This is a genomic window from Candidatus Kerfeldbacteria bacterium (assembly GCA_016214565.1).
Classification (GTDB): domain Bacteria; phylum Patescibacteriota; class Patescibacteriia; order UBA10025; family JAHIVO01; genus JAXDBW01.
In genome coordinates this window covers 633,891-864,576 of the sequence record JACROE010000002.1, presented here as the reverse complement: position 1 = coordinate 864,576, position 230,686 = coordinate 633,891, and the positions used below count along the sequence as shown (strand labels likewise).

204 protein-coding genes, 7 tRNA genes, 1 other RNA gene and 1 riboswitch (2 of these 213 only partly in view) are annotated in these 230,686 nt (G+C 49.0%); of the genes, 42 read left to right on the top strand and 170 right to left on the bottom strand.

Annotated features, from left to right (window positions below; all coding sequences use genetic code 11):
• The 9 genes from HZC01_04180 to HZC01_04140 all read right to left on the bottom strand — a co-directional run.
• A protein-coding gene (locus HZC01_04180; protein MBI5037871.1) for a hypothetical protein crosses the window boundary here: on the bottom strand, nucleotides 1-294 show its beginning. It extends 1,011 nt beyond the left edge of the window; only the first 294 of its 1,305 coding nucleotides appear in the window; it begins with the start codon at nucleotides 292-294; its stop codon lies off the left edge, out of view.
• Between the two features lie 112 nt (nucleotides 295-406).
• Nucleotides 407-2,191, bottom strand: coding sequence for a hypothetical protein (locus HZC01_04175; protein ID MBI5037870.1), 1,785 nt, complete (start codon nucleotides 2,189-2,191; stop codon nucleotides 407-409).
• Nucleotides 2,192-2,196: 5 nt separating this feature from the next.
• Complete coding sequence (locus tag HZC01_04170) at nucleotides 2,197-2,688, bottom strand: prepilin-type N-terminal cleavage/methylation domain-containing protein (protein MBI5037869.1); 492 nt, start codon at nucleotides 2,686-2,688, stop codon at nucleotides 2,197-2,199.
• A gap of 1 nt (nucleotide 2,689) precedes the next feature.
• Entirely contained in the window at nucleotides 2,690-3,190 is a 501-nt protein-coding gene (locus HZC01_04165; protein MBI5037868.1) for a hypothetical protein, read from the bottom strand.
• Nucleotide 3,191: 1 nt separating this feature from the next.
• Nucleotides 3,192-3,650 carry a prepilin-type N-terminal cleavage/methylation domain-containing protein gene (locus tag HZC01_04160; protein ID MBI5037867.1) on the bottom strand — a complete coding sequence of 153 codons (459 nt, stop codon included), beginning with the start codon at nucleotides 3,648-3,650 and terminating at the stop codon, nucleotides 3,192-3,194.
• Nucleotides 3,634-4,839 (bottom strand): type II secretion system F family protein, encoded by a 1,206-nt coding sequence (locus HZC01_04155; protein ID MBI5037866.1) that lies wholly within the window; start codon nucleotides 4,837-4,839, stop codon nucleotides 3,634-3,636. The genes HZC01_04160 and HZC01_04155 overlap by 17 nt, the downstream gene beginning before the upstream one ends.
• Before the next feature lie 4 nt (nucleotides 4,840-4,843).
• On the bottom strand, nucleotides 4,844-6,592 hold the full coding sequence (locus HZC01_04150) for a type II/IV secretion system protein (GenBank protein MBI5037865.1): 1,749 nt from the start codon (nucleotides 6,590-6,592) through the stop codon (nucleotides 4,844-4,846).
• A 381-nt stretch (nucleotides 6,593-6,973) separates the two neighbouring features.
• Nucleotides 6,974-8,536 carry a glycosyltransferase family 39 protein gene (locus HZC01_04145; protein MBI5037864.1) on the bottom strand — a complete coding sequence of 521 codons (1,563 nt, stop codon included), beginning with the start codon at nucleotides 8,534-8,536 and terminating at the stop codon, nucleotides 6,974-6,976.
• A 31-nt stretch (nucleotides 8,537-8,567) separates the two neighbouring features.
• Nucleotides 8,568-9,101, bottom strand: coding sequence for a regulatory protein RecX (locus tag HZC01_04140; GenBank protein MBI5037863.1), 534 nt, complete (start codon nucleotides 9,099-9,101; stop codon nucleotides 8,568-8,570).
• 166 nt (nucleotides 9,102-9,267) lie between these two features.
• Here HZC01_04140 and HZC01_04135 point away from each other — a divergent pair, with 166 nt between their 5' ends.
• Entirely contained in the window at nucleotides 9,268-11,322 is a 2,055-nt protein-coding gene (locus HZC01_04135; protein MBI5037862.1) for a PEGA domain-containing protein, read from the top strand.
• A 312-nt stretch (nucleotides 11,323-11,634) separates the two neighbouring features.
• Here the strand turns inward: HZC01_04135 and HZC01_04130 are convergent, their stop codons facing one another.
• The 4 genes from HZC01_04130 to HZC01_04115 all read right to left on the bottom strand — a co-directional run bounded on the left by HZC01_04130 (nucleotide 11,635) and on the right by HZC01_04115 (nucleotide 14,673).
• Entirely contained in the window at nucleotides 11,635-12,390 is a 756-nt protein-coding gene (locus tag HZC01_04130) for a hypothetical protein (protein MBI5037861.1), read from the bottom strand.
• Between the two features lie 18 nt (nucleotides 12,391-12,408).
• The gene (locus HZC01_04125; GenBank protein ID MBI5037860.1) at nucleotides 12,409-12,975 is read right to left on the bottom strand and encodes a hypothetical protein; all 567 of its coding nucleotides are present in this window, start codon (nucleotides 12,973-12,975) and stop codon (nucleotides 12,409-12,411) included.
• Nucleotides 12,976-13,054: 79 nt separating this feature from the next.
• Complete coding sequence (locus tag HZC01_04120; protein MBI5037859.1) at nucleotides 13,055-13,390, bottom strand: ASCH domain-containing protein; 336 nt, start codon at nucleotides 13,388-13,390, stop codon at nucleotides 13,055-13,057.
• Nucleotides 13,391-13,425: 35 nt separating this feature from the next.
• On the bottom strand, nucleotides 13,426-14,673 hold the full coding sequence (locus HZC01_04115; GenBank protein ID MBI5037858.1) for a DEAD/DEAH box helicase: 1,248 nt from the start codon (nucleotides 14,671-14,673) through the stop codon (nucleotides 13,426-13,428).
• A gap of 159 nt (nucleotides 14,674-14,832) precedes the next feature.
• Between HZC01_04115 and HZC01_04110 the strand changes: the two genes are divergently transcribed.
• On the top strand, nucleotides 14,833-15,741 hold the full coding sequence (locus HZC01_04110; protein MBI5037857.1) for a UbiA family prenyltransferase: 909 nt from the start codon (nucleotides 14,833-14,835) through the stop codon (nucleotides 15,739-15,741).
• Nucleotides 15,742-15,994: 253 nt separating this feature from the next.
• Here HZC01_04110 and HZC01_04105 read toward each other — a convergent pair whose 3' ends face one another.
• The 5 genes from HZC01_04105 to HZC01_04085 all read right to left on the bottom strand — a co-directional run bounded on the left by HZC01_04105 (nucleotide 15,995) and on the right by HZC01_04085 (nucleotide 22,707).
• On the bottom strand, nucleotides 15,995-18,745 hold the full coding sequence (locus HZC01_04105; protein ID MBI5037856.1) for a hypothetical protein: 2,751 nt from the start codon (nucleotides 18,743-18,745) through the stop codon (nucleotides 15,995-15,997).
• Between the two features lie 234 nt (nucleotides 18,746-18,979).
• Nucleotides 18,980-20,119: an aminopeptidase gene (locus tag HZC01_04100; GenBank protein ID MBI5037855.1), complete on the bottom strand. Its 1,140-nt coding sequence runs from the start codon at nucleotides 20,117-20,119 to the stop codon at nucleotides 18,980-18,982.
• Between the two features lie 172 nt (nucleotides 20,120-20,291).
• Complete coding sequence (locus tag HZC01_04095; GenBank protein ID MBI5037854.1) at nucleotides 20,292-20,894, bottom strand: hypothetical protein; 603 nt, start codon at nucleotides 20,892-20,894, stop codon at nucleotides 20,292-20,294.
• Nucleotides 20,895-21,319: 425 nt separating this feature from the next.
• The gene (locus HZC01_04090; GenBank protein MBI5037853.1) at nucleotides 21,320-21,916 is read right to left on the bottom strand and encodes an HD domain-containing protein; all 597 of its coding nucleotides are present in this window, start codon (nucleotides 21,914-21,916) and stop codon (nucleotides 21,320-21,322) included.
• A 221-nt stretch (nucleotides 21,917-22,137) separates the two neighbouring features.
• Complete coding sequence (locus tag HZC01_04085) at nucleotides 22,138-22,707, bottom strand: hypothetical protein (protein ID MBI5037852.1); 570 nt, start codon at nucleotides 22,705-22,707, stop codon at nucleotides 22,138-22,140.
• 233 nt (nucleotides 22,708-22,940) lie between these two features.
• Between HZC01_04085 and HZC01_04080 the strand changes: the two genes are divergently transcribed.
• The 3 genes from HZC01_04080 (at nucleotide 22,941) to HZC01_04070 (ending at nucleotide 24,256) form a co-directional block, all read left to right on the top strand.
• Complete coding sequence (locus tag HZC01_04080; GenBank protein ID MBI5037851.1) at nucleotides 22,941-23,147, top strand: hypothetical protein; 207 nt, start codon at nucleotides 22,941-22,943, stop codon at nucleotides 23,145-23,147.
• A 169-nt stretch (nucleotides 23,148-23,316) separates the two neighbouring features.
• Nucleotides 23,317-23,682, top strand: coding sequence for a hypothetical protein (locus HZC01_04075; protein MBI5037850.1), 366 nt, complete (start codon nucleotides 23,317-23,319; stop codon nucleotides 23,680-23,682).
• Nucleotides 23,683-23,983: 301 nt separating this feature from the next.
• The gene (locus HZC01_04070) at nucleotides 23,984-24,256 is read left to right on the top strand and encodes a hypothetical protein (protein MBI5037849.1); all 273 of its coding nucleotides are present in this window, start codon (nucleotides 23,984-23,986) and stop codon (nucleotides 24,254-24,256) included.
• 39 nt (nucleotides 24,257-24,295) lie between these two features.
• On the opposite strand, the gene HZC01_04065 is transcribed toward HZC01_04070, so the two are convergent.
• Nucleotides 24,296-24,703 (bottom strand): metallopeptidase family protein, encoded by a 408-nt coding sequence (locus HZC01_04065; protein MBI5037848.1) that lies wholly within the window; start codon nucleotides 24,701-24,703, stop codon nucleotides 24,296-24,298.
• A gap of 160 nt (nucleotides 24,704-24,863) precedes the next feature.
• On the opposite strand from HZC01_04065, the gene HZC01_04060 reads away from it, so the two are divergent.
• The gene (locus HZC01_04060) at nucleotides 24,864-25,148 is read left to right on the top strand and encodes a hypothetical protein (GenBank protein MBI5037847.1); all 285 of its coding nucleotides are present in this window, start codon (nucleotides 24,864-24,866) and stop codon (nucleotides 25,146-25,148) included.
• 65 nt (nucleotides 25,149-25,213) lie between these two features.
• On the opposite strand, the gene HZC01_04055 is transcribed toward HZC01_04060, so the two are convergent.
• The 3 genes from HZC01_04055 to HZC01_04045 are packed head-to-tail and all read right to left on the bottom strand — an operon-like array spanning nucleotide 25,214 to nucleotide 27,502.
• Entirely contained in the window at nucleotides 25,214-25,912 is a 699-nt protein-coding gene (locus HZC01_04055; protein ID MBI5037846.1) for a VIT1/CCC1 transporter family protein, read from the bottom strand.
• Between the two features lie 3 nt (nucleotides 25,913-25,915).
• Nucleotides 25,916-26,713 (bottom strand): heliorhodopsin HeR, encoded by a 798-nt coding sequence (gene heR / locus HZC01_04050; GenBank protein ID MBI5037845.1) that lies wholly within the window; start codon nucleotides 26,711-26,713, stop codon nucleotides 25,916-25,918.
• Between the two features lie 9 nt (nucleotides 26,714-26,722).
• Nucleotides 26,723-27,502 (bottom strand): hypothetical protein, encoded by a 780-nt coding sequence (locus HZC01_04045; GenBank protein ID MBI5037844.1) that lies wholly within the window; start codon nucleotides 27,500-27,502, stop codon nucleotides 26,723-26,725.
• Between the two features lie 135 nt (nucleotides 27,503-27,637).
• On the opposite strand from HZC01_04045, the gene HZC01_04040 reads away from it, so the two are divergent.
• Nucleotides 27,638-27,799, top strand: a complete 162-nt coding sequence (locus HZC01_04040) for a hypothetical protein (GenBank protein ID MBI5037843.1) — start codon at nucleotides 27,638-27,640, stop codon at nucleotides 27,797-27,799.
• A gap of 15 nt (nucleotides 27,800-27,814) precedes the next feature.
• Here the strand turns inward: HZC01_04040 and HZC01_04035 are convergent, their stop codons facing one another.
• The 13 genes from HZC01_04035 to HZC01_03975 form a co-directional block, all read right to left on the bottom strand.
• Nucleotides 27,815-28,123, bottom strand: coding sequence for a hypothetical protein (locus HZC01_04035; GenBank protein ID MBI5037842.1), 309 nt, complete (start codon nucleotides 28,121-28,123; stop codon nucleotides 27,815-27,817).
• Nucleotides 28,124-28,340: 217 nt separating this feature from the next.
• Nucleotides 28,341-28,583 (bottom strand): hypothetical protein, encoded by a 243-nt coding sequence (locus HZC01_04030; GenBank protein ID MBI5037841.1) that lies wholly within the window; start codon nucleotides 28,581-28,583, stop codon nucleotides 28,341-28,343.
• A 174-nt stretch (nucleotides 28,584-28,757) separates the two neighbouring features.
• Complete coding sequence (locus tag HZC01_04025; protein MBI5037840.1) at nucleotides 28,758-29,225, bottom strand: hypothetical protein; 468 nt, start codon at nucleotides 29,223-29,225, stop codon at nucleotides 28,758-28,760.
• Nucleotides 29,226-29,412: 187 nt separating this feature from the next.
• Nucleotides 29,413-30,450 carry an alpha/beta fold hydrolase gene (locus HZC01_04020; protein ID MBI5037839.1) on the bottom strand — a complete coding sequence of 346 codons (1,038 nt, stop codon included), beginning with the start codon at nucleotides 30,448-30,450 and terminating at the stop codon, nucleotides 29,413-29,415.
• A gap of 112 nt (nucleotides 30,451-30,562) precedes the next feature.
• Nucleotides 30,563-31,006, bottom strand: a complete 444-nt coding sequence (locus HZC01_04015; protein MBI5037838.1) for a F0F1 ATP synthase subunit epsilon — start codon at nucleotides 31,004-31,006, stop codon at nucleotides 30,563-30,565.
• A 23-nt stretch (nucleotides 31,007-31,029) separates the two neighbouring features.
• On the bottom strand, nucleotides 31,030-32,424 hold the full coding sequence (gene atpD, locus HZC01_04010; protein ID MBI5037837.1) for a F0F1 ATP synthase subunit beta: 1,395 nt from the start codon (nucleotides 32,422-32,424) through the stop codon (nucleotides 31,030-31,032).
• 39 nt (nucleotides 32,425-32,463) lie between these two features.
• Nucleotides 32,464-33,351 (bottom strand): ATP synthase F1 subunit gamma, encoded by an 888-nt coding sequence (gene atpG / locus HZC01_04005; GenBank protein ID MBI5037836.1) that lies wholly within the window; start codon nucleotides 33,349-33,351, stop codon nucleotides 32,464-32,466.
• 18 nt (nucleotides 33,352-33,369) lie between these two features.
• Nucleotides 33,370-34,890 (bottom strand): F0F1 ATP synthase subunit alpha, encoded by a 1,521-nt coding sequence (locus HZC01_04000; protein MBI5037835.1) that lies wholly within the window; start codon nucleotides 34,888-34,890, stop codon nucleotides 33,370-33,372.
• A 242-nt stretch (nucleotides 34,891-35,132) separates the two neighbouring features.
• Nucleotides 35,133-35,486, bottom strand: coding sequence for an ATP synthase F1 subunit delta (atpH, locus tag HZC01_03995; protein ID MBI5037834.1), 354 nt, complete (start codon nucleotides 35,484-35,486; stop codon nucleotides 35,133-35,135).
• A 40-nt stretch (nucleotides 35,487-35,526) separates the two neighbouring features.
• Nucleotides 35,527-36,036 (bottom strand): F0F1 ATP synthase subunit B, encoded by a 510-nt coding sequence (atpF, locus tag HZC01_03990; protein ID MBI5037833.1) that lies wholly within the window; start codon nucleotides 36,034-36,036, stop codon nucleotides 35,527-35,529.
• A gap of 80 nt (nucleotides 36,037-36,116) precedes the next feature.
• Nucleotides 36,117-36,338 (bottom strand): ATP synthase F0 subunit C, encoded by a 222-nt coding sequence (gene atpE / locus HZC01_03985; protein MBI5037832.1) that lies wholly within the window; start codon nucleotides 36,336-36,338, stop codon nucleotides 36,117-36,119.
• 98 nt (nucleotides 36,339-36,436) lie between these two features.
• The gene (gene atpB, locus HZC01_03980; protein ID MBI5037831.1) at nucleotides 36,437-37,339 is read right to left on the bottom strand and encodes a F0F1 ATP synthase subunit A; all 903 of its coding nucleotides are present in this window, start codon (nucleotides 37,337-37,339) and stop codon (nucleotides 36,437-36,439) included.
• The gene (locus tag HZC01_03975; GenBank protein MBI5037830.1) at nucleotides 37,314-37,592 is read right to left on the bottom strand and encodes an AtpZ/AtpI family protein; all 279 of its coding nucleotides are present in this window, start codon (nucleotides 37,590-37,592) and stop codon (nucleotides 37,314-37,316) included. Before HZC01_03975 ends, atpB begins: the two co-directional genes overlap by 26 nt.
• Before the next feature lie 248 nt (nucleotides 37,593-37,840).
• A riboswitch (SAM riboswitch) is annotated at nucleotides 37,841-38,009 on the top strand.
• Nucleotides 38,010-38,446: 437 nt separating this feature from the next.
• On the opposite strand from HZC01_03975, the gene HZC01_03970 reads away from it, so the two are divergent.
• The gene (locus HZC01_03970) at nucleotides 38,447-38,713 is read left to right on the top strand and encodes a hypothetical protein (GenBank protein ID MBI5037829.1); all 267 of its coding nucleotides are present in this window, start codon (nucleotides 38,447-38,449) and stop codon (nucleotides 38,711-38,713) included.
• A gap of 82 nt (nucleotides 38,714-38,795) precedes the next feature.
• On the opposite strand, the gene HZC01_03965 is transcribed toward HZC01_03970, so the two are convergent.
• The 11 genes from HZC01_03965 to HZC01_03915 form a co-directional block, all read right to left on the bottom strand.
• Nucleotides 38,796-39,215 (bottom strand): hypothetical protein, encoded by a 420-nt coding sequence (locus HZC01_03965; GenBank protein MBI5037828.1) that lies wholly within the window; start codon nucleotides 39,213-39,215, stop codon nucleotides 38,796-38,798.
• Between the two features lie 104 nt (nucleotides 39,216-39,319).
• Nucleotides 39,320-40,507, bottom strand: coding sequence for an ABC transporter permease (locus HZC01_03960; protein MBI5037827.1), 1,188 nt, complete (start codon nucleotides 40,505-40,507; stop codon nucleotides 39,320-39,322).
• 1 nt (nucleotide 40,508) lies between these two features.
• Nucleotides 40,509-41,315, bottom strand: a complete 807-nt coding sequence (locus HZC01_03955) for an ATP-binding cassette domain-containing protein (protein ID MBI5037826.1) — start codon at nucleotides 41,313-41,315, stop codon at nucleotides 40,509-40,511.
• Between the two features lie 6 nt (nucleotides 41,316-41,321).
• The gene (locus tag HZC01_03950; GenBank protein ID MBI5037825.1) at nucleotides 41,322-41,717 is read right to left on the bottom strand and encodes a hypothetical protein; all 396 of its coding nucleotides are present in this window, start codon (nucleotides 41,715-41,717) and stop codon (nucleotides 41,322-41,324) included.
• A gap of 7 nt (nucleotides 41,718-41,724) precedes the next feature.
• Nucleotides 41,725-42,675: a DNA recombination protein RmuC gene (locus tag HZC01_03945; protein ID MBI5037824.1), complete on the bottom strand. Its 951-nt coding sequence runs from the start codon at nucleotides 42,673-42,675 to the stop codon at nucleotides 41,725-41,727.
• 430 nt (nucleotides 42,676-43,105) lie between these two features.
• The gene (locus tag HZC01_03940) at nucleotides 43,106-43,948 is read right to left on the bottom strand and encodes a TatD family hydrolase (GenBank protein ID MBI5037823.1); all 843 of its coding nucleotides are present in this window, start codon (nucleotides 43,946-43,948) and stop codon (nucleotides 43,106-43,108) included.
• Between the two features lies 1 nt (nucleotide 43,949).
• Complete coding sequence (locus HZC01_03935) at nucleotides 43,950-44,456, bottom strand: CvpA family protein (GenBank protein MBI5037822.1); 507 nt, start codon at nucleotides 44,454-44,456, stop codon at nucleotides 43,950-43,952.
• Between the two features lie 3 nt (nucleotides 44,457-44,459).
• Nucleotides 44,460-45,890, bottom strand: coding sequence for a methionine--tRNA ligase (locus HZC01_03930; GenBank protein MBI5037821.1), 1,431 nt, complete (start codon nucleotides 45,888-45,890; stop codon nucleotides 44,460-44,462).
• 85 nt (nucleotides 45,891-45,975) lie between these two features.
• Nucleotides 45,976-46,881, bottom strand: a complete 906-nt coding sequence (locus tag HZC01_03925) for a glycosyltransferase family 2 protein (protein ID MBI5037820.1) — start codon at nucleotides 46,879-46,881, stop codon at nucleotides 45,976-45,978.
• A 138-nt stretch (nucleotides 46,882-47,019) separates the two neighbouring features.
• Nucleotides 47,020-47,184, bottom strand: coding sequence for a hypothetical protein (locus HZC01_03920; protein MBI5037819.1), 165 nt, complete (start codon nucleotides 47,182-47,184; stop codon nucleotides 47,020-47,022).
• 145 nt (nucleotides 47,185-47,329) lie between these two features.
• Nucleotides 47,330-47,971 (bottom strand): hypothetical protein, encoded by a 642-nt coding sequence (locus HZC01_03915; GenBank protein MBI5037818.1) that lies wholly within the window; start codon nucleotides 47,969-47,971, stop codon nucleotides 47,330-47,332.
• Between the two features lie 176 nt (nucleotides 47,972-48,147).
• Between HZC01_03915 and HZC01_03910 the strand changes: the two genes are divergently transcribed.
• Nucleotides 48,148-48,987: an alpha/beta hydrolase gene (locus HZC01_03910; protein MBI5037817.1), complete on the top strand. Its 840-nt coding sequence runs from the start codon at nucleotides 48,148-48,150 to the stop codon at nucleotides 48,985-48,987.
• Between the two features lie 119 nt (nucleotides 48,988-49,106).
• On the opposite strand, the gene HZC01_03905 is transcribed toward HZC01_03910, so the two are convergent.
• Both HZC01_03905 and HZC01_03900 read right to left on the bottom strand, forming a co-directional pair.
• The gene (locus HZC01_03905) at nucleotides 49,107-49,442 is read right to left on the bottom strand and encodes a hypothetical protein (GenBank protein ID MBI5037816.1); all 336 of its coding nucleotides are present in this window, start codon (nucleotides 49,440-49,442) and stop codon (nucleotides 49,107-49,109) included.
• Between the two features lie 110 nt (nucleotides 49,443-49,552).
• On the bottom strand, nucleotides 49,553-50,926 hold the full coding sequence (locus HZC01_03900; protein ID MBI5037815.1) for a hypothetical protein: 1,374 nt from the start codon (nucleotides 50,924-50,926) through the stop codon (nucleotides 49,553-49,555).
• Between the two features lie 169 nt (nucleotides 50,927-51,095).
• Between HZC01_03900 and HZC01_03895 the strand changes: the two genes are divergently transcribed.
• Nucleotides 51,096-51,860, top strand: coding sequence for a hypothetical protein (locus HZC01_03895; protein MBI5037814.1), 765 nt, complete (start codon nucleotides 51,096-51,098; stop codon nucleotides 51,858-51,860).
• 246 nt (nucleotides 51,861-52,106) lie between these two features.
• Here the strand turns inward: HZC01_03895 and rsmI are convergent, their stop codons facing one another.
• Complete coding sequence (rsmI, locus tag HZC01_03890; protein MBI5037813.1) at nucleotides 52,107-52,796, bottom strand: 16S rRNA (cytidine(1402)-2'-O)-methyltransferase; 690 nt, start codon at nucleotides 52,794-52,796, stop codon at nucleotides 52,107-52,109.
• A gap of 103 nt (nucleotides 52,797-52,899) precedes the next feature.
• Between rsmI and rpsU (HZC01_03885) the strand changes: the two genes are divergently transcribed.
• The gene (gene rpsU, locus HZC01_03885) at nucleotides 52,900-53,226 is read left to right on the top strand and encodes a 30S ribosomal protein S21 (GenBank protein MBI5037812.1); all 327 of its coding nucleotides are present in this window, start codon (nucleotides 52,900-52,902) and stop codon (nucleotides 53,224-53,226) included.
• Nucleotides 53,227-53,281: 55 nt separating this feature from the next.
• Here rpsU (HZC01_03885) and HZC01_03880 read toward each other — a convergent pair whose 3' ends face one another.
• The 4 genes from HZC01_03880 to HZC01_03865 all read right to left on the bottom strand — a co-directional run bounded on the left by HZC01_03880 (nucleotide 53,282) and on the right by HZC01_03865 (nucleotide 57,526).
• Complete coding sequence (locus HZC01_03880) at nucleotides 53,282-54,343, bottom strand: AI-2E family transporter (GenBank protein MBI5037811.1); 1,062 nt, start codon at nucleotides 54,341-54,343, stop codon at nucleotides 53,282-53,284.
• 30 nt (nucleotides 54,344-54,373) lie between these two features.
• Nucleotides 54,374-55,639 carry an insulinase family protein gene (locus HZC01_03875; protein MBI5037810.1) on the bottom strand — a complete coding sequence of 422 codons (1,266 nt, stop codon included), beginning with the start codon at nucleotides 55,637-55,639 and terminating at the stop codon, nucleotides 54,374-54,376.
• 14 nt (nucleotides 55,640-55,653) lie between these two features.
• Nucleotides 55,654-56,097 (bottom strand): GNAT family N-acetyltransferase, encoded by a 444-nt coding sequence (locus HZC01_03870; GenBank protein MBI5037809.1) that lies wholly within the window; start codon nucleotides 56,095-56,097, stop codon nucleotides 55,654-55,656.
• Between the two features lie 79 nt (nucleotides 56,098-56,176).
• On the bottom strand, nucleotides 56,177-57,526 hold the full coding sequence (locus tag HZC01_03865) for a glycine--tRNA ligase (GenBank protein ID MBI5037808.1): 1,350 nt from the start codon (nucleotides 57,524-57,526) through the stop codon (nucleotides 56,177-56,179).
• 87 nt (nucleotides 57,527-57,613) lie between these two features.
• Here HZC01_03865 and HZC01_03860 point away from each other — a divergent pair, with 87 nt between their 5' ends.
• Nucleotides 57,614-57,991 carry a hypothetical protein gene (locus HZC01_03860; GenBank protein MBI5037807.1) on the top strand — a complete coding sequence of 126 codons (378 nt, stop codon included), beginning with the start codon at nucleotides 57,614-57,616 and terminating at the stop codon, nucleotides 57,989-57,991.
• Nucleotides 57,992-58,040: 49 nt separating this feature from the next.
• Here HZC01_03860 and HZC01_03855 read toward each other — a convergent pair whose 3' ends face one another.
• The 7 genes from HZC01_03855 to tgt form a co-directional block, all read right to left on the bottom strand.
• Complete coding sequence (locus HZC01_03855) at nucleotides 58,041-58,517, bottom strand: peptidylprolyl isomerase (GenBank protein MBI5037806.1); 477 nt, start codon at nucleotides 58,515-58,517, stop codon at nucleotides 58,041-58,043.
• A 15-nt stretch (nucleotides 58,518-58,532) separates the two neighbouring features.
• Nucleotides 58,533-61,268, bottom strand: coding sequence for an ATP-dependent Clp protease ATP-binding subunit (locus HZC01_03850; protein MBI5037805.1), 2,736 nt, complete (start codon nucleotides 61,266-61,268; stop codon nucleotides 58,533-58,535).
• Nucleotides 61,269-61,270: 2 nt separating this feature from the next.
• Complete coding sequence (locus HZC01_03845) at nucleotides 61,271-61,666, bottom strand: hypothetical protein (protein ID MBI5037804.1); 396 nt, start codon at nucleotides 61,664-61,666, stop codon at nucleotides 61,271-61,273.
• A gap of 107 nt (nucleotides 61,667-61,773) precedes the next feature.
• Complete coding sequence (locus HZC01_03840) at nucleotides 61,774-62,250, bottom strand: phosphatidylglycerophosphatase A (GenBank protein MBI5037803.1); 477 nt, start codon at nucleotides 62,248-62,250, stop codon at nucleotides 61,774-61,776.
• An 11-nt stretch (nucleotides 62,251-62,261) separates the two neighbouring features.
• On the bottom strand, nucleotides 62,262-62,738 hold the full coding sequence (locus HZC01_03835) for a GNAT family N-acetyltransferase (protein MBI5037802.1): 477 nt from the start codon (nucleotides 62,736-62,738) through the stop codon (nucleotides 62,262-62,264).
• A 95-nt stretch (nucleotides 62,739-62,833) separates the two neighbouring features.
• On the bottom strand, nucleotides 62,834-63,217 hold the full coding sequence (locus HZC01_03830; GenBank protein ID MBI5037801.1) for a hypothetical protein: 384 nt from the start codon (nucleotides 63,215-63,217) through the stop codon (nucleotides 62,834-62,836).
• Between the two features lie 4 nt (nucleotides 63,218-63,221).
• Entirely contained in the window at nucleotides 63,222-64,328 is a 1,107-nt protein-coding gene (tgt, locus tag HZC01_03825; protein MBI5037800.1) for a tRNA guanosine(34) transglycosylase Tgt, read from the bottom strand.
• 41 nt (nucleotides 64,329-64,369) lie between these two features.
• Between tgt and HZC01_03820 the strand changes: the two genes are divergently transcribed.
• Nucleotides 64,370-65,002, top strand: a complete 633-nt coding sequence (locus tag HZC01_03820; protein MBI5037799.1) for a CDP-alcohol phosphatidyltransferase family protein — start codon at nucleotides 64,370-64,372, stop codon at nucleotides 65,000-65,002.
• Here HZC01_03820 and HZC01_03815 read toward each other — a convergent pair.
• The 7 genes from HZC01_03815 to HZC01_03785 form a co-directional block, all read right to left on the bottom strand.
• On the bottom strand, nucleotides 64,983-67,076 hold the full coding sequence (locus HZC01_03815) for a hypothetical protein (protein MBI5037798.1): 2,094 nt from the start codon (nucleotides 67,074-67,076) through the stop codon (nucleotides 64,983-64,985). The genes HZC01_03820 and HZC01_03815 overlap by 20 nt on opposite strands.
• Before the next feature lie 21 nt (nucleotides 67,077-67,097).
• Nucleotides 67,098-67,847: a DNA repair protein RecO gene (gene recO / locus HZC01_03810; GenBank protein MBI5037797.1), complete on the bottom strand. Its 750-nt coding sequence runs from the start codon at nucleotides 67,845-67,847 to the stop codon at nucleotides 67,098-67,100.
• A gap of 8 nt (nucleotides 67,848-67,855) precedes the next feature.
• Nucleotides 67,856-70,759: an isoleucine--tRNA ligase gene (locus HZC01_03805; protein ID MBI5037796.1), complete on the bottom strand. Its 2,904-nt coding sequence runs from the start codon at nucleotides 70,757-70,759 to the stop codon at nucleotides 67,856-67,858.
• A 68-nt stretch (nucleotides 70,760-70,827) separates the two neighbouring features.
• The gene (locus HZC01_03800) at nucleotides 70,828-71,286 is read right to left on the bottom strand and encodes a flavodoxin domain-containing protein (protein ID MBI5037795.1); all 459 of its coding nucleotides are present in this window, start codon (nucleotides 71,284-71,286) and stop codon (nucleotides 70,828-70,830) included.
• A 36-nt stretch (nucleotides 71,287-71,322) separates the two neighbouring features.
• Nucleotides 71,323-71,931, bottom strand: a complete 609-nt coding sequence (locus tag HZC01_03795) for a CPBP family intramembrane metalloprotease (GenBank protein ID MBI5037794.1) — start codon at nucleotides 71,929-71,931, stop codon at nucleotides 71,323-71,325.
• Between the two features lie 8 nt (nucleotides 71,932-71,939).
• The gene (locus HZC01_03790; protein ID MBI5037793.1) at nucleotides 71,940-73,085 is read right to left on the bottom strand and encodes a glycosyltransferase family 4 protein; all 1,146 of its coding nucleotides are present in this window, start codon (nucleotides 73,083-73,085) and stop codon (nucleotides 71,940-71,942) included.
• An 11-nt stretch (nucleotides 73,086-73,096) separates the two neighbouring features.
• Nucleotides 73,097-74,740 carry an arginine--tRNA ligase gene (locus tag HZC01_03785; GenBank protein MBI5037792.1) on the bottom strand — a complete coding sequence of 548 codons (1,644 nt, stop codon included), beginning with the start codon at nucleotides 74,738-74,740 and terminating at the stop codon, nucleotides 73,097-73,099.
• Nucleotides 74,741-74,841: 101 nt separating this feature from the next.
• On the opposite strand from HZC01_03785, the gene HZC01_03780 reads away from it, so the two are divergent.
• The 7 genes from HZC01_03780 (at nucleotide 74,842) to HZC01_03750 (ending at nucleotide 77,726) form a co-directional block, all read left to right on the top strand.
• Entirely contained in the window at nucleotides 74,842-75,372 is a 531-nt protein-coding gene (locus HZC01_03780) for a hypothetical protein (GenBank protein ID MBI5037791.1), read from the top strand.
• A 95-nt stretch (nucleotides 75,373-75,467) separates the two neighbouring features.
• A complete protein-coding gene (gene smpB / locus HZC01_03775) occupies nucleotides 75,468-75,914 on the top strand; it encodes an SsrA-binding protein SmpB (GenBank protein ID MBI5037790.1) in 447 nt (148 codons plus the stop codon).
• A gap of 118 nt (nucleotides 75,915-76,032) precedes the next feature.
• Nucleotides 76,033-76,419: a transfer-messenger RNA gene (gene ssrA / locus HZC01_03770) on the top strand.
• A gap of 12 nt (nucleotides 76,420-76,431) precedes the next feature.
• Complete coding sequence (locus HZC01_03765; protein ID MBI5037789.1) at nucleotides 76,432-76,989, top strand: translation initiation factor IF-3; 558 nt, start codon at nucleotides 76,432-76,434, stop codon at nucleotides 76,987-76,989.
• A 91-nt stretch (nucleotides 76,990-77,080) separates the two neighbouring features.
• Nucleotides 77,081-77,281: a 50S ribosomal protein L35 gene (rpmI, locus tag HZC01_03760; protein MBI5037788.1), complete on the top strand. Its 201-nt coding sequence runs from the start codon at nucleotides 77,081-77,083 to the stop codon at nucleotides 77,279-77,281.
• A gap of 3 nt (nucleotides 77,282-77,284) precedes the next feature.
• Nucleotides 77,285-77,629 (top strand): 50S ribosomal protein L20, encoded by a 345-nt coding sequence (gene rplT / locus HZC01_03755; GenBank protein ID MBI5037787.1) that lies wholly within the window; start codon nucleotides 77,285-77,287, stop codon nucleotides 77,627-77,629.
• A gap of 22 nt (nucleotides 77,630-77,651) precedes the next feature.
• Nucleotides 77,652-77,726: transfer RNA gene (locus HZC01_03750), tRNA-Asp, on the top strand.
• Nucleotides 77,727-77,795: 69 nt separating this feature from the next.
• Here the strand turns inward: HZC01_03750 and HZC01_03745 are convergent.
• The 7 genes from HZC01_03745 to HZC01_03715 all read right to left on the bottom strand — a co-directional run bounded on the left by HZC01_03745 (nucleotide 77,796) and on the right by HZC01_03715 (nucleotide 89,574).
• A complete protein-coding gene (locus HZC01_03745; GenBank protein ID MBI5037786.1) occupies nucleotides 77,796-79,988 on the bottom strand; it encodes a FecR domain-containing protein in 2,193 nt (730 codons plus the stop codon).
• A 22-nt stretch (nucleotides 79,989-80,010) separates the two neighbouring features.
• On the bottom strand, nucleotides 80,011-82,749 hold the full coding sequence (locus HZC01_03740; GenBank protein MBI5037785.1) for a right-handed parallel beta-helix repeat-containing protein: 2,739 nt from the start codon (nucleotides 82,747-82,749) through the stop codon (nucleotides 80,011-80,013).
• A gap of 18 nt (nucleotides 82,750-82,767) precedes the next feature.
• On the bottom strand, nucleotides 82,768-84,546 hold the full coding sequence (locus tag HZC01_03735) for a phosphodiester glycosidase family protein (GenBank protein MBI5037784.1): 1,779 nt from the start codon (nucleotides 84,544-84,546) through the stop codon (nucleotides 82,768-82,770).
• A 182-nt stretch (nucleotides 84,547-84,728) separates the two neighbouring features.
• On the bottom strand, nucleotides 84,729-86,897 hold the full coding sequence (locus tag HZC01_03730) for a hypothetical protein (GenBank protein MBI5037783.1): 2,169 nt from the start codon (nucleotides 86,895-86,897) through the stop codon (nucleotides 84,729-84,731).
• A 9-nt stretch (nucleotides 86,898-86,906) separates the two neighbouring features.
• Nucleotides 86,907-87,413, bottom strand: a complete 507-nt coding sequence (locus HZC01_03725) for a hypothetical protein (GenBank protein MBI5037782.1) — start codon at nucleotides 87,411-87,413, stop codon at nucleotides 86,907-86,909.
• Nucleotides 87,406-88,359, bottom strand: coding sequence for a hypothetical protein (locus tag HZC01_03720; GenBank protein ID MBI5037781.1), 954 nt, complete (start codon nucleotides 88,357-88,359; stop codon nucleotides 87,406-87,408). The genes HZC01_03725 and HZC01_03720 overlap by 8 nt, the downstream gene beginning before the upstream one ends.
• A gap of 369 nt (nucleotides 88,360-88,728) precedes the next feature.
• Complete coding sequence (locus HZC01_03715) at nucleotides 88,729-89,574, bottom strand: MBL fold metallo-hydrolase (GenBank protein ID MBI5037780.1); 846 nt, start codon at nucleotides 89,572-89,574, stop codon at nucleotides 88,729-88,731.
• Between the two features lie 40 nt (nucleotides 89,575-89,614).
• Here HZC01_03715 and glpX point away from each other — a divergent pair, with 40 nt between their 5' ends.
• Both glpX and HZC01_03705 read left to right on the top strand, forming a co-directional pair.
• The gene (gene glpX, locus HZC01_03710; protein ID MBI5037779.1) at nucleotides 89,615-90,565 is read left to right on the top strand and encodes a class II fructose-bisphosphatase; all 951 of its coding nucleotides are present in this window, start codon (nucleotides 89,615-89,617) and stop codon (nucleotides 90,563-90,565) included.
• A 4-nt stretch (nucleotides 90,566-90,569) separates the two neighbouring features.
• Nucleotides 90,570-91,571 (top strand): fructose-bisphosphate aldolase class I, encoded by a 1,002-nt coding sequence (locus HZC01_03705; protein MBI5037778.1) that lies wholly within the window; start codon nucleotides 90,570-90,572, stop codon nucleotides 91,569-91,571.
• Nucleotides 91,572-91,579: 8 nt separating this feature from the next.
• Here the strand turns inward: HZC01_03705 and HZC01_03700 are convergent, their stop codons facing one another.
• The 13 genes from HZC01_03700 to HZC01_03640 all read right to left on the bottom strand — a co-directional run bounded on the left by HZC01_03700 (nucleotide 91,580) and on the right by HZC01_03640 (nucleotide 103,942).
• Nucleotides 91,580-93,088 carry a ComEC/Rec2 family competence protein gene (locus HZC01_03700; protein MBI5037777.1) on the bottom strand — a complete coding sequence of 503 codons (1,509 nt, stop codon included), beginning with the start codon at nucleotides 93,086-93,088 and terminating at the stop codon, nucleotides 91,580-91,582.
• Between the two features lie 169 nt (nucleotides 93,089-93,257).
• Nucleotides 93,258-93,578, bottom strand: a complete 321-nt coding sequence (locus HZC01_03695; GenBank protein ID MBI5037776.1) for a hypothetical protein — start codon at nucleotides 93,576-93,578, stop codon at nucleotides 93,258-93,260.
• 318 nt (nucleotides 93,579-93,896) lie between these two features.
• Nucleotides 93,897-95,792: a glutamine--fructose-6-phosphate transaminase (isomerizing) gene (glmS, locus tag HZC01_03690; protein MBI5037775.1), complete on the bottom strand. Its 1,896-nt coding sequence runs from the start codon at nucleotides 95,790-95,792 to the stop codon at nucleotides 93,897-93,899.
• Nucleotides 95,793-95,802: 10 nt separating this feature from the next.
• Complete coding sequence (prfB, locus tag HZC01_03685; protein MBI5037774.1) at nucleotides 95,803-96,903, bottom strand: peptide chain release factor 2; 1,101 nt, start codon at nucleotides 96,901-96,903, stop codon at nucleotides 95,803-95,805.
• Nucleotides 96,904-96,947: 44 nt separating this feature from the next.
• Nucleotides 96,948-97,367: a hypothetical protein gene (locus HZC01_03680; GenBank protein MBI5037773.1), complete on the bottom strand. Its 420-nt coding sequence runs from the start codon at nucleotides 97,365-97,367 to the stop codon at nucleotides 96,948-96,950.
• A gap of 10 nt (nucleotides 97,368-97,377) precedes the next feature.
• Complete coding sequence (locus HZC01_03675) at nucleotides 97,378-98,679, bottom strand: trypsin-like peptidase domain-containing protein (protein MBI5037772.1); 1,302 nt, start codon at nucleotides 98,677-98,679, stop codon at nucleotides 97,378-97,380.
• 108 nt (nucleotides 98,680-98,787) lie between these two features.
• Nucleotides 98,788-99,273, bottom strand: coding sequence for an eight-cysteine-cluster domain-containing protein (locus HZC01_03670; GenBank protein ID MBI5037771.1), 486 nt, complete (start codon nucleotides 99,271-99,273; stop codon nucleotides 98,788-98,790).
• Between the two features lie 4 nt (nucleotides 99,274-99,277).
• Entirely contained in the window at nucleotides 99,278-100,204 is a 927-nt protein-coding gene (locus tag HZC01_03665; protein ID MBI5037770.1) for a polysaccharide deacetylase family protein, read from the bottom strand.
• 21 nt (nucleotides 100,205-100,225) lie between these two features.
• Nucleotides 100,226-100,720 carry a DUF4430 domain-containing protein gene (locus HZC01_03660; GenBank protein MBI5037769.1) on the bottom strand — a complete coding sequence of 165 codons (495 nt, stop codon included), beginning with the start codon at nucleotides 100,718-100,720 and terminating at the stop codon, nucleotides 100,226-100,228.
• Nucleotides 100,721-100,739: 19 nt separating this feature from the next.
• Entirely contained in the window at nucleotides 100,740-101,249 is a 510-nt protein-coding gene (nrdR, locus tag HZC01_03655) for a transcriptional repressor NrdR (protein ID MBI5037768.1), read from the bottom strand.
• A gap of 134 nt (nucleotides 101,250-101,383) precedes the next feature.
• Nucleotides 101,384-101,836 carry an NUDIX hydrolase gene (locus HZC01_03650; protein MBI5037767.1) on the bottom strand — a complete coding sequence of 151 codons (453 nt, stop codon included), beginning with the start codon at nucleotides 101,834-101,836 and terminating at the stop codon, nucleotides 101,384-101,386.
• Nucleotides 101,833-103,443, bottom strand: coding sequence for an FkbM family methyltransferase (locus HZC01_03645; GenBank protein ID MBI5037766.1), 1,611 nt, complete (start codon nucleotides 103,441-103,443; stop codon nucleotides 101,833-101,835). The genes HZC01_03650 and HZC01_03645 overlap by 4 nt, the downstream gene beginning before the upstream one ends.
• Before the next feature lie 40 nt (nucleotides 103,444-103,483).
• Entirely contained in the window at nucleotides 103,484-103,942 is a 459-nt protein-coding gene (locus HZC01_03640; protein MBI5037765.1) for a hypothetical protein, read from the bottom strand.
• Nucleotides 103,943-104,308: 366 nt separating this feature from the next.
• Here HZC01_03640 and HZC01_03635 point away from each other — a divergent pair, with 366 nt between their 5' ends.
• Nucleotides 104,309-105,559, top strand: coding sequence for an Hsp70 family protein (locus tag HZC01_03635; GenBank protein MBI5037764.1), 1,251 nt, complete (start codon nucleotides 104,309-104,311; stop codon nucleotides 105,557-105,559).
• Nucleotides 105,560-105,728: 169 nt separating this feature from the next.
• Here HZC01_03635 and ftsZ read toward each other — a convergent pair whose 3' ends face one another.
• From ftsZ to HZC01_03490, 29 genes are all read right to left on the bottom strand, one after another.
• Nucleotides 105,729-106,928, bottom strand: coding sequence for a cell division protein FtsZ (gene ftsZ, locus HZC01_03630; GenBank protein ID MBI5037763.1), 1,200 nt, complete (start codon nucleotides 106,926-106,928; stop codon nucleotides 105,729-105,731).
• A 54-nt stretch (nucleotides 106,929-106,982) separates the two neighbouring features.
• Nucleotides 106,983-108,236, bottom strand: coding sequence for a cell division protein FtsA (gene ftsA, locus HZC01_03625; GenBank protein ID MBI5037762.1), 1,254 nt, complete (start codon nucleotides 108,234-108,236; stop codon nucleotides 106,983-106,985).
• Nucleotides 108,237-108,340: 104 nt separating this feature from the next.
• Complete coding sequence (locus HZC01_03620; GenBank protein ID MBI5037761.1) at nucleotides 108,341-108,712, bottom strand: diacylglycerol kinase family protein; 372 nt, start codon at nucleotides 108,710-108,712, stop codon at nucleotides 108,341-108,343.
• A gap of 5 nt (nucleotides 108,713-108,717) precedes the next feature.
• Nucleotides 108,718-109,152 carry an rRNA maturation RNase YbeY gene (gene ybeY, locus HZC01_03615; protein MBI5037760.1) on the bottom strand — a complete coding sequence of 145 codons (435 nt, stop codon included), beginning with the start codon at nucleotides 109,150-109,152 and terminating at the stop codon, nucleotides 108,718-108,720.
• Nucleotides 109,152-110,228, bottom strand: coding sequence for a hypothetical protein (locus tag HZC01_03610; GenBank protein ID MBI5037759.1), 1,077 nt, complete (start codon nucleotides 110,226-110,228; stop codon nucleotides 109,152-109,154). The genes ybeY and HZC01_03610 overlap by 1 nt, the downstream gene beginning before the upstream one ends.
• Nucleotides 110,229-110,242: 14 nt before the next feature.
• A complete protein-coding gene (locus tag HZC01_03605; GenBank protein MBI5037758.1) occupies nucleotides 110,243-110,863 on the bottom strand; it encodes a hypothetical protein in 621 nt (206 codons plus the stop codon).
• Nucleotides 110,864-110,895: 32 nt separating this feature from the next.
• Nucleotides 110,896-112,407: an Ig-like domain-containing protein gene (locus HZC01_03600; protein ID MBI5037757.1), complete on the bottom strand. Its 1,512-nt coding sequence runs from the start codon at nucleotides 112,405-112,407 to the stop codon at nucleotides 110,896-110,898.
• 54 nt (nucleotides 112,408-112,461) lie between these two features.
• The gene (locus HZC01_03595) at nucleotides 112,462-120,603 is read right to left on the bottom strand and encodes an Ig-like domain-containing protein (protein MBI5037756.1); all 8,142 of its coding nucleotides are present in this window, start codon (nucleotides 120,601-120,603) and stop codon (nucleotides 112,462-112,464) included.
• 66 nt (nucleotides 120,604-120,669) lie between these two features.
• Nucleotides 120,670-121,113, bottom strand: coding sequence for a GatB/YqeY domain-containing protein (locus HZC01_03590; GenBank protein ID MBI5037755.1), 444 nt, complete (start codon nucleotides 121,111-121,113; stop codon nucleotides 120,670-120,672).
• Nucleotides 121,114-121,125: 12 nt separating this feature from the next.
• Nucleotides 121,126-121,416 (bottom strand): 30S ribosomal protein S21, encoded by a 291-nt coding sequence (rpsU, locus tag HZC01_03585; protein ID MBI5037754.1) that lies wholly within the window; start codon nucleotides 121,414-121,416, stop codon nucleotides 121,126-121,128.
• 139 nt (nucleotides 121,417-121,555) lie between these two features.
• The gene (locus HZC01_03580) at nucleotides 121,556-121,900 is read right to left on the bottom strand and encodes an HIT domain-containing protein (protein ID MBI5037753.1); all 345 of its coding nucleotides are present in this window, start codon (nucleotides 121,898-121,900) and stop codon (nucleotides 121,556-121,558) included.
• Nucleotides 121,897-123,369, bottom strand: a complete 1,473-nt coding sequence (locus HZC01_03575; GenBank protein MBI5037752.1) for a histidine--tRNA ligase — start codon at nucleotides 123,367-123,369, stop codon at nucleotides 121,897-121,899. The genes HZC01_03580 and HZC01_03575 overlap by 4 nt, the downstream gene beginning before the upstream one ends.
• Before the next feature lie 16 nt (nucleotides 123,370-123,385).
• Entirely contained in the window at nucleotides 123,386-124,018 is a 633-nt protein-coding gene (gene lepB / locus HZC01_03570; protein MBI5037751.1) for a signal peptidase I, read from the bottom strand.
• Between the two features lie 652 nt (nucleotides 124,019-124,670).
• Nucleotides 124,671-124,964, bottom strand: coding sequence for a zinc-ribbon domain-containing protein (locus HZC01_03565; GenBank protein ID MBI5037750.1), 294 nt, complete (start codon nucleotides 124,962-124,964; stop codon nucleotides 124,671-124,673).
• A 189-nt stretch (nucleotides 124,965-125,153) separates the two neighbouring features.
• Entirely contained in the window at nucleotides 125,154-125,945 is a 792-nt protein-coding gene (locus tag HZC01_03560; protein ID MBI5037749.1) for a response regulator, read from the bottom strand.
• Between the two features lie 57 nt (nucleotides 125,946-126,002).
• Nucleotides 126,003-129,065 carry a hypothetical protein gene (locus tag HZC01_03555; protein ID MBI5037748.1) on the bottom strand — a complete coding sequence of 1,021 codons (3,063 nt, stop codon included), beginning with the start codon at nucleotides 129,063-129,065 and terminating at the stop codon, nucleotides 126,003-126,005.
• A 747-nt stretch (nucleotides 129,066-129,812) separates the two neighbouring features.
• Nucleotides 129,813-130,541: a M48 family metallopeptidase gene (locus tag HZC01_03550; protein MBI5037747.1), complete on the bottom strand. Its 729-nt coding sequence runs from the start codon at nucleotides 130,539-130,541 to the stop codon at nucleotides 129,813-129,815.
• Nucleotides 130,531-133,563: a type I restriction endonuclease subunit R gene (locus HZC01_03545; protein MBI5037746.1), complete on the bottom strand. Its 3,033-nt coding sequence runs from the start codon at nucleotides 133,561-133,563 to the stop codon at nucleotides 130,531-130,533. The genes HZC01_03550 and HZC01_03545 overlap by 11 nt, the downstream gene beginning before the upstream one ends.
• 5 nt (nucleotides 133,564-133,568) lie before the next feature.
• Nucleotides 133,569-134,852, bottom strand: a complete 1,284-nt coding sequence (locus HZC01_03540) for a restriction endonuclease subunit S (protein MBI5037745.1) — start codon at nucleotides 134,850-134,852, stop codon at nucleotides 133,569-133,571.
• A 10-nt stretch (nucleotides 134,853-134,862) separates the two neighbouring features.
• A complete protein-coding gene (locus tag HZC01_03535) occupies nucleotides 134,863-137,295 on the bottom strand; it encodes a type I restriction-modification system subunit M (GenBank protein MBI5037744.1) in 2,433 nt (810 codons plus the stop codon).
• A gap of 226 nt (nucleotides 137,296-137,521) precedes the next feature.
• Nucleotides 137,522-138,676, bottom strand: a complete 1,155-nt coding sequence (locus HZC01_03530) for a hypothetical protein (protein ID MBI5037743.1) — start codon at nucleotides 138,674-138,676, stop codon at nucleotides 137,522-137,524.
• Nucleotides 138,677-138,753: 77 nt separating this feature from the next.
• The gene (locus HZC01_03525) at nucleotides 138,754-139,104 is read right to left on the bottom strand and encodes a hypothetical protein (GenBank protein ID MBI5037742.1); all 351 of its coding nucleotides are present in this window, start codon (nucleotides 139,102-139,104) and stop codon (nucleotides 138,754-138,756) included.
• 364 nt (nucleotides 139,105-139,468) lie between these two features.
• The gene (locus tag HZC01_03520) at nucleotides 139,469-139,846 is read right to left on the bottom strand and encodes a single-stranded DNA-binding protein (protein ID MBI5037741.1); all 378 of its coding nucleotides are present in this window, start codon (nucleotides 139,844-139,846) and stop codon (nucleotides 139,469-139,471) included.
• Nucleotides 139,847-140,432: 586 nt separating this feature from the next.
• A complete protein-coding gene (locus HZC01_03515) occupies nucleotides 140,433-141,677 on the bottom strand; it encodes a site-specific integrase (protein ID MBI5037740.1) in 1,245 nt (414 codons plus the stop codon).
• Between the two features lie 32 nt (nucleotides 141,678-141,709).
• Nucleotides 141,710-141,898, bottom strand: coding sequence for a helix-turn-helix domain-containing protein (locus tag HZC01_03510; protein ID MBI5037739.1), 189 nt, complete (start codon nucleotides 141,896-141,898; stop codon nucleotides 141,710-141,712).
• Nucleotides 141,899-141,922: 24 nt separating this feature from the next.
• A complete protein-coding gene (locus HZC01_03505; protein MBI5037738.1) occupies nucleotides 141,923-142,147 on the bottom strand; it encodes a helix-turn-helix domain-containing protein in 225 nt (74 codons plus the stop codon).
• A 13-nt stretch (nucleotides 142,148-142,160) separates the two neighbouring features.
• Complete coding sequence (locus HZC01_03500) at nucleotides 142,161-143,888, bottom strand: type IV secretion system DNA-binding domain-containing protein (GenBank protein ID MBI5037737.1); 1,728 nt, start codon at nucleotides 143,886-143,888, stop codon at nucleotides 142,161-142,163.
• Nucleotides 143,885-144,484 carry a hypothetical protein gene (locus HZC01_03495; GenBank protein ID MBI5037736.1) on the bottom strand — a complete coding sequence of 200 codons (600 nt, stop codon included), beginning with the start codon at nucleotides 144,482-144,484 and terminating at the stop codon, nucleotides 143,885-143,887. Before HZC01_03495 ends, HZC01_03500 begins: the two co-directional genes overlap by 4 nt.
• Nucleotides 144,481-144,684 carry a hypothetical protein gene (locus HZC01_03490; GenBank protein ID MBI5037735.1) on the bottom strand — a complete coding sequence of 68 codons (204 nt, stop codon included), beginning with the start codon at nucleotides 144,682-144,684 and terminating at the stop codon, nucleotides 144,481-144,483. The genes HZC01_03495 and HZC01_03490 overlap by 4 nt, the downstream gene beginning before the upstream one ends.
• A gap of 54 nt (nucleotides 144,685-144,738) precedes the next feature.
• On the opposite strand from HZC01_03490, the gene HZC01_03485 reads away from it, so the two are divergent.
• Complete coding sequence (locus HZC01_03485) at nucleotides 144,739-144,915, top strand: hypothetical protein (protein ID MBI5037734.1); 177 nt, start codon at nucleotides 144,739-144,741, stop codon at nucleotides 144,913-144,915.
• 899 nt (nucleotides 144,916-145,814) lie between these two features.
• Here HZC01_03485 and HZC01_03480 read toward each other — a convergent pair.
• The gene (locus HZC01_03480; GenBank protein MBI5037733.1) at nucleotides 145,815-146,903 is read right to left on the bottom strand and encodes a replication-relaxation family protein; all 1,089 of its coding nucleotides are present in this window, start codon (nucleotides 146,901-146,903) and stop codon (nucleotides 145,815-145,817) included.
• A 490-nt stretch (nucleotides 146,904-147,393) separates the two neighbouring features.
• Here HZC01_03480 and HZC01_03475 point away from each other — a divergent pair, with 490 nt between their 5' ends.
• Entirely contained in the window at nucleotides 147,394-147,624 is a 231-nt protein-coding gene (locus HZC01_03475) for a hypothetical protein (protein ID MBI5037732.1), read from the top strand.
• Nucleotides 147,625-147,659: 35 nt separating this feature from the next.
• On the opposite strand, the gene HZC01_03470 is transcribed toward HZC01_03475, so the two are convergent.
• Together HZC01_03470 and HZC01_03465 are read right to left on the bottom strand one after the other, a co-directional pair.
• Nucleotides 147,660-148,166: a crossover junction endodeoxyribonuclease RuvC gene (locus HZC01_03470; GenBank protein ID MBI5037731.1), complete on the bottom strand. Its 507-nt coding sequence runs from the start codon at nucleotides 148,164-148,166 to the stop codon at nucleotides 147,660-147,662.
• A gap of 1 nt (nucleotide 148,167) precedes the next feature.
• Nucleotides 148,168-148,452: a hypothetical protein gene (locus HZC01_03465; GenBank protein ID MBI5037730.1), complete on the bottom strand. Its 285-nt coding sequence runs from the start codon at nucleotides 148,450-148,452 to the stop codon at nucleotides 148,168-148,170.
• Between the two features lie 678 nt (nucleotides 148,453-149,130).
• Between HZC01_03465 and HZC01_03460 the strand changes: the two genes are divergently transcribed.
• Together HZC01_03460 and HZC01_03455 are read left to right on the top strand one after the other, a co-directional pair.
• Nucleotides 149,131-149,787: a hypothetical protein gene (locus HZC01_03460; protein ID MBI5037729.1), complete on the top strand. Its 657-nt coding sequence runs from the start codon at nucleotides 149,131-149,133 to the stop codon at nucleotides 149,785-149,787.
• A 90-nt stretch (nucleotides 149,788-149,877) separates the two neighbouring features.
• Nucleotides 149,878-152,820 carry a VCBS repeat-containing protein gene (locus HZC01_03455; protein MBI5037728.1) on the top strand — a complete coding sequence of 981 codons (2,943 nt, stop codon included), beginning with the start codon at nucleotides 149,878-149,880 and terminating at the stop codon, nucleotides 152,818-152,820.
• 122 nt (nucleotides 152,821-152,942) lie between these two features.
• On the opposite strand, the gene HZC01_03450 is transcribed toward HZC01_03455, so the two are convergent.
• Together HZC01_03450 and HZC01_03445 are read right to left on the bottom strand one after the other, a co-directional pair.
• On the bottom strand, nucleotides 152,943-153,956 hold the full coding sequence (locus tag HZC01_03450) for an Ig-like domain-containing protein (protein ID MBI5037727.1): 1,014 nt from the start codon (nucleotides 153,954-153,956) through the stop codon (nucleotides 152,943-152,945).
• A gap of 27 nt (nucleotides 153,957-153,983) precedes the next feature.
• Nucleotides 153,984-154,721 carry a tyrosine-type recombinase/integrase gene (locus HZC01_03445; protein ID MBI5037726.1) on the bottom strand — a complete coding sequence of 246 codons (738 nt, stop codon included), beginning with the start codon at nucleotides 154,719-154,721 and terminating at the stop codon, nucleotides 153,984-153,986.
• 349 nt (nucleotides 154,722-155,070) lie between these two features.
• On the opposite strand from HZC01_03445, the gene HZC01_03440 reads away from it, so the two are divergent.
• Entirely contained in the window at nucleotides 155,071-156,660 is a 1,590-nt protein-coding gene (locus tag HZC01_03440; GenBank protein ID MBI5037725.1) for a recombinase family protein, read from the top strand.
• Here the strand turns inward: HZC01_03440 and HZC01_03435 are convergent.
• The 8 genes from HZC01_03435 to HZC01_03400 all read right to left on the bottom strand — a co-directional run bounded on the left by HZC01_03435 (nucleotide 156,631) and on the right by HZC01_03400 (nucleotide 178,247).
• Nucleotides 156,631-156,707, bottom strand: a tRNA-Val gene (locus tag HZC01_03435). The genes HZC01_03440 and HZC01_03435 overlap by 30 nt on opposite strands.
• Before the next feature lie 184 nt (nucleotides 156,708-156,891).
• Nucleotides 156,892-159,291, bottom strand: a complete 2,400-nt coding sequence (locus HZC01_03430) for a carboxypeptidase regulatory-like domain-containing protein (protein MBI5037724.1) — start codon at nucleotides 159,289-159,291, stop codon at nucleotides 156,892-156,894.
• Nucleotides 159,288-160,430 carry a hypothetical protein gene (locus HZC01_03425; protein MBI5037723.1) on the bottom strand — a complete coding sequence of 381 codons (1,143 nt, stop codon included), beginning with the start codon at nucleotides 160,428-160,430 and terminating at the stop codon, nucleotides 159,288-159,290. The genes HZC01_03430 and HZC01_03425 overlap by 4 nt, the downstream gene beginning before the upstream one ends.
• Nucleotide 160,431: 1 nt before the next feature.
• Nucleotides 160,432-161,256 carry a hypothetical protein gene (locus HZC01_03420; GenBank protein ID MBI5037722.1) on the bottom strand — a complete coding sequence of 275 codons (825 nt, stop codon included), beginning with the start codon at nucleotides 161,254-161,256 and terminating at the stop codon, nucleotides 160,432-160,434.
• A 48-nt stretch (nucleotides 161,257-161,304) separates the two neighbouring features.
• On the bottom strand, nucleotides 161,305-162,330 hold the full coding sequence (locus HZC01_03415; protein MBI5037721.1) for a hypothetical protein: 1,026 nt from the start codon (nucleotides 162,328-162,330) through the stop codon (nucleotides 161,305-161,307).
• Nucleotides 162,331-162,388: 58 nt separating this feature from the next.
• Nucleotides 162,389-163,408, bottom strand: a complete 1,020-nt coding sequence (locus tag HZC01_03410) for a hypothetical protein (GenBank protein MBI5037720.1) — start codon at nucleotides 163,406-163,408, stop codon at nucleotides 162,389-162,391.
• Nucleotides 163,409-163,531: 123 nt separating this feature from the next.
• Nucleotides 163,532-177,343 (bottom strand): helix-turn-helix domain-containing protein, encoded by a 13,812-nt coding sequence (locus HZC01_03405; GenBank protein MBI5037719.1) that lies wholly within the window; start codon nucleotides 177,341-177,343, stop codon nucleotides 163,532-163,534.
• Nucleotides 177,344-177,536: 193 nt separating this feature from the next.
• Nucleotides 177,537-178,247, bottom strand: coding sequence for a polyprenol monophosphomannose synthase (locus HZC01_03400; GenBank protein MBI5037718.1), 711 nt, complete (start codon nucleotides 178,245-178,247; stop codon nucleotides 177,537-177,539).
• Nucleotides 178,248-178,335: 88 nt separating this feature from the next.
• On the opposite strand from HZC01_03400, the gene HZC01_03395 reads away from it, so the two are divergent.
• The 9 genes from HZC01_03395 (at nucleotide 178,336) to HZC01_03355 (ending at nucleotide 191,940) form a co-directional block, all read left to right on the top strand.
• A complete protein-coding gene (locus HZC01_03395) occupies nucleotides 178,336-179,832 on the top strand; it encodes an LCP family protein (protein MBI5037717.1) in 1,497 nt (498 codons plus the stop codon).
• Between the two features lie 20 nt (nucleotides 179,833-179,852).
• Nucleotides 179,853-181,178, top strand: coding sequence for a ribosome biogenesis GTPase Der (gene der / locus HZC01_03390; GenBank protein ID MBI5037716.1), 1,326 nt, complete (start codon nucleotides 179,853-179,855; stop codon nucleotides 181,176-181,178).
• The gene (locus HZC01_03385; GenBank protein ID MBI5037715.1) at nucleotides 181,171-181,719 is read left to right on the top strand and encodes an aminoacyl-tRNA hydrolase; all 549 of its coding nucleotides are present in this window, start codon (nucleotides 181,171-181,173) and stop codon (nucleotides 181,717-181,719) included. The genes der and HZC01_03385 overlap by 8 nt, the downstream gene beginning before the upstream one ends.
• Before the next feature lie 2 nt (nucleotides 181,720-181,721).
• A complete protein-coding gene (gene tadA, locus HZC01_03380) occupies nucleotides 181,722-182,798 on the top strand; it encodes a Flp pilus assembly complex ATPase component TadA (GenBank protein ID MBI5037714.1) in 1,077 nt (358 codons plus the stop codon).
• 7 nt (nucleotides 182,799-182,805) lie between these two features.
• Complete coding sequence (pilM, locus tag HZC01_03375; GenBank protein MBI5037713.1) at nucleotides 182,806-183,843, top strand: type IV pilus assembly protein PilM; 1,038 nt, start codon at nucleotides 182,806-182,808, stop codon at nucleotides 183,841-183,843.
• Between the two features lie 311 nt (nucleotides 183,844-184,154).
• Nucleotides 184,155-187,307: a transcription-repair coupling factor gene (mfd, locus tag HZC01_03370; protein ID MBI5037712.1), complete on the top strand. Its 3,153-nt coding sequence runs from the start codon at nucleotides 184,155-184,157 to the stop codon at nucleotides 187,305-187,307.
• 286 nt (nucleotides 187,308-187,593) lie between these two features.
• On the top strand, nucleotides 187,594-188,688 hold the full coding sequence (gene dprA / locus HZC01_03365; protein MBI5037711.1) for a DNA-protecting protein DprA: 1,095 nt from the start codon (nucleotides 187,594-187,596) through the stop codon (nucleotides 188,686-188,688).
• Between the two features lie 108 nt (nucleotides 188,689-188,796).
• A complete protein-coding gene (gene topA, locus HZC01_03360; GenBank protein ID MBI5037710.1) occupies nucleotides 188,797-190,977 on the top strand; it encodes a type I DNA topoisomerase in 2,181 nt (726 codons plus the stop codon).
• A gap of 9 nt (nucleotides 190,978-190,986) precedes the next feature.
• Nucleotides 190,987-191,940, top strand: a complete 954-nt coding sequence (locus HZC01_03355; GenBank protein MBI5037709.1) for an NAD-dependent epimerase/dehydratase family protein — start codon at nucleotides 190,987-190,989, stop codon at nucleotides 191,938-191,940.
• A 49-nt stretch (nucleotides 191,941-191,989) separates the two neighbouring features.
• On the opposite strand, the gene HZC01_03350 is transcribed toward HZC01_03355, so the two are convergent.
• Genes HZC01_03350 through HZC01_03340 form a run of 3 tightly spaced genes read right to left on the bottom strand, consistent with a single transcriptional unit; the run spans nucleotide 191,990 to nucleotide 195,935 of the window.
• Entirely contained in the window at nucleotides 191,990-194,287 is a 2,298-nt protein-coding gene (locus HZC01_03350) for a tetratricopeptide repeat protein (GenBank protein MBI5037708.1), read from the bottom strand.
• Nucleotides 194,288-194,291: 4 nt separating this feature from the next.
• Nucleotides 194,292-195,137 carry a ParB/RepB/Spo0J family partition protein gene (locus HZC01_03345; GenBank protein ID MBI5037707.1) on the bottom strand — a complete coding sequence of 282 codons (846 nt, stop codon included), beginning with the start codon at nucleotides 195,135-195,137 and terminating at the stop codon, nucleotides 194,292-194,294.
• A 21-nt stretch (nucleotides 195,138-195,158) separates the two neighbouring features.
• Nucleotides 195,159-195,935 carry a ParA family protein gene (locus HZC01_03340; protein ID MBI5037706.1) on the bottom strand — a complete coding sequence of 259 codons (777 nt, stop codon included), beginning with the start codon at nucleotides 195,933-195,935 and terminating at the stop codon, nucleotides 195,159-195,161.
• A 99-nt stretch (nucleotides 195,936-196,034) separates the two neighbouring features.
• Here HZC01_03340 and HZC01_03335 point away from each other — a divergent pair.
• Nucleotides 196,035-196,120, top strand: a tRNA-Leu gene (locus HZC01_03335).
• 246 nt (nucleotides 196,121-196,366) lie between these two features.
• Here HZC01_03335 and HZC01_03330 read toward each other — a convergent pair.
• From HZC01_03330 to HZC01_03260, 15 genes are all read right to left on the bottom strand, one after another.
• Nucleotides 196,367-196,443 (bottom strand) — tRNA-Met (locus HZC01_03330).
• Nucleotides 196,444-196,527: 84 nt separating this feature from the next.
• A tRNA-Met gene (locus HZC01_03325) sits at nucleotides 196,528-196,602 on the bottom strand.
• 75 nt (nucleotides 196,603-196,677) lie between these two features.
• Nucleotides 196,678-197,484 (bottom strand): prolipoprotein diacylglyceryl transferase, encoded by an 807-nt coding sequence (gene lgt, locus HZC01_03320; protein MBI5037705.1) that lies wholly within the window; start codon nucleotides 197,482-197,484, stop codon nucleotides 196,678-196,680.
• Nucleotides 197,485-197,498: 14 nt separating this feature from the next.
• Nucleotides 197,499-198,272: a DsbA family protein gene (locus HZC01_03315; GenBank protein MBI5037704.1), complete on the bottom strand. Its 774-nt coding sequence runs from the start codon at nucleotides 198,270-198,272 to the stop codon at nucleotides 197,499-197,501.
• 96 nt (nucleotides 198,273-198,368) lie between these two features.
• Complete coding sequence (locus HZC01_03310; GenBank protein ID MBI5037703.1) at nucleotides 198,369-199,055, bottom strand: DsbA family protein; 687 nt, start codon at nucleotides 199,053-199,055, stop codon at nucleotides 198,369-198,371.
• A gap of 18 nt (nucleotides 199,056-199,073) precedes the next feature.
• The gene (locus tag HZC01_03305) at nucleotides 199,074-199,283 is read right to left on the bottom strand and encodes a ferredoxin (GenBank protein ID MBI5037702.1); all 210 of its coding nucleotides are present in this window, start codon (nucleotides 199,281-199,283) and stop codon (nucleotides 199,074-199,076) included.
• Between the two features lie 73 nt (nucleotides 199,284-199,356).
• The gene (locus HZC01_03300; GenBank protein ID MBI5037701.1) at nucleotides 199,357-199,968 is read right to left on the bottom strand and encodes a superoxide dismutase; all 612 of its coding nucleotides are present in this window, start codon (nucleotides 199,966-199,968) and stop codon (nucleotides 199,357-199,359) included.
• A gap of 63 nt (nucleotides 199,969-200,031) precedes the next feature.
• The gene (locus tag HZC01_03295) at nucleotides 200,032-200,412 is read right to left on the bottom strand and encodes an iron-sulfur cluster assembly scaffold protein (GenBank protein MBI5037700.1); all 381 of its coding nucleotides are present in this window, start codon (nucleotides 200,410-200,412) and stop codon (nucleotides 200,032-200,034) included.
• A complete protein-coding gene (locus HZC01_03290; GenBank protein MBI5037699.1) occupies nucleotides 200,409-201,638 on the bottom strand; it encodes a cysteine desulfurase in 1,230 nt (409 codons plus the stop codon). The genes HZC01_03295 and HZC01_03290 overlap by 4 nt, the downstream gene beginning before the upstream one ends.
• Nucleotides 201,635-202,468 (bottom strand): SufD family Fe-S cluster assembly protein, encoded by an 834-nt coding sequence (locus HZC01_03285; GenBank protein MBI5037698.1) that lies wholly within the window; start codon nucleotides 202,466-202,468, stop codon nucleotides 201,635-201,637. Before HZC01_03285 ends, HZC01_03290 begins: the two co-directional genes overlap by 4 nt.
• A 43-nt stretch (nucleotides 202,469-202,511) precedes the next feature.
• The gene (sufB, locus tag HZC01_03280) at nucleotides 202,512-203,924 is read right to left on the bottom strand and encodes a Fe-S cluster assembly protein SufB (protein ID MBI5037697.1); all 1,413 of its coding nucleotides are present in this window, start codon (nucleotides 203,922-203,924) and stop codon (nucleotides 202,512-202,514) included.
• Between the two features lie 3 nt (nucleotides 203,925-203,927).
• Nucleotides 203,928-204,674 (bottom strand): Fe-S cluster assembly ATPase SufC, encoded by a 747-nt coding sequence (sufC, locus tag HZC01_03275; protein MBI5037696.1) that lies wholly within the window; start codon nucleotides 204,672-204,674, stop codon nucleotides 203,928-203,930.
• 18 nt (nucleotides 204,675-204,692) lie between these two features.
• Nucleotides 204,693-205,259, bottom strand: coding sequence for a transcriptional repressor (locus tag HZC01_03270; GenBank protein ID MBI5037695.1), 567 nt, complete (start codon nucleotides 205,257-205,259; stop codon nucleotides 204,693-204,695).
• A gap of 76 nt (nucleotides 205,260-205,335) precedes the next feature.
• On the bottom strand, nucleotides 205,336-206,862 hold the full coding sequence (locus HZC01_03265; protein ID MBI5037694.1) for a thymidine phosphorylase: 1,527 nt from the start codon (nucleotides 206,860-206,862) through the stop codon (nucleotides 205,336-205,338).
• Nucleotides 206,859-207,782, bottom strand: a complete 924-nt coding sequence (locus HZC01_03260; protein ID MBI5037693.1) for a magnesium transporter CorA family protein — start codon at nucleotides 207,780-207,782, stop codon at nucleotides 206,859-206,861. The genes HZC01_03265 and HZC01_03260 overlap by 4 nt, the downstream gene beginning before the upstream one ends.
• Before the next feature lie 443 nt (nucleotides 207,783-208,225).
• Between HZC01_03260 and HZC01_03255 the strand changes: the two genes are divergently transcribed.
• Entirely contained in the window at nucleotides 208,226-208,642 is a 417-nt protein-coding gene (locus HZC01_03255; protein ID MBI5037692.1) for a hypothetical protein, read from the top strand.
• Between the two features lie 87 nt (nucleotides 208,643-208,729).
• Here the strand turns inward: HZC01_03255 and HZC01_03250 are convergent, their stop codons facing one another.
• Nucleotides 208,730-208,924 carry a DUF1858 domain-containing protein gene (locus HZC01_03250; GenBank protein ID MBI5037691.1) on the bottom strand — a complete coding sequence of 65 codons (195 nt, stop codon included), beginning with the start codon at nucleotides 208,922-208,924 and terminating at the stop codon, nucleotides 208,730-208,732.
• A gap of 155 nt (nucleotides 208,925-209,079) precedes the next feature.
• Here HZC01_03250 and HZC01_03245 point away from each other — a divergent pair, with 155 nt between their 5' ends.
• Together HZC01_03245 and HZC01_03240 are read left to right on the top strand one after the other, a co-directional pair.
• Entirely contained in the window at nucleotides 209,080-209,460 is a 381-nt protein-coding gene (locus HZC01_03245; protein MBI5037690.1) for a transcriptional repressor, read from the top strand.
• 11 nt (nucleotides 209,461-209,471) lie between these two features.
• The gene (locus HZC01_03240; GenBank protein ID MBI5037689.1) at nucleotides 209,472-210,221 is read left to right on the top strand and encodes a ZIP family metal transporter; all 750 of its coding nucleotides are present in this window, start codon (nucleotides 209,472-209,474) and stop codon (nucleotides 210,219-210,221) included.
• Here the strand turns inward: HZC01_03240 and HZC01_03235 are convergent.
• The 20 genes from HZC01_03235 to HZC01_03140 all read right to left on the bottom strand — a co-directional run bounded on the left by HZC01_03235 (nucleotide 210,153) and on the right by HZC01_03140 (nucleotide 228,355).
• On the bottom strand, nucleotides 210,153-211,337 hold the full coding sequence (locus tag HZC01_03235) for a YibE/F family protein (protein ID MBI5037688.1): 1,185 nt from the start codon (nucleotides 211,335-211,337) through the stop codon (nucleotides 210,153-210,155). The two genes, HZC01_03240 and HZC01_03235, sit on opposite strands and share 69 nt — an antisense overlap.
• 12 nt (nucleotides 211,338-211,349) lie before the next feature.
• Nucleotides 211,350-213,128: an ABC transporter ATP-binding protein gene (locus HZC01_03230; protein MBI5037687.1), complete on the bottom strand. Its 1,779-nt coding sequence runs from the start codon at nucleotides 213,126-213,128 to the stop codon at nucleotides 211,350-211,352.
• A gap of 121 nt (nucleotides 213,129-213,249) precedes the next feature.
• Nucleotides 213,250-213,804, bottom strand: a complete 555-nt coding sequence (locus tag HZC01_03225) for a hypothetical protein (GenBank protein ID MBI5037686.1) — start codon at nucleotides 213,802-213,804, stop codon at nucleotides 213,250-213,252.
• Between the two features lie 63 nt (nucleotides 213,805-213,867).
• Nucleotides 213,868-214,707 carry a DsbA family protein gene (locus HZC01_03220; protein ID MBI5037685.1) on the bottom strand — a complete coding sequence of 280 codons (840 nt, stop codon included), beginning with the start codon at nucleotides 214,705-214,707 and terminating at the stop codon, nucleotides 213,868-213,870.
• Nucleotides 214,708-214,734: 27 nt separating this feature from the next.
• A complete protein-coding gene (locus tag HZC01_03215) occupies nucleotides 214,735-215,118 on the bottom strand; it encodes a hypothetical protein (GenBank protein MBI5037684.1) in 384 nt (127 codons plus the stop codon).
• 102 nt (nucleotides 215,119-215,220) lie between these two features.
• Nucleotides 215,221-215,430, bottom strand: coding sequence for a heavy-metal-associated domain-containing protein (locus HZC01_03210; GenBank protein ID MBI5037683.1), 210 nt, complete (start codon nucleotides 215,428-215,430; stop codon nucleotides 215,221-215,223).
• 121 nt (nucleotides 215,431-215,551) lie between these two features.
• Complete coding sequence (locus HZC01_03205; protein ID MBI5037682.1) at nucleotides 215,552-216,670, bottom strand: sulfite exporter TauE/SafE family protein; 1,119 nt, start codon at nucleotides 216,668-216,670, stop codon at nucleotides 215,552-215,554.
• A 34-nt stretch (nucleotides 216,671-216,704) separates the two neighbouring features.
• Nucleotides 216,705-218,906: a copper-translocating P-type ATPase gene (locus tag HZC01_03200; GenBank protein ID MBI5037681.1), complete on the bottom strand. Its 2,202-nt coding sequence runs from the start codon at nucleotides 218,904-218,906 to the stop codon at nucleotides 216,705-216,707.
• Nucleotides 218,907-218,911: 5 nt separating this feature from the next.
• On the bottom strand, nucleotides 218,912-219,283 hold the full coding sequence (locus HZC01_03195; protein ID MBI5037680.1) for a cupredoxin domain-containing protein: 372 nt from the start codon (nucleotides 219,281-219,283) through the stop codon (nucleotides 218,912-218,914).
• Complete coding sequence (locus HZC01_03190) at nucleotides 219,280-219,744, bottom strand: hypothetical protein (GenBank protein MBI5037679.1); 465 nt, start codon at nucleotides 219,742-219,744, stop codon at nucleotides 219,280-219,282. The genes HZC01_03195 and HZC01_03190 overlap by 4 nt, the downstream gene beginning before the upstream one ends.
• A complete protein-coding gene (locus tag HZC01_03185) occupies nucleotides 219,737-220,210 on the bottom strand; it encodes a metalloregulator ArsR/SmtB family transcription factor (protein MBI5037678.1) in 474 nt (157 codons plus the stop codon). The genes HZC01_03190 and HZC01_03185 overlap by 8 nt, the downstream gene beginning before the upstream one ends.
• 76 nt (nucleotides 220,211-220,286) lie before the next feature.
• Nucleotides 220,287-222,068 carry a translational GTPase TypA gene (typA, locus tag HZC01_03180; protein ID MBI5037677.1) on the bottom strand — a complete coding sequence of 594 codons (1,782 nt, stop codon included), beginning with the start codon at nucleotides 222,066-222,068 and terminating at the stop codon, nucleotides 220,287-220,289.
• 242 nt (nucleotides 222,069-222,310) lie between these two features.
• Nucleotides 222,311-223,798, bottom strand: coding sequence for a radical SAM protein (locus HZC01_03175; protein MBI5037676.1), 1,488 nt, complete (start codon nucleotides 223,796-223,798; stop codon nucleotides 222,311-222,313).
• The gene (locus HZC01_03170; GenBank protein MBI5037675.1) at nucleotides 223,785-225,146 is read right to left on the bottom strand and encodes a radical SAM protein; all 1,362 of its coding nucleotides are present in this window, start codon (nucleotides 225,144-225,146) and stop codon (nucleotides 223,785-223,787) included. The genes HZC01_03175 and HZC01_03170 overlap by 14 nt, the downstream gene beginning before the upstream one ends.
• Nucleotides 225,147-225,227: 81 nt before the next feature.
• Entirely contained in the window at nucleotides 225,228-225,536 is a 309-nt protein-coding gene (locus HZC01_03165; protein ID MBI5037674.1) for an RNHCP domain-containing protein, read from the bottom strand.
• A 245-nt stretch (nucleotides 225,537-225,781) separates the two neighbouring features.
• Entirely contained in the window at nucleotides 225,782-226,081 is a 300-nt protein-coding gene (locus HZC01_03160; protein MBI5037673.1) for a hypothetical protein, read from the bottom strand.
• A 98-nt stretch (nucleotides 226,082-226,179) separates the two neighbouring features.
• A tRNA-Asn gene (locus HZC01_03155) sits at nucleotides 226,180-226,253 on the bottom strand.
• Nucleotides 226,254-226,424: 171 nt separating this feature from the next.
• Entirely contained in the window at nucleotides 226,425-227,117 is a 693-nt protein-coding gene (locus HZC01_03150; protein MBI5037672.1) for a TVP38/TMEM64 family protein, read from the bottom strand.
• A gap of 30 nt (nucleotides 227,118-227,147) precedes the next feature.
• Nucleotides 227,148-227,480 (bottom strand): tRNA-binding protein, encoded by a 333-nt coding sequence (locus tag HZC01_03145; protein MBI5037671.1) that lies wholly within the window; start codon nucleotides 227,478-227,480, stop codon nucleotides 227,148-227,150.
• A 2-nt stretch (nucleotides 227,481-227,482) separates the two neighbouring features.
• Nucleotides 227,483-228,355, bottom strand: a complete 873-nt coding sequence (locus tag HZC01_03140; protein MBI5037670.1) for a VIT1/CCC1 transporter family protein — start codon at nucleotides 228,353-228,355, stop codon at nucleotides 227,483-227,485.
• Nucleotides 228,356-228,666: 311 nt separating this feature from the next.
• Here HZC01_03140 and HZC01_03135 point away from each other — a divergent pair, with 311 nt between their 5' ends.
• Nucleotides 228,667-229,287, top strand: coding sequence for a hypothetical protein (locus HZC01_03135; GenBank protein MBI5037669.1), 621 nt, complete (start codon nucleotides 228,667-228,669; stop codon nucleotides 229,285-229,287).
• Between the two features lie 370 nt (nucleotides 229,288-229,657).
• Here HZC01_03135 and HZC01_03130 read toward each other — a convergent pair.
• Both HZC01_03130 and rpoD read right to left on the bottom strand, forming a co-directional pair.
• A tRNA-Asn gene (locus tag HZC01_03130) sits at nucleotides 229,658-229,729 on the bottom strand.
• Between the two features lie 103 nt (nucleotides 229,730-229,832).
• Nucleotides 229,833-230,686 carry the 3' portion of an RNA polymerase sigma factor RpoD gene (gene rpoD / locus HZC01_03125; protein MBI5037668.1) on the bottom strand. 394 nt of this gene lie beyond the right edge of the window, so only the last 854 of its 1,248 coding nucleotides appear in the window; the start codon falls outside the window, past its right edge; it ends in the stop codon at nucleotides 229,833-229,835.

Here is a 230,686-nt window from a genome sequence, read left to right as displayed (position 1 = left end):
ATAGAGGCATCCAGGACAAGCCGCATAGTCCCTGTCATAATAACACCCTTTGTTCGGATCAGTTGGATCCTCATAAATACTGCCTGCTGAACCGCAAATACAGGCGCTGGTGTATGACCAGTGGCCGTTCTCGACATCGTTGCAGTTGATCTGGACACAGCCTACCCCGCTGGAGGGCTGAAATTCGTAGCCCGCGGGGCAATCCCCGATCTCCCCAGCTGCCCGCGGTGCTTGGACACAAATAACAATGACTGCTATAACCGCTGCACCAAAAATAATGCCAACTGTTTTCATATATATATTTTGCTCCTGCCTAACGAAATTGTAAACAGGGGCGCTTTTTGCAACTCAAAAAAATGTACCACCACAGGTATAGGCACACGACGACACTAATGTAGGAAATAGATTACTGCTCTTCCCAGCCTTGTCCGGGGATAATCACAATCGGGGCTGGTGTGGGATCAGGCACGGTGAAACCGGACAGGTTCTCATTGTACTCGATTATGGCATTCTCAAGGTGGATAATATACGCAGTGGCACTATTGAGGAAGGTGCCATTGGCCATTTCAACAAAACCTTTCGGCGCAAAGAAAAGCACTGAACTACTATTATTCGAAGGGCTGATAGCGATCTCCCCAGAAGTCAGATAATCGTCAAGCGAAACCATCAGGAGAAAGCTCCGCACATGCCCGGAACCGCTGAGAATGTCGTTGTTCTTAATTTTGATCTGGCCTTCAGCAACCACTACCCGTGCGGCTGGTGTATTGGCTGGGCCAACTATCATGGTTGCACCGGCGGGCGGATTAAACGTTATATTTTTTTCAACATACAGATTCCCCAATACGGTTATGGAAACTCCACTATTAATATTCAAATTCCCATGCACAACATTTGGACCGATGCTCATATTCGCAGTAATGGTAACGTCCCCATTTGCATCCTTGGTACATGCTGAGCCTGGACCACAGTTCAGTTCACCCCCGGCTTGAGCACCTGATTTCCAGTCGTTAATGTCAGCATCGGTTATCGGGTAATCGACACGGGGCGGATTGACACCCGCTCCCGAGGTGCGTGAGCCCGTCCCGCTAACATTAATAATCGAGTGCGCGGTAATATCACCATTGACCGTCCCGTCCTTAACGAAGGTATCACCAATACCCAGTAATGTCTGAAAGGAGAAATCCCCCGCAATGGTATTCCAAGTACCTGTCGTATTATCAAAATATTTTGCTGCCCCATCAGCATAGGTGTCAGGATTATCATTGTAATCCCAGATGATGTACCGAGTTGCATTAGTTTGAGCAGTGGCGCCAACAACAATCCAATACGGTTGTCCTGAGGTTAATAATGGTGCGGGAGTGAATGTAATAGGTACCCAGTCAATATCTCTCGGGATACTGATTTGTTGCTGCGCAACGACTTGGGTGAGATCCGGAGACCCCGCAATATCACGGACAATTTTTACTTGATACGGCGTCCCAGGAAGCTCCGGTAGTTGTTGATTCGATGATCGTTGGATGTAGAGGCTGACCTTGGTAAGCCGTTCAGTGACTGGCGGAACAATCTGCTGCGCCACCCTGAGGTGTGCCGCATCCTGAGCGATTGAGTACGGTAAAGGGTGACTCTCTTGTTTCGGGCTAGGCGTTGGCTCATTAGCGACCTGCACTTCTCCAGTGATAAGTGAGGTATTTGAGCCCTCAATATTTCCATTAGAATAAATCGGTCCCTTTACTTGCGCGCCATTATCAAGGATGAATCCACCCCGGCCCGAATGTACCGCATATTGCAATGGCACTGAAATTGACGAGGTCGTTACCTCGATATGAAGCGTTCGTTCTTTGCCGGATGCATCCTGTGCGACTGAAGTAATGGTCCGATTGTATCCATTTGCGGTAATGGTTACCCGCACTTTATCGCGTATCGCCGCATCGTCACAATTCACCGTAATGGCATCAAAACCCAGGCAAAATTCATGCGGCGACGGATCGATATTCAGCTCATACAATCCCTCATTAATCCCCGCCTCTGCCGCATAAAAAGTTTGATCCGTATCAATACCTGCGTCCGCACCCCGAAATACGTTCATCGAAGTAAGACTGACCGTGGTGATCACGGCCAAAGCAAAGCTCGCGATGATCATCAGTGAGATGACAGCGATGGCTCCACGTTGATTAGAGGAAATGACGTGCATACGCATTAATAAATTGACTGCCGGGCAAGCGCCGCCGTGTGCAGGGTGAATGATTGGGATGAGTCATTCGGCTGTTCGAAAGTCAATTCGACTTTTACCAAATCAACTGTGTGAGAAAATTGCATCGTAGTTACTTTCACACGGTTGCTGGTCAAGACATAATCAGTGGTGCCATCGTTGTACACCACCGTATTATTGACCAGACGAAATGTAATGTCTGCTCCTACCGCTTGGTTCAGCGCCAGGGTGCCGCTGGGCACATCAAAGATTGAATTGGCCTGATCAACACTGGCCGCCTGCCGGATATTCTGAATAAGACGATTGCTCACTACACGAGCATTTTCCTGCAATTCCTGCCTCATTTCTGCGCGTGCTGAATTTTTCGTCACATTAACCACAAACGTGGTGAATACCAGCACGCTCACGGTGACAATACTCAGGTACACCAAGAGCTCCATCAACGTATAGCCGGACTGATTTTTCATTACATTGTTCATACTATACATTCTTCCATCGGGTAAGAATTGTGCTCAACGTTACGTTCTTTGACTGGCCGTGCTGCACCCAGGACACGACGACCGTCACCTTTTTTGAGCTTGGGTCAACCGTTCCCCCCGATGCAACTATGTCACCATTGGCGTCACGCCGCAGATCAGTGAAGGTAATGCTGCGAGTCATCGTCATCTGGCCCGTGTTCAGCGTCTCAGTCCCCGCTACCAACGTATTGGCGTCGGTAATGAAGTACGGCTGGGTACTATCAAATGCGATCCAGCAATTCAGATTGCCTGGGCATTGTGCAAAGAATGAATTTGCCTGTTGAGCGACGACCTCCATGCTTTCTCGAGCATAGGCCAAAGCTTGATCCTTGGTACTGCCTGCCTGGCCCAATCGATTATTAGCAGTCAGGGCGGCGCCAATGCTGGCAACGATCAGCGTGATCATCCCCAAACTGATCAGCACCTCGATCACGCTGAACCCCTGGTTTGATTGCTTGGTCATATTAGTAGAGCGTCGTGATACGACCCGACGCGTCGATAACAATCGTATTTTGTTTCCCACCGTCAAATCCGACCACAATTGTTTGAGCAGAAGTATTACCTGTTAGCCGGTCAAAAATAACTGAATCACCCGATCCCTGTAGTACTTCTACGCCATTGGCAATGTCATACGCGGCGGTATGGATGGTACAGTTTTGTTCACAGGTGCCATACTCTTTCTCCAAGAAATAAATACCATGATTCTCACCGTCTTGTGACGCAACCGCTAAATTGTGGGCGTGGCGCAAATTGCTGACTATTTCTTTGGTATAGTTTTTCAGGCTAATATTCTTTTGCATCGCAGCAAAGGCGGGAAAGCCGACCGCGGAAATGATTCCTACGATACTCATCACCACCAGCAACTCAATGAGCGTGAAGGCCTTCTGATTCAGGGGCAATAGCATATTAGATCGTTTGAGCATAATTCCAAATAGGAGTCAGGATGCCGATGGCCATCAGGGCCACAGCTAATCCAATAGTAATCAATAACACTGGCTCAATCACCAACGCGAGATTGCTTGAGGCAGTCAAGACAGCTTTCTCATAAAAAACGGCTAATCGAGACAACATGTGATCAAATTTTCCCGTCCGCTCTCCCACATAAATCATTTGCACGGTAATCGGTGGGTACAAATGCGGGTAGCCCCGCAGGGTCTCAGAGAACGCAATTCCCTTTTGTACAAATTTGATACTCTCTTTGAGGGAGGTAGCATAATGGCTGTTATTGGTGACGTCAGCGGTAAGTGCAAGCGCCTGATCTATCTGCATGCCACTTTTCAGTAGCGCACTCAATGACCGGTTGATGCGGGCGAGATTAAATTCAGCAACAATTTGTTTTACCCGAGGCAGCGACAGAATCAAACTGTCCCACTGACGCTTACCCTTTGGCGTGCTTTTCCATTTATGAAAAATGTACCAGAACAAACCGAATGCCGGAATCAAAAAAAGACCATAATGAATGACGAATTCACTAAGACCAATAATGATCTTAGTCAAAAGGGGTAATTCAACCTCGTACTGAGTCAGCACTTCAGTAATTTTCGGGACGACAAAGGTCATCATGAAAATAAAGATAACAATGAGAGCGGCCAGGATCACCGCGGGATAAATCATAGCAGACCGGGTTTTCGTCACCAATTCAAAATCATTTTCTTGCTGCTCCAGAGAATACGAGAGTACCTCATCCAATTTTCCACTCCACTCCCCGACCCGAATCAAACTCGTAAAAAACTTTGAGAAATACTGGGGATGTTGGGACAGCGCAAAATGAAACGTCTGTCCGTGCTGCAAATTCTTATGTATGTCGTCCAGGATTTCACTAAATTTCTTATTCGGTGTTTGCTCGCTGGTTATTTTAATCGCTTGATCAAGCGGAATGCCTGATTCGAGAATAGTGAAAAGATGGCGGGTGAAAAAAATCTTATCGACTCGCCCGACTGTCTGAAATACATTATTAAATGCGGAAAACCGTTCTGACTTTTCAGCCTTCAAGCTGACAATCATAAAGCCTTCGTTCTCTAATTGAGCACGAGCCGCCTTCTCACTCTTTACCTCAATCACACCTTTGGTAAAGGCATCTTTTTTGTCGAGTGCAGTGTATTTGAATATCATACTATTATTCTCTCGTTACGCGAACCAACTCCTCAAAAGTGGTTTGCCCTTGGAAAACTTTGAGCAGCCCATCCTCAACCATTGTCGTTGCCCCAGCGTCCAGAGCGGCTTTCTTGATCGAATCGGCAGACGGATCGCGAATAATTGCCTGATGCAGTCGGTCGTCAACTTTCAAAATTTCAAATACGCCAAGTCGTCCGCGATAGCCAGTCTGATTGCAGTGAGCACATCCCTTCCCATAATAGAACGGGAGGTGGCTCAGTGGCTTTTCCGGATTCAGTAGCCCGAGGTTAGTTAATTTATTAAAAGCTTCATTAATTTTGAAAAGCGGCTGATAACGCTCAAGTAGTTTCTTCTTTGGTTCTACGCGAGTCCGACACCGGCTGCAAATCTGCCTGAGCAAGCGCTGACCGATTACCAGACGTGTAACGGAGGCGGCCAAAAATGGCAACACGCCCATCTCGACTAATCGCTCAAGGACTTGGAATGCGGAATTGGTATGGAGAGTTGTCAGAACGAGGTGACCCGTCATAGCAGCATTCACGGCGATTGCCGCAGTATCGGTATCACGAATTTCCCCAACCATCAGAATATTGGGGTCTTGGCGCAATAGCGAGCGCAGTCCATTAGCAAACGTTAAACCAGCAGCTGGATTGACCTGCGTTTGATTGATGCCAGGTAAACCATACTCAATCGGATCCTCAATAGTGCTGATATTAACCCCCTCCTTATTGGTCAGCTGTAAAATTGCGTAAAGCGTGGTGGTTTTCCCCGAACCAGTCGGCCCGGTGACCAATACCATACCATGCGGCTTAGTAATCTCATCACGCACAGTCATATAATCCCGCTTATTGAGACCGAGCTTCTGCAAAGTAAACTCCTGTCGTTTACGATCAAGCAGGCGCATCACCACTTTAGAGCCGTGCAGTGTGGGAATGATGGACGTACGGATAGCCACTTCACGATTCTCGTGGACAACTGTGAAACGGCCGTCTTGTGGCAAACGGTTTTCATCGATTTTAACACTCGACAGCAATTTGATTCTGGTGAGAAGTGGAGGCAAGATCTCCCGGGGTAACTCAACGATTTTCTTCAGCAAGCCATCAACTCGGTAGCGAATAACGACCGCATCAGCTCCAGGCTCAATATGAATATCGGAAGCATTCTGGGTTAGGGCCTGGTCAATGACCGTGTCGAGCATCTTAATCACGGGAACGAATTGGGCAATTTTTTCCGGCGACTCATCAGAATTGAGCGCTTCTTGGATACTATCCTCAACAATTTTTGCAAACTCTGATTTTATTTCACTCTGATATTTCCGAATAGCGGATTGGATAGCGGACTGACTGGCCAAATGCACCAACGGTTCGAGACCGGTTTTTTTCCTGATAAAATCGATAGCTTGCTCGTTATCGGGATTCGTCGTGGCAATATGAATCACCTGATCCTTCTTTTTGAATACAACGATGGAATGTTGCTCAGCCACTTCCTTAGGAATAAGTGTCAACACATACCGAGCAATCACTTTATTGTGCAAATCAACGGCTGGCAAATTATAAAAAGTCGAAAAAATTTTAAGCAACTTATCCTGAGATGCCCGATCCACCTCAAAGAGAACCTCGGCAATATGCCGGTCGGTCCGCTTGGCGCGCTTCACTGCTGATTTGTAATCTTCATGTGAAATGACCTTCTCTTTTTCCAGCTCCTTCCAGAGCCGAGAATGCTGGTCATCCCGTGTGATAAAACTTATCATAGTATAGTCAAATTTTCATGCAGGCTGACTATCAACGCAGGACGGGGGGAAAGGGGGTATATCTTCAAGCACATTTTTTACAGAATATCTATATGCGACATGGAGGTCGACTAAGGGGTCGATCTAGTACAGCCGTTTGAGTTAAACACTATTTATTGCATCCTGTCAAGCAAGATAGAATATGAATAGCGATCAGCCGACAAACTACCCTGATCAATGCTAGGATATTACTTAAGTCCCTAAGACGAGTGGACGCTTTTGTTTTGACAAAAAGTTTAACGATTGCTCCTTGGCAGACAAGGTTACCTATGGGAGGATAATTTGAAAATAAAAACAACAACCATACATTAATTGCATCTTTTAATGCAACTGGTAATCAAACTACCTTGAAAAAACAACCACGGTGTGCCCCCCTCTGCCAAAAGTCAAACCACTCGACATTTGCATGCCCTGAGTAATCAATATTTCGCGATCACGTATATTATTTTGTCCAAAATTCGAAAATACAACGACGTCAGGACGTGACGTTTCAAATTCCACTGCTTCAAATTTTGACGTGATGATTACATTTTTTACTGCAAGTAAAAAGAATTGCAGTTCACTGCTATCGGACACAAGTAAAACCGTACTCCCGGTAGCCGACAAATCCTTGATATAGTCTGAGACATGCGTGTAATCTTCGCTGAATTCGTGCGCTACCTGACCATTGTCTCCCCAGCGCATGAAGTAGAGTACTGCATTGAAGGTGACCAGATAGGTAGCCAGCAAGGTAATGCTCATAAGAAGAATCGGACGTTGAACAACCCCAGAATTCTTTACTCGTTCATAGATGGTCACCGCGGCAATGGTCACAAGGAGGTAAACAGCTGGCGCGGTATTTATAATTCGTAAGGCATGAGGGATGCCGCCCGGAGAATAGGTTATCGCCGCTGGAATAATCATCATGCCCAATAGGCATAACATAAAAAAATTTGCCACGCGTGTCTGAGTAGAAGTGTCAGGCGCTGATTCTCTTTTTTTTATGAGTGAATATCCAACAATGGCAACCCCTGCCAAAAAAAATGCCCCCAGGAGTGTATCGAGGGCCGGCAACCGAGCCACGTTATGCCGCCAGTTCGGATCGCCAGAAATATTAAAAAATAATAAATTTGAAGTTGTGCTTTGCCATAAATGTTTCGAAGTTTCTGACTGGGTAAATACCGATACTTCATGTGCGCGTCCCATAAATGTTTCCGGATGGACAAGATAATACTGAAGTAACGGACTAAAAATAAATAATGCAATGACGACGGTTAGAATGAAATATTTATGCAATTGAAATATATGGAGCCACGAGGCATTTTTCAATTTTCGCCATGCCCAAAGCGCGTACCCATACGCAGCCACCACAACCAAAGGCATAAAGCGGAATGAAGTATAGCTATGCAACCCAACGCCTAAAAAAATGCCAGCAAGTGCATAATCATGCCATTGAGTCGTACGAAACGCGCGTAATAAAAAAAATGATACCCAAATTACAGAACAGACCGAAAGAGTGGCGCGAAATCCAGTACGATCAAATATGACCATCCAGAAAGATGTTGCCATCAAAAAAGATGCAATCAAACCCCCGTATTGCTTTTGGGTAATCTCTTTTCCAAGAAAATACATCCCCAATACCGAAAGAAGCCCGATCAAACATCCGGGTAATTTATAAGCCACTAAACTCGGACCAAACCAATCAAATGAGTACGAAATGAAATTAATAAAAAGCCCCTCACGGCCAGAATTGCCTTCATAAAAAACTTGTCGATTATTATGAACCAATGCATCCCAGGCATCAATCCCATTAGCAGCTGCATCAGGATGGATACCCGGTGGAATTGATGACAAAAATGAAAAACGAAAGAGCGCTGCTACTCCCAGAATAATGACTAAAAAAAATAATACCTTTACTGTATTCACATTTATATTTTCTCTTATTATCAAGTTTTAATCAAGTTATTAATTTTTCAGCTTGGATGATTATGTCTTTTATTTCTTCTACCGTATACCCCTTCTGGCCAAGGAAAGCGAATAATTTTGACTTAATCTTATACGCTTCCTTTTTTGATGGATGTTTTTCCCGCAAGCGTTCAAGCTTTCTTTTTGTCTCACGAATGATAGCGGTGTAATCCTGGGGTAGACCTTCAGTCTGCCACCCACGGAGCACATCTTCAATGATCTGCTTGGGAATTAATCGGCGATACATCTTTTGTTTAATGCGATGAACACCGTCTTTCCGGTCACGCAACTGCCGTAACACTTCTTCGGCATACCGACGATCGTCAATCAGACCAGCTTCTTTCAATTCATCAATCACCCGCTGGACATGCTCCGGAGTATAGAAAAAATACCGCTGGGTGCGCGGGTAATGGCGCTTCAGGTCAGTCACCTTTTGCAGCAGCTTCTTTTCGGAGAATCCTTGCCGAGATAAATAATCAACAATCTTCTCCTTAATATGCTGATAGTCTTCGAGCTGAGGCGCCATATTATTCATATCCTGAGTGTGGCTGATTATACATAAAAAATCAATCCGGGTATTGCTTGACGATTCCTGCACACAGGACTAAGATTGGTTTCGAAACAAACGCCTGAAAAAAGCAACATTAATAGCAAAATAACACTGACCTAGATACCCTTCCAAGGAGGAACTCATGTATACCCGTTTTTCTCTACTCAGCCTGGCGGTAGCCATACTGCTGTGCTTGGCTTGTAAAGACAAGCCGACCGAACCGCCAAAGCCGACTATCGGCACGCTCGTGGTTATCACTGATCCGGCCGTTGCCAATGTCTACAGCAACGATCAATTGCTCGGACAGCGCACGCCGCTCACGATCAACCTCGTGGCGAACCAGAAGTACTCCATCCGCATCAGCCAGTGGAACTACTACCACTGGCAAGATTCCGTGTCGATTGCTCCCGGAGCAATTGACACGCTCCGCGTGACACTGATACAAGCCATGATACATCCGATGGTGATTACGTCTGACCCGACCGGAGCCACGGTCAATTTCCGGAATTACCTGCTTCAGCCGACACCCTTCATCACCTGGATCGACACCGGCACGGTGACCATCAAACTCACCCATCCTGACTACGCCGACTGGGATACCGCCATCCATCACACCACGGGTGATACGCTGAAAATACATGCAATCATGCGCAAGCTTGAAGGCTCGCTGATGATTACATCCGAACCGCCCGGAGCGCCAATCTTCGTGGACAACCAGGACACCTACCTGACGACGCCGAGTGTCATCTCCGGCCTGTTGGCGACCACTCACCATATTCGGCTATCGCTTCCCGATTATGAAGATTGGACGTCAAATCAAACCGTGATCGCCTTTGATACGGTCATGGTGGCGGCCACCCTCGTGCACCAAACCGGTATGCTGGATGTATGGTCCATTCCTGAAGGCGCAGCTATCTTGATAGACGGTGTACTGACCGGATCAACCACGCCTGCCAGGCTCTCTGGCATCCCTACCGGTGAGCATACAATTCGTATCATACGAGACCGTTACCGATCGTGGGAAACGATGGTCACCATCATAGCCAATACAACCATTGGCATCGGTACCAATCTCAATCCTACGCCCGCCACGCTGACGGTTACTTCGCCATATGGCGCTGGAACTGTAACGCTCAACGGTCTGCCACTCGGCACCACGCCAATCTATGTAGACTCAGTGAGCGACGGTCAATACGAACTTATCGTGCAACATCCGGGGCGATTCCCCTATGTTCAGTCATTCGCGGTCACCTTTGGCAATAGCTACAGCTACCATGCCACGGCGGATCTCTGTCCTGATCATCGCCTCATCTATACCGTCGGGGATACCATCTTCACGATCGGCTTGGACGGCCTCAACCCCCTCCGATGGCGGGAAGATTATTCGCCGGGCGGCCAAGGGCTTTCCTGGGCGCCAGACGGATCTGCGCTCGTCTACGCCGGGCGAAATGCTCTGATGGTTCTGGATGCCCAAGGGAATGTCATCGGGTCGTATCCTGATTACGTCGGCCAACGCTCAAGCGACTTCAGCTGGTCTCCCGACGGCCAATACGTTCTCTTTGGCCGATATTGGGCTGGAATCTTCCGGCTCAATCCAGGGACGGGTGAAGTCATCCATCTCTACCGGAGCAAATCTGCTACCTATGATAATTGCCCAGTCTACCTGCCTGATGGGCAAACCATCAGTTTTGTCCACCATGAATGGGGCTACTACGGCTGGCTCTATCTGATGAATGCGGACGGCTCAAATGCCCGTGACATCAGCGGCAGATTTTCCACGGAATACGACGAAAATCTGAGTACCGTCTGGCTGGATGACAGTCTGGCAGTATTTAAAAAAATGGGGAACCCAGCCGGCCTCTTCAGTATCAATCTGTCAGAACTGACCGACAGCACCTTCGCGCCGCTCCACCAGCTCTCAGAGAAAGGGTTCGGACCGTTATTTTTTACGGACGACCGTACTCACTATCTAACCTGGTTTAGTGGCCACCAGCTTACGCTCGGAGAACCGAACGACTGGAACACCCAGACTATTCTCATGCAAGATGTGGGAATATACTGGATCGACTGGTCGCCCGACTTTTCCGCAGTCGCAGTCCGTGCCGAGCAAGGCCTGTATTGGGTCTCGCTTTCGGGAAAACAAAACCGCATTCTCACGCTGCCTTCAGGGGTAGGCAGTGTGCAAGTGCAAAAATAATTGAACCAGCAACTGACCATGTAACCCGGCTCCTGTGCAACGCAAGGAGCCGGTTTTTTTACTTATTGACACGGGCACCGCAATTCGCTATGCTCGTATTAATCCTCGCCCCTTCTCCCTATCCCAAATTTACTTTTGCACCCCCTAATTTTCGGGCTCGGAAATTATTGTTCACCACCGGCGGGCTCGACTGAATTTCAGTCTATGCCTCGCGCAATTCCATTGCCAAGTGGTGATCGCGGCAATGACATATCTCAAAAGAGTGCTTCGGTACTCTTTTTACTTTATGCTCAACTATTCTGCTTACTATTGCTACTCCGGAGTGTAGAACTCCACCCTGCCACCGAAGTGCTCAATCGCTTCCGTTACTGATGCGAACGATTCAGCCAAACTCGGCTTAACAGGCTGGTCCGTGTGAAACGTATGCCCAGTGCCCTCCCCAGGCGTGAGCTTGAAATTCTTTCCGTCTAACGTGTAGAGGTGGACGGGTACCAATAACCTGTCACGTAGATCCTCGGGTACCCTGAAAAGAACGGCACCGTTTTCCACCGAAAGATCAAATCCCTCATCCGTGCCCCAAAGAAACGAATGTGCAGCAGCGAAAGCGGGATTATCTGAACCATAAATGAGCGCCGGGTGCGTCTCCGGATCAGCCCCGCCGGGTATCGACCGCCGCCGTGGTTCCAATTCCTCGATCCCGGATGTCACGGAACCATGGTAGACTGTTTTGGGTGCGACTACCTGTTCAGGCGCTTCTTGCTTGTGTTCTCGCTCCCGCGCTTCTTTCCGCTCACGAAAACCAGTTGCTCCGCCATTGGCAATATAGTACATCATCAATTCTTCTTCATCAGTCACCTCATAGCCAAAATGTTGTTTAGCGAAATACCGATTATCAGAGCCAAGCGCTTCTTCCCGTTGACGCAGATATCCGTCGTAAATCTCTTGCGATGTGGCGCTTGGTTTCTCCGCACTCTGAGACTGAGCCTCGGCGGGGTTTTCTACATTTTTTTGTTGTGCATCTTGCCCGAGTTCTTCGGGAGAGGGTTGTGGTTGATCTGGATTGCTCATCGTATCTATTGAAAAACGCTAAATTAATATAACGGGAACGAATTTAAATTCATCCATGGCATATGCTGCGGGCATGTCATTTGATTTAGTAAATGACACCGTGTTGTCACCAACTTTCAACGACGCATTACCAATAGTAAACCACTTCCACCCACGAGTGTCTTGTGACGTGTGAAGGTACTTAAGAACTGCATTACCATTAACCATAATGTCCGCGTCACGAAATCCGTTGTCCCAGGTGCCATCATCAGAAAGCTTCACCATCAGCTTATAGGTTCCCGCCTGTTCGGCAGTGACCGTATAGTTCGCCGTTGCCCCCTTGGAGCCAAGATAAGCGACGGTACCAGTTGAGATTTCTTGAATAAAATCTATCGTGCTTGGTTCAACACCAGACAATGTCCCAGTACCGGCATCAACCACGATGGTTCCTTCAGGATCGGCCGCCCCCGTATTGGTCGTTGTGTTTGTTGAATTGGTAGTATTGGTGGTTGACGCACTATTGGTATTTGTTGTGGTTTTCGTGCAGCCCGAAACGATGACCGCAAGTAGAACAATGCCAAGGCCAAGAATAATTTTTTTTCGCATATTTTGTATAATAAGTTAGTCCTTATAGTATACAATATTTTTTTAATCTGCGTAACGCAATTGGAAACCACTGCAGCAGCTAGGCCAGCAGACGAATATGAATGCCGACAACTGTATAATCCCTTAGCTTTTCTGCAGAATAAATCGTGTTAAGTGCGGTCAAAACCTCCTGTGGTTTGCTGCGTCCTGATTGTTCAATGGGAATAATCTGCAACAATTCATCAAACGTTTTTGCGTGGGTCAGTCCCTCAACCACGACACGCAATGTTTCGCCGGTTTCAATGTGGGTAAATACAATCTCATCGCCAGCTTGAATTCGTTGGCGTTTCTCATCCCACAATCGCAGTTCAACTGTTTTCCGCCCAGTCTGAATCAATTCAAACGGTTTTGGTCGGAGTGACATCTGATGAAGCATAGCCTGCTATAGAGTAATGCGCGTAAACTACGATACTAGCTGTAGCGACGCCGTCTGAAACTATTATGACCACCGTGTTTTCGAGCTGGTCGGGCGGGGCGGAACCGATGCGAAGGTCGCCCTGATGCTGCTGATTCGTGCGTCCGTGCATGTGAAGTTGGCGGCATTGCTGATCCTTCAGCCACAACCAACTGGGTACGAATCAATCTTTCGATGTCCTGGATATCCCGTCGTTCATCAGGCGTGGCGAATGAAATGGCCTTCCCTTTTTTACCAGCGCGCGCGGTACGGCCGATTCGATGAACATAGTCATCCGGCGTACTCGGTAAATCGAAATTAACGACCAATTCAATATTGCTCACATCAATGCCGCGCGCGGCAATGTCAGTAGCGACTAAAACGCGGAAAATTCCTTTTTTGAATCCATCAATCGCGCCTTTGCGCTGGGCCAAACTGCGGTTTGAATGAATCTCAGCAGCGGTATGCCCCATGTCCCGAATAACCGTCGTCAATTTTTTAGCGCCCCATTTTGTTCGAGAAAAAACTAAAATTGAACCGGTATACCGTTCTAATAATTTTCCGAGCATGGCTCGCTTGTCATAAGCGGAGAGAAAAATAACTTCCTGATCAATTTCTTTAACGGTGGTACCCGGACGAGCGATCTCCACGCGCAGAGGCAAATGCATATGCCGATTCGCAATGGTTACGATGGTCGGCGGCATGGTCGCAGAAAAAAGAAGCGTCTGTCGATCTTTCGGAACTTTGACTAAAATTTTCTCAATCTGCGGAGCAAAGCCCATGTCTAACATTCGATCTGCTTCATCCAGCACTACAATACCAATATCCTGAAGCAATGTCGGACGGGATGATAAATGATCGATCAGCCGACCAGGTGTAGCGATAATAATGTGCGGGGTTGATTGAAGCGCTCGCGTTTGTGCGTACATTGAAGCGCCGCCCACCACGACTGCCGTACGCAGACCAACGCCTTTGCCAAATTGCATCAGCACTTCATCTACCTGTGAGGCTAATTCACGAGTCGGCACCACCACTAATCCGCGCGTCTTGCGTCGGGCGATATTTTGCATGAGCGGCAATCCAAATGCCAGTGTCTTGCCCGTCCCGGTCTGAGCGATACCGATCAAGTCCTTGCCCTCGATAGCCAATGGGATTGTTTTCACCTGGATCGGCGTCGGCGTGGTGAACTTATGGGAATCTAGTAATTCGAGCAGTTTTGGTGCAAGTCCGAGGCCATAAAACGTATTGTCTGATTCTGATGTCATAGTATTCATTAATAAATAAAGGGCAAGAACACACACGACTACCTGCCTGCAACTGACGGCTCTCGAAATGCTCTATCAACGTTTACCCTACCATGAAAACCTTAAAAAGCGCCACTATGACACAGAGTCAGGCGCCGGTACTCATTTGACTAATCAGCTATGGTTATGGCAAGATGGCTGGAAACATCAATACACAAACATCAATATATTTTCGGAGGTAACATGGGTTCCTTGAAATTTCTCTATAAAGTGACACGCATTGAGCAGTGCATCATAGCAGGTCTCAGCACCTGGCTGATCGCCCTTCTCTCAAATGGGCCACTCTGGTCTAATGAGCCAAAAGTTGCCGCGGGAGTCAGCATGTTTTTCAGCTGTCTGGGCGCTAGCCTTTTCCACTATGGTCGTCGGCATGATATTTATGCAAAAAAATGGTACGACCTCGTGATTGTCAATCAACCCCTAGTATTAATTCTATCGGGCGCAATTGCATTTCTGCTTTCAATTGCCATTGCGGGTGTATTTCTCCCGGCAATCTGTACCTGGATTGCACTATTCAATTTTGCAATGATCATGTTCTATGCCAATTTCTTAGATCAGTATTGGCCGTTTAAGAATCTGGCAATTGCGTCGGTTTGCGTCAGTCCCGTCGTCATGGGCTGGTACTCGGGCCATCGGATGCATCCGATTGTTCCATTTCTTATGGCTGGTATCTTTTGTGCGTACTTAGCTCGAGAGGTTCTCAAGGATAATGATGATCTGGCGGCGAATCGAGGAAAGCGATTTACGATGGTCATGTCGCTTGGCATGAAAACAACCCAGAGAATTGCGGGCGCGCTACTCTTCCTATCAATCCTTTGCTTCATCGGCGGTCTCTTGCAGCTACGCTACACGGAACTGTTTTCTGCGGCACCGGTTTTCATCTTCTTCTTGATTGGCATGTATTTCATGATTAATCTCGCCAAGCGATTGCTCCCCGGCTCCTATGTCTCAAATCGCTATCGAGTCATTGACCTCGGTATGGTCAATCTCATGATTGCCACGCTCATGCTCCGGATCACTCTCTATTAACCATTCATCACAGGCTCTTTCTCCCCGTCCGTTGTGTATACAGCGCGACGGGGATTTTTTTTAAAAGAACCCGCTGTCCAATAGTCGAACAGCGGGTGAATGCTCAATAGCAATACTCAAAAAAAAGAATGAAGCAATAGTTATTTTCAGCCAATCGAAACCCTGAGCTTGTTGTATCCCTTAACTTTAATTGAAATAAAAATGGCAGAAGACTGGTGTCTTCTGCCAAAAAGGTTAAAAGGTGCTTTGCGAACTAAGGAATGACATAGAAAGATTCAATGCCAGTCACCGGCGTGCCATAGGCATCGGTTAAGAACCAATAGTATGTCCGGTACGTCTGGAGGCTGCTACCAGTATATCTAACGTAGGTATCCCGGTAGTCGAAATCCTCAAAAAACACGACATCACCGTAGTAACTTTCGGTCTTAACGATAACAGCATAGAACTTGCCCGCTTCCTGACAGACTTTACTCCAGGAAAATACGGGATCGGTCAGATCCAAATTCTGACCGTTGATCGGCGAAATCATATCCGGAGACATAACGCAGCCAGTTGCCACTGTCATCTCGACATCTATGTACGCCGTCCCGCCCGAGGACGAAAGTGTAATCCGCCCGTTATACTGCCCATCAGACAAGCCCGACCGGCTGACCATGACTTTGATCTCCTGAGTGGTGGTACCGACAGAAGAAGGAAATGTGGTCAACCAGGTTTGGTTGGACGACAAGGAAAATGTAATCGGACCATTGTTGTTGGCATTGGATGCGGTCGAGTATGCCAAACTGAGGTCGCTGCCCATATTCAAGACAGCTGGGTCGACAACAAGCTTGCCGACCGCCGATTTCACGACGAGAGTATAGTCGCACCACTTTTTGTTCTGCAGGTTACCCTTGTCCACCACGGTGATGGTGATCGGATATGAACCCAAGACGTTAGGCGTGCCATAGAGTGTCGCAGTACCGTCAGCATTGTTCCTGAATGACAATCCAGGCAAGCTACCGCTCAAGGAAAAAGCGACGCCATACCCGGGCGTCCCGCCAGTGCTTACGAATGTTACTTCATAATACTGCAGGAGGGTCGCATCTGGAATACTGGTTGGAGTGAAGTCAATTGGCGTGCTGCTCGGAGTATAATTAACGCTGAAAGTGATGGTTTTACCTGCCTGCAACGTCTTATACTCTCCTGCTGGAGTCTCATAACCAGATAGTGAATGCCAGGTAATATGATACTCGCCAGGCGCGACATTAGGAATCGACTGATAGCCGCTTCCCGTGTATCCGCCAGGTGTGATGTCCCAGCTTGCCGTGGAGGGATTCGGACTTACCTCGATCGTACCGGTAGTCGGGCCGGGATTGTCGACCTGGATTGTTTTCGTTTCCTGGTCGGTCAAACCATCGCCGTCCTTCACCTCGACGATAACTGTCTTGGTCCCATAAGTGGACCATTTCTTACTTATCGTCTTGGTGGTGGTAAATCCTGTCCAGCTGCCATCAATCTGCCAGCGAACCTGGAGGTTTGCCAGCGGGGTCTTGTCGTCAGTGGAACAATCGGCGTCCAAATTGAATGTCGTTTCAGTCGTGCCTGAGGCTGGACTTGCCGAAAAGCAAGCGACAGGAGGTTGATTAATTACGACTGAAGAAACATCAATAGTACAGAACGGTTCCTGTCCCCACGCGCCGTCATCATCCTTCGCCGACATGTAGACCACCTTTGTTCCTGTCGACGTGAACGTGACGTTGGTCTGCTTCGTAGTAGTGGTGAAGTTGCCGAACTCGCCGCGCCATCGGTATTCGGTTACCGTGCCATCCGCATCAGTCGCGTTGTTTGTGACTGAAACCGGTTGGTTGACGATGGCCGTACCGGGGCATGAGGGATTGGAGACCGGAGGCAGATTAGTCACCGGATCAGTAACGGTAACATACCGCTTCACTGTCGGAGACCATTTGCCATTACCATAGGCAGTGTTACGAATTTCGTAGGTGCCGGCCGAGTTGAAAGTGTGCCATGTGGTCTTCGGTAGGTCTTGGGGAAAGAAGTACTCGACTGTATAACCGCCGTCGTAGGAGATTGCGATCTCTTCACAATATTGTCCGGAAAATACAAATTTTTGCGAAGTATTAACCTGACAAATTGTCGGTGCTTCATTAATACTGGCCAGCGGATCATGCGTTTCTGGTGGATTATTGATATTAATACCGACCAAAAATACAGCAGCAAATCCACCAGCAGCTTCAGTTGAAATACCGAGTTCTACCAGAATAGCACCAGCAGCGGAAAGCAAAGATCCAGCAACGGCGATATAACCCGCTGAAACTAACCCTACGATTAAAATAACGGCAGCTAATTCAGGAGTCAGACCTAGCCCTTTGCGTGCATCATCGATTTGCTGAAGAGTAATAGCTCCAATATTAGCCAAGCGTTCGAGAACGGCTTGCAACGTCGCAATAAAGACCTCGTGTGGCGGCTTGCCACAGAGTTTTTCTGATGAAATACAATAACCAGTTGTGTACTCAACAGCGCCCCAGCAGTTCGGTCGGTCTGGATTCTGGTAAAGATGGATGTTGGCAATATTTTTATTTTTGAAAATTGGTGTATTGCCATCCCATCGATCCAAAACTTTGATGTAGATGATACAGTTGTAGTGATACAATGACCGACCTGCTAGTGAAGGTTCACATGGTGGATCAAAACATCCATCCTGTGGACACGGTTTACTCCACTCGGGTCCATTCAAGTGCATACCGATATCGTTAAATTCGAAAGATTTTGAAAGGCTCTGGGCTTGCTGAACCTGCTGTACTGTCGGATCAGTCCCCAGATCTTGCAATTGGATCGAAGATAACTTTTTTGCAAACAACGGCAGATTATAGTCGGCGACAAAAGTCACCTTTGGCTCCGGCTTTGGTTCAGGTTCCGTCGGCTTCTTGTTGCAGCTGATCATCGGCTGGACGAGCAGCAGGCAGCACAAAAGCCAACACAGTGGTTTACTAATCAGGTTTCGCATGATTTACTCCTTTTTCATGCTTGGTTTAAGTTCAGAATTCACGTAACGACGTATCAAACTGGACAAAAAATCACCCCCTTCGGGTATTATGAAGGTTGTTAATGTTCTTTTTTTCTATCTATTTTCACCCTAGCGTACCCATGAAAAATCGTCAAATTACCTTTCAACTTACAAAAAAATACCCGCTGTCCAATAGTCGAACAGCGGGCGCGGGAAAAAACGAGAGGATAGAGATTAAGCAGCTATCAGCTGATCAGGATTCAGTCCGAGCAGCCGCTTCGGAACGAAGAGACCGTTCTTTCGAATGAGCTTTCCATCGAACCAGATTTCTCCACCGCCGAATTCAGGACGCTGGATACAGACGATATCCCAATGGATAGCGCTGTTGTTCCCGTTTTCAGCCGGCGTGCCAGTATAGGACTGGCCAGGGGTGAGGTGGAACGAACCAGCGATCTTCTCGTCGAAGAGGGTCTCACCGATCGGCATCAGGATGTGGGGATTGACCCCAAAGGCAAATTCGCCGAAATAGCGCGCACCCTCGTCAGTGTCGAGGAAATCATTCAGTCGACGCTCGTCACCAGAACCACAGGTGGCCTTGATGATCTTACCCCGTTTCACTTCGAAGCAGACATTTTCGAACCGCTGACCCTCCTTGGTCACCGTGACGGTATTATACTGAATCACGCCATTCATTGATTCACGTACCGGCGCCGTGTAGACTTCCCCATCGGGAATATTCCGCTTGCCGTCGCATTTGACGGCACCAATCCCTGCGATACTGAATCGGAGGTTGGTTTTGCCCGGACCCTTGATCCGCACATCTTCGGTCTGATTGACCAGATCAAACAGCGGATCCATGGCCCGCGACATCCGACCGTAGTCCAGCAGCACTGTCTTCATGTAATAGTCATGAAATGCCGACTGGCTCATGCCTGCCAGCTGTGCCATACCCGGCGTCCACATTCGAGTGAGGATCCAACGGGTGTGCTGAATGCGCTGATCCTGGAGATGCTTCCCCATACCGCTTGAGGCGAGACGCATTTTGTCTCTCGGCACGTCGACCCATTCGTAGATGTTATCGAAACCCCGAAAGACGATGCACACCTGCGTCGCCATGGCCTGGACCAGCGGTCCAGCATGACAGATGCGCTCAGCATGCGGCGTCAGCTGGCTGAATACCTTTCGCGTAACGCGATCAGAATTCAACCAGACCGCAGCGACACTGCCGCCCGCACGATTGACCGAGTCAATCACTGCATCAATCAGGTCGTATGGAGTACCATCATTTGCCTGAATGATCACGAGTTCGCCCGGTTTGACTTCAGTACAATAATTCACCAATTGATCGGCAAATTGCACATTCTGCGAATCCATGAGATTCACTCTCTTTCTCCCCTCATCATGAGAGGCGTTTATGGTAAGGAAACTATGTATATTTCTGTAATTTGAGTATCTTATACCTAGTCATAAAACTTGGCAAATAATAAAACCGCCGAATGAATAAACATCCAGCGGTCTGGCACGCAGCTCGTGCTCAAGAATAGGCTTATCGCGCCTGACAGCTCGCGAAGTATTTCGCAATTTCTTTATCATACGCAGCTGTCAGTGTGTATGCCTTCCCCGCGCATTCCTCCCGAAATGCCAGTTCAGTCTGTCCGTCATTGGCATCGAGTTGCGTCATCAAGCGAATATAATCGCCCGGCTCGGTAATGACGGCTACGTCATCGTAGTTTTTCGCCGCGGCACGGAGTAGTGACGGCCCACCAATGTCGATATTCTCAACAATTTCCGCGTGCGAGGCACCAGCCGCAACTTTCTCCCGGAAGGGATACAGATTGACCACGACCAGGTCAATGGGCTTACCACCCAGCTGACCTAGTGCATACCAGTCATTCGTCTCTTCTCTTCGGAAGAGGATGCCGCCGGCGATTTTCGGATGAATGGTCTTAACGCGACCATCCATCACTTCAGGAGAGCCAGTGAAGTCGCTCACCGGAATGACGGGGATACCAACCTGCTGAATCGCTTTGAATGTGCCGCCGGTGGAAATAATTTCCACACCATGGCTGTGCAAACTGGCGACCAAACCGGTCAAGTTTGCCTTATCCGAAACGGATATAAGGGCGCGGGTAATTTTACGCATGTTCATGACTAATTCCTCCAAAAATAAGGGTTTTAAAAGGCGATTTCTGTTTTGATTTTATTAATTACATTACCTTACCGCAGTACCGTGGCTAATGCAAATAATAAACCGCCGGTTGAATTAACAACAAGCGGTTTGCAATACTGATGACAGAAAATGTGACTCAGACGTGAACTTCAATGTTTTCTGGACGAGCCACGCCGGGTTTCGGATACTCATCAGCATAGCACTTGAATTCCCCCGGATCATATGATCCGAAGCAAAAGTTTCCTTTGCCATTTGTGTGGCTCGGGGGGATCGCCATCTTATCATCGGCGATAAACGTTTTCGGGCACAGCCGACACTGAATAACAACTTGCCTCGTTCCTGAAGCATTCTGCATTATGACCTCCGTGGTTGTGGGGATGGTACTATTTTTTAAAATCCTACTATCAACTATTGCTGACGTCAAGCGCTCGATTTGCCTCTCGATACACTTGCTCTAGCTCATCCGCCAAAGCGTTATGAAGCTTCTGCTTCACTAATGCGACGACCTCGCCATGAAACCACTGCCGCCGAACAATCGGCGAATTAAATTTCTTGAAAATACTTTTGCCATGACGCCCATATGCCTCTACCGTAGACACCATATTATGCAGCTTGTCTGCAGCCACAATCATCAGGGCATCAGAACTGGCTTTCCGCAAATGTTCAATAAAATTAGTTTTGCGAGTTTCCCATGTAGCACGCTCATCTGCTGAAGTCATATCTGGAACTTTTTCCGGGTCGCTCACTTGAAGTACTAATGAGGTCACCCGCTCCCCAAAATCTCGAGTCATCTCTTGAGTAGAATAACCAGCCACGTCCTCAATCACATCGTGAAGAATGGTTGCAATAATAATATCCTCATCCTGCGTATGCTGAGATACGATAAAGGCTGCAGCATAAGAATGGGTCACGTATGGTATGTCGTCCGTTTTGCGTCGTTGGCCTCCATGCAACCGGGCAGCGGTCATGAAAGCGCGATGAAGTCGGAGGGTGAATTGCATACTGCTAGTATAACGTAATTATTTAAATAAAAAAAGAAGGGATTCACTTGCGTGAATCCCCTGATAGTTGACTTGGATTTACCTGATGGCAGACCCGACAGAATTGATCTCCAGTCTTCATTTCATCGAGGTTATGACGTCCTCGTTTGAGACAGACTCCAACCCCCTGATAGGTAAATTTCTCTCGTCTGCGGAGAAAACGGACAGTGGCGCGCCATGCATTACCCGCACACCTGAGAACAAATGACTTCCTCATGAACCTCCTTCACTGTATCTGAACAAAACAGATACAGTGCGTTGTTGATTATCTTCCATGAAACATCATCAACCGGCACATGATGCGTGCACCGCGACGGATCAACCGACCCCATAAAGAGCCAACGAACCCGCGAATGTGATAGCGTAGCATCACCACTAGTTAACCTGAGCAACTCAACTGATGTCGTGCAACACAGCGGGCACTCGTTTAAAAATGCTTTCGCTCCCAGAATCTGAACCTTAGGGAAAGGCACTCGTCGCGGAATGCGGAAATAAAACTGGTCATTCCAGAGATTTCGCAAATGAATGCCCGTCTGAAAAAACTGCGACGAAACAGCGGCCACCCATTTTTCCCTGAGATTTTCAGCAAACCGGGAGTGACGCTCCACCCAGGCATAGTCCTGGGACGCTAGTTGGCGCGGATCCGCGACCGTTTCGTCAAATTGCCGCCTCACATACTGAAGCCGCCGCAGATGTAACGCACGAGCACACCCGCCTACTCTATAGAAATGCGGGAAAGCTTGATCGCACATGACTTGTCCTCCAAGTTGTATGTAATTAACGTTTTTTCTTTTTTAGTTTTCGCTGCTCGTTTTGAGCATTGAAATGTTTACCGACCACTATACCAATAATATCCTACGTTGTCAAGAGTTTACTGAAAATAATTATTGACATTCACCGTTCAGGCGCCTACAATCACTCCATATTCTTTCAAAAATAAAACCACTCACCGACCATGGAGGGCCGCGTGAAAACACTCCTACACATGATCCGATCCCTGGGGACATTAGGGAAATCTCGTCCCACGACCCCGCCAGTCACCAGCAGTGATGACATGGGAGTCACCACTACGGTGCCGACAGAAGTTTTCAGGAAAGAAACAAATTCTGGACCACGGTCTGTCGTTACTGATCCCTATGACGTCTGGCCGGTTCGACCAGAAAAACCTAAGAGGAGGAATTTCTCTGATTAGCAACATTGCTCACTCTCTGCATTCTCGCCAAAAGCCGTCGTCAACGATGGCTTTTTTTACAACACTCAATCGTCCATACTTGACAAAGTTGCCACTTTCGGCTACAATGTCCGGCTATACTCTCATTCCGATAGTATAGTATTGTTCCACTTCAACTAGGGAGGTTTGCGTGCAGCAACCTGATTGGATTCAATCTCTCATTGAGCGGGCAGATATTGGAATTACTGCTCGGATGTTAGCGCCGGTAGCGCCAACTGAATCCGTCATAGGACGACTGCCGCGGCGGTTTCGACAACTGTATGCCGCCTACACCCTCCAGGTTTCCCGCGTGAAACGAGCCCTGATCGCCACTGATCAGAACCGCGACTACACGCGCGAACCACTCTCTGGCGACATGCTGGATAATCCGGCCGTAGTGCTCGAGCGAAATAAGATGTTGCTCATGCACTGGGTATTCTGGCTCACCCTGCAGAATGAACTGCAACTGCCTGGTAAGATCGGCATCCGCCAGTATTGGCAAATCGTACGGATTTAGTATCCGCGCCACTGCCACACGACCGCCCCGTTTTTCTTTCGAGAGAAATTGGGCGGTATTTTTTTATTTTACTATCAATGCATCTCACGCGGTATTTATTGCCCGCTTTTCTAAATACTCATTTCTAACCAACAGCTGTTAACAGTAATGTACACATTCACATCGCGTTAGATAGTATTATCAAGTATAGTACATACCATCATCGCCAATCTTGACAAACAAACAATGATTTGATACTATCGATAGTTCTACAAATAGCACAAACTTATTTTCACAACATTTTAACTGAGGAGAAGGCATCATGCCATCCCCAACTATCGTCGTCGCACAGGATGAACCAGGCGCGATTGATTCCGCTCTCAAAGATGAGATCGCTGTCATGCAAGCCTCTCTCGTACCTCCCATTTACACCTATGTGTATACCGCTGACAATGCCGTCAAGAAAATACTTGGCCGGTCATGCCGGTATACCACCGTCACCGTGAAGGGAAGTGTGAGTATCCTCAAATTTGTGGGCAATCAAGTCGCCTGTTTGGACGACCTCGCCCGCCTGTCAGCTTCATCCGCACCGTAACATTTCTGGTCTCCACAGAAAGCCCCGGCGTATCATATCTCATGAGAGATTTGTGCGCCGGGTATTTTTTATTTTCCGTTTCTGTTCCCAGGCTCGCACAGCTCGTTCATCCATGCCTAGATAATGGGCTATTTCATGATGCACCACTTCATGGACAGTTTGACGAATATGCTCAACATCTGGTCCTGCCACATGTTCAATCGCCTGCTTAAAAATAGTAATCTTATCCGGTAGCACACCAGAATAGTATGCACTGCGTTTCGGCAATGGGACTCCCTGATACAGCCCTAATAACGTGCCTCGAGCCTTGATTGAACGCTCCGTCGCTCGTGCCGCACGCGGTTCATTTTCAATGACAAACGCCACGTTTTCTATGCGCTCACGCACTGCCGCAGGTACCCGGGCAATTGCCTCATGAATATATTTTTCAAATTGATCATTATCCATATACTGCTATCCTACCCCAGCCCGCCGCTCGCTGGCAACTCAGACACCGCAAAATAACTTGACGCGTGATGCCATGAGCAGTACTATCACCGAGCCATAATGTAATATAGATCGTTATATAACCACTATCCTTCGTTAACCTCTAGTCAGGAGTAGGCATATGAAATGCACGATACTCCGAATTGCGCAGGGTAAAACTGCTCAACCAGCCATCGTGGTTGAACTCACCGAAGTAGAACTTCGTGCCACGTACGCCGATGTGCTGGCAGCGGCAAAAATCCGCTTTGATGAAAACACCATGCAATTAATGTATGGCCACCCGGGCGATTCGTTCTTTTCCGGCAGCACCAGTCCCGACTCCTATGTCGTGGATGGTGAGGTCATCGGCATTTTCGATCTCGGTCTCTTCGAAACCGTATCGCACAGCAAAACAAAACCAGCGTGATGATACAATACACATCACGCCCATCCTCCCGACACGCAGCTATCCTTCGTTGCGTGTCGATTTTATTATTTAAGGTCTTTTGCAAAATTACCTACGACTAATCCAATCACCATTGCCAAGCCGCCAAGAATCATGATGCGTAGTCCTGATCTAAACCATCCCCCCTTCGTCAATCGAGTAGTGGCCGCTCCCAGCCCGAATAATCCCAGTAGGGTGACAACAATCGAAATGGGCATTGCCTGAGAAACACTCATTAATAAATATGCAAGCAAAGGAACCATTCCGCCAACCACATAAGCAATAAACATATATATACCATTTCGAATTGGAGTGCCATGTGAAGTGCCGGCAATGTTTAATTCACGATACGCCATTTCCTGAAGCATAAGATGGCGATCCTTAGCTGCCACTTCAGTCATGTGCTCGGCTAAGTGTGGCGGCCATCCATCTCGAATAAACATCCGATTTAATTCGTGTTGCTCCTCATGGGGGTAATCCTTAATTTCCTCACGTTCCTCGTGCAGTACCCGATGATGAAGATCTTGTTGTGAACGATTTGATAGATATGAACCAACACCCATGGAAATAGACTCAACCGCTATAATAACCATACCGGCCATCACCACCATAAAATGATCCTGGCTGCCGATGGCGATGCCAGTCACCGCTCCCAGGGTGGAAACCATGCCATCCTCCATGCCAAATACGATTTCGCGCAGGGAGGCGCCGGTGGCTTGAACTGACTGATGATTATATTTTGTCATAGACTACACTGGTCGCAGTGTCCCTGCCCACACCTGCCATGCCAATAATGATTTTGCAACTAAGCTAAGGATAATATACGCCCGCTCTCCATACAGGTAATCCTGCCACTTCCCCACTTTTTTATACTGTAATACTTGATTAACGGCAAAACTATTGAAAAATAGAAAAATCGAAAAGTAGATCCAATAGACAAATGTGGGTGCTTTCGCATCCCCTTCACCCGCCGCAAACAAATAGATACCAACGCCAACCCACGGAACAATACCGGCGATACAACCAAAAATATATGCTGTCCAATTTGTTTTTGGGGTGGTTTGATTGTGCAGCTCCATCATCCAACCGAACAGGATCATCATAGCATTGAGAAAGAAAATGAATAACAAGCTGATACCGTCATACATCCCAACCAACATGGCAATCACCACCATCATCACCGATGAGCTAAAAGCGTACTCTACCCATCGTGCGTAATTCGCCCCTTTGAGCAAATTGCGGTTATACCAGGCGCTAATAGCTGGTACAAATGAAATAAGCGCATGTGCTATTGCAGACAAAAATAAGAAGCACGCAACCAAAAACCCGATAGGAAGTTCAAAAACTGTTTGTAAATATGGCTGCAACTTGCCGGATTCGAAGTCCATCCGTACAAATGCGCTAGTTACTGAAAGTGAAAATGAAGAGCTCAATAGCAACATAGCCGCGCCCTGAGCCGCGTGCAAAAAAGCCATAATGATGTTAAACCGACGTAATCGCTTTAACTTTAATTGCAATTGATCAGCTGATTGTTGAATTTGATCCATAATAAATAATTAATCAATTAATAATGCACTCCATCCGCGATCATGCGAAAATGCACGTGCGGGCAAGGTGCCAACGAAATCACTATAACCAGAATGATATTCGAGTTTTTCCATGGAAAAGCCTTCGGTGCGAGCCATCTGCGCATTAATGTGGTCTTCAAAATATTTTTCAACATCGTCGAGATAATGCTGAGGTACTGATACACGACCTATTTTTGCAGCCGCAACAGTAAGATCAATTGATTTATTTGTGGACATTGTTACGCCAGCCTTGATATAGGCAGGCGCGTGGATGTATTCGTTAACTATGCCCGATACTTCCATGCCGCCCTCAATCATATTTACTTGTACGTTACTAAATGCAGGATTATCCCCTTCAAACCGGGTTAGCCAAGCCGTAATCTCCTCGGACGTACCGCGCATGTGCACATCTATCTGCCCCTCAAACATATTCACTAACGAATTGGTTCGCGTACTTGAAATAGTCATCGGTACTTTCGCATACAACGTTTCGAGATATGCTGGATCGTTGCTAATGCCGAGATCAATCGGCTGATCCGATTTAAACACCCCGGTGAGGACGGGAACAGCATAGACGCCCGTAGCCGCCACAGCAGTAGCTATACCAATAATGAGTAAAAACACTACGACAAAGAAAATAAGCCAACCATGGTGCTTTTTTGGTTTTTCGGTCGCTGATTGAGCATTCTGCGCCATTGCCGAAGTTCCCTCAATTTCTGACTTATGCCCAGCTGGCGGAGTCCAGTGCGGGGGACGAGTTTTGTCCATATACATTTAAACTCTCTCAATGATGATCTCAGTATATCAAAAAATTGATGCATATCCTATGCCTTGCATCATGTATACTAAAAGGACTACACTTACCTATGGACATGCCAAATACCCAAAAAGGAGGTGATGGACATGACCACAGTACGTGGGCGGCCGCTCTGGCTGGTACTCATCAGATGGGTCTCGATTGCAGTTGCAATCATAATCGTCTGGTTTATGCCAGTAGTCGCGCTCGCACTCATGCTCATTGGTGTCGGACTACCGTTAGTCCTGGCACCGCGTCGTAAACGGTGATATGGTTGGGAATTGCTATGGTGACCCTGTGGAGTGATAGACCACGGGGTTCTTTTTTTGTAAAAAAGAGGCCGCTTCACATACGAAACGGCCTACAGATTCACAAAATCGGTTATTACCAATTTCTAAATCGTCTGGCTTTTGACCCAATTCTTCCACGATGACGCGGTTGCGGTCCAGTGTACTGGCCTGAATGAAAATTGCTGCGCGGAAATCCCGGCGACTGAAAACTAGATGGCCCGCCTCGTGCTCGGAGACCTGCTCCGGGACATGGCTTACCACTTTTGTTATCATGCTCATCAAACAAACCGTTTGATCCAACATGAACCGACTGATTGCACACCGGGCACTCAAAGAACGAACCTCCTGCCATGTATTAACCTCTCTTTCAAAAGATACAATGCTTCAGTACTCTAAATAGAAAATAATGACATACGAGTATTAGTATACTATTGATCAATAGCTGTCAAGAAAATAAAAAATACTCCTGGCATGCACATATGCACACCAGGAGCGAAGACAAATGAGCCGCGGCAAGCGGCTAGATCAACTTGCAGGCAACAACCGGTATTTCATTCCGGTCAGAAAAAACAGCGCTCCAACCCGCTCCGGTACTCCGCAATCTGCAGAGCTGCGGAAAACCGTCCGATCGGACACTGATTGAATCATCAGGATTCACTTCGGTAACTGTGGCAATCGTTCGATTTACCCCGTCACTCGACCGACCACCCGGCAACACATAGTCAATCAAAAACTCTGTACCTGCAACTATAATACCCGTCATACATCCTCCAAAAAGTAAGGTTTACGAAATATACCCACGTTACATTTATGCAAATGATAAGGAGCAAAAAGTACCGCTCACTGTAGCGGACGTCGGCGGTCATGTCAAGGCATGATATCATACAATAAAATTGCTCTCTGGGATCCGTCGGGATTCCAGAGAGCATGCGTGAATCTAGTCGTTTCGGCTGACTTGGAACGCACCCGAGGCATTCGGGAACCGCTTGGTGAAGTAATACTTCACGGGCAGCACTCCGACGAAACCGCCGAGTACGATCAATGTCGTCGCAATCATTTGCGGTGGCATTTGAAAATGATGTCCATCCCATGCCATGACCACAAAAAATTCAAGCGCCGAGAACATCCAGAAGCCGACGAGTACACTGCCGCGTCGCGAGAGCATTTCCATATGTTCCCACCGAACCTTTTCCTTGATCATGAGATACATGACCAGGACGGTCCAGCAGAATTCAGGCGCTTCATCAGGAACGGCATGGAAGCCATTCGAGTAAAAATGCCAGTGAAAAAGCCCAAGCAGCGCAAGCGTGGGAAAGTCGACCCACCAGCCTCGAGATTTGTACGTTGTATGTACTAGCCGAGACCATCTCGAACGTTTGGCATGATGCTGTGTTGCCACCGTCATCACCTCCTTTTAGGCGAGTTGTGCTCTGAAACGAGCTGTTTTGAAAAGGGGGCGGTAAAGTAAGTAACCTTCTCACTATTGCGACTGGCTGTCAAGAGGGGTGGGGGCAAGGAATCTAACAGCTCCCACTGTCAAATATAAAAAACGGAACACATATCAGTCTTCCTCTTGTCGTGGTCAGATCTATTTACTTCAAATACTCATCTAAAAATTTAACCGTGCGATCAAGCGCCTCATCATGAGCAGAATTAAATTCGTGACCTTGGTCTAAATATTTATTAAATACAACAGGAATTGAATTCGCCGCTTTCAAAGCAATAACTAATTCCTCTGAAAACGAAATTGGCACATACGTATCTGCGGTACCATGATGAATTAATATTGGCGCTAGAATCTTATCAAGGTAATGAGCCGGTGACGCTTCTTCCCAAAAATTCTCATTCGACTCAATGGTTCCGTATAGCTTAATAATTTCATTTGCGATCGGCAAATCCGCCATCCAGCGCTGGTAATTAACCCACATATCAGCACTGATTGGAGAATAGAGCACAATAGCGTCAAGCAAATCCGGCTGTGCTACTGCCACGCCGAGCGCCACCACCGCGCCCATGGAATATCCGATCATACCCACTCGTTCAGTATCCACAAATTCTAATTGTGCTCGCTCGACAGCTTGCAAAGCATTAATCACGTCAATGACATAGCCAAAACGAAGGTCTCGATCAACATTTGGGTCGTCATCTGAACCAGCGTGATTGCGATAGTCAGGCACAAGTGCTACATACCCATGTTGTGCTAAATATCGTTGCTCAGCTATTAATACATCGCCGGTTCTATACGCCTCTCGATCAACCAACGCATGATTCAATACAACAAGAGGAAACGAACCTTCGCTGGTCGGCACAGCAATACTACCCGTAATGGTCAGACCATCGCTATTATATGACATGAAATATCGATTGTACCCCACTCCTTTTTCCAGCGTCGGTCCCAAAATAAAATCAGTGCCAGTATACTCACGCTGCATCAAAGCGGGAATAGAAACCGAAGCTGGCAAGGCATTCCTCTTGGCAAGCGTGTCCGGATTTACCAATGATTCAGTCGGCGTCACAATCGAGGAGTGCTGTACGTCATAAGTAATAGCATACCAACCTCCAACCAGTAACCCAAGAACGGCCAGCACGGGCAACCACTGCGATGGCTTGATGTGAATTTCGACAACCATTATATATAATCCTCCATGCTAACTATAAAATAGCGGATACACGTAGTGTAGCGACTTTGAGTACCCGGAGTCAACCGTGTCATGATTTGAAATTGACAGCTTGGTGTCTAATTTATAACTGTGGACGGATGGTGTCGACGCGTCGTGTCGTGCGGCGCTTTGCTACTCGTAGTCGCGCTAATTCTTTTTCTATCTTGGCTGACAGCGCGGCAAATTCTTCCGAGTCAACCCGTTTGTCCGCCATGAGCTCCGCAGCTCGTGTGCGCGCTTCCTCAGCACGCTGTTCGTCAATCTGCTCTGCGCGCTCTGCTGTATCTGCTAATGCTACCACCTTATCAGGATGCACTTGGAGTAGGCCGCTTGAAACCGCTAAAAAGGTAATCTCATCACCAATTCTAATCCTCACCTCGCCCGCCTGAAGCAGCGACACTAACGGCACATGGTGCGGTAGAATGCCAATTTCACCATCCGGCGTCGGAATCACCACTTCATCTACTGCTTCAGAAAAAACCGTGCCGTCCGGAGTAATGATTTCAAATTGTAATGTATCTGCCATAGTGATTGACTATTTACGCGTGTTTATTTCGCTCCGCGAACTTCTTCGATGCCGCCTTTCATGTAGAAATCCTGTTCCGGGACATCATCATACTGACCATCAAGGATTGCTTTAAATCCACGAACGGTATCTTTGAGCGGGACATACTTACCCGGGGTGCTCGTGAATTGTTCGGCCACAAAAAATGGCTGGGAGAGGAACCGTTGCACTTTCCGCGCTCGGGTAACGGTCAATTTGTCCTCGTCGGATAATTCATCCATACCAAGAATGGCGATTATATCCTGAAGATCTTTGTAGCGCTGCAGAATCTTTTGTACGCCACGAGCGACTGCATAGTGCTCTTCACCGACGATACGTGGCTCAAGAATGGTCGAAGTGGAATCCAACGGATCGACTGCAGGATATATCGTTAATTCAGCTAAAGCGCGAGATAATACGACAGTGGAATCAAGGTGAGAAAAGGTGGTGGCTGGTGCTGGATCGGTTAAATCATCAGCCGGTACATACACCGCCTGCACTGAGGTGATCGAGCCTTTGGTGGTTGAGGTAATGCGTTCTTGAAGCTCACCCATTTCTGTGGCCAACGTTGGCTGGTAACCCACGGCTGAAGGAATGCGACCGAGCAACGCAGATACTTCAGAGCCTGCCTGGGTAAACCGGAAAATATTATCAATAAAGAAGAGTACGTCTTGATTTTCTTCATCGCGGAAATATTCTGCCATTGATAATCCTGATAAGGCGATCCGCGCACGTGCCCCTGGCGGTTCATTCATCTGGCCAAAGACCAGCGCAGTTTTTGCGAGCACACCGGATTGTTTCATCTCATGATACAAATCATTACCTTCACGCGTACGTTCACCGACGCCGGCAAAGACAGAATAACCGCCGTGTTCCTCTGCAATGTTTCGGATCAATTCTTGAATAACCACGGTCTTACCCACACCCGCACCACCGAAGAGACCAACTTTGCCACCTTTAACCACCGGACAAATAAGGTCAATAACCTTAATTCCAGTTTCAAGAATCTCCGCGTGAGAGGTCTGCTCATCAAAACGTGGGGCTGGCCGGTGAATCGGATAGCGCTTTGATTCTTTGCTGGCCGGTTCTTTTTCATCCAATGGTTCACCCAAAAGATTAAACATACGACCAAGCGTTTCTTTTCCGACGGGGACGGAAATCGGAGCGCCCGTGTTTTCGACCGGCATGCCGCGACGCAACCCGTCAGTCGAGTCCATGGCCACGGTACGCACCACATTACCCTCGAGCTGCTGCTGCACTTCGAGGACAACCCGCGTCGCGGGATCCCCGGGAGTGCGGTGTACTTCGAGTGCCGTATAAATGACCGGCGGCGCGCTGTCGAATTTTACATCAACGACCGGGCCGATTACTTGAAAAATTGATCCTTTAACTGCTGACATAATGGTTTACGGTAACAAAATTAATAATATCAAATTAAATTAAGTGATTGCCGCTCGACTGGCACTGATTTCAGCCAATTCACTGGTAATGCTTTGCTGGCGGGCTTGATTAAATGTAAGTGTCAAATCTTTGATCATATCAGTAGCGGCATCAGATGCATTGCGCATCGAGAACATACGAGCTGAATGCTCAGATGCATTTGACTCGAGCAATGCTTGATAGACCTGCAATTCGGTTAACCGATATAACATCGCCTGCAGGACAGCGGCCGGTGACGGTTCAAACATATATTCAAAGTCCTGTTTCGTAGCTATCTCGGCCGCACCCTCTGTCTGCCCTAATTCGGCGTCCTCTTTAATTATTGGCAGCAACTGTCGGATATGCGGCGTTTGCTTGATAGCTGACTGGTAATCAGTATAGGCAATGGCAATCTTGTCATATTTCCCATCTAGATAATCAGTGATGACCATTCGCGCCATGGCTTGTACATCCCGGACGCTTTCGGCAACGTCCAACTTATCAAAATCAGCCACGATGGTATGTCCCTGACGCTGAATCGTGCTCCCCTTTTTGCCCATCAAAATGACGTCGACAGGCACTCCTTGAGCGGATGCGTAATTACCAGCGGTTTCGACTAATTCCCGATTAAATCCACCACACAGACCTCGATTTGACGTGATCATAATCATTCCAATTCGCTGGATTTTCTCACGGGTTTGCAGGAGCTGGTGCTGTTCGGGATCGGTCTTGGCCGCTAAATCCTGCACGATATTCCATGCCGTCCGGGCATACTGGCGCGTCGCAAGCACGGCTTGCACCGCGCGGCGCATTTTTGCAGCCGAAACAAGTTCCATCGCCTTGGTAATTTTTTTAGTGTTGGTGACGGAACGGATGCGTCGTTGAATTTCTTTTGTGCCTGAAGGCATGGTATCGTTTGTAACTAATTATGCAGCTGGCGTGACAAACGCGGTCGTCTTTTTGAAATCCTCAATCGCGCCAATCAATTGCTTCTCCAAATCTTCTTTCATTTCCTTTTCCGTGACAATCCGTTTCATGAGATCAGCGTGCGAGGCATTGAGATACTGGTGGAACGCTTCTTCAAATTCACGAATTTTTTCCGGCGCTACGTCATCCAGGTAACCATTGACGGCGGTGTAAATGATAGCGACTTGGTGCTCTACCGGCATTGGTTGGTATTGATTCTGTTTGAGAATCTCCGTCAATCGTTTACCGCGCTCTAATTGCTTGCGGGTTGCCTCATCCAGATCCGAACCAAATTGGGCGAAGGCGGCCAGTTCTCGATATTGCGCCAGGTCCAAACGTAATTTACCTGCAACTTTCTTCATGGCTTTGATCTGTGCGGCCGAACCGACACGTGACACTGACAAACCGACGTTTAGGGCTGGACGGATACCCTGGTAGAACAAATCGGGCTCAAGGTAAATCTGGCCATCAGTAATGGAAATCACGTTAGTCGGAATATAGGCTGAGATATCACCTGCTTGCGTTTCAATAATCGGTAACGCGGTTAAGCTGCCACCACCGTATTTCTCGTTTAAGCGCGCCGCGCGTTCCAATAACCGTGAGTGAAGATAGAACACGTCACCAGGATAGGCTTCACGACCTGGTGGCCGTCGGAGCAACAATGAAATTTCGCGATACGCCCAAGCGTGTTTGGACAAATCATCATAAATAATCAAAGCGTCTTTGCCTTGGTCCATGAAATATTCACCCATAGCGCATCCGGCGTAGGGCGCGATATAGGCCAATGAGGCTGGATCAGATGCGCCGGCTACCACGATAATTGTGTGATCCATGGCACCCGCCTGCTCAAGTTCAGCCACAATCTTTGCAATCTTTGATTCTTTTTGGCCAATCGCCACGTAGATACAGATAACCCCCGTGCCTTTTTGATTGACAATCGTATCAATTCCGATGGCGGTCTTACCCACTTGACGGTCGCCGATGATCAATTCACGTTGGCCACGACCAATCGGAATCATAGAATCAATTGCTTTGACGCCAGTTTGGAGTGGTGTATCAACTGATTTTCGGGTAATAACACGTGGAGCAATTTTTTCCACTGGATAATACGTATCAGTTTTAATATCACCTTTACCATCAATCGCCTGCCCTAATGGGTTCACCACCCGACCTACCATAGCATCACCGACCGGCACTTCCAGAATACGGCCAGTACTCTTGGCAGTGTCACCCTCTTTGATACCTTCTTGATCACCGAGGATAATAGCGCCGACGGTATCAGTTTCGAGGTTTAACGCCACGCCATATTTATCACCGGGTAATTCAATCATTTCCGACGCTTGTACGTCAGACAAACCAGATAAACGGACAATGCCGTCTCCGATCTCTTCGACTGTCCCAACCTTTTCGGTTTTGGTGTCAGCTTTGAAATCAGCAATCCGCTTTTTCAATTCTTCGATGATGTAGTCTGTGTTTGACATATTTTTATTAACTGTGCTAGGGTATTAGGTAAAATATTGATTAAAATAGTTCTTAACGTTTAGATTGGAGGTTATACATGGAAGCACATGAGTGCAACTGCCCGCATTGTCAGGCCCCCTGTCAGGGAACTGGTTGGCTTGAATGCCTGAATCCACTGTGCAAGATGTGGTTCATGATTATCGCGTAGATGCCTACGCCGTCCCCTCTCTCACTGGAGTCGGTCATAATGATCGGCTCCTTTTTATTTTTGCAAATGATCTTTCAATGCCGCTAATTTTGTACGAATACTGCCGTCAACCACCACATCGCCAAATCGCACTTTCAATCCGCCAATCTGCTCTGGATCAACCGCTGGCTGCAATACCACTTTCTTGTCCAATGCGCTTTCTAAGCTTTTAATAATCGATGCGGTCGTAGCGTGATCAATCTCATGCGCGGTCGTAGCCGTCACGGCCACGATGTCTTCTTGCTGATAGGCATACGTACGAAAGGCGGTCAAAATTTTATCCGCCTGTGACAACGCCCGGTGTTCCTGCAGTAAAGCCAAAAATGAGTGCAGCAATGGTTCAATCTGAGCATGAGTCTTACCTACCACAGACTCGTATAAACTTACGGCGTATTGTCGGGGAGTAATCTTAGACATGTTTATCAGAAGCGTGAGTAATCGTATTCTGAATTAAGGTATGATGAGTTTTCGCGTCTAATTCTTTTCCAATAACTTTAGCACTGGCGGTGACGACCAAATCAGCTAGTTCTTGTTTGGCTTCTTTAAGCATCTGATCTTTCTCAGAGGCAATCTCCTGCTTAGCGCGCTCGGTCATCCGTTCCATTTCCTCGCGAGTCTGATGCACTTTTGCTTCGCGGATTTTTTCTGCTTCGGCGACTGCTTGTGCCGCAATAATCTGCGCTTCTTTTTTTGCTTCCGTAACAATCTTTTCTTTTTCTACTTCAGCAGATTTCAATTGTTCTTCGATGCGTTTGGCATCGGTCAGGCTCTGTTCAATATCTGACGAGCGCTTGTTCATTATTTTCAATAATGGTTTCAGGGCGAAGAAATATAACACTGCCAAAACAATACCAAAATTGATCAGCTGGGCAATGAGTAATTTCCAATCAATGTGAAATGTTTGTACCAATTCTTCCATAAATAATGTTGTAGTGATTAATCTGCTAACCGCAGTTGTCCAGCACCCGTAGGGCAATTGGACAACTGATGGTTAATTGACTATTTGATACCAAATGCAATCACCAAGGCGTAAATAGCGATAGCTTCGGCAAAAGCGGCAACGAGAAGCATCGGGACCAGGATTTTTCCTGCGGCTTCTGGATTGCGGCCAATTGATTCCATCGCTTTGGAACCAATTTTACCGATGGCGAGCGCGGGACCGATTGAACCGATTCCGATCGCGAGGGCCTTGGCGAGCATGGTGAGATCGACTCCTTCCATGTTCGTTTTTCCTTTCTTAGACAATCATGCCTACTCGACGGTATATTTTGAGTTTTACGTCGGTGACCTGACTGTACTTGATTAATTAATGAAATGAACTAGTGCTCTTCACTAGAGGCAGCTACTGAGAAATACACCAACGTCAGCATACTGAATATCAGGGCTTGAATCAAACCAACAATGATTTCCAAAAACATAAATGGGATGGGCAACACAAACGCAAATATCACCGCCATCGAGGCCAATAATACTTCACCTGCAAATATATTACCAAATAACCGGAATGACAGTGAGGCAATCTTTGCCACCTCTCCAATAATTTCAATAATGCCGACAAAAAACTTAATAGGATTCACAATAATTGACGTGGGCTCCTTGATCACTTTCCCGGGAATTGCAACCAACGCTTGTACATTGACGAATTTATTAAAATATTTCCATCCGCCGACAATCAAAATGCCAAACACGTTCGAACCAATCACGGTGAATATGGCGAGTGCTAACGTCGTATTCAAATCGGCGGTACCACCACGAAACAGCGGAACAAATATTTCATGCCCTTCTTCCATTTCTAGAAAACCGATGGAACCAATGCCCGGGATTAACCCCAGCCAATTGTTGATTAATACAAACAGGAAAAGCGTAAAAACAAAAGGAAATATTTTCTCGGTTATAGCCCGCTTGCCCGTCACGGAATCAGCCAGCTTCATAGCGCCATCAACGACTATTTCAAATACATTCTGAATACCGCGCGGGATTTGCTTCACTTTTCGACTCACAAAAAATGCTAAGAGACAAATGATGGCAACGGCTAACCATGAATTCAATAATGAATTAGTGACCGTAAAACCGCCAAGATGCGCAATCGGTTCGGCAAATAATGTCGGCTCATGGCCAGCCTCGGTCGTCGTTTCAGTTTCTGCCACGGCAGCCTCCACCCCGCCGATAGTCGTATCGGTGTTTTGGACGGTCACTTCAAGTTGTTCGGTTGTTTCGCTCATCTGGCTTCTTAGTTGTTTTCATGTTTTCGACTTGTCGAATATATTTTCCTCCAATTTTGACTAAACCGACGACGGTAATCGTAACGGCCAGTGCCGTCAATCCCAGATAAAACCAGGGGTCAGTCTGGAATCGCTCATCGAGCCACCGACCGCCAAAAAGCGCCAATAAAATCGGTGCGACGATCCAGCCGGTAACTTCACCAAATACCGCAAGTGCTGGCTGCCACCATGCTTTTTCAATAGGTTTCTCCATAGAAAATTTCTGGCGGATAAATTCGATAGGTCAAAAGTACAATTAATCGCTAAGGTTAGAGAAATACTAACAGTTTTTAACCTTAAGATGGACTTCATACTAGTACAAGTCGGCGAATAAATCAAGACCCAGACTTTTAAAAAATGGGTGGATCATGTGATTTTCGCTAACCTTAGTACAATTTATAAAAATCATTTTGACAATTATTTTTAATTTGTGATAGCCTGATATTCACACATTAACAATTAACATTATCAAGAGTGAACGGATGCAAAGGGATCAGGCCCAATGCCGTTCCAGCAACCACGAAGTGCCCTGAGCGGAATCCGGCAATGCCGGATGAAGCCGAACGGGCCTCCTCTTTTTTTGAGGAATCGAAAGGTGCTCATTCCTGCCCGTTCACGGGGAAGATAATATTCAATCATTACTATCTCCGTACATCGGAGATTTTTTTGTGTAATTAAATAAAAATCATACAAACATCGTTCTTGGAGGACAAAACCCATGGCACCACACAATAGCGCATATCGCCGAGCAAGCCGCCGCGCCACCCGGCAGCTCCGACAGGCCGGATATACCATCCGGAAGCCGCCCTTTCCCCAACCGTTGAATCAAACCATCTTGTGGATTTTCGAGAAAAATTCACACGACAACCAAGTTGGCTGCATCTCTCCGTGTACCGATAACCCAAATGTCGCCGTAGTGGTTTTCCACGTGTAAGACTGTAGAGCTAACTATCATCAACCCGTCAAACAAAGAGTTTGGCGGGTTTTTTATAATGATATTGACATACGCCAAATGACTGATAGAGTGTAGCTAACACTCAACCTTAGCCCCACCACTGGAGGTTTCTCATGCACCTTGTCGTTTCCAAGTTTCCAGGCAAAAATCATAGCCTAACTGTCCCGAGCGCGAATGTTCTCATCAATCGCGCACTCCCAAATGGCACCATCAAAATTGCCATCACTCCCGATCAACGGCAGATCATCGAAAGCCACACAAACCGCACCGTGGACATCGCTCGTGAACGCTTCAACCAGCCCCCCACCTCCCACCAGGGACGGATCGTGGATTTTCACGAAATGGCCGGCACGCTCTTTGCCGAACTTCAGATCGGTTAACAACCGATACAACCAATTATAAGAAACCCCACGCTGATCATATGAACAACGTGGGGTGCATTTTGTCTGGCGAAAAGCCAGGTTACGCGACGTGCAATCGCTGTAATACGTCAGGATGACGACGCTTGAGCCAGGTAGCTAAGCCACGGGCAAACGATTCGATCGTCATATCGAAATCAGCATGTCGATTGGCGAGTACCGGAAGATCCTGGATGTCCTCAACGGTAGGGATCCGCCGGCGACGCTCGCGGGGAATGCGGGGGATGCCTAACGCCTCCTCGAGATACCAACACAGACTGACTGGATCAGCAAAACCAATAGGCAAATCAATCAGCCGATCGCTGGGCAATCTCACTACCGGAACCGGTGTTTTTGTCGATGGAATTCCTGACCGAAAAAAGTTATATACTTTCGTTTCACCGATATACCCGGAATTTTCCTCTCGGAAAAAGTACCCGATCACCGCACGGGCAATGGTACGCTGGACGTTGGAAATTTGCATGGAATGGCCTCTGTTTGTTTGAATTGTCGCTTGTTTTCCTAGCGCCACCATAGCGAAACCAGCCCGTCTCGTCAAGACGAAAGTAAAGCGAATTTTACAACTTTTTAATCCCGAAACAGGATGCCTTCCCTAGAATAAATCTTACTTGCCACGATGATCCCTGCTCCCGCAAAAACCAATAAAGAAACAAGCGTAACGACAATATGCGGCCAATCATATATTCCTAATAACACTTCTTTCATGACAAATACGGCATTCATACCAGGAATCACAAACATAATCAAACTTGGCTGAAAACTAGGCAAAGAATTAGCAATCCCAACCGGTAGCACCGCTAATAAATAAAATGGCGAAATATAATTTTGTGCCTCTTTATAGCTTTTTGCAAAAATAGCCACTGAAAGTAACAATCCAGAAAACATCACAGCCAAAATCGCACCAATCCCAAGCATCACCCCAATGGCACCTGGGGTCAGATTAATTACGATATCCCCCTCTGCCCCCAGACTCGGCGTATAGAATCTAAATGAAGTATACAACGAGGCAATCGACAACATGATGGTAACTACTGCCATAACTGTAACTGCAAGATATTTGCCCATCACAATTTTGAACCGCGATATAGGCACCAACAGTAATGCTTCTAATGTTTTTCGCTCTTTTTCCCCAGCTGACACGTCGATCGCCACATACATGCCACCGACAATGGCAAAGATAACAATAAACATGGGTAACAGAAATCCGACAAAGAAACCGCCACGCTCTTCTGCTGAGGCGATATCTTGAGCTTGGGGAATAACGCTGGTCATCAATTGCGGATCAAGACCTTTTGCCGTTAGACGTTGTGTCGCCTCAATTTGGTTAAATGATTCCAAAACCGCCATCACTTTCGTTAATGCTGTGGTTGAGTCAGTCTTTGAACTCTTATAATGAATGATCAATGAGGTTGGCACCTCAGCATCAAGCGATGACTGAAATGATTCGGGTACTTCAATATATAGGGCCAGAGTACCTGCCTCAATATCTGCTGCATAGTCAGTTGTCGGGGCAAGTTCTATCTTATCCTGCGATTTGAGATACTCGGTTAACACTGGAGAAACCGCTTGATCACTTAACGCAACGATGGCGACTTTTTCTTCAGCTTGCTTGATTTGATATTCCTGCAATTTAAATGAACCAATAAGGATAATTGGCATGAGGATAATGGGCATGAGGATAGCCGTCATCAGCGTCCGCCGGTCGCGAATATTATCCAATAATTCTTTTGTACAAACCGTTAAAATTTCTTTCATATTATTTCCATCGACCAAACAAACCTTTCTTTTTACTGTTCATCATGGCTAACTGTTTCTCTTCAGCTGCCGCTTGCGCCTCAAACATTGCTTCGGTGCCCACGATACTCGTGAAAGCCGCTTCAAGATTTGATTGCTTTGTCTGTGCCAAAAGTTCTTTAACTGAACCCTCCGCTACCAGTGCTGAACGGTGAATTATGGCAACTCGATCGCACAATTTCTCCGCGTCAAACATATCGTGAGTCGACAGTACAACTAATTTCTTCATTGCCCGCGCTTGCTGCATGAAAGCAATAACCGTTTGTGCCGCGAGCACATCCAGTCCTGCAGTTGGTTCGTCAAACATGATAACTTTTGGGTCGTGGATAATCGAACGGCCAATAGCCACTTTCTGCTTCATGCCCGTAGAAAATTTTCCCGCCCGGCGATCGGCAAATCGCTCCATGTGCAAAATTCGAACTAAATCATTGATGCGATTCTCAAGTGACTCCCCGCCCATGCCGTACAACCGGCCAAAATAGCGGAGATTCTCCCGTGCCGTGAAGCGGTCATACAGGCCGATGTCAGCGGTCAGTAACCCAATGTTCCGCCGAACCTCTTCCGGCTGCTGCACAATATCAAAACCAGCCACCGTGGCCGTACCGCTAGTTGGTTGCAACACAGTCGCTATGACGCGGATGGTGGTTGTTTTACCCGCGCCATTGGGTCCAAGCAAGCCAAAAATCTCACCGGCGTGCGCCTCGAAAGAGATATCATTGACGGCGGTAAAATCGTTAAATTTTTTTGTTAACCCTTGAACGGATAACATGATGACTTATATATTCATCATTTGATACGGCACTCCATTAAACGTATCACCGAGGAACTCGCGAATAGCGCTGCCCTGGCTATGGGTACCATAATACATTTGAATAACGGCTTTGCCCGGGCAATCGCTGCGAGGACTTACAGCGACATCGCTGCCTCCGCGCTCGTTAATACCGTCAATCTGTCCAGCGGATTGCTGCAGCAGTTGCTGTGTAGCGGCAGTACTGCGCAGTTCACCGCAGGCCGGCACCCGCGCCCAGGCATTCGCCTGGAAATAAGTAACAATCATCCAAATGATAAATACAATGACGCCCACGCCCAACGTACCCATCACGCCAATCACCACCCGCCAAAAAAATATCTGACGGGAATTTGGCTGTGCTTGCATTGATGTTTCTTCCATATGGATATTACTCGTCCTGCGGGCGTGGCAGTTCTATCGGTATGACCTCTCCGCCCTTTTGGGCGATCTTTACCACGTCCTTATCAATTTTTTTGAATTCTTTATAGGCAGTGTTATATGTATTCACGGTAGTGCCTAAATGCTGACCGAGCTTTTGCAAATAGCTGTCATACGCCATGATGTGTTTCGATAATACCTCCACATTCTTCCGAATCTCTTCCGCTGATTCCTCAATCTGCATTGCCCGTAAACCTTGCAAGACTGTCTGCAAATAAGCTAAGAAACTGGTGGGCGAAACAATCACGACATGCTTTTCTTTGAACGCGTATTCTATCAAATCCCGTGTGGCCACTTTTACGACACCAACTTTATTAACTAACAGATCATAATAAATCGCTTCAGAGGGAATAAACATGAAAGCGAATTCCATCGTCTTTTCGCTCGGACGAACATATTTGGCAGTTTCATCGATACGATTTTTCAAGTCAATCTTAAACTGCTTTTCATAGTGCTCACGCGAAGCATCATCCGGTGCGTCCAAGACGCGCTGGTAATTTTCTAGTGAAAATTTCGAGTCAACTGGAATTATCTTGTCTTTGACAAAAACCACCGCATCGACGATTTCGCCGTCCTTAAACTTGTATTGCATTTGATACGAGTTTGGCGGTAAAACATTTTTAAGCGTTTCCTCCAAATAATACTCACCCAAGATCCCGCGCTGTTTTGGATTCGTCAGGGTGTCTTGGAGGCGTTTGAGCTGATCAGAAAAATTGAGCACCTGCCGGTTGGTTTCATCCAAACGAGTTAATTTCTCGGTCACGTGTTGCACTATTTTCGCTGATTCCCCAAATTGCGCTTGGATGGCACGGGTTGATTCACCAAGCTTCGTGTCCATCATGCGAGACATTTCTCCGCTTTTTTCATTAAGCTGGGTAATCCGCTCTTCTAATCGTACCATCTTCTCAAAAAACTCCGGCGATACGTCGCCGGTTCCCAATTGCTTCCGTGCATTCACTATCAAAACCACCACCCCAATCAGGATGAGCACTCCAATAATGGCAACAAGAATATCAGATGGCATATAGCCTATTGTAGCATTGGCGCCCTGCAAGCGCAAAACAGCGGCTTAGACGGCCTTTTATTAATAATAGTTATCCACAAGTATGTCCTTGTCATTAAAAAATAAGGGGTTTATAATAGAGATACTTTCCCCCAACCCCCTTCCTTTCTCCCCCAACCCCCCAACACCAAAATCAACACAAACCCCCTTCCTTTATCACTTTCCTTCGCTCCTTAGCACCAATTCATTCGCCCTTTCATCACTACAAATATACGGTCGGAATGCATATGCATATCCGACCTTTCTCTTTATCTAAATATATTTTACTCTAGCCGGGAAGTTTGAAAAAAGTCTCGGCATTTTTCGTCGTCTGCACCTCAACCTCCTCGTACGACAACCCTTTGATCTGAGCAATCCGATCAACCACATACCGCACATAGCGCGGTTCGTTTCGTTTCCCCCGCACTAACTGTGGAGCCAAATAGGGCGAGTCTGTTTCTACCATCATGCTATCCAATGGAGTTTTCTTTACCACCTCCTCCAGCTTGTGCGTCTTCGGAAAAGTAATAATACCCGTAAAAGAAATCATCAAACCGGCATCTAATATCTTTTTTGCTATTACCCAATCCTCCGTAAAGCAATGCACCACGGCGTTTGAAAAATTTGCTTCTGTGATCAGCTCTAGCATATCTACATATGCACGTGCAGGGTCAGCCTTAGCGCCGCGCGTATGAATAATAATTGGTTTATTGATTTTCTGCGCGAGTTGAATAGCTTTGATGAAAGTCCATTTTTGCTTTTGAATAAATTCATCATCAGAAATGCCGGTCGGTTTATGATAATAATCAATTCCCATTTCCCCAATCGCCACCACGCCGGGAGCTTGGGCTAACTCAGCATAGTCCTCTGTTTTAAATTCTTCTCGCCGGGTATGAAATGAATCCTCACCTTCATCCACATCCATATCAAAAAGGTGAATCGGATGCAGACCGACTGCCGCAAACATTTGTCCGGGATGCTCTTTTGCCAATTTGACCGCGCGCTGGCTGGTAGAATACTGCGAACCAACATTAATTACCCGCACATGTTCATCGCGTGTACGCTGAATCACCGCATCCAAGTCATCACGGTAAGCAGCAAAATTCAAATGGCAATGGGTATCTATCAACATGCTAGGAAATGACCTCAATCTTCAGTGAGGCGGGAATCAGCGGAGTCAAAATACTGGCAATAGTCATAAACAGCCCGGCCAATACGGAATCGCTGATTGCCTGGTTAATGCTTGGCGATAGTTCAAAATTACTCGCCACAAATAAGACAACGCCAATGACCAGTGCTCCCTCGATAAATCCGAGCATGGCGCCGGCCAATCGGTTAGCTGAACTGACGAAGGGAAATAGCCGCACCAGCTTAAATCCGCTATCAAACATTTTCGCTACCCAACCCACCAGCTGGCTTGTGGCAATAAAGATGACGGCAAAGGCGACCAGATCTGCAATATTCGGCTTCAACAAAAACATTTGAAAAAAAGATGAAACACCATCATATAATTGACCCGCCGCAATCACCCCTACTACTACCCCGATAATTGTTCCGAGCGTGTGAATAAAACCAAACCAAAAACCAGAGCCAATAAAGCCGAGAAATAAGATAAGAATAATAAGATCAAGTGTGCCCATACACTATTTTCGTTTAAATAATGGTTCTCCTTTTACGATTTTTTCCGCGGAAAATGCGCCCACGATCTGCGCGGCGGCATTGGGCATGAAGGGCTCTAATACCTTCACCAGATCCAGTAAAAATCGTGCCAGCTGGGACAAGAGCAACTCCAGTGCTTCGCGCTGGGCGGGATCTTTTGCCAGCACCCAGGGTTTTTGGTCGTCTATCATATGATTAGCATCATCAATTGCGGACCACATTTTTTTCAATGCCAAGTCAAATTCAAGCCGTTCAATATGCAGACCGACTTCGTCAAGGAATATTGGTGAAATGACATCCTGGGGTATCCGACCATCGCAATACTGCTCAATCATATTTAACACCCGACTCACGAGATTGCCCAGGTTGTTGGCGAGGTCAGCATTATATTTTTCAATAAATAATTCTTGTTTGATGTCACCGTCTTGACCAAAAGGAAATTGCGACAGCAACAAATACCGCGTTGCATCTGCGCCAAATTGAGTCACCAAGTCATTAGGATCAATGACGTTGCCCAATGACTTGGACATTTTTTGCCCATTAAGGCTAAAGAAGCCGTGCGCAAATATTTTCTTCGGCAATTCCTCCCCGGCTGCCAGCAACATGGCTGGCCAATAAATGGCGTGAAACTTCACGATATCCTTTGCCATCAAGTGGACATCTGCCGGCCACCATTTCACAAATTCATCCTGATTAATACCATAACCGATAGCGGAAATGTAATTCTGCAAAGCTTCGACCCAGACGTAAATTTTTTGCTTTGGATCAATTGGAAAATCAATCCCCCATTTGACCCGCTCACGGGTCACGGAAAAATCCTTCAAGCCTTGCTTGAATAACCCCAATACTTCGCTACGGCGCGAGTCTGGCTCGATGGCTAATACCCCGTCCTGAATTAAGCGCTGTACTTCAGGAAGGTATTGGGTTAATTTGAAAAACCAGTTCTTCTCTTTTACCACTTCGGGTTTTTTCTTGTGAATCGGGCACAGGCCGTCGATCAAATCTTTCTCAGTATAAAAGTCCTCACACCCGCGGCAGTACAGTCCCTCGTACGTCCCCTGATAGAGGGCATCGTTGGCATGCAATTTTTCCATGAAGATTTTCACCGAAGCCTCGTGTTCCTTCAGCGTCGTCCGCATGAATATATCATGGCTAATCTCAAGATTAGCAAACGTTTTTGAAAATTCACCGGCATTCTGATCAACAAACGCCCGCACTGACTGACCGGCCTTTTCCGCGCTTTCTGCTACTTTGTCGCCATGCTCATCAGTACCAGTCAAAAAAAACACCTCAGCTCCCTGCAGCCGGTAATACCGCGCCAAAACATCGGCCGCAATCGTGGTGTAGGCATGCCCAATATGCGGCTTATCATTGACGTAATAAATAGGTGTTGTTACATAAAATCGCTGTGCCATAATATGTATAGTATACCAAAAATTTTCGGATTGAGGTATCAATTAACCGAATATTTCTAATCCAAGCTAGTACCCACTCATCAGACTAAACCATGAAGACCCTCTGTCTGATGGCCTGTCTAATCACCTGCCACCGCCGCATCAGAATCCAGACTGGCCATTTAGTAAAAAAAATAAGCAGTCCTCGCTTACCATGATACCAATATCTCACCAGTAGTAATGGAATGAGTAAAGGCAGTAACGCAATTTTAATATAATCAGACGGCTCGACAACGACACGCCATCGGGCCGGACCGCCAAAAGCAAGATAGTGTATAGGATACATTTTCTTTAAGACTGGCCAAACAGCCAGATTTTTTGATGAAGCCAGCAGGCTTCTGATGGTCCAAGTTTCGGGCTGATGGTAAACAAGCGCTTGCGGCACCCGCCCGTACCGTGCACCTGAGGCTACCGCGCGGATTGCCAATTCGGTGTCCTCGTTATGATATTCATCAAAAGTGCTTTCAAAAGATCCGATGCGATCCAAAAGCTTTTTAGTAAACGCAATATTTGCTCCACCTGGCCAACGGCCGCCGCCATTACTGGTTAACCGTTCGGGGAAATAGCCCTGATACTGCTGGTTGACATAAAACGTTGCCCCAAACACAAAATCATATGATCCAAATCGCACGGCTGACTCAAGCTCATTGAGCCAGTGGCTATCTACAATGCAATCATCATCCGTAAACGCTACGATAGTTCCTCGAGCCTGGCAAAATCCGCTCGTACGCGCTTGAGATTGCCCACGATTTTTTTCATGATGGATAACCGTGATGCGTGGATCAGTCAGACTATCAAGGTATGCTCTCGTACCATCAGTCGACCCGTCATTGACCACCAATATCTCATACTCTGTGTGTGCTAACTTTGTCACTGAGTGTAGACAGTCACGTAAACGAGTAAGACGATTATATGTTGGTATAACAAGGCTAATCATTTCTAACATTTGCAAAAAATGTTCGAGTCATATAGTATACCAAAAATCTTCGGATTGAGGTATGTGAAGTATTGTAGCCGTATATAAAAAAACCGCAGTACCACTTAAGTGACGTTGCGGTTTTGACTCATCTGACGAGGATACGGTGAGGCGTCAGGCAAGTACTGCTCGACCAAACAAAGAGTCAATCTTTTTTGCTAAGAATGCAAGAAAGATGACAATCCCGAGAAACAGGAGTACGACCAGGCTAAGAGCCATTTTGTCGACACGCGGCCACTGGGATATGAAATCCGCCCAAAGATACTGAAACATGTTCATACTATCCTCCATGCTATCGAGAGATTATTATTTAACAGAGCTATTTCTTGATGCCCTATCGTATAGCGTTTTCTTCTTTTTGTCAACGAACAACCAAAACCGCTGACACACATGCGTGTATCAGCGGCTATCTGAAAAATTCTGGTTACTTTTTCGCCGGTGTTGCTGAAGCGACCACCGTCTGAGCCGCTGGTACTGAAGCCAACAAACTATTGTACACATACCCGTATGCCAGCCAGACGATCGGTATAGCTACAAAGATGCCGATACCAAAGGCGATAGCGCCAAGTATGAAAACGCCGAAAGACGCCATCGCTAAACCAAATAACGACCCTTTGATTCCGCTTGTCATGTGCGCGCTCGCTTTCATCGCGTCAGTGATGCTCATGTCCTTATCCACGATGAAATACATGGTAAATGAATATTTCAAAGCGAGGTAAATGCCCGGAATAATAAAGAGAACTAAGCCAACAACGAAAATAATCCCCAAGAAAATCATACCAAGGAACACCCGCAAGAAATATTTTGTCTGGGTAAACACATCCGTCAATTCACGCTTAGTGCCCCGAACATAGTCAATGACAATACGGAGCATGCCACTGGTAATCCAAGCGCTCAAAAGCAGCCCCAGCAATCCAAGTGTATTATTATCATTGTCAATCATGCTTGGAAATCCGTTAACAACCGCGACAATAACCGACAACGCAATTAAATACCAAAAATCTTTCTTAATCGACGCCCAGCCAAAACCAATGGCTTGGCCGATGTGCACTGCTTTTTCTGACATAGGACTATTTGATTAATGAATTATAGCTTCAGTATATCAATAATTTGTGTAAAGTAAAATATTGGTCAACCCACGCGACTCCCCGGATGCCCAGCGAGACTTTACAATTATCATGACACACAGTATAGTGGGGTGAAATAGTTTTGTTCCTTAAATCTTAAATAATGGAGGGTACTGTGGTGAAAACCAATTATACGCTACACTACGCTCCGGCCAAGTGGAGCGTATCCGACAAATCCATATTCTTCATTCATGGTCTGTGGAATGATGCAACGATTTGGGGTGAATGGGCACGGCAGTGCGCCGACCATGGATACCAATCGTGGTCCATCAACTTCCCAACCGGAAAGACGAGCCTGTCAATCAATGACTACGTGGCAATCGTCCATGACGCTTTAGATCGTATTCAATCTGAATACGGAGTAGTGCCGGTTCTATGCGGACATTCGCTCGGTGGTTTGATTGCCCAGGTCGTGGCGTCAAAACGCGCTATCCCCGCCGTGGTGCTTATCGCCAGCGTTGCCCCATTTGGCATTCGTAATATTGGCTGGTATTGGACGGCTCATCTGCCACGATACACGCCCCAAATATTCAAACATCTCTTCACGCGAGGGGTAAACCGCAACCTTGATGAATGTCAGCTTTACCGTGAGGCGCTCACGTGGGTCAGAGGTAAGCTTCCGCCGACAATCCGTCAGCGATGGCAGGATGATTTGTTTGACCAACTTGACGGTCTCCAGAGCCTACGGCAGGTCGATCCGCCTCGTATTGGACGAGTGCTTCAATCCATTATCTTGAACACAGTGCGAGTTCCGCACATTCATTCGCGCCAAATCCTGATCGTCGCAGGCAAAAATGATCAAGTGGTCCCCTTGCGGATCCAGCACTCCTTAGTTCGTAAATACGCTCCAGACAGCACCATGATCATGCATCAGTTTGGCCATATGGTCATGCGCGAAACTGGCGCCGATCACCTGTTACGACGTATACTCCACCAGCTCGAGCTGGTGGCATAAGAGTCTCGTAATTACACTATGAGGCTCTTTTTTATTAATTAATCCGATTCAATCTTCAAAAATAAAATACCAGCCACTCTTCAAACGAGAATGACTGGTAACACGATGCCGCAGAAGCGTCAATCCATACGTACATGTTCGAAGCCAATGCGCCGCTTCAAAAAAATCTGTGCCAAAATCGTGCTGTAGATAGCCCCTTCAATGATCATCAGAATGATGCGGAATATCTTCGGTGAGTCTTCGCGGTGCACATAGATCGCGACCGCCATGGCTACCAGAAAAATCACCGCATCGGCGATTCCATTCGTCCCACTCGCTTTGATAGAGCCAAGCACGAACACTGCGCCAAACAAAAGCAATGGCCCGAAGCCAATGACATGAAAATTGAATCCCCCATAGGAACCGAGCACTAAGCCCGCCGCCCCAAACAAAAGCGCCTTCCGAGACTTATTCATGCGTCCCTCCGTGAAAAAATGTTTACTGAAATGTGCCGTTTGATTATGACAGCATACTGGAACTTACCGTTAGCTGTCAATAAAAATATTTTAGAATTTCCGATTAGATTTTACCGTTCAAATTGATAGGGCGTCGAGATAATTTCTTCCGCCAGGCAGGAACCGGATTTATTTTCTGCGATGAGATGATGGCTATCAATGAGTTGTACTAGAATTTTTTGACCCGCCGTAGACTGATCCCCCCACGATTTGGATCGCGTGTCATAGCAATATACTTTACCATCGGCCGTCACTTCACTCGGCTCACGATTTACGGTTCCTTCGTGCTCCGGAACAAAAAGAAAGCTACCGTCAAGCGCGCCAGTCAATTCTCCCCCAATTGAAACGACACCAAGTGTCGGATTGAGATTGTCGTGGACAATCGCCAATCCTTGACCGGTTCCGGCTATGTTGCCGCTTTTATCATTATTATCAGGTTTTTGGCTAAACCACATGCCCTGTATCGTATCAGTTACATCCTGATCAACCTGGCCGCAAAGCGGTTCGACAGTGCGAGGGATAAACATGCCGCCGGAAGGATTCGGCGTAATCGTGCCAGTGAAAGGATCTTTATAGTCCCCGGTTTCCCACCTGCCAAACTTCTGTTCATATTGTTTTTTCAAATCGCCAGTATATAAATCAAATAAACAGATAATATGGGCGTATCGATCATCATTGTAGTATTCCCAGTTTGTCTGACTTGGCGCAGGCTCATTGTAATTAGCCGCCCAGATTTCAAAAGGCAAATTTAATTCACCTTCCGAGCGTTTAATTGCCTGAACCCAGCCGATTTCCTGACCAGCAGTCACTGGATACGAAAGCTGGTAGCCACACTGACCACCTGCCTTCTCATGTTCGCTTTTTTCGATCCCGTAGGTACAGCTTGGGGACAGATTCGCGATTGCATCTTTAATCGGCTGAATGACGTCAGTATAAGCCGCAAAATCGAGCACAACACCATCACACACGGTGTATGAGATGACATAGCCAGTCGGTGTATACGTGCCTTGATCGTCCTGAACTGAATCAATGAGGATACTCGTTATCACCGCATCGGCCGGAGCATAGAGCGGAATCCGACCCTCATACGTTGTGGCAAAATACACATGATCGACCGGCGAGGTGTGTCCGGGGGGATTGATGTTGCCCAATGGAGTTAGAGCGGCAATGTATTTTGATTCCATGAATGGATACGTCAAAATTCCCGAAAGGTTAGCTGGGCACGGTTTGTTGATAGTTGACTGCAACGTGTTGTTGGATTTCGTTGTTTGTTTTTCCGTAATTTCTTTTTTATTTATAGCCTCTGAATTACTCGAAAACTTACTTCCATTCATTACGATTACAACGACTGCAATTGCGGCAATGCCTAGGAAGCCAATCCACCAAAACCGCTTGAAAAATGATTTTTTTTGTTGAGCATCCATGGTGGTTACGTTAATAATCAAACTATATAACCCACTATATAGTATACCAAAAATCGTGAAGATTCACTCCTCCACCTGACTTAAAAAAATTTCCCGCATAACCCATTGACAAATTGATTCAATAAAAGTATGGTGATTTGAATACATAAACGTTCTTTACAATACAAGGAGCTATATCATGACTTGGTATATGTGGATACTATCCGGATTCATCTGGCTTGGTGCTTGCTTTACTGTTTTTATTATTGCCGTTGAACGATGGGGTCCAGAAAACGCACGTTGCGTATTCGGCTTTTCTTCCGACACTGATCTGTGCCCAAAAAAATACAGAGCGCAGCCTGCTCATACATTTTGGGGGGAAATGTATATAGGATTTGTCGTCTGTATTAAAATACTTTGGGCTATAATTGTTACTTCAATACTAGCAGCTATTGCGCTCGCGATAATGATTATTATATTCATTATTGGCATTATTATGTTTTGTGAAAAAATGGCAGAAAACGAGCGGAAAAGGAAAGAGTGGGAGATGCAACAGAAAGAAGCTGTACGAATAGCTGCAGTACAACATGCGGCGGCAGCAGCCGTCGTTGCTCCTAAAGCTGTGCCGATCAGTAAACCGAGGCCTCCATCATCACGCTCATCTGATTGGTCATCAAGTTCAGGTGATTATTCAGCCCCAAGCTCTAGCTCATCGAGTTTGCATTCTTCTGACTCAAGCGGCGATAGGGAGGATGTAGATGACGATGACAAATGGCGAAGAACGCTTGGCATCGCTAAATGCGATGATTGCAACGATGAAATCAATGATCTGCATCATGGTGACATCGGCGACGGCAAATGCGCTGAATGCCAAGGCGATGGGCATCCTGCATTCATGCCAGATGACGACTGCTACAAGTGTGGCGGTAGTGGAGACTGCCCTTCGTGCAACGGCAAAGGGTACACCGAAGATTAGCCAGTTGCAAGCAATGCACAAATAAGCCGTAAGATGAAACATTCTTGCGGCTTTTCATTTAAAATGTGGTAATCACTACCAAAAAATGAATCTTATCGCCATTCATTCCAATCTCCGTAATTTACTTCGCACAATCGTTTGTCCTGAATGATCTCTTATTGCTTGCCAAATACCAAATGCGCGGAATCAATCGCCCGCATCAGGTCAGAACAAAACACTGTGTCAAATTTTTTATCACTAAATATATTACTTCCCACTCACCACCACCACAAATTCCCCTTTGACGACATCAGCTTGCAGTGCAGTCAGAACCTCGGCTGCTGACCCGCGATAGATGGTTTCAAATTGCTTGGTCAACTCTCGACCAACCACGATCTGTCGATCAGGCGCTAATACTGATACTAATGATTCAAGCGCCTTTATGATGCGATGGGTGGATTCATAAAAAATAACGGTGCGTTCTGATTCCGCAATCTCCTGAAAAAGAGTCTGGCGTCCTTTTTTGTGTGGCAAGAAACCAAAGAAGACAAATTTATCCATTGGCACACCGGCGACTGATATCATGGTTGCCAAAGCCGACGCACCAGGAATCGGCACAATACGCACCGATTCGCCTAACGCCTGTACCACCTGGTGAATCAAGACGCCACCCGGATCAGAAATCCCCGGCGTACCCGCATCTGAAACTAGCGCTAACGACTTCCCTTCCCGGAGATACTGAATAATTTCGTCAACTTTCTGCACCGTCGAATGTTGGTGGTAGCTCAAAAGCGGCCGCTTGATCTCGAAATGATTGAGCAGCTGGGCAGTGTGCCGCGTATCCTCACAGAGTATCAGATCAGACTCTTTCAACACACGAATAGCTCGAAATGTTATGTCTTCGAGATTTCCAATGGGAGTAGCAATAATAAAAAGAGTGCCTTGTCTAGATTCCATATTGACTAATTAATATGCCATTGCTATGCTCATCCAACATACAATGCTACTCGTACTTTCGTCAATCAAGTATAGTCTCCAATACAACGACTGAGGAGGAACAATGTACAACCCCATAACCTATGGTTTGTATGACCGCCCGACTACGGGAGGAAGAGGGTATCTGTGGAGTCAGCCACCACCGCCAATCAAATCCCGGAAAACAGGAAATGGCGGCGTGCGTGTCCGTGAAGGCGAATCAATCGAAAGCGCCATCCGTCGACTCCGGCACCTGCTGGAAAAAACCCGCGTTACCGCGGACACACGACGCACCTATGGGCGCTATGAACCGCCATCGGTTCGGAAAAACAAATTGTTGACCCGCCATAAACGGGCAAACAAAAGAAAACGTGAAGGCACTTCTAGCCACCTTCATTTCAAACCTCGGTAATTCTCAACATTACCACTTCACTGAGCGATCGGGCCTCCCCGGTCGCTCCATTTTTTTAATTCTCGAGTACCGCCTCTTTCTCCTCTTTCGTTGCCGTAAAATCATCCACGAACGACTTGACTATCAAGCCAAACGGCACGGCCAGTAATAATCCGAGAATGCCCGCTAATTTTGCGCCAACTAACATCAATACGATGACCACCAATGGATTGAGGCCGACTGCCTTTTGCATGACTTTCGGAACGATCAGATGATTTTCTAATTGCTGAATAACGACGTACAGCCCAACCACCGCCACACCCTGAATAAAATTGCCCGTGGTCAACCCAATAAACACCGCGGGAATTGCGCCCAGTGTCGGTCCCAGATACGGAATAAACTCAGTCAGCGCCGCCCAGAGAGCTAATACCAACGCGTATTCAACGCCCAATAAAGTTAATCCAATATATGTTAGTACGCCAATAATCAAACTTAAAATTAATTGACCTCTAAGCCACATGCGCAAATTATCCTGTGATCGATTCACCAGCTGAAAAACATACGGCTGGTATTTGACTGGGGTGACTGAACGGATAAACGTTTTGAGAGCGTTGTCCTCCAGCAACATGTAAAAAGTAATGACAACCACGCCAATGAAAGCAAAGAAACCACCGAAGACTCCTCCGAGCAGACTGAAGATACCACCGCTGGATTTTCCGATATTCGTTTCCAGCGATTTGAAAACTGAATCTAAATTATCCAATACTTTCTGCTGCAATGAAAAATCCTGAAATTGCTGAAAATCATTGACGACCCGATTATAGTACTGCGGAAAATTATGGGCAATATCGGAAATCTGTCCAGCAATCGGCGGTATCATCAGCATCAACACCACGATAAATGAACCAAAAAATAAAATGTAAATGCACAGGGTTGCCACAATGCGCGGGATGCCCCGACGCTGCAAACTGGCCACCCAGGGATTGAGCGCACTGGCTATAATAATTGCCACAATCAAAATCAAAATCACCTCGCGCAGCAAATACACGATGCCCAATACGGCTAAAATAACCAGAAATCGAACAATAGATCCGGTCGAAATATTAATCGTGAATTGCTTATCGTGATGCTCACTCATACTGCGGCAAATCCTCCAATAATCAGTATACTATACCTTTAATAATCGGGAAAATCGCTCAGCTGAATCCAATGGCCCAATCAGGGCGAGATTAATGCGGTCGCGCCGAATCACATCGCGTGCCACTCGTTTAATGTCGGCGATGGTTACCTTCTCCAATCGTTCAATCATTTCGGCTGGCGTTTTAACTTTTTTCTCAAAAAGCATTTGTCGAGCCAGCCACGAGGCAACTTCATCAGACGCTTCCAGATCAAGGATCAATTTACCCTTAATAAATTCGCGCGCTTTCTTCAATTCTGCGGAAGTAATCCCGGCTACCTTCACCTTATTCAGCTCTTCCAGAATGGCGGTGACCGCTTCATCAATCCGAGACTTATCCAAGCCAGCCTGTACCATAAAAATACCCGTGTCCTCATACGGATTCACGCTGGTGCGGATAAAATAACACAATCCTTTTTTCTCACGAATCGACATGAACAGTCGAGAGCTCATATTACCACCCATAATCACATTCAATAAGTAGAGTGGGTATAAATCCTTATGCCCATGCGGATACGCGGGGAACCCAAGGCCCAGTTGAATCTGCTCGGTATCTTTTTTCTTCACCATGACATGCGGCTCCCGCTGTACCGGTGGAACAGCGCGGAAAGAATAGGATTTTTTCTGGGAAGTGCCGCGCGCAAAGTGCCGACTAATATCATCCACCACCGTTTCGCTGACGTTTCCAGATACAGCCACCAACATGTTGGTCGGTCGGTAATAGGTGTTGTAGTAATCCAATAATTGCTGGCGAGTTACTTTCTGAATAACTGATTTCGGACCGGCGATATTCCAGCCTAGCGGATGATCACCCCACACCGTTTGTTCAAACACATCTTCCATCATCATCAAGGGATTATCCTCGTACATATTGATTTCCTCAATGATGACGCCGCGCTCCCGCTCAATTTCCTTGGGATCAAAAATCGAATGTTGCAGCATGTCTGACAGCATGTCGAGAAGCAATGGTAATTTATCAATATGAGCTTTGATATAATACCCCGTCACGTCTTTTGAGGTGAAAGCATTGTACTCCGCACCAATGCCGTCCAATTCACGAGTAATCTTCAGTGCCGTCGGCCGCTTGGTGGTGCCCTTGAACATCAAGTGCTCCACAAAATGCGAAATACCATTGATATTCCGCGCCTCAAATCGAGAGCCGACTTTGACTAAGACTAGAAGCGTCACGGCTTTAGTATCCCGTAGCGGAGCGACGATAACGCGCATGCCATTTTTCAGGGTATGGGTGGTGAACATGGAGATGGTAAGCTTTATTTTTTAATTAAATCAAGTTGCATGGCATTTTCATGCGGCCGAAAGCCTGCCTTGCGGTAAAATGGTAGATTGTGGTCAGCGCAGAACAGGCGCAATCGGTAGCAGCCAGCCTTTTTCGCTTCAGCAATCGCCTGACGAATCAGTGCCCGACCAATACCCCGCCGTTCATAAGCCGGACGTACAACCACGTCTTCGATATGCCCCATCATCCGGAAATTATGCACAAACTTTTGCTCCAGAATAAGCGTGGTCAAGCCAAGCACCATGCCGCGCTGATCTACGGCCACCAAATGAACTTGATTTTTATTACGCTGAATTTTCTTAAATGTCTGCCTGGCGCGCGGAATGCTCACCTGTACTGATTTTGATAAATTCATCAGTGCCTCAAAAAATTCTTGAGTCAGGTGCTTTTGAGATAGTCGAGTGATGGTGTATTTCATATATGGCCGTTGTCATTCTGAAACCGGCAAAGCCGGTGAAGAATCTCCCGCCCTGCGGGCACTAATGACTACATATTCGCTAGCTACTAAGCTTTTTCCCCAAATACTCTACTAAATCCCCGACGGGTATTCGTTCCTGGGTCATCGTATCCCGATCACGGACAGTCACTTGTTTATCAGTATTGCTATCAAAATCATAGGTGACGCAGTAGGGCGTACCGATTTCGTCTTGACGACGATAGCGTCGGCCGATAGAGGCAATGTCATCATATTGGATGGTCCAATGCTGGCGCAATGTCTGTGCAATTTCTTTGGCTGGACCCGATACTTCATCTTTTTTGGACAATGGAAGTACGGCGACTTTGATTGGCGCTAATTCTTTATGCAGCCGCAACACCACTTCTTGTTCTTTGTTGCTCTCGGTGGTGGTACTGCGTCCGCCGCTGATTTCCGTATAGGCATCAATAAGAAATGCTAACGCCGCACGATCCACGCCAGCCGACGGCTCTATCACATACGGTACAAATGTTTCATTAGACACTTCATCGCGATAAGATAAACCGTGCGCCTTCAGGTCAAAGTCAGTTCGGTTGGCAATACCCATCAGCTCTGACCAGCCTTTGTCTCCTCCAGAGGCGGATCCGCCTTTGGAGGAGAAAGGAAAATTGTATTCGATGTCCGTGGTGGCTTTTGAATAATGCGCAAGTTCCGACTTGGGTTGTTCGAAGAAACGTAAATTATCTTTCTTAATACCCAAATCGAGGAACCACTGCATGCTAGCCTCAACCCATGCCTTAAATTCTTTTTCGTCGTCTTTTGGATTAATGAAATACTCCAGCTCCATTTGTTCAAATTCACGCGAGCGGAAAATAAAATTGCCCGGGGTGATTTCATTGCGGAAGGCTTTGCCGATCTGCCCAATGCCAAAGGGCACTTTCAATCGCATCGACTGTCGCACCAATTCAAAATTTACAAAAATATTCTGCGCGGTTTCCGGACGCAAATATGCCACACTAGCGGAATCCTCAGTTGGGCCGACAAATGTTTTGAACATAGTATTGAATTGCTTTGCCTCGGTCAGTGTTCCGCCGCAATCAGGGCATTTCTTGGTATCAGCTAAATCATCAGCCTTGAACCGGTGATGGCATTTTTTGCACTCAACTAACGTGTCAGCAAAGCCGCCCACGTGGCCGCTCTTCTGCCACACCGTCGGATTGGTCACAATGGCCGCATCCTGCCCAACCACATTTGCTCGTCCCTGGACAAATCGCTTCCACCAGGACTTCTTGATGTTATTTTTCAACTCAACACCCAGGGGGCCAAAATCCCAAAACCCTTGTAGGCCGCCGTAGATTTCGCCGGATTGAAATATAAAACCCCGCCGCTTGGCAAGGGAGATGACTTTTTCCATGGGTGATAATTCCGCCATAATTGTTCTCAAGTATAACGTTTCTGAACCTTTTTGGCAATGTGATATTCGTTGACAATACCTTAAAAACCAAGCTATACTATGCCTATGAAACGCATTGCTCTCATTTCCCTCGGCACTCTCACGCTACTGGCGACCACGGTCAAAACCGCCTGGGCGCAGACCTTTTATGGCGTGCAATTTGATCCCGAAGGGAAAATCAAGCAAGCAACCAAGTTGCCTGACGAAGACCCGCAAACAATCACGGTTAATGTCATCCAATGGGCACTCGGGGTATTAGGGTTGGTCGCGGTTATTATGGTGCTGATTGGCGGGGTGATGTGGATGACGTCTGCCGGCAATGAAGAAAAAGTCCGCAAAGCAAAAGAAATCCTCCGCGCCGCGGTAATCGGGCTGGTGGTCATTTTGCTATCCTGGGCACTGGTATCATTTGTCATCAACCAAACCCAAGAAGTAGCTTCATAAGCATCGCGAGCTCTGGTCTAACGACAACCGCCGATTGAGGCGATTTTTTTTATTCCCCAGATTCTATCCGCACGTGTTCCATCACGTCCCCAGCAACAATGCGTTTGACGACATCCATGCCCTCAATCACCTTGCCAAAGATGGTATACGCTTTTGGCAAGCTATTATTATCAGCTAACATAATAAAAAATTGCGAGCCATTGGTATCCGGTCCTGCATTGGCCATGGCCACAATGCCTTCATCATATTCCCGCCGCACCGGCTCATCGGGAAATCGATATCCCGGACCACCGGCGCCAGTACCCGTCGGATCGCCGCCCTGGATGACAAAACCCGGCACCACCCGATGAAACGTCACGCCATTGTAGTAGTCCGCCTCCGTCAGATAGACGAAGTTGCTCACGGTCGCGGGCGCATCATCCGCAAACAATTCGAATACAATAGTGCCCTTATTCGTCTGCAAGCGGGCACGCTTCTGTTTTATTTTTTCATCAGGCAATACGCCCGGATGGCTGTACGTAGTCATGGGTATATAATTATTTTATAACGCTTCTGCTTGTCTCACTGAAATACGACCGCCCACCTCAAGCACGGCCACGTCGCGACGGCTCAAGCGGCCTTGCAATAAATAGGTGGCTAACGCATTATCCACTTTGTCTTGAATGGCACGGCGTAAAGGACGGGCACCAAACACCGGATCAAATCCTTCGCGGGCTAATTCTTCTTTGGCTGCGGCGCTTGCCTCCAGTCGAATTCCCTTGAGCGCTAATCGCTTGGCCACCTGTTTCAACATCAGATCGACGATTTGAATAATATCCTCCATGGCCAACGGCTTGAAGACGACGATGTTGTCAAAACGGTTAAGGAACTCTGGCCGGAAGTACGGCTTGAGCGCTTGGTTAATCAACTCATCGCGGATACCCTCCAGCGTCGCCTTCTCCCGAATACGATCTTGAATTAACTGCGAACCGGCATTCGATGTAGCAATGATGATGGTGTTCGTGAAATCAATCGTACGACCAAGGGTGTCAGTCAATCGACCATCGTCCATCACTTGGAGGAATACATTGAGAATATCCGGATGGGCTTTTTCGATTTCATCCAGGAGTACCAGTGAGAATGGCTGGGCGCGCACTGCTTCAGTGAGGAATCCGCCTTGGCCACCGCCGCTGTATCCTGGGGGCGCTCCAATTAACCGATTAATTGAGGCTTGCTCTTGGTATTCGGACATATCCAAGCGGATCATATTTTCCTCGGCTCCGAAATAAATATCAGCTACTGTTTTGGCCAGTTCGGTTTTACCCACACCAGTCGGCCCCAGGAACAAGAGATTGACGATCGGCCGATTCAAATCGCGCAATTCAGCGCGAGCCCGACGCAGGGCAGTAGCCACCGCCGACACCGCTTCCTCTTGGTCAACCATGCGCTCGTGGATTAATTGTTCCATGTTTAATAATTTTTCCGTCTCTTGTTGAGTCAGTTTGGTTACCGGTACATTTGTTTTATTCGAAACTATTTCTGCGACATCTTCGGTAGTCACAATGGAATTTTTGCCACGCTTCTTGCGCACATATACACCAATCTCCTCAAGCAATGCAATTGCTTTTTCCGGTAAATACCGATCGTGAATATATCGCTCAGAAAATTCGACTGTTTTGCGGATTGATTGATAGGAGAAAAATATTTCATTCTTTGCTTCAATGCCAGATGCTTTGCCCTGCAAAATTTGAATCGCACCATTCGTATCCGGCTCAAGTACTTGGACTTTCTGGAATACAGAAGTCAATGAGCTGGATCCCTCGATGTAGCGACGGTAATCCTGGGTCGTGGTGGTGGCAATGCAGAAAAATAATCGCTTAGATAATGCATTAGCCAGCATGGCCGCAATATCCATATTCTCTGCACCTTGAGTAGATACGCCCACCATGTTCTGGATGTTATCAATAAACATAACAATATTACCGGAGCGTACCACTTCATTTATGATTTGGAGAAATAATGCTTCGAGCTCGCCCTGACGGCCAGCCGCTCCAACTAATGAAGCGACTGATAAGCTCACAAATCGCCGGTCCTGCAACACTTCCGGAACCTCTTCAGTCGCCATCATTTCAGCAATACCCTCAACAATGCTTGTCTTCCCTACACCGGGATTGCCCGCTAGGATAACATTCTTGCCCCCTTCGATAATGCGTAGCACTTCATCCAGCTCACGATCCCGGCCAATCGTTGGAGGCAAGACGCCGCGCCGAGCCAGCTGAGTTAAATCAGACGAAAAGCGATCGAGGAGCGGCGTGGCCTGAGCGGTCATAGATTTATTCATCACGCCCTTTGATTTATAGGCAGCTTTCATGCGCTGAGAACTCCAACGCTCAGCTAGACGATGCTGAATATTGATCCACTCTACGGCATTAATTATATCTTGCTGTTCTATTTCCAAATCATAAAAAATCTCCTGCGTCTGAGCATCCATCTGAATCAGCGCAGTCAGTAATTGTGCCACATCAATACGCGATCGGCGATCATAGTATGCCTCAGCATACGAACGTAACACAACCTGGAGAAATGTACTGCCAATAGCGACGCGTCCATCGCCCACCGGTATTCTACCCAAACCGCGAGAAATGCGCTCTACCAGAGCTTTGCCATCTACGCCGAGTCGGCCTAACACAACTTTGGTATCCGTATGATTCAGAAGTGACGCAGTCAGATGCAGCGGCACGACATACGCGTGACGCAATTTGCGTGCTAATTGCCAAGCGTCTTCCACGTGGCGCTGGCTATTTGGCGTCAAACATTGCGAGACGTCAATCCAGTCTGTCGCGCGATCGGCCTGCAAACGCTCAAGAATAACTACGGGATTTTCATCGGTCAAAATAGGGTCAAATGAACGCCCCATGACCGAGCGATCAAGCAATGATTCGCGTGACATCCGATAATAAGCGTACAAGTCAGATAACAAGCTTATCGCAAAGATGCCCATTAACCCATTTTTCCGTAAAAAGACATCCCCGATCTGCCCCCCCTCCTGCAGCACCGCATAAATCGTCACACCGAGTGCGCCCAAACCCAATAATCCAAAAAGGAGTAAAAAGCCGTTGATCAGCCCTTTGACCGAGCGCTCGAGCGCTTCTTCAAAAATATGCAGAGTATCTAATTTCTTTTTCCAATACAACGCGTGTCCCTCGAGCCAGGCAAAAACCGGATAGGTATCAATAAAGGCGGGGGTATTCGGCTCCCCTTCAAGTATGACGAAACTTTGTCCTCGAGATTTCGGCATAGCTATAGATCAAATCTGAAAAAAGTAATATCGGTTACCTGAAAGAAAATGTAATAGCCAATTATGATCGGCAAGGCTACCCAAAGTGCCACGCCTAAAAAAAGCAGGATAATCCATAACCCGGCGATAATAATCTTCCAACCTAAAATGATAATACGAAATACGATGCTGATGATGCGCCCCTCTTTTGTTGCGTCGCCATACATCGGTTTAAACATGCTGCGCAGCCAGATACCCAAAGCCACCCGTCGTTGCAGGTGAAATGTGGCGCTTTCAGTCGCTCGGGTAATCGCCCGTACCAATCCTTTTGAATACCACCAGATCGGAAAATAGAGAATGTCCCACAGGATCTCAATCGCTATGTACTTCAGCGTGGCGAAAATGATGTTTTGGGACATAGTGAATTTTTATTTTTCTATACTCAGAGTACCATTTTTTTAGGTATTTGTAAAGTAACAAAAAACAAATTACCCTGGCGCCGCCTGATCAAAAACGTCCCAATCGCTTAATACATAATTAACAAGGCTGCCCAAAAAACAAGCGCAGCATGCATGCCCGCAAAAACGTCATCAACCATGACCCCCCACGAGCTTCCCCATCGATCGGCCCACCGAGCCAATCCGAATTTCAACGTGTCAAAAATGCGGAAAATCAAAAAGCCCATGGTAAGGTGCAATAACGTTACGTCATACCAAAATAAGGGGATAAACGTAATAAGCATACCCACCCATTCATCGATCACTATATGTGTACTATCATGCGTCCCGCCTTTCACGTGGGGTAATAACGGATCGGCGATCTGACTTGCCCATAGACCGATAATAAAAATACCCACCATGATAGTGCCGTACAGCCACCAGGGAAGTCCCAGTAACCACCAGGCGGCGACTGCCATCATGAACGAACCCCAACTCCCTGGCCCAATAGGCAGATACCCACTGCCGAATCCCGTAGCGATGAAGAGCGCTAAGCGTGTTCGCATGTAAAAAAATATTAAGCGGCTAGAAATATCGAATACACCAATTCGTCAGTGCCGCGATGGAAGTGATTGCGCAAAATTGCTTCCTGGTGCATACCTTTATTCTGGAAAAATTCCTTGACATCTTTATTGTCCGCATGAATCATTGAAAAAACTTTGCGCAGATGTTTTCCGTGCTGTTTATAATAATAATCTGCTTCGGCAATCATTTGATCAAATAATAATTCTTTGACAAAAGCGCGGTCTTCAACGTCAGGGGCAACAGCGATCCGAGTTAATTCCACCACCCCATGCCGTTCAGTTCCCTGCGGCCGCCAGCTGATTAAGCCTACCGGCTTGCCATCCACCTCAGCAATGCGATAATGCTGATACTCACATTCATGAGTAAAAACTGCTGCGGCTTCATCTTCGGTCGAGAAGGAATACCGAGAATGCAGTAATTGAGATACGGTTTGCCCGTCATCACAGTTCGCTTTTCGAATTGAAATCATCTTTGTTTCATTTACTTTTTTAGTAGGAGTATTGTACCAGAAAGCTGACAATAAAACAACGCTCGCGCGTTGTAGATACTTTCGTTGATAATAAATTACAGTTCGAGGTCTTTTTGATTTGGAATTGGAACGGGTTTTTTGCTTGGAAAAAATCGGCGATAGACATACATAATGCCGCAACTCAACAAATACGTAATCAACAGCGGTAACACAGCCTCAAGTATGAAATACCAAACCCCCTGCATGAACGAGTAATTCTGCAATTCACTAAAATAATTTTCCCGGCCGACGATCACGCCGAGAGCGCCAAAAATGAGCGCCGCGTAAGGCAAAGCGGTGATATGCCAGGATTCGCGTGTCAAATCAAAGGTTGCCCCAGACACGGTTACGCTAGTAACTTCCACTACATATCCGATATAGAGCGGAATCAATAACGCTAATATTATTTTTGCTTTTGTCGGCTTGAAGAAATCATGCATACGCTTACAGTGTACCACCTTTAATGCCTACCCTCAATCGCCGCATCAATTCCAAATAAAAACCCACATTTTGCAAAGACGCCAGCCGCAACGCCAGTGGATCTCCCATCATAAATAAATGGCGTAAATAGGCACGAGAATATTTTTTTGAAGTTGTCACAGAACTCAAACGGTCAATCGGAGTTGTGTCGTTTTGGTATTGGGCTCGCTTAATATGCACCACGTCATAAAATTTTCCTTTCAATGACGTCGTGCGCCAAACATACAATAGGCCATGCCGAGCATTGCGCGTCGGAATTACACAGTCAAACATGTCGATCCCCCGCCGCACTGCCTCTATGATTTGCTCAGGCTTGCCCGCACCCATCAAATAGCGCGGCTTTTCCGTGGGCAAATACGGCACCGTCGCGTCTAACATGGAATACATGGTTTCTTCAGGCTCACCCACTGCCAAACCACCCACCGCATACCCATGAAACGGCAACTGGCGTAACTCTTGAGCATGCCGCTGACGCAATTCAGGGAATGTCGCGCCCTGCACAATGCCAAAAAGCAATTGGTTCCGAATCTTTTTTTTCTTGTACTGGGTAATCGCACGAGCCGCCCAGCGGGTAGTCAATTCCATAGACGTCTCTGCGTAGCTGGCGGTCGTCGGATACGGCGGGCACTCATCGAGCACCATGATAATGTCTGAACCCAAAGTATGTTGAATATCAATGGCTTTTTCAGGAGTCAAAAAAAGTGTCTGACCATCCATTTCCGAAACAAATTTCACCCCGCGTTCAGTGATGGTGCGCCGTTGTGATAATGAAAATACTTGATAACCGCCAGAGTCTGTCAGGATGGGGCCCGGCCACTGCATAAAGTCATGAAGCCCACCAAATTTCTTAATAACACGCAATCCTGGACGCTGCCACAAATGATATGTATTCGACAAAAGTATGTCAGACTGGACATACTGCATATCCTCAGCTGACAATGTCTTGACTGCTCCACGGGTAGCGATGGGCATAAAGGCCGGAGTCGTCACCGTTCCGTGAGCGGTGCGAAGTTGCCCAGTGCGGGCAGATGATTTTTTGCTGGTAGTAATAACTCGATAGTGTGTAACCATAGACACCCGGTAGAATAACCGGTACAGTAGTAGTATACACTATGCGCGCTGACTCGATAAATCATACATTGCTCGGCAAACTCCATCAGCGTAAAGATGCGCTTCTCGCCGGAACGGCACAGCGCCTCCCCCGCTGGGTCACACCGAATGGCATTACGATACTCCGTATCATATTGGTAATCCCGATATACTGGCTATACACCCGAGGCTATATCGTCAGCACGCTGATTGTGTTTGGTGTCGCATTAGTGACTGATGTATTGGACGGCGTGGTCGCCCGGCAGCGTGGACACGAAACAACCACAGGAAAATTATTTGACCCGGCCGCTGATAAGATACTTATTATTACCGTCTTTTTTATTGTGGCACTCGACAGAGTCGCTGACGCCATCATCTACACCCTGGTCGGTCTGGAATTAGGATTAGTGATTTTAGCAATCGTGATCAGCCCGCTGGTACAACGATTTACGCAGCGGAAACCAAGGTTAGGAGCCAATAACGCCGGAAAAATAAAAATGACGCTTGAAAGCATCGCCGTAGCACTTTTACTGATCAGTTCCGGTCAAACAATAACCATGATCGCCACCTATCTCCTCGGAGGGGCGGCATTCTTTGCGGCTCTCAGCATCATTCTCCACCTGATACTCCGCGAGCCTAACTCGCGTTCGTATTAAGGTTGCTGTTCGAATTAGTATTGCTGTTGCTATTGGTCGGCTTGGGCATGATGACGGCTCCATCACCTGCCGCGACAGGATCAGTCGGAAGCGCACTCGTGATCGGCGCGCTTGTTTTGGCTATTTCACTTTCAGTAAATGCGTCAGTGCCGCTGACCGTCGTGGCATTGAGCAGTACCAAGACATCGCCGACATCGCTCACGGCAGGCGTCATGCTCAGGGCAAATGACGCTTCAAGTTCGGGAATAAATTGACCAACGTGCCTCGGCAATCGGTTGATTGACCAGGTGACTACTCGGGTTTCGGCATCATAGCTGACACTCCCCGCCGTGGCTGAACTCTGGAACGCCCAAACGACTCCCTGTGGCAATGTTGCACTTACGGTCACCTGCTGAACTTCATTGGTCGTATTCTGCAAATACCAGTACACTCGATAAGTCGTTGCCGTGCCGACTTCCGGAGGATATGGACCAGACCCAACTGGAATATATTCGTCATTATAATATCTCCCTTCGCTGCGCAAGGTAACAGCACTCGTTATCTTAGTCACTAAGGGCTCACTCGTCACTGACAGCGTTTCACCCTCCAAATCCCGAACATCTGACGAGTGCGCGGTCGCGGTAGCCGTAATCGTAAAATTACCATCGTCTGCGGAGGATGGGGTAAAAGTATTGCTCACCGGTACGGTCATTGAGATTTCCGCTGTATCATTGGGCGCTAGCGACTTCAGCGCTGGCACGGTGGTCGAGTCCCACGTCAATGTCCCGTCAGTGAGATGGCCAGCAAACGGATCAATGAGGCCATCCCAATTGATGACCGCTCCCACAAGTTTAAAATCGACAATCACATTTTCAATAATACTATCACTCCCATTCTCGAGCATGATCGTATACGCCACTGGCTCACCAAACCCGCGCGGCTCACCATTGATGCTATCATTCTGCTGCACGGTTACTAATAATTGCGGATTAATCACAAATACCAACGCGGTAATTTCCGCCTGTGGCACATATACACCTGCGCTATCGGTATATCCAGCTTGTGCCAGTATTTCACCACTGGTGCCCTGCGCTGCATCCATGCGACCTGACCAGGAGAATTGCATTTCTTCACCCGCCTTGATTTCTGCGATTGCCCAGATCAGCTTACCCTCAGTCCGTGGGTCGGGACTCACATTGCTCACCGTCATGTCATTGGGGGCGGTGACCGAGATTTCCACCTGGGCAATAGGATGATCAGCGGTATTAGTCAGTGTTAATGTATACAGATCATCGCGACCCGCAATGCTTTTTGGTGGGCTCTCCAGATCAAGTTCAAGCACCGAACCGCTGATGGTCGTCTGGAGCGTCGTCTGGGTTTGGAAAACTGAGCTAAAATTCGATGGCGTATAGCTAAGAATTGTTGGAAAAGTAATGGCACTGCCAGTTTCACCCAAAAACATTCCCGTTAGGCTCAAACGTTTCTGCTTTCCCGGTTCAATGGTGCCAAGCTGCCAAGCATTATGCGCTTCGTTTTCCGCTTGGGGAATTGAGGACTCAAAAGTAAATGAGTCGGGCAGCTGTAGGGTTAATTCAACATCCTGCACGGCAACTGATTCATTATTCTCCACGATAATGATGAGCGTCGACGAAGAGCCGGAAGTAATCACCGGTTCATCTTCAAATCGAACAGAGATTGATTCATTGGCAAATTGAGCCTCTCGATTCACAAAAAAATAGAACCCGGCGGCGACTGCACCGCAGATTACCAACAAACCGCAGATAACGGCGATAATGATTTTTTTACGGCGGCCTGGTACTGTTCGGTCAAAATGCGTCGACGGTGTACCCCCTATGCCGCGCCGATATAAATCGGAAAACTGCTGTGCTGCTTCGGATATTTTTTTTCGGCTTGACTTAGGCGTGGCCGGCTCCGCTTCTTCTTCAACCTTAATCACTCGTGATTGCGATATCGAATTGGATGCGGGCCGAACCGACTCCAGTGACGCTAGTTCATCCTTAGAAAACGCCTCCTGATCATCAGTCGTTATTTCGGTCGGTACGCCAGTAGTTGGTGATTTTTGTTTCCGTGCCATACACTCATAGTATACCAAACATTAGACCAAAGTCCCAAATGCGCCAAAGGATATGTCTCGCTCAAAAATATAACTAAGAAAAGTGTCAATGAGCGTGTCCGATTCCCGAGCAATCGAAGCCGGATAACGCAGCCGTCGAACGCGTTTCATATCCTCATTACACAATTCACGAATAAGCTTAATTGTTGTCGTGGTAATTGGGCGTGCCGACGCGTCAACGCCGCGGCACCGCAGATGAACGAGTCCCCCACGTTTGACAGAAAACATTGTATCATCTGCCGACATCGCCTGATGACACACCATGCAATTGCGTAATTCTGGGGCGTGCCCCAACAACACCAATAAGCGCCATGAAAAATGCCAACGCAATAATTGATAGAGGGCTGGGCCATCATGTGTTTCGAGCGCTACAAATGTTTGCTCAAGCAATTGATAAACCCGAGTATCGCGCTGCCGTTCATGGCTGACCGTCGCCACCAGCGCAGCACAAAACCAAGCTACCGCTTTCCGGCGCGGGTCTAAGTGAATGCTAGGAAAGGTAGATTGAATTTCTGCTCCAGTGATCGTGTCAAATGTAGCACCAGTAACTGCGGTGAGTACCGCTGCCTGTAACGGCTCCAAACTGCCCGCTAATTTACTCGAAATTTTTCGCACACCCCGTGCCCGGAGCGTCGCCATTCCCTGTTCCTGAGAATAAATGGTCACCAAACGATCAACCTCGCGAACATCCTGATGCCGGAGGATGATGCCGGTCAGCTGGTACATACCCATAGCCAGCGTTAAAGTTTTTTGATGCCAAAAAGTAATTTAGTGCCCCCGAGGTCAAGTACTTTCTTCAGATCAACATTTTCTGGAATGTCTTTCAAGCAATGATCCGCCACCACTTCCCGGCAAATGACATCTCTAAAATGCTTGACAATCCCCTCTAGCTCTTCACTGCCGATTTCATAATAGACCGTGATGTGGTCAGTAATGGTCAGGCCGGCATCTTTGCGCAGAGCATTGAGGTGCCGCACAATTTCGCGGACGATACCCTGTTGTTTCAATTCATCAGTAATAGTAATATCAAGCGCCACCTGCATCGATCCCTCGCTGCTCGCCACAAATTCAACGCCGGTTGGCATTTTTTTGGCGGGAACAACGCTGACCACATTCAGCTCTTCCTGGATAATGGTCAATAAATCTGCATCCAAAGCCAGCTCGGGAATGACTAATTGAGACAATGGCTGCCGAACTTTTATTTCTTTTGTTTTGCGTAAACTGTGGCCCAATTCAACCACTGCCCGCACCTGCTGCATCTTTTTCAAAAGTTCTGCATCAACTGCGTGAGCGGCCGGCCAAGTGGCCAGATGCACGCTTTTTTGCTTCGCCCCTGTCGTCTCCTGATACATCCATTCGGCAAAGAATGGCGCGGCGGGTGCCAATACCTTACTCAAGGTAACTAAAGAATATTGCAACGTCTGCAGCGCCTGATCTTTATCCACCGACGCCTGTTTCATCCGACCACGAGAGCGACGCACATACCAAGTCGACAGGTCTTGGATATAGTCGGTGATGGCGCGGGTGGCTTCAGTAATCGCATAGACATCAAATTTCTGGGTGACAAATGCGACCACGCTATCCAGTCGTGCTAATGCCCACTGGTCCAGCACATGCGAGACCTGGGGGCGCTCTGGTTCGCTCCGCACTTCACCGGCATACAGTTTCCAAAAAGAAACGACATTGGATAGAATCATCCAATTTTTCTTCACCACCTCATGTACCTGCTGTTCAACGAATAATTTTGCCTCGCCCGGCTGATTCACCGTAAAGAGAAACCACCGCACTGCATCCACGCCGTAGGTGTCCATCATAACAAATGGGTCCACGACGTTGCCTTTTGACTTCGACATCTTCTGCCCCTTGTCATCCAAAATATGCCCGAGACAAACGACGTTTTGATACGGCGCTGATTTACCGATCAACGTGGAAACGGCCAGCAAGGTGTAGAACCAGCCGCGGGTTTGGTCAACTGCTTCGGAAATATAGTCAGCCGGGAAACTAACACCGGTATCAATCCGCTCCGCATTCTCAAACGGATAATGCCACTGGGCAAACGGCATGGCGCCCGAATCAAACCACACATCAATCACTTCCGGCACCCGGTGATATTCCCTACCATCTTTCACTAATACAATATCATCTACAAACGGCCGGTGCGGATCGAATGCCTCGCCAACTAATTCTTGCTTTTGCGCGTACTGTTTCAATTCTGCAAATGAGCCGATACACAGATATTGATCGTCCGCGGAGCGCCAAATCGGCAATGGCGTTCCCCAATACCGTTCGCGAGAAAACGCCCAGTCTTTCACCTCGTTCAACCATTCACCAAATCTTCCTTGCTGTAAATGAGACGGTACCCAGTTAATCGTTTTATTATTCGCGATCAATTGCTCTTTCAATTTCGTCATGGCGATAAACCACGAATCTTTTGCATAATATAATAATGGCGTATCACAACGCCAGCAGAATGGGTAAGAATGTTTATAGGGTTCTTCACGGAGTAATAACTCGCGCTCAGACAAAGATGCAATAATCGCCCGCTCCGTCGTTGCCGACTTTACAAACTTCCCGGCGAATTCGGGCACCGCTGTGGTAAATTTACCCTGCTCATCCACGGTGTGGAATTTTGGCAATCCAATGGATTCGCCTAAGCGATAGTCATCCTCGCCATACATTACTGCGGTATGAACCACGCCGGTGCCCTCTTCCGTATTTACAAAATCGGCCGCATACACCTGATACGACGTTGGTGATTGTAATTCGTTGATGGCAAATAACGGTTCATAGTGCAACCCAACCAACGCGGCACCCTTTAATTCTTCAACTACTTTATAAGTGCTGCCTAAACGGTCAACCACCCCTGCCGCACAATAATAAAAGCTTCCGTCTATTTTTACTTTGACGTAATCAATATCCTTCCCTACGGCCAGCGCCACATTGCCCGGCAACGTCCAGGGTGTCGTGGTCCAAGAAACGATATAAGTATCGTCCTGATCAACGACTTTAAACTTTACAAATACTGACGTGTCAGTGACGTCTTTGTACCCCTGGGCTACTTCATGCGAGGAAAGTGCCGTGCCACAACGCGGACAATGCGGCACGACTTTGTGGCCGCGATATAATAAGTCCTTATCCCAAATCTGCTTGATCACCCACCAGAGGCTCTCTACATACGCCGGTTCGTAGGTGACATAGGGATGCTCGAGATCCAGCCAAAAACCCATGCGCTTGGTCAGGCGCTCCCATTCTTCTTTATACTGCCACACTGATTCTTTGCATTTCTGATTAAATTCCGCGATGCCAAATTTTTCAATATCGGGTTTGCCCGAAATGCCCAATTGCTTTTCTACTTGCAATTCAACCGGTAAGCCATGGGTATCCCAACCAGCCTTCCGCTCCACAAAAAATCCCTGCATGGTTTTGTACCGGAGCACCACGTCTTTGTAGGCGCGGGCCAAGACATGATGAATGCCCGGGCGGCCATTGGCCGTCGGTGGCCCCTCAAAGAAAACAAACGGCTTACCCGCTTTCGTTTGGGCAAGACTCTGTTCAAATATTTTTTCCTTTTCCCAAAATTTCAGGATTCGTTCTTCAATTTCTGGGAATGCCATTCGTTGGTTTTTCTTCTCGTCCGGTGTCATACGGTAACTCCTACTCTAACCTAAAAAACGCCTCTTGGCAAGGCATCCCCGACTCTTCCATGAAACTGTTACGCACGAGGTGTGCGCGTGGAAACTTTTTGGATCAGACTCGCGCCCCAAGCCTTCGCTCGTTCCTCTTCACCATTACGCAAAGGGCCTTCGTGCCCCAGTACGATGAAATGTTCAGGCTTGGCAATTAATTCAGCGCCATGACTTTGCAATTCGTGAGCGATTCGAGTACAGGCAGTCCCCGCCCACCATTTATCATATCGAGAATCAAAGGTCGCTACCGCGATGCCGGACAAATCAACGCCTTTGAGCTTAACAAAAACTTCAAGCATATTTTTGGTTGGCCGCCAGACATTGATTGGCGACCCCATCACGACCAAATCAGCCGATTGAATCATGGCAGGCTGAAACTCCCAGGCCTTAATGATTTTGGCGGTTTTCCCTAGCGCGCCGTATATCGCATGCGCTATTTTGCTAGTATTTCCGAACACTGAATCGTAGACAAGTACTACCTTCATATGACTGGTACAGTATACAAAAAAGGTTGTTTTTTGTCACTGGTTGATGGCAGCTCGAGAAGCCGTTGTGGTAAAAAATCCATAATATACGGCTATCAGATTAAGCGCCATATGAGCCAACGACGCGATGATCAAGTTTGGGAAAAAATAATATAATACACTAAACCCTGCGCCGCCCACTAATGCGAGCAGCAACTGAACCCGCCAATTCCCATAGCCAGCATGCGCCAGGGTAAAAATAATCACGCTCATAATAATTGCCAGCCATCCAATACCCAAGACTTCCTTAAGTCGAGTCAGGGTAAACGACATAAAAACAAATTGTTGGGCAAGGCTGATGGGAATAAATAAATAACGAAAGTGGCTATCCGATTTCCAGTTTTCAGCTTTAGACAAACCTAAGCGAGAGCTATACCACCGAATGGCGGCATATCCAACGATAACGAAAATTCCATACCCGATCGCGGCGGGCACAAGTGTATCTGACCGAATGCCGATGTCGAACCAGGTTTGCTCACGAGCGATGGTTATCACCACCGCCGCAATGCAAACCATACCCAATACATGCCAACGGAACCGATGTGGGATAATTCCGGTGGCAATCAATAGTAATGGAACAGCAATCACGACCAGTAAGATAAGCACGAGTTTGTCTAAACCTTCTTATACACCACTAACGTTTTTCGTGCGACCTCATCCCAGGAAAAACGCGCCGCCTGTTTCTCTCCTACCAAGCCTAAACGCTTTTGGAGCGAAGGGTCAGAGAGTAATTTCTGCAGTGCCCGGGCAATTTCTTGATCATTTTCCGGATTTACCAGCAGCGCGGCCTTGCCGGCGATTTCAGGCAATGACGACACATTACTGGTGATGACGGGGGTTCCGAGAGCCATCGCCTCTAATACAGGCAACCCGAATCCTTCATAACTCGAGGGAAAGGCAAAACACGCGGCGCGCTTCATTAAGGCAATTTTTTGATTGTGCGTCACATACCCCAAATATTTGACCTGGCGCTGTAATTTAAGCTGTCTGATCAAGTCAAAAATTTCCTCATGCTTAAAACCTTTTGCGCCAGCTAAAACTAGTTGATACTGAGCAAAAGACACCTTCGGATACCGCGCATCTGATTCGAGAAATTTCTTATAGGCGCGCAATAATGCCGATACATTCTTACGCGGTTCCAGCGTGCCCATGAAAAATATGAACCGCTTACCGAGCTTAAACCGATCCAAGCTGTCAATTTTCGTATTATGCACTCGAACGGGACGGACATCCACGCCCTCATGAGTTACCGTTACTTTGCGACTCGGGACATTGAATAGCTCCTTCAAATCTTGCTTGGTGCTCTCGGAAACGGCGATGATATGGTCAGCCGTACTCACGGCACGCGGGACTAATAAGCGAGTGCTAAAAATTTGGGAGGGAAACCACGCCGGATTTTTATAAATGGCGAGGTCATGAACGGTCACCACCGTCTTCTTCGGATAGGTTAGTGGTACGGAGGTTATCGGAGAATGAAACACGTCCAGATTATGCTTCAATAAATACGCCGAGATCAGCATATGAGAGTAAGCAAACGGCAAGAACTTATTGTATTGGGAAAATGGCAATTGTTTGATGTGAACGTTCGCTTGAGAAAATTCACCCGTGTCCATGATGCGGTGATCGAAATACAAATAGTACGTATTCGTTTTGTCGATACGCAAAAGATGCTTCACTAGATTGTACGTATAGTGCCCCACCCCGGCGCGCTCGCCGAGCTTTGGATTGAGAATGGTTCGGCAATCGATACCTATCTTCATAGTGAATGCGATTACATGTTTTCGGGGGCGGTGATGCCCATGGTTGCCAAAACGTGTTGGAGTATGATCTGCGTCGCGCGAACTAATTTCTGTCGATGACCGATAACGGTCGCGCCATCAATCACCCGACATTGAGTATAAAAATCATGAAACGCGGTAGCAAGTTCGGTCGCATAGGTCGGAAGTCGGTGCACCTGATAAGAGACGGCAACATCGGTGAGTAATTCAGGCCACCGGATTAACTGCTTGATCAGCCGTACTTCTGACGGATGGGTTTCTTTTGGCAGGAGCTGCGTACCATCTGTTTTCAAAGACTTCGCTTTCTTCAGTATACTACAGATACGCGTGTGGGCATACTGAACATAATACACCGGGTTGTCTTTCGACTGTTTTTTTGCCAAATTTAAATCAAAATCCATATGCGAATTAAAATCGTGCATAAGGAAAAAATACCGCGCCGCATCCACGCCGACCTCATCCACGAGCTCCTCCAGCGTGACGAAAGTGCCGGCACGCTTAGACATCTTCACCTCTTCGCCGTTGCGGATGAGACGAACAAATTGCATCAAAATTACATCTACAATTCCAGGCAACCCGAGCATGCGATGCGCGGTTTTTATTCGTTGTGCATGACCATGATGATCAGCACCAATTAACCAAATATACCGATCGATTTTTCGGCGAATAAACTTATCATACAGGTACGCAATTTCTGATAAAAAATATGTGGGCTGTTCGTCAGCCTTAATCAAGACATGGTCTTGCTTTTCCCCCGCATCTTTCATTTTCAACCAAATTGCTCCTTCAAACTTAAAGAGCAGGCGCAATTCTTTCAATTGTTGTAGAGTGCGATCAACGAGCCCTGAGGTGTAGAGTGATTTTTCAGAAAACCAGGTATCATAATGAACGTTTAATTTCTTTTCTAATAGCCGCTCAATGTCTACAACCATTTTCGTCAGAATACGACCTTTAATTTTGTCCTTGATTTCTTGAATTTTTTCCGCGTTTTGGAGCGTATAATTTGGCACATTGATCCGCCGGGCCAAATCACTCACATAATCTCCCTGATAACAATAATCCGGATATTCCATTTTAATGCCCTGATTGATCCAATACCGGCGCAGCACTGATTCAGCTAAAATATTAACCTGGTTCCCGACGTCATTGAGATAGTATTCCCGCTTCACTCGATACCCGGTAAAGCGTAAAACACGTGACAACGTGTCACCGGAAAAAGCGCCGCGCCCGTTAGCCATGGTGACGGGACCGGTTGGATTTGCCGAGACATATTCGACCACGACGCGCTGACCATGGCCCACGTCGATTTTTACCGCGGCGGTCTTGCGCAACGTGATCTCGCCGACCTGACGTGCTAACCAGCGCGAATCAAGAAAAAAATTAATAAACCCTGGCGCCACCACACTCATTTGGCGTACTGCGGAAATTTTTCCCAAATCAGCGATAATTATCTTGGCAATTTCAAGCGGATTCATCTTTAGCCGAGGCGCTAATTGCAACGCGAGTGTCGTCGTATAATCACCAAACCGCTCTTCCGGCGGATATGCCAAATCAATGCGTGGCAAATCATCTAATTCGGGCCACCGCTGTCGCACCACCCGCTCAATTTTTTGCGCAATATAATTCTTGAAATGCATAGGTACAGTATAGCACAATCAGCGCTTGACGAACGGCGGAGCTAGGATTAGGATTAAGGACTTTGCACCTTCTTATCGATACCCACCAACAGGAGGACAGTATGTCTGATAGCACTCTTCAGTATCTAAGCGTTGATTTGTGTGTCATCAGTCACGAACAATGCATTGATCCTTTGCCGAGCCAGGCGTCAACAATTGATCAGGAGCATCTGATCGCCCTCATTCACGCCGACACGCAAGCCTGCGCCCTTATCCAGCTCCCTCCCAAGACGATCAAAAAATTATCGCAGATCCAGCTTGGGCATATTCACGCCGACACATTACTGGATGAGATGATGATGTTAATTCCCGCCCAACGGCCTACGCTCGATGGCATCTATCTGAGTAATAGCAACGGCTGCCTCATCGCCGAACTTGGATTCAAGAATAATGGATCGCCGACTGAATACGTAGCGCTCCCTCAGATCGATGCAGCGCTCTGTACCGCGCTTATACTGGATCATATGTTTTCTGAAGGATTTCCACTCTTTGTGGAATACTCAATTCTCAATGGCGCACTCTATCGAGATATCCAAAATCTCTATCAGTACACTGAGTCTGTGGCGCGACTAACTTTCGTTCCGCGAAAATAGCCTCCTGGCGTAGCGGAGCTTTCGCACCTCGTCCGACGTGATATAACGCCGGGCGAGATTTATTTACCAGCCAATATCGACTATACTACAGACCTATGCCTACCCTAGCCACCAACAAACGGGCCTATCATGATTACCACGTACTTGAGGAATACGAGGCGGGTATTGTATTAGCCGGTCCGGAAGTTAAGTCTGCCAAACTGGGGCATATGAGCCTGCAGGGTGGATATGTTTCTACGCATAACGGCCAGCTTCGATTATTGAATACCCATATTAGTAAATACCCCCGCAGTCAGAACCATGTGCTCGATCCAATTCGGGAGCGCAGCCTCATCATGCGCCGGAAAGAAATTGATTCTTTGATCGGTAAAGAGCACTCCCAAGGGTTGACAATAGTGCCACTTTCTGTTTATACTAAGGGCGGCTTCATCAAGGTCAAACTAGGATTGTGTCGAGGTAAGAAGCAATTCGACAAGCGCGCTGCTATCAAAAAGCGTGAAACCGATCGGGACATCCAGCGGGCACTGCGCCAGAAAGCATAACCGCACTCTGCTTGTGAAAAGTATCGAAAACCATCCGCCTGAGGCGGAGGGTTTTCAACAAGAGTCATGAGGGGAAAACTGTAGTTGTCCCCTCATTATCTCCTGGGAGCAGAAAAAATCGACAGGTGCACGTTGATATTCATGGCAAGTCATCTCTTGTTATCGTGAGATGTAAATCAAACTGATAACACTATACAAATGCCAATTCATTTGTTTCAAAAGTGAAGGCTACGATCGCTTCGGCGTTCCGTATGCCGGCACTCGCGGTTGCATAATACATCCAACCGCCATTACCTATACAACGCCCGATAGTATAGCGTAGTGACATTTTCGGGATACGGAATGCGCGCCGTCACCGCGTATTCTCGACAATTGGTGTGACGAACAGCCGCCCGGACTTTTGTTCGCTTTTACCAGGCGGTTGCCAAATCCAAACGAACTACACTTGTAGAAATGAATACCGCGAACATCATGGACAGGGGTGCAATACCCCTCGCTTCCACCATCTATTTAATCATTGACTGCCACTCCTATCCGCCACGTACATAAACCAAAGTTTGTCCGCCGCAACCGGGTCAACCATCAGATCCAAGTTCCTGAAGTGAGAATCATTGACGAACAGGGCCAGCAGCTCGGCGTCATGTCAACGAGTCAAGCGCTCGCGACTGCTATCGAACGGGGTCTCGATCTCATCGAAGTCTCACCCATGGCTCAGCCCCCCGTCTGCCGCATCGCAAACTATGGCGCGTTCTTATTTAATCTCGACAAGAAAGAACGCAAACAGAAAGCCAAGCAGAAAAAAGTTGAAATCAAGGGCATTCGCCTCACTCTAAAAATCGGACCGCACGACTTAGAGAATCGTCGCCGCCAGACCGCCAAATTCCTCGAAAAAGGCGACAAGGCAAAAGTAGAAATGATTCTGCGCGGCCGTGAACGCGCCTATGCGGATCGCGCTCAGGAAATCATGAAAAAGTTTGTGGACGATCTCGCCCAGGGACTGCCCGGCGCAGCGGTAGAAAAAAATGTCTCCCGCCAGGGCAATCGCTTATTCATGATTATTGGATTGAAAAAATAGCCGATAATCACGGCTACTCCCCCTTCCTACCAACCGTTGACTTTTTTGAGTATCCTTATTAAGCTATAACCTACCTAATTCAGCTACTACCATGCCAAAACTCAAGACCCACAAAGCAACTGCCAAACGCATCAAACAGACCGGCTCAGGCCGCCTGATTCGACGTACGGCAGGCCAGGATCACTTCAATTCCCGCGAATCAGGAGTGGTCACCCGCCGCAAACGTCGCGACCAATCAGTGGCCGCCACTGAAGCGATAAAATCGATTAAGCAATTAACTCCGTATCGATAACCTATGCGCGTCAAACGAGGTACTAGTCATGTTCATCGCCGAAAACGATTACTTGCACGCACGAAGGGTTTTCGTTGGGGTCGCAAAAGTCTTATTCGCCGTGCGAAAACCGCTGTCAAAAAAGCTGGCGCCCACGCCTATCGCGATCGCCGCGTCAAGAAACGAACCGCCCGAAATCTATGGACGACAAAAATTAATGCTGGCTCACGAGAACACAATGTTTCCTACAGCCGTCTGATCAATCTGCTGAAGAAAGCTAATGTCCAGCTAGACCGAAAATCATTATCGTATCTTGCTGAACACCATCCAGATTCATTTGCTGCGCTGGTTAAAGAAATCTCCAAATAATCCTGCCGACTGTCCCCAAAGTGGGCCCATGGTGTAGCCCGGTTAACACGCCTCCCTGTCACGGAGGAGACCAGGGGTTCAAATCCCCTTGGGCCCGCTTTGGGGATTGATTATGCATGAACAAAAACAGACCGTCTAAAAGACGGCCTGTTTCGTTTTTGCAATTTTACTGCACCACTCCCGCAATGACCGTCACCGTATTACTGCACGCTACTTGCCCTTGTGAATCCAGCACACAAACACTGTAGTAATGTGTACCGCTGGTTATAGTCACCGCCGCCGACCGCTGTCCGACCACGGCGCCCGTGTCAGAATAACTTCGTTCACTTTTATCAGAAATTGCCTTCAAATAGCTTGAATCAGGGTAAGTTGGAGTGCTGTCGGTCTGGGACCAAACAATTTTATACGCCGAAAAGTCTGCTTCATTTGACTGCGTCCATGAGAGAACGACCGCACCGCCATCGACAACTGCAGTCAATGAGACAGCCACGGGAGCGGCATTGATATGGATAGCGGTAACGCGCACCACATTACTACAGTATATCTCATTACCCACCGCGCAGATGCGATAGTAATACGCCTTACCCTTTTTCGCGCTGTAGTCGAGGTGGCTCAGCTCATCATCAGATTTTGCAGCAATATACCCGTCATCAGGATAGCGAAGATCTGCGTCGGTTTCTGAACGGACTACCTTGTAGTATTTAAATCCGGTAATGTCTGACGCGTCGGTCCACCAAAGGCCCACGCCATTTTCCTGAGCTTTAGCAGACATGGTTATGCTGACAGAGTCACTGGTAGTTGGTGCAGTGGCAGTCACCGCAACGTCGTTGCTGTAGACCGTGCAGCCATTTTCAGTATATTGGCACACCCGGAAATGATAGGTCTTGCCGTCAGTGAGAGTCCAGGTATAACTTCGGACGGCCGAGTCACTCACCCGCTCAGCGGTGTCTCCTGGATAACTTGGATTTTCTTTATCACTGCGAATAACTTTAAATCCATTCGTCACGGTGATATTTTCTACAATCCATTTCAATGTAATACCCGTACTTCCAGCCGTACCTGATAAAAATATACCAACCCGCTCTTCGTCAGCCTCTTCCTCCTCAGCCGCCGCAGCTTTCCCGCGCATAAATATCACATTTGAGCAAAAAATTGCATCGTCTGACATGAGCTCACAAACTCGGTAATAGTAACTTGTTTCTGCTGAACCGGAGGTATCAGTAAAACGTTCCTCTCCCGAACGAAGCGCAGCGATAACGTCCGCGCCCGGATAGACCGGCTCAGCCTCGGTTGTAGACCGAACCACTTTGTACTGGCTGAAACTACTGCTGGTGGATCGGTTCCATTTCAAAGATACGCCCGTGGTAGTTGTTTCACCAGTTAAGATCAATGGAGTGGCCTGCGTCTCGCTGGGAACGGTTACGAGTAGCTCCTTGACGGTACGATCACCCGCCGCATCAGTAGCAATGACCTCGATAACATTTTTGCCGGCCATCAGCGACACTGTATGAGCAAATGATAATTCAGCCAGTGCAACTGCCGTACCATTAATGGTGACACCGGTGGCGTCGCTTGAGACAGTGCCAACTACCTGAACCGAGGTGGTGCTGGTCACCAATGGGGTCGTCGGCTCGGTAATGGTCAGAGTAGGCCCGGCATACGGCTCAAATGCACCGAGGTCATCCGTCTTCTTTGAATCCTCTTCCTTATTCCACGTATACCAATCGCTTTGTAATGAATCCGCATCAATTTCCGCCACACTAATATCGTCGCTCGTCTCGGTTATTAACGCTTTTGACCCTTCGGGTACCTGCTCGTTATCTAAATCAGTATCGACGACCACGGAACTTTCAATGACGCCGACTGTTTTTGTATCACCACTATCAATCACATCAAAAGCGGTGCCTAATGCGCTCACCAGCATATCATCGCTGCTCACCGAATACGTACGATTAGGATTCTTGGCCACCCGATGATAGGTTGCGCCGTTCTGCTGGGTAATAATCATCCGATTGGTACCCAATTCCGTCAGCACCACTTCCGTGGTATATCCTAAACGCATGACGTCGCCATTCTCAAATTCTATGATCGCCTTGCTGTCGATGCCAGTTGATACCTGATCTCCAGCATGCAAAATGGTGTCCGTCTCAACGGTCGCCCAATCTGCGCCGTCTACACGCACCAAGACGGTCCCCTGCTGATATGCGAGCGTAGCGGCAACTGGTTTATTGGACTCACCAAATGACAGTAATGCTGGATCAATAAATCCGTTATTTTGTGTATACCAATAGACACCCCCAAGTATAACGCCGATAACAATCAGCAAGACAATTGAAATGACGAAATAATTGCGTTGCATAACTTTACAAATTAATTAATTTTTAATCTAAATCTATGACTCGAACTTGCGGTGCCCCACGTCCTCGAGGAATCGTTATCAATTCATCGGCTCCATCTCCATCAACATCCCCACCCGCTAATTGTACACCGCCTAGAAAACTGGTGCCATAGGCAAAAAATTCATCGCGCCACTCTTGACGACCTGAGTATACTTTGACAAAGGGAGTTGCGTTATCCCCGACTCCAACAACAATCTCTTTCGTCCCGTCGCCATTGGTATCAAGACCGGCAACCGATACGCCACCACGATAATCTCGATTGAAAGCGAAAAATCCAGGCGAATCCCGTCTTCCGGTACCACTGGAAACGTTAAAAATCTGAATATGTGGAGCGCCCCACTGCGGGCCGGTAATTATTTCATCTATACCATCATCATCAGTATCAGCCGCGGCTACACTGATACCGCCACGAAATCCCTTATCATACGCCATAAAATTTGCAATTATGCGTCCAGTGCCACTATACACCATCACTTGCGGCCCACCACCGCGCCGAGCCGCTACAATAATTTCATGCAAGCCATCTCCATTGATATCGCCACAGGCAAGGTTGATACCACCAGTAAACTTTCCATCAAAAACAAAGAACCCTTCATGAAGTCGTTCACCAAATCCGTTAAAAATTCGAATTAACGGCCAGCCACCGCGATCTTGCGCCGTAACAATTTCTTCAAGCGAATTCCCCATGACGTTGCAGGCGGTGACGGTCACACCATTACGCAATCCAGGATCATAGGGGAAAAACTGGCTGCGTACATTGCCAGCATTATCAAATACGCGCACATGTGGCGCCATACCCGAAGTGGTACCAACAATAATTTCCTCCCGATAATCGCGCAGCACATTGCCGGCAGCAACCTGATATCCCTTCCGCTCGTCGGACCGGTACGCAAAGAATGATGCGGTTGACTCCGTCAAACGAGGCGACCAGGCCATGGGTGTAGGATTGACGCTCGTTCCGGGAGCAGGTAACGGCGAAGGTACCGGATCTGCCGTATCATCAAAAAGTTCTTGATCAGCAGATGACTGGCCACCACCTGTTATGCTTGCTAGAGCAACTATCACCGCCTGTGAGCTAGAGAGCGTGACAGGATAGGCAATACTTTTAAATCCAGTTTTACTCACATAAACAGTATGGGGCGTAAACGCTGTGCTGACGAACGGTTTGCCTACGTATGAATTAGTTTTCACGGCAAATAGTGCCTGACCCTCACTATCGGTCGTCCCGCTGCCAACTACGGTACCAGCGTTATCACGAATGCTCACTGAAGCACCCGCAAGCGGCACTGCTGATTCGTTGGTCACCGCAAGTGAAATGTACTGCTGTATATGATAACTCACATCTGCACCGGCCGCCCGATATCCAGCATTAGTTGGGTTGATCCATACATCATAAGTAGAGTCAAGGAAATATAAGTCTTGAGAGGGTTTGCTGCCAGTATAAAAATACAAGAATTTTAAATTGGTAGCTTCGCCCATTTGGGAAAATGAATTTGACCGAAAATGTACATCACTGGCTGAATCGTAATCAGCGAAAACTAAATAGTTGTTCCCCTGTATATCATTGTGATGGATATCAAAGCCACTACTTGGATTCACTCCTGTCAAGTGTATCGCGGCAGCCGTACGATCATTATCCCACGTAATCGCAACAAATGTGTTATCAAATATTTCACTATTAGACGGAGCGCCAGAGCTAGGATCATGCGTTATATCAAGGGCATAGGCATGGCCAAAACCATTGCCAGCAGTAGCCCAAATCTCATTATCATGAATTGAAGCATAATAACTATTTTCAACCTTAATTCCTTGAGTCCAGCCCGGGCTGTACTCTAGATTTGCCCCTTCGCTAACTGAAATTGTATTATTATATACTTGAGCGCCCGTGACACCTGCTAAATGAATACCACGACCATTATTCGGTGTGATAGTGTTGCCATAAACACGAGCATTATTTACTGAAACCCCGATCGCATAAGGATTCGCTACTATTCCATCATTGCTAATATAGTTGTCATAAATATATACCGGCTGAGTAGCGGATCCCTGACGCACCCGAATTCCATATTGCGGTCCACCCCAGATATAATTATTATGAATGCGTAAATTTCCATTACCTCCTTCAAATCCAATCACATCGCGCCCTTGATGTCGATTTGTTACAACCGAAGAAAAATTGATGAGGTAATTATCAGAAACAGTAGCTCCGCTGCTGTAATTAAAATAAATATTACCCGTATCATCGCCGTTGGATTGCGTTAAGGTACCGGTAATGGTTGTATTATCTGAGCCCCAAATATATATTGGGTAAGATTCGGTGCCATCACCAAATTGAACTATCATGCCATTCTGAATAGTCACATTATCAGCACCTACAAATGCACTATTCGGAATACTCGGGTCAGGAAACCACGGGCGGCGAGTAACACTCGAGGATGGTATTGCCACACCGTACATTCGAGTAGCCGATCCAGTGCCATAATAAATGGTGTGTTCTTGTAAATCAAGTGTGATACCATGCGCAGCAATTGTGAAACACGTTCCTGTTGCAGTCACATCTTGAGTTAAGAGATATGTCTCATTGGCGGTCGAGAGCACTCCACAGGCAGATATATTTGTTGCAGCATCAGCAGCCGGAGCTAATAAAATTACCACCGCTCCTACCAACAAAAAACCCACTACTAAAGTAATGCTAGAGGACAAACGTGATTGTATAAACATAGACATAACTTATTACTATTATAAATTAATCATCCGCACCTGCGGTGCGCCGCCCCCGCGTGGCACGGTGAGCAGTTCATCCTTCCCGTCCCCATCCACGTCCCCACCAGCTAACTGCAATCCACCCAAAAACGTCGTGGCATAGGCAAAAAATTCATCCTGCCACTGCTCTCGAATATTATATACCTTCACAAAAGGGGTAGCATTATCTCCAACTCCCACTACAATTTCCTTTTTACCATCGCCATTGGTATCGACCCCAGCTACTGCCACACCGCCGCGATAGGAAGTGCTGAATGCATAAAATCCGGGGGATAATCGTTTGATAGCGTTGCGCACCTGAAATATTTGAATATGTGGTGCGCCGGTTTGCGGACCGGTGATTATCTCATCTTTCCCGTCGCCATCGGCATCGGCGGTAGATACCATGATTCCGCCACGGAAGCCAGGATCATAAGCCATAAAATTTGTCAGCGCCCGGCCTACTTCATTATAAATCATCACTTGCGGTCCCCCGCCGCGCATCGCACCTACTACAATTTCACTAGTACCATCGCCATTAGTGTCACCACAGGTTAAATTAACCCCTCCAGTAAATTTCCCATCGAGTACATAGAATCCACTACGAATGAGATTTCCCGACCCATCAAATATCCTCACCAACGGCCATCCACCGCGCCCTTGAGCAGTCACGATCTCATCCGAGCCAACGCCGTCAATATTACACGCAGTCACATTTACGCCATTGCGCAAACCAGAGTCATAAGCAAAAAACTGCTTGAGCAAATTTCCCTTGCCGTCATATACCCGCACATGCGGCGCTAATCCGGAAGCTGTCCCGGTTACAATTTCGTCCTTGCTATCACCCAGCACATTACCGCTTGAAACGGTGAAACCAGAGCGCAGAGTTGAGTCATAGGCAAAGAAGGAAGTACCCGATGCCACTCGCGGTTGTGGAGCAGCTGACACGGTCGAACCAGTGGATGTAAAAACAAGTGCATTCGGAATATTCCGACCGGGCCCCAAAATATAGCTCCCATTATAATGCAAGGCTGAGGAGCCGCCACCATCAAGATTCATCGCATTATACATACCCATCACCTTCAACGCCCGACCCAGGTCCATGACCGTAGCAGATGAGGCAACCGCCAAATATACGTTATCCCCTTTAAAGGCAATGGCAGATCTGTTTGATTTTACCGTGCGCTGTTTCGTATCCAAATCCGAATCCGTAACTATTAGATTACCTTCGAAAATCAACCCCGGACCATTCGAAATGACGGCAGCTAACTCAACCCCCGTCCTAGACTCAAACTCCGTTTTTCCCGGCCAATCTTTTGCATAGCGGAAAAAGTGAGTTGAATTATCTTTGCCAAAGGCAATGACCGGACCTCGATTAAATTGATTTTGGTATGAATTACTAAATGCGCCGGAAACCGAATCATACCACAGCCAAAAATACGATCCATCTTGGCTTGCACAGGATGCATAATCAGCGGGACAAAAATAACTTCCGTTGATACCGGCAAATCCGCCTACCTCCTGAACAAAAGTCCCCAACGATTGGACCGGGCAATTGTCCTTGCAATCGCCATCGTACGTAGTTAACGATTTCACGCCGAGACCCTCGCTCTTCAGATTAATTCGTATCAATCGTACCGATATAATGCCAGCGCCAGTATCAACTGCTAAGCTTTCATAGCCACTATCAACGGCAAGAGCCGGGTGTACACCAATAATGAGAATGCCAGCCAACACAACTAAACTAAAAAAAATAGTGCGCGGCACTACTGACATACGAAGGAGAGTCGGGATTACTTTCCTCATAACGTAGTAAAAATGATTATTTGATTTTTATTTTCATTGCTAGTATAGCATAAATAAACTACTTTTGCAAGTCATTCTGCAATAAAAAACAGGCGCTGTGATTGAATCACAACGCCTGGTAGATTGTTACATAATGCTCCCGAAGGGAAACATTATACCGATGAACCCACCGGCGGGGGTACGATCAACTTCGCTTCATACTGCCGTCCAGACAATATCAGGACTAAGTTGAGTTTATAGAAATCATACGGAAGTTCACCAGAGAAAATCAGCTTAGCGCCAATTTTCTGGCCGGTGTTCAGCGTGCGTACTCCATTCTCAAGATTCTTTTGTTCGTATTCTCCGCCCCAGAGTGGGTTTTGAAATTGAACCTCGGAAACCTTTAATTCTGGTAAGTACGCATGCCGCACTAGGTGAGCGGCGTACTCAATGCGAGTACCACGTCCAATGTACAATCGCTGAGGCGTGCGATCTGCTTCTGGACCCGGTTGCGGGTAGAGAAACGTTACGTACGCCGTGGTAGATCCAGTGCCGCGCGAAAGGCTATCGATGCGTACACTAATAGGCAGTGTATACATCGAATTTTCCGTGACCGCAACTGGCCAGGTCACTGAAGCGAGAGTGCTAATCGGAATTTCTTCCGAATACATCCCCTGCTGGGCGACAACGAGCCTTGACCGCGGCGGTTGACTCGGTTGAGTCCGCTGTAGCTGCGGTGTGGGAGTTGCATTTGGAACTGGGGCGGTGGACGGAGCCGCCGGAGTGGTATCAGCAGGGTTTACCGGCGAAGGAGGGATAGAAGATTCAGATTGTTCATCATCCACTTCATTCTTCGCTACAAACTGCACACTGGTTGGGCGGCGCAGCATGAGCGTAGTTCCTTCCTTCAGCGCTTTCTCAAAGAAAACCACATCGATGTCATTGACGACACCGTCCTGATTAACATCAGCATACGCTGAGTCAATTGAAGAAACCTTTGTGGATTTATTGACGATTTTCTTAACTACCTCAAGGTCACATGAGTCAACCTTGTGGTCAAAGATAACGTCGCCACCTGGACGCGTAACATTGCTCTGCGCAACCTCACGTGCACCATTGCCCAACCAGTCCTGGGCTGTGCGGAATAGTAACTGCTGATTACCGCTGTCAGGAATCGCAATGCAAATTACACACAGTGTCGCCACGATCCCCAACTTGAGAAATGCATTGACAACCGTGGTATTCTGCAAGAATGTACGAATCCACGTTTTGCGAATAGCAGCTACACCCAGCACGAGAAGTGCGATGATACTTCCAATAAACATCCAGCCAGGCAGATGCCAGACCTGGAGCATTTCGAAAGTAATCGTCGCACCGCCCACAAAGAAGAACAACACAAACAGCGGATTGTAGACTGACTCCAGGAACGGAGGCGTCTTACCCTTGTTGGCAAAGCGCATAAGAATATATGCAATGCCAAGCAAAGGCAGGAATACGATCAGCGCCAGAAAGCTCAGAATGAGCAAAAACGGCGCAGACAGCACCAGAGTCGTCGGCTCAACCCCGCCAACCATATAGGACAGCGTGGGAATGAAAAGCCACGACCCAATAAAGATCCCGGAATGGCCCAGAATCCGACGCATGATGGCGCTGCGCCGACGGCGTCGAGACTCTCGACGTTCGGCACTAACCATCGCCTCTCGACAAGCACGGTCACGCGCTTCTCGCTCAGCAGCACTCAGAATGAGGGCGCTTTCTGGAATGGTATTCTGGCTCGAATTCGGAGCGGACGGCCTATCAATACTCGCTATAAATGTATAATCGACGAATATCGACAGAAACAGCATAATCAGCGCCGAATAGAGCCCCATCATCCACACTGATTGGCCGGTGAAGCCTGCCAGAGGAATGATGAGCGCAGAGAGGAAACACAGAACCATGACTGGCAGGGCCAATCGAACCGCGCGCATATAACGCACAAAGACGGCAGTCAAAAATGACTTCGTCGGATCGAGGAACTTATCAACGCCTACAGCAATCATGCTGAGGAGATTAATGAAGTGCCCCCAGATCGTGTGTTTCTTCTTGAATGCTTCGAAGGCACCATATACCGCGAACAGGTGTTCAACGGTACGAAGCCCTTTGGTTTCATTGAAGAGATCACCGAGCTTCCCGAAAAAACTACCGATGGAGCTAAAGAACCCCTCTTCTACCTTCTCTTCCTTTTCAGGAACAGCCGCTTGCTGAGACGTCGGACTTGCCGACTGAACCTCAACCGGTGCGGATGCTGCAGCCGGAGCCTTCAGCTCAGCTGCCTGTTCTTTTTTCTTTCTATTAAACATGATACCTTCCTATCGAACGGTTGAATACTTCCCGGCCGTAATGATGAGTGAACTCACCACCGGTGCCGGCGTGGTTTGAGAAGCTGTGGGACGACAGAAGTCAGCAAGCCAAGAAAAATTCTTGGTTCCTGCAAAACGACTGGCCGCTTGCTCTAGCAATTCGGCACCCCGCTTCTTATCAGCAGCAGCCCATTCTTCGAATTTCTCACCAATAGACTCAAGGACGTCCCGACACTTGTTCAGGAATTTCTCCGCGTCAAGCTCAAGCTCGGCACGAAGACGACGGCGATTCTCCGCATGGAGTTCGTCAGCCAACGGATCATTGTCCAAGAAATTCCGTAGGCTTGAGGCAGCTACTTTAGTAGTAACTGCTCCCATAATCCATGCAATGACGATGTCCTTGATCGGCCGTTCTCTGACGAACTGGCCAATACCTTCGAAGAGGCCATTTACTGTGTCGAGTGCACTACCGACGACTGCGGACGGCTGTGACGATTTGTCGTGTGTTTCAGACATATTGACTCCGATTCATCTTTCTGATTTCCCGCTGACGCCGAGTGCGTTCACGGTAATCCATAAGTTCTTTAACGGCGGCATCGGCACGCATACGCGCACGATCGACCATTTCCTGTGTGACCTTGCCCCGATGGATCCCAAAAGTGCGCTTCAGCTGGGTCTTCCAGTTAGGATTAACACCCACCATCTTCGCACGCGCTTCAAGATCATCAATCGCGGCAACGGCTTGCAAATTCGCCACGGCTTCATCTTTTTGGAGATGATGCAGCGCGGCCAAATACGCATAGAAAGCCGGACGATCCTTGTCAGAATCGTTTGCTTCTGAGGTCATGATCTCCATGATTTTCTTGAAAGCATTCTCGTCTGCCAGGCGGAGCCAGGACAGTACCGTAAATGCTTTCGTTGCATCAGTACCATGATGCTCCGTTTTCGGTTTTGCCGAAGTCGGAGGATTGAGTACCAATTCATCGAGGAGACTTACCTTTTCCTCTCGCTCCTTGCGGATCAAGAGGGGCGTAAGAAATGCGGTGAGCAACGGGACGGTTTTATAAATCCGCCCAATCGCTTCCAGGATAATCTCCCGTGTCCCTGGCGGCTCTGCCGAAAGCAGCCCCCCCAAGAACACCGAGAATTTCTGATCAAGCGCTGCCATTGTTGTTAGCGCTCGCTCAATATCCTGTCGACTACGATTCACTTGCTGTTGGCCTGAAGATTGCTCTCCCTGGCCTTTGTTTTGCTGATTGGGATTTCCCCGACCAAACCTGTTCTTCATATCTTCCTCCGAAAGATGATTAATCTCGCGCCAGATCGGCTCTGCAATTGATCGCAGATCCTCTGGCATGGTATTGATGACCTCAGCTCCGATATCGTCACCTGCTGGTAACGACCTCACAAATAGAGCAAACTGATAAATCAGATTCTCCATTACTGGGGTTTTTCGAACCATAGAGAAGACAGTCGAAGCAAGTTTCCGAATCAGCACACCGCGAGCGACTGCTTTTGTAGTAGACGCTGCGATTTTTGCCGTATTTACCATTATCGCTCACCTCCTTTCCGAGGTGGACGAGTTTTATAAACTCTCCAGGATTGATTTACAGGCGCCCTGGCACGCCATATACCCGAAGGTATATCGAACGTCAAAACGTTCATAGGAATACTCCTTTCCACGCCCGAAAATTTCGGGGTGAGCGATTGATTGTTATTGGTATAGTTGATGTAACTTCCGTAGATATATTGTCAAAGATCATTACTGATCTTTCCGTCTATTTCACTTATGTTTCCATAAGCAAAACAGCTTGGCATAGTACTATATTAATCATTTTTTGTCAAGGGGTAATTCAATCACGATATCACTCAGTTGATCGGTGCGTTTCACCGCTGCACCTACGTATTCCAGACGCTTCAAAACACTGGCTTTCGGATGCCCAAACGTGTTGTTACCCAAAGAAATAACGGCAATAGCAGGGCTGACTGCATTAATAAAAACAATTGAGGACGACGTATCACTCCCATGATGTCCAACTTTCAAAATATCGCTTTCAAGTTCAACTCCCGCATTCAGGAGTACTTGCTCAGTCGGCACACCGGCATCTCCCGTGAAGAGTATTGAATTATTTTGATAGCTTAGACGCGCGACGATAGATGACTCGTTGATATCATCGATTGATTGCCCTGACATATCGGACAATGGATAGAGTACCTCAAGCTGCACTTCATCAAAGGTAAATGTTTGACCAGCATGAGCGATTAATTTTTTACTTGAAACACTTTCGAGCCTCTGTAGCCACTCATCATATTGTGGTGCATCATACGCGACATCCGTGTACAGAATATTCTTGACCTCATACCGCTCGAGCACCGCCAGTAGTCCGTTCAAATGGTCGGCATGAGGATGCGTCAGAATCATCAGGTCAATCGAATGTTCATAGAATGGTAGCGCTGCACCAAGCTTTTCTAAAATTGTTCGATCAGGCCCCCCATCAATCAAAATAGTAGAACCTGCCGAAGTTTGAATTAACGCACTGTCTCCCTGGCCAATATCAAAAAATGTTACCCGAACCCCAGCCGGTCGCTGCTGCAATTGAGTAACAAAAAGAAAGGCAATCAATACTATTAGAAAACTGCCACTAACTATTATTTGCTTTATTTTTTTCTGATTCATATACATTGACGCTGAGGATATTTACGGGTACCATTACTCTATGGACAGAAATCTCGCACTGGAATTTGTTCGGGTTACTGAGGCTGCGGCAATCGCCGCGGCCGAGTGGATTGGCTATGGTGAAGCAAAGAAAGCCGACGGAGCGGCAGTCGATGCCATGCGCTCTCGATTTAACCAGATTGATTTTGCTGGCACCGTGGTGATTGGTGAGGGGCAAAAGGATGAAGCGCCCGAACTCTACGTCGGCGAGACTATTGGAACCGGCGCCGGTCCCGCTATGGAAATCGCCGTCGATCCTCTGGAATGCACCGACAGCGTAGCCCACGGCCGGTACAATGCGATGGCCGTGATCGTGGCTGGTCCAGTCGGCTCGCTTTTTCGCGCGCCCGATACCTACATGAACAAAATCGCAGTTGGTCCAGAAGCAGCGGGCGTGATTGATCTCGATGCCACTCCCACCGAAAACGTATTAAAGGTCGCTCAAAAGCTGGGCAAAGACACGCGAGAGATAACCGTCATGGTACTTGACCGCCCCCGCCATACGTCCCTGGTCGAGGAACTCCGTGCCGCTGGTGCCCGGGTCCGAATGGTATCAGACGGCGACGTGGCCACAGCCGTAGCTACCTGCATGCCGGAACATGACATAGATATGGTCATGGGCATCGGCGGAAGCACCGAGGCAGTCCTCGCCGCTGCGCCGGTCAAAATTATGGGGGGCCAATTGCTCGCCCGATTTACCCCGCCCAATGACAAGCATGCTGCAGTGATCGCTAACGCGGGATATGACACCAAAAAAATTTATACCGCCGAGGATTTAGCCCACGGCCGACAATTGACGTTTACTGCCACCGGCATTATTGATGGACCCCTCCTCCGTGGAGTCATCACCCGCCAACGATTCATCGAAACGCACTCGTTAGTCTTACGTGGATCTTCCGGCACTGCTCGATATATTTCGACCCATCACGACGCATATAAAGCATCATCATAAAATTATGAACCAATCACTCCATGACATTGCCCAAGCCTTAGTCGCCGACCATAAGGGATTTCTGGCAGCAGACGAATCGGTCTCGACCGCCACCAAGCGCCTCGAATCTATCGGCCTCGAATCGACCGAGGAAACGCGTCGTCAATACCGGAACCTTTTTTTCACCACGCCGGATATCGGCAACTATCTATCAGGCATTATCCTCTTCGAGGAAACGCTGACTCAGTCTGCCGATGATGGCACCCCCTTTCTTGAACTACTCAAGAAGCATGGTGTCATTCCGATCATCAAAGTGGATAAGGGAGCTCATAACCTTGCCCTCTACCCGGGAGAAAAAGTAACGGATGGACTGGATAAACTCCGCGATCGATTTGCTGCTTTTTATCAGCAGGGCTGCCGTGCTGCCAAATGGCGCGCGGTCATAACCATTGACGGTGATTGGCTCCCGACCGTCGCCTGCATGCAAGCCAACGCCCATGCCCTCGCCCGCTACGCCGCCCTCGCCCAAGAGGCCGGTATCGTGCCCATCGTTGAACCTGAAGTATTGATCGACGGACCGCACGACCTGGCGCGCAGTGAAGCGGTGACCACGCAAACCCTCGAAATCATGTTCCGAGAATTAGAAAATTATCGAGTTGACCTTACCGCCGTCATTCTGAAATCCAGCATGGTCATTAGTGGAAAAGAGTGCTCAACTCAAGCCTCACCCGAGGAAATTGCAACCGCTACTATCCGTTGTTTCAAAAAATCAGTCCCACAACAGGTACCGGGCATTGTCTTCCTGTCCGGCGGCCAAACGCCTGAACAAGCCACCAGTAATCTGAACGCGGTGGCAAAAGCCAATGATGGCCCATGGAAAATCAGCTTCTCCTACGCCCGAGCGCTGCAGGAACCGCCGCTGAAGGTTTGGTTGGGCAAATCAGAAAATGTTGCAGCAGCCCAAGCGGTATTCCTTAAGCGGCTCCAGGCCAGCCACGCCGCAGTCAAAGGCGAATTCGTTGCCTAACAATAATTTCAAAGAGCCGCCGCCGGTTGTGCATCAGCCGGCGGTTTTTTATGCAGCCACCACAGCCATACCACCAATACGAGATACGCGATAATTAAAACTGCAATGGAAATGACCGGAAGATGCACTGCTGCAAACGGCAACCCAGCCCACCACCGGATGAGAACAAGTATGCCGTGCAACAATGCCCAGGTCAGCCAACCAAACCATGCTGCCAGCATGGGTACCACAAACCCAAGCAGCCCCGTGACAAACCCAAAGCCCATCGCAATCGGAATAAATGGCAATATTAAAACATTAACTAGCGGGGCAATCAGAGATACAGTGCCAAAATAATATACAATGATCGGCAAGGTCATGACGATGGCAGACAGTGTAGCAGACAAACTGCTGCGCAAGGCAAACAGGTCGGGTACCCATCTCAGCCATCGCTCAATCAATGGCGAAAGATATACCAGGCCGAATGTGGCGAGAAATGACAGCTGGAAGCCGATGTCATAGAGAAGTACCGGCGGATTCATCCATATCATGATACACGCAGCCAAAACAAGGGCTTGGGCAATGCGGCTCATCCTCCCCAACTGCCGAGCCAGCAACACCAGGCCGCCCATGATCCCCGCTCGAGTGACTGAGGCAGCCGCACCAGTCATCACCACGAAAAAAATAATCACTCCCACGGCAACCCAAAAAGCAGTTCGGCGAGACAACCAAAACGTGCTGCATAATTTCTGAATGCAGATTGCAATAATTGAAATATTATACCCAGACAACGCAATGATGTGGGACGTGCCAGTGATACGAAAGGCAGCCCGCACCGACTCGGGTAATGATTGTTTGGCACCAACGAGCAATCCAGCGGCAAACGACGCCTCTGGTTCACCCATCACCCGCGTCAAACGCTCAATAAACTGTTGCTTAACCTGAATCAATCCTGATATCAGTGGACTGCCCTGCCCGCGGTCGATCAGTTTGATCTGCGGCCGGAAACAAACGCTATAGATATGTGACAGTGATACATACCGACCGTAATTAAAATCGCGCCCGTCATCCGACTGGATAATCCCCGGCTGCTCGATGCGGCACCGTATCCAGAGCCGGTCGCCATACTGATATTCGGGGTACAGCAACGCTGAGACTAATATTAGACCAGATAATAAATTACCATCATCATCGGATTGCACCGCAATGGTCAACTTTACTTGATCGCTGCGCACGTCAGGCTCGGCGTCAACGACACCAATGAACGAAATAGTTTGACCGTGATATGGCACCAGTCCATCTTGCTCTGCCGCAGTCATACTCGCGTATGATCGCCACATCCCCAGCGCGAACGTAATCAAGCAAATACCCACCAGTAAACCGGCACGCCAACGACGTTGAACAACAGCAATAACCAGCCCCGAAGCGCCAATAGCAATCATGGCTTCAACCGGGAGTTCAAACAGGAGACCTAGGGCAGCGCCAACTAACAGTGTAATTCCTCCTGCTAAAAAAATCGTTGCTTTTTGTGGATACATAATAACCTCCCCAAAAATATGGGAAGGTTGATAAATCTAATACTAACCTAGCAACAGCTCGCTGTCAAATCCCGTTAGAGATTTATCTCTCACGAGATAAAAAATAAAAGGCAGGATCCAGCTGGATATCCTGCCTCATGAGAGAAAAATGAAAAATGGAACGAAGTGCTCAGGTCTTATTGAGCGGATTGATTACCTTAGTAAGCCCTCGGGCCCGTCCGGCTGCATTTAAGGTAAACTTGCAGCACAAGTCACCCCGTCTTTGCTTAAGTCCGGCCGGTCCTCCGACAAGAATATCAGGAGGATTATCAATAGTCCATCCCTTACACTTATCGCAGTACCCAAGCGGTTCTTTTGAAGTGACATGAGCTTCTCCGACAATCTGTACACTCTGAGAGGCTCCACACTCATCGTGCGGACAATCAAACAATTGCGCCTCAGAGGCAACTGCCTCTTGAGCAGTTATGACAGTTCCATTGTCTTGTTCCATGGCGGTGTTTCTTTCTGAATTGAGTTTCAGGTTTCAAGTTGCTTTTTTCCGAAATGATGTGCATCAGCTTGCTCCTTTCATACTGATGCAGGTTTGTGGTTGTTGGTTTTGAATGTCTTTTGAATGCAATGAAAAATCACTGCGTTATTTTTTCACCTCGGTTTACCAAGGCGGGGGGAACGGCGAAAAAAGATCACCGCCTACAGCTTCTTTTCTGCTCATTTCCCCACCATACCTTGGATATGTCAAATTGCATTATGGCTCAGCCTACCAAAAAATAAGCCCTTTTGTCAAGGGAACATCCTCACCAATGACAAATTATTCCACCGTTACCGACTTGGCGAGATTGCGCGGTTTATCCGGATCAAACCCCTTCTGCACAGCAATTTCATAGGCAAGCAGCTGCAGTGGAATTGTGGCAAGAACCGGTACAAGATGTGCCAGAGTATTAGGGATCTCAATCACCCATTCAGCTAATTTTGAAATCTGGGCATCCCCTTCGTTCACTATGGCAATGATACGGCCACCGCGGGCGCGCACTTCCTCCGCATTGGAGACGATTTTGTCATAACTCTGCGGTTCCTCGCTGTCCTGGGGGGCGACAATTACCACCGGCATATTTTCATCAATCAACGCAATCGGACCATGCTTCATTTCCGCCGCGGAATAGCCTTCGGCGTGAATATAAGAAATTTCTTTCAATTTAAGCGCACCCTCAAGGGCAATCGGATAATTATATCCGCGACCTAAATATAGGAAATGATCGCTGGAGCCAAATGCCTGGGCAATTTTTTTGACAATGCCGCCGGTGCCGTTGCGGTCGTACACGCTATCCAGCACGCGCTGTACTTTGTCCGGTAATCGATCAAGTTCATTTACAATCTTGATTGCGTCTTCCGGGGCAATTCGTTTCTTACCATTAGGCAATGGTTTGACCCGATCAAGGATCTCAGCTAAGCCAACATTGAGGATGGACAATGCCACTACTTGGCAGGAAAATGCCTTCGTTGAGGCCACGCCGATTTCTGGTCCCGCGTGCAAATACACGCCGCCATCAACCATGCGAGCAATCGCTGAACCAACCACGTTGACCACCCCCAGCGTGTAGGCGCCTAATTCCTTAGCCAGTGTCACCGCACCTTTGGTATCCGCGGTTTCGCCAGACTGAGAAATAGCGATGGCAATGGAATGCGGAACGATCACCGGATGGCGATATCGGAATTCTGAGGCTTGTTCGCAGGTGACCGGAATACGGAGTGTCTTCTCCATGAGAAACTGGCCAACCAATCCGGCATGCCATGATGTGCCGCACGCAAGTATCTTAATGGAATTAATCGTGCCTACTCCATCGACAAAACCATTCTTGAGACAGCGTAATCGAACCGCCGCTCGATCAGCGTGCACCCGGCCGCTCAGCGTCTGGCGAATTGCGGTCGGCTGTTCATAAATTTCTTTTAGCATGAAGTGCGGGAAGCCACCCTTTTCAATCTGCTCCAGATCCCAGGTAATCTGCTCAACTTCCTTATTAACAATTTGATTATCAAGCGTGCGAACTGAATAGGTGTGCCGTTTCAAAATTGCCACTTCCCCATCACTGAGATAAATCACCTGACGCGTATAGGGCAGTAACGCCGCAGCGTCTGAAGCGATAAAATACTCACCTTCACTAATGCCTAAAACGAGCGGGCTGCCATTACGAGCCGCAATCAACGTATCGGGCTCGTTGCTGCTCATCACTACCAGACCGTAGGCGCCTTTCAGTTGCACCAGCGCCATTTGCACCGCTTCCTCAAGCGAATGATTATTATGATACCGCTCAATCAAATGTGCCACTACCTCCGTATCCGTTTCCGAACGAAACGTATGTCCCTGCCGCTGCAACAATTCGCGCAACGAACGGTAATTTTCGATAATGCCATTATGTACCAATGCTACAATCCCATCTTGCCCTGTGTGCGGATGGGCATTTGCATCTGACGGGACACCATGGGTCGCCCAACGGGTATGGGCAATGCCGATTGATCCCGGAAATTGCATGCCACCTAACTGCCGTTCCAATTCTGCGATGCGACCGACCGCCTTCCGAATCAATAAGCCGTCACCCACTGTGGCAATACCGGAGGAATCATAGCCCCGATATTCTAAACGCTTCAGACCATCCAAAAGGATAGGTCTGGCTTCACGGGTGCCAATATAACCGACAATTCCACACATATATCAGGTATTATACTCTCTTTATCGTTTCACGTAAGTGCTGCTCGATGAAACTGTCCAGGCCACCATCCAGCACTCGATTGACATCTTGTTCTTCATATTTCGTCCGATGATCTTTGACGAGCTGGTACGGCTGCAATACATACGAACGCACTTGATTACCCCAGGCGGCTTCTTGATACTCACCACGCAGCGCTTGTTTCTCAGCCTGCTGTTCTGCCTGGGCAATGGCGTGCAGCTTTCCCTTCAATATTTTCAATGCGGTAGCTTTATTTTGCTGTTGGGAGCGTTCGTTCTGGCAAGTCACGGTGATGCCAGTCGGGATATGCACGATACGCACCGCGGAATACGTCGTATTCACTGACTGGCCGCCTTTACCTGAAGACATGTACGTGTCAATCCGCAGATCTTTATCGGCTATTTGTATCTCATCTGTATCATCAAACTCAGGCAATACTTCAACCAGGGCAAACGAGGTATGGCGCATTTTTTCTGCGTCAAAGGGTGAAATGCGCACCAAACGATGCACGCCCGCTTCCGCCTTGAGATAACCGTAGGCATAGCGTCCCTGCACTTCGAAAGTCACGCTTTTGATGCCTGCTTCCTGACCAGCTGATTCATCCACGACGCGTGCGGTCCACCCTTTTTTTTCAATATAGCGTAAATACATCCGAAGCAGCATGGCCGCCCAGTCTTGCGCGTCAACACCGCCCGTACCCGCATGAATCGCCACAATCGCATTGCGCGTATCATGGCGATCAGAGAGCATCAGATAAAACTCAAGCGAAGTAAATGACTGCTCCAGTTCAGCTAGACGCTTGGTGATATCATCCGCCAAACTATGATCTCCGCTCGCGATACTATCGCCAGCCAAATGCTTGGTTTCTTCCACATCTCGACGGATGCGCTCCCATTGATCCAGTTCCCGTTGAATCTCGTCGTGCCGCTTGCTTTTCGCTTTTGCCCGATCGGGATCCGACCAAAAATCAGGCTCGGCCATCTCAAATTCAAGCGATTTCATTTCATCTCGCTGGTGGTCGAGATCAAGCAGCTTCCAGGTCCGTTCAATTTTTGATTGTAATTCCTCCAGTGACGCGAGTAATTCTTTCATACCCCATATCCTACCGGAAAATAGGAAATCTCGCCAGGTCTGCCTTAGGCAGCTTCGGGCATGTCCTGTTTCATATTTTCCCGCAAACCAGCCATCAAGTGAGTATACAATTCGAATTCGGTACTTCCGCTCACCAAATGCCGCGGATCAGTCATCGCTCGCGCAAATTCGTGCGCAGAGTGATAATCGATGATGTTCTCAACAATAGCTTCAAGTAAATGCGCGGCGGTTGCCGGCGCGCCCCCCATTTCAATCGTATGCTGAAGCGAGGTGGTCAACTTACGAAACATCTTGCTGCTGTCACGGAGCTGAGCATACGATCGCGTCCCTTCCGGATCTAACTCGTGCGCTAATTCATACAGTTCCTCAAGCATGGCACGAGCTTCTTGCAGCTCAGGATGCGACTCGGCTTCCAGGGCTAGCGCTTCGTCTACAGGTTCACTCATGTGCTCTCCTTTTGGCATATAAATATGATTAATCAGGTAATTCTTCAAGTGTCGCCGTAACTGTTTTCTCAGCGCCTTTACTATATACTTTCAGGGTAACCGTATCACCTGACGCATGTGATTGCAATGCCTGCACCAAGCTGTGGTCCTCATCAATGCGCTGTCCCTCTAATTCTAAAATTATATCATTTTCGAGCAGCCCCGCTTTATCCGCTGGGCTGCCGGGAACGATCGCTAGATCAGCGGCTCGTTCACCCCTGACGATCAATGCGCCATAATCAACGGCTAATGAATTACGTTCGGCGATTTCTTTGGTAATCGGGATATAACGCACGCCGAGGTACGGACGTACGATCCTCCCAAATTCACGGACGCTGTCAATCACCAATTTCGCTTGATTGATGGGTATGGCAAATCCAACTAATTGCCCCTCTCGGCTAACTGCCGTATTAACGCCAATCACTTCCCCGTTCAGGTTCAGGAGCGGCCCACCAGAATTCCCTTGGTTGATGGCGGCATCCGTCTGAATAATATCTTCAAGCGTTTCTGATGATCCATTGCCATCACCCGCGGTAACGGTACGAGATAAGCCCGAAACCACGCCACGAGTAACCGTATTGCTGTATTCACCTAAGGTATTGCCAATGGCAATGACAAATTGGCCAATCTGTAGACTGTCTGAGTCGCCCAATTGAAGTGTCGGTAAATCAGTCGCCTCAATGTCGAGTACGGCTAAATCATTCAATGGATCAGTATCAAGCACCGTGGCAGTATGCTGGGTGCCATCTTGAAGCACTACCGTATATTCGGCACTTTCATCAGATACCACATGCTTATTAGTAACGATTAAGCCGTCAGCTTCTATGATAAACCCAGTCCCTGCACCGATCGTTTGTTTTCCTTCCGGCGGGGGTGGCTGGATATTCGTGCCAAACCCAAAAAAGTCTTCAAATGGAAATAGTTCTGATTGACTGTAGAGTTTACTTAAATCCTGGGAAATAATAATACTGACCACCGCCGGCGACGCTGCCTTGACCACGTCTATCGTCGCTGACTCTTCCGTCGTCACCTGCAATGTCTTTTGTAAAGAAAGGTTGGTGTCACCTGTCTTGTTGTTGAAAATGTGCTGATCAATCCACCCTGCCACATTCGAATCAGCCCGCATCCATCCGGAAAAAAACATAGCTGATGCTCCACCAATAATAATACAAAAAATAATTACAACCACGAGCAAAGTGCGAAACATGCCAATCGTCATGGTAATGTTTTGTGACAATCCACGTGATGGTCCTTTCGGCGCTGAGGTTTGAGGTATAGATTGTATATCCATAGACTATATATTACTGTACCATACTCCTTTATTTTTTTTAATAAACCACCGTAAAGGGGCGCCTTCTAATGTATAGATACGCAAGCGGCATAACTGCCCTTTCACCCATTAGTCGTCGGGGTTCACTGGATTTCCTACCAGACAGTCGAGGAGCTCCATCCCGGCCAACCCACGGCAGCGACTCTGTGTGGCCTCATCGGCCTGACAATCAAGTAGTTGCTGGCCCTCATACCCCGCACACGGATCCTGCGTTTCAGGAGCTAGGACGCAATTGCGAAATTGTTGGCTCCCCTGCCAGTTGCACCGATTCTGGATGCACAGGCAGTTATCCTTGGCAAAACACGCATACTCGTTGCGATATTCACACGTGGTGACCAGATTGTCCGCTTCAGAGCGAGCGGCACACACCGTCCCAGAACAACCGCCCACGATGCAATCGGTGTCGGTGTAGCACTCGACAATTTCTCCGGAATTAGTGATCGGCACAACGCTTTCCGAACGGGGTTCGCGAGACTGAAGATACAATACGAGTAGCGCAACTACTAAACACAAAATGAGTGCCAGCGCCGCTATAATCAAATGATTTTGCCGCATATAGTTAATCCAGGATAGTAGTTAAATCAACCAGGGTATACCCTTGATTTCTCAAAGCAGTGATAATGGGAGGGACGATTTCCGCCGTAGTCGCGTTGCTTGCTTGCATTAAAACAATTGCTCCGCTAGATATATTGTCCAGTACCCGTGCCTGCGAAGAAGCGGCGGTATACTCAGTCGACCAGTCCATCGCGTCAATAGTCCAAGTCACGGTACAATAGCCAGCCTCAGCGGCGGTGGCAACGACGTCGTCGTCAGCTGCACCATACGGTGGACGGAAATACGGCTGAGAACCAGTAGTCACCAGCTCGTCAATCGCGGTATCGGCTTCCTCCAATTCCGCGACCAATTCTTCGGCCGAAACATCTGTTGCGCGAACATGCGTATTGGTTAAATTATACACAGGAAATCCAGCCTCGGAAATTTTCTGAATCAGGGACGGGTTTTCAGTGGCAACATCGCCGCGCGCAAAGAAAGCGGCTGGTGCGTTCGCCTGCTTGAGTGCCGTAAGCAACTGGGGTAGCGCGCCCTCTTTTGTCGTGCCAACATTAAAAGTCAGCACAGCTGCTTTTGTCTCGGATGAACCTCGGCTGTATACCTGGTCGCACGCCGTGGTGTCAAAAGCGGTTGATGGCGCATCAGCATTAGTATTGCTGGAAGTGTTGGTATTCGCCGATGCGTTCGTATTAGCGTTAGTATTCGTCACAACAGCGACATTAGTTGACGCAGTATTTGCCACTTCATTTGTCGGTGGGATCGCCTGACCAGTCCCATCTACCAAATTCGGCTCAGCCGAAGAACCGAATACCCCTTTGATGATAAAAAACAAAAGAACGAGGGCGATCAACATGAGGAATATTTTTCCCGCCCGAAATATGCCACCATCGCGCGTGGATGCATGTGCCTGGTGATACGGTCGGTACGGTCGCATGATAGTCGTTAAGCCCCTCGGTTAATTTTGAACTTCCCGATTAAAATAGAATCGAATGGTATCAGTATCGCGCACGATTATTTCATCTATGCTGAAAATAGGAGTCTTGTCATTCACCGCATACCGCCAATATCGTGAATCCATGCCATTGATTTTGTCACCAATGCCACGCACAATCACGCCGGCAGGGCTCGCGACCGTTTCTATTTTCAAATCAAACGCTAAGCCTACTTGGTTCAAAATTTCTCTGACCGTCATGTCGGGCAGAACGGGGAAGGAAACCTGGAGTGGCTCATCGGTGCCATTGTCGACAACAAACGTGGCTTGTCCGATCGACTCAATGGCGATACCGGCCACCCGCCCGCGCACTTGCGACAAAGCCAAGCGTGGCTGATCAGCATTGAGCTGAACGATGTCTTTTTCCACAACATAACCAAATGACCCGATGACCATCAAGGCAAAAGCCATCACCCCCATCATGCTGACACTGAACGTAAAATGTGAAACATTTTTCATACGATAATTCACTGAATGATTAATGCCCTCCGGTAGACGAATGAGTGCGCTGTTTCTTTTTTCGTTCAGGAACAATTTTATTACTCAGCAGCTTTTTCAATTCCTGCTGAAAAGACTGTACGTCCTTAAAAGACCGATAGACCGAGGCAAAACGGATATACGCCACCTGATCCTTCCGCTTCAGATTTCGCATAATGATTTCACCGATCTCGCTGCTTTTGATCTCCTCTTTACCAGCCAGTTGGATATCGCGTTCTATCTTATTAACCAAACGCTTAAAATCATCATGGGTGATCGGGCGCTTCTCAAATGCTTTATGCAATCCGCGCTCAAGCTTCTCTTTAGAATATGGCTCATGGCGTCCGTCGCGTTTAATCACCGTCAGATTCAATATCTCAACTTCCTCATAGGTTGAAAAACGAAAGCCGCATTTCGCGCATTCGCGACGACGACGAATCGCCATCCCTTCATTGACCAAGCGGGAATCATTGACGCGGGTATCATCAAAATGGCACGCAGGACATCGCATAATTCAATCGGAAAACATTACTAAAATATTACTTCAATATCGAAAGTATATAATAAAATCAACCCTTTTGGCAAGGTCAGCCTCTGAAATCAGAGTACTATACATTCCCGAGAGAAAAACTACCCCTCACCCGGCTACAGCCGTTCGATATCAACCTGGCCATCCTCACGAGCAGATAATGATTTACTTACATATGAAGCAATAAACGAATCAGGTGCCATGGCCATGATATCTTTCTGAGTAAACCAAGCGCTCTCTTGGATATCCTCCCCTGCGACTGCGCTCCGTGAATCAGGAATACTCACCTCGCCCGTACAATTATGTACATAAAAAACAAACAATAACTTAATCTGGTCAGGGGTACCATACTGAAAAATCTTTCTCAAGGAGATTTGACCAGCAACCAGGCCCACTTCCTCTTTGATTTCTCGACGCAGACAATCATCAAGCGTCTCATCCGCGTGATCGAAAGTTCCCTTGATCAGATTCCATTTATACCCGTCGGCTTCTCGATACTTCTCTTTGATCAAGAGAATTTTATTTTCTGAATCGAAAACAACCCCAGCGACTTTTACGATGATGTTCATGTGTTTGTGATGGCTAAAAATAATACTTTATGGACATATGAACCATGCTCTTTTTTAAAAGAATACCCGTCATATAACTGTTTAATCAGAGACATCGCTTTCTCCGTCTCCCCGCCCGTACGGATTTTTTTATTATAGTATGCCTGCACCTTATAATTCAACCCTCGGTCATGGCAAGCGGCGGCCACTGCAGAAAAAATAAAGTCAAACACCAACAAATACAGCGTACCATTACGCTGTGCGTGCTGAGAAAATCCGCTCAATATCTTATCAATAACCGCCATGCCATCAGGACCTGCGACGTCGTGGACTTTGGTACACGCTCCTCTGGGCAATTGAGGCGGGTTACTGAATAAAACATCAAATTTTTCATCAGGATATAGAGCAGAATAAACATCGCCATGTCGATATTCAACGCCGGGCGATTGATAATATTTTTTAACAACTACAATGGCTTCTTCATTGACGTCAACGGCCACAACACGCGCCGCTCCAAATAACTTGGCATGGTTCGCTAAATACCCAAAATACCCTGTACCAATATCTAAAACGATTTTCCCGGCAATTGGCAAATCCCGCATCAATTCTACAAAATATTTACCACTACTCGGGAGTTTCAACCCTAAGTCAGTCTTATCTTCGATGAGTATTCTGTTCGACGGTGCTACCTGTGCGTCAGATACTTCACATAGCAATTCTTTCGCTGCCATTTCTGAAGAAAGTGGAGTGCTCGTCAATATTAAGTTCCGACAATAATGTGCTCCATTTGTAAATTCAGTAACCACTTCATCGATCAATAACCAGCTTGGATCATTAATATATAATAATGAGTCAACGCTGAAATCCCAATAGTACACATTCAATTTGTATTGCTTAATAAAATCAACCAGCGACTGAAAATTACAATTATGCTCCCTCAGATGTTGTGGGGCATACTCACATTGTACTATTACACGAGCCCCCTTCGTTACTGTCTCCTTCATGCCCAGAAGCACATCCAATTCAAGTCCCTCAACATCTATTTTCACATAACCGATTTTTTGCGGATCAATCTTTTCTCTCTTAATAAAATCGTCCAATCGCACCATGGGCACTTCCTCATTGCTTTTAAAGTTTTGAGAAATTGAATATACAGTATGCTGACCCGGCGTTTTGCCTCGTTTAACAAAAACCGGCTGCTCCGTGTTACCGACGGCTGCTCGATAAGCGGTTACATTTGACAAGTTATTGTCTCTGATGTTTTTTTCTAAAAGCTGAAAATTTTCTTGCTCGGGTTCAAATGAGTATACCATTCCGGCGTGTCCAACTTTTTTTGATAACAACAGAGAATAATATCCCATACATGCGCCAACATCAAATACTATCTTACCCTCAAGATCTAGGGTATTCAAAAAATTGGTTTCCTGAGGCTCATACATACCTTCAAATGCCAATTCAAATGAATGACCGGACTTTTGCAGGTTCATCAAAAAACCGTTGACCTGATTTGACGCCGGGATAAATATTTTCCCAAATGCGTTGCGAAGAAACTGAAATAATGCATTGCGTTTTGATGCCTGACGACCAACGATTGGTTTTAATAAATTGTATAGATACTGCGGTATCATAGGTAAAACGAAGGCCAACGTTGAAATATCGTTGGCCATCTTATTCATTCGGTCTGTCAGCGAAAGCGAACTCTTTGCCAAAAAATCTAGCACCTAATTCATCCGACTCATTATTAGAATCAGTCGAATGAAAAAAGAATTCGTATCGCTGTTCTCCCGCTAGATACTGCCCGCGTAGCCCATTGGCAGAAATCATCCCATCCACAAATCGAATTTTTCCTTTGACTGTATTCACTCGATCATGAATACCGTCGCCGGACAGAACAATACACTCTGAATCGCCAGCAGTGAAGCACTCGCTGATCAAGTCAAAATATATGGTATTAACCATTCGTGGGTAGATGAAGGCAATATCATCTCGACTCAGCCTGACGGTCTTTCGCATGATTTCTCGACCCGCCGTCACGGTACTTAAATCATCCACTATCTTCTCAACCAGACCAGCACGCACACTATACGGTGTGCACATGATTACTACATAATCCACAAAAACCTCCATGCTTTTCCTTACTCCATCGGGAGTAGCCTACATAATTCGTAATGAACTTTTTTCACTAATATTGAATAAATATTAGCAAAACCTACATGATGTTATACATGCAAAAACATGTATCTTGTGATTATTATACAGTCAGGCATATTTGTCAAGTCCCACTACCTAAATAAGCTAACTTAATAACATACAGAAGCCTGCTCAATTTTTTATTTTTTAAATATCATAATAGCGGGGCAAGATAGCAGGGCTCATGCCTTGACAAAGATTGATTTAATTACTATACATACTTAACCAAAAGACAAAATTGACAAACGATTCCCATTAAATTTGAACATTAACATAGACCTATAAATAGAAGGAGATGTGATCATGGATCACATAACGTATGGCCTTGATTTTGGCACAACCAATTCGGCAATCGCTTATCTCAATAATGGTGAAGTTGAGATAGTACCAGTAGGGTTGGGTGGCGCTGAAACTATGAAGTCGGTCCTTTTTTTCCCCGAGGAGAAAATATTCCCCATAATCGGTGATGAGGGGGTACAGACTTACATATCGAGTGGAATGCAGGGCAGATTGCTCCAATCAATCAAAGCAATTTTGCCTGACGAAGCTTTTGAAGGGACGATCATAAAGGGAAATTATTACGAAATCGAAGATCTCGTATCTCGAATTATGATCACCTTGAAAAAAGCTGCGGATGCCGCTGTCGGCCAAAACGTGAAATCGGTAATCATCGGGCGCCCTGCTCGTTTCTCAACCAATCCCCACGAGGAAATGGTAGCCGAACGCCGATTAATTGAGGCGGCCAGACGTGCTGGTTTTACCGACATTCAGACTCAGCTCGAGCCGATTGCTGCCGCTCTAAGTTACGAACATACACTTTCCAAAGCGGAAATTGTTATGGTCGCTGATCTCGGCGGTGGCACCTCCGACTTCACTATTATGCAGCTTGGGCCGCACCGGAATAAGGGTGAGGACAGAAAGTCCGACATTCTATCAACCGGCGGGGTCTACATCGGTGGTGACCGTTTCGATTCCATCATCATGCGTAACCATCTCATCAAATATTTCGGGGCAAACCTGAAATGGCAATCATGGGAAAAATGGTTAGATCTTCCATCGCATATTGTGAAACAGCTCTGCGAATGGCACCGAATTACGTTCCTCAAAAACCCTGAGGATATGGAATTTATTCGCCGGCTGGCGACTTGTTCAGATGACCCCGAGTCATCCCTTCGTCTTCAGGCTCTGATTGAAGAAAATCTGGGCTATTCCCTTTTTCGTGCTATTGAGCGGGCAAAGTGCCATCTCTCAGAAGCAGAAAAAGCCCAAATCAAATTCTTTCATTCAAGAATCAAGATTAAGGAGACGATATTGCGTTCAGCATTTTCTGATGACATACGGGACGAGGCTCATCAGGTCGTCAATTGCGCGAAAACCGTGCTGTCTGATGCTGGGCTTAAGCCCACTGATATCCACACCGTCTTTATGACGGGAGGGACTTCCTACGTCCCGTTACTCCGTCAGGAAATCACACAGATATTCGGACGGGATATCATACGAAACGAACACGTTTTCACCAGCGTTGTTCGGGGCCTCGCACTCAGTGCGAAATAATACATAGTACACAAAGCCGACTGCTTCAAGTTACCTTGAGGCAGTCTTTTTTTACAATAGTTCCTCGACATGATAATACCGCATGGCCTCGAGTGTACGTCGGGCGAGCGATGCAATCCTTTGCGGAAGACATAGGAAACCACTTTTCCAAAAGGGGCTTCCTGCCTGTTTACATCATCTTCTTCCGGATAAAAGCCGGAATTTCTAAATCCTCATCTCCGCTGGTGCTGGACGGCGTATTTGAAGATACTGGAGGCGGCGTTGGCATCGGACGGGCCGGTGGGGTCACCGGAGGCATCGGGCGCATTGGCTTGTCCACCGTACGCGGTTTCATGGGTGAAGAAGAGAAAGCAGGGCGAACCGGCGCTTCATCACGATCGCCATACCCGATTGGCTCGATTTTTTTGATGGTCCGCTGTTTGCCGCCGAAACCAGTCGCGATGACCGTTATCTTGATCTGATCTTTCATTGACTCATCAATAACTGAACCAAAAATGACGCGCGCATTGGCATCAGCTGAAGCAGTAATAATCCGAGCTGCTTCATTCACCTCGTACATCCCGAGGTCAGGACCGCCGGTCACGGTGAAGAGAATTCCCTTGGCGCCTTCAATCGAGAGTTCAAGTAACGGACTATCAATGGCCGCCTTGGCAGCATCAACCGCGCGATTTTCGCCCGTCCCCTGTCCGATACCCATCAAAGCAGAACCGGCATTCTCCATGACTGAGCGTACGTCAGCAAAGTCAACGTTGATCAATCCGGGAACAGTAATCAAATCAGAAATACCCTGGACGCCCTGGCGCAATATTTCATCCACGGTGCTGAATGCTTCCAAGAGGGACGTTTTTTTATCAATAATCTGCAAAATGCGATCGTTGGGAATCGTAATAATCGTATCAACTTTATCGGTCAATTCCTGCAGGCCAGTGTCGGCGATTTGCCGTCGCTGCGCTCCTTCAAAAGCGAATGGTTTCGTTACCACTGATACGGTGAGTGCGCCGAGATCGCGAGCAATATCGGCAATCAAGGGTGCCGCGCCAGTACCAGTGCCACCGCCTAAACCACAGGTAATAAACACCATATCGGCTCCTTTGAGGACGTCATGGATTTCATCCTGATTTTCCTCCGCTGCTTTTCGGCCTATTTCGGGATCCATACCAGCTCCTAATCCACGAGTGACCGTCTTGCCAATATGTATCTTAGCTTGCGCCTTTGAATGATGCAGAGCTTGGGCGTCTGTATTTATAGCGATAAACTCAACACCTTGAATCTTGGCATTGATCATACGATCAATAGCCGAACCGCCTGAACCACCGACGCCGACAACTTTTATTTTTGCGAACGTTTCGATGTCAGGTTTAATTTCCATATGAGTGTGTGATCTACTATTCTTGGGCATACGAATTAAGAATAAATAGAGCGACTACGGGATAAGTGTTTTAAACCATTTTTTCATTTTCCCGGTCGCGTCTGCTACAGAAGAAAATTTTGGCATTGATAATTTTTTACCGCTTCCTGAATCATCCGATAGTCCGGCTCCCCAGAACAACAAACCAATCGCCGTTGAGTAATTAACATCGTTAACTTTATCAACGGCTGTCGAAGCTATATTCAGCGGATAGCCGAGCGCTGCCGGCAATTTGAATTCTCGCTTAGCAACTTCGATGAGTCCGTTCAGTTTAGCGCCACCGCCAGTCAAAACAACTCCCGCAGGAAGCAACCCCGAACGATCAATTTTCTGCAATTCTTTATCAGCTAACGAAAAAATTTCTTCACATCGCGCTTCAATAATTTCAGCGATATGCTTCTGTGAAACGGCTCCCTCTTCCCGCGAATCAAGTTCGTGCAAATTGATTTCATCACGTTTATTCAATTCGTCTGGTAATGCAGATCCATACTCAACTTTTATCTTCTCCGCTAATTCAATCGAAGTGCGAAGTCCGATGGCAATGTCATTGGTGATGTGGCTCGAGCCGACTGGTAAAATTGCGCTGTGCAGCACCTCACCCTCTTCAAATACCAATAAGCTGGTTGTCGTACCGCCGATGTTCAAGAGAGCGACACCCAGATCTTTCTGTTTACGCGTCAGGACTGCCTCAGCACTAGCCAAAACGCCCAGTACAAGATCATCGATATCGACACCGGTACGGTAAATGCATTTGGTGATATTTTTTATCTGAGCAGACAATCCCTGAATAATCTGTGCGTCAACTTCTAAACGAATGCCCGTCATGCCAATGGGATCCTTAATCCCCGCCTGATTGTCCACTGCAAAGCTACGCGGTATGACATGCAAAATTTCATAATTTGGCGGAGTGGCCACTGCCTGAGCTGCTTCAATCACCCGTTCGACATCTTCTTCTTTGATCTCCCCATCTGATTTAGATACCGCAATCACGCCATGGCTGTCCTGCGAAGTAATGTGACTGCCATTGATGCCGACAAAGACATGCTCGACGGGTACGCCGGTCATGCGTTCAACCTGCTCAAAGGCGCTCGAGATGGATGACACCGCATCCTCAATGCTGGTGATTGATCCCTTATTTACCCCTTCGGCAGGCTGTTCGGCCGCGCCTAAAATATGTATCTGATTATCGTGTGGATTGCGCTGTCCGACCACAATGCGAATCGCGGTTGAACCAATGTCTAATCCAGTAATGATGTCTTCTCGTGCCATAGTGTGGATGGTTGATATAGTCTATAGTATACCGAAAAAGTCGTTAATATGCAAAATCCCCAGCTTGAACAAAAAATGTGTTTGGTTATAAAAAGTAAAAAACCTTACCAACGCGCAATAAAATACGGGGCAAAAATCAATATTCCCACAATAACTGCGCCGATTGAAGTGATCAATACCGCGGCAGCCATGACGTCCTTAATTACTTCAGCATAATAATGTATCCGCGGGCGGAGGATATCAACCATTTTTTCAAACACAGTATTAATCAATTCTAAAACCAAGACAAACATCATGACTAAGATCAAAATGATCGCCTGCCACAGTGCAACGTTGAAATAAATAATCAAAATAATGACAAAGAGGCTCGCCAATAAGTGTAGGCGTATGTTTTGTTCATTGCGCACCACATACCAGAAACCTCGAAAGGCGAATCGAAAACTTTTTGCTAACTTATAGATGTCGAGAACGGCCATAGGTACTACCGAGTAAAACGATTGATAATTTTTTTCTCCAGCGCGAGCATGCGCCGTTGTTCCTGAGGGCGCATATGATCATGTCCAATCAGGTGTAGAAATCCGTGAGTGACTAGCCACACTAACTCCTGACGAATGCTTATCCCCTGCAGACGGGCCTGCCGACGCGCATAAGGATACGCAATCACGATGTCACCGAGATAGTTTTGATCCAGCCAGCCAGATGCACTTTCTCGCTCCGCAAAAGACAAGACGTCGGTCGGAGCATCCTTCCGTCGATAGGTTTTATTGAGACGTCGGATGACGGAATTCGAAACAAACGCAATCGAAAACGCAGAACCACGATAGCGCGGTAGGACTCGGCCAATGACCTGGCTTAATTTATGAATAAACGATGTCTGCACCACTATCCCTGGCGCCCGCGTGATAGTAACCTGCATTAGAGCTGATTACTGTTAGACTGGCTATTGGTATTGCTGTTCGCGTTCGTATTGCTATTAGTGGTTGCCTTGTTGGTATTGGTGGGCGTGCTGAGAATGGTCAGACTTTGATACATCATGGCAAAAGTAGTGCGGAAATTTGCTTGGCTCAATATATTCGTATTATAGCTCACCACATAGGCAAACGTTCCTCGCGTGAAGTATACCGTCATACCATCCACTGATTTGACGCCAGTGAGTGTCCGATCCCAATTGGTAACAGAACTGATTGAGGACGGATTCACACCAGGCGCTTTTGTCAGATACCAATCGCGCGCTGATAATTGCGCAGGGTTATCCTGAACACTCACGGAAATAAATTCACCGCTGGTTGAAAATAATTTTCCACGGGTATTTTGCGGATCATTGGCCACCGCCCAGCTCCGCGGATACCAGAGCGAGTAACCGTCAGTCGAATTTGAATGCACCTGTACGCCACTATTACTGCTGAGACGCGCAGTAGCAGCATTTGGATCATACCCATTCAATACTTCCTGGCCATCAGCGAAACTATCCCCGTCCGTATCAGCCACCGATAAACTAGTACCATACAGAGCCTCTTCCACATTGGTGAGTGAATCGCTATCTGAATCCTCGCTATCAAGGACGGTCGATGTATTTGTATTTACTGCGCTATTCGTATTAGTAAATACGCTGTTCGTTTGTACGGAATTAACGTTGACAAACCCATTGGTTAGCCGATTCGTATTCAGGATCGTGTTGCTATTTAAGGTAGCATTAGTTGAAGTATTGGTGTTATTAACCGCGGTATTGGTATTAATCACCCCAATTAAAGAATTATTGGTTTGTTCGGTTCCGTCAGGTTTTTGCATCTGTTGATACACCAAAAAACCACCGCCACCTAACACAATCAACACTAAAACAAAAACTAAAATCATCCTCAACGGACTACGTTGTGCATTCCGCTTCCCTTCCTCGACGTAAAATTTTTCCGGCATGGTATAAATCCGAGCCGTGCGAGTTTGTGGAGCAGGGGTACGAGTATTCGAAGATGACGATTGTGGTGCAGGAGTCATGGGTGAAGAAAACGTTAACTATTATTTAATTCTTGGATTGCAACATTGAGATCGCGGAGCAATCCGCTGCCCTTAGGATCATATCCATTCTTTACCTCGGTGCCATCATTATTGCCATCACCGTCAGTATCCGGGTTGCGTGGATTTGTCAGATACACTTTTACCTCATCTCGATCAAAAAGTCCATCGTGGTCGGTATCCGTTTGAGCGGGGTCAGTATCTGCCGCCTCTTCTTCGGCATCCGTCAAACCATCTCCGTCGGCGTCAATCCGTTCACTACTCACGACCGGAATTTCTTGCGCCACAACACTCCCCGAATTATTTACGCTTTGCACGGTATTAAGAGCGGGTTGATTGACCGTATCAGCCCCGATGCCAAATGGTCCCAAGGCAATCACCACGGCAACCAACGACACAATAACTAAGGGCAGAGCGATCAGAAGAAAAGCGCGACGCAAATACCACGGACGCGGCTGCACCTCAAGCGGTACGGCCGGACGCCGAACAATAGTAGTCGACCGAGGACTTGGCTGGGCCGCCGTCGCACGGGTCGGTACGCGCTTAACCGGACGAGAAACGTCAGTTTCCGCAAAAATATCTTCAATAGGTTTTTCCGATTTTGGGTTCCCGGGCATAGAAATTAGGTATTATGAATACGTTGACCGCATTAAATCGTTGGTGGTGGCGCTGTGTCAGTCGTTGAATTCGTGCACGTGGTTACCGAACTAGAAATTGACAGCGCGACAATAGGGCTGGGGGTATTGTTGCCAGCTGCGTCATAGGCAACCGCATAAATCCATTTAGACGTATAGACCGTGCTGGTGGTGCATGTTTGTCCACCCCCAGTAGCCGCATGTGCTACCGAAATAAAGGGAAGCGGTCGCTTGGCCGGTTCTGCAGCGGCAATCGACCACAACGGATCATATGCCGCGGCTATGGCGCCAGCTGATATAGATACCTGCTGATTAACACTTGTTCCAGACGTGGTCGCCTGCCCGAGAGGTCCACCGCCATTAAGGCTGTATACCCTGACTTCAGTCACTGATTGATTATCTGATGCCGCAATATTGACATTGATGGTGCTGGTATTCGCGTAGATGCTTCCTTGGGCAGGGCTGGTGATGGTCACATTAAATGGTGCTGAAGAATCAGTAGATACCTGCACTGCGCGCGTGGCCGTGCTAGTCAGCGCCACGCCGTTAATTGCCTTTGCCGTAATCGTATGGGCGCCATTAGTAACGCTCGCGAGATTTAACACCCAAATATACGTCCCCGACCCGCTTGGTTGGTCGAAATATTGCGTGTCCCGAGGAGCTGTTTCACTATCGAGATAAAATTCGACTCGATCAATCCCCGACTGGCCATCGGATGCCTGAGCAATAATTTGTGTGGGGCTGGTTGAAAGCGTTGTCCCATCCGTTGCCGGGGTTCCAATAGCGATGATTGGCGCGCTGGTGTCAGCACAATCATTATCATTTGCCGAGGTACAGGACGCAGGACAGAATCCGTCATTATTGCTACATGACGTAATCGGAATGCTACTGCAGTACGAAGGGCAACTGGTTAAAATACAGGTATCGCTGGTTCCGGCATTATTATCATTGCACTGGCTGTTTGAGGCGCACTGATCAGTACCACAGACACCACCGCAACACCGACTACCGGTCGTGCACTGACTATCACTGGCGCATGCACCAACCCCAATGGCGATTGTCACCACATTGCTGATTGTGGCTGTATTGTTCAACCGATCGGCAATCTGTACTTCAACCGGATAAATGCCATCAGCATTTGACCCAACATTCCAGGTACCCGAAAATTTTCCATCTCCGGCGGTTCCATCGCCGTGCTGTCCGTCGTCAAATAATGGCACATCCGCAACTGGTCGCGATCCAGGCGTCGAATTCCGCACGTAGGCAACGGCACTGGCTAAACCAGAAACATCATATGCCTCGACAGAAATGCGTACGGTCTCATTTTGATCGACTTGAGACGGATTCAGGCTTACCCCCTGACCAGTGAGAACCGGAAGCGATGTTGTAGCAACTTCAAAACTTGGCGAGGTATCAGTTGACTGCGCCTGAACGAGATCAAGCCCACCAAGCATTGCCGCTCCAACCATGAAGAGGCTCAGCACAATCACCAAAAGAACGAGCGAATTAATTTTTAAATGTTTCATACGTTTAATCCTTTCTAATATTATTAGCATATTAACTTAAAAAATTATGATTATTTACGTCGCAGTGCAGGAACAGCTTGATCGCGCTTCACAAGCGGATTGGGCACCATTGTAGGCTGAGCAAGGATAATCAACACATCGCGCCGGTGCAGGGAAATTTCTCCAATAACACCCGGCGGTATTACAACTGAGTGAGGTCGTATAAGTTGTACAATTATTTGGTCCGACAAACTCACAGAAATCGCAAGCACTGGATGCGGCCGTAACAGTAACGGTCAAATTTCTCGTATCAGTGCCAAAAGCATTGGTTGCGGAAATGGCTACCGTAAATGTACCCGGAGTTGGCGGTGTTCCTGATAACACATTCCCCGATCGAGTCATCCAGGCCGGCATACCAACCGCATTATATGACGTGGGAGTATTCGTCGCGGTGATAGTGTAGGTAAACGCGGTATCCTCCTGCAGCGACCGACTCAACACACTCGTGATAACTGGGGCACTGCCACCGCCGCCACCGCATGAACCCGTAGCGCCGTGGATATTCTCATACTCACTGACGCGTCCGTCAGTGCTTTCAGCAATAATATCCACATAATAACTCTGATCCGGCGATCCAATCGGCGACGTCCACGAACCTTGATATGTATCTCCACCGGTTAACGTTAAGGTAACCCGGTCAAGTTCAATTTCGTCAGGCTGCTGAATACTCGCCACAACACTGGCCACCCCCGTAGGACTGGTCACATCAGCCTGGATGCAGAATGGAGTTCCGGCCGGACCTGATGCGGGATCTATCCCGGCATTCGTGATCAATGGTCCGCCAGGGACATTGATGCCCAGCCTGACCTCGATGTACTCGCTGCGATTCCCCGCCACATCTAGTGCATCTACCTGTATCCGATGCCAACCATCAGTCATGCCGGTGGTGTCAAATGTCCATTCCCAATTATTCGAACCATCCGTATCAATCGATCGCTGGAGATAGTCCACGTAGAAATTTACCCGATCTACTTGCTTATCATCTTGGGCGTCAACACGAATCGTTATCACGCCTTCGATGGCCGTACCAGAAGCGGGGGTCGGCGCTATAAAGGATACCGTAGGCGCTATAATATCATTCTCAATATTATCCACATTCACCACGATTGGTATCGCTGAACCAGTGTTTCCGGAAAGATCATACACATACGCCCGCAACTCATGATCACCATTCGGATACGCCCGCGTATTCCAGGGCCAGATATAATTCCCCCCACTTAACGATGCAGGGCCACGGTATTGGCCGTCAATATACACATCCACCCGCGCCACGCCGATATTATCGCTGGCGGTCATGGTAATATTTACCTCTCCCGAAATTGAGGGCGGGCTGGCAACTGGCGCGGTGATATTCACCGTCGGATTGATGGCATCAAGATTGCTCAAAGTCACGAGTGCCGTGGCATACCCGTGTCGAACCCCGTCAATCACATCCAACCAAATGCAATACGTGCCTGAAGCGCTGGCACTACTATCCCATGACCAATTGAAAGATGCATTGGTTTGGATGCCGCCGAACGGCACTGTATCTGCGAATATCTGTCCCGAGCTACATGTGTTCGGTCGCACTTCAATCGTCATGGACACGATATCATAATTATCGCTTGCCTCAGTCTGTATGGAGACCATGCCGCTGACGGTCTGTCCTGCAGTGGGACTGATAATGCGGGCAAACGGAGCGCTCGCGTCACCACCACCAGCATTATCGATATCAAGGGTAAAATTAGCATCAGAATAATTGCCAGCCACATCGTATGCCTTGATTCCCAAGCTATGATTGCCATCTGGAAAGGCGCCGGTATTCATGCTCCAGCTCCATCCATTGGTGCCATCGGTATCAGTCGCCTGGCGAATTCCGTCAATATAAAATTCAACGCTATTCACGCCACTGTCGGCATCAGTGGCGGTGACCACTAAATTAGTGGTACCAGCGACAACCAAAGTTGTTCCCGGAGGATTTCCATTCACCGCGGTGATAATTGGACCATTCCGATCCAAATTAGTTCCGGTTACTGCGTATTGATAATTGAAACAATTACATGCCGCTTCAGTCATACCCGCGCATGGATTGGTCAATCCAGTCCGCCAGTTTCCTGGACCATCATATTCGAGGAAGGTGAAGAGGTTGGCAATGCCACCGGCTTCATTGGTGTGATACTGATATAATTTTGAACCTACATTACATTGGTACTTTTTAGTCGCATCATTCCAGCAGGTCGTCTCATCATTAGGCGTACAAGCCTCAAAATCATTGACCGGGTCAGTCGGTAAATTTCCGCCCAAGGCCACGCCCAGCGTATCTTGCCACGATGGCCATAATGAATTACTGACAGTTTTAACATACGTCCCACCGGATAACTCTGGGAATTTCTGATTGGCGCCTTTGTAATTTATGAGCTTCTCCGCGATATCACTCAAATCAGACAAACGCTGAAGATCGCGCTGCAGCTGACCTTTTTGTGCACCGGTTAAATTAGTATTAAATTCCCAGTTTGCAAGTAATCGATTAAATATTTCAATGGTCTCACTCGAAGCGCCGTCATTATAGGACATCAAATAAATATTTGCGTACACGGTACCGCCTGATAAATTAGTAGCAGCGACATACACCGTCCGACCAGCGCGAACTGCCGGATACCCATCCACGGTCAATGGCTGCGGCTCAGGAGCGGCTGGTCCAAATTGCGCGCGATACCACTGCGTCGGAGATAATTTCTGCTCATTCTCCATGACCCGGACGCCAATAGCATCGGTGCTCCCATCACGCAAGAAGAAGAATTCTCGTACCAACTCATCTTCCTGAGGAACAGAAGGAACATTGGATTTGATCACAGCTTCCGTCGTTGGGCGGAGTAAGGCTAAACCATCCTCAGCACAATACCACAGCGCAAAATGATAGCTCGTGTCCTCAAATGGGAACACGTCATTATCCGGTACACGCGGATTTGGCCATGACCGCGAGCACAAAGAAGCGCGAATCGGTACACTGCCGCTATAAGTACCCAGATCACCAAATGACGTCACCGAACCGTCCGCAGTCACATTGAGATGCCCTAGCCCAGTATGATTATCTGAAGTAATAATACAATAAAAATTACTCGGTTGATTGGCCGGACAGCCAGGCGTGAAGGGTGGGCCCGGATCATAATTTGGCGTAAATACATTTCTGGGATCCGTCTCACTCCACGTATAATCGATCGGATCAGCGCCACCGCTGATGGGGGTCCCATTTTGATCAAGTGCGTCAACTAATAATAGTAAATTGGCACCTTCTAGAGTGGCAAAAATATCCCCCGGATCACACCCGCTGAATCCACAAGAAAAATTTGGAATCTGGGGCGGATATTGTCCAAACCCATTCTCATCCATAACGATAGTTCTCAATCCGGCAATCCTACAAATTTGCGCCCCACCATTAATCACCCAGGTCTCAGAATGCCAGCCCGGCACGCTCGACATGGCAATGCCCAAATCGCTTTTGACTAATTCAGTCCGAATGAATATTCGATACGTATGCCCCGCAGTCAGTGCCACACTCGGATACAAATAAAATCCAAGCGGATATGCTTTAATCGTCCCAGCTACCGTGGTGTTATTCGTCGCGTCATAGAGGAAGACACTCTCATCTGCTTGCGGAGCGTTATAATCAGCCCCAATCACAAACGAGCTCGCATCCATCTTTTCGCTGAAATCAACTTGGAAACGAATATTGCGACAATTCGACGGTGATGGCGGTTCAGTATTGACGACCGTTGGCCGTCCGTGGCAGCAGGTGTCAGAACCGCAAGCGGTACTGCCACCACATTGCGCGTCACCGGTACAGCCACAGTACAATCCACGGTTCGCACCCGTGCAGGCTGTTTGCGAAGCCGGCAAATTGACCGAGCAGGTTAAGCCAGTTGATGAAATTTGGCCAGGATAGCAACAGGTTCGGCAATCATCAACCGCCGCCGGTGGATAGGTAGCCCCAGCCGGTGCATTGGGCTGGCGGTGGCCTGCCGGATCAATACAACGGTAGTCGCCAGCGGGAATCACCGGTCCAACCTGACAGAAAGGATTATTCGCAGTCAACTGGCACAATTGCCCTGGTGTACCCGAACTGCAATTTGCTGAAGCCACGCATTGGTTGGCTTGGCAACAACCAGTGGAGCATTGGCTATTTCTATCACAACTCACCCTAAAGGTAACACTATTTGATGGGCAATTATTTACCTGAACGCTCACGCCGCCAGTAACGGTGCCCGCCGGAACGCGTGATCGATTAATCTCAGTATCCGCCCAGGCTTGGCCACGGGTCGTAATAGCCGTATGGGTATCTGCTAAACCACTATGGTAATACACGCGCGTGGTGGCTGGATTAAGCGTCGGCGGATTGAAATTCTTTCCTTCGATATATACATTTGCCCCCTCTCGTCCTGAATCAGGATTGAGTGGCGGACAAATGCCGGGCGCCACGCCGCTTGGAGCCGGAACGCCAGGCGCGCAATTATTACTGGCACAGTTGGCATTATTCTGACAAGCTTGGTTGGCATTGGCGCCGCCCACGCAGATGCCGGAGCAGACGTTACCCACGCTAAAGTAGTAGACGCCAATATTATTCTGATTTGCGCCATAGGGACTATTGTCCGTGGTGGCATAGGTGGTACAAACACCCCCGCCGGTACAGACGCTATTATTCACGCAACTCAAACCATCATTGGTGCCACCTAAACATCGGCCATCGGGACGACGTACGTCAATCAGATATGTACCAACTGGATTGCCCGGCTCAGAAACAGTGATGGAATGGTCTGACCAGGCATTGGTACATTCGTATACACCCGGCGTACCACCGAAATTTACCGTCCCCCGCGCCGTGCCAAAATAGCATCCCTCGATGGTGACAAACGACCCGGCAATGCCGGTCTGAGGCGAGATCATCTGGCCGTCTTCATTATAATCAGCAATCACCGGCACACAACGATCCGACAATAAATCACACCGGCTTCCCGCGCACTCATTCACCCCGTCCTGATCCGGATCAGCACACCGTGTCGGATTAAACGCACATGACGCAGGGTCAACTTTCAGTTTTCCCCTACCTGATTTTCCTTCGGTTGAGGCACGAATATACGTGGTGCCCAGCGCATTGCCAGTGGCAGTCTCATTTTCTGTGGTGCTGCCCGTAACTGACGCGATGATGGCGCTATCAGATGTCCATGACCACGTGTAATCACTGGAATCAAGCAAGGCACAATTCGGACCAATCGCAGTAGCGAGATATGGTTCTGTATCCCCGATATTATAGAGCACCGCATTTCCCGGCGTGACCATAACATTCTCCACCGGACAGGGGCCGGTGTCAGCCTTGGTCTTAATCAGCCACACATAATCTGCGTTCATTCGCGCGCCAGTTGTACTCTCAACTTGACGGCGAATGGTCACACGATAGTAGGTATTTGGATCCAGATCAGTCGGCACCCCTGCGACGGTGCGCTGCATGATAAATCGTTCATTCAGCGGGGCACCAAAAGTTCCCATATTATGCGTGACGGCCACCGGTGCAGCGCAGGAACTATCATTGCCGCAACTCTCCAAAATGATATTCGCATTGAATGTACCGGTATTCATCGGCACGGTAAATCGCGCGCCAAACATGGCGTTCACGCACACGTCATCAGTACCTTTATAGGGATTCGGGGACGCCATGGAGATCTGACAAGCGCCACCCGGACACTGACTATCGTCGCTGCACAAATTTCCATCGTTCGGTCCTCCATTGCAGGTTGCGGCGCAACTGGCATTTTCTACGACCTGAGGAATGTCGCCGCACGGAATCTGAAAATCCATGGAGTATGATGATTTGCCATTATCATCTTCAACGTTCACCTCATGCACGCCATTCCGCAGATTTGGCACGGTGGCGGTGATGGTACCCTCGTTCCAACCGGTTACCGGGGCGGAAACTGGCGGCGATGAAATCCACACCCGCCCGCTCCCCTGAGATGCGCCAAACGCCTCACCGGTTAAGGTTATTGCCGCTCCGGCATTGCCACACTCAGGCACCACTTCACAGAGCACTGGTCCGGGCGTTTCTGTCGTATAAATAAATTTAATAATGTTGCTCGGCTGAGCGCCGCCTGCGCCAAATAACTGAATGCCAACCACCGAATTTGGCACTGCGGTGGGGCAGTCATACCAGCTGTAAATTGAAGTGTCGCACGCGGTCACGCCGATACTAGATAAATCGGGTACTTTAATCAACGCGTAATTATTAGTCCAGGTGGTGCTGCAATTCAGCGTATCCGCCGGCATTCGTGCCTGGGTAGAAATATTGAAAAACTCAACGGTACCAGGTGCTCCAAAACCGTCATTGGCGTTCCCCGTGCGCCGTTCGAGCTTGACCGCCTGGCTGATGCCGCCATGCGCCTGATTATTGATGCCTAAGGCCCGGCGTATCTGCGGACTGGAAACGTCGAATGCGTAAGTATTACTCTTCTCATCATCGCCCGCGCCGATCTCCACGCGCACATTACCGTCAGCCGCACCAGCCGAGGGTGATTCACCGGCAAAGGCAACTGGTCCAGCAGGAATGCGCGTACTGATTTGATCGCCGGTCCAACTCGCGACACAAGCTTGATTGGGCGTGCCATTCACATCCATGCAGCGGTTGTCGTGCATCACGTTCAATTCAAATCGGATATCGCCGTTGATGGAGAGATTGCTGCCATTGATGGTGATGCCGGGATCAGCATCATACCGCTGACTGGCCGGAACGATACTGCTGATCTCCGGGGTGCACTCGATATTGGTGGTGTCGGTATCCGCGAAGAAATTCCACGGCGCCACTTCACCGCCGCTCGGCTCATTATTGATAGTCATGAAATCATCACCCGGGCTGCCGTCTTCATTATTATTATAATCACCATCCAAATGATTCAGGCAGACGTCCATGATGCCGTTATTCGGATCCGTGTTGCCAGGTGTGCCAGCAATAAGTTTGACATTATATTCCGCGCCAGCGGTCATGGCATTGCTCGGCCGGGTCGAGAAAGAATCCCACGTGCTAGGGATGCTAAAAGGTGTGCGTAAACCAACCGGTCCGCCGCCGGTGGTGAATTGCACCGTATTGGCATTGAGCGATGCCTTGCGAATCGGCTGGCTGAAATTCGCCGCAATAGTCGTATTCAGACAAATATTGGCAGCCGCGTCAGCCGGATAGATGGCCGTCACCTCAGGCGGTTCATTCAGCGTCGAATTGCCGGTCGTGAAGAACCAGATTTCACCGATAAATTGTCTCGGTGTCGCTGCGTCTTCCTCTATCTGGCTGGTGCAGTCAGGATTGCCCGCCCCACTGCCGCATAAATAAACCTGATAAATGGTGTTCGGCAAATGCTCTTGGCTAGGCAAAAATTCTAACGTATCGCCGCTGGCGTTCCAATTGCCTGGCACTGAATTCCCCTGGCAAGTAGCCGCACAAACGCCAGACGCACAATCGGTGTTAGCAGTACAGGCATCGCCATTTTGACCGCCGCCGTTCACATAGACAAACGCCGCGCCCGGAACCGTAGCCGCATCAATATTCCCATTAAATTCCGCCTGAACGATACTACAGAGATACACGCCAGTCTGCCCGTCCGCTGGGTACGTATCCACGACATCAAAGAAATTAGCCCCGCCCGCATTACAGCCCGGCCACGCATTTTGATACACCCATGAGCCACTTGAGCACAGATAGCATCCATTCACATCACCATCCGTACAACTACTGCCATTGCCACCCGTCAGATCAAGCGCTCGGTCAACGATAAAGGTAACGATGGCCCAAGCCAACAGGACAATCACCAGACCAATCACCGCCCGCGTAATAATCTTCTTGGCTTTTTCCACCTTTTCCTGATTGCCGGCCGCCGTCATCCAGACAAAACCGCCATACATGATAAATATGACCGCAATCAAACCAAGGAATCCAAGCGCCCACTGAACAATGTTAATCACCGTGGACAATAGATCCGCCGTTCCCAAACCAAACGTAGTACCGAGATTTGGATCCAGATTCACTTGCGCGCTCGTTTCCGGTACGGCAAGCCAGCCCGCCGCGCCAACAATTGCCACGATAAGCAAAAACCCAAAGACGCCCAAAAGTGAATTTTTATTTTTTTTCAGTGTATCTTTCACGTGCGCTGACGAGAACCATTAATTAAGCATGAAGACTAATGGTACGCGGGACGCGGACAATGTTCTCTACGAACCAATCTTTTTCTTGACGAGCGAGGAAACAAGTTTGCCATCTGCCTGGCCAGCACTGCGCGCCATCACTTCTTTCATCACGGCGCCAAAAGCCGCTCCAGTCCCCAATTCCCCAACCACGGTATCAACGATTGCCTGAACAGCAGACTCGTCAAGTTCGGCGGGCAAATATTCTTTTATGATATCTACTTCATCAGATTCCTGTTGCGCTAAATCTCGCCGGCCGCCTGTGGTGTACGCCTCAATCGAATCTTTGCGTTTCTTGGATTCTGTTTTTAATACTTTTGCCACCTGATCGTCTGATAATTCTTTGACGCGATCGGCAATGGCGCGATTGTGGATGGCGCTCTTAAGCATACGCAATACCGAGAGGCGCTTCGCCTCTTTCTTCAGCATGGCCTGCTTCAGGTCAGCATCGATTCGTTCAGTAATGGTCATGAGAATGACAAATTATTTGCTGCGAATTTTTGCCTGGAGCAATTTTTTGATAGTGCCGCGCTTATTCGGTCGGCGCGGATCAATAAATTCTTCAAGCTTGCCAACTTTGCGGAGAAATTCTTTCTTTTCGGTAATCAATTGACGGCGCGCGGCTGCATCTTTAAGCTCAAGTTTGCTGCGCTTCGGAGCATAATACCGCCCCTGCTTCGCCCGGAGTAAAACGCCGGATGATTGAACGCGCTTAGTAAAGCGCCGGAGCAGACTTTCGGGAGACTCGCCTTCTCGTTTTTTTACTTCAACCACTGAAATGTCACCTTCCTTTCTAAAAGTTAGTTCAAATAATTTACTCTCAAAAATCGTTGTTACTATAACACGCCAGATGGAGTATTGTCAATTTATTCTGAATAGCGGAAAAAAGCCCAAATTGGTACTTTTCTGATCATTAGACCAAGCTTGAAAGTGGCTCTCCGCCCAGCACATGAATATGCAGATGCGGTACTACCTGCCCGCCATCAGCCCCGGTATTAATCGCGACTTTGTAGCCGCTGTGACGAATGCCGAGCTGTTCGGCAATCGTAGGAATGGAACCAAATAATTCAGCGATCATTTCGGAGTCAGCTGGCGTAATTGCATTGAGTGATTCACGATGCACCTTGGGCACGACCAAGACATGCACGCGCGCTTTTGGAGAAATATCGTGGAATGCCACGATGTGTTTCCCGCGGAAAATAAGTACCTCAGGCTTTGCGTCCTGGACGATACTGCAAAAAATGCACTGCTCGGTCATAAAAGTTTCGGCTGATTGAGGTCGGTCTGCGGAACGGGGGGCATGATGGGCGCTGCACCATTCGTCCCATTCTTTCGCAGACGCTTCGTCAATTCGGGAATCATTTTCTCGAAATCAAATGTTTCCTGAATGCCACTCTCCATATCTCGAATCAAAATCGTGTCATCCATCAATTCCTTCTGACCGATGATAACCGTATATTTGACGCCCAAACGATTTGCCTGCTCCATCTGGGATTTCAAACCATTCTTAGAAAAACTTTCAGCGACTTGGAAGCCAGCTGCACGCAACTGATTGAAAACTTTCAGCGCCTTCTTTCGCGCTTCATCGCCAAGCTGAGCCAGAAAAATATCCGGACTCACCACGCTGCCCGGAGAGATATGGCGCAACTTCATTTCCAAAATCAATCGCTCAATGCCGCACGCAAACCCCATGGCTGGCGTCGGCTGTCCGCCCAACTGCTCCACGAGATAATCATACCGGCCGCCGCCGCCCAATGCGCTCTGCGCTGACGGTTTATCCAGCTTTTCTAATTTTTCTTCCACTGGTTTTTCTTCTTCTGGCTTATGATGACCTTTGACTGGCTCGGGCGCTGGCGCTTCTGGTTGCGGTGGTTCTTCATAGGGTACCGGCCAAATCTCAAACGCAGTGCGAGAATAATAATCCAAACCGCGCACCAGTCGTGGATTCAACACATAGGGAATATCTAATTCATCCAAATGCTCCAGCACTTTGATAAAATGCTTGTTTGATTCGTCGTCAAGGAAATCAACAATCTGTGGCGCACCCTCGACGAGCACTTGTGTGTCCGGCTCTTTGCTATCCAATAAGCGTAGTGGGTTTGTTTGCAGCCGTTTCAAATCTTCTTCAGGCAATGAATTCTTGCGGGTTTTGAAGTATTCCTGGAGCGCTTTCACGTAATTGCGGCGGCACTCCGGAGAGCCGAGACTATTTACCTGCAGGGTTACCGGCACGCCCACATCATTAAATATAGTATACGCCATCATCATAAGGAGGGCGTCAATCACGGGATGCGCATCCCCAATCACCTCAAATCCAAACTGATTAAACTGACGATAACGTCCTGCTTGCGGCCGATCATGACGGAAAAATGGGCCAACATAATACATTTTTACTGGCTGGGGCCGAGTAATCATGCCATGCTCGATATACGCACGAACGACGCCGGCCGTCCCCTCCGGTCGCAATGCTACGGTATCGCCGGACTTGTCCTCAAAGACATACATTTCTTTTTCCACGATATCAGTCTCTTTTCCAACTGATCGGATAAATAAATTTGCATCCTCAAGCAATGGTAATTCAATCCGAGCAAAGCTAAACGTACGGGCCAAACGTTCAACGGTCGTCCGTACATAATCCCAATATTGCTGTTCCTCGGGCAATATATCCTTAAACCCTCGCAGGAGTTGCAACGGTTTTTTGCTTTTCTCTGATTTCTTTTGCGGCATAGGTTTCATAAATTTATTATTGTGATTGCGTACTATAACTTGGCACAGAAAAGTGAGTAAAAGTTTCAAACGGCCACACCCGAAGCCAGGCACGTCCCACAATATTTTTTTTCAAAATAGGGCCAAAGCTCCGCGAATCCAGGCTAACCGGTCGGTTGTCCCCCATCACGAAATATTCATCCGAGCCTACCTCCACCCGCTGATCATGCGTCGTAACTATGTGACTAAATAAGTATGGCTCAGATAATATTTTTCCCTCCGGATTTTCCTGATTGTAAATGTATACATTGCCCTCGATCACCTGAATGGTCTCACCCGGCAAACCGATAATACGTTTAATCAAAAATTCAGCATGATTCTTTGGATCCCGAACTACCACAATCTCTCCACGCTGCGGCTCAGTAAAACGATAGGTAATTTCATCAATGATGAGATATTCATTGTCGTGGAAATTCGGCTCCATGGAGGCGCCACGGACGTAAAACGGCTGAAACAAAAAATACCGGATCGGAATAATAATCACCACGGCGATCAAAACGATTTTTATCAGCTCAACCAAAAAACCGCGCGGTGATTTCGCGTAGTCTGGCACGCCCTGTTCTGCTTTCGGTTCGCGGGCAATTGTCTCTTTGTCTGGGGTAATTTTCATAATACCGTAACGGATTTTTTAGTAATCTTTCTTCGGGATCCCCCATCAAGCTCTGCTTGATGGGGAAAAGCGGGCACATTGCTGACGTGCGGAGTGGGACGAACTTGATTCGTCACACGAAGGACGAAGCAATTGTGAACGCGTGGTGGGCGCGAGAGGGATCGAACCTCTGACCTCACGAGCTGAGCTACGCACCCCTACAAATAAATGGGCTTCTATTCTCACATATCCTATGGGATTTTGAAGGCTAACCAGTTCCGACGTTTCAGTCGGAATCCCGACCGCTTCGCGTCGGGACTGAGCTACGCACCCCTACAAATAAATGGGCTTCTATTCTCACATATCCTATGGGATTTTGAAGGCTAACCAGTTCCGACGTTTCAGTCGGAATCCCGACCGCTTCGCGTCGGGACTGAGCTACGCACCCAATGGTGGGGCCTGGTGTCAGACGTTCGCACCTTTTTCATCGAACACCCTGACAGTTTTTGGCTAAAATGAGGGCAATTAGTCAACAGAATACCACAAATCAGGGTCTCTGTAAAGGCAGTTCCCGATGTGCACGTTTCCTGTCCCCGTCCGTCTGGTGAATGATGTTAGAACTGCAATAGAAGACAATCCCGTTCTAGCGTGATCACCTGTCGAAATGATACCGCTATTTGTGGTTCCACCAGCTTCCAAATTTGGCCACCATGAGCGCTACAAAACCAACAAATGCTAACGTGAAACCAAAGCCGGTCATTGGACTACTCCACTCGTCGAGGCCATAGCCTCGCAAGAAGAGATATATCCCCACCAATATGCTGATCCATGCAATTAGTTTTGCAAGTTTCCAACGCTTGCTGGTAGCCTGTACGACAATGGGCCGTAGAGGATTGCCACAGTGCGGACAAGCCTCTGCCTGGTCCGAAATATCTTTTCCGCATTCACTGCACTTAATGAGTGCCATAGTCTGAAAGTGATAATAGTCAATGAAATTGTACTCTGAGTCGAATGGCCTCCGATAACCCGCTTATCCAGAAAAACCCAAGTAATTGCAAAGTCTCAACGTCGATGAGAATATTCTAGCATGTTGACCAAAACACTCGCATTGAATCAGAGTGGTCAGACTCTGTGGTTAACTTCCGACAATGAGCCACTATGCCGCACGGTTAATCGTTTCATCCTTCGGAATGTCCTGGTACCTTGGCACCCGACTACCCTGAGTCGGTAATGGCGGATAGAGCTTTTCATCTCTTTTGAGTCTGGGTAGTTTCAACACCTCTCGCACTCGGTCGACGACCTGCCAGGGAGTGTAATGCGCAGAGACCAAGTAATCGACCGCGTCAAGGCTCATTCCCTTAATGATATCTTCCTTTTGTCCGAGATTTGTCAGGAATAATAAAGGAATGTTTCGCGTCTCCGGATCGCCCTTCAGTAATCTGGTCGCGCTAAACCCATCCATTTCTGGCATAATGACACTCATGAGGATGAGGTCGGGTTTAACGCTTTTCACTAAAGCTACTGGATCGGGCGCGGGAGTTTCTCGCGGTTCGTACTGCAGTCCATCCAGTTCGAATCGTACTCGGTATATCTTTGTGAGCATCTTATCGTCTTCGAAATGCAGTACTCTTTTTAGTCCTTTCTTTGCGCTGTTTTGCTTGGTCTTCGGTGCAAATTGTCGCGCGTAGGCAATCCTCAATTTCATAACATCACTTAGCGTATCGAGGGCTTCCTGTACTGTTTCTTTGAGCGACTTGTGAATTGTGGAGAATTCTCGCGCCTTGAAGTCCCCTTCGACGAGCATCGTCAGATAGCCCAGGACTCCGGTCAAAGGAATGCGAAGATGGCTGAGAGAATGCCCAATCAGGAACCGAAAATCCTCATCGGAGATTTCCCGATGTTCTTGGAGCCAGTGTTTCAGGTCGATTTGTCCGCCGCCGTTGGGCATACGCGTTGATTATAGCACCGGCACAAGCAAAAGACGAATGTCATCCTGTACAAATTGTCAACTGAAGTCGTTCAGTTGCGCATCAATATCTTCCCGACCCGCCTGATGCTCGTAGGTGCTAGCCATGGAGCGCAAGATTTGAGCGGTTCTTGGCCACTTCTCTTTCAGCGCGTCGCTCATCCGGCGATAGGTTAGCGCGAGCTCTCTCTCCAGCCTGCCACCTTCTCCTGGGCTACGCACCGTTGTGCCGCGACTATTGAACAGCTCTGTTTCGATATGCCGATCAATAGTCTGATTTGCCAGTAGTTCGATGATGTTTCTGACAGCCGTATGAGGCCAATTTCCATCGCTATCGCGAGGGGCGTGCGCTAACATGGTGCCTAGTTCAATATCGCAGCCAGTTACTGTCTTCAGAGATCTGCACTTGTCGCGCACGGCGAGAACCCAAGCACGAAGCTCGCCTTCATCAATACCGCCGTCAGAACTCAGACCCGGCATAAGCCGCCAGGATGATACGACCTCACGCGCGTTTCTGGCGATTTGCATGGCTTTTTGGTCAAGCGGCTCTTCATCTGTTCGGATTCTGTCATCGCGTTTGTACATGAGCGCGACGAAATCGGCAAACTGACCAGGGTCGCGCTGTAATAGTCGGTGGATGGCCAAGGGCTTAGACAAATACTGTTTGAAATCATCGAACAATGAGGCATAGGGCCATTCCAGGGCTACAATCTCTCCCAGCGGCAACTCATCGCGCTCGTGAATCTGCCTGAATACATATCCCAAGTGAAAAGGCAGCATCGCATCGTGACGAGGTTGTGTTGCAGACTTGCTGTGCTCCAACAGCTCGAGCAATAGGCGCTTCAGTAATGCACTGGGCAAAGATAACTTGGGATCCCCAGCAATCTCAAGCGCAGCATCCGGTCGATGAGCATTCAACAGCTTCGTTACTGCCAAAGCAGCATCTGAGAGTCGATCTGAACGCGAACGCCCTGTCGCTAGTCCCCAGTAAGCTTTCTCTACCTCAATCCCAAACGCTGCGACCTTTTCCCACGTCGAAGCTTGCTCGGGTAGTCCCAAGAGCATTAATGCAATGACCTCCGGTGTTGCTACGCCAACAGTTTTCAGGTACGCTATTTGCCGGTCGATCCAATGTATTCCGGCGATGCGTATTCGTTGCGCGGCATATCCTGTTACTTCGCGAGCCTGGGTTGGCAAAGCTCCCTTGATAAGCTGGCTTAGCACTCGCTGGTCTTCTTCGTCATCTTTTATCGCTCTCCCTATAGCAGTACCCACAACGCCAGTGTATTCTGTCGTCTTGGCAAAGCTGAGAATAGCTTCAATATCAATACTGTCGAGTAACTCACGCGCGGCCTGCTGTTGCAACGCTGCAACGTGCTCTTCGTCAGCGTCGTAATCTTTAGTTGTTCCTTCGGGAAGACGTGGCCAAGGCGACTTCAATAGCCAGCCGACACGTTCAATAACGTCATCTGGCTCAAAGCGCTGTAGTATCTCCTTTAGTTTCGGTATTGACTCTTGATACTCCTCCTTACCATAGCTGTTAATCCAGTTCAAAGCTTCTCGCACCTTTTCTAATAACCGAAGTCGATCATCCAAAGACAGTTCTTCGGCATTCATTGACAACAGAACGGACGCAACCTGTTCACGAAAGTCCGGTGGAAGTCTTGTAAAGTCGTCTAGTGCCTGTATTACATTTATTGGCATCGCCGCCAGTGCCTTCGCTTTAGGCCATAATCCCGTCAGGTAGGCAGCATAGTTCTCATTGGACTCCGGTTCCAACCCTCGGCGCTCGCCTCCGGCATCACGCCATTGATATTGATGCGAGGCACTAATGATTCCGCGATCGAAGTAACTGTATGCGATCTGCCAGGCTAGCTGAGCGTCTCTTTGTATGAGGGTTTCGAACGCCGATAACCGCGCCGTCGGGCCCGCGTGAGTCTGTGGGTATTGGGGTAAGAACAAATCCTTGAGGCTGTTCAGGGGCCTATTTACCCACTGTCCACCTGGGTCTAACTTCGCCAAGTCGACTAATAAAGCAACGACGCGCTCAAAGTACTGTGGGTCCCAGGCGATAGACTCAAGTGCCCACAGCAGGCCAGCATGCTTACACTCCCCAAAGAGCGATTGACCCTCATCTTTGAACAATTCTGTAACGATTTCAGGATGGGTGGCAATAACTTGTTCCACAGCTTCGAGAAATGTTACGGGTGCGGCCTCGGCTAGCAGCGGAGTAATGTCCTGTATTGAAGCCCACCCCTGCCAACTGGTTGTTGCTGACAAGATATTTCGCACCGCCTGCTGTGCGACTTGAGGAGCGGATAGCGCGATCGGTGCTTTATCACCGAAGACCGACATACGGACCAGAGTTTCGGCAAGACCCATTCGCAAATGCGGGGAATATTGCCTAATCTTGGAATGAAAAGCTGCCATCCACCGTTCGTCGGGTGATAGCTCATACTTCGGATGCAGTTCTTCTAACGCTTGCGTGCTCGCACTCGAAAATGCGGTGAGAATATCTGCGGTCAATTGTCCCGCGATCAAAAACCAAGAGTCGAGCGGCGATTTGAGTGTCCATACTTCTCCAATTTTTACTACAGGGCTATCCTCGAATACTCTAAGCTCATTAAGCCGTTCGGCATAAACAGTGAATGAGAACCCGGAGACTATCTCAGCAATTTGTTTGTCCCCGTCTGTACTTTCAGAAATTGAACCAAGTAGCATCAATGGCATGAGAGACCGTGCCTGGTCGGCTTCTGACCACGGTGGCCGCCGGGCAGCACCCGATACGGCTAAGTGGCGGCGGAGTACCGGGATGCTTCGCCCGAAATCCCGCGCGAGTTGTTGGGCGTTAGCTGGCGACAAGCCCAATTCTTGCAGGGTGGCAGCTACTGCTGACCTTTTCGGACGGGAAAGACGTAAAATTCGAGCGATATCTATCACACTTGCATCCACACAGACAAAGACATGGTGTCCCTTGTTGATAGCGAGGCCAACCGCCTCACTGCAATCAGAAGTAGTGACAATAACCAACGGATTGAGAAACGTTCTTATACAATTACGGAGATCCGTTAAATTATCAATCACTATGCATCTTGAGAGCACTCGCGAACGTTCGCTCTCCGGCAAGCCGCAGATTGCAGCATACAGAAAGGCACGCGCTTCAGCTGGAGAATCACCTTGAACTTCAAGCCTATCGGGTGTTTCCGATAGCCACTTGTGAATTCTATCCTGTTCATTTGTGCGTCCTGCAATTACCAACGGGATACTCATGGGAGGTGAAGTCGAATAGGACCATTCATCCCAACACTCTTCGATGTCTCGGAGTCTATCTCCGGTTGCTTTGCCAATTGTTCTCGCCAACCATAGCGCTACCGCCGGCGCAGAATCCAACCACTGTTCAATCCCGTCTGCCGCAACAACTCGCACCGCCTTCCAGTGTCCCTTTGCTTGATTATCAGATTGCCATTTCGCGCGGCTCGGAAACGACCTCGGAGTAACGAAGACAAAAGTGGTATCAGCGGGAATAAGCCCGTCAGGCTCAGCAATCCGTTTGGCAAAGTCTCCATCGGCCTTTTTCTTGGCCGATTTATCAGAGCCAATTTCCCACCCCGACACGCCTTGCGGAAAAAACGGGACAGCTACGGGTGCATCGAGTCGGCCATCCCAACCTCTGGTGGATACACTGTCTCCACTCGGGAATTCAATCGTTCGAATATCGGAAGTGATAGCAAAAATCAGGCGACGTACTAACTCCGGCAAGGTCTGAGAACACTGCCGCTGTTGTGTGTTTGCCCAGTTGGTGATGTCTGATGCAGTTATCCACTTCATGAGTATGATATTCCCTATTTGCTAATATCTCCACTCCTCATGCGACAATATGAAGCGATTCAGTTCCTGCTTTTGGCTCTTCCATTTCGGCAGATGCCTCGTCAGCAACTGGACGAATCGATTATTGTGCTTCTTCTCAATCAAGTGGATCAGTTCATGAACCACAACATACTCAATGCAGGAGACCGGCTTCTTGACTAGCTCAAGGTTTAGAAGAATCCGCTTTTTGTCCTTATTGCAGGTGCCCCACCGGGTCCTCATGCGCTTGATAGCCCATACAGATGGTCGAACACCGATTTTGTCTTGCCATCTCGGTATCAAGTCTTCAAGTAGCTGGTGAAGCTCGGTACGGTACCATTCGGTTATCACCTCGTGGCGCTTCCCCTGAGAAGCGTTCGGTCTGACATATAGGAACAGTTTTCCGTTGGCCTTCGCTTCAACGCGGGGTGGAGCTTCCTCGTATCGGACTTCTAAGCGGTACCGCCTGCCGAATAGGTAGTGACTTTCACCGGATACGTATTCTCGCGGAGTCTGTCGTTGCTGATTGCGGAATTTCGTTTGTTGACGATTTATCCAGCCCAGCCTGGTAGCCAGCAATATGCGGATAGCGTCATCGTTCATCGCAACTGGTGCGGTGACTCGAACCTTACCCTCTGGCGGCAAAACAGACAGGTGGACGTTCTTGATCGCCTTCCTGACAATCAGCGCCTCCACCAATCCGACCTTGAGCATGTAAGAATTAGTACTCATGTTGATTCTTTACGAGCTCAAATAAGGACTTGAGCTCGTCCTCCGATATCCCCGGCATCGCGCCCTTAATTGCGTTCCTCACCCGACGTTCCTTCTGCATGTGACCACGCCAGTTGTCTTCCAGTGCGCCTACAATTGCCTCGTCCAGGGCAACAGCTTTACCCTCGTCCTGTCCGAGATTATCATAGAGTGCCTGTCTGGCTCGTGTATCAACCCGCGAAGGATAATGACGCGACTGTTCCGGGTGCTTGACCTGCTTAGTAAGCTCGACAATCTTGGCCAGGTACTCCTTGTACTCGATATCAGCCCGTTTCCGCTGCTTCACTAAGGTATCGAGGAGCTCCGACATGCGGAGAAAGTACTTCGGATTCGTAGGCGTTTCGTCGATGATCAGCTTGCGGACGTTGTTTTCGATTGTCTCAGCGGTAGCTTCTTGGTTCTTTTTCACCGACTCCGGTAGGTCGTCGATGGCATCTTTGCCCTTTTTGACGATCAAATCCACGAGGGTCATGTCATCAAACGCGGATAGCCTTTCGCTTTCTTTTGCCGAAATGTACCTGTCGATAAGAGTCCGCATGGCCGGCTCGTACTTCTTCAGGTCGATGTAGTCTCCGCTTGCAAGCTTGACTTCCATCCGGACCTGTTCGTAGTGCTTTACCTCATTGCCGATCGCTTCGGCTTGCGCTCTGGAGAATCCGACCTTCTCCATATCGTTGGCGAGATCGGCATACATTCGAAGTAGATGGCTGACGGAACGGTAGAGCTTGACCCGCTTGATTTCGTTTTCCTTCAGGGCGTATGGATTTTCAACGTCTCCACAGAAGTAGCGAATGTAGGCTCCAGAATCTTTGGGCGGCGCAACTGGTTCACAAAGAGCTCTTACGACCTCTAGAGCTTCCTCGAGATCTTTGCGACCTTCTTCTAACCTGTCCTTGAGTAGCCCAAGAACATCCTCTTGATCAAAGCCTTCGAATGCTCCGGCAGTATAGTCGGTGACCGCTTGTTCAAGCTTTTTGAAAAGATCCCTGTAGTCGACGATGTAGCCGTACTCTTTGTCCTCACCGTCGAGCCGATTGACTCGGCAAATCGCCTGGAATAGGCCGTGATCCTGCATGTTCTTATCGACATACAGATAGGACGCAGGCGGTGCGTCAAAACCAGTCAGGAGTTTGTCCACGACAATGAGAAGTTGCATCTGTCCTGGTGTTTCGATGAACTTCTTCTTGGCTTCCTTCTCGAACTCTTCGGTGGCCTTGCCACCCAGCATCTTCTGGTAGATGGCGTACTCGCGGTCTTCGGACTGAATCGCGCCAGGCTCGTATGACGTGACGATGGCGCACTTGGTAAATCCCTGAGCCTGGAATATCTCGTAGTACTGGCAGGCTTCATAAATGCTGCTCGCTACCAGCATGGCGTTGCCGCGGCCGCTGGCGAGACGTTCTTTTTTGTAGAAGTCATCGAGAATATCGAAGACTACTTTTTCCAAGCGTGACTTGGAAGACAACAGGGATTGCATCGTCCCCCACCGCTTCTTCAGTTCCGCCTTGGCTACGTCGGTGAGCCCCTTGGTTCGTTCCTCGAACCACTGGTCGATTTTCTCCTGTGACGTGATGTCTTGGTCTACGCGTCGAGCTTCGTATCGTAAGTCGAGCACAACCTTGTCGGCCACTGCCTCGTCGTATTTGTAGGTGTGGATGTATGGGCCCCAAACGCCAATGCTGTTCGACTTGTCAATTTTGAGAAGCGGCGTGCCAGTGAAACCGATGAATGTAGCGTTGGGGAGGAGCTCTCTCATCGCTTCGTGAAGCTTGCCGGTATGCGTACGGTGACACTCATCGACGAACACGAAAAGATCGCCTTTGGCCGAAAAGTCTTTTGGCAGATTCTTCTTGAGGTCGGCGATGTATCCATCCACGTCGGTCTCACCGGTGGCTCCGGTACGGCCGAATTTGTGCACTAGCGAACAGAGCAGCCACTCATTCTTGATATTGAGTTGCCCTATCAAATCCCTTGCGCTCTTCGCGCGATAGATCTTCTCATCTACGCCCATGAAAAACCGCTCGATCTGCTCGTCAAGCTCTTTTCGGTCGGTCAGAACAAGTACGCGTGGATCGTGCATGTGTTCTTTAATCCACTTAGCGAGCCAGATCATGGTCAGGCTCTTACCTGAGCCCTGGGTATGCCAGATTATTCCGCCCTTGTGCTGTTGCACGAATTCCTGCGCTACTTTGACTCCAAAGTACTGGTTGTGCCGACAGGTCTTCTTAATGCCGCTGTCGAAGGCAATGAAGTCGTGAACGATCTCGAGGAACCTCTTCTTTTCGCACATTTGCAAAACATGGCGATCAAGCCGATTGTCTTTCTCATATCCCGGCTCCTTTGTACTCCAAGTGAGGTAGCAGTCCTCTTTCGTCTCGGTAGTGCCGAATCGAAGTCCTTCGGTATCGTTTCCGGCCATGAGCAGTTGAACGGTTGCGAAGAAAGGCTTGATGAAAGCGTCCTTTTGATTACCGATGTTCTGGCGGATTCCCTCGGCAACCGATACGATACTCCGTTTCAACTCGATCACGCCTAAGGCAATTCCGTTTACATAAAGCACGATATCCGGGCGTTTGGTCCGATTCCCTTTGACCGTAACCTCTTCTGCGAAAGCGAAGTCATTTTTCTCGGGGTGTTCCCAGTCGATGAGCCAAATAGTCTTATAGTGTTCGCCGTGACCTTCCTTGACTTTCACCCCGTACCTCAACAGACCGTACGTCTCACGGTTAAGGTCGTATAGGCTGATGTTCGATCGACCTGTACATTTCTTCAGCTCCTCAACGGCTTTGAATACGAGTGTGTCACTATATCCGGACCGAATCAGGTACGAGTGAAGAAGTAGCTCCTCGACATTGCTATTATCTTCACGGTCTTCCCAGTTGCCAAGGTAGTCGTAATTCAGACGGTCACGAATCAACGCCACAAGACGGTCTTGGGTCTTGCGTTCGATTTGGCCAACTTTGGGGGTCGCTTCTTTTGTCATAGTAGTCACACTGTTAGTCTTATCTTACCAGTTAGGAGAGATTGCATCATGCCTTGCTTAACCTGGGTCAACTTTTGCAGTCTGCTCTGCTGTAACTCCAATTCGGTATCTAATTCGCAAAGGACCATTGCAATCGCTCTCTGCTCCTCTATGGGCGGATAAGGTATTTCAAGCGCAGCCAGTTCCCGTTTCCCAATTTCAAGAAATGTTGAACCAATCGCCTTCTCAATCATCTTCTGCTTGAGCGTCAATAGGAGGTAATAAAGAAACTCGTTGTCAATTCGATCGCTACAGACAAGTGATTTGAATCCCTGATTGGTACAGATTTGATCCGTAGCTATCCTGACTTCACCTATGGTCGCACGACTGCATAACAGCAGAGTGCCAGCAGGTAAAAGGCGAGCGGCACAGCTTTTGAGACCCGCCTGTGAAATTGATCGCTGAGTATCATGAAGGTATTTCCCAAAAGTGCCAGTAATGTCGGTAGGTGTACACCACTTAATGCCACCGTTCCAATACTGGTTTCTATCTGTGCGCGGGGTGCCACCGCTGACGATTTGAGTACAATCTCCTATTCTTTCTCTGGTCCACGCCTTAGTAAACCCCGGCAGCCGCCGCTTGCCGGTCAGTAGCTCCTGCATCACGCCCTGCTTGATTGCTCGCTTCTTGGCGATGAGCTTCTCGAGGCTTTCTATCAAGGCGTCTGTATCTCTGAGCGCCTTAACAATGGCTTTCTGCTGTTCCGATGGTGGCTTTGGAATCGGTACCAGTTTCAAGTTGTTCTTAGATATGCCAAAGACTTTTAAGCCTGTGGCGTAGCGGTCCAAGCTAGGTTTGACAAGCGGACTCGAAGTAATATATCCTTTGAAACCGTCAACGAAGTTGTTGCCCTTGTCTCGCAGGAGGAAGGTGTGGAGGCCCGCAATGGCCTTCTTTTCACCGAGATTAATAACTTCCACGCTCTTAGCAACACCCGCATAATCTTCAGAGGCATCGGCAAGGATAAGATCGCCTTCCTTTATCTGACTATAATTCCCCGCTTGCCCGCGATCGACAGTTGGAGTGCGAGCCTTTGACATATCAACAAAAAATGACCACTTCGTATGGATGTCCCCGTAGTGAATGTATTGGTAATCACCATTTGCGCCCAGCTGCTCTCGCGAGTATGAGGCTGTGCGAAGAAACTCGAAGGCGTCATCGAATGAGACTAGATCCCAATCCCGGGGTATGGCACCTACCTCAGTAGTCTTGAGTGATGATTCGTTCTCTACGGTTACCCTTGTCGACATGACGTCCACGTTATTTATTGAAACCCATTCTTGTCAGATGACCATTCACCGTCAAAGTGAGTGCTTCAACTGACTTCGTTAATGCCGGCAGAGGCTCGGCATATCGCTCAGCCAACTGCTGAACTCGACTCGCAAGTGATTGCGCCAAGCGCTCTACCTGCCCTAGAATCATGCCTTGCAACGAATCCATCCACTTGCGGTCGACGACAAGCGTCTTCACTTCATCAAGTGTCAGCTTTGGGTACTTCGCCAGAATCTTGGCCTCAAGTGCCTTTTCACGATCCTTAATGAGTTTCTTGGTTTCCGCCTCACTCTCGAAGTTCGCGAAGTACGCTTCCAGAACCTTCAGTTCATCAGCGAAGTCGCTGTCGTCTTTGATTTCCTTGATCCTTTTCTGAACTGCCCCTTTGGATATCTTATCGTTGTCAATGACCTCAGTAAGTAAGCCCTCTTCGCCGCCATGCTCATCCTTGAGTTCGTCCATTTCCGCAGCTATCTGCTCCAATCGTACAGATAGCTCGTCAAGCTCAGCCTGCTCATTGCTGAAATAGGTCCCTATCATAAGCGAAACGGGAATGAGACGGCCCTCAAGTCCGGGCAGACCTTCTATGTCCTTCTTCTTTCCCTTGCCTTCTCGCTGCAATCGAGTGACGACGTTGCCAGCTTTCCAGCCCTCGGTCGTGAGAATGTAGGCGTCGTCTTGCATCACTTCATCCCAATAGTTCATAAGATGCTGGTAAATGTCGTACTTGTCTATCAAATGCAGTTTCGTGCAGTGCGCGAGCAGCTTGTCAGAGACAGATTGGATTATCGCCTTGGGGTGATCCTTAGTGGAAATGCCCTTGAGACCGGGGACAATCTGTTCGCGCCAACTACCAAAGATCTTATCCACCTGTGCTCGAAAAGCGTGATACTCTTGGTTATCCAAAATCGTTTTTCGAACATCACCCGGTTCAATCGCCAACTGATCATAGCCCTTTCGGTCGGACGATTTGAACAGCGCCTTACGAAGCCCAGGGCACACTTCCCAAAAGGCGCTCAGCATTTCGATATCGGCTTCCGGAATGCCCCCTTTCAAGTGGGCCTCTATATCTTGAATGTCTTCCGGCTCCTGGGTGTCGATGTAGCGCGGTAGATTGAGATTGTATTGGTTCTTCTCGGCAATCTCTTCGTTCGGAACAAACCGGGAGAACTTCGGAATTTCCAGTTTGCCGTCCCAGGTGTCGACGATCTTCCTGATATCCTGCTCTCTGAGTCGGTTCTTGTTCCCGTCTTTGACGTACCCTTTCGACGCGTCAATCATGAAAATACCTTTACGATTGGCCGCGTCTTTCTTATCGAGGACGATAATGCAGGCCGGAATACCGGTGCCGTAAAAGAGGTTAGGTGGCAATCCGATTATGCCTTTGATGTATCCCCGCTTCACGATGTTGGTTCGGATGTCGGCTTCGGTGTTACCTCGGAAGAGTACGCCATGCGGCAGAATCACCGCACCGGTGCCCGTGCTCTTGAGGCTCTTGAGTATATGAAGCAAGAACGCAAAATCACCATTCTTCTTTGGCGGAACGCCAAATCCGTCGAAACGGCCAAAGTCGTCGGCCTCCGGATTGAATCCGTTGCGCCATGCTTTGTATGAAAAGGGCGGATTGGCGACAACCCAGTCAAAGGTTTTCAGCTCGTTGTGGTCGGTGAAAAGTGGCGTCGAAAGAGTGCTCTGCCCTTTCTTGATCTCGGCAGTCGGTTCGTTGTGCAGCCACATGTTCAGAATCGCCAGACCCGCCGTCGCGTTATCCAACTCCTGACCATAGATGGCAATTCCCTTTGGAGCCTCAGCCGCAACCTTCAGAAGCAAGGAACCGCTTCCGCACGTCGGATCGTAGACTGTCTGTCTCTTACCGGTGGCACGATTAGCCTCAATGACTTTAGCTATGATGCGTGAAACTTCCGCCGGAGTGTAAAACTGACCTTTGCTCTTGCCGGACTCGACAGCGAAATTCTTCATCAGGTATTCATAGGCGTCACCTAAAAGGTCGTCGCCCTCGGCCCGGTTCGTACTGAAGTCGAGGTCAGGATTCTCGAATATAGCAATGAGATTGGACAGGCGGTCCTGCATGTCCTTCCCTTTGCCGAGCTTATCCTCGTCATTGAAGTCAACCGCGTTGATAACGCCTTGCAGGTTGTTCGCCTCGGCCAGTTTGCTTAGGACTTTATTGATCCCCTCGCCAATGTTCGGCTTGCCTTTGAGCTTAATGAGGTCCGCGAAACTACCGCCTGCAGGAATCTCTACGACGGCGTCCTTGTTACCGGCGTACTTGTCCGATACGTATCGCACGAACAAAAGGACAAGAACGTAATCCTTGTATTGAGACGCGTCCATGCCGCCGCGCAGTTCATCGCAGCCTTGCCATATCGCGCTATAGAGTTGTGATTTTCTAATTGCCATAGGAATCTATTACCGCGTTTGTTTCTGCAGATCAATGTACGCTGGAAATGTGATGATTCTAAAGGTTTTTAATGTCAAGAAATTGTCCCCCGTAATCGGAGCCTGATTTTTAAAGCATACTTCAATTCAGTCCCTAAAGTAAAGCTTTCGGCCCCTATAGACAATGATAAAGACAAAGAGCCCGACATTGAGTATCGGGCTCCAGATTACAGGAAATCGGTCCATCCTACAGCGCCAAGAGGCTCCCAGTACGTCGCTCAAGGTCCACTCTTGAGTCGATGTGTTTGAAGTGGCGGGCATAGGCGGTTAATCCCTGCACTATCCCCCAAAGCGTTGTCGGATCGTCGCCTTCCGACTGTCCGATGGTGAACGCCTCGGTGATTTCTCGTTTGGAGAAGGGCTTTTGAGCAAACCATTTGAGCACGTCCTCGACGGAAACTCCAATCCTCTCGCGCATAGCCCGATACACCGTTTCACTGACAGAATCTGTCAGTGAACGGCTTTCGACAAACCGATTCAAGAACGGGACTGCTTCGCGATAGTATCGATCAGGTGCTTTCTCGCGGTGCACAATGCGCAGTTCGTTGATTTCCTCCGCTCCCCAAACAATGTGATTGCCACACACATAGTTGTATAGGAACGTGGTCAGACCGAATGTCGAAGCGCCGGTCTCCGAATTCCAAATAAAGAATCCTCTTCCGAGTTTGGCGTTACCGACTTCTATCGGAGGTTCGTCGCTCACCATAAAGGCAAACATGTCCCGATCAGAAGCGTAGAGTCCGCTCGGCAAGTCATGTTTACTCTCTGGCACGTGCCAGCTTGAGCCGGATACGGCTTTTTGTAAGGCGGCGATCACTTCGCTGTCCCAGATTCTGCCATAGGAGGGCCCGGTCAACGCCGCTGTTTGAAGCATGCCGTTTCCGGCAAAGCCTTCCTCGAAATTGCGGTAGAGTATCCTGCACTTCTCGGTTGACCTGGATAACCCTTGCCTTAAGCAATCGCCAGCAAGTTCAGCTGGAAGGGTACGGAGATAACGAGCTGGTGCCACGATGGTGGTACACAATTGCCCGAACGCCCAATGGGTAAACAGGGCGGTCGGGTGATGGTGATTCAGGCCCATGCCGTGCTCGCCCTCTACAGCGACGTGCAGGTCTCGGACATTGACGACCTCCTCCCGCGAACCGTCGCGCCTGGCGCGAACGTGAGCGGCAAGATCTTCCAGCGACGAAAAGCGTTCGTCGGCTGGTCGTGACGCCCATTGCTGGTGAGCCTCGTACAAATTGACAGTCATACTGTCCTCCGGTGTTTGGATTGTTAAGGAACGATGGTTAATAGCATCGTTCAGTCTATCCGACCGGTGGAATCGCTCAATTGCCGACATAGGCAATTAGCTGTGGACAAAAAAGACATGAGGGTAGGAGCACGCCTCTTCACCTTGAGCACAAAAAAAGGAGGGGGTTACCCCTCTCCTTTCTCCGCGGGTTCAGCGTCGCCTGATTGCGGTTCGTCAATCACAATCACACAGTATTCAAGACACGACTCTAAGTTTGGATCAGTGTCGCTGTATACTTTTGCATTCAGGGGTTTCACCGATGGATCAATTCCATACTTGCTACCCTTCTTGAAGTACGTCTCGACATCGGTAGCACTTTGCCCGAGGGCGATTACCAGTTTGGTTTGGCGGGAACCGTTGCTGCTCTTCTTGTCCTTTTCGACACGAAAAGCGACATAGCGGGTTTTATCACCATCCTCGGGTTTCCGTGGATCGGAAATTACCGTTCCGAATGTATTACGATCTTCTTGATTCATATATTGAATCCTTCTCCGACGATTGATTGATATTAGTGAGAGACTTGCGTCGGCTTGTCTCTCCGCGAACCTTCAGAGACCACAGAGGGGTGGAGTAGCAGGAGCGAAGTGAAATATCATTACGAGCGCATGCCAAGCCGGGATAGACTGTGGGCAGGTGAGGTAGCTGTCCATCAGTGTACGCCCGATGCGCTGCCCGTCAAGGTGGAGACGGTACGTACTACCTTGGACGGGTACTTGAGACTCTGTGATACCCTTTATGGCACTGCGGACAAGACGACTCTGTGACCTTTCCACATATCATGAAGCTGTCAGAGGGTGGGAGCACCCTCCCTTCACCTTCGCACAAAAAAAGGAGAGGGGGTTAAACCCCCGCTCCCTTGTCCGTGTCGATTTCCTCGACTACGATATCGTCGTTCTTCGGCTCCCGCTTCGGCCCGCCCAGCATGATGAGGTTCTGGGCAACCAGACCATTCTTCTGCGACGCTTCAGCAGAACGGAGCGTACCGTCGACATACACCCGGTCGCCTTTCTTTAAGTACTTCAGGATGACTTCGGCGAGTCGTCCGACCGCGAACACGCGGTGGTTGTCGACCGCGCGCTTGGTTTCGCCCGTCGCCTTATCCTTCCAGACCCGCTCGGTCTGCAGGGTAAAGACGGTGTTTGGCACGTCTTTCTCGCTTACCCCGCGCTCGGGGTCGACCGACAGGCGGCCGATTAGTTGAATCTTGTTGAGGTCCATATATATGAACCTTTCTCCGGCGGTTAGTTTGTTTAATTGGCGAGACTCACGTCGGCTTGTCTCTCCGCTGTACTTCAGAAAGCACAGAGGGGTGGAGTAGCCGGAATGAGTGGAGGTGTTAGCTGTAATGAATGAAGGCCAAAACCGAATTCGACACTGTGGGCAGGCGGTAAGGCTGTCCATTCAGTTCGAAACGGGTGCAGCGCGTCAAGGTGGAGACGGTACGTACTACCTTGGACGGGTACCTGAGACTCTGTGATACCCTTTATGACATTGCGGACAAGCCGTGGCCATTGGTCGTGTTTGGAAAAAAGTGGCGCGAAGGTGAAGGTGTTTTCGGGGTGCGATGGGTGGGATTAGAGTGCATCCCGCATATCGCGGGATACCGCTTCTTTCTAACAGCTTTCTAACAAGAGTAACCAAAACAGCATGAAGAACGGGACAACAAGGAGAATGACGAATCCCGGCAACTAATTGCCGTTCTTGTCTTTTGGTGTCCCTTGTTGTCCCGTGTTATGGAATCAGAACTGGCTCATAACCCGAAGGTCGCAGGTTCAAATCCTGCCCCCGCCACCAAATCAAGCTCTCAATTCTCAAGCACTTGAATCGATGAACGTGGAGTCCCGGACTCCTCGGATTCGGTGCTTTCTAACAGTTTTCTAACAGCCGTCGGAAAGACCGCATTGTCCAGGCGTCGCGAAGCGTCCCGTTGCGTTCCGGGGAAGAGGTGTCCGTACCGGTCCAGCGTGGTTGTCGCCGATGCGTGTCCCAGCATAGACTGCACGAACTTGATATCCTCACCGTTGGCAATTAAGAGCGACGCGAAAGTATGCCTCAGGTCATGGAAGCGTATTCGTCTGATTCCCGCCCGCTCCAGTGCCGGATGGAATTCGCGTTTCACGAGATTGTCGGCATCCAGAGGTTTCCCTTCTGGAGTGCAAAAAACCAGCTCGTGTTCCGGATTCGCCAGGCGGCGGTCGTATTCCAGATTTCCGGCCAGTACATCCGACATGATGATGCGGCGAACGCCGTTCCTGGACTTCGGCGACACGAAACTGCCCTTATAGAGCGATCTCCTGACGCAGATTTGCCCTGACTGCCAGTCAATGTCACCCCATTTGAGCGCCAGCAGTTCCCCCCGGCGCATGCCGGTCAGGATTGCGGTTAAGAACAGGGTGTGGAATTCGGGTCGAACCGCTTCCAGAAACTTCCGAATCTCGGCGTGAGTTAGAAAGTCCATTTCTTCGTGTTCGATCCGGGGCCGTTTCACCGCAAGCGTGGGGTCATGCTGAACATACCCCCATTCCCGCGCGTGCCGGTACATCTCCTTTAACGGAACCAGCATATTGACTACTGATTTCGGAGAAAGTCCATCCTCCAGCTTCCGCGCCACGAGCACCTGAATGCAGACTGGCGCAACGCGAGAGAGCAGCAAGTGCCCCAGGTGCGGCGTCAGGTGCAGACGGAAGATGTCGCAGTAGCTCGAATAGGTCGACGGCTTCACTGATATCTTGGCGTAATCAGCCAGCCACTTCTCGGCAAATTCCCGGAAAAGAATCTTAGTCTCGACCGGAATGATGCCAGCGTGCAGTTCGCTGATACGCTTCGTCAACAGGTGTTCCGCCAATCGTTTGGTCGGACCGGCCTTTTCCCACTTCTGTTTTCCCGCCACGCGGTAGACCGCGTACCAGGAGCCGGATTTCTTGACGATGCTTCCTTGTGCCAAATTGTTTTCACCTCCTTTCTGTCTGGCAAGTGATACGATTTCGAATTGTACCAGTAGCACGGCGTGCGCCGTGCCACTGGCTGTGATTGCAAGTGACTGATACATGTCCGCACCATACTAGGAGCGCGGACGGTAAGTCAATCACCTTCGCCGTTTGATTCGAGCACGGCCTTAGCGCGCAGATGCTCAAGGACTTCCGCCTCGGAGAACCGCACGTATTTCCCGACTTTCAAAAACGGCAACCGGTCCGGCCCGCCTTTGCGGGTCCGGTCGTATATCCAGGAAACGGGCACGCCCAGGCGGCGCGCCAGTTCCTGTGCATCCACGAGTTGTGTCATATGCATCACCAATCATGACTTTCTTCCTTCGGCAGGTAATGCCGTTGTTGAACTTTCAGGCACAACGGTCTGACGACGTAAGTATTCCCGTATGTCGCTTTCGTAGAACATGACCTTGCGCCCAATCTTCACATAAGGGAGGTTCCTTCTCTTCGACACCCATTGGTCAATGGTAAAAGGGCTTAAGTGCAAAAGATCAGCTACCTCCTGCTTTGTCATAAAACGATCATTGTCCATGAGTCCGCCTCCTTTAGTGCCAGCGCGAAACTTCGACTGCTTCGGTTTCCCGCTGCAGTTCCTGCTCCGCGCCCTGGAGTAAGAGCGTTCGACGCTGTTCAATCTGCCGGTCGACTTCAGCTACCGGAAGTGCGTACTTCAGGTTCGACCGCATGATGGCTTTTTGCAGGTCCTTCTCCCGAACCCGCACGTCCGGCACATAAGTGGTAATCATCGGTACCGTCGAACGATCTCCGATTTTCACCTGTGCATGCCGCCTGGGCTGCAGCAAGAACCAGCTGATGAACCGCTCGCGCAATTCAGAAACCGAATAGAACGTCCGGCTGGATACTTCATTGCGGGCAAGGAACTCATAGAACGGCACAATGGCCTCAGACTCGGATTCGCTCTCGGACTCTGACTCCGCGCTGATGCTGGAATCCGAGTCCATGGTTGCCTCGAAGCGCGAATTATTCCAGCCATAAGACTGCGAACCTGAATACGGATGGTCTCCGTCCAACGGCTGAGAGTGCGACCAGGCAAGCCCGCCGCCCAAACCGGATGAATGGCCGGAGCTCGACGATTCCCCGCTCGTGCTGCTTCTGCCGTGCGCTCGCCCATAGGATTTGACCGTGCGTCGTGATTCCTTCGGATCCCAGGCGGTGCGGATGATTTCATCCTTCACTTCCCGTTTGGTAAGACCGTCTGGAAACATCTCGCCGACTAATTCCTCGGCGTCCCGACGTGAAGTCCTGAAGGCGATCTTCACATCGGTGTTTGTAAAAAGCGAGTCAAGGTATCCGGGAATCTTCTCGGCCTGGGCTAACGTTTGATAACTCAAGACGAAATAGACGCCGAACTTCCTTAGTTTGTCGAGTGCCAGCGGCAAATCGTCGGAAGCGTACTCAGACGCTTCGTCGCACAGCACCAGCACTCCGCGCTTCCGCTCTTTCGGTGAGCGACGGTAGGCATAGTTCACCACCTGGTTGATAAGCGTGATGGCGAACGTGCGCTGCAATTCCCGCGAAACCCTCGTTGGTGCAAGATTGACGAGAATCACTTTGCGCTCCTCGATGGCTCGCGCCAGATCGAATGCCGGATTGAGTTGTCCCAGCATCCGCCGTGCCTCATTTGGAATAGTCAGCTTGGCCGCGCGGTTATGCACGGCCATGACCAATTGCTCCCGTTCGTAGCGTTTCAGTGACTCAAAAGATTCCCATTCGCGGCGAATGTAATCGTTCTGGATATTCCGAAGAATAGCCGCACGGAGCAGCGAGTGTGAGGGTGAGGCGAACTCGAGCATTTCCGCAAGCGTTGCCTGCGGATTTTCTATCAACGGCACCAATGTGTTCCGCATCCACGTTTCCGTGAGTGGCGCAACTGTCGAATCTGACTGGCCGTACACCTTGCAAATCGCTTTGTAGATTAGATCAAACAAAGTTACGGAAGATACTCCGTAACCTTTCTTCCAGTCGAACCCAAAGGAATACTGCTGGTCATTAAGGTCGATGCAGCAGAGGCGCGACAGGTGTGAAGCCGCCGCTGCATAGGAAACACCCCAGCGGTATAGTTCTTCACCCGGATCGAGCACGATAACCGGCACGTGATGAAGCATGCAGAACATGAGTATCGCGGCCAAGAGGCGACTCTTTCCCCGGCCGGACCCTCCGATTATTGCCCAATGAGAAAAGATATCCCTCAATTCAAGCTGAATGCGCTCGCCTGTTAGGGCGTTATTGCCAAGTGTCAGCACGTTACTCATGACTGACTCCCTCCTGATGACTGATACGCCATCTGGTCATAACGCTCAACTAGCTCCTCAGCAAGATCGGGGAAATCCCTCTGGACCTTTCCCATTAGAGCAGCGCGTTTCAGCGTTTGTTCTTCGAGGCTGCGATGGAGCTCCTGCTCACGCATTTGCTCCAACCGGTGTTTTAGTTTCAGTTTCAGGATTTCATTCCGTGCCTGCTTCAGGACCTCGTCCTTTGGGCGAAGGCGCTGCAACTGCACTTTCACTTCGATGCGCCAGTGAGCAATGTCCCGCTTGATCTCTTCGATGGCGCGGGCGGTTTGCGCCTGCGCCAATCGGATGAGATTCACGACTTCCTGTCGCCGGATCAGTGCCTGGTAGACAAGTTCTCGCTCTTCCTCCCTGAACTTGCGGTGCGCTATGCGAACGCGCCGCAGGCGTTCGTATTCAAGCAGGAAGTCGAGCTCACGGATGGCCGCAACCTTAAGCTGCGGCGTCAGCCGCATGTCGTTCTTGATGCAGTCCAGGGCTTCGGCCCGGAGCATCACCAGAGAGCCTCCTTTCAGGAACTCTCTACCGTCGTTGTGTTGTATGACTGGAAGGTTCATTTGAGATAGTCCTCCCCGTACAGATCCCTGAGAAAATCATCCTCGCGGATGTCGCTCAAAGTTTTGCGTTCGGGTTCGCCCTTGAACAACTTGTATGCGCCAAAGACAGCAAGCGCCAACATTGCTACGGCGAAAACCGAGCCCATTCCGTCATCCGGCTTTTTGCCGGTGCCGGAGTCATTGGTTGAATTCTCTGACATATGCGTTTTCACTCACATTCTTGATTAGTGTTGTTTGGTTTGCAAACATTTCGTTTGCACTTCATTCCTCTACTTCCAGTTCATCAAGCTGCTGCTCGATTTCGAGCAGTCGTCTGTTCTGATATGCGCTCCTTTTGTCAGGTAAAGCCATCTGTCGCGAGCGCGACGGGAGCTGCCTGCGGGGAGGCGGTGGTGGAAGCTGACGATTCGATTGTTCTCGGTGTTCTTTGACACCTTCTCTGATGCCCTGCGCAATGAGCGCAGCGCCTATTCCAATCAGTAATGGCCACATAGGGCCTCCTACTCATCAAAAGTATGGACCTTTGCATAGGACCGAACATCGTGCTACGATGCAAGAGTCCTATTTTTCTTTTCTTTGCCGCGCTTTCAGCGGCTCCCCCCACCTATTGAGTGTTTTGTCTCTCGTGGAGATTCACTCTTGGGTGGGGTCTTTTTTTGGCGCTAATCAATCAGTGGGAATCGTTGGATATCCCATTTCCTGCTTAGCAGCCAAGATTGAGAATGTCTAGTGAACCAATGGATGGGGGGCGGACATCTGTCGAAATCTTCGAAACCCAAACCGGACGACCGTTGAGACAATCCGGATCAGACACAAAAAAACAACAGCACGCACAAAGAAACCCGAACCATTGATTCGGCGCATGCAAGCCACTACTGACATCACGGATTCCTTTCATTGAAATCCAATGACGCAAATAGCTACTGCTGCGCTGCCCAACTCAGTCCTCGGGGCGGCTTCTTCCTTGCTTGGCGGCTGCTGTTTTATAGCGCCAGCTGCGCTTACCTGTCGTCGCCGATTAGTTTGGCGTCGACAGCTCCTCTAAATTTGGGTTTCAATCATTTACTCTGTGTTGCTCTTGATGATTACAATCACAGACCTACAGTCAATCTATACATTGAAGATTTCGATTCGTCAACGTCTTTCTTTCACCTCGTCCAGAAATTCATTGAGGCCCCACCATCCCGCGTATGACGTACTCCAAATCGGTGCAAGTACATCCACCGGATACCAATGGCACCGACCATTCGTCTCCGCGCTCACTGCGCAGCTAAGGCGCTTTCACGGACCGGCGGGATGTGTGTGGCCGGGTCTGCACGCCTTGCCGTCGTTATTCGACAAGACTCTGCAAGCCCTGCCCCGCATTCGATGTGATCCAGATATTCTTCAGAATTGATTTCGGTTCTTCAATGGTGTACGACTCAGGCGGCGTGAACCAAAAGAGTGACGATGTGGAGTAAGCTGCCCCGAGCGCCATTAGTTCCGCAAGGCAATTGCGGATACGACCCTTTGGTTTCCCTTCAACGTCAATCGAGCCGGGCATGACGAATAACACATTGAATCCCGGAATCGGCTTCACGCCGCTCGGCGGCTCCACGTCGTCGAACGGTCTCTCATTTATCGCAAGCCCCGCTACCGTTCCGTCCGCGAGCACGCGGTAACCAAACTTCCGCTCCATCATCTTCTTCTCACGGAATTTCCGATAGCCGATGAATTTTCCAATAAGGTCTGGTCTCTCCGTTGTTGCGCGGATCGGCATGGTACCCCTGTCTATTTCCAGGAAATAACACGCACGACCTTTGCCTTCCAATTCGAGCGCGAACATCGCGTCCGGATACACTGAGAACTTGCGCTCGTTTCCTTGTGCGTCAAACGCCGTGACCGTTTCTTTCAAACCTTGTCCCTGTTCCCAGAACAGCAACTTCTTTTCACCCCCGCTTGCCATGCACGCAAGTTCCAGCGTCACTCTGAATCGTGCAATCTCAAGCGCGTGCCTCAAGAACGGCGTCTTCACTTTGTTCGCTTCTACAATGTCCTGTATGTCACGCGGCGAACACCCTAAGACTTCAGACAACAACCGTGCGCTCTTCGTGCCCAGACCGTACACCGTCGGCGGTGTACCCTTACCTCTGCCGATGGGCACGTCATACAAAAAGTGCCGGTTCAGATACCCTGCGTTGAACATCTTCTGCAGTGCCTTGTACAGCGCTTCCATTCCGAACCCGGATTTTACCCCCTGCGCCGGAGTCTCCGACTCCGACACGCGCAACAGGTGCCACAATAGTTCGGTATCTAAGAACCTGTGCGCGTGCACCAGCAGCAGAATGCGCTGGTGGCGCTCGCTGGGTTGGAAATCCGGGAATGCCTTGCGATCCGGACGGTATCGCGAGAGTCTGGTCTTGTCGCTGGGTTTGCTCATAGTGTCTTCTTCTAAATTCTTCAGTGGCCTTCAGGCCTTCCATATTCCTCTTCTTCACGCCCCCGTTCGTCGGGGCCGAAAGTCCGGCAGAGCCGGACGGCCGCCCCGAGAAGTCGAGCCCAATAGGGCGATGACTGAACGGCTGGCGGTTCGAGCCGCCCGACTGCGTCCTGGTCGCCGAAGCCCGCACCGCAGCGTTAGTTGACGGGCGAGGCCAAGGAGCGGCGAATCTCTTAATAGTTGTTCGCCGCGACGCAGTCGAGGTCTGGGCGGTCCCTTGGCTGCTGACATACCTGTCACGCCTCCGTGCCGGTTATTAGACGCACACGGAAGCAGCCAAGGCCAGACCGAAGAGAGCAGGGCGCAGTCGGGCGGCAAGCCCGAACTACTTTTCCGCGTAATGCACTGTCCGCCATAGCGGAGAGTGTGTTACCCTCGTACAATTGCATGGAATACAATTGTACGTAAGAAAATAGTCCCATAGGACTGTTTGCGACAAGGGAAAAGTAGTACGGAGCGCTGCCAGACCGACGAACGGGGGCGTCTTAATCTTCTCCTTGAGCCGCCAGTCAGGGCGGCTCTCTTTCCTAAGGCACCGGTAGTCAGGCCGGTGCCTGCTTCAGGAAGTTCGTCTCTTACGGCAGTAGTAGCACAGACTGCCGTACTCAATCTTGCGGCGGCAGATATCGCATTTGGGCTGTCGCCCGAATCCCGCAAATGAGCGGGTTCGTCTGGTTTTCAAGGTTCGGGGGTTCCTCATGAATTTGGCCGTTGGTCAGAAAACGTCCGGCTCATTTTGAGAAATGCCTGACCGACTGCTATTGCGTCAAAGGCGTTCTGGTGGAAGTCCACCCGCCAGCGGCGGTTGGATTCCAGATAGGCTTTGAGTTCCGGGTACAGGATGGCTAAGGTACGGGCGACTTCCCGCTTGGTGGCATTGCCGTCTTTGCAGACGATCTTGCGGACAGTCCGGGGGTCGACTTCAAATACCCGGATCCGTCGCTTTTCTGCCAGATTCTTTAAGTGTGTGACGGCAAGCGTCAGCCGGACATTGCTGCGAATCTGGGAGAACGCATTGCGTTCGATAACCAGTTCGCCTGGTCGCTTCTCATCCAGCATTCTCCTGAAAATGCGGTCAAGGTCCAGGAGTATTCCCTTCACGCCTTCGTTTTGCCGGATCGACTTCACGCCGTAGTCCGAGAGTTCCCCGGATACGAATCCGGCATAGCCCAGGTACTTCGTACCGGGATCGATTGCCAGCATGCTATTTCTGTTCTTGGGCATGTTTCTTCAAAAGGTAAGTGAATAAGGCTGCTTTGGATTTCCGAATCTTGGATTCGGGCACCCGCTTTACTTCATCGAGGCTTCTGCGGATGGCCTCGACGGAGTGCGTCTTGCACAATTCCAGATAGATGGGCAGGCGGTGCTCCTCGCGGAGCGTTCTTGCGACTTCGAGGGCAAGTTCCTCGCGTTCGTTTCTGGGTACGAACGGGACCGGTTTCGCGGCGTCGGAGTTGCCCGACTGCCCGCGCATTGATGCCTGTGGCATATGTTTGTTTTTGTTAGACTAATTAGTAAAGTTTTGGGTTGCCCGACTCTCTCTTCCGCTCGAACAGTTCGTGCCTGAACTCGTTGAATTTCTGCGAAAACAGAATCTCGACCGGACACTGCAACAGCGCGGACAGTTTCAGGGCTGATTCCAGACTCGGTGTTCTCAGCCCAAGTTCCCAGTGCCAGATCGGGCTGCAGGAGGACAACTCCAAAAGGTCGGCCACGTCCCGCAACCGGAGGGACCGATGGTGTCGGTACCTCCGAATCTGGTTCGGGAATGAATTGTCCAGGCGGCTGCGGGACATACTGATGATTTTTGTTTTTGATTTTTGTTTTGACTGACATTTGACAGCGTACCCGCTTTGCGAAAATGCCTCAATTGCCGGTTCAGGCAATGGCCTGGGGATAACCCGAAGAAAAACCGAAAGGTTAGGGTAAAAAAATATCCCTGCTCTTTCGTTGGGGTATCTCTGGTACTGATTTCGGAAATTGGGATTCTCGAAGGTCGTTCACGCTGCACGAGTATCCTACCCGAACTGATCGAATCCGGCAAGACCGTCTTCTGTCCACAGTTTGTGCCCCTGGCGGGAATCATCCGCATTTGCGCGAGATATTGACAGATATCCTGGGTGTGAGAGGCTAAGGATATCTAAGATTAGCTAATCCAACAATTCATATGGACAACGTAAACCAGCCTGCAGCCGGTGGATCAAAGACCGGGATGTGGGTCGCTCTCGTTTTGGCAATAGTCGTCATCGGCGTCGGGGCGTACTTCCTCTTTGCCCGCGATAACGGGACAAATACGAATAACGGGAATTCAATATCAAATCAGAGTGTGAATGCGCAGGCTAATCGGAATATTAACACCGCATTGAATAGTAATTCAGAGTCAAACACCAATTTGGTGGTTGAGACAAATGATTGGCTAACCTATCAGAATATTGAGTACGGGTTTACCGTTAAGTACCCGAAAACATGGACGTACCAGGTTTCTCAACAAGGTGGGAAAGAAAATGACCAATACGAAATAGCCTTTGATACAAACCGATCTGATGTGGCCCTGTTGCCTGCTATAACTGTTAAAGAAGACTGGTCGATTGAGCAAGAAATAGATGCAATCAACGAATCCGACCCTCCATATACAGAAGTCCGATCAGTCGAGCAGCTTGTCATCGACGGGCTTCCGGCCACGAAAGTTGTCTATGATTCTACAATAGGTTTGGCCTTCGAAGAAGTTCTCATCCCAAGGAACACTGTTGTCTACGTGTTTAACTCGCTCGCCGCTGATGTAGAATTCTCGGCAGTAGCGACTTCGTTTTCAAAATCCAAGTAAACCAAAGTCAGTGTTAGTGTTCATCAAATAGAACATTGACAAAACATTCAAACCTTAAGGAGGAGTGCCATGAGTGCACGAATTTCTTGCATGGTTGCAATTGCCGTGGTCGCTATTTTGGCTATGGCATCGGATGCTCACGCATACCAGGATGCAACAACATTTCAATTCCCACTTTCAAAGTGGAGTGTAGGCTGTAACCACTTCTGGGGCACCTGCGTTTCAGAACACCATCTGGGCGAAGATGTGGCAGCGCCCGCTGGTACACCCGTCTTCGCTTGTGCGAATGGACAGGTTAAGGAGGCTCGCCTATCTGCTGACGAACAAGGCTACGGGTATGGTGGTATTGTAGTCATCGAACATTACACAGGAACCGAACATGTGACTTCTATCACCGGACATATGTATGCCAGCACACTTGCAGTATCCCCAGGTCAGGAGGTGCATAGAGGTCAGCTCATAGGATTCGTCGCGACTTACAACTACAACGGCCATTGGGGAGAACACGTTCATTTTGGTATTCATAAGGGCAGCTATCAGACCGGGACCTCTTGTGCTGGTGGTTGGGTGTATGCTGGCTACGATGCCAACGGCTGTACTCAGGACAACTGGTATGTTCCTAGTGAGTTCATTGTTGGTCATGCGGTGGAATACCGAAAGGAAAACGGGTTGAACGACCGCAATCCATACGGTTGGACTCAAACTCCTGATCAAGCATTCGGAGATGAAGCAACGCCTGCCGGCGCATTGTACGAAATTGGCTGGTACCATTATTACAATCAAGAGAATCCGGCCAATCTCTACAGTGCAGACAACACTGCCAAGAATTGCTACCGTGCTCTATATTTGAACGGTCCAGATGATGCGGCTATCGTCTACGACGTACTTGGTGGTGCTCGGCGCGCCTATGTCGTCGGGTGGGAAAAGTGGCAAATCTGGGATCAGCTTGAGGACGATCTCGACAATCTCAATCCACCTAAGAGTTGCCCAACAGGTGACTGCTACAACAGCACTTCGTGTGACGGCCCTTCCGGAGAAGGTGGCCCGAATTCTTGTTTGGGCATGCCCCTAACGAATTCATATGAAACCGCTCAAGGTTCTGGAGTATGGAGACAAGACTTCCAGAAAGGATATATTCAGAATGGCTCAATTTACTGCTACACTAGTTGTTCTCCAGGCTGGACAGACGGTGAGGTATGGGAAAGACAACATTCGTATCTCTTCGCCGATGCCTATGACAGAAACGGTGGGGCTCGTGACGTCGGTAATGCAGTTACTTCTCCCGCAGCTGCATATGGTAGAGTACATACTCTCTCAGGCAACATCCTCATCCAGGACTTTTCTGGAGGTGCCGATGGCGCCGGAATGATCATGTACGACCAAGAGAATTGGAGCGGCAATGAGTGTGCCACTAACGAAGCGTATTGGTTGTATGGGAGTATCAAGGCGCGCTACGATGCTAACGGCGGTGTAAGTAAGTTTGGTTGTGCGACTACCGACCGCTTTCAGGATGATTTTGATCGTTGGTGTCAAGACTTCAAGAGTGGTGACGATTTACACCGTATCTTCGAATCCGGGGACCCGGTATTTATCGCTCTCAACCCATGTGATCCAAATGTCATATATTACGGGGCTGGCGGTGGCATGGGTGGTGGCCAAAACGACTGGTGCGATCTCGCTTCGGTGTACGATTACACCAGCTACACCAGGGTCCATACGTGGCTATCCAACACTGATGGCTTCAACTACCAAGGCGATGGCGGATGGTGGTCAAACGTGGAGTACCCTGGGGATAGCGTTGAGCACGTTATGTCCGGGGATTTCGACGGTGACTCGTTCGACGACATTGCTGTCGTGCAGAACAAGATCATAAGCGGAACTCCGAAAGCGCGAGTCCAAGTCTGGCTCTCGACGGGCGGGTCCTTTTCATTCGAGGATGCCTGGTGGGCTGCCAGCGGCGGCTACAACGCCCTGAACGTGGTGCATGCCGAAGCCGGAGATTTCAATGGCGACGGTAAGTGCGATGTGGTTCTCGTATATGACTACGGATATGTCGTGGACCGCTATCAAACGCGAACGCACGTGCTCATCTCTACAGGGAGCTCGTTTTCCCTGCAGTCATGGTGGACGTCATCCGGCTCATACAATGCCCAGAACATTCGGCATTGTGTGGCCGGGGACTATACGGGCGACGGTAAGTGCGACTTAGTGTTTTTCTACGATTATGGTCTGGTGAACGGCCAGTACCAGTTCCGCTCTCACGTCCTTGTGTCATCTGGCACTGCCTTTGCCTTGCAGTCGTGGTATACCAATACCAACTACAACATTAACGATGTCACTCAGGCTGTTGGCGGCGATTTCAACGACGATGGCGAATGTGACGTAGCGTTTGCTCACGCAGATGCCGCAACTACAACCAGTCTTCATGTGCTGCAATCCACCGGATCGGCGTTTAATTACGCCAGTTGGTGGACTTCACCGGGCAGCTACGGAGCAACTAACGTTGCACAAGCTGCTGCCGGCGATTTCGATGGCGACGGGTTAGATGACGTGATGTTGGCCTACGCCTACAGCACAGTCTGGGTCAGGTTCCACATGTTCCTGTCTACCGGATCATCCTTTACGATGGATCACTACTCTGAGGGGTGGTGGGAAGCTACCGCCTACGGCATAACCAATCATGTCAGAGGTATTGTGGCAGGGAATTTCAATCCGGCCCTCTCTGCGATGGGTAAGCGTGCTGTCGATGACGATGCGGAATCACTCCCCATTTCGTTCTCTCTTTCCCAAAACTACCCCAATCCCTTCAACCCGGTGACGAATATCTCCTATTCATTGCCGAATGCCTCGCATGTGACTCTGGAAGTTTTCAACATTCTGGGTCAGCGTGTTGCCAAGCTTGTCGACGGCGACCTGCCTGCTGGCGATCACACCATTGTGTGGGAAGCCGACAAACAGGCCTCCGGCATTTACTTCTACCGGCTGCGTACGGAGGACGCGGTCGAAACGAAGAAAATGCTGCTGCTCAAGTAATGTTTCTCAATCTCTTACCAACCCCTCATCCACTATGGATCGAGGGGTTGCTTTTTGTACACGTCCCGTATGGATAACCTAAACGCGTTGAATCAGCCGTTATCTGATTCGCCAACGGTAGTCTAGTCTTTGACACAGCGAATGGACATACCCTGTCTCCTGTCGTACCCTGCGCGATACACCGCGGCAGTGTCGTAACTCAGAGCGCGGGCGTAGGCAAATTCGGTTCCCGACAGCGTGGATGTCCAGAAACCGCCATAGAGCAATTGACTCTGAAAGGAACCATTCGGATAGCGAAAACCGGCGGGCAAAGCGGTGAATCCGCTTGCGTTTGTCGCGCCCTCATTTGGATTCGCCCAATATCCCTGAGCCTTCAGCATCCCTCCTTCGGTCGTTCCGCGCCAGCCGTTCAGGATAGACTGAGGATTCGTCATCCCGAGTTGCCGTTCAAGCGTCAACCATTCGTCGTCGCTTGGGATGTGCCATCCGTCGGGCGCTATGCCCCGGCTGTCGTTGAGCACAAAGCCGTTGTAGTGGCGACCATACGTCGAGACGTTATCTGAATTGTTGTCGTAATCGCAGTAAGCCCCGGAAGCGGAACCGAGCCATGCCGCGTTATCCGTAACGTGAAGTATCGGATCGCTGTTGCGATAGTGAGTCACTTTCAGATTTTCCTTCATCCAGACCTGCGAACCGATGGTGACGGTCTGGTAGACGTTGCCGTCAATATCCGTGACCGTAGGCGGGTTCGCAGTCGTGAACGACCAAGAGAACGCCTGCACTAAGGGGGTGCCTGCCCCATCTTTTGCCCCGGTCGATATAGTTGCCGTATACGACGTATTAGCGGTCAGGGATGCGCTCGGAGTGAATGTAGCTACCTTGTTGCTGTATGAAACGGAACCGGTTACGCCATTGCTTACGGTGAACGTGGCGTTGGTCAGGGTACCTGCATCCATGTCGTGAGAGAATGTGGCCTGCAGGACAATATCCGCCGGGATGTCCGTGGACCCGTTTGCTGGTGTGGTTGAGACAACAGTCGGCGGAGTCGGGTCCTGTCCGCCCGGATCAGTTGCCTTATCCTTGCCGCACGACCACAGCAACAGGGACAATACCGATGCCAATACCACTTTCTTCATTAGATTCCTCCTACCCGTTGGTTTTCGCTATATGCCTATCTTCTTCATGGTTCTTGCATAGTTCGCCCGCACGTCGGACAAGCCTTCCCTGCCGTACAGGTCAAGAGTGGTTGCCTGGCTCGCGTGTCCGAGAATGGATGAAAGCGTTTCGATACTACCACCTGCATCCTTCCAGAGCCGGGCGAATGTGTGGCGAAAGAGATGACAGGTGAGTTTGGTCTTTCGCGGATCGGGGTGATTCACTCCCGCACGCTTCCCCGCGTTTTCCACGATACGGTTAAGCTGTCGGTTACAGAGCGCGCCGTTGAATCTGCTCAGGAAGACCGGACCTTCGGTGCGTCCGCGTAAGTAGGACTGAATCTGACCTGCAAGTATTGGTGTCAGGGGTATCAGACGGGACTTGCCGCCCTTTCCACTCGTCACGACCAGGAGGTTTTCTTGAAGTCTCAGGTCAGAGACTTGGAGCGCGGTGATCTCTGCCCTTCGCATACCCGTTCCGGCCATGAGCGCCATAATGAGCCGGTCACGCTCGTTCGTGGTCGCGGCAAACAGCACGCGCAACCGGCTCTTGGTCAGGTGGTATTCTGCGCGGGTGCTTCTGACGTTTGGGCTTGAATGTCGCTTTCTTAGAGGAAAGTGACCTTCCCCGTCAAGTCCATCTCCGTTATTCTCCGCTAGATACAGCGATTTCTGTGAATTCCTGACAATACTGGTGCGTCTTTCCCTCCGCTGTGCTACCTCTGTTCTGGCACTCAGCTTCTTCATCACTGCACGCTCTTCCTCGCACTAATCATAGCCTAAAGTCGGCAGTCCAATAACAGACCGCCTATGCAAATCCTACGTCAGCTTTCTCTAAGATTATGACATTGGGACTCCGGAGTCAATGATATTGTGCGGGAAGCGGTTTTCCACAAGCAAGTCCATGAGTTCCCCTCTTGTTTCAATTGCGGCCCCTGGCCGTTTGCGGGCATACTGCCGAACATGCCCCTCCTGCAAAAACACATAGAAAACCTCAAACAAATACACAAACAAACGACCGGTGAAACGCTGTCCGACGCGGAAGCGTGGGATATGGCGAACCGCCTCATTACTTTTGGCTCAATACTTCGAACGTATGAAGAACAATATCCGCGTGGCGATATACGCCCGCAAATCAAGTGAATCGGAAGACCGGCAGGTCTTGTCGATTGACTCTCAGGTCAAAGAAATGCACGACCTTGCCGCGCAGCATGGACTATCAGTAGACAGAGTCTATATCGAGGCTAAATCGGCGAAGTCTCCGGGCAGGCCGGTGTTCAACGAAATGTTCAAACTCATCGAACGCGGTCAATTGGGTACTGTCATTTGCTGGAAACTCGACCGGCTTGCCCGAAACCCACTCGACGGTGGTGCTTTGATCTGGGCGCTCGATCAGGGGCAACTGGCGCAAATCATAACGCCTTCAGCAATGTATACCAATTCAGGAAACGACAAATTCTGGATTCAGCTCGAATTCGGCATGGCCAAGAAGTACGTCGATGACTTATCGGATAACGTAAAGCGCGGTATCAGAGCGAAACTCGAGCTCGGCTGGCTTCCCCGTACCGCCCCGATTGGTTATCTCAATGAGAAAGTGAACAAGACGATCATCAAAGACCCTGACCGGTTTGATCTCGTGCGGCGATTGTGGGACGAAATGCTCAGCGGCACAAGTTCCATCTCGCAGGTGCATCGGCTGGCGACAAAGCAACTGAAGCTCATGACGCCCCTGCGGGATGGAAGCGAACGAGGGCCGATGGCATTCTCTGGCCTTGTGAAATTACTCCAGAACCCTTTCTATTACGGCGTACTCCGCGTCAACGGAGAAATCTTCAAAGGCGCTCATCCACCCATGATATCCAAGTCAGAATTCGACAAGGTACAGAATATTCTTCATGGTCGCAATCCAGTGCGCCCACAGCGGCACGACCATTTGTATATTGGCCTGATTAAATGCGGAGAATGCGCCGCCTCGGTGACAGCGGAACAAAAGACGAATCGCTACGGAACGCGCTACACGTATTACCGGTGTACCCGCCACAAAGCGGGCGTCGACTGTTCCCAGCGAGCGATTAGCGAAGAGTATTTGGAACGACAGTTAATGAATTTCATGGATTCAGTCTCATTGCCGTTGCAGTACAGAGAATGGATTTCCCAGGCACTAGCTGACTTAAACAAACAGAGCGAACATGCATCTGTCGCCAGACTTGGGTCGCTGAAACGCACGCTTGAACTGAAAACCAAAGAACTCACTGAACTACTCACGCTCCGCCTGCGCGGGTTAATAACTGACGACCAGTACCGGGAACGGCAAGCCCTTCTCCAGTCTGAAAAAATTGATCTGGAACGGCGAATATTTGAGTTTGAAGAATCGGCTCAGACGGCTTCTGAAGCGACACGCAAAGTGTTTAATACCGCAATCAATGCAAGAACGACGTTTGCCAAGAGTAACCCGGAAGATCGACGGAAGTTAATCAAGACGTTATGTTCGGACCTTTTTCTAAAAGACAAAATCCTCAACATTCAGGCACAAAAACCATTCGAACTCATCCAAAAATCACTGTGCCTGTCGGAGTCCGAAAATGGCACGTTCGGACCTCAAATGGTGGGCGAACATCAGCGGAGTATTGGCAGTGCAAATGGTGACTTTTCCAAGTGGTGGGTCCGAGAGGAGTCGAACCTCTGACCTCCACAATGTCAATGTGGCGCTCTAACCAACTGAGCTACGAACCCATAAACATATTTAAATATCGACGATCAACTATCATGTACTACTAACGATTAACCAATTCTGACGTTTCAGTCGGAATTCCAACCGCTTCGCGTCGGGACTGAACTACAAGCCCAAAATAGACTGAAAAAACGCGCGAATTAGGCCTAGTATACCACAATTTTCACGCAAGTCAAAGGTTTCCCTTTACTTTTTTTCAGGTTTGCCTGATGGTTCTGAGTGTGAAAAGCTGTCCTTCTTTGTAGGTACGACACGCAAGGTTGGCGGGGCAAAAGGCGAATCCGAAGCCGGAGCCGTGGCGGCTGATTCCTCCACCTGCGTCTCGCCTGATCGGACGTCCTGGAGTGGGGGTGGGGCAAAGGGCGCCTGCTCATCACTGCGCATTGAGTCTAATTCGACCGCTTTATCACCCGCCGCGCGCTGCTCACCGGGTGCGGCATGCTTGCGCAGCTTCACGGTCAAACGGATCATGCCGCGCTCTCGCGTCACAATAATCGGTTTGCTCTGGAAAGATTCATAGCCTGATTTAACCACCACCAAATAATATTTTCCAGGCGCAACCAAGGCTTGGAATTGGCCCGTCGTATTCGTCACCCGGGTCCCTACCACGCTGGTCGTCATCATATTGTAAATACGAACGACGCCTAATTCGATCGGTGCATTTGTAGCAGCGTCAACCACCGTTCCCCATGATTTCTCATAATGATGAGAGACGAGGTATTTCAGAATAATCAAGAGACCGTACACCATCAGGAATAAATAATTATTGGTGATCGGCTGAATGATCAGTGATGCCCAACTGGAAATCGTACCGACAATCAATAATGGCAGGCTGGCACGCTCTAAAATATTGCCGATTGTATTAAATGCCCGCAGCCAGAGAATCCGTGAGCGCGGTATTTCTCCCTGGTCCGGATCAATCGGCACATTGATGGCCAAAACTTGCTGGCCGGCTGTTTTCATTTCCAGGGTGTCACCCAGATAAATGTTTTCAAATGGCGTGACCGAAGCCGAGCGCAGTAATTTCGAAGGGAAGGTATAGCCGGGATGCGAGGCAGTCACAAAATACTTACCCGGCTCGATCAAAAAGCCAAAACGCCCTTCACCGTCGGTGATTTGCGTTTCTTTTAATTTATTAAATTCTTTCGAGAAAATCCGTACTATCGATCGGCGAACCGGCTGATTGGTAGTACTGTCAAATACAATGCCCCAGGGCTTGCGCCGCTTACCGACCGCCACCGGAACGAACCAGAGATATCCGACGCGCAGGAATAAATAAATGACATTCCCTAATTGCAACGCTGCCACGCTCGTAGCGACGCCGGTGGCCGTCACCACTGCGGTGGTGCTGATAACGGGCGTAATAATTTCTTCAATTATCCTAACTACTTCCTCATTCTGCTGGATACGATTAACCACATTGCTTACCGCCGAACTAAAATTACGGATTGGGGTAGGTAAAATTTCATCAATCGTATCGATGATGATTTGATCAGGCCGATCAGAATCATTAGGGATATATACCGGCGGATTGGGTCGTGTCATGGTAAAAGAGCCGCTGGCAGTAGCGGCATTCCCCGCCGCATCAATGGCGCGAACAATGACGCTATGTGAACCAAAACTCAAACTCGAATACGAAAAAGAATCGGCCGAGCCAACCTCAACCCGAATCGGATCTCCTCCATCGATCACCACTCCGTAATATGCCATGCCTGAGCCATTATCGGTTGTCATAAAGCTCAGCCGGAGCGTGGTATTCGTCAGTGACGTGCCATCCAGAAACTCAATCGAAAATGGTTCAGGAGCTGTCAAATCAATTTGAGTTCGAAAATGTGCGGTAGTACCCCAGCCATCAACGTTTTCCGCACGAATGTGGAAATACCACGTACCATCACCAATGGCGGTATAGGCCTGCGTCGTCCCAATCACGTCTACCGTCGTATCAGGCGTAGTGGCAGGCTGATCGTCATACGCCACGCTATACCCCGTCGCACCGCTCACCGGATCCCAGGAAAAAATCGGATTTGGATTATTGTACCACTGGTTCGGGTCGGGATGCGAAGGTGAGGAAACAGTCGGCGCATCAGGCAAAACGACCGGGTCTTCAGAAACCGCAAAGGTGCCAATCGTACCTTCCGTCGTCATAACATCGGTCCCCTGGCCGTCATTGGCGAGCACTCGACTATTTTCGGTGCGAATCTGAATTGACCCCGCAGCGATGCTACGGAACATAATAGTCAAAATTTTTCCCGCACTGCCGGTGTATCCAGGATTGGGCAGTCCGCCGCTAAAGGACATAATCCCGGTGGCATTCGAAAAAGTTGGGCTAACCGGCCAAAAGGTAAAAATGCCGGCCGAGGAAATTGATTCGATTTGAACAAGATTTTGCGGAAAGCGGATGGTTGATTCCGCCGCGTTTATCGCTACACCGTCGCTGTTGACGCGCAACTCAACAGAAAATGTTTGTCCTGAATTATAGCTTCCGCTACTCGGCGATAATTGGAGCGTGGCAGCATCGGCAATCCATGGTAACGCAAAAAAAATTCCTACCAATAATACTCCTAATAATAATATACGGATCTTCATGATGGTCGACGCCGCAACGCGGCAAAAGCTAAGATGCAAACGGCAAGCCCTAAAACAATGCCGCAGACTAGTATAATATTCATATCAACCGAGTCAACGACGCTCGGAGCCCCGGCGCTGGCAATGATGGTCTGAGTAGTATTCCCCGCTCGATCAAGGGCGCGCACGACAATCTCATCGCGACGCGATTGATCAGTCAGTAGATACGGGCTGGTCGCGGGAGAAACGACTTGATTTCCCTCGACTACTTCATAGAAGTCCACACCGGACGTCGTATCATAGGTATTGAAACTCAAGACATACCGTCCATTATACGACTGGTCGTCGCGATGCACGACCGCGTCAATCGGCAGCGGCTTCGTCGCGTCAATTTGGAATCGACGAATGCCGACGACCTGCCAGTCATCGCGCGGCAGCCGCTCACGCAGAATGAAATAATGAATACCATCCCCCACATCCGCAAAGCTGGCTTGATCGCTCGGCTCATCGGCAATGTCATCGGGAATTGTGGTGATTTGGTCGGAAATTTCATAACTATAGAATGCCCCCGCTCGCTTTTCCCAGGTTGCCTGAAATGTCGTTGCCTGATACCAGGCATCAGGATCCGGATGCGTAGCGGATTCAATAGCTAAATTGTCAGGCGCGGGATTAGTAATACTCCATTGAGCTGTCAATAAACTCAATGCTGCCCGCGTGCCATTGCCATCATTGAGATGAATGACGGCATCGGAATCATTCATCGATACCGTAGCGGTTCCTAGTGCCCGCGCGCGGAAAGTAATGCGCAGTACCGGGCTGTCAGCCACCAACGTGCCATTTGGCTTGCCACCGAGGAATGCAATGGTGCCACTAGCCGCATCAATGGTAGGCGGGGTGACCCACATGCTGAGAAAAGAAGCTCCCGTATCAACGGAAACTGCCTCGAGCAGGTCAGTGGGATACACAATAGTGCCTTGCACCACATTGATGTATTCCCGCTCGCTATCCACCTGCACGGTGGCAATAAACGTGTCCCCCAGTGAAACCGTCTGGGATTGCGGCGCAACGCTCATGACCGCAGCCTGAGCTGAGGCAGCCCAGAAACCCACGATGCCGATAATGCTCCCACTGATAATAAAAATGAGAATTCGTCGAGGCATATTAGCCAGTCCAATAGTAAAGTAAGATGCTGAAATCAACGACATTAACGGTTGTATCGCCATTGATATCAGTCCGCGCTTGTGCCGGATTAGTCGTATTCCAGTAATACAATAAAATACTAAAATCAACCAAATCAACCGATCCATCACAATTAATATCGCCGGGGGTAGACGTGGCGCAGGGATTGGCCTGATCAACCGCAATCACTAACGAATTGCTATAGGATGAAGTCAATGAGCTGCTGGTAGCTCGCGCCCGGACGACGTGTGAACCGACGCCCAGCGTTGTGCCGGTGAACTGGCGCGTCCAGATACCTGAACCGTCGGCCACCACTTGGAATTCACGGCTATCAGAGCCGCCACCGGTATACGACGATGTGACATATACCGTCACCGTACTATTGGGCGCTGTAATACCCAATGAATTAACCGATTGGTCTGCCGTAATACTCGAAGCAGATACTGCCACCGTTGGCCCGAGGAAAATATTTGAGACTGTCACCGTCGCGCCTTGGCTGAGATTAAGCGTATATGAAGTAGCGCTGCCTGTCCGATTTTGGGAATCAACGGCAGTCAATGCATACGTATGAGCGCCCGACGTCACGATCGAGCTGGTAGAAAAACTGGCAGCGCTATCTGCCGTCGTAGTGGTCAAAATCACGCCATCCTGCCGCACGGTCACAGCGCCGCTAGGATATGCTAACCCACTAAACTGAATGATGGTGTCTTGTTGTTCAGGAATACTTTCTTCGACTACTGCGGAAATATTAACGTCCAGCGCCGTTGCCAAAGTAACACTCCCGAGCCAGAAGGCTAGGAGCAACATTGCGCCGTACTGGAAAATCGTCCGCAGCATCGGCACGTGTGAAAATAATTATTTCTTAGGTTTGCCTGAACCCGATGCGGTCGGTCTATCTGACCCTTGGGCTCGCATTGCTTTTGCCACAATCCATTTGTTGTACCGGCGCATGAGGAACCAGAGAATTACCAATATAATGATTATGCCGACACCCCAAATCAACATCACTCGCCAGGGGAACACCCAAAACGTGAAGCTGGCGCTATCGGTTAAAGTTGTCTCTATTCCCGCATCGGTAGTTATCGTAGCGGTGTATTTCCCAATTGCCAAATTATTCCGTTCATTGGCAAATTCATTCCAAAAACCAGACCCCTCAACCACGTCACCCTTCTGCCAAATGGTTTCATACTTACGAATCGTCTTGGGCAACGTCGCACCATTCGCTGGATTGAATTCCAGGGTGGAAACCGCGCGGCCAAGCATATTCGTTACTTCAATCGAGCCTGTCGGGCGCAAATGAAGATTCCCTGTATTCTCAAATCGCGTGACAAATGTCACGGGTAACCGATTAATGCCAGAGGTTTTATCGCCAAGGTAAAATTCTTTGATACTGCCCGATTCAACAATCTCTCCCGGGATACGCGCGAGGAGTAAAATACCAATCTTGGTTCCGACTGACACGGTTCCACCAGCTGCAGCCGTAGGCGGCGTATCAGAAAAAAAGACTGCCGCATAATGCCCGCCGGGTTCAGCATCAGCCGGTGGTGTCACCTTGAGAGGCACATTTACCCGCTCTCCAGGCCCTAATTCAAACGGGCCGTCACCTACTGTCACCCACGAACTGAGTCCCTCGGGATCAGCGTCAAACCGATATGAGGGACGCCCGGATTCTCCCGCTGCGCCGAAATTTGTCGTCTCAGTATAGAGCGTAACTGCCTGATCCGTTTCATTAAATAATTTGACCGTCGTTTCATAGGTTTGCCCAGGTGGCGCTTCAAATTCTAATGACGGCGGAATGATGGTAAGTGCTGACGCATTCGCGGCAACGACTAGTAAACCACCAAGCACGATTACTGCTACCATTAACGATTTGAGTGACATACGTTCCTCCCTAATAATTATTTATTTTTGTAGCCCGCTCATCGCATGAGACGCTGCCTTAGAATGTAGCGGTGGCAATATATGTGAGATCTGCCGTATATGTACCGGCTTCGGTATTTGATGCTATGTTTGCCAAATAGCGCGCTGAATAGGTGGTGTTAGCAGATGGGCCCGTAGCCGCAGCAATCTCGTCGGGAAAAGCGGCTGTGTCAAATGCGTAACCAGCTGCCGCGTATGGTGCGGACACTGCGCCTGAGCCGCCGCTGGCTGTATACCGAACGCCAAATTGCTCAGAGCCAGTGCTCGGCGCGGTGTTATTAGCTCCGATCGCAGTAATGGTATCGGCCGCGACTGAAGTCAGGGTGGCGCCATTGAGCGTGATGCTATATCCGCTGGTGGCATTCGTGCCGGCAATCAGGGTGTGCGCTTCAGTCTCGGCGGCATTGCCAAGTAAATCCCCGGTTGCCCATCGGCTGGCCGATGAACTCAGTGTGGCAAACCCAATCGTGGTGTCGGAGATGCTGAAGGTCAAAGACGGATCAACCGTGGCACTCACATTGACTGTATCATCGGAGACAATCACCACGGCCAATGAACCAGAGTCGCTGGTCGTCGTGATTTCAATCTCATAGGTATTTGCTGAAGACGGATTGGTGATCTCATTATTCGTGATGGTCAAACTTTTCGCTCCGGCAGCTACAGTATCTCCCGAACAAACCGTTAAAGTAATATTCTCATCCGGTGCACTGGTATCAACCGTCGCCGTCACCTCAGAAGCGCCACCCCCACACCCGGCTACAACGGTAAAGCCTGAACCAGTCATATCGGCATTAGTCAGAGTACCCTTGAGCGTGAAAGCATCCCCGGCTGGATCAAACTGAATCTTGATCGTTTCGGCTGCGGCCAGCGAGGTCGCGGTCGTGAAGGCAATGACATGATTCGAATCGGTCGATTGCTGCAGACGAGTCATGGTGTCACTGACATTGGTCAGGGCAGCGGCATGAATCATGCTGCGCGGAATAACCAAAACACTCATAACAATCAATATGAGTAGTCCAATTGATATTCTTTGTGACATAATAATATTCATTTAAAATATTAGATCACCTCCCGAAATACCCTCCATAACCAGCATAGTATAACACATTTTTTTCCATACTGCAACTAACCAACATTTCACTAACCAAGATGCAATATAATATTAAAATTCTGGAACCATGACATACGTAACATCAGCCCCGTATGTCGCCGCCGTAGTCGTCGAGCTGATATTCCCCAGATAACGGAGTGAATAAGTGGTCGTGGTCGAAGCGCCCGCCGAACCAGCAATTTCATCGGGGAAATTCAGCAGATCATAGGCAAACCCAGCCGCGGCATAGGGCGCGGTGACTGACCCGCTGCCCCCCGAAGCTGTTGCGCGAATGCCGAATTGCTCAGTCCCCGGACTTGGCGCCGTATTCGTACCGCCGATAGCGGCAATCGTATCACTATCGGGTGACGTCAGCGTTGTACCGAGGACCAAGATTGAATAGCCACCTACCGCGTTGCTCGCCGCGCTCAGGGTGTGAGCCTCCACTTCAGCGGCCGACCCCGTGCCGTCAGCCGAGGCATAGCGTGATTGTCCGGTGCCCAGTGAGCCAAACCCAATACTGGTATCAGAAATACTAAAACTGATCGCATACATAGACCAACAATCGTTATTGGTTGCATCAAAATTCGTGCCGTCCGAAGCGTCTATGGTTGGTGGCTGACCGCACGCGTCAGAATCGCGCACATTCGTATTTGACACCGAGCGCGTACCGGCCACATTGAGATTCCACTGCGTACCCGTCGAGGAACTACGGAGGAATACGCGGGTGCCGGTTGCCTGGCCATTAAATGAAATATTTTGCAGAGCATACGTCGAGCCAGCATTGAAGCGAAGCTTAGTATTAGCAGTGGTAGCGGTAAACGTCCCAGCCGTGTCCGCGCCCGAGGCAAAAATGACTGACGGAGATGTCTCCGGATTTGAACCAGAGGCATTGGTAATAACTAAATTATTAAAATCATTTGAGGTGCCGGTCATACTGCCCGAGAGCGTCTGCTGACTGCTGCCGCCCAGGGTAACCGTCCCACCATTATCCGTAAAGGTGCCTGAATTCGTATAATTGCCATTCACATTAAACGTACCACTGCTGGATGCTTGCAGCACGGTATTTGCACCAATGGTTAGATCGCCGGTGACCGTCACCGTCGGATCGTTGGTATTCAAATTCGTGGTCGTGGCGCCCGTGCCACCCTGGGTGGTTGATACCGTTGAACTAAAGATAAATGTACCGGCTGGCGCGGTAATACTGTTCGACGCATTATTGCCATACAACTCTACCGCACCGCCATACGTCCGCGCATCAAATGTTCCGGCTGCGATATTCCCCGCGCTGGCATCGAAACGGACAGGCACAGAGATGGTGGTAGCCGTCCCGGGACCGCCGGCGGTATCAGTGAAACGCAATATACCCGCGCCGCTGATAGTACCCGTTCCCGCCACATTTGCCGCGCCGGTATCACTGAGAGTTCGACTGGCATTAATCGAAAGCGTATCACCACTTTCGACATGTAATAGCCCAGCCACGCTGATATCATTATTGATCACAGTCACTGTATTATTTGTTCCAAGCACATAAAAATCATAGAGCGTCTTACCGCCTGCATCAATAGTTTTCCCATCACCATACATGTATAAAGAGTTTGATCCGTGAACGAAATTTACTGACGTGCCGATGACGGCATTACCATAGATACCTGCACCGAGGAAATTGTAGGTTGGTGTGCCGCTAGCAGGTAATAATTCATAATTGTAATACCGAGATGTCGAGGAGATATCGGTTGTGCCGGTACCCGTAAAACGGAATGTCGATGTATCATAATTAAAGAAGGTGTTAAACAATGGGGCGCTGGCTCCCGTCCCCGAACCCTGAAGAACCCACGTCTTACTTCCCGCATCAAATCGGTGCGCGGCAGTCCCTTCTCCAAAACCGTACGAACACGTATCCGTCCGAATAGTACCCTGAATAATCATCGCACCTGAGCCGCCCGCGGAGGTAGTCAATCGATTACAACCAATATTACAAGTAATTGAACACGAGTCAGCAATTCTGAACCTAAGACTGCCAAACGTCCAGTCATTATTGCTGCCACCCAGCGACCCCCCATCACCTCTGATGTATACCGTGCCGGTGCTGAAGGCAAAAGTACCGGTTCCCGTCAGACTACTCCCCTCGATAGTAAGACTTTCCGTACTCGTGAAAGTCGAAGAGTCCCCAACTGTAACATTATTATTGACTGTTAAGATACTCAATAAAGTAATAGTACCCGTGCCGGCAGTTAAAAAATTATACATATTATTGAAATTTGGGGTCAGTGATGCTGAGGCCCCATTCATGGTAAAGGAATTCCCGGTTGTCGCGGTAAATACCATATTAGTGAAATCAACATTCCCTGAAACAGTCCAAGCTCCCGTGCCTGAAATAACAATCCCCCCACCCCACGACCCAGTAGAATCAAAGTCGCCACCGATAGTCACGGTCGGATTATTAACGCTCCCGTCCACGGTCAGATATCCGGGATTTGAACCGTTATCAATCATGTATAGATGAGCCGTAGCGCCAGAGAGAGTATAAGTACCGGCAGCAAACGTGATTGAACGATCCGTCGAACCCGTCATATAGAATTCGACCTGGCCATAGGTCCGAGCGTCAAGTGTCGTCGAGGCAATATTGCCATTAGTCGCGTCATAGCGGGTAATAGCGCTCAAAGTAGCGATGGTAGTGCCGGGTCCGCCTGACGTATCCGTGAAACGCAGCGTCCCCGCCCCGGTAATACTGCCGGTACCTGCCACGTTTCCAGCACCCGTCGCTGACAGCGTCCGACCAGAGGATAATGATAAAGTGTCACCTGTATCAACGGTCAAAGTGCCGGACACTGTATTATCAGCATTACTCATGGTCACGCTAGCCGGGGTACCCATAATGGTCAAATTATTAAACGTGGTCGAACCGCTACCATTAATAGCGCCAGCCGAACCGTACATACTCACTGTTCCAGAATTCGCATTGAAGGTCCCCCCGTTATTCGTAAAGTTATGCCCAACGCTCGTAATGCCGCCAGTAGAACCAGTCAGGGACTTTCCTGAATCAATGGTCAAATCATTCAAAACAACTGCGTCCTCAAATGACGTGATAAAGGTAATTGACCCGCTTGAACGAAAATTATAAAAGACGAGCCCACTCCACGTCGACTCAGTGGTTGTTTTGGACGTGCCATCCATGATAAACGTATTGTTGGTTGAGGAGGTAAATGAGCCGTTGGCAAAATCTGCGTTGCCGCTGACTGTCCAGGTGCCACTGCCGGTAATCACTCCCTCTTGGCTCGATCCGCTACCGGTGAAGTCCAAATCGCCACCGATAGTTACGGTTGGATTATTGGTAGCGCCAGTGACGGTCAGGTCGCCCGGACTGGCGCCATTGGCAATTACGTAAAAATGTGAGCTGGCACCGGAGAGTGTGAAGGTACCGGCGCCCATGGTAATGGTACGAGCGGTAGCGCTGGTAGAAATAAATGAGAACTGACCATTGTACGTCCGAGCATCGACGGTGCTACCGGCAATGTCACCATTAGTTGCGTCAAACCGAACCGTTGCACTATAGGTCGCGATAGTTGTACCGGGGCCGCCGGAGGTACTGGTGAATACAAGTGTTCCGGCGCCAGAGATGACCCCAGTGCCAGCTACCTCCGCTGCACCAGTATTCGTCAGCGTAATGCTATTCAGCGAAAGCGTATCGCTGGCCGCCACAGTGAGCGTTCCCGCTACTGTAAAGTTTGAGGTCTGCGCCGTGATGGTACCGGCTGACGATGGATCGATGGTCAGATTATTGAGCGTCTTCGTGCCGCCCGTGATCGTATTTGAGGTGCCGGTCATAGTCACGGTCGAGGTGCCAGCCGTGGTGCTGCCGCCGGTCAGATTCAAATTACCATTAATCGTATGGGTGGCATTAGCCAGGGTAATAGTACCCGACAACGTTACGTTTTGCAGTGTCTGACTGGCAGACGTCAGCGTCCCCGTCCCATTCATAATTAAGGTATTACCACTGGCAGCGGTAAATGTCCCGCCGGTGAAATCAACGCTGCCACCGACGGTCCAGGTGCCAGTGCCGGAAGTAATTACCTCACTCGAAGCGCCAACCCCGGTGAAATCAACGCTGCCACCGACGTTGACCGTCGGGTTATTCGTCGCACCGGCCAGAGTCAGGTCACCCGGGCTAGCGCCGTCAGCGATAACATAGAGATACGACGAAGCCCCGGAAATAGTATATGTGCCAGCGGCAAAGGTGGCGGTACGAGCCGTGCCACTACTCGAGTAAAATTCAACCGGGCCGCTGTAGGTACGCACATCAAATGTAGTTGTGGCAATATTACCAGAAGTGGCGTCAAATCGCACAACGGAACTCAAAGTCGTGATCGTCGTTCCCGGACCGCCTGAGGCATTAGTAAACCGCAGCGTACCAGCGCCACTGATGGTGCCAGTGCCAGCTACGTCCGAGGCGCTCGTATTGCTCAAGGTAATTCCCGAAGCTATCGAGAGCGTATCGCTCGCTGAAACCGTGAGCAGTCCTGCCACGGTCAGACTCGACGTCTGGAGCGTGATAGTACCGGCTGAGGATGGATCAATAGTCAATGCATTTATCGAATTACCACCGCCAACAATAGTATTACTGGTGCCAGTCATAGTTATAGTCGAGGAACCAGCACTGATCGTCCCCCCCGCCATATCAAGATTGCCATTTACCGTATGAGTAGCATTTGCCAGGGTGATGGAACCAGATAAAGTCAGATTCTGTAATGTCTGACTGGCGCTGGTGAGCGTCACGCTTGCCCCATTCATAACCAAGGTATTGCCGGCCGTCGCCGTGTACGTCCCGCCGGTAAAAGTCACGTTACCTGTGACGGTCCACGTGCCGGTGCCTGAGGTAATGATTTCCGATCCTGCCCCGACGCCAGTATAAATCAGGTTGCCGCTCACTGATACAGTGGGATTATTGGTCGCGCCCACCAGTGTCATGTCGCCATTGTTCTCAGCCCGGAGATTTAGAGCTGAGCTTGCACCAGTAATGGTATGAGTCCCCGCTTCCATAGTAATAGTGCGCGACGTAACGCTACTGTTGTAAATTTGCACCTCGCCGCCATAAGTGCGCGCATACATGACCACGGTGTTACCGTTCGTAGCATAAAGCTGGACGATACTTGAGAGCGTACCGGTCGCCGGAATAACGCCAACCGAGTCAACCCGAAGTATCCCTTGGCCGGAAATAGCCCCGGCCAACGTTAATGTCGCGCCAGTCCAAGTGACCGTCCGGCCATTCGAAATGCTCATCACGCCGTTTGCCGTTACGGTCAAATTGCCAGCAACCGTCACGTCATTGGTTTGAACGGTTACAGTCTGGGCTGCCGCTGGATTGATGGTGAGATTATTAAGCGTCTTCCCGCCAGCGTCAAGCGTGCCTGTTCCGGTCATAAACACGGTCGATCCAGTAACCGTTAAATTCACCGAAGTGCTGATCGTCAAGTTTCCTCGTATTTCATAGGAAGCTGTGCCAGTGGATAATAGCGTATAGGTCGGAGTTCCGGATGCGGGTTGAAGTTCAAGCGTATAGTAATAATCAGTCAAATTAGGATTAGTGGTTGTTATATTTGTGGCGCCCGTACCCGTATACCGGACCGTCGAGGTTGATCCAATAATTTCTCCATCAGCAACAAGTGGTGTGCCCGAAGCTGTAAGAATCCATGTCTTCGACCCAAGATCCAGATTATGCGACGGGCAATCGGTTTCCGTACAAGCACAACCTCCATCTGCCTGCAGCGTCAATGTGCCATTAATGGTAACGCTTCCCGCGCCGGTAGCCGTGGTCACGGGCGCATTACAGAGCGCGGTATGAGAAAATTGCAGATTAAAGAATGTCCACGGGTTTGCCCCTCCGAAATTTCCGCTGGCTGACCCCATAATCACATTGGGTGAGCCTGCCGTATACGTCAACGTGCCATCACCAGTGATATCACCGCCATTGACGTACAAATCACTATTGACCCTGAACGTCCCAGCGCTCATGGTCACGTCGTTATTGACCACCCAGGTAGAATTTAATGTCCACTGCCCACCCACTCCAGTGAAATTCACATTATACACATCGGAATCAACTGCGCCCGTGGAATCAATGATTTCAGTGGTCGTTGAAGTAAAATATATCGTTTCACTCCCCGACGAATTGAAATCATTATTATTATCCCATGAACCGGAGACGGTGATGCTCCCGGTACCAGCGGTCAGCGTTCCGTCAATCTGGATATCATGTGTATTGATGCCATCATTGGGCCCCATCACCCAGGTCGTGCCCGAGAGAATCGTCAGCCGGTCATCGGTATAAACGCTATCATCATCTACGGCCAGAGTACAGCTAGCGACAATCGGACAACGAAACATTATGTCCTCATCATTAAAATTATCGTAGACTGTTTGCAGTACAGTCTGACTAATGGATTGATTATCGTTACTTCCGAGCGTCAATACATGGGTATCGAGTACCATACCCGTGATATCGCCTGAACCGTCATAGCTGGTAACCCCACTCGACTCATTAGCATCAGCCACATTATCTATCCAGACGATGATCTCATCGTTCACAGCCGGCGCGGTCAAGCCTTCGATCGACCAGGTAGATGCACCAATCGTCCCGGTATCAGTTTGAAGGCTACCATTCACCGCATAGCGAACGGTTGCTCCGACGTTCCCATTGGCCGTCCCGGAGATGATAATGCCGGGGAATGTCCAACAAGAATTGTTCCCCAAGCTCAGATTCGTGCCATCATTCGCTGAAATATTTGGCGCTTGACCGCACGCGGTTGAATCCCGTACTGATGTATTGGACACGGATCGCGTCCCGGCCACATTTAGATTCCACTGCGTGCCCGTCGAGGAACTGGTCAGCGCCACGCGCGTGCCGGTCGCCTGTCCATTCAGGGCAATATTTTGAAATGTGTAGGTTCCACCGGCTAAGAAACGAATCTGGGAACTGGCGGTTGTCGCAGTAAATGTGGCGCCAACCGTCGCCGACGCGGCAAAGCTAATATCTGGATTACTTGCCGATGCATTGGTGACAATTAAATTATTGAAAGCTGACCCACCGGTCATCGTGCCTGAGAGTATCTGCGTACCTGAACCATTCAGCGTGACGGTTCCAGCGCCAGCATTGAACGTACCATTATTCGTATAATCGCCAGCCATGGTCATGACCGTACTACCATTGGTGGTCAAAACGCCAGTGGCATTGACGGTCACCGCACCATTGAAGGCAAGCGTATTAGCACTATTAGCGGACAAGGTGGCGCTTGCCCCTGATGCTCCACCGATACTCACCGCGCCGGTAAAGGTCAAGTTCGGATCATTGGTATTGGCATCAACAGAGACGGTCCCGCCTGAAGCAGCAGTTACGGTGGCCGTGGAACTAAACGTGAATGTTCTGCCGCCTGCATTACCCAGAGTAATGGTCCGCGCTGTACTGGCATGCGCATTATAAAATTCGACCGCGCGACTAAACGTATAGTTCCCGTTAATAGTCTGGTTATTATTCGTCGCGTCAAACCGTATTCCAGACGTGACGCCACTCGTTTGTGAGAACGTCGCCGGCTGATAAATGAACGTACCAGTACCAGCGATGGCGCAACCCGCCCCCCGTGTCAGCGTACCCGCACTCCCCAAAGTAAAATTCAAACCAGCATTGATGGTTAATTGGCAAGTACCGCTCAAGGTGATCGTGCCAGTGACGGTCAAATCTGACGTCTGCATACTGACCGTACCAATAGTAGATGGGCTGATGGAAAAATTATATAAACTTTGGCCGTTGCCGTAGATGTTTACAGAAACGCCGTCCATGACCAAGGTATTATTAGTCGTGGCGGTGTATGTGCCGCCCGTGAAATCGACATGCCCGGAGACGGTCCAGGTGCCAGTGCCCGAGGTAATCACTTCACTCGCCGTACCAGTACCAGTAAAATCAAGATTGCCGGCAATAGTCACCGTCGGATTATTAGTGGCACCAACCAGCGTCATATCGCCCGGGCTATTTCCGTCGGCAATAACGTACAAGGAACTAACAGAGTATGTGCCAGTATTAAGTGTAGCCGTCCGAGCAGTAGCGCTATTAGAGTAGAATTCAACTGAGCCAGCGTATGTCCGCGCGTCTATGGTGGCTGCGGCAATATTGCCACTCGAAGCGTCATACCGCGTAATAGCGCTAAGCGTAGAAATAGTTGTCCCTGGTCCGCCTGACGCACTAGTGAATAGCAGTGTCCCCGCTCCACCGATGTTTCCCGTGCCGGCAACTTCTGCGGCAGCCGTGTTGCTCAATGTTATTCCAGAAGCAATCGATAGTGTATCCCCAGCCGCCACGGTCAACGTGCCGCTGGTAGTCAGATTCGAAGTCTGGAGCGTGATCGTACCTGCGCTTGAAGGATCAATAGTGAGATTGGCGAGGGTCCGATTGTTGCCGGTAATGGTATTACTGGTGCCGGTCATGGTCACCGTTGACGTGCCGGCAGTCAATCCGTTTCCCAAAACAAGATTGCCATTCACGGTATGAGTAGCATTCGCCAGGGTGATCGTGCCCGATAGAGTAAGATTCTGCAAAGTCTGTGCCGCTGAAGTCAGCGTCCCAATACCATCCATATCTAGCGTATTACCTGCGGTAGCTGTGTACGTCCCACCAGTGAAATCGACATGCTGGCCAACCTGCCAGACACCAGTGCCTGAGGTAATAATCTCACTCGCCGTGCCCGCTCCCGTGAAATCCAAACTATACGCGATATCCATGGTCGGATTATTGGTGGCGCCATCCAAGGTTAGATTCCCTGGTGAAGCGCCATCCGCAATAACGTACACATTGCCATTAGTGACGTTCGTTATATATGTTCCAGCCGCCAAGGTAATGGATCGCGCCGTTGCGGTATTAGAATAAAACTCAAGCTGCTGATAATCCGTTCGCACGTCCACCGTAGTAGAGGCCACGTTGCCATTCGTGGCATCATATCGCGTCGTCGATGTCAGTGAACCGGTCGTGCCCGGGCCTGGGGAAGTATTGGTAAAGGTCATGGTCCCCGCGCCGCTGACCGTTCCATTCAGGGTATAGGTTCCGCCCGAGTGGGTGACAAACCGGCTGGCGCCGATTGAAAGTATATCGCCAGTATCCACCAACATCGTGCCGGTCACGGTCGGGTCATCCGTGCCATTAACCGTAACCGTGGCAGTGGTGGTTGCGTCGCCGATGTTCAATGTCGAAAACGAGGTATCGCTGGTGCCGCTGATATTACCGCCACGCAATGTGATAGTACTGGTGCCGCCAGTGTAGGTACCATTATTTACCCAGCCACCATCTACCTGCATCGTTTTGCTATTCGTGGTGAAGGTCATGGTATTGGCAATTGTAAGCGCCCCCTTCACCTTGAAGGTTTGCGTGCTACTTGCATTAATGAAAGCAGTCTGATCAATGAGTAAATTATAAATCTGATATGTGCCACTGGTATTTACCAAATAGTAGTTGATGCTCGGGCCAGCCACGATGCCGAGATGGATATTTCCCCCAGTGCAGGTACTCGTGGTTAAGGTGCCACTATTGTAGACGAGTAAACCACGCATATAGAGATCACCACCGGTCATATTGAAAGTAACGGCGTTGCCGCCATTGGTCATTTCCACGATGCCATCATTGCCAGTGTGGTGGCTGCCGCCATCGAGATTGATAGTGCCGGCGTTTAGTCGCCAGTGACTAGTTGAATCCAGACTTCCGTCGTTGAGCTCCAGAATGGGTGAACCGCTCGGCATCTGAAATTCTCCGGTCACATTAATGTCCGAATTCGTATTGACGTTTAGGGTGCCACCGGTCTGATACAAATTACCAGATGTGTTGACCGTTGCCGTGCCACCTCCCCCACCGACCGTAATCGTCCCATCAGGAATGTACAATGGCGCGCTCGTTGTCGTCCCGGTTCCTTGGGCATTGGTGATGCCACCGGTAATATTGACTGTTTCCGCACTACCGCCTGATGTTGTCTTGATCTGATCCTTCACCGTCAAGGTGCCGCCACTCACCGTCAGCGTACCGGCATTTAATGTCAGGTCCTCATCCGTGCCATTACCCACCGTGAAGGTGCCGCCGGAAATATTGAGGGTACCGGCCGCCGACACGCCTGCATTCGCTGCGCCATTGACCGTCGTCGTGTTCTGACCGTAGAGCGTAGCGCCTGCATCAATGGTTACGTTTTGGGCAATCGAATTCGATGCGGTGTCCATGTAGGCGCTGGCACTATCATCGACGTGTAGATCACCCGTCCCCTGAGTGGTGACGGTGCCGCCCGGGTCATACGCCTGCGTTCCGCCAGTCCAGATATGCAGCTCGTAATTTGAATCAACCGTTAGATTGCTGGTAGCCACTTCGGCCAAGATGTCGGTCTCGCCCGTTGCGTCGCGGTCACCCGATTCGATATTAGCATTCGTAATAGAAGCACCGGTGTCATGTCGGAGAATTACGCGATTTTGGTAGAGATGAGCCGTGCTCACGGTCGAACCATTGCTGACCAAGAACGTGGTTGCCTTTTCCGTTTCATTGTCTAGAAATAATGTTAGTACATCGCCACTCGTCGCAGTGACATTACTAATCGAATAATCACCATTAGAAGTCTCTGCAGTACAGGCACCGCCGCCGCAGGCTGTAGCTGATCCATTAACCCAGAGGACGACCGTCTTAGCCGCAGCAGTAATCTTGGTCGATCCTTCGTCAGAATACACCGATCCGGAAACAGTTATCGATGCGGCTGCGCCACAACCACCACCATTAGTACACTCAGCCATGATTACATCGAAATACTGCGGCTTGTGATCGGTGCTAGCACTAAAACTGGCGGTAATGGTGTGGGTGTGAGTATTTCTGGCCGCACCAGTACCGACGGCTGTTGTCGCTCCGTTTGCTGAAGCGCTGCCGGTGGCGCCACTTGTCTGATTAGCTACGCTGTGGGTATCGGCTGACTGTGGCGTAGCGCTGTAACTGGCTGACCCGCGAATAAACTGTCCATTATATGTCTGGCTGGCGCCCGAGACCGTAGTCCATCCAGTCGGCGGTGCCGCATCCCACATGGCAATCAGGTTTTGTGGTACAGAATTATCTGCGGTCGCTTGGTAAATAAGTGATTGGATATAACTCGGTAACAAAGTATACGAAGTTGAGGTTGTGCCAGTTGGTGCAGTATGTGTATGCGTAGAGGAGGCAGCCGTATACGTTATCCCATCTGCTTGTAAACTTGTTGAGCCAGAAGCGGCGGTCAGGGAACCCCAAGTCAATGAGTGGGTATGCGTATCGCTGGTGCCGCCAGTCGTATTTGAACTATTTATTTTGACCAGCCGGTTATCTGCGGCACTAAATCGAGTCCAGCTTCCTGCCGGAGCAGTGTCAAAAAAGACATAGGCGTTATTTGGAATAGTGGTAGGATCAGTTGCATTGCTCTTCCAAAGATAGAAAGTGTGGTTCAGTGGATCATTATTTGCACTGCCGACCGTCAACGAATTAATCCCATGCGTATGCGCGGTCGTCGCCGAATTAAGACAAAAATCTATACAACCCCAGCCGGTAATAGTTACTTCAGTGGAAGGCGCGCTGATATTTTGACCAGAAACCGTGTGAGTATGTGACGCCGCGCCACCAGTCGGCGGCGTAGTGTCCGTCGTGGCCGCGCCACGCGGATAATATCCGGCGAAGGTAGCTGTGTCATTGGTCCAGCCAGTCGGTGCTGACGCAGAATTGCCTAATACGTACATATACGCCGGATCAATCACCAGCTGCCATGCCCGCGGCTCAGTCCAATCGCCCGCCGTAGCTGGGCCAAGCGCAAAGAGTGCTGGACTTTTTTCTGGAGACTTAAATGTATAGCCGAGCGTCGCACTCGTCCCTGCTTCAAGCGAAATATCCCAAACGATTGAACGAACAATCTCGGTCCCCGTGTCATACGGCTGGATACGGCCACCGTTTTCTGGATAGACATCAAAGTTGCCAGGCACAAATTCTCGCACCGTTCCGGTAAATGCGCTAGTGGGAGTAACGACGAGACGCATTGGTTGCGGCACATTAGGGAAAACGCGCGTCGGTCCATCGCGCTTGATGGTATAGGCCGGTTCTGGTAATACGCTGAAGGCGTCCGATACGGTGCGGGTTTGGCCATGGACGGTGGCAACAAGCGTAACCTGATAGGCCCCTGGCAATGTCGGTACATAGGTTGCTACATAATCAGGCCCTTGGTAGACGTCCTTAATAGAGCAATAATCCGTGACCTGGATCGTACCATCAGCGCTGGTCAGTACTGTTTCCGTGCCTGCTGGATCAACGATGGAGAGTCGCATATCCGCCGTACAAATAATATGTCCGGTATCATCGACCGCTCCTAGAGAAAACGTGGCAATCTCACCTAATTGGTAATTCGCCTGATCAGTATTAAATGCCAGCGCCCCCCAGGTAAATTCATAGGCGACCTGTTTCTCCCGCCCATCCTGCTCCACGGTCACCGTCACCGTGTATTTCCCCGGCTCGGTCAAGGTCGATGGATCAATTGCTAATGAGGTAGTGGTACCCATGTCAGTCACAGCGGAATCACGCGAAACCGAAACATCACGGGTTGCCCCGTCAGGACTGGTGATGGTGACGCTGCCTACCTCACGCGTAATCGGCTCAACGCCAATAAATTCAAAACTTGATTTTTCCTCCGTCTCAACTGCGATCACCGGCTGCTCTTGGGATGTTAAATCCATATCAGTATCAGCCACAAATGAAACGCTGCTGGTAATATCCTCGACGATCGGATCGGGGCGTTGGGTTTCCAGCTGCAATTCGACGCCGTCAATCCAAACCACGCCTGAGGCCGAATTTGCCCCGGCGTTCATGCGTGCGCGAAATTGTATTGCGCTGACGTCAGTTATTGATGCTAAGGGAGCCAGGGCATACTCAAAATATCCACCGTGGATAGCATTACTCAGGTCATCAGTGAGCACCAGTGATTCCAACTGCTGCCAGTTTGCCCCTTGATCGAGCGAATATTCGAGTACGAGGACATCTTCGCTCTCCGGGGTGCCATCGGCGGCTAGGGATACGCGAAATCCAGTTTTCGTGATAACGTCGCCTGACTCAATCGTATCCGGAGCAATAAAATTTGACACGACTAATTCAGGCAGCGACGCATTCAATGGAACCGCGCTCTCCTCTTCAATTGCTACCTGGCTGTCTTCGAGCTCAACCTCTTGTTCAATAGTCACTGGACCATCGGCATCGGTAGTCGGTGTAGTATGATAGTGCGCAGCATTCGCATCAGCAAATTCCTCCAGGGACGCCGCGGGCAGTAAATCAATCGCCAGTGCCTGAGCTGATGTTTCCCAGCCACTAGCGCTGGTGGGCTGCACTGCAACAATCTCCTGACCCACTTCTTCTGCCCGAGCGAGGTATATATATGCAAAGAAGCTGACTTGTACAACGGCAAAAGAAAATGCTACCAGCAGTACCGAAAAAACAAACAGAGAAAACTTTCGGCTCAGGAAGTAAAGTTGGAACGAACGCCAAGAAAAACCTGGCTCCAGTACATAACTTTTTTCAGCTGTCGCTTCTGGAAGCGCCGGTGGTGTCGGCGGTTCGGCTGGTTTGAGCACCGGCGGATGAAGCTCAGTATAGAGCTTCTGAATTGACTGCTTATCATACCGTCGATCTTGTCGCGAGCCAATTCTAACAGCGCGCAACTTTCCGGCACGGTCCCAATTGCGCAATGTATTTGGGTGGACGCCAAGTATCTCGCTCACCTGCTCAATCGTCAATAGATTAGGGAGCGAAGCAAAATCAATTTGCTTCTTGATACTGGTTGGCGTTACCTTATTAACTATCTTAAACCATCTAAACGCCACGAATATTTTTGAATGGTTTCGCTAAAATTAGCGTAAATAATTCATTCACTTAACAAAGGTGCCACGACTAGTATATCAAAAAATCATATATCTGTCTAGTGCAGATGAGTAAAAAACAATAACCATACCGAAGATTGCCATGGTATCATGGCCAGCCATGTTCTATGGGGGTGAAACACCTCTCACTTGCCAATTATTTTCCGCCAAATCTGAGGCGTAATACCTGCCAAAAGCTCTCCAGCATGATCCCCGGACTGAATTTTGATGTACCAGCCCGGCGCTCGATGAACGTGATGGGAATTTCTTGAATGCGAAAACCGGCTTGACCCGCCCGGTAGGTAACCTCTATCTGAAAATTGTACCCCCGTGAGGCAACTGCGTCTAAATCCAACCGTTCCAGTACCGTCCGGCGAAAACATTTGAAGCCACCCGTTAAATCATGTACTGCCATACCCAAAAGGCGTCGGATAATCATATTGGCAGTGGTGCTAATCATCCTGCGCGACCAATTCCAGTTAGCCACCCCGCCACCCGGGATATACCGAGACCCAAGCACCAAGTCAGCTGATTGAATTGCTTCCAAGAAATTCGGAATATACTTCGGCTGATGTGAAAAATCTGCATCCATCTCAAAGACGTGCTCAATCTGCGGATCACGCAGGGCCCAACGAAAGCCTGCGGTATAGGCTTTCCCTAATCCTTCTTTCGCGTCACGATGCAGCACGGAAATCCGCTGGTCGTGCCGCGCTAACTCATCAGCGATCTGACCAGTCCCATCAGGCGAATTATCATCTACGACCAAAACGCACAGTTCAGGAATGGCCAATGCCAAAATTTCACGGACAATTCCCGTAATGTTTTCTTTTTCATTATAGGTAGGAAGGATTATGCAGTGGCGTGCCATAGAATGGCTTTCAGTGTAGCACGCGTATTAAAAAATGTGTATCCAGACCCTTTACGCCCCGGGTGGATTTTATTATAATAAGCCCACTATGCCTGACCTCTTGCAGCCACAATCACCATCCTCTACCCCGAAGCGGCCGCGTTTTGATCCCACGATATACCAACCATCTGGGACGCCGGGAAATGATAAGAAATCGCGTCCTGCCAAATCACGATCGCACCTCCTGTTGTGGTCCAGTTTGGCATTAGCGCTGGTTATTATATTGATCGGTTTGGGTTTTATCACAAAGATTGTCCTGGCCGTAAACAGCACTAATTCAACCACCGGCGAAAAAATTGGTTTTATTGATCAAATCAAGCACCTCATCGACAATCCCGAACCCCAATTGAAAGGTGAGTCGGCTGACCGGATCAATATCCTCCTGGCTGGCATTGGCGGTGAGGGGCACCAGGGATCATACCTGGCTGACACCATTATTCTCATCAGCTACAAACCGTCTACCAATGAAATGGCAACCGTTTCAATTCCTCGCGACTTGTATGTCGAAATCCCTGATTATGGCTTTCGCAAAATTAATAATGCATTAGCCTTTGGCGTTCAGTCCGACTACCCCGGCGGTGGCGAAGCACTGTTAGCTCGCGTCGTCTCAGAAACATTTGAATTGCCAATCCATTACACAGCCCGAATTGATTTCGAAGGCTTTCGCAAAGCCATTGATGAGCTGGGTGGAATCGAAATAGATGTCGCACAAAGCTTTACCGATTACGAATACCCAGACTATAACTATGGATATCAAACGATCACGTTTACCAAAGGAATCGAGGAAATGGATGGCGAACGCGCGCTGCAATATGTCCGCTCCCGCCACGGCAATAATGGAGAAGGATCTGATTTTGCCCGATCACAACGGCAACAAAAGGTGCTCTTAGCGCTAAAAAATAAATTCTTTTCCGTCAATTCATTGGTAAACCCCGCCAGCATAGTCTCGGCGCTCGACAGTCTGGGACAACACAACCAAACCAACATGGAAATTTGGGAAATCGCCCAGCTGGCAAAAATGCTTGAACCAATCCAGAAAGAAAATATTGTTTCGGTTACCCTCGATACCAGCCCTGAAGGATATCTCGTATCTGACCATACGCTGGATGGAGCCTATATTCTCCGACCGGTCTCTGGAGACTTTACTGAAATCAATGCCCGTATTGCCAACGTCTTTGATACAAGCGCCATCGTAAAAGAAGACGCACGTATCGAAGTACAAAATGGTACGACCCAGGAAGGACTGGCCACCGATACCGCCGAATTACTCACGACGCAGCTGTATAATGTAGTCAAAGTGGCTAATGCGGAAACTGATACAGCGGTCACCCAAACCACGATTTATGATTATACCGGCGGCACGAAGCCATATACCTTAGCTGCCCTGAAAACTCTACTCAATGCCCGCTTGGCACCAGCTATCCCCGCTCTGATAAATTCAAATCAAAAAGCAATTCCCGCCACGGTAGCCGAAGATATAGATATTCTCATCATCATTGGCAATGACCGTCTCGACCCGGCTCTCTTGAGTACAGCAAGTAACTAATAGAATACCCTACAAACGTTATGGCTCGCCGGTTGCCCGAGGTAGTACTCGTCGGACGCATGAATGCAGGAAAGTCAACGCTCTACAATAAATTAGCTGAGCAGAGCGCGGTGCTGGTTTCTGATATCCCTGGAACCACGCGCGACCTACACCGTACCCACATCTCCTGGCGCGGGAGCGATTTTGTATTAATTGATACCGGCGGCTTGGATGCGGCGATCCAAGGACCGATCGAAAAAGAAGTACAGCGGCATGCGTACCGCGCCGTTGAGCGAGCTGATTTAATCGTCTTCGTCGGCGACGGCACTCTGCCAGTGCGGAGCGAAGACCGACTGATCGCCCGATCAGTACGCCGATTGAAAAAACCAACCGTGCTTGCCGTCACCAAAGTTGACGGCCCGGCGAAACGCCGCCGGGTGGCGCCTAATTTCCAAAATCTTGGCCTCGGCCAACCCCATCTCGTCTCGGGGGTCAGCGGCGTCGGAACCGGTGATCTGCTCGATGTCATCGTCCACCATATTCCAGCTCGAAATTATCAGGCACCCACGACGGATATTACTGTCTCAATTATTGGGAAAACCAATGTTGGTAAATCATCGCTGTTTAACGCTATCCTCGGCGAAGAACGCGTCATCGTCACCCCTATTCCCCATACCACTCGCGAACCGAACGACACCACGCTCACGTTTAAAGATAAAACCATTGTCCTGGTTGACACAGCTGGGCTCCGTCGAGATCGCAAACAAACGGATAAACTGGAGCAACACAGCGCTGATAAAACCAAATGGATGATTCAGCACTCTGATATTTCTTGGGTAGTAACCGATGTGAGCGAACCGCTCAGCGTTCAAGATCAAATTATTGCCGAACACGCGCGCCGGGCTGGTAACGGCATAGTCTTGGTGGCAAATAAGTGGGACCGGGTGAAAGACAAAAGTCCGCGTGCCATCCGCGAACACCGCGCGCGCTACCAACGGTATTTCCCCGCCCTCGGCTGGGCACCGCTCATCTTTACCTCAGCCGTGGACAAACAACGGCTTCATGTATTACTTCAGCAAACGATTGCCATCGCCGAGATGCGCCAGCGCCGAATGACCGAAGCAGAGCTGCATCAGCTCATTACCCAGAATCCGCCCAAAAAAGCCCTGCCGAGCAAAGGGACCAAATCAGCCACCTTCCTCCGCCTGGAGCAAACCGGCATCCGGCCGCCCCGCTTCACCCTGTTTGCCAAGCATGCCGAACTGATCAACCCAGCCTATTGTAATTATCTGGAAAAAGAACTCCGGAAGCGGTACGATTATGCTGGAACCGAAGTTCGTATTAACCTCCACAAAAAGCATGTTTGAGTATTGCCTCGTCGGCCTGGGCAATCCTGGCCGCACCTATACCGCTACCCGGCACAATCTCGGCTGGCAGGTCATCGACGCACTGGCGCAAACCCGCCTCCAGACAAAATTTTCTGCCGCCCTGGCAACGATTACCCTGGCCGATAAAAATGTGCTGCTCGTCAAACCAACGACCTTCATGAATCGGTCCGGCCTTGCGGTACAACAGATTGCGGCATTCTACAATCTCACACCAGAACGCATCTGGATCATTCATGATGATATCGATCTCTCATTTGGCACACTCCGTATCAGCCGAGGTCGATCAGCCGCCGGACATCGCGGCGTCGATTCAGTCCTGACGGCTATACACTCCCGCGCTTGCGTACGGTTCCGTATGGGAATCCGGCCCGAACACCCATTTGATACCGAGGCCTTCGTCCTCGAGCGGTTTTCCGCAGCAGAAAAAAAATTATTACCCGCCTTTATCAAACGAACCGTTGCCGCTGTGACTGATGCCTGCGCCCATTCGCCGGAGCATGCCGCCAATCATTTCAACTAATTATGGATACCCAAACAAAACTCGCCATTGATCGCATTCTGACGACCATTGCCGCCAAACGCGCTGCCGACGTTCATCTGTCCGTAGGTACGCCCCCAACCATGCGCCTGCATAATGAGCTGGTACCCCTCCCTGACGAACCGATCATTACCAAGGATTTCATGGAAACGTTTGTCGAGGTGGTGCTCGATAATGAGCAGGAAAAAATACTCGATGAAGAGCGGGAAATAATCCTCGCCTACCAGCTCAATCGCCAAACGCGCTACCGGATTAATATTTTTTATCAGCGGGGGGTATTAGCCGCCTATTTACGACTGATTGGCAATGAGCTGATCCCTTTAGAAAAATTGGGGCTTCCGACGGCCATCGATCAATTCGCACAAGCTACCCACGGGTTGCTTATTATTTCTGGTTCATTTGGTTCAGGGAAAACAACCACCGCCGCCTCGCTGATTCAACATTTTAATACCACGCGATCGGCCTATATTTTAACGGTAGAGCGTCCCATCGAATACATCTTTTCGAGCCAGCGCAGCATCATAGAGCAGCGCGAAGTCGGCCGGGATGCAGTATCGTTCGAACGAGCTATCCGCACCATAACCCAAGAAGATGTAGATATCCTGGTGCTCTCCGAATTAGCTACCCCCCAAGTTATTAGCGCGGCCATTTCCATCGCTGCTTCAGGCCGTCTGGTGATTGCCAATGTAGAAGCTAATACCACCGTCAAAACCCTTGAACATATTATTAATCGTTTCCCCGGCGGTGAACAGCCGCGCATGCGGGAGCGGCTTGCGTCGAATTTAATGGGCACTATTTGCCAGCGCCTTATCCCTCGCGTCGGCGGGAGCACCATACCGGTGGCCGAGCTGATGCTTAATACTCCGCCTATCCAAGCCCATATCAAAGATGGATCATTCTACCAACTCCCAACGGTCATACAAACCTCACGCGCCGAAGGAATGATTTCCCTCGACTGGTCCCTCGCCGAACTGGCGAAAACAAATGAAATTACTGTGGACACGGCACTCGAATACGCCAGCGATGAGCAACTGGTCCGATCTATGCTGAGTATTTCATAATAAACTTATGCCATTCTTTACCCCAAAAAACCAAAATGTGATCGGCTTAGAGCTCGGTTCGTCCGCCATTAAGCTCGTCGAGCTCGAACCACAACCAAATGGGCATCGATTAGTCACCTACGGCATAGCGGCTCATGATTCTGCGGCAGTACGCAGCGATTCCCACGCTGACGCCCAGGAAACAGTCAACACGCTCCGCCAGCTCTTAAGCGCTGCACGGGTAACGACTGATCGCGTGGTAGCCGCGCTTCCAGCGATCAACGTATTCCATACCATGATCGAAATACCCACGATGTCAGCAAAAGAACTCGCCTCTGCCGTACAGTGGGAAGCTAAACGCATGATCCCCTTGCCTTTGGATAAGATGGCGCTTGATTGGCATGTCGTCTCGCCTGAACCCTCAGCTGCCGGCACTATCACGGTCGTACTCACTGCTGCGGCTCGAGAGGTAGTTGACCGGTATGTCCGCGTTATCAAGGCTGCCGATCTAGGATTAGTGGCACTAGAAACTGAAATTAATGCGCTGCAACGATCCGTCCTGCCAGCCGATCCAGACGGACATCTAGTCATTGATATGGGTGCGCATAATGCAAACATTGTTGTCTTCGCCAATCACCTGCCACTGATCGTCCGAAACTTAAACATTGGTATCAGTGCAATCGATGAACACATCGCCAATGCACTCAATATTAGCCTCGATCGCGCCTCATCGATCCGACGTGAAACCACTCTGATCCATGCGTCGACTGCCAATACCGCCCCCGCTTCTATCAAATTTATTGTAGAATCTTTTTTGATCAAGGAGATAAAACGAATTTTATCTGCCAAACAAACAAACGTGCGCAGTATCATTCTCACCGGTGGAATTGCTCATCTCCCTGGCATCACCTCATTCTTCAGTGAACATCTCTCACTCCCCTGCACCATCGGCAATACCTGGCAACATGTCAATTTCAATCCCGAAATGCGAACTGCCCTTGATGCCTGCGGTCCTGAGCTCTCGGTGGCCACTGGACTCGCCTTAAAAACAAAAACCCCCACATAACATACAAATGTGGGAGCGGCTGTGACAGCGCGAATATATTTCTGCCTCCAAGCGTAAGATTACATAGAATAAACTACATAACCTTATCTTGGGGTTACTGACAAAGCGTTAGGAGGGGTTGCCTTGCGTTCGCCGCTTGGTAGGCAGAAATATATCCACGAACAGCTGATATGCAGCGCTCGGACTTGCCTTTTTTTAAAAAACTGTAATAATACACGTTAGCAGAGAAAAACTGCACTGTCAAGCCCCGGATGCCCCGGGAGCATTTTCAGTCAAAAACACCAAAAATTAGCAGGTAAAAATAACCCCCCGTGCCTGGTCCCCGATCAGAGATGGGTGATCCCGAAGCGCTTTTCACGGCAGTTAACCGACTGCTGGCTACGCCGTCTGAAATTGGCGTTCGCGGACTCCCTAATCTCACTACACAATCATATTTTTTAACCCGTAATCCCGAGCTGCAACATCGGGTAATTTTCTGGCTCTTAAGCACCGAGGAATTGCCGTCGGCGCAGCGACTGCTGGAGTACTGGCATCGTCAGTATAAAATCAATCGACGGCTGTGGCAGCTCGATCAGGTGACGCCTGCCCGTCTGGCACAACTCAGCGCCCACGAACCCCACGTCGTCCTGGCTGACCTGGCACAATTAGAAGCAAAACTTCCTGCGGTGAGCGTGGTTGAAGACCATCTGCTCAATCTAACGAAGAATCAATCGACCCAACCAGCGGCGCTGTCACAGCAGTTGATCAGCATGGGGTATGATTTTTCGACTCACGCCAGCGAAGCGGGATACTTCGCTCGGCACGGCGGCATCATGGATGTATTCCCCATGAATACAGATCGGCCACTGCGCATTGAATTCAATGCTACAGGTATTGAGCAAATGCAGTGGTTCAATCCGGTTGACAAGCGTCTGGCTGAAACAGTCGAACACGCTCAAATTATTGCGCGAAAATTTAAGTCTCACCACACCCGCGCCAGCTTCACTCAATATTTGTCTGCACTGGAGCGCCCGGTGTTATTCTATAACGACATTACTGAACCACCAGGAATAATTAATGATTGGGAGGCAATTGAAAAAGAATTTAAGCACTACAGCCGGATCGTGGTAAAAGATTTTGATACCGCTGCCCGTACCCTCGCATTTGAACACGCCCCGCTGTACCACAAGGGTTTTGAACAGCTGGCTGAAGATATCAAGAAATTTACCGGTCAACATTGGCGCATCGCTATCGCTACCCAGCAATCACACCAGCTGGAAAAATTATTCAAAGAAAAAAAAGTAGCGGCGCCCATCCATCTCTGGCCAATGATACGGGAGCTCTCCGGGTTTAGTAATGCACCGAGTAAATTTTTACTTCTCACTGACCGAGAAATATTCGGTGACGTCATCGAGGAACAATCACCGCGAAAACGAGTGGATCAAGCATTTATTATGGAATTACAGCCAGGGGATTTTGTGGTGCACCTAGACCATGGCATTGGCCAATTCGCCGGCATGGCCCAAAACGTGGTAGAAGGAATCACAAAAGAATATTTTATCCTTGAATATTCCGAGCGTGACAAGCTATACGTCCCGGTGGAGAGTGCTGACAAGATTTCAAAGTACATTGGCGTCTCCAATCCGAAGTTGCATCGACTCTCCGGCGGCCAATGGTACCAGTTGACCCGCAAAGTAAAACAAGAAGCCAAGGTGCTGGCGCAGGAACTTCTGAAAATCTACGCCAAGCGGGAAATGACGAAAATCAAACCTTTTGGCAAAGATACGGCTGAAGATAACGAACTAGCCACCTCCTTCCCCTATCGCGAAACGCCGGATCAGCTCTCCGCCATCAAGGCAGTCAAGAATGATCTCGAGCACGAAACGCCCATGGATCGCCTGATCTGCGGCGATGTGGGATTTGGCAAGACAGAAGTGGCGGTACGGGCCGCGTTGAAAGCCGTCATGAACAAAACACAGGTGGCGCTGCTCTCCCCAACTACCATCCTGACTCAGCAACACTATGACACATTTAAAAAACGACTGAAAAAATTCCCCATCTCGCTTGGCATTTTGTCGCGGTTTGAAACGGATAAAGAGCAAAAAGAAACCATCGAAGGCCTCAAGGCTGGCACGATTGATATCGTCATTGGCACCCACCGACTACTGTCGAGCGACGTCCTGTTCCGCCGGCTCGGCCTCATCATCATTGATGAGGAGCAGCGGTTTGGCGTGAAAGCAAAAGAGCGGCTCAAATCCCTGCGTACCCAGGCCCATGTCTTAACCTTAACCGCCACCCCTATTCCCCGCACGCTTAATATTGCACTGTCCGGCGTACGAGATGTCAGCGTCATTGAAACCCCACCCGAGGGTCGCCTGCCCATCGAAACGCATATTGAACCCTACAGCGATACCGCCATCCAAGCCGTTATCAAAAAAGAGCTTGATCGAGACGGACAAGTGTACTATCTGCATAACAAAGTGGAAACGATTTCCCATGCTGCTTTGGATATCCAGAAATTAATTCCAAATGCCCGAATTGGCATTGCCCATGGTCGCCTCCCAGAAAAAGAGCTGGCCAAAGCTATGGCGGATTTCGATAACATGAAAACGAATATTTTGGTTTGTTCAACAATTATTGAAAACGGATTAGATCTGCCAAATGTGAATACTATGATTGTTGATAATTCAACCAATTTTGGCTTAGCTCAGCTCTACCAGCTGCGTGGTCGAATCGGCCGGGGTGACCGCCAAGCATTTGCTTATTTCTTTTATAACCGTAAAAAACTAATTGGCAACGCAAAAAAACGACTCCAAGCCCTGATGGCAGCAAAACGGCTGGGTAGCGGTTTCCAATTAGCCCTACGCGACCTGGAGATCCGCGGCGCGGGGAATATCCTCGGCAAAGAGCAACATGGCAAAGTATCCGCCATCGGCCTTTCATTATATACACGGTTACTGGCTCAAGCCATTGAGGAGCTTAAGCACGGCAAAGTGCAAGAAACAATCAGAGATATCGTCCTGGATCTCCCCATGGAAGCCTACATTCCGAAAGAATTTGTCGGGGAAGAAGAGCGCCTTATCCTCTACCAAAAAATGGCTGGTGTTACTACGATTGAGGACCTGACGGAGCTCAAACAAGCTATTATCCGCGCCCGGACTAAAGAAGAGCAACGCCATATCCCCCAGCCATTACTCAATCTTTTCGAGGTACTCGAAGTACGCATCATGGCGCAACGGACAGACTTGTCCCACATAGATACGACGCAAATTACTGACGAAAATGGACAGCGGCGAAGGCGGATCATCCTGAAATTCCTTTTCCCCTTGAAACCAGAAAACTTAGCCCGCCTGCTCCAGCGGAATCCTAATTGGCAATTTACCGATGACTCTCTGAAGATTGACCTGGACAAACTCGGTGACCACTGGCTTGAGGAACTGAAAAAAGTTATTCGCCTCTACCAGCATCCGGAAGAAAAAAAATAAAGTGCTGACCACTCGGGATCAGCACTTCGCCATCGGGGTACGGGCTTTGCGCCAGGCAACCATATAGAGTAATCCAAATGGTATGGCGATTGGCCATAGCACAGCCAAACAGCACAGCCCGATGAGAGACAGCAGGGGGATCCCCACTAACGCAAGAACAATTTCACGCATGAGTTACCTCCAGTAGTACTACCTTAGCATAGCCATTCAAACCTGTCACTTGCCGAAAATAAATACTGTGGTATAGTCCCTAGTGAGACCTTCCCCACCTAAGGTCTTATTCTGTATGGACACAGTGCAAAAAGATATCATATTCTGGGTGGGTTTTTCACACTGCCGCAGCATCGGCGCCCGCACGCTGAAACGGCTGATTGATTATTTCCCTGACCTAGAGGCTGCTTGGCGAGCACCAGCCGAAGCATTACTGCGAGCCGGCGTGGCGCCACACCGACTCGGACAATTGTTAGACGAACGAAAACGAATTAACCCTGAAGCAGTCTACCAACTGACGTTGCATCACCAGATCAATATCGTCACCATCAAAAATCAGGCCTACCCCCCACTCCTACGAGAAATCCCCGACGCGCCCCAGCTTCTCTTTTACCGCGGCAGCCTGCCACGCTGGACCCACCATCTTGTCGCCGTCGTCGGCTCACGAAAAACCACGCCGTACGGCAGACATATCACCCCACTCCTAATTGAACCGCTGGCGGCACAAGGAATCACCGTCGTTTCTGGCTTGGCGCTCGGAATAGACACTCTGGCTCATCAGTCAACGCTCGATATGGGTGGTACGACCATTGCCGTGCTCGCTGGTGGGCTCGACACCATCTACCCCCGCACCAATACAGCGCTTGCCGAATCGATAATCGCGCATGGCGGATGCCTCCTCTCAGAATACCCCGTTGGCACCCCGCCATTTAAACAGCATTTTCCCATTCGAAACCGCATCATCGCTGGGCTATCCCATCTCACAGTGGTCATCGAGGGTATGGCCGATTCGGGTTCATTGATCACTGCTCGATTAGCCGTTGATTATAACCGGGATGTCGGGGCCGTTCCAGGTGCCATCACCTCAGACCATGCCCGAGGACCACATCACTTACTTAAAGATGGTGCAGCGATGATAGAGCGCGTAGATGATATATATGCGCTACTCAAACTTGACAAGAAGAGCGACACAGTCCAAAATAAATCAGTCGTCCCCACGACTGATGCCGAGCGTCAGCTCCTCGAGCTGATTGGGAGCATCCCCGTGGATATTGACGAAATTTTTCAACAGAGTAGACTACCAAGCAGCGCGGTGAATACGGCCTTAACGAATTTAGAAATGAATGGCACGATTCGTCGCAGCGGCAGCACCCATTACGTCCGCACATAATGGGCCGAACAAACAAAACCTCATGTTTCAATTGTCTCATCGGACCGCATTAATCTAAGCACCAGCTCCCGAGCTCCGGGAACGGTTTTTATTTAGACAACCTATCGCATGAAACTTCTGATTGTCGAATCGCCCACCAAAGCGAAAACAGTAACAAAATTTCTTGGCACTAAGTCCCCCTACCACGTCACCGCCAGTGTCGGGCATATTCGTGATTTGCCTAAGAGCAATAAAACTGCCATTGATATTCCCGGCGGCTTTGTCCCACGCTATGTAATTCCTGATAAAAAAAAGGAGGTCGTCGAAGAGTTGCAAAAATTAGCTAAAAAAGCTGAAGAAATTATTCTGGCAACCGATCCTGATCGAGAGGGAGAAGCAATTGCCTGGCATATTGCCGACACCCTTGCCGAGCATGTTGGAACGCTGCCACCCCTCAAACGAGTTGTCTTTCATGAAATTACCAAAACCGCCATTGATGACGCCATGGCGCACCCGCGTGAAATCGATCAAAACTTGCGTCGCGCCCAAGAAGCGCGTCGCGTACTTGACCGCCTGGTCGGATATGACTTAAGCGGCCTGATCTGGAAAAAGGTAAGATATGGACTGTCCGCTGGCCGTGTACAATCCCCCGCGCTGCGCATCTTAGTCGAGCGCGAACGAGAAATCAGAGCGTTTGTCCCGGAAACATTTTGGGTGATTGAAGCGCACATGGTGACTAAAAATAAAGAAGCCATGACTCTCACCTGTGCCACCGAGCCACGCGACCGCACTGAAGTTGATCGCATACTTGCAGCGGGTAAACAAGGACCATGGTCAATCACGGATGTCAAAGCAACTGAAGCCAAGCGCTCACCCAAAGCACCATTCATCACTTCGTCACTTCAGCAAACTGCCAGTAGTCGGCTTGGCTTCACCCCATCACGGACGATGCGCGCCGCTCAAAAACTCTATGAAGCGGGACATATTACGTACATGCGTACGGACAGTACGACGCTGAGTGCCGAGGCGCTCCAGCAAATTGCTGGCGTCATTACCAAAGAATATGGCGCGGAAAATCTCAACCAACGGCAGTACAAAACCCAATCGAAAAATGCGCAAGAAGCCCACGAGGCTATTCGCCCAACCAATAGTGCAAAAAAGTCAGCCGGAAGCGCTGACGACCAAAAACGACTATACGCGCTGATTCGCCAGCGAACGATCGCCTCACAGATGATTGACGCGAAAATTCTCAAAACAAAAATCAGCGCTACCGTTACTGGTAAATCCATTCCCGATTTTGCGGTTACTGGCTCCCACGTCCTTACCCCTGGTTGGCTGCTGGCTGACCCCGAAGCTCGCGGCGAAGATGTAGACCTGCCCCGAGCACAAGCCGGAGATCCGCTTACCCTGCAGAAAATAGTAGATATTGAGAAACAAACGCAGCCGCCCGCCCGTTACTCCGAGGCTGGCTTGATTCGCGAGCTGGAGAAACGTGGAATCGGCCGTCCGAGCACATATGCATCAATCATTCAAACTATTCTTGACCGAGGTTATATCACGAAGGACCGCTCCCGCCTCCAACCAACTGACACGGGTGAAGTAGTTAGCGAATTTCTAGAAAAATATTTTGCCAAATATATTAGCGACTCATTTACTGCCGAACTCGAAGACGAGCTTGATGATATTGCTAACGGAAAACGAGAATACGAATCAACGCTTAAAACCTTCTACACGCCATTCCATGCTGATGTTGAGGCTAAAGAAAATATAGAAAAAATTACCAACTTGGGCAATGCTGACGCCAAACACGAATGTCCAAAATGTAAATCACCCATGATCATCAAATTGGGCAAAAACGGTAAATTCTTGAGCTGTTCACGCTTCCCTGAATGCGATGGCGCCCTCCTGATCAATGGAGATGAATTAAAAGGACCGCAAATTATTGGGAAGCACCCGGATACCGATGAACCAATTTACTTGCTCGACGGCAGATTCGGACCCTATGTCCAGATCGGTGAACGCACGAAGGCAAATCCAAAACCAAAGCGAGCTAGTGTTCCTGCGGACAAAGATTTAACAACAGTTACGTTAGCTGACGCATTACACTATCTGAGCCTCCCACGAAATCTCGGTACCCACCCAACCACTGGAAAAGAAATATTGGCAAATAAAGGACGCTTTGGTCCCTACATAGTCCACGATGGTGATTTCCGCTCGCTGAAAAAAGACGATGTCTTCAGTATTGAATTACCCCGCGCTCTGGAAATCCTCGCCGAAGAAAAAAAATCCCGCCGAAGAAAATCTAAATAAATATTTTCTATGCCAAAAATCCTCATAACTGGTTCAGCCGGACAAGTCGGCTCCGCACTTCTCCCGGCGCTGATTCATAAATATGGTGCGGAAAATATTGTGATCACCATTCACAAAACCACTGCGGTTGCCTCTCCCTGTGCCACCGAAACGCTTGATATAACGAACCAAGATGCCATACGCGCTATTCTGCAAAAACACCAGATCGATACCATCTACCACCTAGCCGGTATGCTCTCAGCTGCCAGTGAAAAAAATCCTGACCTTGCCTGGGAAGTCAATTTCTCGAGCCTCAAAAATATTTTGGATCTTGCTCGAGAACTAAAAATTAAACGCATCTTTTGGCCGAGCTCAATCGCGGCATTTGGCCCAAATACCCCCCATGACCACACACCTCAATCAACTATACTGGAGCCGAGTACACTCTACGGCGTAGCAAAAGTTTCAGGTGAACTGCTGTGTAACTATTATTACAAAAAATTTAATGTGGATGTTCGCAGCGTTCGGTACCCTGGCCTGATCAGCCATGCTGCTCCACCAGCCGATGGCACCACGGAATACTCAATTGCCATGTTTTATGCTGCACTTAAAAAAGAACCGTTTAGCTGTTTTCTGCGTGCCGACAGCGCCCTGCCTATGCTCTACATGGATGACGCAATCAAAGGAACGATTGACCTGATGGAGGCTGATGCCGCGGCACTCTCCACCCATATGAGTTATAATATTTCTGGTTTTAGTTTCACACCCGCTGAACTGGTCACGGAAATTAAAAAACATATTCCCGGTTTTGCGGTGACCTACGCGCCAGACTTCCACCAAGCCATCGCTGACTCATGGCCACGCTCAATCGATGACTCCCTGGCACGCCACGACTGGGGTTGGCAACCGCACTTCACCTTGGAGACGATGGTGGCAGACATGATAAAACAATTACGCGTCAAACTGAATATCCCTGCCGAGTAATAATCAATAACCCGACGACAAATAACGTACGGCGGCTTTTTGCTACGTGCTATTCTTCCTGCTGAAGCGTCTCGAGTCGCTCTTGAGCTGGCGTGTAATCCGGTTCAATGGCTAACAGTTTTTCAATCTCCTTAATCGCCTCGGGTACGTTATCCTGAGCCTCATAAATAATGGAACGCTGCCAAAATACGCCGGTATGATTTGGTACGACATCAATAATCCCATCATACAGACTTAATGCGCGATCGTAATCCCCTGCGTCTGTATACAGACCGGCCAGCGCGTATTGCAAATCATAATCATCCGGATGCGACGCCACCGCCTCCTCTAAATGTGCGCGGGCAGCAGCGCTATCGCCACGCATTTGACACGCAATGGCAATATTATACTCTGGGGCAACAAAGTCCTGCTTCAATGATTTGGCGGTATTAAAATCACTTATTGCCTGATCAATTAATTGATTGACTGAATCAACCGGCTCACCAACCTCAATAAGTCGCTGGGCATGCAAGAGTAAAGCGCGGCCAATATTCAGCCTGACCAGCGGATTATACGGATCAAGCTCAACTGCCCGACTGAAGGCTCGTTCTGACAATTGGTCGACATTGCCAACAATGCCGCGCAAAGAATCATAGATCCCCGTCGTCATTTCATAGTATGCCGGATCGCGCGCCAAATGGCGCTGACCCTGAGATAGCGTATCCATCACCACCTGCACATCGTGCTGCACCGCCTCGGTCACGCCATCACGAGCAGCAGTGGTCTGAGCGCGCTCGGCGTAGCCTGCGGCTTTCATCTGGTAATACGCGAGTTTAGAGGGATTAAGCTTTAGCGCATGATTAACAGAATCGGTAATGTCATCAAACGATCCCTGCGTCGCTAATTCATGGTTGGCGCGCGCAAAATACATATCTGCGGTCCACACGCGCACTGCGCCATAGACCCCAAAGAGTGCGACTGCTGAACCAACAGCAAAGATAAGCGGGGCGAGCCATGGTTTACTTGATTGCACATGAATAGTCTTTACCGGCTGATGATTGATGCCAATCCGCATACTGACCCACCAGGCTGCCCAGAGTACCCACCACCATACCCAATACAGTACTGAACCGTTAGCAAACAGCCCATATGCCGTTACCATCAACCATAAAACAAGCACCAGCAACGGCAGCCGTCGAGCATAGTCAACATGCCCAGCAAACGAATGTATTCGTTCACGCCATGAGAGGTGTATGGTATAGACAATAATGCCAATGAAAACGAATACCATCCCCAAACCATATTGATGCGCTAATCCAAGCCACTCAGTGGTCGTTTTTACAAATCGCGCAGTCCAAACCGCCGTGTCATTAAAAGCTATGGGACGATGTAACGTAAAATCAAAATAGAAATTATTCGGTCCCGCTCCCCAGAAGGGCGATTGGATCAATCGATCACGGGCCAAAACAAATGCGGTCGGCGTTTCGAGCGCCACTCTACCTGAATCGACATAGGTAAGCATGCCGGACTGATAGAGCAAACCTGCACCCAGCGCTACCAAAACGAGTATGGCCGGAATCACCGGCGCTGATTTCCAGGTAAGCCGGGTGTGCCAATCGCGAGCCATACCGACAGCGATCGCTCCCGCGCCCAGCAATACCGCGGTTTCAGGCTGATACAGACGAAACCAAATCAATGCGGCCACACCACTGATACCTACCAGCGTTAGACGCCAGGACCGAGCAACGGCACTAGATAAACCCCCGGCTCCCAGAGCGATGATCGCCGCCAATAATGAAACAATGCCGCGAGTATTAGCAAGCGGAGAAAATAACGCATACTGAGTGCTTTCCCAGGGGAAAATAAATATTTCAAATGATTGCAGGGAGGCGACAAGCAACCCAACGAACGTTCCTCCAACGAGCGCACCGAGCGTAATCCACAGCTGTCTGGGCGTATGAAGAACACAAACCAAACAATACGCCACCAGTACGTAGGCTAACCAGAGCACTGCGCCACTATGGTACATATCACCGATGCCGGTGAGCGCCACAGCATGACTTCGAGCCAGGACAAACGACAACACGGTAAACCCAACCAGAGCCAACAATAACCACTGAACGATTCGCGGCATTACCACCACTAAATGGTGACGTAGGACGCTCCAGCCATAGATACCGGCGGCTACCAGTGCCAGGCAGACCACGACGAATGCCTTATGCAATTCAACGATTGATGGCGTGCCAGGAATGAAAATAATCGGTGTCAGCCCAAGCAATACATAGAGGATGCCTCGGACATACCGTATCTCACGAGGTTCCGGTCGGAACCAGTCGTGGATAGACTGCAACCAATGAGAGAACCACATATGGTTACGAGGTAATCGTGCGAATTATCTGATCAAGCTCTTCTCGTGAATAAAAATGAATAGTGATCGTGCCACTGGAACCGGTACGCTTCAGCTGAACCTTGGTGCCCAATTTTTCCTCCAGCGCCTCTTCGCTCGCTTTCAAATTCGGGTCGGTTTGCGCGCGCCGTGTATGGCCATGCACCGTAGTGGTGCGAACGTGCGTTTCCGCCCCGCGGACAGTCAATTTATTCTGTAGAATGTCCTGAAATATCCGCTCACGCTCAGTATCGGTTTTGACGCTCAGGAGTACCTTGGCGTGCCCCTCCGTCAATCGCCCATCGGCCAGCGCATCACGCATCGGCTGAGGCAACGCTAACAACCGAACGGCGTTAGCCACCGCTGCACGGCTCTGGCCCACCTGTTTGGCTACGGCTTCCTGGGTCATGCTAAATTCGTCAATCAACCGCTGATAGCCGATCGCTTTATCAATCGGGTTAAGATTCTGGCGTTGTACATTTTCCACCAGCGCCAATTCTAATTGTTGTTGTTCGGAAGCAGAGCGAACGACAGCCGGTACCTTTTGTTTGTCCAGCATTTTTGCGGCGCGCAAACGGCGTTCACCGGCAATCAATTGATACCCGGATCCCACCCGAATAACCACTAACGGTTGAATGATGCCGTGCGTCTTAATCGACTGGATCAAATCATCCAGCGCATCATGATCAAATTGATGGCGCGGCTGCTGCGGGTTCGGCTTGATCTGATCAATGGGAATTTGCAGTACTTGTTCACCGCCCGCGCTGCCCGACTGGCCCGGCATGGGCGGTATGAGAGAACTTAATCCTCGTCCTAATGTTGTGCTGGTCATAATGATATTTAATAAACACCCTTAGCGGGGCGCGTAATCGTGATGGTCAATTATCTCTCTCGCTAATCGCTCATAGGCTTTTGCCCCAGGGGACTTTTTATCATAGTGATAAATACTTTTCCCAAAACTTGGCGCCTCGGCCAGTTTCACATTACGCGGCACCACGGTGCGAAAAATTTTGTTGGGAAAATATTTATACAACTCTTGAAAGATATCACCGGATAATTTATTACGGTCATCGTACATTGTCATCACCGCTCCTAAAATTTTCAAATTTGGCTGAAGCCGCTCCTGAACCAATTGTACGGTCTGGAGTAGCTGACCAAGTCCCTCAAGCGCATAATACTCAGTCTGGACGGGAATCAACACTTCATCAGCGGCGACCAATCCATTGATGGTCAAGAGGCATAATGACGGCGGATTATCGATGATAATATAGTCATACTCATTCCGCACTTCCAGCGTCGCCTCATGGAGCCGATGCTCACGGCGATCGAGCGAGACCAATTCTACCCGCGCACCGGCTAAATCAGCACTGGCTGGTGCCACGTGCAGCCCATCCACGCTGGTCTGATTAATGACCTGCTTTATCGAAATACCCATAACCAAAGGGTGGTAAATGCCCTCTTGGACTTGCTGAAATGGGATACCCAAGCCTGACGAAGCGTTGCCCTGAGGATCCAAATCAATCAATAATACAAACTTACCTGCTTTGGCTAAGTAGGTTGCGAGATTTACCGCGGTCGTGGTCTTGCCCACCCCGCCTTTTTGGTTCACAATTGCAATAACTTTAGGCATATCAGTGCTCTCATTATACCAGAAAATCATTGACATAAACAGCATTTTTCCGTACAATGGGTCTCACTCAACGACTTTTGTCAGTACAACAAAATTTCCGCCGCTGTGGTGAAATGGCAGACACGCACGACTCAAAATCGTGTGGGAGCAATCCCATGTCGGTTCGACTCCGACCAGCGGCACCAAAAAAAGATTGTGAGATTCCTTGCCCCGTAGAACCGAACGAAGTGAGGTTTATGCGGGGTCCCTCTCGGCATTTCAATACTAGTGTGAAACTCTCGAAGATCCCGCACCCGAAGTGCAACGAGGTGGTGCGGGACGACCAGCGGCACCATAGTAATTATTCCCCTTCGCTTCGCGGGGCGTAATTGTGTCATACTCAATAACCCTCATCCATCCCTGACGGATTAGGAAAAGCCTGCGAGAAGGCGTGGTAGCAGGGGTGGGAATCGAACCCACGACCTGAGGCTTATGAGTCCTCCGCTCTAACCAGCTGAGCTACCCTGCCACGTAATATAAATAGACGAGGCTTCTTTGCCGTGAGCGCCGTCTTCGAATACATTCGGAGACCAAGCCCAGAGCAAAAACGAGTTGGTTGCGGGGGCGGGAATTGCACCCGCGATCTCCGGATTATGAGCCCGGCGAGATTCTACTTCTCCACCCCGCGATAAGTCAATGAATCCACCAACCACAAAGCTGATGTGGTTGGCATTGTAATGGATATGGCCCGATTGGTCAAGTATTACCTTTCTGATGCCCCTGATGGTGTCTGACGCTGTCGAATGTGCCACCATAACCATCCCGCACCAATAATAAATGCAATGCTAATCCACTGAGACAATAATAATGGGCCGACGGCCAACATATCAATCCTCAGGAAATCCAGCGAGAACCGAACCACGGGAAATAGCATGAAATACAGCAACGTATATTCCCCCGTACGCAGCGCTTGTTTACGATATAACACAAATAGGACGATGAATAACTCCAGCATCAATAATGATTCGTAGAGAAATAGAGGGTGGAAATACACCACCGAGGCGTACTCGACCGGCCGGTGCGCCGCATCAATGGGGATGGCCCACGGGACGCTGGCCGGCTTCCCAAATAACTCTTGATTGAAATAATTCCCCCAGCGGCCGATCGCCTGCACCAGCGGAACCACGACCACAAATAAATCAGTGACCTGCCAAAAGCTCAAGCGCTGGCGGCGCGTATACACCCACAATATGATCAAGCCAACGATCAGGATCCCCTGAATCGCCAATCCGCCGTGCCAGATAGAGAATAATTCCGACAGGTGCCCGCTGTAGTAATCCCACTCGCCAATCACGTGTCCGATCCTGCCGCCGATTAACCCACCGATAATCAACCAGGTGACGATGCCATACAGATGATCCAGAGCTATTCCCGCACGCCGCCACAGCCGCCGCACAAGTAATAATCCAACTACAACCCCGGCAACAAGCACTAAACCATACCAGCTCACGGATAGTGAGCTGGTAGAAAATGCTATTGGGGAAGGGTGCCACGTATGAAGCCACCCCATAGGGTATTTCTCGATTAATCGGCTAAAGCCTGATCAATAACTGTTTTAAAACTTTCAAACGGTACGGCACCGGAAACCAGCTTACCATTAACAAAAGTGGCTGGTGTACCATTCACGCCATACTGAGATCCCTGACTGAAATCGGACTGGACGCGATCGGCGTATTTCCCATCATTGAGACAGCTGTCAAATTGGGCTTGCTTCAAGCCGAGTTCGCCGGCTGCTTTCTTGAAGTTCTCCAGGCTCAAGGTGCCCGCTTCATTCATGGCAAACAATTTATCATGCATCTCCCAGAATTTTCCCTGCTCAGAAGCGCACTCAGACGCCTCAGCGGCTTTTTGCGCTTGAGGATGGAACGATAAGGGGAAATGACGATAGATTAATCGAACCTGACCATCATATTCTTGCATGATTTTTTCAACTGTTGGCAAATGACGCGCGCAGAATGGGCACTCAAAATCTGAATATTCAACGATGGTAACAGGGGCATTTTTATCGCCACGAACATGATCCTGATCAGTCACCGTGATGTCAACCGGTGCAGTCGGTGCTGCAGGAGCATCAGTCGGACTCGGATTGGTATCTTCAACGCCGGCAACAGTTCCGGTTGTATTAGTCCTGGCTGAACCAGAATCATCAAGATTAGACTGCAATAAGGCATAGGTCATGACAAAGGCGGTTACAGACGCCAGAGTCACACCGGCCATGATCCCCATCGAAAAAGCCACCTTGGGTGAGGTGCGGTAGACAACGCCGTTGCTGCCGTTTTGATTTTCATTTGTTGGCATAAAACGCTATTAATTTACTATTCAGGTTTGTCTATTGTACCAAAAAACAAATCCCCGTCAAGGGCTCGCCTGCTCATATTGTCCCGCAGCCAATAATTATTGAATGGCTTTCAACTGATCAATAATCTCCGCAAACTGATCAAAGGTAACGCTGCCGGTAAAGGGACGGCCATTGATAAAGAAGGTTGGCGTTCCCGTCACTCCAGCAGCCAGACCAGCTACAAAATCCTCCTCCACCTCATCAGCGTAGGCATTGCTGTCTAAGCATTGATTGAATAACTCGGTGTCCAACCCAATTTCATTGGCATAACGCTTAAGCGAGGGTACGCTCAAGTCATTTTGATTGAGAAACAGCTTGTCGTGCATTTCCCAAAAACGCCCCTGGACATGAGCGCATTCTCCTGCCTCGGCGGCTTTCTGCGCCTGCGGATGCGAATCAGTGATAGGAAAATCACGATAGACAAATTTTACGTCTTGTCCGTATGCATTTATTAATTCACGTACGATCGGGAAAGCCTGAAAACAAAACGGGCATTGGAAATCAGAGAACTCAACAATAACAATCGTGGCATCGGGATTTCCTTCCACCGGATCATCCGCAGTATCCAGATACGCCGCCCGATCCACATTGCCATTCTGCAGATCAGTTACATTGTCCTGAATCAATACATAAAAATAGATGCCGCCCGCTACGACTAACATAAATACGCCCAAGAGCACAAAAAACCACTTTTTATATGAAGGGGTCGGGGTTGGCGATATCTCCATACCAGCGTCTGTCATGGTAATGCGTTCAGCTGATTAAGGGACTAATTGCTTGCCTTGGTCATCGTAGATTTCGATCGCTTGAGTCGGACATGACCGCGCCGCGTCGATGATCGTTTGATCATCAGCGCCATGCTCATTTTTTAATTTTACTTTCCCCTCTTCATCTAATTCAAAAACGTCAGGAGCGATTGCCACACAGGTTGCGGCTGAAATACATTTATCACGCTTAAGAACAATTTTCATATTTGTATAGAGACGATAAAAAATTTAACTACCTAAGCAGTATACCACATTTTCCTAAAAAATTCAAGCGTGTTTACGCCTGATAACGTTTCGCAACCGCCTCCCAGTTCACCACATTCCACCAAGCAGCAATGTAATCCGGTCGGACATTGCGATATTTCAAATAGTACGCGTGCTCCCAGACATCAAGCGCCAAGATCGGCGTGCGGCCTTCGGATAAGGGCGTATCTTGATTCGCCGTTTTTTCTATCTGGAGTTTCTTATCGGCGGTAACCGTCAGCCACGCCCAACCTGATCCAAACTGCGTTTTGGCTGCCTCAGCGAATTGCTCTTTAAATTGAGCAAATGAGCCAAAGGTTTCTTTGATTGCTTCCGCCAAAATCCCACTTGGCTCGCCTCCCGCGTGCGGTCCCATAATTTCCCAGAACAACGAGTGATTGACGTGCCCGCCACCGTTATTGCGGACTGCCGGGCGGATGTCCTCTGGCACAGAAGCCAAATCGCGCAGTAAGTCAACTGGGTTCTTTTCGAATAATGCGGGGTGCTTTTCCACTGCCTCGTTTAATTTGGTGGTGTAGGCAACATGATGCTTATCATGATGAATCATCATGGTCTCACGATCGATGCTTGGTTCGAGCGCATCGTAGGCATAGGGCAATTGCGGGGTAATATATTTTTCTGGCATAATAAAAATCATTACTGATTAGCGTATACACTCTACCAGTTTCCTATCGAATGGTCAAAACCTTTATTGAGTTGTCTTAATAACTTGCTCTCGAAGCGTTCGTAAAGCGAGCAGAGCACATTTCTTACGAGCGGGGGTAACGGGCACGCCCAAGTCAGCAATAAAGGCATCATCAGTATACCCAGCAATGTCTTTCAGGCTCTTGCCCTTCACCTGCTCAGTCAGTACCGAGGCGCCTGCTTTGGTCAGGCTACAACCAGTGCCGGTAAATTTGATGTCGGTCAAGACTTTTTTCTTTGCATCGACGTGATACTGCAAATCAACATTATCACCACATGACGGATTCTCCGCAGATGCAGTGCCGTCGGGTTTATCCAGCGTACCAAAATTACGCGGGTTCTTCGAGTGATCTATGATGATTTCTCGATACATGTCGAATGTCATACGCCAAAAAGTTTCAAAGCTTTATCGATGCCAACAATGAGCGCATCAATATCGTCAGTCGTATTATACACATAGACGCTGGCACGGGCGGTAGCCTCGAGGCCTAATTTCTGATGCAAGGGCTGGGCACAATGATGACCCGCGCGAATGGCAATATTCTGTTCATCTAATATTGAAGCGAGATCATGCGGGTGTACTTCCGGTAGCATGAAAGAGAAAATAGCGCCACGAGCGTCGGTCGTAGCTGGACCAATCAGTCGCAATCCAGGAATTTCTTTCAATCGTCGTAATCCGTACTCTGTCAGCTGATGCTCATGCTCGGCAATAGCGTCCATGCCCAGCCGCTCAAGATATTCAATGGCTGCGGCCAGACCAACGGCGCCGGCAATATGCGGGGTGCCTGCTTCAAATTTATAGGGCAATTCATTCCACCGCGCCTCGGTAAAGGTGACGCGGGAAATCATATCCCCGCCAGTCAAAAATGGCGGCATTGCTTCCAACAATTCTCGGCGGCCATATAATACGCCCATGCCTGACGGTCCTAGCATTTTATGTGAGGAAAAGGCAAAGAAATCGGGCTTGAGGCTCGCCATGGAGACGGGCAGATGCGGAGTGCTTTGGGCACCGTCAATCAAAATGACAATATCTTTATTGAAGTTGCGTATAGCAGCAATAATCTCTACGACTGGATTGACCGTTCCTAATACGTTCGACATGTGCGTACAGGCAACCAGTTTTGTCTTGGGAGAAAATAGTTTCGACAAATCAGCCAAATCTAATCGATAGTCAGCGGTGACTGGCCACCACTTAAGAATAGCACCCGTGCGCAGAGCGAGCTGCTGCCACGGCACGATATTGGCGTGGTGCTCCATTTCGGTGATGATGATTTCATCTCCTGCTTTCAGATTTGCATTGCCCCAGGTATAGGCGACCAGATTAATACTCTCGGTGGCATTGCGAGTAAAGATAACCTCGGCTGGGTCCGCATCAATAAATCGCGCCACGGTCGCCCGAGCTTTTTCATACGCCTCTGACGCCTTCTCTGACAACTGATAAATCCCCCGGTGGACATTAGCATACGAGGTTCGGTAAAGCGTACTCATAGCATCAATCACCGATTGTGGTTTTTGGCTGGAAGCGGTGGAATCAAGATAAACCAAACCCGGATTATCTGGCTGGTTGAGTATCGGAAAATCTTTTTTTACCAATTGGGGATCAAAACTCATAGCGCTTTAATAAATGAAGAAAGTTGAGCTTGCTGCGCCTCAGGCGCGTTAGCCAGTACTGGTTGGAAAAAACCCTGGATGATCATATACCGTGCTTGCTGGTACGAGAGGCCGCGCGATTGGAGATAAAATAATTGATCACTATTGACTCGACCCGTGGTTGAGCCATGCGAAGCGCGGACGTTATCTGCCTCTATCTCCAGCATCGGCTCGGAAGCGGTCATGCCCTGATCAAAGAGAAGTACATCATCACCAAAATACGAATCAGTGTCCTGGGCGCGACGGTCAATCTTGATCAAGCCGGTGATGACACCCTTACTCTGCTCAGTATAAACCCCTTTCAGGAGTATGTCACCCGACGTGTGCGGCGCCTGATGGTGCATGATCAGATGCAGCGCATGCTGCGATCGCGCTTGGCCAAACAGCACCCCGCGATAATTCGCCACGGCGCCGCTCCCCTGCAGCTCAAACCGCAGATGGGTATCCACCCGCGCGCCACCGCTCAGAGCCTGAATGACCGTGACGCGACTATTACGACTGAGTTGGCAGGTCACGAGGTGCAAACCCGAATTAATCACCGGTATAGCACCAATCAACACAAATGTGACGGTGATGCCCGCAGCAATATGGTATTGCACGTTATGAAATTGTTCTACCTGAATGTCCAACGAAATGATACCCGACTTTTTCACCAAGACGCGCTTCGGTCGAAGACTACCCCGCACCCGTCGCTCGAGTGCTTCGGGCAGCCGTTGCAGTGGATCCGCCTTTGGATAGAGGGCTCGATTTGTAGTAGGAATAGAAATATGTGGTCGGTCAATCCTGGACACAGGTATCTGAATTAGAAATTAGACATTAGCAATTAATAATTCGTTATCCTACGCTTCCTTCCATTTCTAATTGGATGAGGCGATTTAATTCAACAGCGTATTCAATGGGCAATTCTTTAGCAATTGGTTCAATAAATCCCGAGACAATCATTGACATCGCTTCTGCTTCAGACAAGCCACGGCTCATGAGATAAAATAATTGCTCCTCACCGACTTTTCCGACCGAAGCTTCGTGACCAATCTGCACATCACTCTCGCGTATATCCATCGTCGGATACGTGTCAGAGCGCGATTGTGGATGAAGCAATAAAGCGTCGCACACCACATTTGATTTACAGCCACGCATGCCAGCTGGGACGCGAACCAAGCCGCGGTACGAAGTGTGACCACGATCTTTTGAAACAGATTTTGAAATAATAGTTGAGGTCGTCTCCGGTGCGCCGTGAATTGCTTTACCTCCTGCATCCTGATGCTGACCATTGCCGGCAAACGCCACTGAAAGTACATCACCACGCGCCTTGCGGCCGAGTAAATAAACAGAAGGATATTTCATAGTCACGCGGCTGCCTAAGTTTCCATCCACCCATTCCATCGTACCCTCTTCATACACGAACGTCCGCTTGGTGACTAAATTGTACACATTTTTTGACCAATTCTGAACGGTGGTATAGCGAACCCGCGCTCCCTTTTTCACAATAATTTCCACGACAGCGGAATGCAATGAACCGCTGGTATACTGTGGCGCCGTACATCCCTCCACATAGTGTACGAAGCTGCCCGGCTCTGCGATAATCAATGTTCGTTCAAATTGACCAACCTTTTCTTTATTAATGCGAAAATATGCTTGCAGGGGAAATGTCACGTGCACACCGGCCGGTACATACAGAAAACTGCCGCCGCTCCATACCGCCGTGTTCAGCGCCGCAAACTTATTATCTCCGGCGGGTACCACCCGACCGAAATATTGTTTGACCAAATCCGGATACTTCCGCAACCCCGTGTCCATGTCGGTGAAGATAACGCCGAGCTTGGACATCTTATCCTGGAGACTATGATAGACCGCTTCGGATTCATACTGCGCCATTACGCCGGTCAAATATTTTTGTTCCGCTTCAGGGATGCCTAATCGGTTGTATGTATTGCGAATAGTGCTCGGAACTTTATCCCATCGTTTGGCCACCCCAGTAGTTGGTTTGAGATAATAGTACAGATCATCAAAATCAATGCCGGACAAATCTGCTCCCCAGGCTGGCCCACGCTTCTGTAAAAATGTTTCGTAGGCACGCAATCGATTTTCCCGCATCCAAGCAGGCTCATTTTTCATGGATGAAATTTCTTCCACCGTGCGTTTCGTCAGACCGCGTTTAGCAGTATGAATATAGTCAAGCGTATCCGGCCGCTCTGCCGCCAGCTTCGCTTCATTGCCATAGGCGCGTAATGTTTGAGCGTCAGACATATGTTATTTCTTTTTCTTCAATAACCAGTCATAGCCCCTACGTTCAATCTGAGTGGCTAGCGTTCGTTTTCCCGATTTAATAATTTTTCCCGCCGACATAACATGAACATAGTCTGGTTTGATATAGCGTAAAATGCGCACATAGTGCGTGATAATCAGAATGCCCAATTTCGGATTTACCAATTTATTGATGCCTTTTGCCACGGCGCGCAGCGCATCAATGTCCAAGCCAGAGTCCGTTTCGTCGAGAATGGCCAAGGTTGGTTCCAATACAGCAAGTTGTAAAATTTCTGACTTCTTTTTTTCTCCGCCGGAGAACCCCTCATTGAGCGCACGGCTGGCAAAATCTGGCTTCATATTGAGCAATTTCATTTTTGCTTCAATATGTTTATGAAATTCCAACGCGGATAACTGCTGGCCGCGATGGATATTATTGTAGGCAGTGCGCAAAAAATGTTCGAGGGACAATCCAGGCACCGCCACCGGATATTGGAACGATAAAAAAATACCGCGCTGCGCCCGCTGGTCAGGGGTGAGTTTCTTGAGCAGGGTGGCACCATAGGTCATCGTCCCCCGCGTCACCGTATAGCCCGGATGTCCGGCAATGATCGAGGCGAGCGTAGACTTGCCCGATCCGTTCGGACCCATCAGCGCATGAATAGTGCCTGGCTGAATAGTTAAATCAACCCCCTTGAGAATGGGGGTGTCGGTTACACGGGCATATAGCTGTCGAATTACCAGTCGATCCATGGTCAGTTCACTCCTGATTTAAGCATGCGCACGATGCGCTTCCTGATAATACAAGCAGCTATTATTGAAACGGCAATCGCCACACTCGAGCACTGCCTGTAGGATGTCCTTCTTCAGTTTGCCGCATGATTGGCACTGTCCTTCCGCTAAGGCTGGTATTTTGACGCCCTTGGCGCGGCACTCTTCACATAATCCGCGAAGTTCAATATTTTCCATGCGGGAAATAAAATGCTGCTGTTTAGCGAGGCGTCGAGCTGATTCAAAAATGCTGTCATGGTCGACATTGACCACCTTGCCGCAATTCTCACAGAGCAAATGGACATGCGCATCAATCCGTCCATCATAGCGGCTTATTTTATTAATCACCGTCTCCTGGATGTAACCATAATCACGCAGAAAATTAAGATTGCGGTACACCGTGGCGAAGCTCATCGACGGCATCTTTTTTTTCACCTCACCGTAAATCTGTTCAGCGCTGTGATGCCCGGGCGTGGCGCGAAGATAACTCAAAATAACCATGCGCTGATTGGTTAAGCGCCAGGTTTTATCGGCTGTCTTCTGTTTCGCTACCCTGGTTGCCGGCACAAAAGTATGGCTCCAAAATAAATGATAACGATTACCACTCCTACCATACCACGGGCATACCCCCTTGTCAAAATGGCTATCGACGGCTCCGAGGGGCTGGTTTGATATCAAAAATCTTGCGCTCTTTAAGTGCTTCCAGGGCTAATCCGATACGATCGCTGGTTTGAGCGTACAGGGTAAAAAGCCGCTCATCACGCCGGACTTTTTGACCCAAGCGCTTATTGATGTAAATGCCGGCGAGTTTCTCATGCGGCGCGCCGAGGATGCGGGCCACCTGATCCACCATCTTATCATTCACCCCGACAATCGTCCCGCTATACGGCGCATAGAACCGATGCCGCAACGCGCCTAAGGTGAGATCTTCTGAATCAATTTTTTCTTTGCCGCCCTGTTCATGGATAATCTCTTGCATTTTGCGCCAGGCTGCACCTGAGGTCAGCGCTTCCGCCGCGAGCATATGGCCACGGCCGCGCTTGGCCCGTCCCGCTAATTCGAGAAGTTCCCCCGCCAGTCTGATCGACTTTTTCTCCAGATCAGCCGGACGATAATCTTTCTGCTGAAGTACGCGCAGCACATCACGCGCTTCAAGTGCCGGCCCGATGCCACGTCCGACTGGTTCACGAGTTGGGGTCATGACGACTTTTATTTTGATCTTGAATCGCCGTGCCACATATTCAAATTTTGCTTTGACTGCATCCGCGTCTTTACGATTAGTAATTTTTACCGTCGGCCCATACGGTAAATCGACGACTAAATGTGTCACTCCCATGGCAACTTTTTTCGCAAGAATACTCACCACCATTTTATCCAACGGTTCGAGGGCGAGGGGGTGCGATACCTGTATCAGATAGTCATCAGCTGGAGCCAGCTTCACACTCCCACCCCAGATTAAACACGTATTAATTTTTTTCGTAATCGCCTGAACCCGTTTGAACGGCAAACTCACTGGAGCCAATACCTCCATCGTATCCGCCGTACCCGCAGGCGAGGTGATCGCACGTGAAGAGGTTTTAGGAATAAAGACGCCCTGCGACGCAACAATCGGAATAACCACCATAGTGGTACGATTTCCCGCCACCCCGCCAATTGAGTGTTTGTCTGCTACTACTTTACGGCCGGGCTTAAGCATTTCCCCAGTCTCGGCCATCGCCTTCGTCATATAATACAGCTCTTCATTTGAAAACGTGGTAATAAAGCTAGATGCAACAAAATAAGTGATCTCCACGCGACTCAATTTATGATCGACAATATCCTTAATAATGGAAAACATCTCCAGATACGAAAGGGGTTTGCCTAAGAGCTTCTTCTTGATAGCTTCAATCGAGGGTGGCCGTGATAGCACGTGCAATGATACCGGCTCATTTTCCTTCACGCGCAGCGTGCGCCAAATCTCCCGGAAGATGCCCAATTCACCCGGTTTGACTTTTGACCGAGTGTAATAGGCAACCACAATCGCCTTACGCTTTTCACCCCAGGTTAGCTCTATCAAATCACCCAGCACAATGCCAAGCGTGCGCGCTTCAGCTTCCTGAAGCACAACCACCCAGGGTTGGCCACCTGATCCGAAATCCAGTTTCTTGGCCCGAAGGAAAAAAGGCATCAAATTATATTATTACGCCGCGCGAAATAAATGCTCCCAGCGACAATTGCCGCCATCACGCCAAAAATAATCCAGACGCCCACCGCATGATCGGCGAACGGCAGTCCAACGATATTCATGCCGTAGATGCTGGCCAAGAGGGTCATAGGTAATAACGCAACGGAAATCGTCGTCAGCATCTTAATCACATCATTCGTCCGCTGATTGATGAATGATTCATTGGTGTCATACAGGCTATCAACGGCGTCTCGATAATTCTCCAGTGCTGACCATGAATTCTCCATATAATCATGCACGTCATCAATGTACACGCCGAGCTTCTGCGGTATGGACTGATTTTCAATATTGACTAAGCGATCAACCATCTTGATCTGTGGCTCCAGGATACGGCGGAGGCTCAGGATATTGCGGCGGATAATGGCTAAATTCGTCGTCGCCTGCTTATTCTGGTTTGAATAGACGTCTTCTTCCACATCATTCAAATACTGACCGATCATATTGACCACGGGCAGACTCTCGTGGTACAAACCATCAACTAATTTATACAGGAGATATCCAGCGCTATTTTTAAACGGATCGTAGGGAAACTGGCGCTGCGCTTTTTTCTCCAATCGCTGGTAGTAGTTGGTAATAAACTCGTTCGGCTCATTGGCAATGCTGATCAGGAAGTCGTGCCCCAGAAAAAAATTAACTGAATTGATCCCGACGCGTCGCGTTTCGGGATCAAACCGGGGGAAATGAAATATCATGAAAAGATAATTTTTGTAGACGTCAAGTTTCGGGCGTTGCACCCCCTCCAGGCAGTCCTTGAGATCTAGCGGGTGAAAATGAAACTTTTCCTGCAAATAATTAACATGCTCCTCCCGCAGAGAGCCAATATTGATCCAGGTTAGTTTATGTATTTGCAATGTCTGAACCGGCATAGGCCGATTACCATCTATATAATTAGGTGGAGCCTCTAGTATACACTAATTTTCTGTAAATTAAAACAGTTCCGAATAAGGAAAATGCCATATTGACAAAAATATTGAGTCTGGTATGGTTTGATGCTACTATTGATAATAATTATTGCCCTTTCAAAAAAACTTCAATATAAACTCCAATATTTTCTACTGTTTCATGATGAAACAGTCACGTCACCCGCTGACAAAGGAGGCAGCATTACATCGATGTGACAAGTAGTTACTACTGGAGCAATCCACAAAACCGTTCAAACGAGAAGACAAGGAGTCTTTACATGAAACGAATCAGTTTCATTAGTACAATCCTTTGTACTATCCTAGTTCTCGCTGTGACGGCGTACGGATATCCTAATCCTGCAGCATATATTCCGCAGGATAACACGAGCGTGTCGGTGACTACGGATATGTCGCCGCCAAATTCGATGGGTATTCTCACCGCCAACGACACGGCCATGTTTTCAGGAACGGCGCCGCCGGTTATCGCTAATACCGAGTCGGCTGCCCAGACTTTCGCGGCACATTCCCTGACATCGGCGATAATCAATTCTCCGCCGACGACGCAGTACTCGGATGTTACCGCGATTACCATGACGATCTCCGGCTTCGAGCGCGCCGGCCCTATGACGAGACAGATGTCGAGCGGCCTGGCGAACGCAATTATGACGCAGTTTAATGACGCGGCGACCAACACGGAAGGAGTTACGGGCATCTCGCCCCCCATTGTCGGCAACGACTACCTGAACCAATCCAATGCTAACGCCACCAAGCCAATGAAGGAAGTGAGGTTCAACTACATCGGGAACCTAATCATCGACGTTTAGGATTATTGAAGAGCGGGGTTAATCCCCAAAACCGGCCAGGTATGTCATCTGACATGCCTGGCCCTTTTATTATTCATGCGATGCTGATTATCCCTTCACCGCCGCGTTCAATTCTTCAATCAAGGGCTTGATGGGGATGCCATGCACCGCCGCACCAGACTCCAGTGACTCATACGGAGAAATCATACATCCGATGCAATGAAACCCATACCGCACCAAAATCTCCGTCGCCTGCGGATACTGCCCCACGATGTCACCCATCAGCATATCAGCGGTAATCAAATCTGCTTTCTTCTGCGTCTTTTTCTGAGCGGTGGTTTTCGTCATAGTGATACTCAGTCTACCGTACCATCGAACAATGTCAAATTATGTCCATGGCTTTCTATTTGCAAAATATTTGCAAATAGAAAATACCCCTGCTATACTCCCCGTTGCCTATGCCACCTGAGGATAAACTCAAACAAACCCATACGAAGATAACCCGACCACGCACATTGGTGCTGGATTATTTGGCTAAACAACAGAAGCCAAAAACAATCCAGGAAATAGTTCGCGGCCTGAGGCGAACCGGCATTGACCAAGCCTCAATCTATCGGACGATTGAATTATTATTAAAACTAGAAGTTATTTTTGAGGAACTTATTTTGGGTGAACGAAAATTTTACGCCGCTGATTCTCCCCACCATCACGCAGTCTGCCGCCGCTGCCGCACAATCGCCTGTCTCCCCTGCACTACAGAAATACCAGCGCCAAAAGGATTTACCCAGGTGATACACCAAGTATCCATTACTGGCCTGTGCCAGCAATGCGCACACTAACGATACAAACTATGACTTCAATCTGGCTCCAAACCCTTATCAGCGTCACTCTCGTCAGCCTTGTCTCATTTATTGGGGCAGTGACTATTTCGCTATCAATTGATCGGCTCCGTAAAATGCTATTGCTGCTGGTCAGTTTTGCAGCCGGCTCATTGATTGGCGATGCATTTTTGCATTTACTCCCCGAAGCTTATGCCCAAGATGACGGAAGTATGCGCATCCCCTTGCTCATCATCACCGGCATTGTGGTATTTTTTGCCCTGGAGAAATTTCTTCACTGGCGCCATTGCCATATCCCCACCACGGAACAACACCGCCACCCCGTCGGTTTAAATAACCTCATCGGTGACGGCTTTCATAATCTGCTGGATGGCATGATTATTGCGGGGGCTTTCCTGGTGGATACCACCCTCGGCGTGGCCACCACCCTCGCGGTCATCCTGCATGAAATCCCTCAGGAAATCGGCGACTTCAGCATTCTTATTCACGCCGGATACACTAAAAAACGGGCGCTGTTTTTCAATGTCATCTCAGCGATAATCGCAATCCTCGGTGCAGTCATCGCGCTGACCATCGCCAATAGCTCTGCGGTGGCAGAGCGCTACTTCATTCCCTTAACGATTGGTGGATTCATTTATATTGTCGCCGCGGACCTCATCCCCGAGCTCAAACGCGAAGAGCATTTAGGCAAATCAGCTGCCCAGCTCGGTGCGATGATTGTGGGGATCGGACTGATGGCGCTGCTGCTCGTCCTGGAGTAACCTATCGCGAGATCTCGTCCCCCACCACACGGCTAATGCAGTAGTAATCGGCACCGCTAAAATTAATCCGATACTACCAACCATCGTCCGCACAATTTCAGTAGCTACCATTTCACTATTAATCCCCTGCGAAAATGTTGGTGCGTTAATTTCTGATGAGCTAAATAATATGAGCAAGGGAAGCGCCGCACCGGCATAAGCAAAAAATAACGTATTAACCATAGAGCCCATATGGGATATACCCACACGCATCGCTCGACGATATAATTCTCGATTGGTTAATCTCGGATTGGCCTGGCGCAATTCGCCTACCAAGGCGGTCTGCGAAACTGCCACATCATCCAGCACGCCCAGCGCACCAATGATAATTCCAGCTAAAAGCAATCCACGGATATTAATGTTCCCTTCGCCTAATCCGATCAAATAAATCGCTTCTTCGCTGGCAAAACCGGTTAATTTTGTCAGCGCAGTAAACCAAAGGGCGAGCAGCGCGGTAATCACCAAAGAGATAAATATCGAGGTAACGGCAATGGTAGAACTGCGATGAAACCCCTCCGTCAGATAAATGGCAAATACTAAAATACCAAACGTGCCAATAATACTTATAACGAGCGGCGAAGAGCCAGCTACAATCTGCGGGATAATAAACCAAAAAATTACCAGGAAAGAGAGCGCGAGCACGAACAGTGCCCGAATACCTTTCAACCGGCCAACCACGACGACTATGGCAGCAAAGAGAGCGGCGAGCCAGTACAATGGCGATCGCCGCACAAAATCCACCACATAGAATTGGTCAGCGCCATCGACCCCCAAACTATGTGCAACGATAACCTTATCGCCGACTGCGTAGGTATTCTGTGCTATCGCCTGGATCTTAGTTCCATCAAAAATCAGCTCCTGCCCCGCCCGCTCACCGTCCAACGCTCGCAACTTCAATACCTGCTGCACGACCGTTCCACCTGTCTCAACTGAAACCGTTTGCTCACTGACTACAGCCGTAACCCGCGCCGTAAAGACATCACCTTGGGGCTGAGCCTCCGTTTGTGCGTGCGCCAACCACGGAATGAGACCGGCAATCACAATCATCAAAATAATATTTTTTTTCGTAAAATTCATAGTATTTAAGCCTTACGCAGACGCCCTCGACACGCCTGCGGAGAATCCATCAGTGCGATGCACCTGCTCTCGCCATAGTGCGGCGTACAGGCCGCCTTGTTTAAGCAAGGCTTCATGTGAGCCATGTTCAATGATGGCACCGTGCTCAAAGACATAGATGCGGTCCGCATGTGCGATGGTCGATAAACGATGAGCCACCAGCACGGTGATTAACTGTGTATGCGTTTTTTCGATGTCACGGATAGTTTCAGTAATCGCCCGCTCGGTAATTGAGTCCAGGCTGCTGGTTGCCTCATCAAAGATTATCAAATCCGGCTGACGGAGCAAAGCGCGTGCGATCGCCAACCGTTGGCGTTCACCACCGGATAACTTCAAACCACCCTCGCCGATCTTCGTGTCGAGTCCTTGGCTAGCGCGACGAAGAATAGAATCAGCCGCAGACGCAGTTAGAGCAGCACGGCACTCGTCATCACTTGCCTGAGGCCTGACAAAGAGTAGATTTTCCCGAATCGTACCGGCAAACAACTGAGTTTCCTGAGCAACTAAACCGATGCGCTGTCGAAATTGAACGAAATCAAGCGCTTGGGTATCGACCTCATTGATGCGGATGGTGCCAGCCTCGGGCCGGTAGAGACCAGCCAACAATTTCACCATAGTGGTCTTCCCGGAACCGGACGGTCCGACGAAAGCCACGGTCTCACCCGATCGCATCGTCAGGCTGATCCCCTGCAACGCTGGCTGCGGGGCTGACGCATAGGTAAAACTCACCTCACGGAATGCTATCTGTTTGAGCTCACCAGCTGGTTGGGGATGATCCGGCCGCGGTTCTGGTTGAATCCTGAGAATCTCCTGCAGCTGCTGACTAGACGCTTTTGCTTCCTGGTATTCGGTTGCCACCTGCCCCAGCTCGTAGAGTGGACTAAAAATAAAAAAGGAATATATGTACAGGCTTAAAAATTCGCCAATAGTGATGGACCCTTGAAAAATCAGCCAGAGCATCAACAACAACAGCGCCGAACGCAATCCATTGATCATGGTCCCCTGCCAAAATGATAACTTCCGTACGAGGATAACCTTCTTTAATTCAAGCTTGAGAATCGTCTCATTCACGGTATTGAGACGAGAAATTTCCTGTTCCTCCAGGCCTAAACTGCGCACCAATTCTACGTTGCGGAGCGTTTCCGTGGTCGATCCGGCTAACCCCGCTTCCTCCCGGACAATCGCTGATTGCGCCTTCTTAATCTGTCGACTCAAGAAATAGGTAACCAAGCCAAGTAAAGGAACCATCAAAAGATAGACGGCGCCAATGACCCAATGCACATAAAAAGCATAGGTCACGACTAGGACAATACCAACCAAAGAAAGAAAAATAACACTCACGGCGCTTTTGATCAGCTTCTTGGCATCAGTACGCGCTTTTTCTAGCTTCTGCAGTAATTCTCCTGAACGCTGATCCTCAAATGCCGTGAAGGGCAATGAAAATGAATGTGCCACGCTATCCTCATACAATCGCGCACCCAGGCGCTCGGTAATCACATTCACATAATAATCCTGGAAATTTTTTGCGAGACGGGAAACCAGCGCCACTCCCACTGCAGCAAGTAATAACAAAATGACTCCCTGCAGAAATTCACCCTGCGAAAGCTCCTGGTACCGGCTGGCATAACGGTCAATCAACAAGCGAAAAATTTGAGGATCAATCAACGAAAAAAACTGATTGATAGTAGCCAAAACTAAAGCGCCAACCAATGTTTTTTTGTACTGTTTGAGGTATTTCCAAAGTAATTGCATAAGTAAAGTATGGCTAGTCTAGCATGGAGACAAAGACTTTGACAACAAAATTAACCTGACCGTGCCATTAGTGCGGCCAGGTATAATACGTACAATACTTCACATCTCTAAAGGTTGTCATTTACTCCACAACAACGGTACCAGTTTGACTCGCATTGTTATGATCATGATATGTATATGTGCCCGGCGTAGTAAAAGTCATGCGATACGTTTCTCCACCGCTGATTCTGCCACTGTCATCGTCATCCCAAATGCCGGCATAATCGGTGTGTTGGGGATGAGTATTTGGCGCCACGTAGACTGTGCTGCCACCGGTATTGGTCCACGTAACCGTACCGCCGGCTTTGACGGTGACGGTTCTGGGAGAGAAACCGCTCACACTCGAGGCGGTGACTGATACGGCACTCGATGCCGTATTGGTGTTTGCATTGGCACTGGCATTCGTGTTGCCATTAGTTGCTGTATTGGTATTGGCAGCGACCGTATTCACATTCTGATTGGCCGCACGATTGACATTAGTCACGTTCGTATTCGATGTGGTTGAGCGATTGGTATTGGAGACTGTGGTATTTGCATTGCTATTGGTCGCCCCGTCTTTGCCCGACATGAGCACCCATGCCGCAGTACCGCCGACTACAACGACAACCAGGATAATGATTAGAATCGTTCGATTCATATAGTGGATGATTATGCGCGATGACGCTGGGCGGGGATTCCCCCGCCCGGCAATCATCATGATTTAATTCAATAGGCTCTCGACGGCGCTCTTCACGCTGCTGTAGGGCTGTGCGCCATTGATCGGAATTGTGGTACCGTCTTTGCCAACCACGACTGAATACGGAGTGCCGGTACCGCCAGCATTTACCGCGTCGTCATATTGAGACTGTACTTTATCTTTGTATTTCCCACTCGACAAACAATCGTTAAATTTCGTTACATCAAGGCCAATCTGACCGGCAATTTCCGGAAGTTTACTGTCCTCCAATCCGTTGTTAGATGGAGTCACTTCATACACCTTATCAATAAATGCCCAGAATCCATCATTGCCACCGAGCTCTCCAGCGCACTCAGATGCCTCAGCCTCGCGTGGTGCTTTCGGATGCAGCGACTCAAGCGGGAAATGACGATAAACCCAAGCAACCTCATCGCCGAAATCAACGGATAGTTGCTCCAGGCGCGGGTGGAACTGTTTGCAGAAAGGACACTCCAGATCAGAGTACTCAACCACCACGACTTTAGCTGTGTCTAAATTCCCCACGATATGATCGTCAGCCGTAATGTCAGCCACGGTGACTGTGGTTGGGGCTGCATTGGTGTCGGTTATAGTGGTATTCGTATCGGCAGTCTTATCTACGTTTGTCGTCGTACCGAATGTCTTGCTCGAAGCGCCATCCCAACCAGTAAATAAGAAGATATAGAAGCCAATGGTCGAAACCGTCATGAACATAGCAATGATGCCAAAAATGAAGGCTCGCTTCGGACCAAGCAACTCAAGCAAAGATTCTCTTTTTTTCTCTTCGGGTGTTTCCATAATGTAGTTTATTTTTTCAATAATAGTAATCAAGCCATGTACTGCCATAGCTCATCTGAGGACTGTTCTTAATAATTACTCGTAGTCCACCCGGCGCAACCGTCCATGAGAAAAAGCAAACCGCAACGGATCCCATGGTTTCATATGTCCACTCCATAACGCATACTCATCTGCCGGTAGCATCAACGCCTGACGCACGCGCGCCGTCATTGAAATACTCACTGCCGCTATAAACAGAATCAATAACAACATCAGATTCATTGGCTCAACCACTGCTGCATTGAATTGCTGAAATTGACGAAGATGGCCAAACGTTTGACTGAGATCCTCCAGATGGCACATCGGCGCATGATATTGTTCGAGATTATTGAGCAATGTCAAATCACACGCGGTTTTCACAAACGGCATGATCAAACTGAGCAGAACAAGCACGAGAACTATTTTCCCGATAATGCGCATACTAATAACTAATAATCGTTCTTAGTATACTCCCTCCCAGGCAATACCACAACATCATGATCAAAGATAAAGCCAGCAAACCAGCGGCGCGTTTCGCTGACGCTACGCTACCTGGTATCCGACGTCCTGGATAGTCTGAGCGATCTTTTCCTGGGAAACCTGCGCCGGATCATACGTCACTTCAGTTGTGGCGCGTGCATAGCTCGTTTTACTTGCCTCAACGCCCGGCAACTCTTCAAGTGCGTCATCGATATTCATGCTGCAACTAGTGCAGTGCATACCAAGAATGTTTAAGGTTATTGTAGTCATCATACGCTTGTTAGAAGTGAAACATTTTCCCGTCGACTCAACTCGCCCTGTACTTGCGAGCATGGCGAGCATAGCACAGGGTGCATTCCAATAATAGAGAGTGTAATGGTTTCAGTCATAGCGCTTAAATAACCTCCATAACTCCCGAATACATCCCCATTGAGCACGAGTACGTGTACTTTCCCGGCTTAGTAGGGGTAAAGCGGAATGTTTGAGAATCCGTTGGTTCCAATATTTCATTAATATTGAAAGCGCGGAAAGTAAATGCCGCTGCGCACGAGTATACCCCGTTCGTTTTAACGGTTAATTCGACTGGCGTACCGGCTTTCACTTGGAATTTTTTTGGGTTATAACCACTATTCTGTACATTGATGGTGACTTTCTGCACTGAATCCTGTTGTGCTGAATCCTGGCTCTTGGAAGACTGCCAAGCCTTAGTATTTGAATTACTATTGCTGTTGGTTTTAATATTTGTATTAACATCAGACGATTCATTTGTCGACTGTTTGGCAAACGCCGCCGCTAAGCGCTGAGCTGAAAAGGGTACATCCAAAACGACTAGCGCGCCATTGATACTGTATAGTGCCATGAGCAGCAAAGCAACCGCGGTAACCTTCAGAAACGCGCCGCGCCATAATTCACCTAGCTTAGCGGTGATCAACCCAATGCCACCGAAAAGCGGCACGGTACCAAGTACAAACACGCCTAGGATGAGTGCACCTTGAACCGGATTACCAGAAGTAATCGCCAAAACCTCCATCGCTTGTGTGACGCCGCACGGCACAAAAATAGTCAGTGCACCGACCATAATGGGAGTAAAGAACGACTGCCCCCGAGCTGAATTGCGCACCCAGCGCTGCATGAAGCGGGGCGGCTGGAACATGATATAGCGAAATATTGGATGGACATTCAATAGATTCATCGCTGCGGCTATCATAAAAAGCGCGGCAATAATCTGAAAGGTGACGCGCATGCCCAGGCTGAGGGTAATCACGGAACCAAGCGCGCCCAACAGAAAACCAACCACCATATGGCTGCCCAGCTTGGCCACTAAGAATAACCCAACTGACATCCAGTCTTGCCGTTTGATAAAACGGGATATACCGCGAGCTGGCGCTTCAGTCTCCTCTAATTCTTTCTGTTTCTGGCCGGCGATAACGCTGGCGAGAAGTCCTCCCTGAACTGCCAGGCAGGTCAGCGCGCCCGTGGTTAACCCGGTAATAAATATTGCCCAAAGATTCATACTCTTAATAATACGTTAATTAATGAAAATAATGTCATGGTCGCCATCGTTTTAATAATAACGAATTCAAAACCACTGAGATACTGGATAATGCCATCGCCGCTCCCGCCAATTCTGGCCGCAATTGCCAACCAAAAATGGGGAAGAAGACTCCCGCGGCAATAGGAATGCCTGCAACATTATAAATTAATGCCCAAAATAGATTCTGCACAATTTTTCGAAATGTGCGACGGGATAAACTGATACCGCGCACCACGTCGCGTAAATCATTTTTAACAAGAACCATTTGTCCGGTTTCCAGTGCCACATCCGTGCCTGAGCCGATAGCGATTCCCAAATCCGCTTGAGCCAACGCTGGTGCGTCATTAATGCCATCTCCGACAAAAGCAACCCGTGCGCCGGTCCGCTGCAATTCCACTACTTCGTGCGCTTTATCTTTTGGTAATACTTCAGATAGCACTCGAGTGATGCCCACCTGCTGGGCAATCGCTTGGGCGGTCTGTGCATTATCACCGGTGATCATCAGTACACCAATACCGATTTTCTGTAATGCGGTGATTGCTTCACGGGAACTTTCTTTCACCGTATCAGCCACGGCAATAAATCCAACGTGGGCTTTACCGACGGCTAACAGCATAACTGTTTTACCCTGATGCTCCAGCGCATCGATTGCCTCGCTGGCCTCAACGTAGGATACGCCAATCTGTTTCATTAACTTCCGATTCCCCAGATACACTGGTTTGTCGTCGATCACGCCTTTCACGCCATGCCCGGGGACTGCCGCGAAATCAATAACAGGAAACAAGGCGAACTGCTCCTCGTGCGCTTTCCGCACGATTGCTTCTGCGAGCGGATGCTCTGATTGTTTCTCCAGTGAAGCAGCGACCGTCAGTACGTACTGTTCCTGACCTCGATTCGTGGCGTGAATATCAGTGACATCTGGTTTGCCGTGGGTCAGGGTGCCGGTTTTATCAAATACGACAGTATCAATTTTCCGCGCTGCCTCAAGTGCTTCCCCGCCCTTGATCAGGATGCCATGGCTCGCGCCTAACCCCGTGCCGGTAATAATGGCCGTTGGAGTAGCCAAGCCGAGTGCGCAGGGGCAAGCAATCACCAGTACGGCCACAAAGGCTAATAAACTAGAAACGAAATCCTGACCAGCCAAGAAATACCACGATATAAATGTTATCAAAGAAATAGCAATAACCGTCGGCACAAAATAAGCTGAGACTCGATCGGCAAATCGCTGGATCGGCGCTTTTGATGCTTGTGCCTGCTCTACGAGCTGTATAATGCCGGCGAGCAACGTTTCTTTCCCGACCTTCGTTGCGGTAAAAGTAAATGACCCGTGGATATTCAGGGTGCCACCAATAACTGGATCACCTGCATGCTTCTCCACGGGAATGCTTTCTCCCGTCACCATAGACTCATCCACTGAAGAAGATCCTTCAGCGACCGTGCCATCCACCGGGATTTTAGCCCCTGGTTTGACGCGTATTACATCGCCAACCTGCACCATATCCAGGGCAATCTCCTGTTCGACGCCATCACGGATAACAATGGCAGTCTTGGGCGCTAATCCCATCAATTTCTTAATCGCCTCGTTGGTCTTGCCTTTCGCCCGCGCCTCGAGCCATTTGCCGAGTAAGACAAAAGCAATCAGGATGCTACCAATTTCGAAATAAACCTCGCCATCAATCAGACCGCCCACCACAAATAATGAATAGACATAGGCAGTCGATGTCCCGAGCGCGATCAGGCTATCCATGTTAGCCGTGCGAGCACGCAGCGCACCCCAGGTCCCTCGATAAAACTGCCAGCCAGCCCAAAATTGGATCGGGGTAGCAAAGAGAAACTGCAACCACTCGCGATATGGAATTTCCTCAATCTGCGGTACAATCTTCATCCCCATGCTCAATATCAAAACCGGAATAGCCAGCACCAGACTGATCCAAAACGTACGACGGATTTTTTGAATTTCTTTTTCCTTATCGACTGCTTCGGTGTTATGTTCTCGATCGAGAATAGTCCCCTGGTAGCCGGCATCAACCACGGTTTTGATCAATTGTTCAGGGGCGACGGCATCTGACGCGTGAGTCACATGCGCCCGCTCTGTCCCATAATTAACCATGGCATGCTCCACGCCCGGAACTTTTCGCAACCGGCGCTCGATAAGCTGGGCACAACTGGCACAGTGCATGCCCCTGAGTGAAATAATAGTTTCGTTTGATGACATATATATTAGGTTACAATTATTTTTCCCTGATACATCCCCATATCACACGTAAACGAGATTTCACCAGGATTTTTTGGTGTGAATTCAACATCAGTCATGGCAAATGCCTTTAGATCTTTTCGTATATTAAGCCCGTCAAATGTCACATACCGCGAACAATCCGTGTCTTCTTGCCGATTGAAGTGGATGCGTAAGGGAACGCCGGCACGAACCGTTATCACATTTGGATCATAGGCGCCTTTGACCAGCACCGTAATTTCTTGGGCATTATCTTTGAAATCCGCCTTCTCTTGACGGCGCTGGAATCTGAGCCAAAGTGCAAAAAATGCAATAACGAGAATGATGAGTAGGATACCAATGATTTGATCGATGGTCATATTGGCTGATTGTGAGAGTTAGTTGATTGTGCGGTCTGAAAAGAGCGACTGGCGAGCACACTTGATATCAATATGCCAACGTAAAGAACAAATCCATACACGCATGCGGGCAATCCCGTAAACGCCAGCTTAAGAATCCACACTTCATAAATAATAAGACCCGCCGAAAATAATGTGCCAACTACGCCAAGCGTCATCAGGGCGCGCACCAAACCGCGCTTGGGTAGGGTGGCCAGCGCAATGACTGACAAAACCATCACGCTGAAAAACATGCCAAAACCATAGATGCAGGTAGGCTGACCAAAAATTAACACTTTCCCGGGACCACCGCAGGAAACCAACCAGTTCAAGGGGCCGACGTGGCAGCTGGGACCAAATAGATTCCAATATGAAAGATAACCGGACAAAAGCACACCGAAGAATGAAAAAATAAGAACCGCAATAATTGTTTTCTTATACATAGTGTTCTGGTTTTTTAGTAAATGCTGCATGGCATCCTGATGCACAAAAATAATACGTGGAGCGGCGATAATTCGCCATCAGCACCGCCGTTTGTGGCGAGATAGACATGCCGCAGACCGGATCAATCACTTGGGGGATCGGCACGCGGGTCTTGTGGGCACTCTGCGCCGAATTAACCTTTTTCCGGTCGACTAAAATTTGCTGCACGTCATCCAGGGCGTGGACGATACGGGGATGCGATAAGCAATAACTAATAGCTTTGCCCGTTCGCTGCGGCACTACGACATTACACCGGCGCAGTACCTGCAGGTGCTGACTGACATTTGCCTGGGTCATACCGGTCATGCGCTGAATTTCCTCCACCCGCATGCAGTGAGTGCGCAATAAATGCACAATTTCCAGTCGTTTTGGACTGGCGAGAGCCTTAAAAAGCTGACTATGTGGTTGAAATAGGGTGGGTAACATATTCAATGTTATGAATATATCACAACCCACAAATAACACAAGACCGCCAATGAGCGTGCCTGTGGATAAATTAAAATTATATTTCCCCGGCGCGGCGCCGCTCGTTGACCGTCAGATGCTGCTTCCGCAGACGGACGCTCTTCGGAGTAATCTCGAGATACTCATCATCAGCCATCACTTCCAATCCCCGCTCAATAGTTAGCTCCATCGGCGGTTCGAGTTGGATCGCATCATCAGTACCCGAAGCGCGCATATTGCTTAACTTCTTTCCTTTGATCGGATTGACTGCCATATCATCGCCTTTTGAGGTATTACCGATGACCATACCCTCATATACTTCAGTAGCTGGCGAAATATACAGAGTGCCTCGGGTCTGCAAATTATTGAGCGAGTACCCGAGCGCCTTGCCGGTGGCCATAGACACCATCGAACCGACGTCGCGCTTCTTGATTTCCCCGACATGCGGTCGATACCCGATAAAACGCGAGCACAGGATACCCTCGCCTTTCGTATCAACGATAAATTCATTTCGGTACCCTAACAATCCACGCGTGGGAATCTCAAAGAGCATCCGCGCTTGTCCGGCCTCGTTCTCCATGTGGACCATCACGCCCGCGCGTTTGCCGAGCTTTTCAATGACCACGCCGGATTGGGCTTCGGGAACATCGACGGTCGCTTCTTCAAAAGGTTCGTTGAGTTTTCCGTCAATTTCCTTATTAATGACATGCGGTTGTGACACTTGCACTTCATATCCTTCGCGACGCATGTTTTCTAGAAGTATAGCGATATGTAATTCGCCGCGGCCAAACACGGTATACGTGTCTGAAGAAAAATCAATGCGCAAACCCACGTTGACTTCCAATTCTTTCTCTAATCGCTCCCGAATCTGCCGACTGGTAACGTAGGTTCCCTCGCGTCCGCCAAACGGAGAATTGTTCACCAATAGTTGTAGTGATATGGTCGGCTCATCAATCAGAATAGCGGGCAACGACTCCTGACTGGCATCAGCACAAATCGTATCGCCAATATCAATATCGGCAAACCCCGCCACCATGACAATATCGCCAGCAACCGCCTCGGTTACTTCCTCACGCTGCATTCCTTTAAATGAAAACAATTTCGTAATTTTTCCGTTCTGTACCGTACCATCGGTTCCCTTGCGCACGGCCGGGCCACCTGTTTTAATGGTGCCCTCATACATCCGACCAATAGCTAAACGGCCAAGAAAATTATCGTAGGCGAGATTAAATGGTTGAAATCTGAATGGAAGACTGATGTCAGCATTGGCGGGTTTTACTTTCAATAGAATAGTATCAAGCAACGGGGTGAGATCTTTCGATTCATCGGCTAAATTCATCTTCGCAATACCGTCGCGCCCGATGGCGTACACGGTAGTAAAATCCAATTGTTCGTCACTGGCGCCTAAATCAAGAAATAATTCAAATACTTCCTCTTGAGCCAAATCAGGATCAGCTGCCGGCTTATCAATTTTATTAATGACCACGATCGGTTTCAGGCCGAGCTCAAGCGATTTCTTCAATACAAACCGCGTCTGGGGCATGGGGCCTTCCTGCGCATCGACTACCAATAACACACTATCAATTGAACGAAGTACTCGTTCAACTTCAGAGCCAAAATCCGCATGGCCCGGCGTGTCCACAATATTGATTTTCGTGCCACGGTAAAAAACCGAGGCGTTTTTCGAATAAATCGTAATACCGCGCTCTTTTTCCAGCACATTGGAATCCATACTGACCGCGTCATCAGTTACCATGCCGGTCTGCCGCATAATCGCGTCAGTCAGCAGTGTCTTCCCGTGGTCGACGTGAGCAATAATGGCGATGTTTCGTATTTCCATAAAATCGACGGATAAAATAAATGGTCCTGTTGCAGGACACATACGTGGCACGAGTGTACCAGAAAACCCTACCGCTGGCAAGGGATAGATGAATAAAAAAGTGGCGCCTCTGCAAAAATGCAAACGCGCCACATGAATACGTAGCCTTTCGGCTATTTGACCATTACTTCGTCTTGTCGCTTTTGGGCGGCGTGCCCTTGGTGACATTGATCTTGGTCACTTTTGTGCTGTCTAAGACAGCCTTACACTTTGACAAGCTTAACCACCTCCTTTAAAGTGCGAATGTTATTTCCCCCAAGGGGGAAAGTTATCAGAATATGTACCTTGCGATACGCTTCAATAATACTAGCATACAATTCCGGACACATGCTGTCCAGAATCTGCAGCGCTCGCCGTTCGAATTCCTCGAGCAGTCCCTCGCTCCCCAGATATCGAGTAATCTGACAATCCTGATGAAGTGCCCAGACCAGCATGCCATCTTCCCGCACCTCCAACCCAATCGGGTAGAGGCGACAGGAAAAAGGACGATCGGCATACACTCGGCAGCGACGCGGCTGGAGCGAACAGAGCTGACTACAGAGCGGCGACGGAACCGATACGTCGATTGAACCGTCTTCTTTTTCAGGAAAAGAATGGATGAACGACGCGGCGTCATTCACTTCGACCGTATCGACCTCACACTGCTGGAGACGAGTCAATTCCTCAGGCATCAGCCAGACGAATCCCTGGCAACACTTATCCTGGCACGCGACACACACATCGGCAAACGGCGCATACAACGCGTCGAGTGCCTGATTGAGTGCGTCCAGGGTTTCTAACTTCGACTCAACGGAAACCAGCGGGCACCTGATCGGCTGATTGATAATCATCGTCACGCGCGGACTTGATAATACGCGATACGAACATGCGCTGCCACTACACTGACTGATCAAGTCGGTCTGAAGCAGTTCATCAAGTGAATGCTCCAGAATGTGCCCCAGTGCGGCGCTGTGTGCATACTGCACCTGCTCACTGCAGAGGAACACTTGACCATCAGAGCGAAGGTAGACAGCCGAGCCGTCAGCCCAGCATCCGTCCGGAGCCCACTCCGGCGTTTCACCGAAATGCTCGCGGGCTGCATCGGCAACCATCACGGTCAGCTGTTCGCGCAACGCTTCATTCAGTGCCAGACGGGGCCAAATCGCTTCGGCGCGACCAGCCAATGACACTTCATTGACATGAATACCGCAATCAAAGTGCTTGGCGAGAGCGATGAGCGATGGCAACTCGTGGATATTTCCCCGAGTAACCGTTGCATACAGCGTTACGGGTATGGCCTGCGCTCGCGCAGACACAATCGTCTGCATCGCCCGGTCAAATGACCCGTCACCGCGCAGGGCATCATGCAATTCTGCAGTCGTCGCATCCAAGCTGACGCCGAGCGGGATGGCCAATTGCTGAAGCATCATGAGCTGCCCTTGCCGAACCAGATACCCGTTAGTGATGACGGCTTGCACAATGCCTGCCTGATGCGCCTGCTGAAGCAGCGTCGCGAAATCACGCCGGACAAACGGTTCTCCGCCGGTCCAGCAAATACGCTGCACGCCTGCTGCTGCTAATCGATCGATGATCTGCACCGCTTCGTCCGGATTGAGCTCACCAGTACGTGGCGCACCTGAACACTGAACACAGTGTAAACAGCGCAGATTGCACGCGTTAGTGATTTCCCAATGCACATCATGTACCGGCATGAGTCACCTCCGTTTCATCAAGTGCGCCAGCCCGGATAAACAGCGAGATAGCCCGCCGCAATTCCGGCTCGGGGATCTCATCGGCAAAATAGGTAATGACCGATTGTTCAGTCAATAACCTCTTGTCAATGATAGCTCGAAGCACTTCGAGTGCGCCGTCATTCAATGTCACCGTCTGATACCGCGTCACCAAGAATCGTTCCGGATGGCGATCGAGTATCTTCGTGTAGCGATTGACGAAAAACTGACGATAGGCTTCAGGAAACGAAACCTCCGTGGTAGCAGTCGGCTGTATCACGCTGACATCGATGGGCGGCTTGATCAACCCACGTACTGCGTAATCGATACAGAATCGATCCGAACAGTTTGCGTCGACCTTGCAGCCACAGACGCATTCGTCCAGCAACGGACACGAGCGGCACGGCTCCTCGACCCACGACAAATCGCGGAACGTATCGAGTGAGCGCTGCTGCCAAATCGCCTCAAGCGATTCCAGCAACACATTACCAAACACCAGTTGTGATTGGTTGCAGAGCCGGACGTCACCCGATGGGTTGATGGCGCAGAATGTAGACCCCACGCCACAATTGGCAGTCATGCCTTCCCGAATCAGCCGTTCATCAATGCAGTACGGGATGGCCGTGCCAAATCCGACCCGACCACCAAGCTGAGGAAAATCTTCCCGCGCTCGCAACATCTGCGTTACCGCATCCCGGAACTGATCCATGGTTGGCTTCAACCGCGGGTCATTGACCGAATGCTGCGCGCCGATGCCGCCATCTTCATACCGATCCACGAAAATCGATTCCATGCCATGTTCCACGGCAATACGAATGATATCGTAGATCTCATGCGCGTTATACCCCGTCAAAACCGGAATACAACGTACATCATGTCCCTGGCCCACATAGTAATCAATCGAGCGAAGCGCTTGATCGAAACTATGAGGTCGTCGCGTGATGAAATCATGCGCTTCGGCTGTGGCTCCGTGGAGCGGTACGCCGAAGCAGGCCAAACGCGGCGAAATGCCGCGCAGAGTGATTCGCCCGTTGGTAACGATCGTTACTGACGAATGATCACTGAGGAGCTCAATGTACTCATTGAGCTTTTCGACGCCGAGCATACTCGGTTCACCCCCAATCAGATACACATGCGGTATCTGACTGGCAGCCACGGATCGTACGACCCGATCGATCAATGAAGTATTGATCGGTTTTTCGCGCTCCGGATTGTAACAAAAGATACAATCCGAATTGCATTGATAAGTCGTCTCGATGTGACACAGATGCGGCACCGAATCAAACGGCACGCACCCAACGGCACATCCAGCACATTTCTGCTTATCCACGACGGACTCCTTTCTGATATATCAACAAAAACATCACTTTTCAGAAAAAGGCGAAGGGGCAGTACTGTATAAGCAACATTACTACCCCTGGATGCCGTGCGACGAGATACGTATGATCTCGTCCATGTCGTCCTCTGGTGCAGCCTTGTTTTTTCGAACATGACCGCACGATTGACAACGCTGGACGATTACGAAATCGCCACGCTTTTGCTCGATCGAGATTGGCTCCATCATACCGAGACACTCGGCTTGACGATCGCCCGGATTTACGTCGACATGTTTTGACCACAAGCAAGCTGGACAATGGTTGGTATACCCTGTCCCCTTAACCTCATGGCCGCAATGCTCGCACGTAAAATCCTCGACCGTGCGTGTGAATTGTTTGGTCATCTGAACGATAAAACCTCCTTCGTTTCTCATTGTACTAAATTGTCAATGAGCCGTACACTATACGCTGAAACAGCCCATTTTGTCAAGCCCAGCGGGGTTATGCCTATCGCACACTCAAGGGACGGAATTGCCAAAAGACGGCTCAGCCCGTAGATTCTCGAGCTGGCATTTAATGACACAAACGAGCCGACAAGATGATACAACCGCTGACACTAAAAACTAACGTATTATATCCAGTACAGCACTTAGTGGTCTGGGCCAAATATTTCCCCAAGGATAAATACCAACATCAAAAAACCAATACCGGTTGCAATAAATACCAGCACTGATCGTTCTTTGCTCTTCGTAATACTGATGCTCCCAAAGATAAAAGCGAATACCCCCGAAAGCCACACCAGCGTCATGGGAATAGAAATGTAGAGGTTATCAAAAAAAGTTTCTCCACCCTCCTGGCCAGACGCAACAATTATTTGCGCAATGGCAAAGAAGATAACAAAAAAGGCCAAGCACCACGCGGACCATTTCCCTAGCTTAGTTTTTGGCATATATATGTATTCCTTTCTATTATAAGTATGAGACCTAGCAAAAAAATGTCAATCAATTTGGGATTCATTATCAACAAACAATATTATTCCGTTACAAGCTCTGGGGGGAGGACTCGAACCTCCAACATCTGCATTAACAGTGCAGCGTTCTACCAAATTAAACTACCCCAGAATTTATAACGCAACCAATTAATATATATTAAAAATTCCGCCTTTTCGGCGGAACATCATCTATTATTTAAACACGATGAATTACGCCGAAGGGTTTCGGAAAAAATTATTGGCATTATTATTTCGTGCGTGTGTCATACGGGGATGATAGTAGCGTATGTATAGTTAGTTGTCAAACGGGACTACGACGGTTGATGCTCCGCTGAACCAATACCGCAATAAATACAAGTATAAGCATACTGGCAAAATACCAGGTTTGTGTCGCTTTTGACGCTTCCACCAAATTATTGCCAAACGAGGTGAGTATCGTCAGATTAATAGCAAATCCTATGGGCATATAAATGGCAAAACGGCGGTAGGATACTTGTGATAGCCCAACCACATACCCAATCATATCCGTAGGAAACAAGATGGGAATGACATACGCCAATGCGATCAGCAGTCGATTACGCCGAAAAAATGCATCATAGGAATCAATATGTTTCCCTCGCACAATTTTTTCCACCACTGGTCGGCCCAGTTTCCTTCCAATAAAAAACGTAAGGGATGATCCAATGACATTGGCCACCCAAACATAGAGTACGCCTGGCCAGACACCATAGAGCACGCCAGCGGCAATAGAGATAAAGGTTCCGGGTATCGGAGCTAGGATCGATTCAGCGACAATGGTCATCATCATTGCCAATGGACCAGACGCGCCTAAGCGTTCAGTCCATTCCTGAATCGTCGCCGCATCCGGCAACGGCGGGCTCCACCAAATGAATGCGCCCACAATCAAAATGATTCCCCCAATGATGAAGAAATCCTTTTTCCAATCATTGGCTTCACGCCTGAGAATCCATCGGATTGTGCCACGTATAGACATATTACTATTATACCCTGCTTTTTATTCTATTTAATACACGCGACTGCCTAACGGCGCGTCACGATCCGGCTGGAGCAGTACTAATGCACCGGCGTCGTTTGAAACCCCCATCACCAGCACTTCGGACATAAAGCCTGCAATGTTCTTTGGTGGAAAATTAACTGTACAGACCACGAGTCTCCCCATCAATTGTTCAGGCGTATAATCCCGCTTGGCCTGGACGCTCGACCACTTGGTGCCGAGTTCGGTACCGAAATCAACCTGCACGCGGAAAGACGGATTTTTCGCCCGAGGGAATTCTTCGACCGCACTGATCCGACCGACACGCATGTCTACTTTCTGAAAATCATCGTAGGAAATCATGGCTAGACATCAATATTAAAAAATTTACTGACAATAAATCCTATGGAAAACGTAACCGCTGCAACTCCCAGACTGAGGCCCGCCATTTCAACAAATCGTTTGCGGAATGAATATCCTTGGGCAATTGACACATAATAATTAAACAAGGCAATTATCAGTAACGCCGCGCTTAGTGAAATCGCCAGTGCCACAAACGGATTCTCGAGGAAAAAGAATGGCAAAATCAGGACAACCACGGTCATCACATACGCCACGCCCGTATATAATGAGGCGCGTACTGGATGCCGACCATCTCCTTCTGATTTAGTGGACAAATATTCCGACACTGCCATGGATAATGACGCGGCAATGCCGGTGATTAATCCGACCACCGCAATAATGTCCGTCCGCTGCAGCGTCAGGGTAAATCCAGCCAGCGCACCAGTTAATTCAACAAGGGCGTCATTTAAACCAAGAACCATTGAGCCCACGTACTTCAACCGCTCTTCATCGATCATGCCGATCAATTCTCTTTCATGCCGCTCTTCGTCGCGGATGATCTGTTCATCAATCTGGGTTAATTGTGCGCTCGAAGCATAGCGTGCCTGAGCTTTCTCTTCACCCTGTTCCATCAGTTTCACCGCAAAGGTCAAGCCAAAAACACGCCCCAAAAATACATACCAACGAATCATCATCTGTCGCGGGGCAATGTCCTGACCCGAGCGTTCTTTCCAGAAATTATAATGAGCTAGTTCGTCAGCAGCGATCCGCTCGAGTACCTGACGATTATGCGCATCCCGCATACTTGCCGCTAAGCGGAGATAAATAAAGTGTTCAGTGATTTCATTCCGCTGGGCGGATTGGATTAATTGTTGGGCGTCGAGACTTTGTGACATAGATTAATATTGTAGCATGGAAAACGCAAAATTGCTTATTTTGGAAGCGATGTTTTTCCAAATAAGTGAAACATTCATCCTTGACAGGATTTATTAATAATGATAAGTTTCCCCCTTATTTTGTACATTCAAATCCTAATTAAACAGGGTAATTTGTGGGGTCTTTTTATTAGAAACAGGCTCCTGTCATGTCTATCGAAAAATAACATAATAGACTTGTAGAAATCTGTTTCTAATGAACCTAAACAGGGCTCGTACGGCTCACGGTGGTCGTACTGAAGTATCCTGCCAATCGTAAGGAGGATGTCGCCATGGCACAATCCATGTCCTCATCTGCAGTGACTATCACTGATGATCAAATCTTACAGTTAACTAAGCGCATCATAACCCAGCTACGCAAGAGCGGCCTCCCCAGCGTAGAATCACAAGGGGTCATTGAAGCTCAAGGCAGAGACCTTGTCAGGCAGTTCGTCCATAATTTTAGTACACACGTACATATCAAAGTGAACGCTTCCCTGCCAACAGATCTTAGGCGTGAGGTTTTCGATCTAAGTGATGTCTTTGGCAATGACGTTACCATTGATGGGCGGCCAATCAACAACTGTTTCGGAGGAGCCCCGGGTGCTAGAATATTTTTTGGCAAAAAAAACGAATATGGCCCCCCAATGGATGAGCAGGAATATCTTTCCCTTCTTAGAAAGAAGCCCGTTAGAGCTCGTCTGAATTTCAAAGACTTCCTTATGCTTTATGAGGAAGAGGGTCAGAAGACGCTGCGCTGGATGAATGAGAAACGCGGAAAAACCAGCATCAGTTTTGATGATGTTATCATGTGTGATTCAAAAGGCACGCATTATAACCTTTCTCTCGACATGGAAGAAGATGATTCCTGGGATTGGAGCACCCTCGATTCTGATTGGGGCGAAAGTGCCTAACGCGCACACCTTTGCAGCTCTGCACAAAATCTACTTGCCAAAGTCTCGGCGCAAGTTGATTTGGATCTAATTCTACACACCTTAGGTTCTACTCTTTGACCCTTTCCCTTTGCTCTTTAGCAAGAGCGCACACAATCCCCCGATTCTTCCATTCATTTGGAAAGACCGGGGGTTTTTTTATTTCTAGGCATACAGACAAAAACCGCCCGGTTTTGGGCGGATCAGCTCCCTGGCTCCGGGGATCCCGACGTACGTCGGGACAACCAAGTGGTTAACCCCGATGGTTCGCAGCCGCTCACATCGGGGCAGGCCCGCTTCGCCAAAGCGCAGCGAGGCGAGCAGTCACCTTATGATAATAAAAAATTCTCTGCTCCGGGGACAGGATTCGAACCTGCGACCAAGTGGTTAACAGCCACCTGCTCTACCACTGAGCTACCCCGGAACGGAGAATTTTTTATTACCTGGACCATTCCGACGATTCTGTCGGAACCCCGACCCAGAGCGTCGGGGCTGAGCTACCCCGGAGCGCGAAAGCCGATGCAGTCTTAGTAATCGCGCAATTTTTTCATGCCCCCATGCTCTTCAATCTTTTCAAGGGCTTTTGCTTCAATCTGTCGAATACGTTCACGCGTGACACCGAATTCCTGACCAACTTCTTCTAGAGTATGCGACACGCCATCCGACAAGCCAAACCGCATTTCGAGTATCTTCTGTTCGCGCGGCGAGAGCTCACGGATGATGTCGTTCACATGATCCTTGAGGAGCTGCATGGCGGCCACCCGATCAGGCGTGACGGTCTTCACATCTTCGATAAAGTCGCCCAATACCGAATCTTCATCATCACTATCACCCACGGAGGTTTCCAGTGAAACCGTGTCCTGGGATATTTTCATAATATGGTGTATCTTGTCAACTTCCTCGCCCATTTCCGCGGCAATTTCCTCAGGCATCGGCTCACGGCCGAGATCCTGGATCAACTGACGCTCTACTTGCTGAAACCGATTGATGGTCTCCACCATATGCACCGGAATACGAATAGTGCGGGACTGGTCTGCCAGGGCTCGGGTAATCGCCTGACGAATCCACCAAGTGGCATAGGTTGAAAACTTGTAGCCTTTGCGGTAATCAAATTTTTCCACGGCGCGGAACAGGCCAATGTTGCCCTCCTGAATAAGGTCGAGTAATGATAATGAGCGGCCGGTAAATTTCTTGGCAATCGAAACGACCAAGCGGAGGTTCGCTTCGACCAATCGGCGCTGCGCTTCCACTTCGCCTTTTTCTTTGCGCTTAGCCAGTTCCATTTCTTCTGGTCCAGACAAAAGCGGTACTTTACCGATTTCCCGGAGGTACATCTGTATCGAGTCATTGGAAATATCTGACAAATCTAATCGTCGCGCGT

Bases quoted from the DNA above. Each gene is read 5' to 3' on its own strand.
- HZC01_03850 (MBI5037805.1), bottom strand. From the start codon at position 61,268: ATGCCGAAATCTCGAGGACAAAGTTTCGTCATACTTGAAGGGGAGCCG.
- HZC01_03490 (MBI5037735.1), bottom strand. From the start codon at position 144,684: ATGTCAGAGAATTCAACCAATGACTCCGGCACCGGCAAAAAGCCGGAT.
- HZC01_04125 (MBI5037860.1), bottom strand. From the start codon at position 12,975: ATGCGAAAAAAAATTATTCTTGGCCTTGGCATTGTTCTACTTGCGGTC.
- HZC01_03940 (MBI5037823.1), bottom strand. From the start codon at position 43,948: ATGTTGATAGATACCCATTGCCATTTGAATTTTGCTGCTTACCGTGAT.
- HZC01_03785 (MBI5037792.1), bottom strand. From the start codon at position 74,740: ATGCATTTCAAGAATTATATTGCGCAAAAAATTGAGCGGGTGGTGCGA.
- HZC01_04020 (MBI5037839.1), bottom strand. From the start codon at position 30,450: ATGGTTGTCGAAATTCACATCAAGCCATCGCAGTGGTTGCCCGTGCTG.
- HZC01_04065 (MBI5037848.1), bottom strand. From the start codon at position 24,703: ATGGATAATGATCAATTTGAAAAATATATTCATGAGGCAATTGCCCGG.
- HZC01_03525 (MBI5037742.1), bottom strand. From the start codon at position 139,104: ATGAATCAAGAAGATCGTAATACATTCGGAACGGTAATTTCCGATCCA.
- HZC01_03495 (MBI5037736.1), bottom strand. From the start codon at position 144,484: ATGAACCTTCCAGTCATACAACACAACGACGGTAGAGAGTTCCTGAAA.
- HZC01_03695 (MBI5037776.1), bottom strand. From the start codon at position 93,578: ATGGAACAAGACAATGGAACTGTCATAACTGCTCAAGAGGCAGTTGCC.
- HZC01_03355 (MBI5037709.1), top strand. From the start codon at position 190,987: ATGCCAAAAATCCTCATAACTGGTTCAGCCGGACAAGTCGGCTCCGCA.
- HZC01_03870 (MBI5037809.1), bottom strand. From the start codon at position 56,097: ATGAAATACACCATCACTCGACTATCTCAAAAGCACCTGACTCAAGAA.
- HZC01_03575 (MBI5037752.1), bottom strand. From the start codon at position 123,369: ATGCCGCAAAAGAAATCAGAGAAAAGCAAAAAACCGTTGCAACTCCTG.
- HZC01_03210 (MBI5037683.1), bottom strand. From the start codon at position 215,430: ATGATGACTACAATAACCTTAAACATTCTTGGTATGCACTGCACTAGT.
- HZC01_03835 (MBI5037802.1), bottom strand. From the start codon at position 62,738: ATGATTTCAATTCGAAAAGCGAACTGTGATGACGGGCAAACCGTATCT.
- HZC01_04025 (MBI5037840.1), bottom strand. From the start codon at position 29,225: ATGACGGTGGCAACACAGCATCATGCCAAACGTTCGAGATGGTCTCGG.
- HZC01_03855 (MBI5037806.1), bottom strand. From the start codon at position 58,517: ATGACTACGTACAGCCATCCGGGCGTATTGCCTGATGAAAAAATAAAA.
- HZC01_03350 (MBI5037708.1), bottom strand. From the start codon at position 194,287: ATGTGGTTCTCTCATTGGTTGCAGTCTATCCACGACTGGTTCCGACCG.
- lepB (MBI5037751.1), bottom strand. From the start codon at position 124,018: ATGAAAATTACCCCAGACAAAGAGACAATTGCCCGCGAACCGAAAGCA.
- HZC01_04105 (MBI5037856.1), bottom strand. From the start codon at position 18,745: ATGCGAAACCTGATTAGTAAACCACTGTGTTGGCTTTTGTGCTGCCTG.
- HZC01_04080 (MBI5037851.1), top strand. From the start codon at position 22,941: ATGATCCGATCCCTGGGGACATTAGGGAAATCTCGTCCCACGACCCCG.
- HZC01_04100 (MBI5037855.1), bottom strand. From the start codon at position 20,119: ATGGATTCGCAGAATGTGCAATTTGCCGATCAATTGGTGAATTATTGT.
- HZC01_03580 (MBI5037753.1), bottom strand. From the start codon at position 121,900: ATGACCGAGCAGTGCATTTTTTGCAGTATCGTCCAGGACGCAAAGCCT.
- HZC01_03340 (MBI5037706.1), bottom strand. From the start codon at position 195,935: ATGCCTAAAGTTATTGCAATTGTGAACCAAAAAGGCGGGGTGGGCAAG.
- HZC01_03145 (MBI5037671.1), bottom strand. From the start codon at position 227,480: ATGATTTCCTACGATGATTTTCAGAAAGTAGACATGCGTGTCGGTCGG.
- HZC01_03410 (MBI5037720.1), bottom strand. From the start codon at position 163,408: ATGTCACAAAGAATATCAATTGGACTACTCATATTGATTGTTATGAGT.
- HZC01_03175 (MBI5037676.1), bottom strand. From the start codon at position 223,798: ATGCCGGTACATGATGTGCATTGGGAAATCACTAACGCGTGCAATCTG.
- HZC01_03935 (MBI5037822.1), bottom strand. From the start codon at position 44,456: ATGGGCACACTTGATCTTATTATTCTTATCTTATTTCTCGGCTTTATT.
- HZC01_03215 (MBI5037684.1), bottom strand. From the start codon at position 215,118: ATGCGCATTATCGGGAAAATAGTTCTCGTGCTTGTTCTGCTCAGTTTG.
- HZC01_04030 (MBI5037841.1), bottom strand. From the start codon at position 28,583: ATGACGGGTATTATAGTTGCAGGTACAGAGTTTTTGATTGACTATGTG.
- HZC01_03150 (MBI5037672.1), bottom strand. From the start codon at position 227,117: ATGTCTATACGTGGCACAATCCGATGGATTCTCAGGCGTGAAGCCAAT.
- HZC01_03635 (MBI5037764.1), top strand. From the start codon at position 104,309: ATGGATCACATAACGTATGGCCTTGATTTTGGCACAACCAATTCGGCA.
- nrdR (MBI5037768.1), bottom strand. From the start codon at position 101,249: ATGCGATGTCCTGCGTGCCATTTTGATGATACCCGCGTCAATGATTCC.
- HZC01_03545 (MBI5037746.1), bottom strand. From the start codon at position 133,563: ATGACAAAAGAAGCGACCCCCAAAGTTGGCCAAATCGAACGCAAGACC.
- HZC01_03965 (MBI5037828.1), bottom strand. From the start codon at position 39,215: ATGCAAATTTCCAACGTCCAGCGTACCATTGCCCGTGCGGTGATCGGG.
- HZC01_03500 (MBI5037737.1), bottom strand. From the start codon at position 143,888: ATGAGTAACGTGCTGACACTTGGCAATAACGCCCTAACAGGCGAGCGC.
- HZC01_03840 (MBI5037803.1), bottom strand. From the start codon at position 62,250: ATGCGAACACGCTTAGCGCTCTTCATCGCTACGGGATTCGGCAGTGGG.
- tadA (MBI5037714.1), top strand. From the start codon at position 181,722: ATGGATACCCAAACAAAACTCGCCATTGATCGCATTCTGACGACCATT.
- HZC01_03830 (MBI5037801.1), bottom strand. From the start codon at position 63,217: ATGCATGATTTCTTCAAGCCGACAAAAGCAAAAATAATATTAGCGTTA.
- HZC01_03845 (MBI5037804.1), bottom strand. From the start codon at position 61,666: ATGTCCCAAAACATCATTTTCGCCACGCTGAAGTACATAGCGATTGAG.
- HZC01_03605 (MBI5037758.1), bottom strand. From the start codon at position 110,863: ATGCCCGGGAACCCAAAATCGGAAAAACCTATTGAAGATATTTTTGCG.
- HZC01_04150 (MBI5037865.1), bottom strand. From the start codon at position 6,592: ATGATAAGTTTTATCACACGGGATGACCAGCATTCTCGGCTCTGGAAG.
- HZC01_03515 (MBI5037740.1), bottom strand. From the start codon at position 141,677: ATGTATCAGTCACTTGCAATCACAGCCAGTGGCACGGCGCACGCCGTG.
- HZC01_04120 (MBI5037859.1), bottom strand. From the start codon at position 13,390: ATGCTTCATCAGATGTCACTCCGACCAAAACCGTTTGAATTGATTCAG.
- HZC01_03300 (MBI5037701.1), bottom strand. From the start codon at position 199,968: ATGCCAGAAAAATATATTACCCCGCAATTGCCCTATGCCTACGATGCG.
- HZC01_04160 (MBI5037867.1), bottom strand. From the start codon at position 3,650: ATGCTCAAACGATCTAATATGCTATTGCCCCTGAATCAGAAGGCCTTC.
- HZC01_03600 (MBI5037757.1), bottom strand. From the start codon at position 112,407: ATGAAACATTTAAAAATTAATTCGCTCGTTCTTTTGGTGATTGTGCTG.
- HZC01_03135 (MBI5037669.1), top strand. From the start codon at position 228,667: ATGGCACAATCCATGTCCTCATCTGCAGTGACTATCACTGATGATCAA.
- HZC01_03345 (MBI5037707.1), bottom strand. From the start codon at position 195,137: ATGACCAGCACAACATTAGGACGAGGATTAAGTTCTCTCATACCGCCC.
- HZC01_03450 (MBI5037727.1), bottom strand. From the start codon at position 153,956: ATGAAGAAAGTGGTATTGGCATCGGTATTGTCCCTGTTGCTGTGGTCG.
- HZC01_03720 (MBI5037781.1), bottom strand. From the start codon at position 88,359: ATGGTTCGAAAAACCCCAGTAATGGAGAATCTGATTTATCAGTTTGCT.
- HZC01_03550 (MBI5037747.1), bottom strand. From the start codon at position 130,541: ATGAGTACTAATTCTTACATGCTCAAGGTCGGATTGGTGGAGGCGCTG.
- HZC01_03460 (MBI5037729.1), top strand. From the start codon at position 149,131: ATGGACAACGTAAACCAGCCTGCAGCCGGTGGATCAAAGACCGGGATG.
- HZC01_04175 (MBI5037870.1), bottom strand. From the start codon at position 2,191: ATGCACGTCATTTCCTCTAATCAACGTGGAGCCATCGCTGTCATCTCA.
- HZC01_03920 (MBI5037819.1), bottom strand. From the start codon at position 47,184: ATGAACATGTTTCAGTATCTTTGGGCGGATTTCATATCCCAGTGGCCG.
- HZC01_03530 (MBI5037743.1), bottom strand. From the start codon at position 138,676: ATGTCGGCAATTGAGCGATTCCACCGGTCGGATAGACTGAACGATGCT.
- HZC01_03540 (MBI5037745.1), bottom strand. From the start codon at position 134,852: ATGTCGACAAGGGTAACCGTAGAGAACGAATCATCACTCAAGACTACT.
- HZC01_03430 (MBI5037724.1), bottom strand. From the start codon at position 159,291: ATGAAGATCCGTATATTATTATTAGGAGTATTATTGGTAGGAATTTTT.
- HZC01_03535 (MBI5037744.1), bottom strand. From the start codon at position 137,295: ATGGCAATTAGAAAATCACAACTCTATAGCGCGATATGGCAAGGCTGC.
- HZC01_03790 (MBI5037793.1), bottom strand. From the start codon at position 73,085: ATGAAGATAGGTATCGATTGCCGAACCATTCTCAATCCAAAGCTCGGC.
- HZC01_04070 (MBI5037849.1), top strand. From the start codon at position 23,984: ATGCCATCCCCAACTATCGTCGTCGCACAGGATGAACCAGGCGCGATT.
- HZC01_03240 (MBI5037689.1), top strand. From the start codon at position 209,472: ATGACTTCAATCTGGCTCCAAACCCTTATCAGCGTCACTCTCGTCAGC.
- HZC01_03865 (MBI5037808.1), bottom strand. From the start codon at position 57,526: ATGGCGGAATTATCACCCATGGAAAAAGTCATCTCCCTTGCCAAGCGG.
- HZC01_03420 (MBI5037722.1), bottom strand. From the start codon at position 161,256: ATGTTGCTCCTAGCCTTCTGGCTCGGGAGTGTTACTTTGGCAACGGCG.
- lgt (MBI5037705.1), bottom strand. From the start codon at position 197,484: ATGGGGTGGCTTCATACGTGGCACCCTTCCCCAATAGCATTTTCTACC.
- HZC01_03255 (MBI5037692.1), top strand. From the start codon at position 208,226: ATGTCGCCGCCAAATTCGATGGGTATTCTCACCGCCAACGACACGGCC.
- HZC01_04035 (MBI5037842.1), bottom strand. From the start codon at position 28,123: ATGTTGGATCAAACGGTTTGTTTGATGAGCATGATAACAAAAGTGGTA.
- HZC01_03715 (MBI5037780.1), bottom strand. From the start codon at position 89,574: ATGAATCAGAAAAAAATAAAGCAAATAATAGTTAGTGGCAGTTTTCTA.
- glmS (MBI5037775.1), bottom strand. From the start codon at position 95,792: ATGTGTGGAATTGTCGGTTATATTGGCACCCGTGAAGCCAGACCTATC.
- typA (MBI5037677.1), bottom strand. From the start codon at position 222,068: ATGGAAATACGAAACATCGCCATTATTGCTCACGTCGACCACGGGAAG.
- HZC01_03190 (MBI5037679.1), bottom strand. From the start codon at position 219,744: ATGTATAAGAAAACAATTATTGCGGTTCTTATTTTTTCATTCTTCGGT.
- ftsA (MBI5037762.1), bottom strand. From the start codon at position 108,236: ATGGCACGAGAAGACATCATTACTGGATTAGACATTGGTTCAACCGCG.
- HZC01_03440 (MBI5037725.1), top strand. From the start codon at position 155,071: ATGAAGAACAATATCCGCGTGGCGATATACGCCCGCAAATCAAGTGAA.
- HZC01_03735 (MBI5037784.1), bottom strand. From the start codon at position 84,546: ATGTCAGTAGTGCCGCGCACTATTTTTTTTAGTTTAGTTGTGTTGGCT.
- atpE (MBI5037832.1), bottom strand. From the start codon at position 36,338: ATGGAAGGAGTCGATCTCACCATGCTCGCCAAGGCCCTCGCGATCGGA.
- HZC01_03805 (MBI5037796.1), bottom strand. From the start codon at position 70,759: ATGACACCGGACGAGAAGAAAAACCAACGAATGGCATTCCCAGAAATT.
- atpD (MBI5037837.1), bottom strand. From the start codon at position 32,424: ATGTCAGCAGTTAAAGGATCAATTTTTCAAGTAATCGGCCCGGTCGTT.
- HZC01_04165 (MBI5037868.1), bottom strand. From the start codon at position 3,190: ATGACCAAGCAATCAAACCAGGGGTTCAGCGTGATCGAGGTGCTGATC.
- HZC01_03875 (MBI5037810.1), bottom strand. From the start codon at position 55,639: ATGTTCACCACCCATACCCTGAAAAATGGCATGCGCGTTATCGTCGCT.
- HZC01_03815 (MBI5037798.1), bottom strand. From the start codon at position 67,076: ATGGCACGGAAACAAAAATCACCAACTACTGGCGTACCGACCGAAATA.
- HZC01_03205 (MBI5037682.1), bottom strand. From the start codon at position 216,670: ATGAATCTTTGGGCAATATTTATTACCGGGTTAACCACGGGCGCGCTG.
- HZC01_03780 (MBI5037791.1), top strand. From the start codon at position 74,842: ATGTCTGATAGCACTCTTCAGTATCTAAGCGTTGATTTGTGTGTCATC.
- HZC01_03640 (MBI5037765.1), bottom strand. From the start codon at position 103,942: ATGGAGGTTTTTGTGGATTATGTAGTAATCATGTGCACACCGTATAGT.
- HZC01_03455 (MBI5037728.1), top strand. From the start codon at position 149,878: ATGGTTGCAATTGCCGTGGTCGCTATTTTGGCTATGGCATCGGATGCT.
- HZC01_03470 (MBI5037731.1), bottom strand. From the start codon at position 148,166: ATGCTGGCAATCGATCCCGGTACGAAGTACCTGGGCTATGCCGGATTC.
- HZC01_03955 (MBI5037826.1), bottom strand. From the start codon at position 41,315: ATGTTATCCGTTCAAGGGTTAACAAAAAAATTTAACGATTTTACCGCC.
- HZC01_03915 (MBI5037818.1), bottom strand. From the start codon at position 47,971: ATGTCAGAAAAAGCAGTGCACATCGGCCAAGCCATTGGTTTTGGCTGG.
- atpG (MBI5037836.1), bottom strand. From the start codon at position 33,351: ATGCCTTCAGGCACAAAAGAAATTCAACGACGCATCCGTTCCGTCACC.
- recO (MBI5037797.1), bottom strand. From the start codon at position 67,847: ATGGGTATGTACCAGCTGACCGGCATCATCCTCCGGCATCAGGATGTT.
- HZC01_03200 (MBI5037681.1), bottom strand. From the start codon at position 218,906: ATGTCATCAAACGAAACTATTATTTCACTCAGGGGCATGCACTGTGCC.
- HZC01_03880 (MBI5037811.1), bottom strand. From the start codon at position 54,343: ATGAGTGAGCATCACGATAAGCAATTCACGATTAATATTTCGACCGGA.
- HZC01_03930 (MBI5037821.1), bottom strand. From the start codon at position 45,890: ATGGCACAGCGATTTTATGTAACAACACCTATTTATTACGTCAATGAT.
- atpF (MBI5037833.1), bottom strand. From the start codon at position 36,036: ATGGAAGAATTGGTACAAACATTTCACATTGATTGGAAATTACTCATT.
- HZC01_03665 (MBI5037770.1), bottom strand. From the start codon at position 100,204: ATGCGACCGTACCGACCGTATCACCAGGCACATGCATCCACGCGCGAT.
- HZC01_04155 (MBI5037866.1), bottom strand. From the start codon at position 4,839: ATGATATTCAAATACACTGCACTCGACAAAAAAGATGCCTTTACCAAA.
- HZC01_04055 (MBI5037846.1), bottom strand. From the start codon at position 25,912: ATGACAAAATATAATCATCAGTCAGTTCAAGCCACCGGCGCCTCCCTG.
- HZC01_03560 (MBI5037749.1), bottom strand. From the start codon at position 125,945: ATGCCCAACGGCGGCGGACAAATCGACCTGAAACACTGGCTCCAAGAA.
- HZC01_03670 (MBI5037771.1), bottom strand. From the start codon at position 99,273: ATGCGGCAAAATCATTTGATTATAGCGGCGCTGGCACTCATTTTGTGT.
- HZC01_03610 (MBI5037759.1), bottom strand. From the start codon at position 110,228: ATGACTCCTGCACCACAATCGTCATCTTCGAATACTCGTACCCCTGCT.
- HZC01_03800 (MBI5037795.1), bottom strand. From the start codon at position 71,286: ATGAAGGTAGTACTTGTCTACGATTCAGTGTTCGGAAATACTAGCAAA.
- HZC01_03895 (MBI5037814.1), top strand. From the start codon at position 51,096: ATGTGGATACTATCCGGATTCATCTGGCTTGGTGCTTGCTTTACTGTT.
- HZC01_03520 (MBI5037741.1), bottom strand. From the start codon at position 139,846: ATGGACCTCAACAAGATTCAACTAATCGGCCGCCTGTCGGTCGACCCC.
- pilM (MBI5037713.1), top strand. From the start codon at position 182,806: ATGCCATTCTTTACCCCAAAAAACCAAAATGTGATCGGCTTAGAGCTC.
- HZC01_04015 (MBI5037838.1), bottom strand. From the start codon at position 31,006: ATGGCAGATACATTACAATTTGAAATCATTACTCCGGACGGCACGGTT.
- HZC01_03945 (MBI5037824.1), bottom strand. From the start codon at position 42,675: ATGGTACGATTAGAAGAGCGGATTACCCAGCTTAATGAAAAAAGCGGA.
- HZC01_03260 (MBI5037693.1), bottom strand. From the start codon at position 207,782: ATGCCGGTTCAGACATTGCAAATACATAAACTAACCTGGATCAATATT.
- topA (MBI5037710.1), top strand. From the start codon at position 188,797: ATGAAACTTCTGATTGTCGAATCGCCCACCAAAGCGAAAACAGTAACA.
- sufC (MBI5037696.1), bottom strand. From the start codon at position 204,674: ATGGATCGACTGGTAATTCGACAGCTATATGCCCGTGTAACCGACACC.
- HZC01_03165 (MBI5037674.1), bottom strand. From the start codon at position 225,536: ATGACCAAACAATTCACACGCACGGTCGAGGATTTTACGTGCGAGCAT.
- HZC01_03140 (MBI5037670.1), bottom strand. From the start codon at position 228,355: ATGTCACAAAGTCTCGACGCCCAACAATTAATCCAATCCGCCCAGCGG.
- HZC01_04060 (MBI5037847.1), top strand. From the start codon at position 24,864: ATGAAATGCACGATACTCCGAATTGCGCAGGGTAAAACTGCTCAACCA.
- HZC01_03620 (MBI5037761.1), bottom strand. From the start codon at position 108,712: ATGGCCGTTCTCGACATCTATAAGTTAGCAAAAAGTTTTCGATTCGCC.
- HZC01_03315 (MBI5037704.1), bottom strand. From the start codon at position 198,272: ATGCCAACAAATGAAAATCAAAACGGCAGCAACGGCGTTGTCTACCGC.
- heR (MBI5037845.1), bottom strand. From the start codon at position 26,713: ATGGATCAAATTCAACAATCAGCTGATCAATTGCAATTAAAGTTAAAG.
- rpsU (MBI5037812.1), top strand. From the start codon at position 52,900: ATGTACAACCCCATAACCTATGGTTTGTATGACCGCCCGACTACGGGA.
- glpX (MBI5037779.1), top strand. From the start codon at position 89,615: ATGGACAGAAATCTCGCACTGGAATTTGTTCGGGTTACTGAGGCTGCG.
- HZC01_03860 (MBI5037807.1), top strand. From the start codon at position 57,614: ATGAAACGCATTGCTCTCATTTCCCTCGGCACTCTCACGCTACTGGCG.
- atpB (MBI5037831.1), bottom strand. From the start codon at position 37,339: ATGAGCGAAACAACCGAACAACTTGAAGTGACCGTCCAAAACACCGAT.
- HZC01_04000 (MBI5037835.1), bottom strand. From the start codon at position 34,890: ATGTCAAACACAGACTACATCATCGAAGAATTGAAAAAGCGGATTGCT.
- HZC01_03310 (MBI5037703.1), bottom strand. From the start codon at position 199,055: ATGACAGACGCTGGTATGGAGATATCGCCAACCCCGACCCCTTCATAT.
- HZC01_03905 (MBI5037816.1), bottom strand. From the start codon at position 49,442: ATGAATAAGTCTCGGAAGGCGCTTTTGTTTGGGGCGGCGGGCTTAGTG.
- HZC01_03705 (MBI5037778.1), top strand. From the start codon at position 90,570: ATGAACCAATCACTCCATGACATTGCCCAAGCCTTAGTCGCCGACCAT.
- HZC01_04140 (MBI5037863.1), bottom strand. From the start codon at position 9,101: ATGGCGCCTCAGCTCGAAGACTATCAGCATATTAAGGAGAAGATTGTT.
- HZC01_03675 (MBI5037772.1), bottom strand. From the start codon at position 98,679: ATGGATATACAATCTATACCTCAAACCTCAGCGCCGAAAGGACCATCA.
- HZC01_03505 (MBI5037738.1), bottom strand. From the start codon at position 142,147: ATGGACAATGATCGTTTTATGACAAAGCAGGAGGTAGCTGATCTTTTG.
- HZC01_03820 (MBI5037799.1), top strand. From the start codon at position 64,370: ATGCGCGCTGACTCGATAAATCATACATTGCTCGGCAAACTCCATCAG.
- HZC01_03230 (MBI5037687.1), bottom strand. From the start codon at position 213,128: ATGCAATTACTTTGGAAATACCTCAAACAGTACAAAAAAACATTGGTT.
- HZC01_03415 (MBI5037721.1), bottom strand. From the start codon at position 162,330: ATGTCACTCAAATCGTTAATGGTAGCAGTAATCGTGCTTGGTGGTTTA.
- HZC01_03185 (MBI5037678.1), bottom strand. From the start codon at position 220,210: ATGTTACCCACCCTATTTCAACCACATAGTCAGCTTTTTAAGGCTCTC.
- HZC01_03295 (MBI5037700.1), bottom strand. From the start codon at position 200,412: ATGACATTCGACATGTATCGAGAAATCATCATAGATCACTCGAAGAAC.
- HZC01_03745 (MBI5037786.1), bottom strand. From the start codon at position 79,988: ATGCAACGCAATTATTTCGTCATTTCAATTGTCTTGCTGATTGTTATC.
- HZC01_03385 (MBI5037715.1), top strand. From the start codon at position 181,171: ATGTTTGAGTATTGCCTCGTCGGCCTGGGCAATCCTGGCCGCACCTAT.
- der (MBI5037716.1), top strand. From the start codon at position 179,853: ATGGCTCGCCGGTTGCCCGAGGTAGTACTCGTCGGACGCATGAATGCA.
- rsmI (MBI5037813.1), bottom strand. From the start codon at position 52,796: ATGGAATCTAGACAAGGCACTCTTTTTATTATTGCTACTCCCATTGGA.
- prfB (MBI5037774.1), bottom strand. From the start codon at position 96,903: ATGAAAGAATTACTCGCGTCACTGGAGGAATTACAATCAAAAATTGAA.
- dprA (MBI5037711.1), top strand. From the start codon at position 187,594: ATGGACACAGTGCAAAAAGATATCATATTCTGGGTGGGTTTTTCACAC.
- rplT (MBI5037787.1), top strand. From the start codon at position 77,285: ATGCGCGTCAAACGAGGTACTAGTCATGTTCATCGCCGAAAACGATTA.
- HZC01_03960 (MBI5037827.1), bottom strand. From the start codon at position 40,507: ATGAAAGAAATTTTAACGGTTTGTACAAAAGAATTATTGGATAATATT.
- HZC01_04090 (MBI5037853.1), bottom strand. From the start codon at position 21,916: ATGCAATTCACCCTCCGACTTCATCGCGCTTTCATGACCGCTGCCCGG.
- HZC01_03725 (MBI5037782.1), bottom strand. From the start codon at position 87,413: ATGTCTGAAACACACGACAAATCGTCACAGCCGTCCGCAGTCGTCGGT.
- HZC01_03225 (MBI5037686.1), bottom strand. From the start codon at position 213,804: ATGAATCGAACGATTCTAATCATTATCCTGGTTGTCGTTGTAGTCGGC.
- HZC01_03395 (MBI5037717.1), top strand. From the start codon at position 178,336: ATGCCTGACCTCTTGCAGCCACAATCACCATCCTCTACCCCGAAGCGG.
- tgt (MBI5037800.1), bottom strand. From the start codon at position 64,328: ATGGTTACACACTATCGAGTTATTACTACCAGCAAAAAATCATCTGCC.
- HZC01_04110 (MBI5037857.1), top strand. From the start codon at position 14,833: ATGGTTATGGCAAGATGGCTGGAAACATCAATACACAAACATCAATAT.
- sufB (MBI5037697.1), bottom strand. From the start codon at position 203,924: ATGTCTGACGCTCAAACATTACGCGCCTATGGCAATGAAGCGAAGCTG.
- HZC01_03565 (MBI5037750.1), bottom strand. From the start codon at position 124,964: ATGGCACTCATTAAGTGCAGTGAATGCGGAAAAGATATTTCGGACCAG.
- rpmI (MBI5037788.1), top strand. From the start codon at position 77,081: ATGCCAAAACTCAAGACCCACAAAGCAACTGCCAAACGCATCAAACAG.
- HZC01_04170 (MBI5037869.1), bottom strand. From the start codon at position 2,688: ATGAACAATGTAATGAAAAATCAGTCCGGCTATACGTTGATGGAGCTC.
- HZC01_03730 (MBI5037783.1), bottom strand. From the start codon at position 86,897: ATGTTTAATAGAAAGAAAAAAGAACAGGCAGCTGAGCTGAAGGCTCCG.
- ybeY (MBI5037760.1), bottom strand. From the start codon at position 109,152: ATGCAGGTTACTATCACGCGGGCGCCAGGGATAGTGGTGCAGACATCG.
- HZC01_03220 (MBI5037685.1), bottom strand. From the start codon at position 214,707: ATGGCAGTACATGGCTTGATTACTATTATTGAAAAAATAAACTACATT.
- HZC01_03680 (MBI5037773.1), bottom strand. From the start codon at position 97,367: ATGCCAAAAGGAGAGCACATGAGTGAACCTGTAGACGAAGCGCTAGCC.
- HZC01_03740 (MBI5037785.1), bottom strand. From the start codon at position 82,749: ATGTTTATACAATCACGTTTGTCCTCTAGCATTACTTTAGTAGTGGGT.
- HZC01_04115 (MBI5037858.1), bottom strand. From the start codon at position 14,673: ATGACATCAGAATCAGACAATACGTTTTATGGCCTCGGACTTGCACCA.
- HZC01_03195 (MBI5037680.1), bottom strand. From the start codon at position 219,283: ATGACCATCGATCAAATCATTGGTATCCTACTCATCATTCTCGTTATT.
- HZC01_03160 (MBI5037673.1), bottom strand. From the start codon at position 226,081: ATGCCAAAAACTAAGCTAGGGAAATGGTCCGCGTGGTGCTTGGCCTTT.
- HZC01_03445 (MBI5037726.1), bottom strand. From the start codon at position 154,721: ATGAAGAAGCTGAGTGCCAGAACAGAGGTAGCACAGCGGAGGGAAAGA.
- HZC01_03590 (MBI5037755.1), bottom strand. From the start codon at position 121,113: ATGACCATTACTGAACGAATCGATGCTGACCTGAAGCAGGCCATGCTG.
- HZC01_03975 (MBI5037830.1), bottom strand. From the start codon at position 37,592: ATGGAGAAACCTATTGAAAAAGCATGGTGGCAGCCAGCACTTGCGGTA.
- HZC01_03645 (MBI5037766.1), bottom strand. From the start codon at position 103,443: ATGATACCGCAGTATCTATACAATTTATTAAAACCAATCGTTGGTCGT.
- HZC01_03970 (MBI5037829.1), top strand. From the start codon at position 38,447: ATGCACCTTGTCGTTTCCAAGTTTCCAGGCAAAAATCATAGCCTAACT.
- HZC01_03650 (MBI5037767.1), bottom strand. From the start codon at position 101,836: ATGAACATCATCGTAAAAGTCGCTGGGGTTGTTTTCGATTCAGAAAAT.
- HZC01_04135 (MBI5037862.1), top strand. From the start codon at position 9,268: ATGTATACCCGTTTTTCTCTACTCAGCCTGGCGGTAGCCATACTGCTG.
- HZC01_04095 (MBI5037854.1), bottom strand. From the start codon at position 20,894: ATGAACATGCGTAAAATTACCCGCGCCCTTATATCCGTTTCGGATAAG.
- HZC01_03660 (MBI5037769.1), bottom strand. From the start codon at position 100,720: ATGAAAAATGTTTCACATTTTACGTTCAGTGTCAGCATGATGGGGGTG.
- HZC01_04085 (MBI5037852.1), bottom strand. From the start codon at position 22,707: ATGTGCGATCAAGCTTTCCCGCATTTCTATAGAGTAGGCGGGTGTGCT.
- smpB (MBI5037790.1), top strand. From the start codon at position 75,468: ATGCCTACCCTAGCCACCAACAAACGGGCCTATCATGATTACCACGTA.
- HZC01_03465 (MBI5037730.1), bottom strand. From the start codon at position 148,452: ATGCCACAGGCATCAATGCGCGGGCAGTCGGGCAACTCCGACGCCGCG.
- HZC01_03305 (MBI5037702.1), bottom strand. From the start codon at position 199,283: ATGAAAATTGTTCTTAAGCGTGATAAATGTATTTCAGCCGCAACCTGT.
- HZC01_03480 (MBI5037733.1), bottom strand. From the start codon at position 146,903: ATGAGCAAACCCAGCGACAAGACCAGACTCTCGCGATACCGTCCGGAT.
- HZC01_03425 (MBI5037723.1), bottom strand. From the start codon at position 160,430: ATGCCTCGACGAATTCTCATTTTTATTATCAGTGGGAGCATTATCGGC.
- ftsZ (MBI5037763.1), bottom strand. From the start codon at position 106,928: ATGGAAATTAAACCTGACATCGAAACGTTCGCAAAAATAAAAGTTGTC.
- HZC01_04045 (MBI5037844.1), bottom strand. From the start codon at position 27,502: ATGGACAAAACTCGTCCCCCGCACTGGACTCCGCCAGCTGGGCATAAG.
- HZC01_03700 (MBI5037777.1), bottom strand. From the start codon at position 93,088: ATGTATCCACAAAAAGCAACGATTTTTTTAGCAGGAGGAATTACACTG.
- HZC01_03290 (MBI5037699.1), bottom strand. From the start codon at position 201,638: ATGAGTTTTGATCCCCAATTGGTAAAAAAAGATTTTCCGATACTCAAC.
- HZC01_03235 (MBI5037688.1), bottom strand. From the start codon at position 211,337: ATGAATTTTACGAAAAAAAATATTATTTTGATGATTGTGATTGCCGGT.
- HZC01_03400 (MBI5037718.1), bottom strand. From the start codon at position 178,247: ATGGCACGCCACTGCATAATCCTTCCTACCTATAATGAAAAAGAAAAC.
- HZC01_03245 (MBI5037690.1), top strand. From the start codon at position 209,080: ATGCCACCTGAGGATAAACTCAAACAAACCCATACGAAGATAACCCGA.
- HZC01_03950 (MBI5037825.1), bottom strand. From the start codon at position 41,717: ATGGAAGAAACATCAATGCAAGCACAGCCAAATTCCCGTCAGATATTT.
- HZC01_04130 (MBI5037861.1), bottom strand. From the start codon at position 12,390: ATGAGCAATCCAGATCAACCACAACCCTCTCCCGAAGAACTCGGGCAA.
- HZC01_04040 (MBI5037843.1), top strand. From the start codon at position 27,638: ATGACCACAGTACGTGGGCGGCCGCTCTGGCTGGTACTCATCAGATGG.